The 228,460-nt window shown below is 67.4% G+C and carries 197 protein-coding genes (2 of these 197 only partly in view); 122 read left to right on the top strand and 75 right to left on the bottom strand.

All coding sequences use genetic code 11. The annotated features are described in order from the left end of the window. The 6 genes in view from J2W23_RS20515 to fabG are tightly spaced (at most 8 nt apart) and all read left to right on the top strand, a layout consistent with a single transcriptional unit that may run on beyond the window. On the top strand, positions 1 to 254 hold the final stretch of the coding sequence (locus J2W23_RS20515; protein ID WP_307650043.1) for a LolA-related protein. It extends 334 nt beyond the left edge of the window; only the last 254 of its 588 coding nucleotides appear in the window; its start codon lies off the left edge, out of view; its stop codon occupies positions 252 to 254. Beyond that, positions 251 to 2,653: an MMPL family transporter gene (locus tag J2W23_RS20510; RefSeq protein WP_307650042.1), complete on the top strand. Its 2,403-nt coding sequence runs from the start codon at positions 251 to 253 to the stop codon at positions 2,651 to 2,653. The genes J2W23_RS20515 and J2W23_RS20510 overlap by 4 nt, the downstream gene beginning before the upstream one ends. Further along, positions 2,653 to 3,495 carry a polysaccharide deacetylase family protein gene (locus J2W23_RS20505; protein ID WP_307650041.1) on the top strand — a complete coding sequence of 281 codons (843 nt, stop codon included), beginning with the start codon at positions 2,653 to 2,655 and terminating at the stop codon, positions 3,493 to 3,495. Before J2W23_RS20510 ends, J2W23_RS20505 begins: the two co-directional genes overlap by 1 nt. Before the next feature lie 8 nt (positions 3,496 to 3,503). After that, entirely contained in the window at positions 3,504 to 4,259 is a 756-nt protein-coding gene (locus tag J2W23_RS20500) for a class I SAM-dependent methyltransferase (protein ID WP_373423966.1), read from the top strand. Beyond that, the gene (locus J2W23_RS20495) at positions 4,256 to 4,726 is read left to right on the top strand and encodes a hydroxymyristoyl-ACP dehydratase (RefSeq protein WP_307650039.1); all 471 of its coding nucleotides are present in this window, start codon (positions 4,256 to 4,258) and stop codon (positions 4,724 to 4,726) included. The genes J2W23_RS20500 and J2W23_RS20495 overlap by 4 nt, the downstream gene beginning before the upstream one ends. Further along, complete coding sequence (fabG, locus tag J2W23_RS20490) at positions 4,723 to 5,454, top strand: 3-oxoacyl-ACP reductase FabG (protein ID WP_307650038.1); 732 nt, start codon at positions 4,723 to 4,725, stop codon at positions 5,452 to 5,454. The genes J2W23_RS20495 and fabG overlap by 4 nt, the downstream gene beginning before the upstream one ends. Positions 5,455 to 5,467: 13 nt before the next feature. On the opposite strand, the gene J2W23_RS20485 is transcribed toward fabG, so the two are convergent. From J2W23_RS20485 to J2W23_RS20470, 4 genes are all read right to left on the bottom strand, one after another. Next, complete coding sequence (locus tag J2W23_RS20485; RefSeq protein WP_307650037.1) at positions 5,468 to 6,160, bottom strand: mobilization protein; 693 nt, start codon at positions 6,158 to 6,160, stop codon at positions 5,468 to 5,470. Between the two features lie 73 nt (positions 6,161 to 6,233). Beyond that, the gene (locus J2W23_RS20480; protein WP_307650036.1) at positions 6,234 to 7,526 is read right to left on the bottom strand and encodes a type II toxin-antitoxin system HipA family toxin; all 1,293 of its coding nucleotides are present in this window, start codon (positions 7,524 to 7,526) and stop codon (positions 6,234 to 6,236) included. Continuing rightward, on the bottom strand, positions 7,523 to 7,849 hold the full coding sequence (locus J2W23_RS20475) for a helix-turn-helix domain-containing protein (RefSeq protein ID WP_307650035.1): 327 nt from the start codon (positions 7,847 to 7,849) through the stop codon (positions 7,523 to 7,525). Before J2W23_RS20475 ends, J2W23_RS20480 begins: the two co-directional genes overlap by 4 nt. 67 nt (positions 7,850 to 7,916) lie before the next feature. Next, positions 7,917 to 8,627 carry a hypothetical protein gene (locus J2W23_RS20470; RefSeq protein ID WP_307650034.1) on the bottom strand — a complete coding sequence of 237 codons (711 nt, stop codon included), beginning with the start codon at positions 8,625 to 8,627 and terminating at the stop codon, positions 7,917 to 7,919. A 162-nt stretch (positions 8,628 to 8,789) separates the two neighbouring features. Between J2W23_RS20470 and smc the strand changes: the two genes are divergently transcribed. The 5 genes from smc to def all read left to right on the top strand — a co-directional run bounded on the left by smc (position 8,790) and on the right by def (position 16,661). Then, the gene (smc, locus tag J2W23_RS20465) at positions 8,790 to 12,305 is read left to right on the top strand and encodes a chromosome segregation protein SMC (RefSeq protein WP_307650033.1); all 3,516 of its coding nucleotides are present in this window, start codon (positions 8,790 to 8,792) and stop codon (positions 12,303 to 12,305) included. A gap of 14 nt (positions 12,306 to 12,319) precedes the next feature. Beyond that, positions 12,320 to 13,420 (top strand): cell division protein ZipA C-terminal FtsZ-binding domain-containing protein, encoded by a 1,101-nt coding sequence (locus J2W23_RS20460; RefSeq protein ID WP_176657568.1) that lies wholly within the window; start codon positions 12,320 to 12,322, stop codon positions 13,418 to 13,420. A 24-nt stretch (positions 13,421 to 13,444) separates the two neighbouring features. Then, a complete protein-coding gene (ligA, locus tag J2W23_RS20455; protein WP_307650032.1) occupies positions 13,445 to 15,529 on the top strand; it encodes an NAD-dependent DNA ligase LigA in 2,085 nt (694 codons plus the stop codon). Between the two features lie 112 nt (positions 15,530 to 15,641). Then, entirely contained in the window at positions 15,642 to 16,088 is a 447-nt protein-coding gene (locus J2W23_RS20450) for a hypothetical protein (protein ID WP_307650031.1), read from the top strand. A gap of 33 nt (positions 16,089 to 16,121) precedes the next feature. Beyond that, entirely contained in the window at positions 16,122 to 16,661 is a 540-nt protein-coding gene (gene def, locus J2W23_RS20445; protein ID WP_013541635.1) for a peptide deformylase, read from the top strand. 18 nt (positions 16,662 to 16,679) lie between these two features. Here def and J2W23_RS20440 read toward each other — a convergent pair whose 3' ends face one another. Beyond that, positions 16,680 to 17,069 (bottom strand): DoxX family protein, encoded by a 390-nt coding sequence (locus tag J2W23_RS20440; protein ID WP_176657565.1) that lies wholly within the window; start codon positions 17,067 to 17,069, stop codon positions 16,680 to 16,682. 155 nt (positions 17,070 to 17,224) lie between these two features. Between J2W23_RS20440 and J2W23_RS20435 the strand changes: the two genes are divergently transcribed. Genes J2W23_RS20435 through J2W23_RS20425 form a run of 3 tightly spaced genes read left to right on the top strand, consistent with a single transcriptional unit; the run spans position 17,225 to position 20,312 of the window. Next, positions 17,225 to 18,259, top strand: a complete 1,035-nt coding sequence (locus J2W23_RS20435) for an amino acid ABC transporter substrate-binding protein (RefSeq protein ID WP_307650030.1) — start codon at positions 17,225 to 17,227, stop codon at positions 18,257 to 18,259. Continuing rightward, positions 18,256 to 19,257, top strand: coding sequence for an amino acid ABC transporter permease (locus J2W23_RS20430; RefSeq protein ID WP_307650029.1), 1,002 nt, complete (start codon positions 18,256 to 18,258; stop codon positions 19,255 to 19,257). The genes J2W23_RS20435 and J2W23_RS20430 overlap by 4 nt, the downstream gene beginning before the upstream one ends. Continuing rightward, positions 19,254 to 20,312 (top strand): amino acid ABC transporter permease, encoded by a 1,059-nt coding sequence (locus tag J2W23_RS20425; protein WP_307650028.1) that lies wholly within the window; start codon positions 19,254 to 19,256, stop codon positions 20,310 to 20,312. The genes J2W23_RS20430 and J2W23_RS20425 overlap by 4 nt, the downstream gene beginning before the upstream one ends. Before the next feature lie 13 nt (positions 20,313 to 20,325). On the opposite strand, the gene J2W23_RS20420 is transcribed toward J2W23_RS20425, so the two are convergent. The 3 genes from J2W23_RS20420 to J2W23_RS20410 are packed head-to-tail and all read right to left on the bottom strand — an operon-like array spanning position 20,326 to position 23,072. Beyond that, positions 20,326 to 20,724: a PPC domain-containing DNA-binding protein gene (locus J2W23_RS20420; RefSeq protein WP_307650027.1), complete on the bottom strand. Its 399-nt coding sequence runs from the start codon at positions 20,722 to 20,724 to the stop codon at positions 20,326 to 20,328. 15 nt (positions 20,725 to 20,739) lie between these two features. Continuing rightward, a complete protein-coding gene (gene pgm, locus J2W23_RS20415; protein WP_307650026.1) occupies positions 20,740 to 22,392 on the bottom strand; it encodes a phosphoglucomutase (alpha-D-glucose-1,6-bisphosphate-dependent) in 1,653 nt (550 codons plus the stop codon). Continuing rightward, the gene (locus tag J2W23_RS20410; RefSeq protein WP_307650025.1) at positions 22,389 to 23,072 is read right to left on the bottom strand and encodes an HAD family hydrolase; all 684 of its coding nucleotides are present in this window, start codon (positions 23,070 to 23,072) and stop codon (positions 22,389 to 22,391) included. Before J2W23_RS20410 ends, pgm begins: the two co-directional genes overlap by 4 nt. A 183-nt stretch (positions 23,073 to 23,255) precedes the next feature. Between J2W23_RS20410 and J2W23_RS20405 the strand changes: the two genes are divergently transcribed. Continuing rightward, positions 23,256 to 23,588: a hypothetical protein gene (locus tag J2W23_RS20405; protein ID WP_307650024.1), complete on the top strand. Its 333-nt coding sequence runs from the start codon at positions 23,256 to 23,258 to the stop codon at positions 23,586 to 23,588. 9 nt (positions 23,589 to 23,597) lie between these two features. On the opposite strand, the gene J2W23_RS20400 is transcribed toward J2W23_RS20405, so the two are convergent. Then, a complete protein-coding gene (locus J2W23_RS20400) occupies positions 23,598 to 26,204 on the bottom strand; it encodes a [protein-PII] uridylyltransferase (protein ID WP_176657557.1) in 2,607 nt (868 codons plus the stop codon). A 22-nt stretch (positions 26,205 to 26,226) separates the two neighbouring features. Then, positions 26,227 to 27,051: a type I methionyl aminopeptidase gene (gene map / locus J2W23_RS20395; RefSeq protein ID WP_013541616.1), complete on the bottom strand. Its 825-nt coding sequence runs from the start codon at positions 27,049 to 27,051 to the stop codon at positions 26,227 to 26,229. Between the two features lie 199 nt (positions 27,052 to 27,250). Between map and purL the strand changes: the two genes are divergently transcribed. Then, positions 27,251 to 31,258: a phosphoribosylformylglycinamidine synthase gene (gene purL / locus J2W23_RS20390; protein ID WP_307650023.1), complete on the top strand. Its 4,008-nt coding sequence runs from the start codon at positions 27,251 to 27,253 to the stop codon at positions 31,256 to 31,258. A gap of 349 nt (positions 31,259 to 31,607) precedes the next feature. Then, positions 31,608 to 32,045, top strand: a complete 438-nt coding sequence (gene rnk / locus J2W23_RS20385) for a nucleoside diphosphate kinase regulator (protein WP_307650022.1) — start codon at positions 31,608 to 31,610, stop codon at positions 32,043 to 32,045. A 57-nt stretch (positions 32,046 to 32,102) separates the two neighbouring features. Here rnk and J2W23_RS20380 read toward each other — a convergent pair whose 3' ends face one another. The 6 genes from J2W23_RS20380 to J2W23_RS20355 all read right to left on the bottom strand — a co-directional run bounded on the left by J2W23_RS20380 (position 32,103) and on the right by J2W23_RS20355 (position 36,888). Continuing rightward, the gene (locus J2W23_RS20380; protein ID WP_176657554.1) at positions 32,103 to 32,888 is read right to left on the bottom strand and encodes a peptidylprolyl isomerase; all 786 of its coding nucleotides are present in this window, start codon (positions 32,886 to 32,888) and stop codon (positions 32,103 to 32,105) included. A 150-nt stretch (positions 32,889 to 33,038) separates the two neighbouring features. After that, on the bottom strand, positions 33,039 to 33,320 hold the full coding sequence (locus tag J2W23_RS20375; RefSeq protein WP_176657553.1) for a BolA family protein: 282 nt from the start codon (positions 33,318 to 33,320) through the stop codon (positions 33,039 to 33,041). Beyond that, entirely contained in the window at positions 33,317 to 33,856 is a 540-nt protein-coding gene (locus J2W23_RS20370; protein ID WP_176657552.1) for a septation protein A, read from the bottom strand. The genes J2W23_RS20375 and J2W23_RS20370 overlap by 4 nt, the downstream gene beginning before the upstream one ends. Next, positions 33,857 to 34,267 carry a peptide-methionine (R)-S-oxide reductase MsrB gene (gene msrB, locus J2W23_RS20365; RefSeq protein ID WP_176657551.1) on the bottom strand — a complete coding sequence of 137 codons (411 nt, stop codon included), beginning with the start codon at positions 34,265 to 34,267 and terminating at the stop codon, positions 33,857 to 33,859. After that, the gene (locus J2W23_RS20360; protein ID WP_307650021.1) at positions 34,264 to 35,745 is read right to left on the bottom strand and encodes a protein adenylyltransferase SelO; all 1,482 of its coding nucleotides are present in this window, start codon (positions 35,743 to 35,745) and stop codon (positions 34,264 to 34,266) included. The genes msrB and J2W23_RS20360 overlap by 4 nt, the downstream gene beginning before the upstream one ends. A 63-nt stretch (positions 35,746 to 35,808) precedes the next feature. Continuing rightward, a complete protein-coding gene (locus tag J2W23_RS20355) occupies positions 35,809 to 36,888 on the bottom strand; it encodes an AraC family transcriptional regulator (protein WP_307650020.1) in 1,080 nt (359 codons plus the stop codon). A gap of 152 nt (positions 36,889 to 37,040) precedes the next feature. On the opposite strand from J2W23_RS20355, the gene J2W23_RS20350 reads away from it, so the two are divergent. The 21 genes from J2W23_RS20350 (at position 37,041) to J2W23_RS20250 (ending at position 61,677) form a co-directional block, all read left to right on the top strand. Beyond that, positions 37,041 to 38,789: a carboxylesterase/lipase family protein gene (locus J2W23_RS20350; protein WP_307650019.1), complete on the top strand. Its 1,749-nt coding sequence runs from the start codon at positions 37,041 to 37,043 to the stop codon at positions 38,787 to 38,789. Positions 38,790 to 38,942: 153 nt separating this feature from the next. Next, positions 38,943 to 40,586, top strand: a complete 1,644-nt coding sequence (locus tag J2W23_RS20345) for a 3-(methylthio)propionyl-CoA ligase (protein ID WP_307650018.1) — start codon at positions 38,943 to 38,945, stop codon at positions 40,584 to 40,586. A 255-nt stretch (positions 40,587 to 40,841) separates the two neighbouring features. Beyond that, the gene (locus tag J2W23_RS20340) at positions 40,842 to 42,071 is read left to right on the top strand and encodes a branched-chain amino acid ABC transporter substrate-binding protein (protein ID WP_307650017.1); all 1,230 of its coding nucleotides are present in this window, start codon (positions 40,842 to 40,844) and stop codon (positions 42,069 to 42,071) included. A gap of 202 nt (positions 42,072 to 42,273) precedes the next feature. Then, the gene (locus J2W23_RS20335; RefSeq protein ID WP_176657546.1) at positions 42,274 to 43,518 is read left to right on the top strand and encodes a branched-chain amino acid ABC transporter substrate-binding protein; all 1,245 of its coding nucleotides are present in this window, start codon (positions 42,274 to 42,276) and stop codon (positions 43,516 to 43,518) included. Positions 43,519 to 43,717: 199 nt separating this feature from the next. Further along, the gene (locus tag J2W23_RS20330) at positions 43,718 to 44,671 is read left to right on the top strand and encodes a branched-chain amino acid ABC transporter permease (protein WP_176657545.1); all 954 of its coding nucleotides are present in this window, start codon (positions 43,718 to 43,720) and stop codon (positions 44,669 to 44,671) included. Positions 44,672 to 44,675: 4 nt separating this feature from the next. Next, on the top strand, positions 44,676 to 45,983 hold the full coding sequence (locus J2W23_RS20325; protein WP_307650016.1) for a branched-chain amino acid ABC transporter permease: 1,308 nt from the start codon (positions 44,676 to 44,678) through the stop codon (positions 45,981 to 45,983). Next, on the top strand, positions 45,984 to 46,769 hold the full coding sequence (locus J2W23_RS20320) for an ABC transporter ATP-binding protein (RefSeq protein ID WP_176657543.1): 786 nt from the start codon (positions 45,984 to 45,986) through the stop codon (positions 46,767 to 46,769). A gap of 1 nt (position 46,770) precedes the next feature. Beyond that, positions 46,771 to 47,466, top strand: a complete 696-nt coding sequence (locus J2W23_RS20315; RefSeq protein ID WP_042581647.1) for an ABC transporter ATP-binding protein — start codon at positions 46,771 to 46,773, stop codon at positions 47,464 to 47,466. Between the two features lie 237 nt (positions 47,467 to 47,703). Further along, entirely contained in the window at positions 47,704 to 49,809 is a 2,106-nt protein-coding gene (locus J2W23_RS20310) for a 3-hydroxyacyl-CoA dehydrogenase NAD-binding domain-containing protein (RefSeq protein ID WP_307650015.1), read from the top strand. A gap of 25 nt (positions 49,810 to 49,834) precedes the next feature. Next, positions 49,835 to 51,310 (top strand): M20 family peptidase, encoded by a 1,476-nt coding sequence (locus J2W23_RS20305; protein WP_307650014.1) that lies wholly within the window; start codon positions 49,835 to 49,837, stop codon positions 51,308 to 51,310. A 43-nt stretch (positions 51,311 to 51,353) separates the two neighbouring features. Beyond that, the gene (locus J2W23_RS20300) at positions 51,354 to 52,529 is read left to right on the top strand and encodes an acetyl-CoA C-acyltransferase (protein ID WP_307650012.1); all 1,176 of its coding nucleotides are present in this window, start codon (positions 51,354 to 51,356) and stop codon (positions 52,527 to 52,529) included. Between the two features lie 2 nt (positions 52,530 to 52,531). Next, positions 52,532 to 52,990 (top strand): PaaI family thioesterase, encoded by a 459-nt coding sequence (locus J2W23_RS20295; RefSeq protein WP_176657539.1) that lies wholly within the window; start codon positions 52,532 to 52,534, stop codon positions 52,988 to 52,990. Positions 52,991 to 53,006: 16 nt separating this feature from the next. Then, positions 53,007 to 54,863, top strand: coding sequence for an acyl-CoA dehydrogenase (locus J2W23_RS20290; RefSeq protein ID WP_307650011.1), 1,857 nt, complete (start codon positions 53,007 to 53,009; stop codon positions 54,861 to 54,863). Between the two features lie 2 nt (positions 54,864 to 54,865). Beyond that, positions 54,866 to 55,102 carry a hypothetical protein gene (locus J2W23_RS20285; protein ID WP_307650010.1) on the top strand — a complete coding sequence of 79 codons (237 nt, stop codon included), beginning with the start codon at positions 54,866 to 54,868 and terminating at the stop codon, positions 55,100 to 55,102. A gap of 17 nt (positions 55,103 to 55,119) precedes the next feature. Beyond that, entirely contained in the window at positions 55,120 to 55,422 is a 303-nt protein-coding gene (locus tag J2W23_RS20280; protein ID WP_176657536.1) for a Dabb family protein, read from the top strand. A gap of 143 nt (positions 55,423 to 55,565) precedes the next feature. Next, complete coding sequence (locus J2W23_RS20275) at positions 55,566 to 56,363, top strand: SDR family oxidoreductase (protein ID WP_176657535.1); 798 nt, start codon at positions 55,566 to 55,568, stop codon at positions 56,361 to 56,363. A 110-nt stretch (positions 56,364 to 56,473) separates the two neighbouring features. Continuing rightward, entirely contained in the window at positions 56,474 to 56,944 is a 471-nt protein-coding gene (locus J2W23_RS20270) for a PaaI family thioesterase (RefSeq protein ID WP_176657534.1), read from the top strand. A 25-nt stretch (positions 56,945 to 56,969) separates the two neighbouring features. Next, positions 56,970 to 57,986 (top strand): NADP-dependent oxidoreductase, encoded by a 1,017-nt coding sequence (locus J2W23_RS20265; RefSeq protein WP_307650009.1) that lies wholly within the window; start codon positions 56,970 to 56,972, stop codon positions 57,984 to 57,986. A 41-nt stretch (positions 57,987 to 58,027) separates the two neighbouring features. Then, complete coding sequence (locus tag J2W23_RS20260; protein WP_307650008.1) at positions 58,028 to 59,680, top strand: isovaleryl-CoA dehydrogenase; 1,653 nt, start codon at positions 58,028 to 58,030, stop codon at positions 59,678 to 59,680. Positions 59,681 to 59,720: 40 nt separating this feature from the next. Beyond that, positions 59,721 to 60,659, top strand: coding sequence for a glutathione S-transferase family protein (locus J2W23_RS20255; RefSeq protein WP_307650007.1), 939 nt, complete (start codon positions 59,721 to 59,723; stop codon positions 60,657 to 60,659). Positions 60,660 to 60,771: 112 nt separating this feature from the next. Next, a complete protein-coding gene (locus tag J2W23_RS20250) occupies positions 60,772 to 61,677 on the top strand; it encodes an SDR family oxidoreductase (protein ID WP_307650006.1) in 906 nt (301 codons plus the stop codon). Positions 61,678 to 61,695: 18 nt separating this feature from the next. On the opposite strand, the gene J2W23_RS20245 is transcribed toward J2W23_RS20250, so the two are convergent. From J2W23_RS20245 to J2W23_RS20235, 3 genes are all read right to left on the bottom strand, one after another. Further along, a complete protein-coding gene (locus J2W23_RS20245; protein ID WP_307650005.1) occupies positions 61,696 to 62,136 on the bottom strand; it encodes a hypothetical protein in 441 nt (146 codons plus the stop codon). A 107-nt stretch (positions 62,137 to 62,243) separates the two neighbouring features. Beyond that, positions 62,244 to 62,732 carry an anthrone oxygenase family protein gene (locus J2W23_RS20240; protein WP_307650004.1) on the bottom strand — a complete coding sequence of 163 codons (489 nt, stop codon included), beginning with the start codon at positions 62,730 to 62,732 and terminating at the stop codon, positions 62,244 to 62,246. Beyond that, positions 62,732 to 63,583, bottom strand: coding sequence for an NAD(P)H-binding protein (locus J2W23_RS20235; protein ID WP_307650003.1), 852 nt, complete (start codon positions 63,581 to 63,583; stop codon positions 62,732 to 62,734). The genes J2W23_RS20240 and J2W23_RS20235 overlap by 1 nt, the downstream gene beginning before the upstream one ends. Before the next feature lie 87 nt (positions 63,584 to 63,670). Between J2W23_RS20235 and J2W23_RS20230 the strand changes: the two genes are divergently transcribed. Then, complete coding sequence (locus J2W23_RS20230; protein WP_307650002.1) at positions 63,671 to 64,333, top strand: TetR/AcrR family transcriptional regulator; 663 nt, start codon at positions 63,671 to 63,673, stop codon at positions 64,331 to 64,333. A gap of 6 nt (positions 64,334 to 64,339) precedes the next feature. Here J2W23_RS20230 and J2W23_RS20225 read toward each other — a convergent pair whose 3' ends face one another. Then, a complete protein-coding gene (locus tag J2W23_RS20225; RefSeq protein ID WP_307650001.1) occupies positions 64,340 to 65,266 on the bottom strand; it encodes a LysR substrate-binding domain-containing protein in 927 nt (308 codons plus the stop codon). Positions 65,267 to 65,384: 118 nt separating this feature from the next. Between J2W23_RS20225 and J2W23_RS20220 the strand changes: the two genes are divergently transcribed. After that, a complete protein-coding gene (locus J2W23_RS20220) occupies positions 65,385 to 66,119 on the top strand; it encodes an FMN-dependent NADH-azoreductase (RefSeq protein ID WP_307650000.1) in 735 nt (244 codons plus the stop codon). Here J2W23_RS20220 and sctR read toward each other — a convergent pair. Next, positions 66,046 to 66,705 carry a type III secretion system export apparatus subunit SctR gene (gene sctR, locus J2W23_RS20215; RefSeq protein WP_176657523.1) on the bottom strand — a complete coding sequence of 220 codons (660 nt, stop codon included), beginning with the start codon at positions 66,703 to 66,705 and terminating at the stop codon, positions 66,046 to 66,048. The two genes, J2W23_RS20220 and sctR, sit on opposite strands and share 74 nt — an antisense overlap. Positions 66,706 to 66,728: 23 nt before the next feature. Then, positions 66,729 to 67,850, bottom strand: coding sequence for a type III secretion system cytoplasmic ring protein SctQ (sctQ, locus tag J2W23_RS20210; RefSeq protein WP_176657522.1), 1,122 nt, complete (start codon positions 67,848 to 67,850; stop codon positions 66,729 to 66,731). Positions 67,851 to 68,152: 302 nt separating this feature from the next. On the opposite strand from sctQ, the gene sctV reads away from it, so the two are divergent. From sctV to J2W23_RS20140, 14 genes are all read left to right on the top strand, one after another. Next, the gene (gene sctV / locus J2W23_RS20205) at positions 68,153 to 70,225 is read left to right on the top strand and encodes a type III secretion system export apparatus subunit SctV (protein WP_176657697.1); all 2,073 of its coding nucleotides are present in this window, start codon (positions 68,153 to 68,155) and stop codon (positions 70,223 to 70,225) included. 85 nt (positions 70,226 to 70,310) lie between these two features. Next, positions 70,311 to 70,577, top strand: coding sequence for a type III secretion system export apparatus subunit SctS (sctS, locus tag J2W23_RS20200; protein WP_176657521.1), 267 nt, complete (start codon positions 70,311 to 70,313; stop codon positions 70,575 to 70,577). A 14-nt stretch (positions 70,578 to 70,591) separates the two neighbouring features. Next, on the top strand, positions 70,592 to 72,367 hold the full coding sequence (sctC, locus tag J2W23_RS20195) for a type III secretion system outer membrane ring subunit SctC (RefSeq protein WP_307649998.1): 1,776 nt from the start codon (positions 70,592 to 70,594) through the stop codon (positions 72,365 to 72,367). Between the two features lie 4 nt (positions 72,368 to 72,371). Further along, positions 72,372 to 73,559 (top strand): FHA domain-containing protein, encoded by a 1,188-nt coding sequence (locus J2W23_RS20190; protein WP_307649997.1) that lies wholly within the window; start codon positions 72,372 to 72,374, stop codon positions 73,557 to 73,559. A 141-nt stretch (positions 73,560 to 73,700) separates the two neighbouring features. Further along, positions 73,701 to 73,904, top strand: a complete 204-nt coding sequence (locus J2W23_RS20185) for a hypothetical protein (RefSeq protein WP_007834711.1) — start codon at positions 73,701 to 73,703, stop codon at positions 73,902 to 73,904. Between the two features lie 75 nt (positions 73,905 to 73,979). Further along, positions 73,980 to 74,411: a hypothetical protein gene (locus J2W23_RS20180; protein ID WP_176657519.1), complete on the top strand. Its 432-nt coding sequence runs from the start codon at positions 73,980 to 73,982 to the stop codon at positions 74,409 to 74,411. Beyond that, positions 74,408 to 75,184, top strand: coding sequence for a type III secretion system inner membrane ring lipoprotein SctJ (sctJ, locus tag J2W23_RS20175; RefSeq protein ID WP_176657518.1), 777 nt, complete (start codon positions 74,408 to 74,410; stop codon positions 75,182 to 75,184). Before J2W23_RS20180 ends, sctJ begins: the two co-directional genes overlap by 4 nt. A 34-nt stretch (positions 75,185 to 75,218) precedes the next feature. Further along, on the top strand, positions 75,219 to 75,929 hold the full coding sequence (locus tag J2W23_RS20170; protein ID WP_176657517.1) for a SctK family type III secretion system sorting platform protein: 711 nt from the start codon (positions 75,219 to 75,221) through the stop codon (positions 75,927 to 75,929). Next, positions 75,911 to 76,540 (top strand): type III secretion system stator protein SctL, encoded by a 630-nt coding sequence (gene sctL / locus J2W23_RS20165; RefSeq protein WP_307649996.1) that lies wholly within the window; start codon positions 75,911 to 75,913, stop codon positions 76,538 to 76,540. The genes J2W23_RS20170 and sctL overlap by 19 nt, the downstream gene beginning before the upstream one ends. Continuing rightward, on the top strand, positions 76,537 to 77,895 hold the full coding sequence (locus tag J2W23_RS20160; RefSeq protein ID WP_176657515.1) for a FliI/YscN family ATPase: 1,359 nt from the start codon (positions 76,537 to 76,539) through the stop codon (positions 77,893 to 77,895). Before sctL ends, J2W23_RS20160 begins: the two co-directional genes overlap by 4 nt. Further along, entirely contained in the window at positions 77,892 to 78,377 is a 486-nt protein-coding gene (locus J2W23_RS20155) for a serine kinase (RefSeq protein WP_307649995.1), read from the top strand. Before J2W23_RS20160 ends, J2W23_RS20155 begins: the two co-directional genes overlap by 4 nt. A gap of 13 nt (positions 78,378 to 78,390) precedes the next feature. Beyond that, positions 78,391 to 79,170 (top strand): type III secretion system export apparatus subunit SctT, encoded by a 780-nt coding sequence (gene sctT / locus J2W23_RS20150; RefSeq protein WP_176657513.1) that lies wholly within the window; start codon positions 78,391 to 78,393, stop codon positions 79,168 to 79,170. 10 nt (positions 79,171 to 79,180) lie between these two features. Next, positions 79,181 to 80,215 (top strand): EscU/YscU/HrcU family type III secretion system export apparatus switch protein, encoded by a 1,035-nt coding sequence (locus J2W23_RS20145; protein ID WP_176657512.1) that lies wholly within the window; start codon positions 79,181 to 79,183, stop codon positions 80,213 to 80,215. A 32-nt stretch (positions 80,216 to 80,247) separates the two neighbouring features. Beyond that, positions 80,248 to 94,206 (top strand): hypothetical protein, encoded by a 13,959-nt coding sequence (locus J2W23_RS20140; RefSeq protein WP_307649994.1) that lies wholly within the window; start codon positions 80,248 to 80,250, stop codon positions 94,204 to 94,206. On the opposite strand, the gene J2W23_RS20135 is transcribed toward J2W23_RS20140, so the two are convergent. Further along, the gene (locus J2W23_RS20135) at positions 94,203 to 95,126 is read right to left on the bottom strand and encodes a LysR substrate-binding domain-containing protein (RefSeq protein ID WP_307649993.1); all 924 of its coding nucleotides are present in this window, start codon (positions 95,124 to 95,126) and stop codon (positions 94,203 to 94,205) included. The two genes, J2W23_RS20140 and J2W23_RS20135, sit on opposite strands and share 4 nt — an antisense overlap. 151 nt (positions 95,127 to 95,277) lie before the next feature. Here J2W23_RS20135 and J2W23_RS20130 point away from each other — a divergent pair, with 151 nt between their 5' ends. Together J2W23_RS20130 and J2W23_RS20125 are read left to right on the top strand one after the other, a co-directional pair. Beyond that, entirely contained in the window at positions 95,278 to 96,258 is a 981-nt protein-coding gene (locus J2W23_RS20130) for a Bug family tripartite tricarboxylate transporter substrate binding protein (RefSeq protein ID WP_307649992.1), read from the top strand. After that, entirely contained in the window at positions 96,258 to 97,142 is an 885-nt protein-coding gene (locus J2W23_RS20125; RefSeq protein ID WP_307649991.1) for an N-formylglutamate amidohydrolase, read from the top strand. Before J2W23_RS20130 ends, J2W23_RS20125 begins: the two co-directional genes overlap by 1 nt. A gap of 36 nt (positions 97,143 to 97,178) precedes the next feature. Here J2W23_RS20125 and J2W23_RS20120 read toward each other — a convergent pair whose 3' ends face one another. Further along, positions 97,179 to 98,057 carry a helix-turn-helix domain-containing protein gene (locus tag J2W23_RS20120; RefSeq protein ID WP_307649990.1) on the bottom strand — a complete coding sequence of 293 codons (879 nt, stop codon included), beginning with the start codon at positions 98,055 to 98,057 and terminating at the stop codon, positions 97,179 to 97,181. Between the two features lie 302 nt (positions 98,058 to 98,359). Between J2W23_RS20120 and J2W23_RS20115 the strand changes: the two genes are divergently transcribed. Together J2W23_RS20115 and J2W23_RS20110 are read left to right on the top strand one after the other, a co-directional pair. Then, complete coding sequence (locus J2W23_RS20115; RefSeq protein WP_176657507.1) at positions 98,360 to 99,334, top strand: helix-turn-helix transcriptional regulator; 975 nt, start codon at positions 98,360 to 98,362, stop codon at positions 99,332 to 99,334. Positions 99,335 to 99,347: 13 nt separating this feature from the next. After that, entirely contained in the window at positions 99,348 to 100,946 is a 1,599-nt protein-coding gene (locus tag J2W23_RS20110; RefSeq protein WP_307649989.1) for a hypothetical protein, read from the top strand. 71 nt (positions 100,947 to 101,017) lie between these two features. On the opposite strand, the gene J2W23_RS20105 is transcribed toward J2W23_RS20110, so the two are convergent. Next, on the bottom strand, positions 101,018 to 101,539 hold the full coding sequence (locus J2W23_RS20105; protein WP_176657504.1) for a GNAT family N-acetyltransferase: 522 nt from the start codon (positions 101,537 to 101,539) through the stop codon (positions 101,018 to 101,020). Positions 101,540 to 101,646: 107 nt separating this feature from the next. Beyond that, a complete protein-coding gene (locus J2W23_RS20100) occupies positions 101,647 to 102,627 on the bottom strand; it encodes a GlxA family transcriptional regulator (protein WP_307649988.1) in 981 nt (326 codons plus the stop codon). Between the two features lie 102 nt (positions 102,628 to 102,729). On the opposite strand from J2W23_RS20100, the gene J2W23_RS20095 reads away from it, so the two are divergent. Beyond that, positions 102,730 to 103,557: a dienelactone hydrolase family protein gene (locus J2W23_RS20095; RefSeq protein ID WP_307649987.1), complete on the top strand. Its 828-nt coding sequence runs from the start codon at positions 102,730 to 102,732 to the stop codon at positions 103,555 to 103,557. A 9-nt stretch (positions 103,558 to 103,566) separates the two neighbouring features. On the opposite strand, the gene J2W23_RS20090 is transcribed toward J2W23_RS20095, so the two are convergent. Next, the gene (locus tag J2W23_RS20090; protein ID WP_307649986.1) at positions 103,567 to 104,757 is read right to left on the bottom strand and encodes an MFS transporter; all 1,191 of its coding nucleotides are present in this window, start codon (positions 104,755 to 104,757) and stop codon (positions 103,567 to 103,569) included. 90 nt (positions 104,758 to 104,847) lie between these two features. On the opposite strand from J2W23_RS20090, the gene J2W23_RS20085 reads away from it, so the two are divergent. Beyond that, complete coding sequence (locus J2W23_RS20085; protein WP_307649985.1) at positions 104,848 to 105,810, top strand: LysR substrate-binding domain-containing protein; 963 nt, start codon at positions 104,848 to 104,850, stop codon at positions 105,808 to 105,810. Here the strand turns inward: J2W23_RS20085 and J2W23_RS20080 are convergent. The 3 genes from J2W23_RS20080 to J2W23_RS20070 form a co-directional block, all read right to left on the bottom strand. Continuing rightward, positions 105,759 to 106,520, bottom strand: coding sequence for a 2-keto-4-pentenoate hydratase (locus J2W23_RS20080; RefSeq protein WP_307649984.1), 762 nt, complete (start codon positions 106,518 to 106,520; stop codon positions 105,759 to 105,761). The genes J2W23_RS20085 and J2W23_RS20080 overlap by 52 nt on opposite strands. Positions 106,521 to 106,555: 35 nt before the next feature. After that, complete coding sequence (locus tag J2W23_RS20075; RefSeq protein WP_176657498.1) at positions 106,556 to 107,533, bottom strand: Bug family tripartite tricarboxylate transporter substrate binding protein; 978 nt, start codon at positions 107,531 to 107,533, stop codon at positions 106,556 to 106,558. Positions 107,534 to 107,647: 114 nt separating this feature from the next. Further along, positions 107,648 to 108,892 (bottom strand): pyridoxal-phosphate-dependent aminotransferase family protein, encoded by a 1,245-nt coding sequence (locus J2W23_RS20070; RefSeq protein WP_307649983.1) that lies wholly within the window; start codon positions 108,890 to 108,892, stop codon positions 107,648 to 107,650. Between the two features lie 120 nt (positions 108,893 to 109,012). On the opposite strand from J2W23_RS20070, the gene J2W23_RS20065 reads away from it, so the two are divergent. The 4 genes from J2W23_RS20065 (at position 109,013) to J2W23_RS20050 (ending at position 114,647) form a co-directional block, all read left to right on the top strand. After that, the gene (locus tag J2W23_RS20065; protein ID WP_307649982.1) at positions 109,013 to 109,708 is read left to right on the top strand and encodes a GntR family transcriptional regulator; all 696 of its coding nucleotides are present in this window, start codon (positions 109,013 to 109,015) and stop codon (positions 109,706 to 109,708) included. Positions 109,709 to 109,723: 15 nt separating this feature from the next. Then, the gene (locus tag J2W23_RS20060; protein ID WP_307649981.1) at positions 109,724 to 112,795 is read left to right on the top strand and encodes an FAD-binding and (Fe-S)-binding domain-containing protein; all 3,072 of its coding nucleotides are present in this window, start codon (positions 109,724 to 109,726) and stop codon (positions 112,793 to 112,795) included. A 62-nt stretch (positions 112,796 to 112,857) separates the two neighbouring features. After that, entirely contained in the window at positions 112,858 to 114,099 is a 1,242-nt protein-coding gene (locus J2W23_RS20055) for a YbfB/YjiJ family MFS transporter (protein WP_307649980.1), read from the top strand. Next, on the top strand, positions 114,096 to 114,647 hold the full coding sequence (locus tag J2W23_RS20050) for a methylated-DNA--[protein]-cysteine S-methyltransferase (protein WP_307649979.1): 552 nt from the start codon (positions 114,096 to 114,098) through the stop codon (positions 114,645 to 114,647). The genes J2W23_RS20055 and J2W23_RS20050 overlap by 4 nt, the downstream gene beginning before the upstream one ends. A gap of 11 nt (positions 114,648 to 114,658) precedes the next feature. Here J2W23_RS20050 and J2W23_RS20045 read toward each other — a convergent pair whose 3' ends face one another. Together J2W23_RS20045 and J2W23_RS20040 are read right to left on the bottom strand one after the other, a co-directional pair. Further along, positions 114,659 to 115,879, bottom strand: coding sequence for an MFS transporter (locus J2W23_RS20045; RefSeq protein ID WP_307649978.1), 1,221 nt, complete (start codon positions 115,877 to 115,879; stop codon positions 114,659 to 114,661). A gap of 82 nt (positions 115,880 to 115,961) precedes the next feature. Next, positions 115,962 to 116,888, bottom strand: a complete 927-nt coding sequence (locus tag J2W23_RS20040) for a LysR family transcriptional regulator (RefSeq protein WP_307650076.1) — start codon at positions 116,886 to 116,888, stop codon at positions 115,962 to 115,964. Positions 116,889 to 117,007: 119 nt separating this feature from the next. On the opposite strand from J2W23_RS20040, the gene J2W23_RS20035 reads away from it, so the two are divergent. Beyond that, a complete protein-coding gene (locus J2W23_RS20035; protein WP_307649977.1) occupies positions 117,008 to 117,865 on the top strand; it encodes an NmrA family NAD(P)-binding protein in 858 nt (285 codons plus the stop codon). On the opposite strand, the gene J2W23_RS20030 is transcribed toward J2W23_RS20035, so the two are convergent. Further along, on the bottom strand, positions 117,843 to 118,745 hold the full coding sequence (locus J2W23_RS20030; protein WP_307649976.1) for a LysR substrate-binding domain-containing protein: 903 nt from the start codon (positions 118,743 to 118,745) through the stop codon (positions 117,843 to 117,845). The two genes, J2W23_RS20035 and J2W23_RS20030, sit on opposite strands and share 23 nt — an antisense overlap. A gap of 78 nt (positions 118,746 to 118,823) precedes the next feature. Between J2W23_RS20030 and J2W23_RS20025 the strand changes: the two genes are divergently transcribed. The 6 genes from J2W23_RS20025 to J2W23_RS20000 all read left to right on the top strand — a co-directional run bounded on the left by J2W23_RS20025 (position 118,824) and on the right by J2W23_RS20000 (position 124,855). Then, on the top strand, positions 118,824 to 120,008 hold the full coding sequence (locus J2W23_RS20025; RefSeq protein ID WP_307649975.1) for an MFS transporter: 1,185 nt from the start codon (positions 118,824 to 118,826) through the stop codon (positions 120,006 to 120,008). Next, on the top strand, positions 120,005 to 120,625 hold the full coding sequence (locus J2W23_RS20020; protein WP_176657489.1) for a pyridoxamine 5'-phosphate oxidase family protein: 621 nt from the start codon (positions 120,005 to 120,007) through the stop codon (positions 120,623 to 120,625). Before J2W23_RS20025 ends, J2W23_RS20020 begins: the two co-directional genes overlap by 4 nt. 182 nt (positions 120,626 to 120,807) lie before the next feature. Next, complete coding sequence (locus J2W23_RS20015; RefSeq protein ID WP_307649974.1) at positions 120,808 to 121,509, top strand: DUF3348 domain-containing protein; 702 nt, start codon at positions 120,808 to 120,810, stop codon at positions 121,507 to 121,509. A gap of 10 nt (positions 121,510 to 121,519) precedes the next feature. Beyond that, positions 121,520 to 123,610, top strand: a complete 2,091-nt coding sequence (locus tag J2W23_RS20010; RefSeq protein ID WP_307649973.1) for a DUF802 domain-containing protein — start codon at positions 121,520 to 121,522, stop codon at positions 123,608 to 123,610. Next, positions 123,610 to 124,257: an OmpA family protein gene (locus tag J2W23_RS20005; protein ID WP_307649972.1), complete on the top strand. Its 648-nt coding sequence runs from the start codon at positions 123,610 to 123,612 to the stop codon at positions 124,255 to 124,257. The genes J2W23_RS20010 and J2W23_RS20005 overlap by 1 nt, the downstream gene beginning before the upstream one ends. Before the next feature lie 25 nt (positions 124,258 to 124,282). After that, entirely contained in the window at positions 124,283 to 124,855 is a 573-nt protein-coding gene (locus J2W23_RS20000) for a DUF2894 domain-containing protein (RefSeq protein WP_307649971.1), read from the top strand. Between the two features lie 84 nt (positions 124,856 to 124,939). Here J2W23_RS20000 and J2W23_RS19995 read toward each other — a convergent pair whose 3' ends face one another. Continuing rightward, positions 124,940 to 126,805 (bottom strand): M48 family metallopeptidase, encoded by a 1,866-nt coding sequence (locus J2W23_RS19995; RefSeq protein ID WP_307649970.1) that lies wholly within the window; start codon positions 126,803 to 126,805, stop codon positions 124,940 to 124,942. Positions 126,806 to 127,004: 199 nt separating this feature from the next. Here J2W23_RS19995 and J2W23_RS19990 point away from each other — a divergent pair, with 199 nt between their 5' ends. The 10 genes from J2W23_RS19990 to J2W23_RS19945 all read left to right on the top strand — a co-directional run bounded on the left by J2W23_RS19990 (position 127,005) and on the right by J2W23_RS19945 (position 138,451). Continuing rightward, positions 127,005 to 127,802: an SDR family NAD(P)-dependent oxidoreductase gene (locus J2W23_RS19990; protein WP_176657484.1), complete on the top strand. Its 798-nt coding sequence runs from the start codon at positions 127,005 to 127,007 to the stop codon at positions 127,800 to 127,802. Positions 127,803 to 127,815: 13 nt separating this feature from the next. After that, a complete protein-coding gene (locus J2W23_RS19985; RefSeq protein ID WP_307649969.1) occupies positions 127,816 to 128,673 on the top strand; it encodes a CmcJ/NvfI family oxidoreductase in 858 nt (285 codons plus the stop codon). Between the two features lie 132 nt (positions 128,674 to 128,805). After that, positions 128,806 to 130,020 carry a multidrug effflux MFS transporter gene (locus tag J2W23_RS19980; protein WP_307649968.1) on the top strand — a complete coding sequence of 405 codons (1,215 nt, stop codon included), beginning with the start codon at positions 128,806 to 128,808 and terminating at the stop codon, positions 130,018 to 130,020. Positions 130,021 to 130,112: 92 nt separating this feature from the next. Next, complete coding sequence (locus J2W23_RS19975; protein ID WP_373423965.1) at positions 130,113 to 131,468, top strand: MFS transporter; 1,356 nt, start codon at positions 130,113 to 130,115, stop codon at positions 131,466 to 131,468. A 20-nt stretch (positions 131,469 to 131,488) separates the two neighbouring features. Continuing rightward, positions 131,489 to 132,124: a paraquat-inducible protein A gene (locus J2W23_RS19970; RefSeq protein WP_176657480.1), complete on the top strand. Its 636-nt coding sequence runs from the start codon at positions 131,489 to 131,491 to the stop codon at positions 132,122 to 132,124. After that, positions 132,121 to 132,861 (top strand): paraquat-inducible protein A, encoded by a 741-nt coding sequence (locus tag J2W23_RS19965; protein ID WP_176657479.1) that lies wholly within the window; start codon positions 132,121 to 132,123, stop codon positions 132,859 to 132,861. The genes J2W23_RS19970 and J2W23_RS19965 overlap by 4 nt, the downstream gene beginning before the upstream one ends. Beyond that, a complete protein-coding gene (locus tag J2W23_RS19960; RefSeq protein ID WP_176657478.1) occupies positions 132,858 to 134,516 on the top strand; it encodes a PqiB family protein in 1,659 nt (552 codons plus the stop codon). The genes J2W23_RS19965 and J2W23_RS19960 overlap by 4 nt, the downstream gene beginning before the upstream one ends. Next, positions 134,513 to 135,154 (top strand): PqiC family protein, encoded by a 642-nt coding sequence (locus J2W23_RS19955; protein WP_176657477.1) that lies wholly within the window; start codon positions 134,513 to 134,515, stop codon positions 135,152 to 135,154. Before J2W23_RS19960 ends, J2W23_RS19955 begins: the two co-directional genes overlap by 4 nt. 78 nt (positions 135,155 to 135,232) lie before the next feature. Then, positions 135,233 to 136,837, top strand: coding sequence for an MFS transporter (locus tag J2W23_RS19950; RefSeq protein WP_307649967.1), 1,605 nt, complete (start codon positions 135,233 to 135,235; stop codon positions 136,835 to 136,837). 180 nt (positions 136,838 to 137,017) lie between these two features. Next, the gene (locus tag J2W23_RS19945; protein ID WP_307649966.1) at positions 137,018 to 138,451 is read left to right on the top strand and encodes a PAN domain-containing protein; all 1,434 of its coding nucleotides are present in this window, start codon (positions 137,018 to 137,020) and stop codon (positions 138,449 to 138,451) included. A 158-nt stretch (positions 138,452 to 138,609) separates the two neighbouring features. Here J2W23_RS19945 and J2W23_RS19940 read toward each other — a convergent pair whose 3' ends face one another. The 3 genes from J2W23_RS19940 to J2W23_RS19930 form a co-directional block, all read right to left on the bottom strand. Next, a complete protein-coding gene (locus tag J2W23_RS19940) occupies positions 138,610 to 139,122 on the bottom strand; it encodes an HD domain-containing protein (RefSeq protein ID WP_176657474.1) in 513 nt (170 codons plus the stop codon). Positions 139,123 to 139,270: 148 nt separating this feature from the next. Next, the gene (locus J2W23_RS19935; protein ID WP_176657473.1) at positions 139,271 to 139,612 is read right to left on the bottom strand and encodes a hypothetical protein; all 342 of its coding nucleotides are present in this window, start codon (positions 139,610 to 139,612) and stop codon (positions 139,271 to 139,273) included. 19 nt (positions 139,613 to 139,631) lie between these two features. Continuing rightward, positions 139,632 to 140,522, bottom strand: a complete 891-nt coding sequence (locus J2W23_RS19930; RefSeq protein ID WP_307649965.1) for a hemolysin E — start codon at positions 140,520 to 140,522, stop codon at positions 139,632 to 139,634. Positions 140,523 to 140,883: 361 nt separating this feature from the next. Between J2W23_RS19930 and J2W23_RS19925 the strand changes: the two genes are divergently transcribed. From J2W23_RS19925 to J2W23_RS19885, 9 genes are all read left to right on the top strand, one after another. After that, positions 140,884 to 141,918 (top strand): TRAP transporter substrate-binding protein, encoded by a 1,035-nt coding sequence (locus J2W23_RS19925; protein ID WP_176657471.1) that lies wholly within the window; start codon positions 140,884 to 140,886, stop codon positions 141,916 to 141,918. A 42-nt stretch (positions 141,919 to 141,960) separates the two neighbouring features. Beyond that, a complete protein-coding gene (locus tag J2W23_RS19920; protein ID WP_373423964.1) occupies positions 141,961 to 143,835 on the top strand; it encodes a TRAP transporter large permease in 1,875 nt (624 codons plus the stop codon). A gap of 25 nt (positions 143,836 to 143,860) precedes the next feature. Next, positions 143,861 to 144,901, top strand: coding sequence for a LacI family DNA-binding transcriptional regulator (locus J2W23_RS19915; RefSeq protein ID WP_307649963.1), 1,041 nt, complete (start codon positions 143,861 to 143,863; stop codon positions 144,899 to 144,901). A 25-nt stretch (positions 144,902 to 144,926) separates the two neighbouring features. Continuing rightward, a complete protein-coding gene (locus J2W23_RS19910; RefSeq protein WP_307649962.1) occupies positions 144,927 to 145,928 on the top strand; it encodes an NAD(P)-dependent oxidoreductase in 1,002 nt (333 codons plus the stop codon). A gap of 41 nt (positions 145,929 to 145,969) precedes the next feature. Next, positions 145,970 to 146,791 carry an amidohydrolase family protein gene (locus tag J2W23_RS19905; protein ID WP_307649961.1) on the top strand — a complete coding sequence of 274 codons (822 nt, stop codon included), beginning with the start codon at positions 145,970 to 145,972 and terminating at the stop codon, positions 146,789 to 146,791. A gap of 249 nt (positions 146,792 to 147,040) precedes the next feature. Further along, on the top strand, positions 147,041 to 147,556 hold the full coding sequence (locus tag J2W23_RS19900) for a sigma-70 family RNA polymerase sigma factor (RefSeq protein ID WP_307649960.1): 516 nt from the start codon (positions 147,041 to 147,043) through the stop codon (positions 147,554 to 147,556). Positions 147,557 to 147,674: 118 nt separating this feature from the next. Beyond that, entirely contained in the window at positions 147,675 to 148,730 is a 1,056-nt protein-coding gene (locus tag J2W23_RS19895) for a FecR family protein (RefSeq protein WP_307649959.1), read from the top strand. A gap of 115 nt (positions 148,731 to 148,845) precedes the next feature. Then, positions 148,846 to 151,269, top strand: a complete 2,424-nt coding sequence (locus tag J2W23_RS19890; protein ID WP_307649958.1) for a TonB-dependent siderophore receptor — start codon at positions 148,846 to 148,848, stop codon at positions 151,267 to 151,269. A gap of 157 nt (positions 151,270 to 151,426) precedes the next feature. After that, entirely contained in the window at positions 151,427 to 151,906 is a 480-nt protein-coding gene (locus J2W23_RS19885; RefSeq protein ID WP_307649957.1) for a VOC family protein, read from the top strand. 16 nt (positions 151,907 to 151,922) lie between these two features. On the opposite strand, the gene J2W23_RS19880 is transcribed toward J2W23_RS19885, so the two are convergent. The 7 genes from J2W23_RS19880 to J2W23_RS19850 all read right to left on the bottom strand — a co-directional run bounded on the left by J2W23_RS19880 (position 151,923) and on the right by J2W23_RS19850 (position 156,964). Then, positions 151,923 to 153,221, bottom strand: coding sequence for an MATE family efflux transporter (locus J2W23_RS19880; protein WP_176657692.1), 1,299 nt, complete (start codon positions 153,219 to 153,221; stop codon positions 151,923 to 151,925). Positions 153,222 to 153,379: 158 nt separating this feature from the next. Next, positions 153,380 to 153,955: a DUF2239 family protein gene (locus tag J2W23_RS19875; RefSeq protein WP_176657465.1), complete on the bottom strand. Its 576-nt coding sequence runs from the start codon at positions 153,953 to 153,955 to the stop codon at positions 153,380 to 153,382. Between the two features lie 65 nt (positions 153,956 to 154,020). Then, complete coding sequence (locus J2W23_RS19870; protein WP_307649956.1) at positions 154,021 to 154,461, bottom strand: AsnC family transcriptional regulator; 441 nt, start codon at positions 154,459 to 154,461, stop codon at positions 154,021 to 154,023. Further along, positions 154,458 to 154,820: a GIY-YIG nuclease family protein gene (locus J2W23_RS19865; protein WP_176657463.1), complete on the bottom strand. Its 363-nt coding sequence runs from the start codon at positions 154,818 to 154,820 to the stop codon at positions 154,458 to 154,460. Before J2W23_RS19865 ends, J2W23_RS19870 begins: the two co-directional genes overlap by 4 nt. Positions 154,821 to 154,939: 119 nt before the next feature. Then, a complete protein-coding gene (locus tag J2W23_RS19860) occupies positions 154,940 to 155,263 on the bottom strand; it encodes a hypothetical protein (RefSeq protein WP_176657462.1) in 324 nt (107 codons plus the stop codon). Between the two features lie 16 nt (positions 155,264 to 155,279). Next, positions 155,280 to 156,197 (bottom strand): hypothetical protein, encoded by a 918-nt coding sequence (locus tag J2W23_RS19855; protein WP_307649955.1) that lies wholly within the window; start codon positions 156,195 to 156,197, stop codon positions 155,280 to 155,282. A gap of 77 nt (positions 156,198 to 156,274) precedes the next feature. Next, positions 156,275 to 156,964 (bottom strand): hypothetical protein, encoded by a 690-nt coding sequence (locus tag J2W23_RS19850; protein WP_176657460.1) that lies wholly within the window; start codon positions 156,962 to 156,964, stop codon positions 156,275 to 156,277. Positions 156,965 to 157,347: 383 nt separating this feature from the next. Here J2W23_RS19850 and J2W23_RS19845 point away from each other — a divergent pair, with 383 nt between their 5' ends. The 7 genes from J2W23_RS19845 to J2W23_RS19815 all read left to right on the top strand — a co-directional run bounded on the left by J2W23_RS19845 (position 157,348) and on the right by J2W23_RS19815 (position 167,016). Continuing rightward, positions 157,348 to 158,142 (top strand): response regulator transcription factor, encoded by a 795-nt coding sequence (locus J2W23_RS19845; protein ID WP_176657459.1) that lies wholly within the window; start codon positions 157,348 to 157,350, stop codon positions 158,140 to 158,142. 43 nt (positions 158,143 to 158,185) lie between these two features. Beyond that, entirely contained in the window at positions 158,186 to 159,160 is a 975-nt protein-coding gene (locus J2W23_RS19840) for a sensor histidine kinase (RefSeq protein WP_307649954.1), read from the top strand. A gap of 79 nt (positions 159,161 to 159,239) precedes the next feature. Beyond that, complete coding sequence (locus tag J2W23_RS19835; RefSeq protein WP_307649952.1) at positions 159,240 to 161,615, top strand: Tex family protein; 2,376 nt, start codon at positions 159,240 to 159,242, stop codon at positions 161,613 to 161,615. Positions 161,616 to 161,649: 34 nt separating this feature from the next. Further along, a complete protein-coding gene (locus J2W23_RS19830; RefSeq protein WP_307649951.1) occupies positions 161,650 to 162,723 on the top strand; it encodes a phospholipase in 1,074 nt (357 codons plus the stop codon). 125 nt (positions 162,724 to 162,848) lie between these two features. Continuing rightward, positions 162,849 to 164,264, top strand: coding sequence for a right-handed parallel beta-helix repeat-containing protein (locus tag J2W23_RS19825; protein ID WP_307649949.1), 1,416 nt, complete (start codon positions 162,849 to 162,851; stop codon positions 164,262 to 164,264). A gap of 115 nt (positions 164,265 to 164,379) precedes the next feature. Continuing rightward, complete coding sequence (locus J2W23_RS19820; protein WP_307649948.1) at positions 164,380 to 165,369, top strand: tripartite tricarboxylate transporter substrate binding protein; 990 nt, start codon at positions 164,380 to 164,382, stop codon at positions 165,367 to 165,369. A 168-nt stretch (positions 165,370 to 165,537) separates the two neighbouring features. Further along, positions 165,538 to 167,016, top strand: a complete 1,479-nt coding sequence (locus tag J2W23_RS19815; RefSeq protein WP_307649947.1) for a tannase/feruloyl esterase family alpha/beta hydrolase — start codon at positions 165,538 to 165,540, stop codon at positions 167,014 to 167,016. A gap of 60 nt (positions 167,017 to 167,076) precedes the next feature. Here the strand turns inward: J2W23_RS19815 and J2W23_RS19810 are convergent, their stop codons facing one another. After that, entirely contained in the window at positions 167,077 to 168,213 is a 1,137-nt protein-coding gene (locus tag J2W23_RS19810) for an iron-containing alcohol dehydrogenase (RefSeq protein ID WP_176657448.1), read from the bottom strand. 108 nt (positions 168,214 to 168,321) lie between these two features. Between J2W23_RS19810 and J2W23_RS19805 the strand changes: the two genes are divergently transcribed. The 3 genes from J2W23_RS19805 to J2W23_RS19795 are packed head-to-tail and all read left to right on the top strand — an operon-like array spanning position 168,322 to position 171,069. Beyond that, entirely contained in the window at positions 168,322 to 169,200 is an 879-nt protein-coding gene (locus J2W23_RS19805) for a 2-keto-4-pentenoate hydratase (RefSeq protein WP_307649946.1), read from the top strand. A 22-nt stretch (positions 169,201 to 169,222) separates the two neighbouring features. Then, complete coding sequence (locus tag J2W23_RS19800) at positions 169,223 to 170,188, top strand: alpha/beta hydrolase (RefSeq protein WP_307649945.1); 966 nt, start codon at positions 169,223 to 169,225, stop codon at positions 170,186 to 170,188. Further along, positions 170,185 to 171,069: a YbgC/FadM family acyl-CoA thioesterase gene (locus tag J2W23_RS19795; RefSeq protein ID WP_176657445.1), complete on the top strand. Its 885-nt coding sequence runs from the start codon at positions 170,185 to 170,187 to the stop codon at positions 171,067 to 171,069. Before J2W23_RS19800 ends, J2W23_RS19795 begins: the two co-directional genes overlap by 4 nt. 13 nt (positions 171,070 to 171,082) lie before the next feature. On the opposite strand, the gene J2W23_RS19790 is transcribed toward J2W23_RS19795, so the two are convergent. Both J2W23_RS19790 and ygfZ read right to left on the bottom strand, forming a co-directional pair. Further along, complete coding sequence (locus J2W23_RS19790; RefSeq protein WP_176657444.1) at positions 171,083 to 172,000, bottom strand: hypothetical protein; 918 nt, start codon at positions 171,998 to 172,000, stop codon at positions 171,083 to 171,085. A 146-nt stretch (positions 172,001 to 172,146) separates the two neighbouring features. Further along, complete coding sequence (gene ygfZ, locus J2W23_RS19785; RefSeq protein WP_307649944.1) at positions 172,147 to 173,076, bottom strand: CAF17-like 4Fe-4S cluster assembly/insertion protein YgfZ; 930 nt, start codon at positions 173,074 to 173,076, stop codon at positions 172,147 to 172,149. An 88-nt stretch (positions 173,077 to 173,164) separates the two neighbouring features. Between ygfZ and mltG the strand changes: the two genes are divergently transcribed. The 11 genes from mltG (at position 173,165) to J2W23_RS19730 (ending at position 181,841) form a co-directional block, all read left to right on the top strand. Further along, positions 173,165 to 174,196 (top strand): endolytic transglycosylase MltG, encoded by a 1,032-nt coding sequence (gene mltG / locus J2W23_RS19780; protein ID WP_307649943.1) that lies wholly within the window; start codon positions 173,165 to 173,167, stop codon positions 174,194 to 174,196. Then, complete coding sequence (tmk, locus tag J2W23_RS19775; protein WP_307649942.1) at positions 174,193 to 174,843, top strand: dTMP kinase; 651 nt, start codon at positions 174,193 to 174,195, stop codon at positions 174,841 to 174,843. Before mltG ends, tmk begins: the two co-directional genes overlap by 4 nt. Continuing rightward, positions 174,840 to 175,856: a DNA polymerase III subunit delta' gene (locus J2W23_RS19770; protein WP_176657440.1), complete on the top strand. Its 1,017-nt coding sequence runs from the start codon at positions 174,840 to 174,842 to the stop codon at positions 175,854 to 175,856. Before tmk ends, J2W23_RS19770 begins: the two co-directional genes overlap by 4 nt. Further along, positions 175,853 to 176,242 (top strand): PilZ domain-containing protein, encoded by a 390-nt coding sequence (locus J2W23_RS19765; protein WP_176657439.1) that lies wholly within the window; start codon positions 175,853 to 175,855, stop codon positions 176,240 to 176,242. Before J2W23_RS19770 ends, J2W23_RS19765 begins: the two co-directional genes overlap by 4 nt. Before the next feature lie 90 nt (positions 176,243 to 176,332). Next, entirely contained in the window at positions 176,333 to 177,139 is an 807-nt protein-coding gene (locus J2W23_RS19760; RefSeq protein ID WP_307649941.1) for a TatD family hydrolase, read from the top strand. Continuing rightward, a complete protein-coding gene (locus J2W23_RS19755) occupies positions 177,136 to 177,813 on the top strand; it encodes an ankyrin repeat domain-containing protein (RefSeq protein WP_307649940.1) in 678 nt (225 codons plus the stop codon). Before J2W23_RS19760 ends, J2W23_RS19755 begins: the two co-directional genes overlap by 4 nt. Then, the gene (locus J2W23_RS19750) at positions 177,807 to 178,016 is read left to right on the top strand and encodes a DUF4124 domain-containing protein (protein ID WP_307649939.1); all 210 of its coding nucleotides are present in this window, start codon (positions 177,807 to 177,809) and stop codon (positions 178,014 to 178,016) included. The genes J2W23_RS19755 and J2W23_RS19750 overlap by 7 nt, the downstream gene beginning before the upstream one ends. A 93-nt stretch (positions 178,017 to 178,109) precedes the next feature. After that, entirely contained in the window at positions 178,110 to 178,592 is a 483-nt protein-coding gene (locus J2W23_RS19745; protein WP_176657435.1) for a DUF2726 domain-containing protein, read from the top strand. 658 nt (positions 178,593 to 179,250) lie between these two features. Then, complete coding sequence (locus J2W23_RS19740) at positions 179,251 to 180,705, top strand: cytochrome ubiquinol oxidase subunit I (protein ID WP_307649938.1); 1,455 nt, start codon at positions 179,251 to 179,253, stop codon at positions 180,703 to 180,705. Further along, positions 180,695 to 181,702: a cytochrome d ubiquinol oxidase subunit II gene (cydB, locus tag J2W23_RS19735; protein WP_307649937.1), complete on the top strand. Its 1,008-nt coding sequence runs from the start codon at positions 180,695 to 180,697 to the stop codon at positions 181,700 to 181,702. The genes J2W23_RS19740 and cydB overlap by 11 nt, the downstream gene beginning before the upstream one ends. Next, positions 181,683 to 181,841: a DUF2474 family protein gene (locus J2W23_RS19730; RefSeq protein ID WP_176657432.1), complete on the top strand. Its 159-nt coding sequence runs from the start codon at positions 181,683 to 181,685 to the stop codon at positions 181,839 to 181,841. The genes cydB and J2W23_RS19730 overlap by 20 nt, the downstream gene beginning before the upstream one ends. Positions 181,842 to 181,959: 118 nt before the next feature. Here J2W23_RS19730 and J2W23_RS19725 read toward each other — a convergent pair whose 3' ends face one another. From J2W23_RS19725 to J2W23_RS19705, 5 genes are all read right to left on the bottom strand, one after another. Next, entirely contained in the window at positions 181,960 to 182,379 is a 420-nt protein-coding gene (locus J2W23_RS19725) for an Hsp20/alpha crystallin family protein (protein ID WP_176657431.1), read from the bottom strand. A 22-nt stretch (positions 182,380 to 182,401) separates the two neighbouring features. Then, positions 182,402 to 182,839 (bottom strand): Hsp20/alpha crystallin family protein, encoded by a 438-nt coding sequence (locus J2W23_RS19720; protein ID WP_176657430.1) that lies wholly within the window; start codon positions 182,837 to 182,839, stop codon positions 182,402 to 182,404. Positions 182,840 to 182,890: 51 nt separating this feature from the next. Then, entirely contained in the window at positions 182,891 to 183,226 is a 336-nt protein-coding gene (locus J2W23_RS19715) for a hypothetical protein (RefSeq protein WP_176657429.1), read from the bottom strand. Then, complete coding sequence (locus tag J2W23_RS19710; RefSeq protein WP_307650075.1) at positions 183,223 to 183,417, bottom strand: catalase; 195 nt, start codon at positions 183,415 to 183,417, stop codon at positions 183,223 to 183,225. The genes J2W23_RS19715 and J2W23_RS19710 overlap by 4 nt, the downstream gene beginning before the upstream one ends. An 81-nt stretch (positions 183,418 to 183,498) precedes the next feature. Then, entirely contained in the window at positions 183,499 to 184,134 is a 636-nt protein-coding gene (locus J2W23_RS19705; RefSeq protein ID WP_307649936.1) for an NAD(P)H-dependent oxidoreductase, read from the bottom strand. 62 nt (positions 184,135 to 184,196) lie between these two features. Here J2W23_RS19705 and J2W23_RS19700 point away from each other — a divergent pair, with 62 nt between their 5' ends. Beyond that, complete coding sequence (locus J2W23_RS19700) at positions 184,197 to 184,805, top strand: TetR/AcrR family transcriptional regulator (protein WP_307649935.1); 609 nt, start codon at positions 184,197 to 184,199, stop codon at positions 184,803 to 184,805. Positions 184,806 to 184,866: 61 nt separating this feature from the next. Here J2W23_RS19700 and J2W23_RS19695 read toward each other — a convergent pair whose 3' ends face one another. From J2W23_RS19695 to J2W23_RS19680, 4 genes are all read right to left on the bottom strand, one after another. Next, a complete protein-coding gene (locus J2W23_RS19695; RefSeq protein WP_176657425.1) occupies positions 184,867 to 185,226 on the bottom strand; it encodes a hypothetical protein in 360 nt (119 codons plus the stop codon). A gap of 94 nt (positions 185,227 to 185,320) precedes the next feature. Continuing rightward, entirely contained in the window at positions 185,321 to 185,704 is a 384-nt protein-coding gene (locus J2W23_RS19690) for a roadblock/LC7 domain-containing protein (protein WP_307649934.1), read from the bottom strand. Positions 185,705 to 185,775: 71 nt separating this feature from the next. After that, complete coding sequence (locus J2W23_RS19685) at positions 185,776 to 186,294, bottom strand: GTP-binding protein (RefSeq protein WP_307649932.1); 519 nt, start codon at positions 186,292 to 186,294, stop codon at positions 185,776 to 185,778. A 5-nt stretch (positions 186,295 to 186,299) separates the two neighbouring features. Then, positions 186,300 to 187,058 carry a hypothetical protein gene (locus J2W23_RS19680; RefSeq protein WP_307649931.1) on the bottom strand — a complete coding sequence of 253 codons (759 nt, stop codon included), beginning with the start codon at positions 187,056 to 187,058 and terminating at the stop codon, positions 186,300 to 186,302. 610 nt (positions 187,059 to 187,668) lie between these two features. On the opposite strand from J2W23_RS19680, the gene J2W23_RS19675 reads away from it, so the two are divergent. Then, a complete protein-coding gene (locus tag J2W23_RS19675) occupies positions 187,669 to 189,612 on the top strand; it encodes a PAS domain-containing hybrid sensor histidine kinase/response regulator (protein WP_307649930.1) in 1,944 nt (647 codons plus the stop codon). Between the two features lie 56 nt (positions 189,613 to 189,668). Here the strand turns inward: J2W23_RS19675 and J2W23_RS19670 are convergent, their stop codons facing one another. After that, on the bottom strand, positions 189,669 to 190,052 hold the full coding sequence (locus J2W23_RS19670; protein WP_307649929.1) for a response regulator: 384 nt from the start codon (positions 190,050 to 190,052) through the stop codon (positions 189,669 to 189,671). Positions 190,053 to 190,162: 110 nt separating this feature from the next. Further along, positions 190,163 to 191,026 (bottom strand): c-type cytochrome, encoded by an 864-nt coding sequence (locus tag J2W23_RS19665; RefSeq protein WP_307649928.1) that lies wholly within the window; start codon positions 191,024 to 191,026, stop codon positions 190,163 to 190,165. 75 nt (positions 191,027 to 191,101) lie between these two features. Between J2W23_RS19665 and J2W23_RS19660 the strand changes: the two genes are divergently transcribed. Genes J2W23_RS19660 through ctaD form a run of 3 tightly spaced genes read left to right on the top strand, consistent with a single transcriptional unit; the run spans position 191,102 to position 194,933 of the window. After that, entirely contained in the window at positions 191,102 to 191,482 is a 381-nt protein-coding gene (locus J2W23_RS19660) for a c-type cytochrome (protein WP_307649927.1), read from the top strand. Beyond that, a complete protein-coding gene (locus J2W23_RS19655) occupies positions 191,479 to 192,435 on the top strand; it encodes a cytochrome c oxidase subunit II (protein WP_307649926.1) in 957 nt (318 codons plus the stop codon). Before J2W23_RS19660 ends, J2W23_RS19655 begins: the two co-directional genes overlap by 4 nt. Further along, a complete protein-coding gene (gene ctaD / locus J2W23_RS19650; RefSeq protein ID WP_307649925.1) occupies positions 192,432 to 194,933 on the top strand; it encodes a cytochrome c oxidase subunit I in 2,502 nt (833 codons plus the stop codon). Before J2W23_RS19655 ends, ctaD begins: the two co-directional genes overlap by 4 nt. Before the next feature lie 17 nt (positions 194,934 to 194,950). On the opposite strand, the gene J2W23_RS19645 is transcribed toward ctaD, so the two are convergent. The 11 genes from J2W23_RS19645 to J2W23_RS19595 all read right to left on the bottom strand — a co-directional run bounded on the left by J2W23_RS19645 (position 194,951) and on the right by J2W23_RS19595 (position 215,164). Beyond that, on the bottom strand, positions 194,951 to 200,104 hold the full coding sequence (locus tag J2W23_RS19645; RefSeq protein WP_307649924.1) for a malto-oligosyltrehalose synthase: 5,154 nt from the start codon (positions 200,102 to 200,104) through the stop codon (positions 194,951 to 194,953). Continuing rightward, entirely contained in the window at positions 200,094 to 201,932 is a 1,839-nt protein-coding gene (gene treZ / locus J2W23_RS19640) for a malto-oligosyltrehalose trehalohydrolase (RefSeq protein ID WP_307649923.1), read from the bottom strand. Before treZ ends, J2W23_RS19645 begins: the two co-directional genes overlap by 11 nt. Beyond that, positions 201,929 to 204,091 carry a glycogen debranching protein GlgX gene (gene glgX / locus J2W23_RS19635; protein WP_176657418.1) on the bottom strand — a complete coding sequence of 721 codons (2,163 nt, stop codon included), beginning with the start codon at positions 204,089 to 204,091 and terminating at the stop codon, positions 201,929 to 201,931. The genes treZ and glgX overlap by 4 nt, the downstream gene beginning before the upstream one ends. Positions 204,092 to 204,165: 74 nt before the next feature. Continuing rightward, positions 204,166 to 204,912, bottom strand: a complete 747-nt coding sequence (locus J2W23_RS19630; protein WP_307649922.1) for a mechanosensitive ion channel family protein — start codon at positions 204,910 to 204,912, stop codon at positions 204,166 to 204,168. Positions 204,913 to 204,979: 67 nt separating this feature from the next. Continuing rightward, a complete protein-coding gene (gene treS / locus J2W23_RS19625; protein WP_307649921.1) occupies positions 204,980 to 208,291 on the bottom strand; it encodes a maltose alpha-D-glucosyltransferase in 3,312 nt (1,103 codons plus the stop codon). Between the two features lie 31 nt (positions 208,292 to 208,322). Continuing rightward, positions 208,323 to 210,386: an alpha-1,4-glucan--maltose-1-phosphate maltosyltransferase gene (locus J2W23_RS19620; protein WP_307649920.1), complete on the bottom strand. Its 2,064-nt coding sequence runs from the start codon at positions 210,384 to 210,386 to the stop codon at positions 208,323 to 208,325. Continuing rightward, a complete protein-coding gene (gene glgB, locus J2W23_RS19615) occupies positions 210,386 to 212,290 on the bottom strand; it encodes a 1,4-alpha-glucan branching protein GlgB (protein WP_307649919.1) in 1,905 nt (634 codons plus the stop codon). The genes J2W23_RS19620 and glgB overlap by 1 nt, the downstream gene beginning before the upstream one ends. A 171-nt stretch (positions 212,291 to 212,461) precedes the next feature. Continuing rightward, positions 212,462 to 212,791, bottom strand: coding sequence for a hypothetical protein (locus J2W23_RS19610; protein WP_307649918.1), 330 nt, complete (start codon positions 212,789 to 212,791; stop codon positions 212,462 to 212,464). 146 nt (positions 212,792 to 212,937) lie between these two features. Beyond that, the gene (locus tag J2W23_RS19605) at positions 212,938 to 213,714 is read right to left on the bottom strand and encodes an alpha/beta hydrolase family protein (protein WP_307649917.1); all 777 of its coding nucleotides are present in this window, start codon (positions 213,712 to 213,714) and stop codon (positions 212,938 to 212,940) included. After that, complete coding sequence (locus J2W23_RS19600; RefSeq protein WP_307649916.1) at positions 213,698 to 214,870, bottom strand: DUF3182 family protein; 1,173 nt, start codon at positions 214,868 to 214,870, stop codon at positions 213,698 to 213,700. Before J2W23_RS19600 ends, J2W23_RS19605 begins: the two co-directional genes overlap by 17 nt. Positions 214,871 to 214,903: 33 nt before the next feature. After that, positions 214,904 to 215,164, bottom strand: coding sequence for a hypothetical protein (locus J2W23_RS19595; RefSeq protein WP_307649915.1), 261 nt, complete (start codon positions 215,162 to 215,164; stop codon positions 214,904 to 214,906). Between the two features lie 243 nt (positions 215,165 to 215,407). On the opposite strand from J2W23_RS19595, the gene J2W23_RS19590 reads away from it, so the two are divergent. From J2W23_RS19590 to J2W23_RS19580, 3 genes are all read left to right on the top strand, one after another. Further along, positions 215,408 to 215,638, top strand: a complete 231-nt coding sequence (locus J2W23_RS19590) for a hypothetical protein (protein WP_176657409.1) — start codon at positions 215,408 to 215,410, stop codon at positions 215,636 to 215,638. 230 nt (positions 215,639 to 215,868) lie between these two features. Then, positions 215,869 to 216,501, top strand: a complete 633-nt coding sequence (locus J2W23_RS19585) for a response regulator (protein WP_013541409.1) — start codon at positions 215,869 to 215,871, stop codon at positions 216,499 to 216,501. 38 nt (positions 216,502 to 216,539) lie between these two features. After that, a complete protein-coding gene (locus J2W23_RS19580) occupies positions 216,540 to 217,820 on the top strand; it encodes a phospholipase D-like domain-containing protein (RefSeq protein WP_307649914.1) in 1,281 nt (426 codons plus the stop codon). A 48-nt stretch (positions 217,821 to 217,868) separates the two neighbouring features. Here the strand turns inward: J2W23_RS19580 and J2W23_RS19575 are convergent, their stop codons facing one another. Both J2W23_RS19575 and J2W23_RS19570 read right to left on the bottom strand, forming a co-directional pair. Continuing rightward, a complete protein-coding gene (locus tag J2W23_RS19575) occupies positions 217,869 to 218,849 on the bottom strand; it encodes a ferritin-like domain-containing protein (protein WP_307649913.1) in 981 nt (326 codons plus the stop codon). A gap of 120 nt (positions 218,850 to 218,969) precedes the next feature. After that, on the bottom strand, positions 218,970 to 221,582 hold the full coding sequence (locus J2W23_RS19570) for an excinuclease ABC subunit UvrA (protein WP_307649912.1): 2,613 nt from the start codon (positions 221,580 to 221,582) through the stop codon (positions 218,970 to 218,972). A gap of 138 nt (positions 221,583 to 221,720) precedes the next feature. Here J2W23_RS19570 and J2W23_RS19565 point away from each other — a divergent pair, with 138 nt between their 5' ends. Then, the gene (locus J2W23_RS19565; RefSeq protein WP_307649911.1) at positions 221,721 to 222,908 is read left to right on the top strand and encodes an amylo-alpha-1,6-glucosidase; all 1,188 of its coding nucleotides are present in this window, start codon (positions 221,721 to 221,723) and stop codon (positions 222,906 to 222,908) included. A 1-nt stretch (position 222,909) separates the two neighbouring features. Here the strand turns inward: J2W23_RS19565 and J2W23_RS19560 are convergent, their stop codons facing one another. From J2W23_RS19560 to J2W23_RS19550, 3 genes are read right to left on the bottom strand one after another with little or no spacing between them, the layout of a single operon-like run. After that, positions 222,910 to 224,376: an N-acyl-D-amino-acid deacylase family protein gene (locus J2W23_RS19560; protein ID WP_307650074.1), complete on the bottom strand. Its 1,467-nt coding sequence runs from the start codon at positions 224,374 to 224,376 to the stop codon at positions 222,910 to 222,912. 32 nt (positions 224,377 to 224,408) lie between these two features. After that, positions 224,409 to 225,527, bottom strand: a complete 1,119-nt coding sequence (locus J2W23_RS19555) for a DSD1 family PLP-dependent enzyme (protein WP_307649910.1) — start codon at positions 225,525 to 225,527, stop codon at positions 224,409 to 224,411. A 13-nt stretch (positions 225,528 to 225,540) separates the two neighbouring features. After that, a complete protein-coding gene (locus J2W23_RS19550; protein ID WP_307649909.1) occupies positions 225,541 to 226,512 on the bottom strand; it encodes a Bug family tripartite tricarboxylate transporter substrate binding protein in 972 nt (323 codons plus the stop codon). A gap of 165 nt (positions 226,513 to 226,677) precedes the next feature. Here J2W23_RS19550 and J2W23_RS19545 point away from each other — a divergent pair, with 165 nt between their 5' ends. Beyond that, on the top strand, positions 226,678 to 227,574 hold the full coding sequence (locus J2W23_RS19545; RefSeq protein ID WP_307649908.1) for a LysR substrate-binding domain-containing protein: 897 nt from the start codon (positions 226,678 to 226,680) through the stop codon (positions 227,572 to 227,574). 94 nt (positions 227,575 to 227,668) lie between these two features. Beyond that, on the top strand, positions 227,669 to 227,902 hold the full coding sequence (locus J2W23_RS19540; protein ID WP_176657402.1) for a polysaccharide deacetylase: 234 nt from the start codon (positions 227,669 to 227,671) through the stop codon (positions 227,900 to 227,902). Positions 227,903 to 228,018: 116 nt separating this feature from the next. On the opposite strand, the gene J2W23_RS19535 is transcribed toward J2W23_RS19540, so the two are convergent. Next, positions 228,019 to 228,460, bottom strand: the 3' portion of a protein-coding gene (locus J2W23_RS19535; protein WP_307649907.1) for a homoserine dehydrogenase. Its footprint extends 920 nt past the window's final position; the window shows 442 of its 1,362 coding nt (coding positions 921–1,362); the start codon falls outside the window, past its right edge — the gene reads right to left on this strand; its stop codon occupies positions 228,019 to 228,021.

The raw sequence follows: 228,460 nt of genomic DNA, 5'->3' as shown, positions 1-228,460 counted from the left end.
CGCTGCAGCGCTATTTCAAGAGCACGGTGACGGGCGCGCCGGGCAAGTGGACGCTCGACCTCACGCCCATGGACAGCCGGCTGGCCGCGCAGGTGCGCAGCATCCGCATCAGCGGCCGCGCGAGCGACGTTCTGGGGCTGGAGATGGAGTTCATCGGCGGTGACCGCTCGGTCATGACCATCTCGCCGAACGCTCCCGCGGCCCCGGCGACCAACGCGGCCCCGTCCGGCGCGACCGGACGCACCACACCGTGACCGGCGTGACCGCGGCGCCGCAGGCCGGCGGTCCGCCGGGCTGGCGGCGCAGGGCCATCGTGCTGATCGCATGGCTGCTGGTGCTGTTGTGCGGCGCCGTCGTCATCGCGCGCACGCAGATCGGCGCCGATCTCTCGGCCTTCCTGCCCAAGAGCCCCGACCTGCGCCAGAGGGTGCTGATCGAACAACTGCAAAGCGGCGTCGCCTCGCGCACGCTGATGCTGGGCATGGAAGGCGGCAGCGCCGAGCAGCGCGCCGCAGCATCGCGTGCGACGGCGAAGGCCATGCGCGAGAGCCAGCTCTTCGACCTGGTCCAGAACGGCGACGTCGGCGACTGGAGCGAAGCCGGCACCTGGGTGTTCGAGCACCGCTACCAGCTTTCGCCCGCGGCCATGCCGGGGCACTTCACCGCCGAGGGCCTGCGCGACGCGATCAACGAGACGCTGTCGATGCTGGGCACGCCGGCCGGCAACGTGATCAAGCCCTTCCTCGACCGCGACCCGACCGGCGAGACCCAGCGCATCGCCATGGAGCTGGTGCCGGCGAGCGCGCCGCGCAGCGAAGACGGCGTGTGGATGTCGCGCACCGCGCCGCGCGCGCTGATGATCGCCACCACGCGCGCAGCGGGCAGCGACCTCGATGCGCAGGCCGTGGCCATCGCGAAGGTGCACGCGGCCTTCGAAGCCGCCACGCGCGAGATGGGCGAAGCCAGGCCCAAGCTGCTGCTGAGCGGCCCACCGGTGTTCTCGGTGATGAGCCGCGACAAGATCAAGACCGAAGCGATCCATCTGGCGATCGTCGGCGGCATCGTGATGGGGGTGCTGCTGCTGCTGGCTTTCGCTTCGCCGCGCGCGTTGCTCATCGCCTTCCTGCCGGTGGCGACGGGCGTGGTGATCGGCACCGCGAGCGTGAGCCTGGTGTTCGGCTCGGTGCACGGCCTCACGCTGGGGTTCGGCAGCACGCTGATCGGCGAGACGGTGGACTACGCCATCTATTACCTGATCCAGGCACGCGGGGCGGCCGTGGCCGGCACGGGCTGGCAGCGCTGGCGCGACCTCAATTGGCCCACCGTGCGGCTCGGGCTGTTGACCTCGGTGTGCGGCTTCGCGGCGCTGGTGTTCTCGGGCTTTCCGGGGCTTGCGCAGCTCGGCGTGTTTTCCATCGCCGGCCTGGTCTCGGCCGCGCTCGCCACGCGCTACGTGCTGCCGATGCTCGCGCCCGATGGCGCGACCGGCATGGGCATGCGCAAGTACATGGCGCAGGTCGCCGGCATGCTGGTGCGCGGCCTGCCGCGCCTGCGCTGGCCATTGGCTGCGCTCGGCGTGGCTGCGCTGGGTCTGGTGCTGTGGCAGGGCGGGCACCTCTGGCGCGCCGACCTGGGCGCGATGAGCCCGGTGCCCAAGTCGGCCCAGCAGCTCGACGAAATGCTGCGCAACGACATCGGCGCGAGCGACGGCGGCGTGCTGGTGGTGGCCTACGGCGACGACGATCAGGCGGCGCTGCAGAACACCGAAGCGGCGGCGGCGAAGCTCGATGCGCTGGTCGACACGGGCGAACTCATCGGCTATGAGGCCGTCACCCGCGTGCTGCCCAGCGCGGCCACGCAGCGGGCGCGCATCGCGAGCCTGCCCGATGCGGCCACGCTGCAAGCCAGTCTCGCCGAGGCCACGAAGGGCATGCCGCTGCCGGCTTCGCGGCTCGGGCCTTTCCTGGCCGACGTCGAGGCGGCGCGCAAGCAATCGCCCGTGCAGCGCGCCGACCTGGCTGGCGGGCCGCTCGGCTCTGTGCTGAACACGCTGATGTACCAGCGCCCGGGCGGCGGATGGGCGACGTTGCTGGTGCTGCACCCCGGACCGAAGTTCGACCAGGGCCGGCTCGAAGCCGCGCTCGCGGGCACGACCGACGTGCAGGTGGTCGATGTCGGCCGCGAACTTGCGAGCCTCTACCAGCGCTACCTGCACGAAGCTTTCGTGCAGGTGCTGCTCGGTGCGCTGGCGGTGGTGGTGCTGCTGGGCATCTACCTGCGGTCGTGGCGTCGGCTGCTGGCGGTGTGCCAGCCGCTGGTGTTCGCGGTGATGCTCACGCTCGGCGGCATGGCGCTGGCGCAGGCTGCGCTGGGCATCCTCCATTTGGTGGGGCTGCTGTTGATCGTGGCGGTGGGCTCGAACTACGCGCTGTTCTTCGACCAGCTGCGCACAACGGGGAGGGCGGACGAAGACACGCTGGCCTCGCTGATGCTGGCCAATCTGACAACGGTGGTGTCGTTTGGCCTGATTGCGATATCGGACATCCCGGCACTGTCGTCAATCGGTCGCGTGGTGGCCCCGGGGGCTTTGCTGGCGCTGCTGCTGTCGGCGGCGTTTGCCCGGCGCGTGGCACCGCCCGTGCGGCGCTCCTGATGGGAAAATCTGCCGCCATGTCTTCCGCAGCCGTCACTGCTTCCGAATCCTGGCCCTGGCCGCGGGCCATGCGCGCCAGCGCGGCCTTGCATGTGGCGGCCATCGGCGCAGGCGTGCTCGTGCCGGGCGCGTGGCCGTGGGCCATCGGCGCGATCGTGCTCAACCACGCGCTGATCACCGGCGCCGGACTCACGCCGCGCAGCAACCTGCTGGGACCCAACGTCACGCGGCTGCCCGAAGCGGCGGCCGCTCGCCGCGAAGTGGCGATCACCATCGACGACGGGCCGGAGCCCGAAGTCACCCCCCGCGTGCTCGACCTGCTGGACGCCCACGGCCAGCGCGCCACCTTCTTCTGCATTGCCGAGCGCGTGCTGGCGCATCCGGAACTGGCGCGCGAGATCGTCGCGCGCGGCCACAGCATCCAGAACCATACGGCGCGGCACCGGCACAATTTTTCGTTCCTCGGGCCACGCGGCTTCGCGAGCGAAATCGCACGGGCGCAGGACATCCTGACCGAGGTCACCGGCCAGCGCCCGACCTGTTTCCGCGCGCCCGCCGGCCTGCGCAATCCCTTTCTCGAACCCGTTCTGCACCGACTGGGCCTCTCGCTCGTGAGCTGGACGCGGCGCGGTTTCGACACGCGTGAAGGCGACGCCGCCAAGGTGACGGCGCGCCTCGCCCGCAACCTGCAGGCCCGCGACATCCTGTTGCTGCACGACGGCAACGCCGCGCGCACCGCCGAAGGAAAACCCGTTTTGCTGGAGGTACTGCCCTTGTTGCTCGAACGCCTGCGCGCCGATGGATTGCGCGCCGTGACCCTGCCCGAAGGGATGAAGTCGTGAGTGCCGTGATGTCGTCACCATCGACCGACAACGCCTGGCGCGAGCTGCACGAAGCTGCCACCGTTCCCTACAAGAAGGGCGGCACCTTCGCCTGGCAGTTCGCACGCGGCAAGCTCGGGCGCGACCCGGTGTTCCGTGGCCTGCTCGAACGCGGGCTGATCGACGCGCAGCATCGGCGCGTGGTCGACATCGGATGTGGGCAGGGCCTGTTCGTGAGCCTGCTGGCGTCGATGAGCGCAATGCAGCAGCAGGGGCGCTGGCCCGCTTCATGGGCGCCCACGCCGGCCGCCGCGGACTACACGGGCATCGAGCTGATGCCCAAGGACGTGGCGCGCGCCGAGGCATCGGTCGGCCATCTGCAGCCGACGCCGCGCCTGGTGTGCGCCGACATGTGCTCTGCCGCCTTGCCCGACTGCGACCTGGTCGTGATCCTCGACGTGCTGCACTACGTGGACCTCACCGCGCAGGAAGGCGTGCTGACGCGCGTGCGCGATGCGCTCCGGCGTGGTAGCAGTCCGAAAGCCCGCTTGCTGCTGCGCGTGGGCGATGCGTCGAGCCGCCGTGGTTTCGCGATCAGCCAATGGGTCGACCGCACGGTGACGCGCATTCGCGGCCACAAGGTCTCGCCGACCTGGGGGCGTCCGCTCGCCGAATGGACGGCGCTGCTGCAGCGCCTGGGCTTCCGTGTGCAGAGCATTCCGATGAGCGAAGGCACGCCGTTCGCCAACGTGCTGCTGGTCGCCGACCTGGAGACCGCCGCTTGACGGCACCGCAGACGCTCGACCGCGCGGGCATTGCCGCGCGCATTCCGCACAGCGGCAGCATGTGCCTCCTGGACCGGCTCGACGGGTGGGATGCGGAGGTGATCCGCTGCAGCACGACGACCCACAGGCTGGCGGAAAACCCGTTGCGTACGGCCGGTGGATTGCTGGCCCCGAATGCCATCGAATACGCGGCGCAGGCCATGGCGCTGCATGGCGGCCTGCTGGCTGCTGAAGGCAGCACGCCCTCGGCCGGTTTTCTGGCGAGTGCGCGCAATGTGCGGCTGGCCGTCGCACGGCTGGACGACATCGAAGGCGCACTGCACGTGCAGGCCCGGCGCCTGTCGGGCGACGAGCGTCAGATCCTCTATGAATTCACGGTGAATGCCGACGACGGCCGCACGCTGGCCGAGGGCCGGGCCGTGGTGGTCCTGAATACACCGCTTGCAACAGAAAGCACCGCAGCATGAGTCTCGAAGGAAAACGCGCGCTGATCACGGGCGCCAGCGGCGCGCTCGGCGCGGCCATGGCCGAGCGATTTGCGCGGGATGGTGCGACGGTGCTGTTGCATGCCAATTCGCGGCCGGAAGCAGTCGAGCAATTGGCGGCTTCGATCACTGCGGCGGGCGGCAAGGCTGAATGCCATGTGTTCGATCTGCGCAGTGACGAGGCCTCCGCGGCTGCGTGCGCGCGCATCCTGGAAGGCGGCGCGGTCCAGATCCTCGTCAACAACGCCGGCGTGCATGACGACGCGGTGCTGCCGGGCATGCGCGCCGATCAGTGGCACAAGGTGATCGATGTGTCGCTCAACGGCTTCTTCCGCGTGACGCAGCCGTTGCTGCTGCCGATGATGCGCACGCGCTGGGGGCGCATCCTGAACATCTCGTCGGTGTCGGCGATCGCGGGCAACCGGGGGCAAGTGAACTACGCCGCGGCCAAGGGCGCGCTCAATAGCGCGACCAAGGCGCTGTCGCTCGAAGTGGCGTCGCGCGGCGTCACGGTCAATGCGATTGCGCCCGGGATCATCGCCTCGCCGATGGCGGATGCGGTGTTCGATCCCGCGGTCATCAACCAGATGGTGCCGGTGAAGCGTGCGGGAACACCGCAGGAAGTGGCCGCGCTGGCGTCGTTCCTGGCCAGCGACGACGCGGCCTACATCACCGGGCAGGTGATCTCGATCAACGGCGGGATGATCTGAGCCGAGGCCGCCGCTACAGCGGCAGCGTGTCGAACGCGGCGTAGGCCGTCGCGAGCCACGATTTTACGCGCTGGCGTTCCAGCAGGCCCAGCGCATGCGGCCCTTCGCGATCGTTCACGGCCTTCCAGAAGCTCGTGTTCTGCGCATCGATCTTGCGCATGCTGGCTTCATGCAAACGTGGCAGCGCAATGACGCGCGCGCCGTTCGCATTCGCCTTGGAGAGCGACTGCGAGGCCAGCAACATTCCGAAGTCGCTGCCGCGGCCGTAGTTCTGCACCACGATGTAGTTGGGCCGGTTGCCGAAGGTGTCGATGAGCGTGCCGAGCAGGTCGGTGGAGTCCTTGCCATCGTCGAGCACGTGCCAGAAGTTGACGGTCACGCCGATCTCGGCGAAGACGTCGAACAGGTCCGATTCCTTGATCCAGCGCGACAGCGGGGCCAGCGTCTGGGCTGCGAGGTCGACGATCACGCTTTGCTTTGGGTTGGTTTCGAAGCCGTTCACCACCGTGTCGAGGCCTTCGTAGCTGTCGACTACGACGGGCGAGGCAAAGCCTTCGTAGAAGCGGGTGAACGAGCTGTGCGAACGGTCGGTGTCGAAGCCGGTGAAGGGGCGGCTGCGGTCGATGAAGTACTGCGCCAGGACGCGCGCCGTGACCGACTTGCCGACACCGCCTTTTTCGCCGCCGATGAAATTGATGGAGCTCATGAGTTGCTGCTGCCTCGAATGGGTTGAGGGGTGAAGGGCTGAATCATTCTAGGGGGCGTGTTTTCACGTTCGTCTATTTGCCGCGCTTCGTCATGCCTTGCAGCAAGGGATGTGCCTGCAAGCGCTGCTGCAGCCGCTTTTTCCATGGCAGAGGCAGTGTCGAGGCGTCGATCATTTCGGGCCAGAGGCTGCGTGCGAGGCGTGCCGTGTCGGTGACCACGCGGCGCACCAGTGGTTCGTGCAGGCCGGTCGAAAAGCAGAAGGCGCGCACGTTGGCGGGCGTGAAGAGGGCGGTGCGTCGGGGCGCTGCGGCGTTCGTCGGCAGGAGAGGAAGCGCATGGCCGTCGACGCCCTGGATCGCTGCGTACGCCACGATGTCGTAGGCCGGCGCGAACCGTGGTGCGATGCCGTCGGCGTACAGCACGCCGAAGTTCTTGAGGTGGGCGTCGGGGTTGCCGAGCAGGTCGTTCACCGCGAGGCGCCGTACGAGTTCGAGCACCGCGCTCTCGCCCAGCGAGGGGAAGGCCTGCATCGCAAGCGCCATGTCGAGGTAGCTCGCGCTGTACTTGTGCATCGGGTCGACGGCGAGCACCTGCGCGAAATCTTCGAAATGGATGCGGCGCGCGCCGTCACGGTCGAAGCGCGTCACGGCCAGGAAGTCGGGCTCGTCGGGCAATGCGTAGCTGTGCTCGGCCTTGATGGCCGAGAGCGGTGCGAGTTCGGCCTCGCATACCTCGACACCCGCAGCGCGCGCCATCTGCAGCGAGAGCATTTCGAGCTGCGGCATGTGTGGCCGTCCGGCCACGGGCAGCTTGGCGATCACGCGGGTGCTCGCGCCGGCCCGCGTGCGCGCCACATAACGCCCTCCCTGGCGGCGCAGGCCCAGCTTGGGCTGTACGCCCGACACCGAAATGCCCTGCGGCATCGGCAGTTCGACCACGGACATCTCGAGCGCGTCCTGGTCCTGGGTGATGAGACGCTGCAGCGTGCCGCGGTCCACCGAGACCGGTTTGGCACTCACTGCCCCGGGCAGGTCGCCGCCACAGGCCGCAAGCAGTTCGAAATGATCGTTTTCCCGGCAGCCGCGCAACTGCGCGATATGGCTGCGCAGCACGCCTTCGGGCAGCAGGTTCTGGAAGAAGCGCGGCAATTGGCCGCCCTGCGCATTGAAGAGCGGGTTCTTTACGTCGCTCCAGAGAGCGGCCTGTGTCGAGGGATCGCTCGCCACCATCGACAGGGACAGCACCTCCGGCGGCGGCGCGGCGATCAGCTCGGGTTCCGCCACGAAGCGGCACAGGTCGGCGTACTGGAAGAGCTTGCCGAAGCGTCGTGTGCCGAGCGAGATCTCCAATATCTTGACGTTCATGGCGAGCGTCGCTTGTTGTTGGTGGTGGTGTACGGTGGCGGAGCCGGGGCCTGTGCGACCGCATGGCCCACGCGGGTGGTGACAGGGCGGTAGCCGGGATCGGTGCCAGTGGTTTCACCGAACCCCTTGGGCGCCAGTTGCAGTTCCAGCCCGAGCGCATCGACCAGCGCGAGCAGGGACGACAGCTGCGGATTGCCCTGGAGGCTCAGGGCATTGCGCACCGATCGTTCGGTGAGCCCCGAACGCAGCGCGATCTCGGCGGTCGAGACGCCAGTGGCATCGCGCCGCGCGGCCAGGGTGGTGATGAGTTCCTGCTTGTTCACGGAAATATATTACCGTAAATAGAGTTATGGGAAATATATTTCCCTTGGTCTGTGGTACCCGCCGGGCCTATTTCGGCAACAGCGTGAAAAAGGGCATGACCACGCCCATGACCCAGTTCTGCCCGAAATCGAGCGCCGCGCGGCGGTATTTCTCGTCGGCCTGCGCGGCCAGCAGATCGAGCCGGGCGACCACCTTCGACAGCTCGCGGTCGGCCACGAGGTTGCGGCCGCGCTCGCTGATCTCGGTGGCCAGCAGCAGCGGCTGGCCGTCGGGGCCGGTCTTGGAGGAGATCAGCCAGAGCGATATCTCGAAATTGCGCGCGGCCCGGTAGCTGTTCTCGGCGTCGACGCCGTCGATCATGGTCTGTTCCCAGGTGCCGCCGTTGGCCTGCTTGAGCATCGAGGCCCAGCCGACCACCAGCGCCGCGACGCGGTCGCCCTGGTAGGGCTGCGGCCCGGTCTCGAAAGCCAGCCGGATGGCCTCGATACCGGTGGCGCCGCGCAACTCGGGGAGGTCGGGGCCTTTGAGGACCGCGTCCCAGGCCCGTTGACTGGCCTCGTCGATGCTGGCTGCCGACTTGCGCCATTCCCGTGGATTGCGCTTGTAGAGCGTGGTCTGCACGCGCCGTATCGATTGCAGGTTGTCGCGCAGCGAGAGGTTCGCGATGCGGTTGGCGCCGGATTGCAGCCATTCCTGGTTGGCATAGGGCTCGGCCCGCTCGGTCGAGCGAAACGACGAGCAGCCCGCCAGGCCGAGCAAGGAGGCGGCGCCTGCCAACAGGCAGGTGCGTCGCGCCGCAAGGGGTAAAACCGGAGAAACACTCATGCCCTGACGTTATCATCCAAGACTGGGGCGGCGGCTCGCTTCGAGCAGCGAGCCCGTGCAATTTTCCTTACAAATCAATACCTTGGCGTTAACGCCAAGGCAGGCCGACAAGTCGTGCGTCTCAATTCCATCAAGCTTTCGGGCTTCAAGTCGTTCGCCGAACCCACCAACTTCCTGCTGCCGGGCCAACTGGTCGGCGTGGTCGGGCCCAACGGTTGCGGCAAGTCGAACATCATGGATGCGGTGCGCTGGGTGCTTGGCGAGTCCCGCGCATCCGAACTGCGCGGCGAGTCGATGCAGGACGTGATCTTCAACGGCACGACCACCCGCAAGCAGGCCAGCCGTTCGAGCGTCGAGCTGGTGTTCGACAACGCCGACCACCGCGCCGGCGGTCAGTGGAACCAGTTCGGCGAAATTGCGGTGCGGCGCGTGCTCACGCGCGACGGCACCAGCAGCTACTACATCAACAACCAGCCGGTGCGCCGCCGCGATGTGCAGGACGTGTTCCTGGGCACCGGCCTCGGCCCGCGCGCCTACGCCATCATCGGCCAGGGCACGATCAGCCGGATCATCGAATCCAAGCCCGAGGAACTGCGCCTGTTCCTCGAGGAAGCCGCCGGCGTCTCCAAGTACAAGGAGCGCCGCCGCGAGACCGAAAACCGCCTGGGCGACACGCGCGAGAACCTCACGCGCGTCGAGGACATCCTGCGCGAACTCAATGCCAACCTCGAAAAGCTCGAGAAGCAGGCCGAGGTGGCCGCGCGCTACAACACGCTGCAGGGCGAAGCCACCAAGAAGCAGCACCAGCTGTGGTTCCTCAAGCGCAGCGAGAGCGACGCCGACCAGGCCAAGATCAAGGCCGATTCCGAGCGGGCGATCAACGACCTCGAATCGCGCACTGCGGACCTGCGCCACATCGAAGCCGAACTCGAGACCGTGCGCCAGGCCCACTACGCCGCCGGCGACCAGGTCAACCAGGCGCAGGGCAAGCTCTATGAGGCCAGTGCCGAAGTCGGCCGGCTCGAAGGCGAGATCCGTTTCGTGGTCGAAGGCCGCCAGCGCGTCGAGCAGCGGCTGGTCCAGTTGCGCGAGCAGATGGGCCAGTGGGGCACACGCCGCGAAGAGGCCGAGGCCGAGATCGAGACGCTGGCCGGGAAGGGCGTCGATGCCGAAGAGCAGGCGATCCTTCTGGCCGCCCAGCTCGAGGAACACGACGCGCGCATGCCCGAGCTCGAAGAGGCCGTGCAGCGCGCCCAGGACGAAGCCAACAACCAGCGCACGACCGTGTCGCAGGTGCAGCAGCAGATCCAGGTGTTGGCCGCCGACCAGCGCAACATCGAAGACCAGAGCCGCCAGCTCACGCAGCGCAGCGAACGCCTGCGCGCCGACCAGAACGCGCTGGCCGCGCCCGACGAGGCCCGTCTGCTCGACATGCAGGAGCAGCTTGCCGCCGCGCAGGAAACCGCCAGCGAAGCCGAAGCCCGTCTGCACGAGTTGCAAGAGGCCGTGCCGCAACTGGACGACGACCGCCGCGCGAAACAGCAGGCCGTCAACACCGAAGGTGCGCGCCACGCCGAGTTTTCGGCGCGGCTCGAAGCGCTGCGTGCGTTGCAGGAGAAGGTCAAGACCGACGGCAAGCTGGCCCCCTGGCTCGCCAAGCATGGCCTGGACGGCCTGCAGGGCCTGTGGAGCCGCATCCACATCGAGCAGGGCTGGGAAAGCGCGCTCGAAGCGGCCCTCCGCGAGCGCCTGGGTGCGCTCGAAGTCAGCCGGCTCGACATGGTCCGTGCCTTCGGCAACGACGCGCCGCCGGCCAAGCTCGCGTTCTACAGCCCGCCGTCGGCCGGCGCGCCGCAAGGCACGGCCGCGCTGCCGCGGTTGTCGAGCCTGTTGCGCCTGAACGATGCCGGCCAGCAAGCGCTGCTGAACGACTGGCTCCATGGCTGCTACACCGCTGCGAGTTTCGAAGAAGCACTGGCGCAGCGCGCCACGCTGCAGCCGGGCGAAGTCATCTACGTGCAGAGCGGCCATGCCGTGTCCTCGCACAGCGTCAACTTCTACGCGCCCGATTCCGAGCAGGCCGGCCTTTTGGCCCGCCAGCAGGAAATGGAAAACCTGGAGCGCCAGCTCAAGGCCCAGACGCTCATCAACGAAGAAGCGCGCACCGCGCTGATCCGTGCGGAAGCCGCCTACGGCGACGCCGCCCAGCGCCTCGTGACCGCGCGCCGCGAAGCGGCCGACACCCAGTCGCGCGCCCACGAATTGCAGGTCGAGACGCTGCGCATGACCCAGCTCGCCGAGCAGACGCGTGCGCGCAGCCAGCAGCTGGCTTCCGACCTTGGCGAAGTCGATGCGCAGCTCGAAGAACTGCAAGAGAAGCGCATCGCCGCCGAAGGCCGCTTCGAAGAGCTGGACATGCAACTGGCCGACAGCCAGGAGCGCCATGCGCAGCTCGACGAGCGCGTGATCGAGGCCGGCCGCGCGCTGAATGCCAGCCGCGAGCAGCACCGCAGCCTCGAACGTCAAGCGCAGGAAGCCACCTTCTCGCAGCGCACGCTCGAGGCGCGCCGTGCCGAACTGAATCGCGCCATCGAGACCGCGTCGCAGCAGGTTGTGGCGCTCACCGACGAAGACGAGCGTGCCCGCGCCGAACTCGGCCGGCTCTCCGATGCCGCCGCGCAAGCCGGCCTGCAGGATGCGCTGTCGCTCAAGCTCGAACGCGAAACTGCGCTCGGCGCATCGCGCAGCCAGTACGACGACCTCACGCTCAAGCTGCGCGCGAGCGACGAGCGCCGCCTGCAGCTGGAGCGCGAGCTCGATCCGCTGCGCCAGCGCATCACCGAATTCCAGCTCAAGGAACAGGCCGCGCGCCTGGGCGTCGAGCAGTACCAGCAATTGCTGGAAGACGCCGGCGCCGACCTCGAAGCCATCGCGCAATCCATCGAGACCGACAAGGTGCGCCTCACCGGCCTGCAGAGCGAAATCGACCGCCTCAACCGCGAAGTGGTGGCGCTGGGCGCGGTGAACCTCGCCGCGCTCGACGAACTGGCGATCGCGAGCGAACGCAAGACCTTCCTCGACGCCCAGTCGGCCGACCTGAACGAAGCCATCGGTACGCTCGAAGATGCCATCCGCAAGATCGACGCCGAAACGCGCGAGCTGCTCGGCGGCACGTTCAAGATCGTCAACGAGCACTTCAGCCGCATGTTCCCCGAGCTCTTCGGCGGCGGCAACGCGCGGCTGGTGATGACGGGCGACGAAATCCTCGATGCCGGCGTGCAGGTGCTCGCGCAGCCGCCCGGCAAGAAGAACCAGACCATCCACCTGCTCTCGGGCGGCGAGAAGGCGCTCACGGCCATCGCGCTGGTGTTTGCCATCTTCCAGCTGAACCCGGCGCCGTTTTGCCTGCTGGACGAAGTGGACGCGCCGCTGGACGACGCCAACACCGAGCGCTATGCCAAACTCGTGACCGCCATGAGCCGCGAAACCCAGTTCCTCTTCATCAGCCACAACAAGATCGCCATGGAAATGGCCGAGCAGTTGATCGGCGTCACGATGCAGGAGCAGGGCGTCTCGCGCATCGTCGCGGTGGACATGGAGGCCGCGGCCTCCATGGTCGAGGCCGCTTGAGTCGAGCGGCGCGCATGAGCAACCTCACTCTCGCTCTCTCCATTCTTGGGGGCCTCGTTCTCGCGGCCGTCGTCGGCTACGAAGCCCTGATGTCGCGCCGCAATGCGCCGCGCCAGCCGGATGCGGTGGATACCGCGCTGGCCGACGTGGAGCGCTCGATGTCGTCGGACGATGGCGTGGAACCCAGGCTGCACGTCGATCCCAACCAGCTTTCGGCGCACGACCGCCACGAGCCGTTGTTCGACCCCGATTTGCCGGCGCCCAGTGGCGTTCCGGTCGCCACCGGCGAGCGGCGCGGCGGGCTCGATCCGCTGATCGACGTGATTGCCCCGGTCTCGCTGGACGGCCTCGCCTCGGGCGACGCCGCCATCGCGGCCATGCCGCCGACGCGTCGCGCGGGGAGCAAGCCGGTCGCCATCGAAGGCCTCAACGAGCACACCGGCCAATGGGAGCCGCCGGTCGCCGGGCAGCGCTACAGCGCGTTCCAGGTCGGCGTGCAGCTGGCCAACCGGACGGGGGCGCTCAACGAGATCGAGTACTCCGAATTCGTGGTCAAGGCACAAGCCTTCGCCGATGCGGTCAACGGTTCACCCGAATTCCCCGAAATGCTCGACGAAGTGGCGCGGGCCCGCGAGCTCGACCAGTTCGCGAGCGCGCACGATGCGCAACTCGGCTTCGTGCTGCGCGCGCTGCATGCGGCCTGGAGTCCGGGCTATGTGCAGCAGAACGCCGCGCGGCTTGGTTTCGTGGCCGGCATCATCCCGGGGCGCATGGTGCTGCCGACCGGAGAGGTCGGGCTGCCGCCGATCCTCGGGCTGGCGTTCGATACGCAGGCAGCGCTGGCCGACGACCCGGCGCAATCGGCCATCCGCGAGCTCAGCCTGAGCCTCGATGTGCCGCAAGTGGACCGTGCTGAAGAGCCGTTCCGCCGCATGCGCGAAGCCGCCGCCACGCTTGCGCGCGAGATGGACGGCGTGGTGACCGACAGCGACGGCCAGTTGCTGCGCGACGAGACGATGGACGTCATCGGCAACGATCTCGAGCAGCTCTACGACACGCTCGATGCGCGTGATCTTGCGGCGGGCTCGCCGCTTGCACGCCGCCTCTTCAGCTAACTCCGATTTCCGGGAGACACCCACATGACGACGCGCGACGAGGCGGCACGCGAAGCCGCCGCACTGAGCGAACAGCTTCACAAGCACGCCCATCTTTACTACGTGCTCGACGCGCCCGCACTGCCCGACGCCGAGTACGACAAGCTGTTCCAGCGCCTGCAGGCCCTGGAGACGGAATTCCCCGAACTGCGTACGCCCGATTCGCCGACGCAGCGCGTCGGCGGCAAGGTGCTCGACGGTTTCACCAAGGTGCGTCACAAGGTGCCGATGCTGTCGATCCGCACCGAGACCGACATCACGCCCGGCGGCGCCAGCGCCTTCGATGCGCGCGTGCGCAAGGAACTGGGCCTGGCCGAAGATGGGCCGCAGGTGTCGTACGTCTGCGAGCTCAAGTTCGACGGCTTGGCCATGAACCTGCGTTATGAAGACGGCGTGCTGGTGCAGGCTGCGACGCGCGGCGACGGCGAAGTCGGCGAAGACGTCACGCAGAACATCCGCACCGTGCGCGAAATTCCGTTGCGGCTCAATGGCAAGGCGCCGCCGGTGGTCGAGGTGCGCGGCGAGGTCTACATGAAGCGCGCCGATTTCGACGCGCTCAATGAACGTCAGCGCGAAAAAATCGCGGCTGGCCAGAAGAACGAGAAGGTGTTCGTCAATCCGCGCAATGCGGCGGCTGGTGCGGTGCGGCAGCTCGATCCGGCGATTGCCGCGGCGCGGCCGCTGAGCTTCTTTGCCTACGGTCTCGGCGAAGTCACGCCGGCCGCGGAAGGCGGGCCGGATTGTCCGACCCAGTTCGATTGGCTGCAGCAGTTCCATGCCTGGGGTTTTCCCGTGGCGACGCAAACCGCACGGGCGACCGGTGCCATCGAACTGATCGCATTCCATGAAAACATCGGCCGCCAGCGCGATGCCTTGCCCTACGACATCGATGGCGTGGTCTACAAGGTCGACAGCGTCGAGTTGCAGCGGCAACTGGGCTTTGTCTCGCGCGAGCCTCGCTGGGCCGTGGCGCACAAGTACCCCGCGCAAGAGCAACTGACCGAGGTGCTGGGCATCGAGATCCAGGTCGGCCGCACCGGCAAGCTCACGCCGGTCGCCAAGCTGGCGCCGGTGTTCGTCGGCGGCGTGACCGTGACCAACGCCACGCTGCACAACGAGGACGAGGCTCGCCGCAAGGACGTGCGCGTGGGCGATACCGTCATCGTGCGACGCGCGGGTGACGTGATTCCCGAGGTGGTCGGCGTGGTGCCCGAGAGCCTCGCCAAGCCCGAAGGCGAGCGCGGACCGGTCTTCACCATGCCGCACCAGTGCCCCGTGTGCGGCTCGGAAGCCGTGCGCGAAGAGGAAGAAGTCGACTACCGCTGCACGGGCGGACTCTTTTGCGCAGCGCAGCGCAAGGAGGCCATCCTGCACTTCGCGGCGCGGCGCGCGGTCGATGTCGACGGGCTGGGCGACAAGCTGGTCGAGCAGTTGGTCGACGCCAATCTGATCCGCACCTTGCCCGATCTCTACAAGCTCGGATTCACCACGCTGGCGGGGCTGGACCGCATGGCCGAGAAGTCGGCCAAGAACCTCGTCGATGCGCTCGAAGCATCCAAGAAAACCACGCTGCCGCGCTTCCTGTTCGGGCTGGGCATCCGGCACGTGGGCGAAAGCACCGCGAAGGACCTCGCCAAGCATTTCGGCAAGCTAGACGCCATCATGGACGCGACCGAGGAGCAGTTGCTCGAGGTCAACGACGTCGGCCCGGTGGTGGCGCAGAGCCTGCGCACCTTCTTCGACCAGCCGCACAACCGCGAGGTCGTCGAGCAGTTGCGCGCCTGCGGGCTGACATGGGAAGAGGGCGAGCCCGCGGCTCGCGCGCCCAAGCCGTTGGCGGGCCTGACCTTCGTGATCACCGGCACCCTTCCTACGCTGGGCCGCGACGAGGCGAAGGATAAATTGGAGGCAGCCGGTGCCAAGGTCGCCGGCTCTGTCAGCAAGAAGACCCACTACCTCGTGGCCGGCGAAGAAGCCGGCAGCAAGCTCGACAAGGCCCGGGAAATCGGGGTGGCGGTGATTGATGAGGCGCGTATGCTGGAGATTCTCGAGAACGGCATCACGGAATGAAGGCGCGACTGGCGGCCTCTTTACCGGCCGTTACGTGACTTCATCGCAGCGCAGTCAACAGGGTCTACAACCTGACGTTGAAAGAAAACTGAAGGCCAACAAGGAGCCCCTCATGCAGAAAACTCGTGTTCTTGGTGCCAGCATTGCCCTCGGCGGCCTCGCGCTGCTGACCGGCTGCGTTGCCGTTCCCGGCGATCCGTACTACTCGGGTGACTACTCCGGCGGCTACTCGCAGCCGTACTACTCCGAGCCGTCTCCCGTGGTCGTCGCGCCAGCGCCGGTCTATATCCAGGGTGGTGGCTATTACGACCGCGGCCGTTATTACGACCGCCGTCCGTACTATGGGGGCCGCCCCGGTTATCCGGCTGTGCGCCCGGGCTACCCCGCGGTGAGACCCAGCTACCCCGCCGCGCGTCCTCCGGGAGGTTGGGGTGGCGGTCGCCCCAATGTCGGCGTGCCGGGTATCACGCCCTCGCAGCCGCAGCAGATGCCTCGCGGCAACGCGCGCATGTGGACCTCGCCGGACTCGAAGGCTCCTGTCCCGGGCGGCATCCCGTGATCATGGGCTTGAGGCCATCGCGATAATTCCGCGATGGCCATTCGCGAAATACTCAAGATGGGCGATCCCCGGCTGCTGCGCATCGCGCAGCCGGTCGCCGCTTTCGATACCGACGAACTGCACCTCCTGGTGCGCGACATGTTCGAGACCATGCATGCGGTCAACGGCGCCGGCCTCGCGGCCCCGCAGATCGGTGTGGACCAGCAACTGGTGATCTTCGGCACCGACATCGTCAACCCCCGCTATCCCGACGCGCCGCCCGTGCCCCGCACGGTGCTGCTGAACCCCGTCATCACGCCCATCGGCGAGGACGAGGAAGAGGGCTGGGAAGGGTGCCTTTCGGTGCCGGGCCTGCGCGGCGTGGTGCCGCGCTTTGCCAACATCCGCTATACCGGTTTCGATCCGTATGGCGACCCGATCGACCGGGTGGCCAGCGGCTTTCATGCGCGTGTGGTGCAGCATGAAGTCGATCACCTGCTGGGCAAGCTGTACCCGATGCGGGTGCGCGATTTCTCGCGCTTCGGCTACACCGAGGTCCTGTTTCCGGGACTCGATGCAGCCGACGACGACTGAAGGCCGGAGCCGTCGCGCTTACTTGTTGCTCAGGCCGAAGCGGCCGCCGCCCGTGAAGGCCAGCGAGATCGCCGCGAACAGGAACATGCCCTGCAACTCCAGCGCCCAGCCGCCCTGGCCGTTGATCGCGCCGAGGTCCTTGCGGTGCACCAGCCAGATCGCCACCAGCATGTTGATTGCCACGATCACCGCGGCCGGCCGCGTGAACAGGCCGACGATCAGCAGCGCGGGCGCGAGGATTTCACCGACATAGACCCCATACGCCAAGAACGCCGGCAGGCCGTGCGAGGCCAGCATGCCGCCGATGCCATCGACGCCCTTGGTGACCTTGGCCACGCCGTGCAGCAGGATGAGGATGCCCAGCGCGAGGCGCAGAACGAGCTTGCCGGTGTCGTCGGACTTGAACATTGTGTGATTCCTGTTCGGGAGAGTTGATAAAGGGCCGTATGGTATTGCGGTATTGGCGCCGCACAGGGCATATGCATCCAACCGACCCTTCTTTGGCGCGGCCGTGCGACGCCCCGTACACTGGCTTTTGTTGTCTGTTGAGGAGAAACACACCCATGAAAAACCGATTCCGCCCGGCGCTGATCGCCGCCGCATCCCTGGTTGCCCTTGCCACCGCAGCGCCGGCCTTCGCAGGCAAGACGCTCGATACGGTCAAGCAGCGCGGCACCGTCAAGTGCGGTGTGACCAACGGGGTGGCGGGCTTCTCCGCGCCGGACACCCAGGGCAACTGGTCGGGCCTGGATGTCGACACCTGCCGCGCCATCGCGGCGGCCGTGCTCGGCGATGCGAAGAAGGTCGACTTCGTGCCCCTCAATTCGCAGCAGCGCTTCTCGGCCCTGCAGGCCGGCGAGATCGACATCCTGGCGCGCAACACCACCTGGACGCTCACGCGTGACGCCTCGCTCGGCTTCAACTTCACCACCATCACTTATTACGACGGCCAGGGCTTCCTGGTGCCCAAGAAGCTCAAGGTGACGAGCGCCAAGCAGCTGAAGAACGCCACCATCTGCACCCAGTCGGGCACCACCAACGAGAAGAACGTCTCCGACTACTTCCGTGCGCAGAACATCCCCGTGAAGACCGTCGTCTTCGAGAGCTTCGAGGCCTCTTTCAAGGCCTTCTTCTCGGGCCGCTGCCAGGCCTTCACAACCGATGCCTCGGCGCTCGCGGGCCTGCGCAACAAGGAAGCGCCGAACCCCGACGACTACATCATCCTGCCCGAGCTGATCTCCAAGGAACCGCTCGCGCCGCTGGTGCGCCGAGGCGACGACGAGTGGTTCGCCATTGCCAAGTGGGTGCCCAATGCGCTCATCGAAGCAGAGGAGGCCGGCGTCACGCAGGCCAATGCCGATGCGCTCAAGGCCAGCAGCAAGGACCCGGCGCAGCAACGCCTGGTCGGCACCGGCGAAGACCTGGGCAAGCTGCTGGGCCTGGACAAGGACTGGTCGTTCCGCGCGATCAAGGCCGTGGGCAACTACGGCGAGGTGTTCGAGCGCAACGTCGGACCGAAGTCGGTGCTCAAGCTGCCGCGCGGCTCCAATAACCTGTGGAGCAAGGGCGGCCTGATCTACGCACCACCGGTTCGATGAGCCGGGAGGGCGCCTCCCGCCGCGGCGCCTGGCTGGCCTGGATCGTCCAGGCGCTGCTGGTGCTGGCCGTCGTGGCCGGCGCCTTCTGGGTGGTGCACCATGCGCTCGAGGTGCTACGCGCACGCGGCGTGCGCTCCGGCTTCGACTTCCTCACCGAGCCCGCGGGCTTCTCGATCAGCGAGGGCTGGCTCGACTTCGACGCCAGCCAGCCGTTCTGGCGCGCCTTTCTCGCGGGCCTGATCAATACGGTGCGGGCGGCGGTGCCCGCGGCGATTTTCTCTGTCGTTCTCGGTACCTTGATCGGCATCGGCCGGCTTGCGCCGCATGTGCTGTTGCGGGGCATCTGCACCGCGTATGTCGAGCTGCTGCGCAACGTGCCATTGCTCGTGCAACTGCTGATGCTGGCCTTCGCGATGGCGAACCTGCTGCCCGACCCGACCGAACCGGTGCGGTTGCTCCCAGGCGTGTGGCTCAGCAAGGGCGGGCTCAGCGTGCCGTGGCCCGTGGCGGGCAAGGGCGGTTGGTGGCCGACGCATTTCGAGTGGCCCGAGCGCGGCGATTTCGGCGTGAGCGGCGGTGCGGCGCTGAGCCCCGAGTACGTGACCATCGTCGCCGGCCTGTCGTTCTACTCGGCCGCGTTCGTCGCCGAGATCGTGCGCGCCGGCATCCTGTCGGTCTCGCAGGGGCAGGTGCTGGCGGGACAGGCGCTGGGCCTGTCGTCGGTGCAGCAACTGCGCATCGTGATCCTGCCGCAGGCGCTGCGAGTGATCGTGCCTTCGCTCACCAACCAGTTGCTCAGCCTCGTCAAGAATTCGTCGCTCGCGGTGGCCGTGGGCTATCCGGAGCTGGTGTCGGTCGCCAACACCACCATCGGCTCGAATGGCAGGGCCTTCGAGTGCATCGCGATCATCATGGCGGTGTACCTGCTGCTGTCGCTCGTGATTTCCTTCGGCATGAACCGCTACAACGCGCGCGTCGCGCTGCGAGGCTGGCGATGAGGAATGTTGCGCAAGGCCCGATCGCGTGGCGCCGCGAACTCTGGGGTTCGCCGCCGCGCGCGTTGGCGACGGTGGTGCTGATCGCGCTGCTCGCATGGATCGGTTTTCACATCGTCGACTGGGCCGTGGTGCACGCGGTGTTCCGTGCCGATGCCGACGCCTGCCGCGCGGTGCAGCACGGCGCGTGCTGGGGCGTGGTGGCCGAGAAGTGGCGGCCGATGCTGTTCGGCCGCTTTCCGTATGAAGAGCAATGGCGACCGGCCATCGCGGTGATCCTGCTGTCCGCCGTCACCATGCTGAGCGCCTGGCCACGCAGCTGGCGCTGGTGGCTGGTGCCGCTGTGGGTCGTCGCGCTGCTCCTGTTCGTGCTGCTGATGCGCGGCGGTGCCATGGGCCTCGGTCATGTGCCGACCAGCCGCTGGGGCGGTCTGCCGCTCACCATCGGGCTTGCGGTCGTTGGACTGGCGCTGGCCTTTCCGCTCGCGTTGCTGCTCGCACTGGGCCGGCGTTCGGGCTGGCCGGTGGTCCGTACGCTGAGCGCGAGCTACATCGAGCTGGTACGCGGCGTGCCGCTGATCTCGGTGCTGTTCATGGCTTCGTTCCTGTTGCCGCTGCTTTGGCCGGCGGGCTGGCAGCCCGATGTGCTGGTGCGCGTGCTCGCGGGCCTCACGCTGTTCGTCGCGGCCTATCTGGCCGAGATCATCCGCGGCGGCCTGCAGGCCGTGCCACGCGGGCAGACCGAGGTGGCGATGGCGCTGGGCTTCGGACGCTGGCCGGTGCAGCGCGACATCGTGCTGCCGCAGGCCCTGCGCCTCGTGGTCCCCGCGCTCACGAACAGCGTGGTCGGTACGCTGAAGGACACCTCGCTCGTCACCGTCGTGGGCCTCTTCGAGCTGACCGGCGCGCTGGGCCTCGCGCTCGGCGGCGATCCGGTCTGGCGGCCGTTCTACCTCGAGGGCTATCTTTTCATCGCCGCCGTGTACTGGGTGCTGTGCTTCGGGCTCTCGCGCTACAGCGTGTGGCTGGAGCGCAGGCTCGCGAGCGCGCCGACCTGAAAGCCGCAAGACTTCAGGGCTTCGGTCGCGGCACCAGTTCGGGATAGCCGGTTGCCGGATCGAACTCGCGGGCGAAGCGCCATTCGGGCAGCCACGCGATCAGGATTTCGGCGGTGGTGCGCACGGTACAGCCTGGCGCGGCATGACCGCCGCGCACCTGGCCCGCTGCATCCGACACGCTGACGTGCAGGTGAGATCCATCCGGCGAGAGCGTGCCGGACAGCGTGAGGATTTCTAGATCGCCTTCGAGCACTGCCGCGCTTTCCGCGCCGGCATACCTGATGCGCGCGCCTCGGAGGCTGCCGATGCCGGACACCACGAAGGCCGCTTCGGCGCCATGCTGCTTGAGCGCCGCATCGAGCGCGGCGCGCAGGTCATCGCCCGGATTCAATCGCAGCGCGTGCGCTTCCATGGCGGCTACTTTTTTTCAGCTCGACAGCGCCTTGTCCACCAGCTGCTGCGCCTCTTCGAGGATGCGCGCGAGGTGCTCCGCACCTTTGAAGCTCTCGCCGTAGACCTTGTAGATGTTCTCCGTGCCCGAGGGCCGCGCGGCGAACCAGCCGTTGGCGGTGACGACCTTCACGCCGCCGATGGCCGCGCCGTTGCCGGGCGCATGGCTCAGCACGGCCTCGATCCTGTCGCCCGCGAGTTCGGTCGAGCTCACCTGCTGCGGCGAGAGGTTCGACAGCTTCTTCTTCTGCTCGACCGTCGCCGCCGCATCCACACGGTCGGACACCGGCTGCCCCAGCGCCCGCGTCAGCTCCGCATAGCGCTCGCCTGGCTCGCGCCCGGTGCGCGCGGCGATCTCGGCCGAGAGCAGGGCGGGCACCATGCCGTCCTTGTCCGTGGTCCACGCCGAGCCGTCGTGGCGCAGGAAGGTCGCGCCCGCGCTTTCCTCGCCGCCGAAGCCGAGCGATCCTTCCACCAGCCCATCGACGAACCACTTGAAGCCCACCGGCACTTCGTAGAGCTTGCGCCCGAGCCGGGTGGTGACGCGGTCGATCATCTGGCTGCTCACCACCGTCTTGCCGACGGCCGCGCCCGCCGGCCAATGGGGGCGGTGCGTGTAGAGGTAGTCGATCATCACCGCGAGGTAGCTGTTCGGCTGCATCAGGCCCGCGCTGCGCGTGACCACGCCATGGCGGTCGTGGTCGGTGTCGCAAGCGAAGGCGATGCCGAAGCGGTCCTTCAGCGCGATCAGCTTGTGCATCGCATCGGGCGAGGACGGGTCCATGCGGATGCGGCCGTCCCAGTCGAGTGACATGAAGCGGAAGGTCGGGTCGACCTCCTGGTTCAGCACGGTGAGGCGCTTGAGCTTGTAGCGCTCGGCGATGGCCGGCCAGTAGTGCACGCCGGCGCCGCCGAGCGGGTCGACGCCCAGGTCGATCTGCACGTCGCGGATCGCGTCCATGTCGAGCACCTGCGCGAGGTCTTCGACGTAGGTGTTCAGGTAGTCGTGCCGGTGCGTGGTGGAGGCCTTCAAGGCCTGCGCGAGCGGCATGCGCTTCACGCCTTCGAGCCCGTTCGCCAGCATCTTGTTGGCGGCGGCTTCGACGGCCGAGGTGATGTCGGTGCCGGCGGGGCCGCCGTTCGGCGGGTTGTACTTGAAGCCGCCGCTCTCCGGCGGGTTGTGCGAGGGCGTGATGACGATGCCGTCGGCCAGTCCCGTCGTGCGCCCGCGGTTGTAGACCAGGATCGCATGGGACACGGCCGGCGTCGGCGTGTACTCGTCGTCCTTCGACAGCATCAGTTCGACGCCGTTGGCGGCCAGCACTTCGACCGCGCTGCTGAAGGCCGGCGTGGAAAGGGCGTGCGTGTCGATGCCCAGGAACAGCGGGCCGTCGATGCCTTTCTGCTTGCGGTAGTCGCAGATCGCCTGGCTGATCGCGAGCACATGCCATTCGTTGAACGCATCGTCGAACGACGAGCCGCGATGGCCCGAGGTGCCGAAGGCCACGCGCTGCGCGGGCACCGATGGATCGGGCCGGCCCGTGTAGTACGCCGAGATCAGGCGCGGCACATTCACCAGCAGGTCGAGAGGTGCGGGTTGGCCCGCGAGGGGATTGGTTTTTTGACTCATTTCTTGGGTGCCCAGTCGTCGATTTGAATGAGGTCGCCGATGCGTTCGATGGTGATGTCGGCGGGCGCATAGGCGGCAATGGCCTGCGCATCGAGCGCGTAGTGGCCTTGCCGCACGAAGACGGTGGTGAGCCGCGGCCCCCAGATCGCCTTCATGGCGGAGAGCAGGCGCAGCTTGTCGTCGACCATCACGTAGTGCGCAGCGGGGTGGCACTCCTCGATGGTGTCGAGCATCTGCTCCTTGTGCACATAGATCAGCACGCGGCCTTCGACGGCGTCCCACAGGCCCGAGCGCTGCACCTTGCGCGGCTGGAACACCACGTCGCCGTCGGACAGGATCACCGTCGGGCCGTAGCGGCGCAGGTGCTTCAGCGCATCGAGCGCGCCGGGGTAGAGGCGATCGGCAAAGGGATAGTCGATGAGAAAGCTCGACATCAGCAGCAGCCGCGAATCGCTCATGCCGCGCTTGCTTTCCTCGGCCCGGTAGCGTTGCAGTGCGCCGAGGTAGTCGACGTAGCCGAGTTCGCTGCGCAGCGCCTCGAAGGCAGTCCAGTAGCGGCTGGCGCTCTCGGCGCCGAAGGCCTGTTCGAGGTGGGCGCGCAGGTCGCCGACGACGCCGTCGTTGTCGAGCAGGGTGTTGTCGACGTCGACGAGGAAAACCGTGTGGGGTTGCTGTGTCATGAAGGGGGTGCCCAGGGGGCCTTTGCTGCATGCATCGGTTTCAGGATACGCCATCGAAAAGGCAGCACCGATACCCATCGTGAATTAGTTGATGCTTTGTGTACCGCTGGCTTAACCTGTGCGCGTCGTGTCGTTTTTGGCGAATAAGCTTCCACCCGTTTCAAGGAGCAAAAAAGTATGCGCATGAAGAATGGTCGAAGCTGGTTGTGCCTGTCTGCGATGGTCCTGCTGCTGGCGGGCTGCGCGGCCCCTCCCAAGGACCGGCCGCTCACCTCCGAGGTGCCCGAGCCGCCCAGCTTCGCACCGCCGCCCGAAACCTGCCAGGCCGCGGCCGTTCGCTTCGGACTCGGCTTGCAGGCGACGCAGGCCCTGCTGCAGGAAATGATGCAGCGTGCGGGCGCCAAGACCGGCCGCACGGTGCCGGCGACGGAAACGGCGAGCCCGGCGCAAGACCCCGCGCGGCTCAACCTGCAGGTCGAGCCCACCGGCCGGATCGTCGGCGCGTACTGCGGCTGATGCGGCAGATCAGGAGGCCAGCGCTTCCATCAGCTCGGTCTCGATGGCGAGCTGCGTCTTCTGGCCCTGGAGCTCGGGGCCGCTGATCAGGAAGGTGTCTTCCACGCGCTCGCCCAGGGTCGTGACCTTGGCGAGCTGCAGATTGAGGTGATGGCGCGCGAGCACCCGTGCCACCGAATACAGAAGACCCGCGCGGTCGCTGGCCGAGATGTTGAGCAGCCAGCGCTGCGCCTTGTCGTCGGGCAAGAGGCTGATGCGCGGCTTGATCGGAAAACTCCGCACCCGACGGGACACCCGGCCCATGCTCGGCGGGGGCAGGGCGCCGGCTTCGGTGAGCGTTTGCGCGAGGCCCGACTCGACCATGCTGATGAGGTCGCGGTAGTGGTCGGGCAGGAAGGTGGTCACGACCTGGAAGGTGTCGAGCGCATAGCCGTTGCTCGTGGTGTGCACCTTGGCATCCAGGATGCTGAACGACGACTGGTCGAAGTAGCCGCAGATGCGCGCAAACAGGTCGGGCTGGTCGGGCGTGTAGACCACCACCTGCAGGCCTTCGCCCACCGGCGACAGGTGCGCGCGCACGATGGGCGGCGCCTTCGGGTCGACCGGCACGTTCGGCGGCGGCACGAAGCGGGAGAGCTGCTTGGCATGCCAGGCGATTTCGGTGGCGTCGTGGCGCATGAAGTAGCCGACGTCCAGCGTGTCCCACAGCGCCTTGTGCGCCTCGAAGCGCTGGGCGTGCAGGGCCAGCTGCACCAGCGCCTCGCGCTTGCGCGATTCGACTTCGGCGTCCGGGTCGGGCATGCGCCCGCCCAGGGCGCGCAGCGTATAGCGGTACAGGTCTTCGAGCAGCTTGCCCTTCCACGCATTCCACACGCGCGGCGAGGTGCCGCGAATGTCGGCGATGGTCAGCAGGTAAAGCGCCGTGAGGTAGCGCTCGTTGCCCACACGCTTGGCAAAGGTGCCGATCACCTCGGGGTCGCTCAGGTCCTGCTTTTGCGCGACCTGGCTCATCACCAGGTGCTCGGCCACGAGGAATTCGATGAGCTTCGCGTCTTCGCGTGCGATGCCGTGCTGCTTGCAGAAGCGCTGCACGTCGCGCGCGCCGAGCGTGGAATGGTCGCCGCCGCGGCCCTTGGCGATGTCGTGGAAGAGGGCGGCCACGTACAGGATCCAGGGCTTGTCCCAGCCAGCCGCGAGCTGCGAGCAGAACGGGTACTCGTGCGCATGCTCGGCAATGAAGAAGCGCCGCACGTTGCGCAGCACCATCAGGATGTGCTGGTCCACCGTGTACACGTGGAACAGGTCGTGCTGCATCTGCCCCACGATGCTGCGGAACACGCGCAGGTACCGCCCCAGCACCGAGGTCTGGTTCATCAGCCTGAAGGCATGCGTGATGCCGTAGGGCTGCAGCAGGATCCGCATGAAGGTCTCGTGGTTGACCGGGTCGTTGCGGAACTTGCTGTCCATCACGTGGCGCGCGTTGTAGAGCGCGCGCAGCGTGCGCGCCGACAGGCCCTTCACGCCGATGGTCTTCTGATAGAGCAGGAAGGTCTCGAGCACCGCATGCGGCTCGCGCTCGTAGAGATCGTCGCTCGCGATCTCGATCAGGCCGGCGCGCTCGTAGAAGCGCTCGTTGATCGGCGTGTGCTGCTCGTCGCTCGGCTGCAGGCGCTCGGAAATGTTGAGCAGCAGGATCTGGTTGAGCTGCGACACGGCCTTGGCCGCCCAGTAGTAGCGCCGCATCAGCGCCTCGCTGGACTTGCGCTGCGATTCGCTTTCGTAGCCGAAGCTCGCGGCCACGGCGGTCTGCAGGTCGAACACCAGGCGGTCTTCGCGCCGGTTGGCGATCACGTGCAGGCGGGCGCGAATGAGCGAGAGCAGCGCCTCGTTGCGCTTGATCTGCTGCGCCTCGAAGGAGGTGGCCAGGCCGTTCTTGGCCAGGTCGTCCCAGCGGCTGCCGTAGCCGGCCGCCTTGGTCATCCAGAGAATGGTCTGCAGATCGCGCAGGCCGCCCGGCGATTCCTTGCAGTTGGGCTCGAGCGCGTAGGGCGTGTTGTCGAATTTCTGATGGCGGTGCCGCATTTCCTGCGACTTGGCCACGAAGAAGGCCTGCGGGTCGATGGCACGCGTGAAACGGCGGCGAAAGGCGACGAAGAGCTTCTTGTTGCCCGCGATCAGCCGAGCCTCGAGCAGCGAGGTCTGGACGGTGACGTCCTTCTCGGCCTCGGCCAGGCATTCGTCGACGGTGCGCACGCTGGAGCCGATTTCGAGCCCGGCGTCCCAGCAATGGCCGATGAAAGCCTCGATGCGGGCCGGGTCGATCGCGGCGGCATCGCCCTCCGGCGGCAGCAGAAGGAGCACATCGACGTCGGAATACGGAAACAGCTCGCCGCGGCCGAAACCGCCGACGGCCGCCAGCGTGAGCGAGTCGCCGAAATCGGCTTCCCGCCAGAGGGTGCAGAGCGTCTGGTCGGCCAGCGCCGAGAGCTGGCGCAGCACCGTGTGCACGCTGCGCGTGGGGGCGCGCGCAAAGCGCAGGGTGTCGAAGAGGGCGAGCTTCTTCGCGCGATAGGCTTCGCGCAGCGTCGCCACGTCGATCTTGGCTGCTTCGATCAAGGCGGGGGCGCGCTCTGGCGCGTCAGGTTTTGGTCGAGGTGACGAAGGAGGGCAGCGGCGGGCTGCCTTCCGACAGGGTCAGCACTTCGTAGCCGGTCTCGGTGACCAGCACCGTGTGCTCCCACTGGGCCGACAGCGAATGGTCGCGGGTGACGATGGTCCAGCCGTCGTACTGGCCGCCCTTGAAGTCTTCCTTCACGTCGCGCTTGCCGGCGTTGATCATCGGCTCGATGGTGAAGATCATGCCGGGCTTGAGTTCTTCCATGGTGCCCGGGCGGCCGTAGTGCAGCACCTGGGGTTCTTCGTGGAAGCGCTGGCCCACGCCGTGCCCGCAGAACTCGCGCACCACCGAGAAGCCCTGGCCTTCGGCGAACTTCTGGATTGCATGGCCCACGTCGCCCAGGTGCGCGCCGGGGCGCACCTGCAGGATGCCGTGCCACATGGCTTCGAAGGTGATGCTGCACAGGCGCTTGGCGGCGATGGAGGCGTCGCCGATCACGTACATGCGGCTGTTGTCGCCGAACCAGCCGTCCTTGATGACAGTGACGTCGACATTCATGATGTCGCCCTTCTTCAGGGGCTTGTCGTTCGGGATGCCGTGGCATACCACGTGGTTCACCGAGGTGCACAGCGACTTTGGGAACGGGACGCTGCTGGCACCCATGTAGCCCACCGTGGCCGAGGTGGTGCCCTGCTTGACCATGTACTCGGCGGCGAGCCGGTCCACATCGTTGGTCGTGATGCCGGGCTTGATGAGGGGCGTGAGGTAGTCCAGCACCTCGGAGGCAAGGCGGCAGGCGACGCGCATGGCTTCGATGCCTGCAGCGTCTTTGTAGGTAATGCTCATGCCCCGAATTATCCCATCGCAAAATGAGCCTGCCCCCAACGCGGGACACTTCGTGTTCCCGCTGTCCCCGAGGGGGGCGGCTCGCTTGGGGCGGCCCGGCATTGGCCTAAAATCCTGGGTTAACGCGGATGACCCCAGTCAGCGGCCATTCGCCCAGATCCTTGATTCCCAACGCGGCCCCCGAGGCCCCACATCGACCGTGACGCAGCCCGCACCTCAAGCCCTTCCCGTCGTAACCCTGTTCGAGGGCGGCAGCGCACTCAGCGATTTCCGTGCGCGGCAACTGCTGCCGAAGCTGCAGGCCATCGAGCCGCGCATCGAGGGCATCTCGGCCCGTTTTGTCCATCTGGTCGTCACCGACGCGGCCCTGAGCCCCACCGACCATGACCGCTTCGCCGCGCTGCTGACCTACGGTGAGCCCTTCGAGGCGCCGGCCAAGGCGGGCACCTCGGTGGTCGTCACGCCGCGCCTGGGCACCGTGTCGCCCTGGGCCTCCAAGGCCACGGACATTGCCCACAACTGCGGCCTGGCGCTGCGCCGGGTCGAGCGCGTCACGCAGTACCACCTGAAGCTGAAGGCCCCGCTGATCGGCAAGGCCCCCGTCATCGAAGGCGACACGCTCGCTGGAGTGGCCGGTCCGCTGCACGACCGCATGACCGAATCGGTGCTCGCCACCGTCGCGCAGGCGGCCAGCCTCTTCAGCGAACTGCCGGCCCAGCCGATGGCCCAGGTCGATGTGCAAACCGGCGGTCGCGAGGCCCTGGTTGCCGCCAATACCGGCTTCGGCCTGGCGCTGGCCGAGGACGAGATCGACTACCTCGTGGAAGCCTTCACGCGCCTCGGACGCAACCCGAGCGACGTCGAATTGATGATGTTCGCGCAGGCCAACAGCGAGCACTGCCGGCACAAGATCTTCAACGCCCAGTTCACCATCGACGGCAAGGCGCAGCCGCAGAGCCTGTTCTCGATGATCCGCCACACCGAGAAACAGAACCCGCAGCACACGGTGATCGCCTATGCGGACAACGCCTCGGTGATGGAAGGCGCGACCATCGAGCGCTTCATTCCGGCCCACGGCTCGCAGAGCTATCAAAAAGATAGCGCCCTGAGCCATGTGCTGATGAAGGTCGAGACGCACAACCACCCGACCGCGATTTCGCCGTTCCCCGGCGCCTCGACCGGCGCGGGCGGCGAGATCCGCGACGAAGGCGCCACCGGCCGCGGCTCCAAACCCAAGGCGGGCCTGACCGGCTTCACCGTGTCCAAGCTGTGGCCCGAGGACGGCCACTACGGCAAGCCCGAGCACATCGCCAGTCCGCTGCAGATCATGACCGAGGGCCCGCTGGGCGGCGCCGCGTTCAACAACGAATTCGGCCGGCCCAACCTGCTGGGCTACTTTCGCGAATACGAACAGGCGGTGACGAGCGACCTCGACACGGTGCAGCGCGGCTACCACAAGCCCATCATGATCGCGGGTGGCCTCGGCAGCATCGACGCCACCCAGACCAAGAAGATCCAGTTCCCCGCTGGCTCACTGCTGATCCAGCTCGGTGGCCCCGGCATGCGCATCGGCATGGGCGGCAGCGCCGCCAGCTCGATGGCGACCGGCGCCAACGCGGCTGAGCTCGACTTCGACTCGGTGCAGCGCGGCAACCCCGAAATCGAACGCCGCGCGCAGGAGGTCATCAACCACTGCTGGCAGCAGGGCGCGGCCAACCCGATCCTGGCGATCCACGACGTGGGCGCGGGCGGCCTGAGCAACGCTTTTCCCGAACTCACCAACGACGCCGGCCGCGGCGCGCGGTTCGATCTGCGTGCGGTGCCGCTCGAAGAGTCGGGCATGGCGCCCAAGGAAATCTGGTGCAACGAAAGCCAGGAGCGCTACGTGCTGGCCATCGCGCCCGAATCGCTCGAACAGTTCAAGGCCTTCTGCGAGCGCGAGCGCTGCCCGTTCTCGGTGGTCGGCGTGGCGACCGAAGAGCGTCAGCTGCTGGTGGCCGACGAAGGCGCCGCGGTCCAGCCGGTCGACATGCCGATGGACGTGCTGCTCGGCAAGCCGCCCAAGATGCACCGCGACGTGAAGACCGTCGCCCGCACCTTCAAGCCGCTCGACCTCACGGGCGTCGATCTGCAGAAGGCCGCCATCGACGTGCTCGCGCACCCGACCGTGGCGTCCAAGCGCTTCCTCATCACCATCGGCGACCGCACCGTGGGCGGCTTGAGCCACCGCGACCAGATGGTCGGCCCGTGGCAGGTGCCGGTGGCCGACTGCGCCGTGACGCTGGCCGATTACAAGGGCTTCGCCGGCGAAGCCATGAGCATGGGCGAGCGCACGCCGCTGGCCGCGCTCGACGCGCCGGCCTCGGGCCGCATGGCCGTGGCTGAAGCCATCACTAACCTGCTGGCCGCGCCCATCGAGCTCTCGCGCGTCAAGCTGTCCGCCAACTGGATGGCCGCCTGTGGCGAGCCCGGCGAAGACGCCGCGCTGTACGAAACCGTCAAGGCCGTGGGCCTGGAACTGTGCCCGGCGCTGGGCGTGTCGATTCCGGTCGGCAAGGATTCGCTGTCGATGCGCACGCAGTGGAAAGATGGCGATGAAGCCAAGAAGGTGACATCGCCCGTCAGCCTGATCGTGACCGCCTTCGCCTCGCTGGCCGACGTGCGCGGCACGCTCACCCCGCAGCTCGACGCCACCGAAGCCGACACCACGCTTGTGCTGATCGACCTGGGCCGTGGCCAGCACCGCATGGCCGGCAGCATCCTCTCGCAAACGCTCGGCCAGAGCGGCGACACGGTGCCCGACCTCGACGACCCCGCGCAGCTCGTGGCGCTGGTCAATGCGGTGAACGCGCTCCGAGCCGACGGCAAGATCCTCGCGATGCACGACCGCAGCGACGGTGGCCTGTTCGCCACCGCCTGCGAAATGGCCTTTGCCGGCCATGTCGGCGTGGCGCTCAACGTCGACATGCTCGTCACCGAAGGCGACGGCATTTCCGACAGCCGCATGGAAACCGGCGACGCCAAGAACTGGGCGCAGCAGGTCAGCGCGCGGCGCGAGGAACTCACGCTCAAGGCGCTGTTCAACGAAGAACTCGGCATGGTGCTGCAGGTGCGCACCGCCGAGCGCAACGACGTGATGCAGGTGCTGCGCGCCCACGGCCTCAGCACGCACAGCCATTTCGTCGGCAAGACGCGGCCTGCCAGCTCCACCATGGACGCAGGCAAGGGCAAGCTCGAGGTCTGGCGCGATGCCAAGTCGGTGTTCAGTGCCTCGCTGCACGACCTGCACCAGGTGTGGGACTCGGTCAGCTGGAAGATCGCCCGCGAGCGCGACAACCCGGCCTGCGCCGATGCCGAGCACGCCGCGGCCGGCGAACCTTCGGACCCCGGCATGCATGTGTTCCTGCCGAACGCGCAGCCCGCAGCGCCTGCCATCCTGCAATCGCGCCCCAAGGTCGCGATCCTGCGCGAGCAGGGCGTCAACTCGCACGTCGAGATGGCCTATGCGTTCACCGAAGCGGGCTTCGAGGCCTACGACGTCCACATGACCGACCTGCAGACGGGCAGGGCGGACCTCGCCAACTTCAAGGGCGTGGTTGCCTGCGGCGGTTTCAGCTACGGCGACACGCTGGGCGCGGGCATCGGCTGGGCGCGCAGCATCACCTTCAACCCGAAGCTCGCCGAACAGTTCAAGGCCTTCTTCGGCCGAGAAGACACCTTTGGCCTGGGCGTGTGCAACGGCTGCCAGATGTTCGCCGAGCTGGCCGACATCATCCCGGGCGCCGAAGCCTGGCCGCGCTTCACCACCAACCAGAGCGAGCGCTTCGAGGCGCGCCTGTCGATGGTCGAAGTGCTCGAATCGCCGAGCATCTTCTTCGCGGGCATGGCAGGTAGCCGCCTGCCGATCGCGGTGGCGCACGGCGAGGGCTACGCAAACTTCAAGCACCGCGGCGATGCGGCCAAGGCCATCGCGGCGATGCGGTTCGTGGACAACCACGGCAACGCGACCGAGCAGTATCCGTTCAACCCGAACGGCAGCGCCGGCGGCCTGACCTCGGTGACCACGCCCGATGGCCGCTTCACTGCCGTGATGCCGCACCCGGAGCGCGTGTTCCGCAACATCCAGATGAGCTGGACGCCGGGCGACCGGAGCGAACTCAGCCCCTGGATGCAGATCTGGCGCAACGCGCGTCGCTGGGTGGGCTGACCTCCGATGGCGACGGCCTCAATCCGGCAAGGCCGGTGGGGCTTTGATGACCGTGCCCGCAACGGGACCGGTAGACTCGACCGCATGTTGTGCGCTTTCGCTTCCACACTGACCGCACCGGCCTTGCCGGGCGCGTTCGCGCGTGGCCGGCGCCGCGCGGCGCGGATGACGGCGCTCAAGCGCCGATCGCCCTGGCATTCCTGAGCCCGGCGATCCTTCCTCCTCCCATTCCTTTTTCGCGCACCTCCTGATCGCCGGGCCTCCTTCAAGCCCGCGCGCTGGCGCGTCCGCCATACCCGGCCCCCTCGATAGGGCCAGCGACACGCCTTTACTTCATCAGGAGCGACTCATGCACGCCACCACCTCGTTCACACGACTCGAACGAACCCTCACCCAACTCGACCACGCACGCCTGCACAAACTCGCCGCGCATGCGCTGCAGACACGCGGCGCGGCCGATCCGCTCGCACAGGCACTCGAGGAGATGCTCGACTGCAGCGAGGTCGTGGCGCCGCAGGACGCGTCGCCCGACCTCGTCACGATGAACTCGCGCGTCGAGCTCGAGGACCCCGCGAGCGGCGAGCGTTACGCGATCACGCTGTGCTATCCGCGCGATGCCAAGCCTTCCGAGGGCGAGGTCTCGGTGATGTCGCCAGTGGGCGCGAGCCTGCTGGGCGCGCGCGTCGGGCAGGCGGTGGAATGGACCACGCCGGCCGGCGTGCACGGCTCGGCGCGCGTGGCCGCGCTGCAGTTTCAACCCGAGGCCGCCGGCGAGTACCTGCGCTGACCCAAAGAAAAACGGCCCGAAGGCCGTTTTCAAAAGGAGGCGGGCAGGGCGCGCCGCTTACTCGACCTTCGCCTTCGCGCGCAGCTCTTCCTGGTACTTTTGCAGACGCTGCTGCTGCAGCTGCTGCGTGACCTGCGGCTTCACTTCTTCCAGCTTCGGCAGTTGGGCCTGGCGGATGTCGTCCACGCGGATGATGTGATAACCGAACTGCGTCTTGACGGGAGCCGGGGTGGTCTCGCCCTTCTTGAGCTTGATCATCGCTTCCGAGAACTCGGGCACGAAGCTCGCGGGGTTGGCCCAGTCGAGGTCGCCACCGTTGGCGCCCGATCCCGGGTCCTTGCTCTGCTTCTTGGCGATGTCTTCGAACTTGGCGCCCTTCTTCAGGTCGGCCATGATCTTCTTGGCCTGGTCCTCGGTTTCCACCAGGATGTGGCGAGCCTTGTATTCCTTGCCGCCGTTGGCTGCGACGAACTTGTCGTACTCGGCCTTCACGTCGGCGTCCGAGACCGGGTTGGTCTTGCGGTAGTTGTCGAACAGCGCGCGGATCAAGATGGCCTGGCGGGCGAGTTCGAGCTGGTTCTTGTAGTCGTCGCTGGCGTCCAGGCCTTGCTTCTGCGCTTCCTGCATGAACACTTCGCGAGCCACGATTTCCTCGCGCAGCTGGCTTTGCATTTCCGGCGTCACCGGACGGCCTGCGGCGGCCAGTTGCTGGGCCAGGACGTCCATGCGGGCCTTGGGCACCGGCTTGCCGTTCACGATGGCTGCGTTCTGCGCCAGGGCGGCCATGGGGATCGCACCGATCAGCGCTGCGGCCGCTACGGCCTGCAAGATGTGTTTTTTCATGGAATGAATATCAGGCTGGAGAGGAAATGCGCGTGTAGGAAAAGGCGCGTGAAAGAAAGCGGAGAGAGGCGAACAAAAAGGGGGAAGGAAAGAGGGCTGGGGCATCGTGGCGAAGACCGCGTGCAACCCCGTACAACCAGTACGGACGACTCAGAGCACCTCGATGGCTATGGCGTGCAGACCCTGTGCGATAAAAACTTGGAGGGCATCATACACAAGGCGATGTCGCGCCACGCGAGGCTTTCCGTCGAACTTCGGGGAGGCGATGCGGACTCGGAAATGGGTGCCGTAGCCCTCCGCATTGGCGCCCGTGTGGCCTGCGTGCGCGGCGCTTTCGTCGATCACCTCGAGCTGCGTGGGGGCCAGCGCCTCGCGCAGCGCCGCCTCGAGCGCGGCCACGGTCGGCAAGGGAATGGTGGTGCTGGTCGTCATGCGGTCGGCTTGTCTTCTTTCAGGTGCGGCGCGATGTACAGGCCCTGCGCCACCAGGAAGACGATCGGGAACACATAGCCCCAGAGCTTGAAGTTGACCCACGCCTCGGTGGTGAAGTAGGCCGCCACGTAGCCGTTGATGAGCGCCATGAAGAGGCAGTAGCCGATCCACGCGACGTTCAGGCGGCCCCAGATGCGGTCCGGCAGCTCGAGTTGCGAGCCGAGCAGCATCTTCAGGAAGTTCTTCTTCAGCGCCCAGAGCGCCACGGCCAGCGCGATCGCCATTGCGCCGTACAGCACCGTCGGCTTCCACTTGATGAAGCGGTCGTCGTGCAGCACCAGCGTGAGCGTGCCGAAGAGAAGGATCAGCACCAGCGTGGCCTTCTGCATCGCCTGGAGCTTGCGCTCCATCGCATAGATGATGCCCATCTGCACCACGGTGGCGGCCATCAGCACGCCGGTGGCGGTGTAGATGTCGGCGAGCTTGTAGGCGCCGAAGAACAGCAGGATCGGGAAGAAGTCGAGGATCAGTTTCATTTATTTTTTCTGGAAATCGAGCGACGCCGAGTTCATGCAGTAGCGCAGGCCCGTTTCGGTGGGACCGTCGGGGAACACGTGGCCCAGGTGGGCGCCGCAATTGGCGCAGACATTCTCGGTGCGCACCATGCCGTGCGAACGGTCGACGATGTTCCTGATGGCGCCGGGCACCGCTTCTTCGGAAAAGCTGGGCCAGCCGCAGCCGGCGTCGAACTTGGTTCCCGACTCGAACAGCTTGGCGCCGCAGCAGATGCAGTGGTAGGTGCCGTCGTCCCAGTGGGCTTCGTATTTGCCGGTGAAGGGGCGCTCGGTGGCAGCGTGGCGGGTCACCTCGAAGGCGGCGGGTTCCGCGCCTTTTTCAGCGAGCAGGGCTTTCCATTCGGCGTCGGTTTTCTGTACGGGAGTGGTCATGATGAGCAGCTGATTTCAATCGTGGAAGCCCAGTCGGGCGGGAAGCCGGCATATCCGTCGGCACCGGGGTGTTCTTCAAATGGGGTTTCGAGCAGCGTCAGCAAGGTTGCCACACCCGAGAAGTCTTTTTGCGCAGCCGCTTCGATGGCTTGCTGGCCCAGGTGGTTCCGCAGCACGTATTTCGGATTGGACCGAAGCATCAAATCGGCGGCTTCCGAACGCACCGACTGCGCATGACGCTCCGAAAATGAGAGCAGCCAGGCATCGAAGCCCGCGCGATCCAGGAACAGGTCGCGCACCGGCTCGGCGTTGCCGTCGGCCATGTACTGCGAAAGCCGGCGCCAGAAGATCGTGTAGTCGACCTTGCCCGCCGCCAGCAGCTTGAGCACGCCTTCGATCAACGCCCGGTCGGTCTCGGCCGCATCGACCAGGCCGAGCTTGGCGCGCATCCGGGCCTCGAAGGCGTTCGGGAACACCGTCTTGTACGACTCCAGCGCGGCGACGGCGACTTCCTGGTCGCCGATCAGCGGCAGCAGCGCCTGTGCCAAGCAGAAGAGATTCCAGTACGCCACGTTGGGCTGCTGGTTGAAGGCGTAGCGGCCGCTGGTGTCGCTGTGGTTGCAGATGTGGCGCGGATCGAAGCCATCGAGGAACTGGAACGGCCCGTAGTCGATGGTGAGCCCGAGGATGCTCATGTTGTCGGTGTTCATCACCCCGTGGCAGAAGCCCACGGCCTGCCATTGGGCGAGCAGGGCGGCGGTGCGTTCGCTCACGGCTTCGAGGAAGGCGGCATACGCATTGCCGTTGAAGCGCTCGGTGGTGCGGCAGGCCGGGTAGTAGCGGTCGATGACGTAGTCGGCCAGCGCGCGCAATTCGTCTTCGCGCTGATTGGCCGCGAAGTGCTCGAAATGGCCGAAGCGGATGAAGCTCGGCGCCACGCGCGCCACGACGGCGGCGCTCTCGGGCTCTTCGCGGAACACGCGGGCGTCGGAGCCGGTCACGCTGAGCGCACGGGTGGTCGGGATGCCGAGGCCGTGCATGGCTTCGCTGCAGAGGAATTCGCGGATGCTGGAGCGCAGGACGGCGCGGCCATCGCCGCCGCGCGAATAGGGCGTGCGACCCGCGCCCTTGAGTTGCACCTCGAGCCCGCTCTCGGTCTCGCCCAGCATGATCGCCCGGCCGTCGCCGAGCTGGCCGGCCCACACGCCGAACTGGTGCCCGCTGTAGACGGTGGCAAAGGGGTTGATGCCGCCTATCGGCAGGCTGCCGGTCAGCGCTGCGAGCGTGGTGTCCGATTGCCGCCAGTCGGCCGGCAAGCCCAGCGCGCGGGCCACCGCCTCGCTGTGGCCCACCCAGTAGGGATCGGGCAGGGGCGTTGGACGCAGGTGGGTGAGAAAGGCGGCGCCGAGCGCCTCGAAACCAGGTTTCCAGCGCAATCCCAGGTCCGCGACGTCCGTGTCTTCAGCAAGCAGGCTCATGCCCGGATTGTCCGGCAGAGCGCGAAACCCCTTGCCGCGGGGGCCATCGGCCCCGGCCGTGGCTCAGTGCGCCAGTGCCGGCGTGTCCCAGATCCGCGCCCGGTACTGCGCGGGCGGCAGGCCGAACCAGCGCTTGCACGCCCGGAAGAAGTTGCTGCTGTCGACGAAGCCCAGCATGTCCGCCACGTCGGTGAGCGTGTGGCGGTCTTCGGCCAGGTACTGCTGCGCAAGCTCCCGGCGGGTGCGGTCGAGCAGCGACTGGAACGACACCGACTCCTCCTGCAGCCGCCGCTGCAGCGTGCGCTCGGCGAGGCCCAGGCCCGCGGCCACGTCCTGCCGGCGCGGCTCGCCGTGTGGCAGCCGGCGCGCGATCTCGGCGCACACCAGGGTGCTGGTGGTGGTCTGGCCCAGCAGGTTGAGCTGGTCGTCCAGCAGGTGCTCCTGCATCTCGCCGAGCGTCGGGTGGTAGGTAGGCAGCGGCATGGCCATGTCGGCCGCCGAGAGCAGGAGGCGGTTGGCGGGCGCGTTGTAGCGGATCGGGCAGCCGAAGGCCTCGCGGTGCAGCCGGTCGTCGGCCGGCGGCGGATAGACGAACTCCAGGGCCAGCGGCTGCAGCTCGCGCCGCGTGAGCCACTGGCATTGCATGAGCACGGTGAGAAGGGCGTATTCGACGCGCTGGCGCGGAATCGGCAGGCTGCCGCCGGTGTGCTCCATCACCATCCAGCAGCCGTGTGCCTCGGGCTGCATCGAGAACGCGGTTGCGTCCGAGATCACGGCCATGTAGCGGGTGAGCCGCGTCAGCGCCGCACCCAGGTCGGCGCTGCAAGACATGGCGTGGCCGACCGTGCCCAGCTTGCTGTGCGTGGCCGCCAGGTCGCGATGCAGGCCCAGCGTGGATTTGCCCGCACGCGCCACGGCCAGTTGCCAGAGCACGGAGATCTCGTCGACCGGCACGCGCGCGTTCTGGCGGTGCAGGGAGTCGGGATCGAAGCCCGCCTCGCGCAGCAGCGACGGCACGTCCAGCCCCTCGGCCTCGAACATCGAGAGCACGCCTTCGAGCCAGGCGGCCGAACTGGTCCGCAGTTCCGGTTGCTGCTGGGAGCAGGCCGGCCGGCGTTGCGGTCGGCGCTGGGCATGCGGCATGGAGGCTCCTGAAGTCATTGAATTGGCTCGCTTGCGATAGCGGGGGAAACGCGGTCCGTTCCTAGAATTTTCTGGCGGGTCCGGTCGGCCGGAGTATGGCCGCCGGACACCGGCGCAGGAATTCCGATTAACCCGGTGTGGAGACAAACAAGATGAATACAGCAGAGACAACGGAAAACCAGCATGCAACCCGGCCGCCGGGAGCGGTGGCGCGCGCCATGGCGGTCGCGGCCTGCGTCGCGCTCTCGGCCTGCGGCGGCGGTTCGGATTCCGGTTTTTCCTTCATGCCGATCGTTCCCGTGGGTCCACCGGCCGCGCCGCCTCCGGCGGCCGACGGCCCCATGGTGCGCCAGACCACCGCCGGCAAGATCGAGGGCGTGGACGACAGCGCCGCCACCGGTACGTATGCCTGGAAGGGTGTTCCGTTCGCTCAACCGCCCGTCGGCGCCCTGCGCTGGACGCCGCCCGCCGATCCGAAGCCGTGGGAGGGCGTGCGCGCCGCAAACAAGTTCGGCCATGGCTGCGCCCAGGGCGGACGCTATTTCAGCCCCGCGCCCAACGACGCCCCCTTCGGCCTGGCCGTGCGCGAAGGCTTCGGCAAGCCGGTGGGCGATGAGGACTGCCTGACGCTCAACATCTGGCGCCCGAGCGGCGACACCGCCAAGCTGCCGGTGATCGTCTATATCTACGGGGGCAGCAATATCTCTGGCTACACGGCCGATCCGGGCTATGACGGTGCCCAGCTCGCCAAGCGCGGCAATGCGGTCGTCGTGACGATCAACTACCGCGTGGGCGTGCTCGGCTGGCTCGACCTGCCGCAGTTGAAGAGCGGCGAAGCGAAGAGCGACTCGGGCAACTTCGCGCTGCTCGACCAGATGCAGGCGCTGAAGTTCATCCAGGCCAACATCGGCGCCTTTGGCGGCGACGCGGGCAATGTCACGGTGATGGGGCAGTCGGCGGGCGCGGTCAACATCTGGGGGCTGGTCGTCTCGAGCGCATCGGCCGGCTTGCTGCACAAGGCGGCGCCGCTGAGCGGCGGGATCGCCTTCGCCCCGCGGGCCACCGCGCAGACCTATTCGAAGGCGCTGCTCAACGCGATCGCCATCGCCGACGGCAAGGCCACCGACACCGCCTCGGCCAACGCCTGGGTGGGCTCGCAGACCGATGCACAGGTCGCGGCCTATCTGCGCGGCCTGCCGGCGGACAAGCTGCTGACCATCGTGCTCGCGAACCCGCAGCTGGGCAACGCGCCCGCACCGATCGAGGACGGCACCATCCTGCCGGTGAACTCGGTCGCCGAGGTCGCTGCCGGCCGATTCAACAAGATGCCCATGCTGATCGGCAACACGCGCGACGAAGGCACGCTTTTCGGAGGCTTCAAGCCCACCGACTACGAGCGCTTCGGCCTGCAATACAACTTCAACCCCGATGCGCCCGTGACGATCACCGAGGCGGACCTGATCAAGCCGGCCTACCTTCCGGTAGACAAGCCGCTGACCGGCTGGAAGGCATGGACGGACACGCTCACCAACGCGATCTTCCTCAACATCCTCCCGCCCCAGATCGACTCGGTGGCCAAGTACATGCCGACCAAGACCTGGTACTACCGCTTCGACTGGAGCCAGCAGGTGGCGCCGTTCAACACCGTCTATGGCGCCACGCACGGGCTGGACACGGCGTTCATGTTCCACAACTTCGGCACCGGCATCTTCTCTTTCTCGTTCGGCGAGGCGAACCGGCCGGGACGCGAGGCGCTGTCGGATGCGATGGTGGGCAGCCTCTCGGCGTTCGCGCGCACCGGCGACCCGAACCATTCGGGCCTGGGCGTGACCTGGCCCAACTGGCCGCGCAAGATCGTGCTCGACGCCAGCAAGACGCAGCTGCAGAACAGCGCGCCCTGAACGCAGCATGCTCCAGCGGCGCCGGCTGTCGTCCGGACGACAGATCGGCGTCCGCGGACTGCGGGTTTCTGTCATTGTGCGAACGCACATAAATTGCGTGAATGACCGCAGTCCGAGAAACCATTGAATTTTGTTGAAAGAAGGAGCCTGTAGATGCTGGGTTTGATGCAAGACCAACCGCTTTTGATCTCGTCGCTGATCGAGTTCGTCGAGCGCCACAACGGCGACGGCGAGATCGTCTCGCGCCGTGTCGAGGGTGATATTCACCGCACCACCTGGGGCGGAATCGCATCGCGTGCCCGGCAGGTGGCCAATGCGCTCGATGGCGAGCAGCTGCTCTTCAGCGACCGCATCGCCACGCTGGCCTGGAACGGCTACCGGCACCTGGAGCTTTACTACGGCGTGAGCGGCAGCGGCCGTGTGCTGCACACCATCAACCCGCGCCTGCACCCCGACCAGATCGCCTGGATCGCCAACCACGCCGAAGACCAGATCCTGTGCTTCGATCTCACGTTCCTGCCGCTGGTGCAGGCGGTGCATGCCAAGTGCCCCACGATCCGGAAATGGATTGCGCTTTGTGATGCCGACAAGCTCCCGGCCGACACCGGCATTCCCAACCTGGTGAGCTACGAAAGCTGGATGGGCGCGCAGTCGAGTGACTACGAATGGCCGACCTTCGACGAGAACTCGGCCTCGAGCATGTGCTACACGAGCGGCACCACCGGCAACCCGAAAGCCGCGCTCTACAGCCACCGCTCGACCATGCTGCACGCCTATGCCGCGGCGCTGCCCGATGTGATGCGCATCTCGGCGCGCGACTCCGTGCTGCCGGTGGTGCCGATGTTCCACGTCAACGCCTGGGGTATTCCGTACTCGGCGGCGCTGGTGGGCTGCAAGCTCGTGTTCCCCGGTCCGGCGCTCGATGGCAAGTCGGTGTTCGAGCTGATCGAATCCGAAGGCGTGACCTTCGCGGCCGGCGTGCCCACCGTATGGCAGATGATGCTCGGCCACATGCAGGCGGGCGACCTGAAGTTCAGCAAGCTCAACCGCACCGTCATCGGCGGCTCGGCCTGCCCGCCGGCCATGATCAAGGTGTTCCAGGAGAAGTTCAACGTCGAGGTGCTGCATGCCTGGGGCATGACCGAGATGAGCCCGCTCGGCACGCTGTGCACGCTCAAGAACAAGCACCTGTCGCTGCCTGCCGATGCCCAATTGCAGATCCGCATGAAGCAGGGCCGCGCGATCTTCGGCGTCGACATGAAGATCGTCGACGGCGATGGCAACGAGCTGCCCTGGGACGGCAAGGCCTACGGCGACCTCCTGGTCAAAGGCCCCTGGATCGTGAAGGAATACTTCAAGGGCGAGGGCGGCGATCCGCTCATTCCCGATGCCCAGGGCCGCGGCTGGTTCCCCACCGGCGACGTCGCCACCATCGACGCCGAGGGCTACCTGCAGATCACCGACCGCAGCAAGGACGTGATCAAGTCCGGCGGCGAGTGGATCAGCTCCATCGAGATCGAGAACATCGCCGTCGCGCATCCCGCCGTGGCCATGGCCGCCTGCATCGGCGTGTTCCATCCCAAGTGGGACGAGCGGCCGATCATCGCGGTCATGAAGAAGCCCGGCGCGGAAGTCACGCGCGAGGAACTGCTCAAGTTCTACGAGGGCAAGACCGCCAAGTGGCAGATCCCCGACGACGTGGTCTTTGTCGAGGCCATCCCGATCGGCGCCACCGGAAAGATCCTGAAGACCAAGCTGCGCGAACTGCTCAAGGACTACAAGCTGCCGACCACATAAAGCTCGCCCCCAGGCTTCGCGCACTTCGTGTCGCTTCTCCAACCCCCTACCGGGGGCAACACCTGCGGCCCGGCAAAGCCGGTTCCGCGGTGTTTCGCGAAGAGACCCTGCAGGTGACTTGCCCCGCACTGTCGCGCATGCGATAGCAAGGCCGCTTCGGCGGCCTTCCTTCCGGGCAATCCCTGTGCGTAGAAAAAAGGGGCACTTGTACGCTGGCATTCCGCCTCATACCGCCTTTCATCCAGGAGACTCTTCATGCAATTTGCTCTCAAGTCAGTCGCTGCCTGTGCCATGTTGGTGAGCGTGACCGCCGCCTTCGCCCAGAAGGGCGAAACGGTCAAGATCGCCTGGCTCGATCCGCTGTCGGGCCTCATGGCCGCGGTGGGCACGAACCAGCTCAAGACCACGCAGTTCCTGGCCGAGGAGTTCAACAAGAAGAACGCGTCGGGTGTGAAGTTCGAGATCATCGCCATCGACAACAAGCTGAGCCCGCAGGAGACCACCGCCGCGCTGCGCTCGGCGCAGGACCAGGGCGCGCGCTACATCACCCAGGGCAACGGCTCGGGCCCGGCGCTGGCGATCATCGATGCCATCGAGAAGAACAACGCGCGCAATCCCGGCAAGGAACTGCTGTACCTGAACTACGCGGCGGTCGACCCCGACCTCACCAACAGCAAGTGCAGCTACTGGCACTTTCGCCTCGATGCCGACACCTCCATGAAGATGGAGGCGCTGACCACCTGGATGAAGGACCAGCCCGACATCAAAAAGGTCTACATCCTCGGGCAGAACTACGCGCACGGCGTGCAGGTGTCCAAGTACGCCAAGGAAGACCTGAAGGTCAAGCGCCCCGACATCCAGATCGTGGGCGACGACCTGCATCCGCTCGCGCAGGTGCGCGACTTCTCGCCCTACATCGCCAAGATCAAGGCCTCCGGCGCCGACACGGTCATTACCGGCAACTGGGGCTCCGACCTGTCGCTGCTCATCAAGGCGGCGAACGACTCGGGGCTGGACGTCAAGTTCCTGACGTACTACGCGCCGGGCGCCGGCACGCCGACGGCCATGGGCGCCACCTCGGCGGGCAAGGTCTACACCGTGGCCTACGCACACTACAACATGGGCGGCGAGATTCAGAAGCTCCTCGCCGGCTACAAGAAGAAGATGAACGACGACCTGACGCAGTCGTCGATCTATCACACATTCGCATTGCTCGATGCCGCGTTTGTTCAGACCAAGTCGACCGATCCGGTCAAGGTGGCGGCCGCGCTGGAGGGCATGAAGATCAAGAGCTTCAACGGCGAGGTCGAGATGCGCAAGGCCGACCACCAGTTGCAGCAGGGCCTCTATATCTCGCGCTGGGAGAAGGCGAGCGCCAAGTACCCCTACGACGCCGAGAACACCGGCTACACCAACGTCCCCGTGAAGTACTACGAGTCGTATGTGGCGAGCACGCCCACGACCTGCCAGATGAAGCGCCCCTAGGCGTCTTTGTGAACGCATTTCCTACTCGTTGGTAGCAATGACCTACCGATGGGTAGAAATTGGAGAAATGCGCTGTCGCCTGCGCGATAGAAACGGGCCTTCGCGGCCACCCCCTTACGGGCATTCCCTGAGGGGAGGGGCTGTGAACGCTTGTACGCTCGTGCAAGGCTTTTTGATTCGGTTTGACCAGGAGATATAGATCGTGAAGTTCGCTCTGAAAATCGCTACCGCAGCCATCCTTGCCGCGAGTGCCACCGGTGCTCTGGCCCAGAAGGGTGAAACCGTCAAGATCGCATGGCTCGACCCGCTCTCGGGCCTCATGGCCGCGGTGGGCACGAACCAGCTCAAGACCTTCCAGTTTCTGGCCGAAGAATTCAACAAGAAGAACGTGGCCGGCGTGAAGTTCGAAGTCATCGGCATCGACAACAAGCTGAGCCCCCAGGAAACCACCGCCGCGCTGCGCTCGGCCATGGATCAGGGCGCACGCTACGTGGTGCAGGGCAACGGCTCGGGCCCCGCGCTCGCCATCATCGATGCGCTCGAGAAGCACAACGCCCGCAACCCGGGCAAGGAAGTGCTCTACATCAACTACGCAGCCGTCGACCCCGACCTCACCAACAGCAAGTGCAGCTACTGGCACTTCCGCCTGGATGCCGACACCTCGATGAAGATGGAGGCGCTGACCACCTTCATGAAGGACCAGCCCGAGATCAAGAAGGTCTACCTCATCAACCAGAACTACTCGCACGGCCAGCAGGTCTCGAAGTTCGCCAAGGAAAACCTCAAGTCCAAGCGCCCCGACGTCGAAGTCGTCGGCGACGACCTGCATCCGCTGGCCCAGGTGCGCGACTTTGCACCGTACATCGCCAAGATCAAGGCTTCGGGCGCCGACACGGTCATTACCGGCAACTGGGGCTCCGACCTGGCGCTGCTCATCAAGTCGGCCAACGACGCGGGCCTGAACGTCAAGTTCTACACCTACTACGCCGTGACCAACGGCACGCCGACCGCCATGGGCGCGGCCTCGGACGGCAAGGTCTACCAGGTGGGCTACAGCCACTACAACGCGCCGGGCCCGGTGCAGCCGCTGATGGGCGAGTTCAAGAAGCGCTTCAACGACGACATGTACACCACCGACATCTACACGGTGTACGCGATGCTGAGCGAGGCCTTCGTGCGCACCAAATCGACCGAGCCGGTGAAGGTCGCGGCCGCGATGGAAGGCATGAAGTTCAAGAGCTTCAACGGCGACGTCGAGATGCGCAAGGCCGACCACCAGCTGCAGCAGGGCCTGTGGATCACGCGCTGGCAGAAGGCCGACGCCAAGAACCCGTACAGCCCGGAGAACACCGGCTACACGCTGGCACCGGTGAAGTACTACGAGGCCTACGTTTCGAGCACGCCCACCACGTGCCAGATGAAGCGACCCGGCGCCGCGGCTTCCTGACCGCCGCCATCGCCGACAAGGTGTGAAGAAACCGCAACGAGCGTTCCGAGCTTGCGCCGAGGACCGGAGCCGTACGCCGTACGGTGAGGACCGCAGGGGCGAGATCGGGGCGCGCAGTAGGTTTATTCACACCTTGTGACCGGACGAGGCCCGACTTCAACATTCGGGCCTCTTTCTTTTTCACGCATCCGAAAGACCGATGAACGTCGAATTCTTCGTCATCTCGCTGCTCAACGGCGTCAGCTACGGCCTGCTGTTGTTCATGCTGAGCTCTGGCCTTACGCTGATCTTCAGCATGATGGGCGTGCTCAACTTCGCGCACGCCAGCTTCTACATGCTCGGCGCCTACATTGCGTACACGCTGTCGAACATCATCGGCTTCTGGCCGGCGCTGTTCATCGCGCCGCTGCTGGTGGGCCTGCTGGGTGCCGCGTTCGAGCGCTACAGCCTGCGCCGGGTCCACAAGTTCGGCCATGTGCCCGAGCTGCTGGTGACCTTCGGCCTCTCGTACCTCATCCTCGAACTGGTGCAGCTGGCCTGGGGCCGCTCCACAGTGCCCTATGGCCTGCCGACGCAGCTGCAGGGGCCGCTGTTCTCGCTCTATGGCACGCAGTTCCCGAAGTCGCGCTCCTTCATCATGCTGGTGGCGGTGCTGATGCTCATCTCGGTGTGGCTGCTGCTCACGCGCACGCGCATCGGCCTGGTGATCCAGGCGGCTCTGAAGCACCCCGACATGGTCGAGGCGCTGGGCCACAACGTGCCGCGCGTGTTCATGCTGGTGTTCGGCGGCGGCGCCGCGCTCGCAGGTCTTGCGGGCGTGGTCGGCGGCAACACCTACGTCACCGAGCCCGCGATGGCGGCCTCGGTCGGCTCGATCATCTTCGTCGTGGTGGTGGTCGGCGGCATGGGCTCGCTGGCCGGCGCGTTCCTCGCCTCGCTTCTGATCGGCATCATCCAGACCTTCGCGGTCGCCATGGACCAGTCGCTGGCCACGGGCCTGCGCGCCATCGGCATGACGGTGACCGACCAGACCTTCGGCTATGAGCTCCTCAAGCTCACGATCTCGCAGGTCGCGCCGATCCTGCCGTACCTGTTCCTGGTGCTGATCCTCATCTTCCGGCCCAAGGGTCTTCTTGGAACCCGGGAGGACTGACACCATGACCACAGCAACTTCTACGCAGTACTACCGCTTCAAGCCCTGGAACATCGGGCGCTACCTGATCTGGACGCTCTTCGCCGTCGTGCTGATCATTTCGCCGCTGCTGTTCAAGAGCAGCCTGGCGCTCACGATGCTCTCGCAGATGGGCTACCTCATCATCATCTGCCTGAGCTACAACATCCTGCTGGGGCAGGGCGGCATGCTGAGCTTCGGCCATGCGGTGTACGTCGGCCTGGGCTCGTTCCTGGCGATCCACGCGATGAACATGGGCAGCAAGGGCGGCATGCAGATTCCGCTGGTGCTCATCCCGCTGGTGGGCGGCCTGGCCGGGATGTTCTTCGCGATCCTGCTGGGCTTCGTGACCACCAAGAAGTCGGGCACCACCTTCGCGATGATCACCATGGGCATCGGCGAGCTGGTGGCCTCGATGGCGCTGATGTTCCCGAGCTTCTTCGGCGGTGAGGGCGGCATCACCACCGACCGCGTGTACGGCCCGACCTTCTTCGGCTTCAACTTCGGCTCGCAGATCCAGGTGTACTACCTGATCGCGGCGTACTGCTTCGTCTGCACCGCGCTCATGTATGCCTTCACCGGCACGCCGCTGGGCCGCATGCTGAATGCGGTGCGCGACAACCCGGAGCGCGTCGAATTCATCGGCTACAACACGCAGCGCGTGCGCTACTTCGCGTTCATCATCGCGGGCTTCTTCGCCGGCATCGGCGGGGGGCTGGCCTCGATCAACTTCGAGATCGTGAATGCGGCCGACAGCCTGAACGCCATCCGCTCAGGCGGCTACCTGTTGTTCACCTTCCTGGGTGGCGCGGTGTTCTTCTTCGGGCCGATCATCGGCGCGGTACTGCTGGTGTTCGCGTCGATCTTGCTGTCGGAGCTCTCCAAGGCCTGGCAGTTGTACTTCGGGCTGGTGTTCGTGTTCATGGTGATGTTCGCTCCGGGCGGCATCGCGAGCCTGATCATGATGAACCTGCGCGTGGCCAAGTTCGGCAAGTTCAACCGCTTCTGGTGGCTGTACCTGGCGCTCGCCGTGGCACTGGTGCCGGTCGTCGTCGGCGCGGCTGCGTTGATCGAGATGATCTATCACATCCAGCTCAACGCCGCGATGGGCCCGACGCTGAACTTCTTCGGTGTCGCACTCAACACGGCGGGTGTCGGCAGCTGGCTCGGCGCGGCAGTGATCCTGATCGTTGGCTTGGGTGCGCTTGAAGTGGCGCGACGCCGCTTCGTGCGCGTCTGGGGTCACGCGCAAGAAGAAATAGAAGCAGAAATCAAACGTCGGGAGGCGGCGTAAATGAGCGCGCAACACGGAAAACACGCATTGGAATTGAAGGCGCTGCGCAAGAATTTCGGCAAGACCGAAATCATCCGCGGCGTGGACCTGGCGGTGAACGCCGGTGAACGCGTGGCCATCATCGGCCCGAACGGAGCGGGCAAGTCGACGCTGTTCAACCTGATCAGCGGACGCCTCGCGCCCACGAGCGGCGAGGTGCTGCTGAACGGGGAGCGCATCGACGGCAAGAAGCCCTACGAGATCAACCGGCTGGGCCTCTCGCGCAGCTTCCAGATCACCAACATCTTCCCCAAGCTGAGCGTGTTCGAGAACCTGCGCTGCGGCGTGCTGTGGAGCCTGGGCTACAAGTACACCTTCTTGCGCTTTCTCTCGAACCTGGACGACGCCAATGCACGCACCGAGGAGCTCATCAAGCAGATCGGCCTGGAGCGCAAGCGCGACGTGCATGCGGTGAACCTCACCTATGCCGAGCAGCGCGCGCTGGAAATCGGCGTGACGATCGCGGGCGGTGCGGGCGTGATTCTGCTGGACGAACCCACGGCCGGCATGAGCAAGACGGAGACATCGCACTTCATCTCGCTCATCAAGCATGTGACGGTCGGCAAGACGCTCTTGACGGTGGAGCACGACATGGGCGTGGTCTTCGGCCTCGCCGACAAGATCGCAGTGGTGGTGTATGGCGAAGTCATCGCCTTCGACACGCCTGCCGCCGTTCGCGCTAACGCGCGAGTGCAGGAGGCGTATCTCGGGTCCTCTGTGGCCGATGCACAGGGAGCGGGACACTGACATGCTGAAGCTTCACGACATCCACGCCTACTACGGCAAGAGCCATGTGCTGCATGGCGTTTCCTTCGACGTCGGCCCCGGCGAAATCGTCGCGCTGCTGGGCCGCAACGGCTCGGGCCGCTCGACCACTGCCAAGGCCATCATGGGCCTGGTGCATGCCGAAGGCACGCTGCGCTGGAAGGACCAGGACATCCTGCGCAAGAAGGCCTACGAGATCGCCCACCTGGGCATCGGCTACGTGCCCGAGAACCGCGACATCTTTCCCAAGCTCACGGTGCACCAGAACCTGCTTCTGGGGCAGAAGGGCACGGGCAAGGGCAGTCGCTGGCAGTTCGACGACATGTACAACATGTTCCCGCGGCTGAAGGAGCGCCAGCACACCGAGGCCGGCGTGCTCTCGGGCGGCGAGCAGCAGATGCTCACGCTGTGCCGCACGCTGATGGGCGACCCCGACCTCATCATCATCGACGAGCCGACCGAAGGTCTTGCGCCCAAGATCGTCGAGCTGGTGGGGCAGTACCTGCGCACGCTCAAGGACAAGGGCATCTCGGTGCTCCTGATCGAGCAGAAGCTCACCATCGCGATGCAGATTTCCGACCGCGCGCTCGTCATGGGCCACGGCAGCATCGTGTTCGACGGCACGCCGGACAGCCTGCGCGCCGACGCCACCACTCGCAAAGAGTGGCTGGAGGTGTAGCAAACCCCCAGGCTTCGCGCACTTCGTGTCGCTACGCCAACCCCCTTGCAGGGGGCAACACCTGCGGCCCGGCAAAGCCGGTTCCGCGGTGTTCCCCGAAAGTTCCTCCCTCCTCGCGAAGGGCTTGTCCCGACAGCGACTGCGTGCCATTGTTGAGCCACGCGAAACGCCTAGAATCTTCCGAAAAAGAACACTCGTGCTTTTTCTTCTTTTTCTTCACACACCAAGGAACGCAGCATGACGGCTGAATACAAAGTGCTCGGCGATGTCGCCGTGATCACACTGACCAACCCTCCGGTCAACGGTCTCGGTTTCTCGACCCGCATCGGCATCACCGATGGCCTGGCCAAGGCCAATGCCGACGACGCCGTCAGGGCCATCGTCATCACCGGCGCCGGCAAGGCGTTCTCCGGCGGTGCAGACATCAAGGAGTTCGGCACGCCCAAGGCGCTGCAAGAGCCCAACCTGCTGAGCGTGATCCTCACGCTCGAAGCCTCCCCCAAGCCCATCGTCGCAGCCATCCACTCCGTGTGCATGGGCGGCGGCCTCGAGCTGGCGCTCGGCTGCCACTACCGCGTGGCCGCTCCGGGCACCAGCATCGCACTGCCCGAAGTCAAGCTCGGCCTCATTCCCGGCGCCGGCGGCACGCAGCGCCTGCCGCGCGTGATCGGCGTGGAAACCGCCCTCAACATGATCGTGAGCGGCGAGCCCGTGAAGAGCGAACTGCTCGCGAGCCTGCCCGGCCAGAAGCTGTTCGACAAGCTGGCTGCATCGGCCGAGTCGGTGTTCGACGAAGCCGTGGCCTTCGCCAAGAGCGTGGCCGGCAAGACCGGTGAAGCACTGCCGCTGGTGCGCAACCTGCCGTGCAAGCATCCGCAGGGCGATGCCTACTTCCAGTTCACCAAGAACATGGTGGGCGGCATGTCGAAGAACTACCCGGCGCCGCTCAAGTGCATCGACGCCGTGCAGGCCGCGACCAAGATGAAGTTCGACGAAGGCATGGCCGAGGAGCGCCGCATCTTCACCGCGCTGATGTTCACGCCTGAATCGCTCTCGCTGCGCCACCTGTTCATGGCCGAGCGCGCCGCTTCCAAGATTCCCGATGTGCCCGAAGACACGCCCAAGCGCGAGATCAAGGCAGTGGGCGTGATCGGCGCCGGTACCATGGGCGGCGGCATCTCGATGAACTTCCTGAACGCGGGCATCCCCGTCAAGATCCTCGAGATGAAGCAGGAGGCGCTCGACCGCGGTGTCGCCACCATCAAGAAGAACTACGAAGCCCAGGTCAAGAAGGGCAAGCTCAAGCAGGACAAGTACGAGCAGCGGATGGCGCTCCTGGGCACCACGCTGAGCTACGACGACCTGAAGGACGCGGACCTCATCATCGAAGCCGTGTTCGAAGAAATCGGCGTCAAGGAGAAGGTCTTCAAGGAACTCGACCGCGTGGCCAAGAAGGGCGCGATCCTGGCCTCCAACACCTCGACGCTGGACGTCGACAAGATCGCCTCGTTCACCGAGCGTCCGCAGGACGTGGTCGGCATGCACTTCTTCAGCCCGGCCAACGTGATGAAGCTGCTCGAAGTGGTGCGCGGCAAGGCCACCGCCAAGGACGTGCTCGCCACGGTCATGGCCATCGGCAAGAAGATCAAGAAGACCTCGGTGGTCTCGGGCGTGTGCGACGGCTTCATCGGCAACCGCATGATCGAGCAGTACTCGCGCCAGGCCGGCTTCCTGCTGGACGAAGGCGCACTGCCGCAGCAGGTGGACAAGGCCATCGAGAAGTTCGGCTTCGCCATGGGCCCGTTCCGCATGGGCGACCTGGCCGGCAACGACATCGGCTGGGCGATCCGCAAGCGCCGCGCCACCGAGCGCGCCGACATGAAGTACAGCCGCACGGCCGACAAGCTTTGCGAACTGGGCCGCTTCGGCCAGAAGACCGGGGCAGGGTGGTACGACTACCAGGCCGGCAAGCGCGATGCGATTCCTTCGGAACTCGTCAACAAGATGATCGAGGACCACCGCAAGGAACTGGGCATCACGCCGCGCAAGATCTCCGACGAAGAGATCGTGCAACGCCTGGTGTATGCGCTGGTCAATGAAGGCGCGCACATCCTGGAAGACGGCATCGCCTCGAAGTCCGGCGACATCGACATGGTGTACCTCACGGGCTACGGCTTCCCGATCTGGCGCGGCGGCCCGATGCACTACGCATCGCAAGTGGGTCTCTACAACGTGGCCGAGTCGATGAAGCGTTTCGCGAAGAACCCGCGCGACGACGCCGAGTTCTGGCAGCCCGCACCGCTGATCCAGAAGCTGGTGGCCGAAGGCAAGTCCTTCAGCTGAGACCGATCCGGAGTCCTGACCGTCCATGTTGAAACGCATCTTCCTCGGGCTGCTGGTGGCAATCGTGTTGCTGGTGGCGGCCGTGGCGGTCAAGACCTGGACCACGCCATCGCAGCAACTGGCGGTGGCGCCTGCGCCGAAGCTGGACATCGACCTGCAGGCGGCGGCCAAGCGGCTGTCCACGGCGATCACGTTCCGCACGGTGTCGGGCCTCGATGACCCGGCCGCCAACGCGGCCGAGTTCGACAAGCTGCATGCTTATCTGGAGCAGCAGTACCCCAAGGTCCACGCCACTCTCAAGAAGGAAGTGGTGGGCAACAAGGCGCTGCTCTACACATGGACTGGCACCGACCCGAACGCCAAGCCCATCGCGCTGATGGCGCACCAGGACATGGTGCCCATCGCCCCGGGCACCGAGAAGGCCTGGACGGTCGACCCCTTCGCGGGCGAGATCAAGGACGGCTTCGTCTGGGGCCGCGGCACGCTCGACAACAAGAGCAATCTTTTCGCGCAGATGGAAGCCATCGAGCTGCTCATCGGCGCGGGCTTCAAGCCGAAGCAGACCGTCTACCTCGTGATGGGCGACGACGAAGAGGTGAGCGGCCTGCGCGGTGCGCTGCCCATTGCCGAGCTGCTCAAGTCGCGCAATGTGCGCCTCGACTGGGTGCTCGACGAGGGCCTGCTGGTGCTCGACGGCGTGCTGCCCGGCCTCTCGAAGCCCGCAGCGCTGATCGGCCTGGCCGAGAAGGGCTACGGCACGTTCTTCCTGTCGCTCGACACCGCCCCCGGCCATTCGTCGATGCCGCCGCAGCACAGCGCCATCGGCAGCATGAGCGCGGCACTCGCGCGGCTCGAGGCCAACCCGATGCCCGGCGGCATCCAGGGCGTGGCCGGCCAGATGTTCGGCGCGCTCGCCCCCGAGATGAGCGGCGTGAACCGCGTGATGCTTTCCAATCTGTGGCTCACCGAGCCGCTGGTGCGCGGCCAGCTCGAGAAGAGCCCGAGCAGCAACGCCATGCTGCGCACGACCACTGCGCTCACCATCGTGCGCGCCGGCAACAAGGACAACGTGCTGCCCGGCCGCGCCGAGGCGGCGGTCAACTTCCGCATCCTGCCGGGCGACACCATCGCGAGCGTCGAGGCGCACCTGCGCAAGTCGCTGGGCAACGACGACATCAAGATCAAGCAGTACCCGGGCAACTCCGAGCCGTCGCCCGTGTCGCCGACCGACAGCACGGGCTACCGCGCGATCCAGCAGGCCGTGCGGCAGACCTTCCCTGACGCCGTTGTGGCCCCGGGCCTGATGACGGCAGCCACCGATTCGCGCCACTTCAGCCTCGTGAGCGACGCCGTCTTCCGCTTCTCGCCGTTCCGAGTGAAGGGCGAAGACCTTGCGCGTTTCCACGGCAACAACGAACGCCTGGCCATCTCCAACTACGGCGAGATGATCGGCTTCTATCACCAGCTCCTGAGCAACAGTAACGCTGCTCCGGCGCAATGACGACCAACCCCTCTTTTCCCTTCCATCTTCAAAGGACCTCACCATGACCAGCGCCGTCATTGTTTCCACCGCCCGCACGCCGCTCGCGAAGAGCTGGAAGGGTGCCTTCAACATGACGCACGGTGCCACGCTCGGCGGTCACGCCGTTCAGCACGCGATTTCGCGCGCCGGCATCGAAGCCGCCGAAGTCGATGACGTCATCATGGGTTGCGCGACGCCTGAAGGCGCCACCGGCTCCAACATCGCACGCCAGATCGCGCTGCGCGCCGGCTGCCCGGTCACCACCTCGGGCATGACGATCAACCGCTTCTGCTCCTCGGGCCTGCAGACCATTGCCACCGCCGCGCAACGCATCATCGCGGGCGAAGGCGACGTGTACGTGGCCGGCGGCGTCGAGAGCATCTCGTGCGTGCAGAACGAAGCCAACAAGCACATGCTGGCCGACCCGTGGCTCGTGAAGCACAAACCCGAGATCTACTGGAACATGCTGCAGACCGCCGAGCAGGTCGCCAAGCGCTACAACATCGGCCGCGACGCCATGGACGAATACGGCGCAGCGAGCCAGCAGAAGGCCACCGCCGCGCTCGAAGCCGGCCGCTTCAAGGAAGAAATCGCACCGATCACCGTGCTGGCCGGCGTGGCCGACCCGGTGATGGGCCTGCGCACCAAGGAAGTGACGATCGAGAACGACGAAGGCATCCGTCCCGGCACCACCAAGGAAGGCATCAGCGGCATCCGCTCGGCCATTCCCGGCGGCCTGATCTCTGCCGGCAATGCCAGCCAGTTTTCCGACGGCGGCGGCGCCTGCGTGGTGGTCGACGAGAAGTACGCCCAGCAAAAGGGCCTGAAGCCGCTCGGCCGCTTCCTCGGTTTTGCCGTGGCCGGCTGCGAACCCGACGAAATGGGCATCGGCCCGGTCTTCGCCATTCCGAAGGTGCTCAAGCGCCTGGGCCTCACGGTCAACGACATCGACCTGTGGGAGCTGAACGAAGCCTTCGCGGTGCAGGTGATCTACTGCCGCGACAAGCTGGGCATCCCGGGCGACCGCCTGAACGTGGACGGCGGCGCCATCGCCGTGGGCCACCCCTACGGCGTGAGCGGCCAGCGCCTGACGGGCCACGCGCTCATCGAAGGCAAGCGTCGCGGCGCCAAGAAGGTGCTGGTCACGATGTGCATCGGCGGCGGCATGGGTGCCGCGGGCGTGTTCGAGGTCTTGTAATCATGTCGGGCGGCGACACCCAGGTCTCGCCCGAAGCCTTCCTGGCCATGCTCGAAATGGGGCGGGGCGTTCTCGCCTCGCAGCCCTTCAGCGTGCTGATCGGTGCGGAAATGCATGCGCTCTCGCCGGGAAGCGTCGACCTCCAGCTGCCGCTGACCGCGCAGCTCAAGCAGCAGAACGGCTTTGCCCACGGCGGCATCGTGAGCTACATGGCCGACAACGCGCTGACCTTTGCCGGTGGCACCGCATTGCGCGTGCCGGTCGTGACCTCCGAATTCAAGATCAACTACGTACGGCCGGCCGTCGGCGATCGCCTGATCGCACGCGCCAAGGCCGTACACACCGGCAGTTCGCAAGCCGTCTGCACCTGCGAGATCTTCGCGGTGACCGGTGGCGTGGAAAAGCTCTGCGCGCTCGCGCAGGGCACCATCGCGAAGCTGCCCGATTCCTCGAAGAAGTAGCCAAAAGAGACATTCCATGAGCCTGCGTCCCACCCTCGATTTCCTGCTCTACGACTGGCTCGATGCCGAGTCGCTCAACAAGAGCGAGCGCTTCGCCGACCATTCGCGCGAGACCTTCGACGCGGTGCTCGACACCTGCGAGCGCATCGCGCGCGAGAAGTACGCGCCGTTCAACCGCACGGTCGACACGCAGGAGCCGCATTTCGACGGCGAGAAGGTCATCCTGCCGCAGGCCACGCACGATGCGCACAAGGCTTTTGTCGAGTCGGGAATGATGAGCGCCGCGCAGGACTACGACATCGGCGGCATGCAGCTGCCCTACACGCTGTCGGCCGCGGCCAACAGCTTTTTCGCGATGGCCTCGGTGAGCATCGGCTCCAACATGCTCACCAGCGGCAACGCCAACCTGCTGATGGTGCACGGCACCGAGATGCAGAAAGAAGTGTTCGCCAAGAACGAGTTCTCGGGCCGCTGGGCGGGCACCATGTGCCTGTCGGAGCCGCAGGCCGGCTCGTCGCTGAGCGACGTGGCCACGCGGGCGGTGCCCGATGGCGCGGACCACCAGAACGACCCGCTCGGCCCGCGCTATCGGCTCACCGGCAACAAGATGTGGATCTCGTCCGGCGACCACGAGCTGACCGAGAACATCGTGCACATCGTGCTCGCCAAGATTCCCGACGAGAACGGCAAGCTGGTGCCGGGCACGCGCGGCATTTCGCTGTTCATCGTGCCCAAGCGCATGGTGAACACGAAGGGCGAGCTGACCGGCGAGCGCAACGACGTGGCGCTTGCGGGCCTGAACCACAAGCTGGGCTGGCGCGGCACCACCAACACGCTGCTGAACTTCGGCGAGGGCAAGTACCCGGTCGATGGCAAGGCCGGTGCCGTGGGCTACCTCGTCGGCGCGCCCGGCAAGGGCCTGCACTGCATGTTCCACATGATGAACGAGGCCCGCATCGGCGTCGGCACGGCCGCGACCATGCTCGGCATGGCCGGTTACTACGCCTCGCTGGACTACGCGAAGAGCCGGCCGCAGGGCCGCCTCGTGAAGAAGCCCGAAGCGGGCACCGGCAGCCAGGTCGTGAAGGACTCCGCGAGCCCGCAGGTGCGCATCATCGAGCACGCCGACGTGCGCCGAATGCTGCTCGCGCAGAAGGCGTATTGCGAAGGCGCGCTGGCGCTGGAGCTGTACTGCGCCCGGCTGGTCGACACGCAGAAGACCGGCGATGCAGAGGCGGCCGACGACGCGCGCCTGCTGCTCGAAGTGCTCACGCCCATCGCCAAGAGCTGGCCGAGCGAGTGGTGCCTGGAAGCCAATTCGCTGGCGATCCAGGTGCACGGCGGCTACGGCTATACGCGCGACTTTCCGGTGGAGCAGTACTGGCGCGACAACCGCCTGAACATGATCCACGAGGGCACCCACGGCATCCAGGCGGCCGACCTGCTGGGCCGCAAGGTGCTGATGGAAAAGGGCCGCGGCCTGCAACTGCTGGCCGGCCGCATCACCGAGACCATCGGCCGCACGGCCAGGGTGCCTGCGCTCGCGGCGCATGCCAAGGCGCTGGGTGCCGCGCTGCAGCGCATCGGCAGCGCGACGGAGGCCGCCTGGTCCACCGGCGACCCGGCCGACGCGCTGGCCAATGCGGTGCCATACATGCAGGCCTTCGGCCACACGGTGCTGGCCTGGCTCTGGCTGGACGTGGCACGGCGGGCGCTCGAAGTCGATGCGGACAAGGCGAGGGCGGTAACAGCTGGCAAGATCGGCGCCACGGACTATTTCTTCCACTACGAGCTGCCGAAAATCGGTGCCTGGCTCAACGTGGTCGAGAGCCGTGATTCCACCTGTACCGCTTTGCCCGAGGACGCTTTCTGACAATGGCCAACGCCACCCCCGACAACCCCACCCCCGTCAAACCCCCGAAGCCGCATGCCCGGCTCGAGAAGTGGATCTGGATCCTGATCTACGGCGGCCTGTTCCTGGTGATCCTGGGCATCGCCACGGGTCGTACCGATGCCGCGCTCGGCTGGTCGATGGCCGTGCCCGGCGGCGTGGTCGTGCTGGTGGGCATCGTGCTCATCTACGTGCGCTCGCGCCTGAACGACAAGAAGTAGGCAGGAGAGCCCGCACCATGCTCAAGCACATCGTGATGTGGAAGTTCAAGGAGCACGCCGAGGGCGCCGACAAGGCGACCAACCTGCTGAAGGCCAAGGCGCTGCTCGACGCCTGCGCGAAGCTCTCGCCGGGCACGCACCGCTTCGAGGTGGCCATTGCCCAGCCCGGACTCGAGGCCACGTACGACCTGGTGCTGTACTCGGAATTCACCGATGCAGCCGCGCTCGCTGCGTATGCCGATCACCCGCAGCATGTGGCGCTCAAGCCTTTCATCGGCGCGGTCCGTGAAGCCCGCCAGTGCATGGATTACCTGGCATGACTCGCCTCCAGGCTGCACGCACTTCGTGTCGCGCGCGCCTTCCCCCTTCCGGGGGGCAACGCCCTGCGGCCCGGCAAAGCCGGTTCCGCGGCATTTCCCGGAATGACAAAGACAAATCCAACGCCTAACGGAGACACCGCACCATGACTGCCCGCACCACCCGACAACTCTTCGACCTCACCGGCAAGACAGCCCTCATCACCGGCGGCTCGCGCGGCCTGGGCCTGCAGATGGCCCATGCGCTCGGCGAGGCCGGCGCGAAGATCATGCTGAGTTCCCGTAAGGCCGACGACCTGGAGCAGGCGGCCGCCGAACTGCAGGCCGCCGGCATCGACGCGCGCTGGATCGCCGCCGACTGCTCCAGGGAAGAAGACACCCGCCGCCTGGCCGACGAGACGCTGCAGCGCATGGGCGCGGTCGACATCCTCATCAACAACGCCGGCGCGAGCTGGGGGGCGCCCGCCGAGAGCCATCCGGTCGAGGCGTGGGACAAGGTGATGAACCTCAACGTGCGGGGCTACTTCATCCTGTCGCAGCAGATCGCCAACGGCTACATGATCCCGAAGAAGACGGGCCGCATCATCAACATCGCCTCGATCGCGGGCCTCAACGGCAACCCGCCCGAAATGCAGACGCTGGCCTACAACACCTCCAAGACCGCGGTGATCGGCTTCACCCGCACGCTGGCGGCCGAGTGGGGCAAGTACGGCATCACGGTGAACGCGATCTGCCCGGGCTTCTTCATGACGAAGATGGCGGCGGGCCTCATCAAGTCGCTCGGTGAAGAGAAGATGGCCGCGCAGGCGCCGCTGGGCCGACTGGGCGACGACGAAGACCTGAAGGGCTTGACGCTGCTGTACGCGAGCGATGCCGGCAAGCACATCACCGGCCAGTGGCTGGCGGTGGACGGCGGCGTGAGCGTGGTCCTCGGCGCGGCGTAAGGCTCTCCCCCAGGCTGCGCGCACTTCGTGTCGCAACGCCCGCCCCCTCGCCGGGGGCGACACCTGCGGCCCGGCAAAGCCGGTTCCGCGGTGTCTCACGAATGGAATCCATGACTACAGAAACTCCGCCTTCCACCGACATCAACATCCGCTCGTACACGAGCCAGATTCCGTTCGCGCGCCACCTGGGCTTCGAGCTCACGAAGTTCGAGGGCGGCGAGTCCGAGATCATCTATACGGCCAAGCCCGAGCACCTGAACACCTTCGACGTGACGCACGGCGGCGCCTGCATGACGCTGCTGGACATCACCATGGCGGCGGCCGCGCGCAGCGTGGCGCCCGAGACCGGCGTGGTCACCATCGAGATGAAGACCAGCTTCATGCAGCCTTCGGTCGGTCCGCTGCATGCGCGCGGCACGCTGATCCATCGCACCGCGACGCTGGCGTTCACCGAAGCCAAGATCTACGACGAGCAGGAGCGCGTGTGCGCCCATGCGACCGGCACCTTCAAGTACGTGAAGCGCCGCCTGCCGACGGGGCCCGCCAGCGCGAACGCGATGCGCCCGCCTTCCACCGACTGACCGAACGAATTCCCAGGAGAACCACATGCCCACGAACAAGCAGATCCATCTCGACAACCGCCCCGAGGGCGAAGCCACCGCAAGCAACTTCAAGCTGGTGACCGTCGAGACGCCCGCGCTCGCCGACAACCAGGTGCTGGTGCGCCACCACTACATGAGCCTCGACCCGTACATGCGCGGGCGCATGAACGACGCCAAGAGCTATGCGCAGCCGCAGCCCGTGGGCCAGGTGTTCCAGGGCGGCACGGTCGGCGAGGTGGTCGAGAGCAAGCACCCGAAGTACGCGGTCGGCGACAAGGTGGTCGGCTTCGGCGGCTGGCAGGAATACAGCGTGGTCGATGCCTCGCAGCCCGGCGCGCTGAAGAAGGTCGACACCACGCACGTGCCGCTGTCGCACTACCTCGGCGCGGTCGGCATGCCGGGCGTGACCGCCTGGTACGGCCTTGTGAAGATCATTGCGCCGAAGGCCGGCGAGACGGTGGTCATCACCGCCGCCAGCGGCGCGGTCGGCAGCGCTTTCGGCGCGCTGGCCAAGGCGCGCGGCTGCCGCGTGGTGGGCATTGCGGGCGGTCCGGACAAGTGCAAGTACGTGACCGACGAACTCGGCTTCGACGCCTGCATCGACTACCGCCAGCATCCCGACGTGAAGACCATGAGCGCGGCGCTGAAGGAAGCCTGCCCGAACGGCATCGACGGCTACTTCGAGAACGTCGGCGGCTACATCTTCGATGCGGTGCTGCTGCGCACCAATGCCTTTGCCCGCGTGGCGCTGTGCGGGATGATCGCTGGCTACGACGGCGCGCCGCTGCCGCTCGCGAACCCGGCGCTGATCCTCATCAATCGCTTGAAGGTGGAGGGCTTCATCGTCAGCGAGCACATGGAAGTGTGGCCCGAGGCGCTGACCGAGCTCGGCACGCTGGTGGGCACGGGCAAGCTCAAGCCGCGCGAATCGATTGCGCAGGGCATCGAATCCGCCCCCGAGGCCTTCCTGGGTTTGCTGAAGGGCAAGAATTTCGGAAAGCAGTTGGTCAAGCTGATCTGACCCATCCGGAATGAACTGAACGCACGGCAAGGAGGCCGGTCATGGAAACCACGCACGAGGTGTTCAACCAGCCCGCACCGCTCGCGGACTACAACCTCTTCGAAACCAACCGGCCCTTGCGCGATGCATTGAAGTTCAATGCGCCGCAGTTGCAGGTGGCGCCGTTGCAGGAACTGGGCGTGACCATCGGCTCGGCCGAGATGCAGACGCATGCGCGGCTGGCCAACATCCACACGCCCGAACTGCACACGCACGACCGCTTCGGGCGGCGCATCGACGAGGTGGAGTTCCATCCGAGCTACCACGTGCTCATGTCGGCGGCCGTGGGCGCGGGCCTGCATGGCACGCCTTGGGCGGGCACGTCTGCATCGCCGCATGTGTTGCGCGCGGCCGGCTTCATGCTCTTCACCGAGCTGGAGCCATCGATGCTGTGCCCGATCTCCATGAGCTATGCGGTCACGCCCGCGCTGCGCAGCAATGCGGCCGTGTACGCCGACTGGGGCCCCAAGCTCACCAGCCTCTGGTACGACCCGGCGCTCAAGTCCTTCAAGGACAAACCCGGCGTGACCATGGGCATGGGCATGACCGAGAAGCAGGGCGGCTCCGACGTGCGGGCCAACACCACGAAGGCCGTGCGCGATGGCAGCGACGCCTGGGGCGAGCGCTACGCGATCACCGGCCACAAGTGGTTCTTCTCGGCACCGATGTGCGATGCCTTCCTGGTGCTCGCGCAGGCCGAGGCGGGCTTGAGTTGCTTCTTCCTGCCGCGCGTGCTGCCTGACTGGATGGGAAAGGGCACGCGCAATGCCATCCACATCCAGCGCCTGAAGGACAAGCTCGGCAACAAGGCCAACGCGAGCTCCGAGGTCGAGTTCCACGGCGCCAGCGCCTGGCTCGTGGGCGAGGAGGGGCGCGGCATTCCGCAGATCCTCGAGATGGGCACGATGACCCGGCTCGACTGCGCGCTCGGCACCAGCGGCCTGATGCGGCAGGCCTTGAGCATCGCCATCAACCACGCCAGCCAGCGCAACGCCTTCGGCAAACCGCTGATCGAGCAGCCCTTGATGAAGAACGTGCTGGCCGACCTTGCGCTGGAGAGCGAAGCCTCGACCGCACTGGCCATTCGCCTGGCTCGTGCCTTCGACCATCCGGACGACGAGCACGAGCGCCTCATGGCGCGCCTGCTCACGCCCGTTGCCAAGTTCTGGATCTGCAAGCGCGGCAGCCACTTCGCGCAGGAAGCGATGGAGTGCCTGGGCGGCAACGGCTACGTGGAAGAGGGCGGCGAAGGCATCATGGCGCGCGTCTACCGCGAGATGCCGCTCAACTCGATCTGGGAAGGCGCGGGCAACATCATGGCGCTCGACCTGCTGCGGGGCCTTCGCAAGGGCGACGCGGTCGCGGCGCTGGCCAAGGAGCTGGCGCCTGCACGCGGCCAGCATGCCGCGCTCGATCGCCTGGCCGACGCGCTGCCGGCGCGCATCGAGGCGATGGCCTCCGAGGTCGAGGCGCGTCGTCTGGCACAGGACGTGGCGCTGGCCGTGCAGGCTTCGCTGCTGGCACAGACGGCACCGCCCGGGGTGGTCGGCGCCTTCTGCGCATCGCGCCTGGGCGGCGACTGGGGCAATGCCTTCGGCACGCTGGGCGCAGGCACCGATTTCGATTCGATCATCCAGCGAGCCCAGCCACGCTGACCCGACACAAGACAAGAACACCCCACAGGAAAAACAAGCCATGGCCGACCTGATCCTCCACCACTACACCACCTCGCCGTTTTCGGAGAAGGTGCGGCTGATCCTCGGCGCCAAGAAGCTGCCGTGGAAGTCGGTCTTCATCCCGCCGATCATGCCCAAGCCCGACGTGGAGCTGCTCACCGGCGGCTACCGCAAGACGCCTTTCCTGCAGATCGGCGCCGACATGTACTGCGACAGCGCGCTCATCGCCGACGTGCTGGAGCACCTGCAGCCCGAGCCCACGCTGTACCCTGAACCCGAGAAGGGCCTGTCGCGCATCCTCGCGCAGTGGGCCGACACCACGCTGTTCTGGGCCGCGATGGCCTGGAACCTGCAGCCCAAGGGCGCGGCAGAGGTGTTCGCCAAGGCACCGCCCGAAGCCGCCAAGGCCTTCGGCGAAGACCGCGGCAAGATGAGCGCCGGCAACATGACGCGCCTGCGTCCGGCCGACGCCACCAGCGCCTACAAGTCGTACCTGCGCCGGCTGTCGGACATGCTGGACGACCGGCATTTCCTCCTGGGCGAAGTGCCGAGCATCAGCGACTTCGCTGCCTACCACCCGCTCTGGTACACGCGCCGCATCGAGTCGGTTCGCACCATCCTCGACCTGACGCCCGCGGTGGTCGACTGGATGGACCGCATGGCCGCCATCGGCCACGGTGCGCCCGAGAAGTTCAGCGCCGATGAAGCCATCGCCGTGGCCAAGGCCGCGACGCCGCATTCGCTGCTGACCGACAGCACCTTCCAGGACGACCACGGCATCGCGCTCGGCAGCGCCGTGACCATTCGTGCCGAGAGCTTCGGCCTGGAGGAAACCGCGGGCACGCTGGTGGCCGCCACGCGCACGCACTACACGCTGGAGCGCAGCGACGAGCGCATCGGCACGGTGCATGTGCACTTTCCGCGCATCGGCTATGTGCTGAAGAAAGCGGATGCATAGAGCGCGTTGAAAAGCGTGGCGCGGGCACCTTCGTGACTGCGCGGCGGCGCGTTCCGTACTTCAATAGCGGCTCCACCGTCAGAGACATTCAACGCAAGAAGGACACCGGCAAATGATTCAGGACTTCAAGGGCAAGACCGCCGTTCTCACCGGCGCGGGCTCGGGCTTCGGCCTCGAATGCGCGCGCATCGGCGCCGCACGCGGCATGAACCTCGTGCTGGTCGACGTGCAGCAGGACGCGCTGGACAAGGCCGCGGCCGAGATGGAAGCCGCCGGCGTGCAGGTGCTGGCCCGCAAGGTCGATGTGTCCGATGCCGCGCAAATGGAAGCGCTGGCCGCTGCCGTGAAGGAGCGCTTCGGCGCGCCGCACTTCGTGTTCAACAACGCCGGCGTGGGCGCGGGCGGGCTGGTGTGGGAGAACACGGTCTCCGACTGGGAATGGGTGCTGGGCGTGGACCTCTGGGGCGTGATCCACGGCGTGCGCCTGTTCACGCCGATGATGCTCGAGGCGGCCGCCAAGGACCCCAGCTACCGAGGCCACATCACCAACACCGCCAGCATGGCGGGCCTCCTCACGCCGCCCAACATGGGCATCTACAACGCTGCCAAGGCCGCAGTCGTGAGCCTCACCGAAACGCTCTACCAGGACCTGACGCTGGTCACCGACCAGGTCGGCGCGAGCCTGCTGTGCCCGTACTTCGTCCCGACCGGCATCACGAGCAGCGAGCGCAACCGTCCGAACGCACCGAAGGACAGCGAGCTCACCAAGAGCCAGCTCATCGGGCAGGCCATGAGCAACAAGGCGGTGAGCAGCGGCAAGATCACCGCGGCCGAAGTCGCGGCGAAGGTGTTCGACGCCATCAGCGACAACCAGTTCTACGTGTTCAGCCACCCCAAGGCATTGGGCAATGTGCGTGCGCGCATGGAGAACATCGTGGCGGTCGTGAACCCGGCCGATCCGTTCCTCGAGCGGCCCGAGATCGGCCAGAAGCTGCGCGAACAGCTTCGCGCGGCCTGAATCATCGAAAGTGCGCGGTCAGTTGTAGCTGACCGTCACCATGGCGGCCGCCACGCGGCCCGTGGGCGGCTGCCGCAGCGCCGCGATGGACAGCTTGCCCCCATCCAGGCCGATTGCGCGTGCCTGCAATGGATCGAAAAGATGCTGTCGGCCCTGGGCGTCGGTGAACACGGTGCGCAGGGGCAGGGCGCCGAGCCCGTCGATTCGCACCGTGCCGCTGGGCCGGTCGACGCGTTGTTGCACAAAGGAGAGTTCGGCGACGGGGCCCGAGCCGCTCGTGCGGTGGGCCGCCGTGGCCGTCGGTGCCGGCGCGTGCGCCGCGAGGCGCATCTCGTAGGGGGCTGCGACGATTTCGCCTGTGAAATGAATGGTTCCGTCGGCCGCACGCGCATCGATCGATGCCATGCAGGTGGTCAGCAATGCCAGTGCCGCGAGCACGCGCGAGTCATGGGGCTTCATCTCGATCCTCTCCTGAATCGGTTCTTCTGTTTACTCCCTGTTTCTTTTGGATGAAACCATGTTCCGAACGAAGGCGCAAGCTGCAAAGTCCGTAGGGTGAACAGGCTTCAGGCGGCAGCCCGTTTCAATGCCGCCGCGACGAAGACGATCGCGGCGAGCGCCGAAGAGGCGGTCCGCACGCTGTTCCACAGCGTCCAGGTCTTGAGGTAGGTCTGCCAGAACACATGGCCGTCGGTGGGCGAGGTCGCGGCAAGCTGGTTGTTCAGCGGCACGTTCAGGACCATCGTCACGCCGAAGCAGCCGACCACGTAGAGCAGGCTCGCGAGCAGGACGAGTTGCGAGTCCAGTTGCGAGATCGAGAACAGCGACCAGCCCCCGAGCACGATGCCCAGCACGGCGCTGCCCATGAAGAAGAGCATGAAGCTCGGCGTGATCACCGTGACGTTGATCGAATTCATCGCGTGGATGCCCTCGCTGTTCTGGATGCGCGCGAGCGCCGGCATCACGAACGAGGAGAACGCGTAGAAGATGCCGGCGACCATCGCGCTGGAAAAGGCGCTGGCGAGGATCAGCACCGTGGCGGTCTTGCCCATCATCACCTGGCTCCCCACACGCCGGTCGGGGCCGTGCGCGCCACATAGTCGGCGAAGGTGCGCGGCGGGCGGCCGAGCGCCTGTTCCACGCCGTGGGCGATGGGTGTGTTGCGGCCGTCGAGGACGGTGGTGAACAGGTAGATGACAAGCCACGAAAGGTCCTGCGGCAGGCCGGCTTCGGACAACGCCTTGGCGTAGTCGTCCATCGAGATGATGTGGCAGTCGATCTGCCGATTCGTCGCGGCGGCGATCTGTGCGATGGCTTCCGGGAAGGTGAAGGCCTGGGAGCCGGTCAGCTCGTAGAGCTTGCGGCTGTGGCGGCTGTCGACCAGCGCCTCGGCGGCGATGTCGGCAATGTCGTCGGCGTCGATGAAAGGCTCCGGCGCCAGCCCTTGGGGCAGGGTGATCGCGCCGGCAACGATTTCGTCCAGAAAGTAGTTCTCGCTGAAGTTCTGGAAGAACCAGCTGGCGCGCACGATGGTCCAGTCGAGCGCGGTGGCCTGCAGGGCCTTCTCGGCGTCTTGCGCTTCGGGCTCGCCGCGGCCCGACAGGAGCACGATTCTTTCGACGCCGGCCTTGGCGGCCGCGTCGTAGAAGGCCGTCACCGTCTCGACCGCGCCTGGCACGCACAGGTCCGGCTGATAGGCGACGTAGACGGCGCGTACGCCGTCGAGCGCGGCGGTCCAGGTGGTCCGGTCTTCCCAATCGAAGCGCGGCTCAGCGGAGCGCGAGCCGACACGCACCGCATGCCCGGCGGTGCGCAACCGCTCCAGAACGCGTCCGCCGGTCTTGCCGTTCGCGCCGAGTACCAAGAGGGGATGCACGTCATCCCGGGTGCTGCTGCTGATTGCCATTTCCGATCTCCTTGAGATAATGTGAGAAATGCTCACGTAAAAAATGATAGTTACTCACATTTTGAATGTCAATCCCCGGGCGATGCCATGACGCGCAGTGCACCTTTGCAATCGCAGGTGGCTGTTGTCGAGGCACCTTCGGCCAGAAAGAGCCCGATCCAGGAGCGCAGCAAGGCGCGCGTGGAGCGCATCCTCGAAGCGGCCGCCGAACTCATCGTGCGCGGCGGCAGCGACCAGTTGAAGATGAGCGAGGTCGCCGCATCCGCCGGCATCTCGATCGGCTCGCTCTACCAGTACTTCCCCGAGAAAGCCGCGCTGATCCGCATGCTCGCCGAGCGCATCAATGCCGCGAGCCGCGAGTGCATCCGCGACGGCCTCAAGGACGTGACGGACCTCGCCAGCCTGCAGTCGTCCTTCGCGGCGCTGGTGGACGTGTACTACGCCATCGTCAACGAGCGTCCCGTCATGCGCGACATCTGGAGCGGCATGCAGGTCGACAGGCAACTGCTGACCCTGCAGCTTGCCGAGAGCCGTGCCTGCGGGCAGATGCTCGCCGACGCAATGTTCAAGGTGCACAAGGTGCGTGCCCGCGCCGACATCAAGCGCATCGAGCAGGCCGCCTTCCTGATCTGGGAGATGGGCGAGGCGACCATCCGCCTGGCCATCGCGGTCGATGCAGCCGAAGGCGCGGCGCTGGTGGAGGGCTACAAGCGCATGGCGCTGCGCGAGATCACCGATCCGCTGGCGTGATCTTCGTCAGCCAGCCGCGGCCTGCGATTCGATCCACTGCCACACGGCGCATATCGCCGGCTCGTTCTCCCGCCCGTTCGCGGTCGCGAGGAAGTAGCTCCCCGTATCGAGCGCCGGCCCGAAGGGCTGCACCAGCGCGCCGCTGCGCAACTCTTCGGCCGCGAGCGTGAGACTCAGCAGTGCGACGCCGTGGCCTGCCAAGGCAGCGAGCATCGCGTGCGTCTCGTCGGAGAACGACAGCCCCACGGCTTTCGCCGAGCGGCCGCGCGGCTGCGCGATGCCCGCTTCGCGAAACCACCGCGACCACAGCGCCGGCGCCATCGCGTTCGGCTGCCAGTCGCAATGGATCAACTGGTGTTTTGGCAGATCGCCTTTGCGACGCAGGCCCAGCATCGGGCTGCACAAGGGCGCATAGCGCTCGGGCATCAGTTCGTTGGCCACCAGCCCCGGCCAGTTGCCGTTCCCCGAGCGCACCGCGATGTCCGCATCGCCGCGTGCGAGGTCGACCACCGTGTCGCCCGCATGCAGCCGCAGCTCGATGCCGGGGCAGGCCTTGCGGAAGGCCGTCATGCGTGGCAGCACCCAGCGCGCCGCGAAGGCGGTGTTGGTGGTGAGCGTGACCGACTGCGAAGCCGCAGGCCGGCGCAACCGGTCGATGCCGGCTTCGAGCGCATCGAAGCCCATGCGCAAGTCGTCGAAGAGCCGCTGGCCCGCAGGCGTCAACGCGAGTTGCCGCGTGAGCCGCCGAAACAACGGCTGGCCCAGCGTGTCTTCGAGCGCGCGCACCTGGTGGCTGATGGCCGAGGGCGTGACCGAGAGTTCGACCGCCGCGCGCTGGAAGCTCAGGTGCGCGGCGGCCGCCTCGAAGGCGCGCAGCGAGAGCAGGGGAGGCAGGCGGCGCGGCGGGCGAACGGATGAGCCAATCTCTTGCATAGCGGGAGAAATGATCGTTTGTGAATGGCCGTGCGTATCCATAGATTCAAGGCCTGTGCAGTCATTCTGACAGCGCAATACAGCGTAGATCAATTCATCCATTCACCGAAGGAACGACATGCCTCTCCACCTGCTTCACATCGACGCCAGCGCCCGCCCGGGCCTCTCGGGCACCGACCCGCATGGTTCGCACACGCGGCGCCTCTCCGCACGCTTTGTCGAGCGCTGGCGCGCGGCGCGGCCAGACGACCGCATCGACTACCTCGATGTCGGCCAGCACCCGCCCGCCTATGTCGACAGCCGCTGGATCCACGCCGCCTTTACCGCACCGGCCGACCGCGAAGCCTGGATGGCCGACGTGCTCGCCGAGAGCGACCGCCTCGTCGACCAGCTCGTAGCCGCCGACCTGATCGTGGTGGGCCTGCCCATGTACAACTTCAGCGTGCCCGCGCAGTTCAAGGCGTACATCGACAACATCGTCCGGGTGGGCCGCACCTTCGGCTTCGACCGCGCGCGCGGCGCGGTGCCTTACTGGCCGATGCTCGCCGACGCCGGCAAGCGCATGGTGCTGCTCGGTGCGCGCGGCGATCACGGCTACGACCCGGGCGGTCGCATCGCGCACCTGAACCACACCGAGGACACGGTGCGCTCGGTGTTCGGCTACATCGGCGTCACCAATGTGCATGAGGCGGCGGTGGAGTGCGACGAGTTCGGCGGCGAACAGCTCGCGCAGTCGATGCAGAAGGCCGAGGCCGCGGTCGACCGGCTCGTGGAGGAGCTCAGCGGTACGAAAGCACCAGCCCATGAACGAGCCGCGTCCACCCATCCAGCATCACGAACAGCAACAGCTTGAACGGCAGCGAGATGGTGGTGGGTGCGATCATCGACATGCCCAACGCAAGCAGCACGGTCGCCACGATCAGGTCCACCACCACGAAGACCAGGTAGATGATGAAACCGATCTGGAACGCCCGCGTCAGCTCGCTCAGCGTGAAGCTGGGCACCAGCACCATGAAGTCGTCGTCCTTCAACTGCTCGGCCCGCGCCTTGGGCCAGATGTTGGAGGCCGATTTCAGAAAGAACTGCCGCTCTCGCTCGTGCGTGTGCTTCTGCAGGAACTCCTTCACCGGCACCTTGGCGGCATCGATCACCGCCATGATGTCGCCCATGCTCTCGCCCTTGATGCCGAAGTTGCGGTTGCGCAGCGTGTCGCCGATGTCCATGCCGACCGGCGCCATGATGTAGACGGTAAGGATGATCGCGATGCCGTTGAGCACCATGTTCGGCGGCGTCTGCTGCAGGCCGAGCGCGGTGCGCAAGAGGCCGAACACGATCACCAGCTTGGTGTAGCTCGTCACCATCAGCGCCGCGAAGGTCGCGAAGCCGAACGCGACCATCACCGCGACGAGGGTGAGTGGCTCCGGGATTCCTCCTTGCATCGCTATGGCCTCGTTCTCTGTTCTCAGACTTCGCCGGGCGCGAACTCCGACACGCGCACCCCCAGCCGATCGCCCACCGCGACCAGGTAGCCCTTGCCCAGCACGTTGCCGTGCGCAAGGATGCGCACCGGGCTGCGGTTCAGCGGCTCGGCCAGGTCGAACACGTGGCCCGCGCGGATGCTCTTCAATTCGCCGAGCGAGAGCGACAGGTCGCCCACCTCGAAGCGCAGCGTCACCTCCAGCGCATCGAGCCGGTCCAGCGGCAGGTTGACGTTGTTGTCTGCGGCGGCCGCAGTGTCGGCGGGCGTGTCTGGCTTCATGGCACTGTCTCTCGATTGCTGAACGGTGATGCGCGAGCCTTCGGCCACGGCCGAGAGAAAGAGCCCGGTCGGGCCGCCCAGCGCGGCGGTGACGACGATGCCGCCACCCGAAGAACTCCATTGCTCGATGCCGACGATGTCGCCGGGGCGGATGCTGCTGATCTCTCGAAGCTGGATCGGCGTGCTGCCGAGCTGGAAGCTCACCGGCATGCGCAGCGTGTGGAAGGCCTCGCTGGTGCGCACGGCATGCAGCGGTCCGGTAGTGGGCGGCACGAGGGCGTCGAGCGTCGCGGCATCGTCGAACTGCACGAAGCCGCGCAGCATCGCGCCGCCGTCCGACGGCGTGGCCACGAAGAAGGCCGCGCGCTCGGGGTCGCAGTGCACGAGCGGCTGCTCGCGGGCTTCGCGCGCATCGCGCGGCTCTCTCGCTTCGGCCTCCGATGGCTGCCATTCGAAATGCAGGCGCAGCGTTTTCTCCAGCGCATCGATCACCGGGTGCAACGCATCGGCCAGGAGGATGTAGCGCAGGTCGCGCGGCAAGAGGTCGATGCGGCGCTCGCCGAGCAGCACCTGCATGCTCGGCGCATCCATCGCGAGATGGCCCACATGCGCGCCGAGCCTGAAGCTGTAGCGCTCGCGTGTCGTGTGGCCGAAGGCCGCGTCGTGGTGCCACGCCAACTGGTAGCTCACGCCGCGCGCCGCCACGCCACGCAATGGCGGGGCCGCATAGAGACGGTTGAGCGCTCGCACATTCGCCGCATCGGCGCGGGGCAAGGCGGGGGCCCGGCCGAGTTCCGTCACCGCTTCAACGGCGTGGCTCGGCATGCATGCTTTCGTTCGAACAACGGCTACGTTCTGTCACTGTCTACATACCTTGGAGCAACGCGAACAGCTTCGCATCGGGTCGGCGCAGCTTAGCGAAAGGGGCAGGGCGCAGGTAGTACGGGAACGCGTAGTGCCGCGCGCGCCACAAGTCCTTCGTACTTACGAGAACTCGTGGTTGCCGTGATCGGAGGGCCCCGCTTAGAGTGCATCGCGACGTGGGGTTCTTCATCACGCTCGCTGTGCAACTGGAGGGCAGTGCGCATCGGAAAACAACTCCAAGATTCCACTTGAGCAAGGACGCAATGGCGAATTCCTCGCGATCTCTTCAACAGTACCGCGGAAGTTTTCGTGACCTGCTGGGCAATGCAGGTCGCTACAACGATTTGTTGCTCGCTGCGCTGCTCGTGGTGGTGGTGGCGCTGTTCGTGTTGCCGCTGCCCACGCCGCTGCTCGACTTCCTCATTGCGAGCAACCTGGCCATCAGCCTGGTGCTGCTGATCGTTGCGATGTACGTGCCTTCGGCGCTGTCGCTCTCGACCTTTCCGTCGCTGCTTCTCTTCACCACGCTGTTCCGCCTTGCGCTGAACATCGCGTCCACCAAGCTGATTCTTCTGCACGCGAACGCGGGCCACATCATCGACACCTTCGGCAAGCTGATCGTGGGCAACAACGTGGTGGTCGGCGGCGTGGTGTTCCTCATCATCGCGATCGTGCAGTTCATCGTGATTGCCAAGGGCTCCGAGCGCGTGGCCGAGGTGGCGGCGCGCTTCGCGCTCGACGCGATGCCGGGCAAGCAGATGAGCATCGATGCCGACGTGCGCGCCGGCGTTCTGTCTTCCGCCAAGGCGCAGAAGCAGCGCCGCCTGCTGGAGCAGGAGTGCCAGCTGCACGGCGCGATGGACGGTGCGATGAAGTTCGTGAAGGGCGACGCCATCGCCAGCATCGTGATCGCGCTGGTCAACATCCTCGCGGGCATCGCCATCGGCACGCTGATGCACGACATGACCCTCGGCGGCGCGCTGCAGCGCTACGCGATCCTCACGGTAGGCGACGGCATGGTGTCGCAGATTCCGTCGCTGCTGGTGTCGATCGCGGCCGGCATCGTCATCACCCGCGTGAGCACCGGCGACCGCCGCGATTCGCAGCTCGCGCAGCAGATCGGCGACCAGCTCATGGCGCACCCGCGCGCGCTCATCATCGCGGGCCTCGCGGTCGCGAGCTTCCTTGTCGTGCCGGGCTTTCCGAAGTGGGTGTTCGGCATACTGGCCGCCATCCTGATCGGGCTGGGTCTTGCCATGCGCATGCTGCGCCAGCAGCGCAACACGCCGGGCTGGATTTCGCACGGCGGCGGCGTAGCTGCCGAGGAAACCGATACCGACCACGCGATTGCCGCGCCGCTCGCGGTGCGCCTGTCGTCGGGCCTGCGCACCTCGGTCGACCGCTATGTGCTCGACCAGCACCTCTCGCTGGTCAAGACCTCGGTCGAATCCGACCTCGGCCCGATCTTTCCGCGGCTGCAGCTGAACTACGTCGACGGCCTGGGAGACAACGAATACCAGGTGCTGGTGCACGACGTGGCCGTGGCGCGCGGCACGCTCAAGCCCGACTGGCTGATGGTCGATCCGGCGCAGGCGGTCACCACGCCGCCGGGCGCCGAGGTCGCCGAACCCTTCGGTCCGTTCCCGCGCGTGGTGTGGGTGCCGGGCCCCGAGCCGGGCCTCACGACATGGACCGGCGCGGAGGTGGTGGGCCTCCATGTGGACCACACGGTGCGCCGCAACGTGAAGGATCTCATCGGCCTGCAGGAAGTGCAGCGCCTCTTGCATTCGGTGCAGCGCGATGCGCCCGAGCTCGCCGCCGAGGTGCTGCGCGTGGCCTCGGCCCAGCGCATCGCCGAGGTGCTGCGCCGGCTGCTGCAGGAGGGCATTCCGATCCGCAACCTGCACGCCATCTTCGAGAGCCTGACGATGTGGGCCGCCAAGGAGCAGGATGGCATTGCGCTCACCGAGCTGGTGCGCATCCACCTCGGGCGCTACATCACCAGCCGCTACGTCGGGCCGAACCGGCAGCTCGAAGCGATCCTCTTCGAGTCGAGCCTGCTGGACCGGGTGCAGAACGCCATCGAGCGCTCGCCGCGCGGCAACCTGCTGCTGCTGAGCCCCGCCGTCACGCAGGACATCCGCGAGCAGCTGCGCCGCGTGCTCGGCTCCACCGCCAACCGCGTGGTGGCCATCGCGTCGTCCGATGTGCGGCGCTACATCAAGAACCTGATCGAGCCGGTGGCGCCGCAACTGGCGGTGCTGTCCTACCAGGAGATCGATGACGACGTGGCCCTGCAACCGGTGGGATGGATCACCAATCCCCAAGCGCACTGATTGATGAACGCCATTCATAACTCGCACAGCAACTCGTACCGCGTCCCGCACAGCAATCCGTTTTCCGAGGGAGAGAGCAACCGACATGACACCGCAGAACATCCTGGACATCACGCGCGAGGGCCTCATGCTCGTGCTGTGGATCTCGTTGCCGGTGGTGGTGGTGGCAACGCTGTCGTCGCTCGTCGTGGCGGTGCTGCAGGCGGTGACGCAGGTGCAGGACCAGAGCATCGGCCAGTCGATACGCCTCATCGCGGTGATGCTGGCGATCATCGTCACGGCCGGCTGGCTGGGGCGCGACGTGATGCGCTTCGCCGAGCGCGCATTCCTCTCGCTCACCACGCTGTCGTGACCACGGCGATGATGATGAAAACGACCGTCGCCGCACACCTTCTCTTCGTTCGCCGGCGGGCGTTCATGCTGCTGGGCTGCGCGATGCTCATGCTGCTGGTCGTTCAGCACAGCATGGCGGCGGAGTTCCGCTGGCAGAACAAGCCCTTCCAGATCATCGCCAACGAGAAGCCGCTGAACGACTTCCTGCGCGAGTTGGCGTCGTCGCAGGGCATCACCGCGGTGATCGACCCCAAGGTCAACGGCGTGATCAGCGGCAAGTTCGACGGACCGGCCAAGAACATCCTCAACAGCGTCTGCTCGGTCAACGGCCTCACCTGGTACTACGACGGCGCATTCCTCTTCATCGACCTCGCCGCCGATGCCAAGAGCGAGGTGCTGCCGATCGCGGCCGAGAATGCCGGCCGCATTGCCGAGACGCTGGTGCGGCTGCACATCTCCGACGAGCGCTACCCGCTGAGCATCAGCGAGCGCGATGCCAGCGTGTACGTCACAGGCCCGCGCCGCTACGTGGAAATGGTGCGCCAGGCGGTGAAGCTCGCGGACCAGAAGACCGCGATGGCCGAGGGCGCGGAGATCCGGCTCTTTCCGCTCAAGTACGCCTGGGCTTCCGATTTCCGCATCAACCGCTCCGGCAAGGAGACGGTGATTCCGGGCGTGGCCAACGTGTTGCGCAGTCTTTATGGCCGCGCCACCGGCAACCAGTCCTCGGGCGGCAGCTCGGGCGGGCGCGGCACCAACGGCACGCTCTCGGTGGGGCCGAACCGGCAGATCAAGCTGCGCAGCGGCGAGACCATCAACGCACCCAAGATCGACATCGCGGGCGCGGGGCAGGGCGCCGATGCCACCACGCTGGGCGGCATGTCGAGCATCACCGGCGGCGAGCTGCCGCAGTTCCAGGCCGACACGCGCATGAACGCGGTGCTGGTGCGCGACATGCCCGAGAAGATGGCGCAGTACGCCAAGCTGATCGAATCGATGGACACCCGCCCGCGGCTGGTCGAGATCGAGGTGACCATCATGGACATCAGCACCGACAACCTCTCCAGCCTGGGCGTGGACTGGCGCTGGCACGGCCGCCATGCCGACTTCCAGACCGGCCGCGGCGACCGCGGGCCGCTCACCTGGGGCGGCTCCGGCAGCGAGGCGGGGCAGATCGGCAGCGTCGACACCTCGGGCAATCCGCTCACGCCGCTGGGCGGCATGTTCACCGCGGCCATCGGCAACAGCGCGCGCAACTACCTCCTGGCCCGCGTGACCGCGCTGGCCACCAACGGCAACGCCAACTTCGTGGCCCGACCGAAGGTGATGACGCTGGACAACACCGAGGCCGTGCTGGAAAACCTGAGCGAGTTCTACGTGCGCGTGGACGGCTTCCAGGACGCGGGTCTCTTCAGCATCACCGCCGGCACCGCCGTGCGGGTGACGCCGCTCATCATCGACGAGAAGACCGGCCGCGGCGTGATGATGTCCATCGACATCGTCGATGGCGACCTGAGCCCGCAGTCGGTCGACAAGATCCCGATCGTGCGGCGCCGCACCGTCAACACGCAGGCGCTGGTGGACGAGGGCGCGAGCCTTCTGATCGCGGGCTACTCGTCCGAGGAGAAGAGCAATGCCGTCACGGGCGTGCCGCTCCTGAAGGACATTCCAGGCGTCGGCGGACTCTTTCGCTACACCGACAAGAAGCAGAACAACATGGAGCGCTTCTACCTTCTGACGCCGCGCCTGGTCACGCCCGGCTCGACGGCCTCGGTGCCGACGCTGCCCTTGCCCGAGCCCGGAGGTTGAACCGATGAATGGCGACATTCCGTTCGACGACGAGCCGGCTGCAGAAACGCCTGCGGAAGCATCCGCGCCGCAAGGCATGCAGGCGCAGGCCGCCGGCTGGTGCCTGCGCTTCCTGAGCGGCGCGGTGAAGGGCCGCACCATCGTGCTCAAGCCCGGAATCAATGTGCTCGGCTCGGGCGGCGAGTGCGAGGTGATGCTGCCGGGCGGCGACGTGCTGCCGCGGCACCTGGCGTTCACCGTGGGCGAGCTGGTGGTGTCGATGCAGCGCCTGGGCACCGCCTCGGCGCGCCTCAACGGCGAAGAGATGCAGCAGCCGCGCAAGAGCGTGGTGGCCGGCGACATCGTGAGCGTGGGGCAGATCGACTTCCAGCTCGACCGCACCTATCCCACGCATGCGCAGGAAGACCGCATGTTCGCGCCGGCGCACGGCGCATTGCCCGACGACGGCGCACTGGCGGGCGATCCGCCGTCGCGCACGCAGCGGCTGGGCCTTTGGATCGGCGGCGTGGTCGCGATCCTGGCCGTGCTCGGCATTGCCGCGATGTCGCTCGGCGGCGATCGCAACGGCGCGGCGAACGGCACCAGCGTGAACCTGGCCGAGGTGGAAAAGGCGCTCGTGCCGTTCCCCGAGGTGGAGGTCATCGCGGCGCCCGGTGGACAGTTCGGCGTGAAGGGCTATGTCGAATCGAAGCAGCGCCGCCGCACGCTCGAGGACGCGATGGCGCGCTTCGGCAGCAAGGTCAGCGTCAACGTGCATTCGGCCGAGGACATGGTCGAGCAGGCGCGCCGCTATGTCGACGATCCTGGCGTGGCCGTCACCTACACGGGGCAGGGCCGGCTGGTGCTCACGGGCACGGTGGAAGACGCCACCGTGCGGCAGAAGATCCGGCGCCTCGGCGAAGACCTGCACCCCTCGGTGCTGGTCTCCGACAAGGTGCAGTACCGCGAGAAACCCAAGACCGAGAACAAGGACGACGACGTGCGTGCCCAGTGGGAAAACTGGCAGAGCGTGCTGCCCGCGCGCATGGTGAGCATCACCGAGGACAGCAACGGATTGCGCCACATCCAGCTGTCGAACGGCAACCGCTACTACGAAGGCTCGGTGTTGCGCTCGGGCGCGGAACTGAAGAGCATCGATGCCGATGGGTTGGTGCTGAGTGGCGGCACCCCGAACAAGAAACCCGCGAGGTGATGGAGATGTTTTCCGTCGCTTCGCGTACCCCGATTTCATGCGCAGCAGCACCGCGGTGCGCCGCATGGAATGGCTTCGCCGAAGGGCGGAGCGCTTGCATCCGCAATTGAACAAACCTCAACTTTCAACAGGAGTTTCACCATGAGCGCAGTCGACACCTCGATCCAGCAAATGCAGCAAGCCGCGGCCGACCAGGCTCGCCTGATGAGCGTCAGCATGGCTGCGGGCGCGACCATCTCCGGCGCAGCCGCAACGGCCCAGACGGTCAACGGCGCCAACGCCGCCGGCACCGAAGTGGCCAAGTCCACCGGCAACGACATCCGTCAGTCCGCCAAGCAGAACTGACGCTGAGAGGCTGAGGCATGCGCGAAGCCGACGGGCTTCGCGCGGCCCTTTTTTTCTTTGCGAGGAGAGTGAACCATGACCGACCCCATTGCCTCCGCCGCGCTCAGCGCGCCGCCACCTGAAGTTTCGGCATCCGCCGCATCCGCCAACGCCACCCAGGCGCAGCAGACGACGGTGCGCCCCTCGCACTTCGAACCCGGCGAGACCCGCATGTTCGCCAACATGATGCAGGGCGTGCAGGTACCGGCCGGCACGAGCGCGCCGAGCGCGATCGGCGATGCGGCCAAGTCGCTCGCCGCGCAGTTGTCGGGCAACGTGCGCTCCATGGAAGACATGCGCAAGAGCATGCTCGAGTCCATCGATTTCGCCGACCCCATCAAGACCATGTTCGTGATGACCGATCACGCCATGGAAGCGAACATGATGTTCGCGCGAATGCATATTTCCACCGGGCTGGCCAGCGCCGCAACCAGCCTGTTCGGCAGCCTCTTGAAGAACCAGCAATGAGGCCGTCCGGAAGCTTGCGCTGGCTTGCCGCGCTCGTGCTGTTGCTGGCCCTGGCGGGCTGCAAGGTCGCGCTCTATTCGAACCTCAAGGAACAGGAGGCCAACGAGATCGTCGCGGCCCTGTCCAACGAGGGCATCGGCGCGACCAAGACCAAGCTCGAAGGCGCCAACTGGCAGGTCGAGGTCGAGGAAGACCGGCTCAGCCAGGCGCTCGACGTGCTGCGTGTGCAGGGCCTGCCGGCCGAGCGCTACGTGAGCATGGGCGAGGTGTTCCAGAAACAGGGCCTGGTGTCCACGCCCTCCGAGGAGCGCATGCGCTACATCTACGCGATGTCGCAGGAGCTCTCGCAGACGCTGCGCAACATCGACGGCGTGGTGGACGCGCGGGTGCACGTGGTCATCCCGGCCAACGATCCGCTGAGCGAGAAGATCCGGCCGTCGTCCGCGGCGGTGTTCATCAAGCACCGGCCCGACGTCGACCTGCGCCTCCTGGCGCCGGCGGTGAAGGACATGGTGGCGCACAGCATCGAAGGGCTCACGCACGACCAGGTGTCGCTGTCGCTGTTCGAGGCGCGCCGCATCGCGCGCACTACCTCCACCGGCGCTCCCGTCGGCGAGCCGCTGGTGCTGGGCCTGTTCTCGACGCAGACCGCCATGGTGCTGCTGGGCCTCCTGTTCCTGGCAGCCATCTGCCTCATGGCGCTGCCGACCCTGTTGCGCCGACAAGGGCAGGACTGGCGTACCTGGATGCGCCGCCAGGTCCTGAAGCGCTGACCGATCCATCAGCGCACGACCAGGACACGCACCCATGCAGGCGCCGGCCACCGCACCCACCACCCCCGCGGCCATGCCCGGCCCGATGGACCTGGTGCGCCTGGTGATGCGCTTCAACCTGCACCCCGAGGCCGACCTGCATCCGAGCTGGCTGCCGGCCAACTGGCCGGTGCAGCACCGTTCGGTGGCGCGCATGGGCCCGGCGGGGCGCGCGGTGCTGGCCGATCTGCTGCGGCGCGAACACACGAAGGGCCCGGTCCAGACGCATGCCGCGGCCGACTACAACTTCGATTCGCGCCTCAAGCGCCTCGCGCTGCTCGATGCGGCGTCGCTGCGCCGCCTGGCGGCCTACCTCGGCTTCTGCGCGCATCTGCCGCTCTTCAAGGTGCGCGGCGGCGCGGGCCTGCAGATTCGCCGCCAGGCACGCCGCTTCGACCGCGATGCGGTCGACTTCGTGCTCGACCGCGTGCCGCAGCTCACCGAACTGCGCATGGACAGCGCCGTGGTGCAGCAGCGCCCCATCGCCACCGGCCGCGTGGTGCTCGACCGCGGTTATCGCCTGTTGCTGGGCGCGGCCGCGTCCGAGGGGGAGCAGGTGCTCCAGCGCCTGAAGCACAAGCTGCCGCGCCGCATCTCCGCCTTGAGCGTGCCGGTCTTCGAGCCGCGCCAGGCCTTGCAACTCAACGAACTGATGCTGTCGTGCATCGTTCCCGAAAGACTGCCGCAATGGGACTGGCTTTTCTGATCACCACCGACAACCTGCAGCTCCTGAGCGAGCGCAAGGTGTTGAAGGAAAACGAATACGCGGCGCTGCTCGATGCATCGGCCGTGGTGGACACCGCGCGCCAGGAAGCGCGCCGCATCACCCAGCAGGCGCTGCACGACGCCGAGGCGAGCCGCCAGAAGGGCTACGAGGAAGGGCTTCAGCGCGCGAGGGCCGAGTACGCGCGGCACCTGGTGTCCGAGAGCATGGCGGCCGAGCGGCAGCTGCATGCGCTGCGCAGCGCAATGGCGCAGATCGTGGTCAAGGCGGTAGGCAAGTTCATCGCCGACGCCCGGCCCGAGGCGCTGTTCGAAGCCGCGCTGATGCGCGTGGACACGCTGATCCGCAGCGAACCCTTCATCAGCGTGCGTGTCGCGCCGGCGCAGGAAGCCTCGATGCGCGAAGTGCTGGCGAGGCTGCGGGACGAAGCCCAGTGGCACATGACGGTGAGCGTGGTGGCCGACCCGGCGCTCGCCATCGGCGCGTGCGTGGTGCAGACGGCATCGGGCACGCTGGAGCTGGGCGTCGATGCGCAGCTCGAAGCATTCCGCCGCGCGGTCGAGCGCGGCGATGGCGCGGAGGCCAAGCGATGAGCATGCAGCAACAGATCGCCTCCGACGCGGCGCTCGGCATCGTCGCCGACCTGGAGCAGGTCTTCGGCCGCGTGATGCCCGTCGCGATGCGGGGTCGCGTGAGCAAGGCCGTCGGCATGCTGATCGACGCGACCGGCATCCAGGCCCATGTGGGCGAGCTCTGCGAACTGGTCACGCCGGGCGAACCGCCGCTCCTGGCCGAGGTGGTCGGCTTTCGCAACAACACCGCCATCCTCACGCCGCTGGGGCCGATCACCGGCATCTCGGCGCTGACCGAAGTGGTGCCTACCGGTCGCGGCCACGTGTGCCCCGTGGGCTCTGGTCTGCTGGGCCGCGTGCTTGACGCGCTCGGCCAGCCCATCGACGACCTGGGCCCGCTCGCCACCCACACGCGGCTGCCGGTGCACCGCGAGCCGGTGAGCCCGCTCGCGCGCCGCATGATCGACGCGCCGATGGCCACCGGCATCCGCGCGGTGGACGCATTGCTCACCGTCGGCGAAGGCCAGCGGATCGGCGTGTTCGCGCCGCCCGGCGTGGGCAAGAGCACCTTGCTCGGCATGCTGGCGCGCGGCTCGACGGCCGAGGTGAACGTGATCGCGCTCATCGGCGAACGCGGGCGCGAGGTGAAGGAGTTCATCGAGCACAACCTCGGCCCCGAAGGCCTGGCCAAGACCGTGATGGTGGTCTCCACCTCCGACCGGCCGCCGATGGAGCGCATCAAGTCGGCCTACGTGGCGACCACCATCGCCGAACACTTTCGCGATCAGGGCAAGAAGGTGCTGCTGCTGGTCGATTCGCTCACCCGCTTTGCGCGCGCGCAGCGCGAGATCGGCCTCGCCAGCGGCGAACCGCCGACGCGGCGCAGTTATCCGCCCTCGATCTTCTCGATGCTGCCGCAGCTGCTGGAGCGCGCGGGGCAGGGCAAGACCGGTTCCATCACCGCCGTGTACTCGGTGCTGACCGAAGGGGACGAAGAGAACGACCCCATTGCCGAAGAAGTGCGCTCGATCCTCGACGGCCACATCGTGCTGTCGCGCAAGATCGCGGCGGCCAACCGCTATCCGGCCATTGACGTGCTGGCCAGCATCAGTCGCGTGATGCCGTTGGTGACCACGCGCGAGCACGGCGCGGCGGCCGCGCACTTTCGCAGCCTGCTGGCCAAGTACCAGGAGATGGAACTGCTGGTGCAGATCGGCGAATACCGGCCGGGCAGCGACGCGCTGGCCGACGAGGCGATCCAGGCGCGGCCGGCGATGCTCGACTTTCTCTCGCAGCCGCCCAGGACCAGCCAGCCGTTCGAGCAATCCGTTGCCGCGCTGCTGCGCCAGGCACCTCGCATGGAGCGCGCGAAATGAGCATCGACTGGAAGCTTCTCGCCGACGTGCGCGAGCGCCAGAAGACCGTCGCGATGGGCGTGGTCGCGCGCGACCGCGCCGCCGCCGAGGAAAGCCAGGCGCAACTGCGGCAGGCCGAGGCCGCGCAGCAGCAACAGGTGCAGAACAAGCTGCTGCACTGGGAAGCTACGCGCGGCGCGCTGTCGGGTGGCCAGGTCAGCGTGGCCGAGTTCCGCAGCGCAGGCGCCTGGAGCGGCGCACTCGATGCGCAGATCGCACAGGCGGGCCAGGTCACCGCGCAGGCCGCGCGGGCGCATTCCGAGCGCGAGCAGGTGCTGGAAGAAAGCCGCCGGCAGTTGCGCGCCGCGCATGGCGAGCTGGAAAAAGCCCAGCAGATGCAGCAGCGCGCGCGTTCGGAGCACCTGCATCTGCAGGAGCAGCGCCTCGAAGACACCAACGAAGAGAGCACCGCGCAGGCCTGGGCCATGCGGCGCCCCGCCTAGGAGCGAAGCGGCAATGGAAAGCTTCGAACTCGGCAACATGGAGCAGTTCTTCTCGGCGGTGGTGCTCACCCTGCCGAGGCTGTTCGCGATCTTCGCGGTCGTGCCCTTCCTCTCGGGCGGCATGATCACCGGCACCGTGCGCAACGGCATCCTGCTGATGCTTGCGATCTTCATGTCCCCGGTGGCGGGCGAGGTGCCGGCTGCATCGATGGCCACCTGGGTGTTCATCGCCGGCAAGGAAGCACTCATCGGCGTGATGCTGGGCCTGGGCTTCGGCATCTTCATCTGGGCCATCCAGAGCGTGGGCGACCTGATCGACTTCCAGACGGGCTCCAGCAACGCCTCGTTCTTCGACCCGGTGGCCGGCCACGAGAACGGCGCGACCAGCGAGTTCCTGGGCTGGATGGTCATCACGCTGTTCGTATCGGCGGGCGGGCTGCTCGCGATGCTGGGCGTGATCGTCGACTCCTACCGCATCTGGCCGGTCGGCTCCTTCTTTCCCAACTTGGGCCTGGTGCTGGAGCAGTTCGCGGTGCGCCAGGGCGACACGCTGTTCCTCTGGATCGTGAAGTTGGCCTCGCCGGTCATCGTGGTGCTGCTGCTGGTGGAACTGGGCGTGGGCCTGGTGGGCCGGGTGGCGCCGCAGCTGAACGTGTTCGTCTTCGCGCAGCCGCTCAAGAGCCTGCTCGCGCACTTGATGATGCTGCTGTTCCTGTTCTTCGTGTACGAGTCGCTGCAGGAATTCTTGCGGCCCGAGAACGGCGTGCTCGATTTCCTGAGGTCCACGCTGTAGCGGGCAGGCCATGGCAGAAAAAGACCAGGCCCCGACCGCCAAGCGCTTGCGCGATGCACGCAAGCGCGGGGAAGTGGTGTTCAGCACCGACCTGGCCTCCACGGTGGTGTTCGTGGTGGTCGTGCTGTCGTTGTGGCTGGGCGGCCATCTCATCTACAGCCTGCTGCGGGAACTGTGGCTGCACGCGACCAGCACCACCTTGCTGACCGCGCCCGACGACCGCTTTGCCGAGCTGCTGCTGCACACCGGCGAGACGCTGGTGTGGGGGACGCTGCCGATCATGGCGATCACCGCACTGGCGGGCATCGTCGGCTCGCTGTTCCAGGTCGGCGGCGTGGCGGCCTGGGAGCGGCTGAAGCCCGACGTGAACCGGTTGAACCCTGCCGAGGGCCTGACCCGCATCTTCTCCACGCGCAGCCTCATCAATCTCTTGAAGATGTGCACCAAGACCGCGTTGCTGGCCTTGCTGATGTTCGTGGTGGTGCGCGGCTTCGTCGACACCGCGCTGAAGCTGGGCTACGCGCAGCCTGCGGGAATCATGACGGCCGCCGCCCACATGGTGCTGGTCGCCTTCGGCTGGGCGGTGGTGATCTACGCGGTGATGGCCGCGGTCGACTACGTGCACGAGCACCACGAGTTCATGAAGCAGCAGCGGATGTCCATCGAGGAGATCCGCCAGGAATACAAGGAGATGGAGGGCGACCCCATCAACCGCTCGCGGCGGCGCACGGCCTACTTCGAGGCGGTGTACGCGAGCCTGAACGACCGGGTGCGCGCGGCCTCGGCGGTGATCCATTCGCCGCGCATCGCCATCGCCCTGCAGTACCTCGGCGAGACCGACCTGCCGCGCGTCATTGCGCGCGGCGAGGGCGAGGTCGCCGCGCAGATCCGGCGCTTCGCGAGCGAAGGCCTGATCCCGACCGAATTCGAGCCCTCCCTGGCCGAGCGCATCTACGAAGAGGTGCCCCAGGACCAGCCGATCCCGCGCGCGCTGTATGCGCCCGTGGCCAAGCTGCTGCGCTGGGCGCAGGGCAATGAATCCTGAATTGAAGAAACGATGATCGAAAGGAACACCCCATGGTCATGATTGCGGATGGAGGCGGCAGCGTACGCGTGCCGGTGAACGTTCCCAACCCGGTGAACCAGCCACAGCAGCCCGCGAGCTCGCCCGAGTCGGATGCCGCCGCGCGCGCACGGGAACTGCAGCGCCAGCTCGAGGCGCTGCTGGAGAAACTGCGCGAGGCGCAGCGACAGGCCGAGGCGGCGCGGCAGCGCGCCATCGATGCGCAGAAGCAGGCCCAGAAGGTCAAGGACCAGGCCGCTGCCGCGGAGACGCAGGCCCAGAAGTCCAAGGACCTCGCCGACATCAACAAGGCCAAGAAGGCCCAGCAGGACGCCAAGCTCGAAGACGCGCGCGCCAAGAGCGCGAGCGCCGAGGCCAACCTGAAGGACAAGGACCTCACGCTGCTGAAGGCCCAGGTCGACCAGAAGAAGGAGCAGCAGAAAAGCCCGGATGCCAAGGCTTCCCCGGCCACTGACAAGAAGGTGCAGGACGCGCAGACCAGCCGCAACGACGCAAAGACGACCGACGACCTCTCGAAGCTCTACCTCGATTCGCAGGAGAAGGAGAGCAAGGCGCAGGACGCCGAGGCCAAGGTGGTCGAGCTGACGCCGCCCGCGAGCAAGCCGCAGGCCGTCATCACCGACAAGGAACGCACCGACCTTTCGAATGCGCAGGCCAACGCGACCACGCTGCGGAACAACGCCAATGCGGCGAACAAGACGTTCACCGAGGCCGTCGGCACCGACGCGCAGACCGAGTTCTACGGCAGCCCGCCCGCGAGTCAGACCCCAACGCAGCCGTTTCCCACGGTGCAGGCGACGACGCCGATGCCCACCGACCCGTTGCACTCGCCGCTGTTGCAGCTCTTGCAGGTGCAGGCGCGTCCGCAGTTTCCGACGAGCAACAACGGCCTGTTGCTGGCGCCCCTGACACCGGCGGGGCAGAACAACAACACGTTGCTGGCGCCGACGACCTTTCCCTCGACGCTGGCCGGGCCATCGTCGAGCACCACGGTCACGACGCCGGTTGCACCGCTGAGCAGCTTGAGCCTGTTCCCGCCCAAGCCGACGGTGGTGACGCCGGAGGTCACCAAGACGCTCTCGGCCATTGCGGACGGCAAGACCGTCGACCAGATCGCCAAGGACCGGAACATCGGCGCGGACAAGGTGATCTCGGAAGCCAGTGCCTCGGGCATCGCGATCGTGTCGGGCAAGCCTGACGGCGATAAGCAGGTCACGACCGTGACCAAGGGCGGCTCCTCGCTCTCCTACACGCACGATGTCAAGGAAAAGACAGTGACGGTGAAGGGCAGCATCGCCGACCCCGCTGCGCCTGGCGGCAAGAAGACCATCGAGGCGACGGAAGACGGCAAGGGGCGCTACAGCCACGTGACCAAGGACGAGAAGGCCGGCACGACCACCACGACCACCATCGATCCGCAGGCCGGCACACGGACCGAGAGCGTGGTGGACAAGAACGGCCTGCGCGTCGACACCACGACCTCGCTGACTGGCGCGAAGATCACGCGCCCCGTGGGCGAGCGCGAGGGCTATCTCGACTTTGCGAAGGCCGTGGGCCGCACGCCCGAGCAGCTGTTCACGCTGAACCCCACGGTCGACTACGGCAAGCCGCTCGAGCCGGGCCAGGAGCTGGTGGTGTCCGACGTGACCACCACCGTAAAGACCTACAACAAGGACGGCACCACGCTGGAGCGGACCGTCGCGAGCGACGGCACAGTGCAGGCCGTGGCCACCTCGGCGAGCGGGCGCCGCACGGTGCTCGAAGGCAAGCCCGACGACAAGAGCGGCCCGGGCGAGACCGCGCGCAAGGCGATCTTCGAAGACAACAAGCCCCTGGCCGAAGTGGCCAAGAGCATGGGCCTGACCGAAGACCAGGTGCTGGCGGCGCTGCCCGAGGGCACGGTGGAGGTGACCAAGCCCACTTCCGACAACGGCGACGTCGAGACGCGCACCATGTACGACCCCATCACCGACCGCGTGGTGGTGGAGTGGCACGACTGGCAGCATGACAAGATCACCCGGCAGGTCGTCAACGAGAAGTCCACGTACACGGTCCACGACACGGACCCCAAGACCAAGCAGCCGGTGGTCGTGGAAAAGAGCGGCGGGCTGGCCTACCTGCAGAAGCAGGCCGAGAACAAGGCCGACTTCGCCGCCAGCTACAACACGCAGATCGCGGATATCGACAAGAACATCCGCCTCTACAACCGCATGGGCGAGTCGACGACCGACCTGCGCGCGGAGCGCAAGGCGCTGGTCGAGAAGCAGAACGCCGCCAAGGGCGAGGTGACCATCGCCGGCGCGCAATACACGGCCGCGCTCACCAAGAACCAGCAGGTGGTGCTCGACAAGCAGGCGGCCATCGCCTACCAGAACCACTCGTATGCGCGCCCCGGCAGCCAGGAAAAGGCCGATGCAGCCGCCGTGCTGGACATCAAGCTCGCGGCGCTGGACAACGTCGACCGGCTGGTCGACCTGGCCAACAAGGACGTGACGCTCGCCAAGTCGGGGCTGGAAAAGCAGATCAACGACACCGCCAAGGCCAACGCGGACACCAACCTGCAGACCGAGTTCCAGAAATGGAAGGACGACGTCTGGATGTGGCAGGGCATCGACAAGAAGACGGCCGACAAGATGAAGGCCGAGGGCCAGGTGCCCCCGATGCGCATGTATCCCGACTCGAAGCAGGAGAACGATGCGGCCTGGGAGGCCTTCGTCTACCAGCAGAAGGACATGGACAAGTACGGGGAGGATTACCTCACGCCCGAGGGGCGTCCCGCGCGCAATGCCTGGCTGGCCCGCAACAAGACCAGCGACGCCGCGGTGGCCAGCGACCTGCGCTACGACGATGCGCTGAGCGCGAGCACCAAGGCCGGCACGCACCTGTCGCAGGGCGATCTCGACCGCCTGCAGCAGAAGAAGGACGCCTGGGTCAAGGCCAACCCGACGCTGTTCTCCGAGAACTTCGTGGGTCCCGGCGAGAACGAGAACCAGGTCACGCTCGATGCCCTGCGGAAGAACGTGATCGACGGGCAGGTCAAGGAACTGCAGATCGGCGCGGACAAGAAGTACACGCAGCACCTGCAGGGCATGTCGGCGGCCGACCGGGCCGACCCCGAGAAGATGAAGGAGTCCGACGAGGAATACGCGAGCGACAACAGCGATTCCAACGCCAAGCTGAAGGTGCAGATCAAGGAGCTCACCGAGCAGCCGCTGCACGACAAGGCCAAGGTGGTCGACGCCTACATCGAGGATTGGGGCAAGCGCAACCCCGACCTCAAGGCCAAGCTCGATGCGCTGGGCACCGACCAGGACCAGCGCAGCGTGCGCGCGGCCGAATACCGCAGCGACCAGATCAACGCGCTGCTCTCGCCCAGCGAGCAGGGGCAGCAACTGCAGTCGGCCAGAACCACGTTCTATGACGTGAAGGGCAAGCTGCTCGGCGCGGGGGACCAGGACAGCACGCAGATCCAGAAGGACCTGGACGGCATCAACAAGGGCATCGAGAAGCACACCTTCGTGCGCGATGCGTGGGGCGCGATGTTCGGCGACTCCGCCGACGATGCCAAGGACTACACGAAGGACCAGCTCGACAAGTCGAACCAGCTGCGCAAGGACCTGGCCGACGGGAAGATTTCCGTCTCGAAGTACGCGAGCGAAGAAGACGCCCTCATGGACACCTACGACGTGAAGTCGGCCGAGCTTGCGCAGCAGGTGCAGGACGCCGACGGCACCTGGAGCGTGGTCGACGAGGCGGTGCGCATGACGGTCACCGCCGCTGCGGGCATTGCCGCGACCATCGCCTCGGGCGGCAACGTGGCCGTGGGCTTCGGCGCCGCGATGCTGGTGAGCGAGGTCTGGGACACCACGGGCGACGTCGTCGCCGCCGCGCAGGGCCGCGACATCTATGCCGACGGCCACACCTCGCTCTGGACGCTCGAGGCCAAGGCAGTGACGGGCAACGCCAGTTGGGAAGACGTCAAGTTCACGCTGAAGGACGAGGCCATCGACGTGGCGAGCAACATCGTCACGGCCACCGGCGTGGGCGCGGGCATCAAGACCAGCGCCGCGGTGAGCACCAAGCTGTTGGCCAAGGAGGCCTTTGTCAAAAGCGAGGGCGTGCTCAACACCTGGGGGCGTGCGGCGGTCGGCGCGCGCGCCGGCATCACTTCGCAGGCGGTCGACGGCGTGGGCCGTGTTGCAGTGGAAAGCGGGCGCGTCGGCCTCGACGGACAGTGGGGCACGGAGGAAGGCAACAAGCGCATCGGCGCGACCGTCGTGAGTTCGGTTGCAGGCCTGGCGAGTGCTCCGTTCACGGGCGGTGCTTCGGGTGCAATCCCGCTGTGGAAGGTGGCGCCGGCTGCGGCCAGCACCGGAACGACGAATGCGGCCGCCAACGCGACGACGAACGCGGCCGCCAACGCGACGACGAACGCGGCTACCAACGCGACGACGAACGCGGCCGCCAACGCGACGACGAACGCGGCTACCAACGCGACGACGAACGCGGCTACCAACGCGACGACGAACGCGGCCGCCAACGCGACGACGAACGCGGCCGCCAACGCGACGACGAACGCGGCCACCAGCGCGACGACGAACGCGGCTACCAACGCGACGACGAACGCGGCTACCAACGCGACGACGAATGCAGCCAGCAGCGCAACGACGAACGCGGCCGGCAGCGCAACGACGAACGCGGCCAGCAACGCAACGACGAACGCGGCCGGCAGCGCAACGACGAGCACCGCCTCCAATGCGACCGCAGGCACGCAGAAGATGTCCTACGCCGGCTTCTCCGGCCAGTTCGTGACCGATGGCGTGGGGTCGCTCGGCACCGGCCAGCTCATCTCATACCTGAACGAGGGCCGAGGCATGAACAAGGGCGAGTTCATCGCCGCCTCGCTGCAGGCCTTGCCGGGCACGCTCAACAACATCGCGCTGCACCCGATGATGGCGGCCCGCGCCAAGGCGCAGGCGGGCAACGATGCCGCCAACCAGCCGCCCGTGCCCACGGCGCCGCGCAGCACGCCGGATGTGACGCCGGTCGACATGGCGCCGGTGAAGATCGATGCGCCCGTGAACGAACTGCCAGGACTCGCAGGCAGCGATGCCACCACGCTGAAGGTGGGTGGCGTCAAGCTGGACGACCTGACGACGGGCCTGGACGTGCAGCCCAACGCAGCGAAGGCGATGGCGCCGGGCGGGGAGGTCGAGTTCCGCGTGGCGATCGACACCCAGAAGACCGTGGCTTCCGCTTCCGAGGGCGTCGCCGCGAGCGGCGCCGGCAACACCCGGGGCAAGACCGCCGGCACCGGCAAGTCCTCGAGTGAAAGCGACAACGACGGCGGCGTGCGGCGCAAGGGCGACGAGGCGCAGGAAACGAAGGACCGCGAGGAAGCGCAGGACGCCGCCATTCATGTGCGGATGCGCGCCGCGGGCTTCGACGACATCAAGATCGCGCGCAAGCCGAATGCGGAGGGAGAGCCCGAGATCGTCGTGACAGCGACCAAGCCGCTGAAGGAGCGCCAGCCCGGCGACCCGCTCGCGCGGCCGGCCTACGACGGCTACGACCAGCGCATGTCGTACCTGAGCGGCTCCGAGATGGTGGCGCTGTACGGCTCGGGCACCCGGCCTGACCCGGTCGCGGTGGCGGCCGATCGCGCGGCCGCGCGATCGGCGCGCATCGACATGCGCCTGGGCGCGACCGTGCGCGGCCGCCTGAACGTGGGCGAGTACGCACCGCTGGCGTCGCCCACCATGCAGTCGGTGAGCTCCGGGATCGGCACCCGCTCCAACCTGCGCGCCATCGCCACGGGGGCGATGGACAGCATCCGCTTTCGCTCCACGGTGCCGATCCGCGACGCGCTGGGCCGTGAGCTGTCGGTGGCCGTGCGGCCCGACGAGTACCGCCGCACCAGCATGCTGCAGTGGGGCCTGAGCCCGATGTCACGCGACACCATTTTTACCGTGTTCGCGAAGGACCTGATCAATACAGCCAAGACCGAGCTGTTCGGCGAGAAAGGCACACCCGGTTACGGCGTCAACATTCGCTCGGCCAAGGACATCGGTCCGGCCGCAGACGGCTCGGGCCGCGTGGTGGAGCTGGAGATCAGCGTCAAGCTCGAGGGCGACAAGGTCAAGCTGGGCGCGGGCGAGAAGGACTTCTTCGGCGGCAAGGCCTCCAGTTCGCCCGACGGCCATGTGAAGGTGCCCAGCAGCCTGATGTTCGATCGCGTGATCGAGGACTTCCGCATCGCGCCGCTGCTGCCGATCGTCAAGAAGCTGGTGGGCAACCCGTTGCCGGTCACGCCCTCGGTCGAGCGGCGATCGCAGATGCTGCTGAACGACGTGATCGGTGCGGGCGACGTGGTGCCCACGCGTTTCTTCGATCAGTTCAAGAAGACCTTCGGCGATGCGAAGTACCGCGTGCAGGTCGTGGTACCCGACCGGGTGCCCGGCGCGCTGCACGACCCGGTGGCGATCACCGTGCGCGACTTCATCGCCAAGCCCGACGTGGCCGGCTTCAAGGCGCTGATCAAGCAGGGCCACGTGAGTGGCGATTCCGAAAAGGCGCTGTTCTTCGTGCCCAACCGCGGCGGCAACCACCACCGCACCTCGGTGCCGGGCAAGCCGCTCACCGAAGCCTTCACCGACCTCACGGGCAAGCAGCGCCGCGTGCCCAACGAGTCGACCAGCAACGTCTGGGTCATCTTTGCCGACAACCGGCTCGAACGCACCCTGCAGCGGGGCATCTACGGCGTGAAGAAGGTCGTCTACGGCGCCTTGCCTCCCGGCCTGCAGCGTTCGGCGCCGTCGCCGCACCACCTGGTGGGCACGGGCAACCTGATCGATGCCATGACGGGCGGCAGGGGGCGGCCCAACGCCGACTTCTCCAAGCGCCTCACCGCGGTGGCCGCGCTGCCGACGCTGTTCGACGTGGGCGTGCTCGGAACCAGCGTGGAATTCCGCGCGCAGCTCGGCCTGAAAGAGCCTTCGGCTGCCAAGTCGGTCAGGAAGGGGCAGACGCAGGACTTCCGGGTGTCGCCGGACGACACGCGCACCGTGGAGGTTCCCAAGTGGTTCCCCAAGTTGCTCGACCGCTCGCTGAACGGCGCGACACCCGTGGTGCCCAAGGGCGGCACCGAGCAGCTCGACACCTTCTTCGACAAGCTTCAGACGCATCTGAGCACCGAGGACGGTGCGGCGCTCACGGCCCTGCGCCAAAAGCACATGGCCGGCGGCAAAGAGGCTGCCATCGGAGATGGCAAGTTCCTGCGCCAGCCGGTGGCCGAGGACATCGTGAACCTGCTGGCGGGGCTGAAGCCCGGCGCCAAGCCCGGCTCGCGGCCCTTGCTGGCCGAACAGCCCGACCAGGCGACGCCGATCGCGGCACGCCCGGCCACCCCGCGTCCGGCGGACCTGAACTACCTCGAAGGCGAGGCGACGGTGAACGGCCGCCCTGTGTCCGTGCGCGATATCGAACTGGCGGTGCCGCCCGACAGCATCCTGGTGCTGGCAACGCTCGACAACCCGCCCAGCGTCGCACGCATTGCCGCGGACCTGCGAGCCGGCGGCTATCCCGAAGGCCAGGACGTGACGATCTACTTCTGCGAAGGCAAAACGCCGAAGCAGGCGAATGCGCCGGCACCCGAATCGCTGGCGCGCGAACTGAGCAACAAGATCGGCGCGCGCGTGCATGCGGTGGACGGCAACATCGTGCTCGGCGCCAAGACCAAGCTCGAGGGCACCCCGGGCGTGGAGCGGCCGAACCTGCCGCTGACCGACGTCTCGCAGAAGACGCCGCATCCGGTCATTGCCGATGCGGACTTCGACGCGCAGCAACGCTTCTGGCTCGAGCCCGGCGGCCGCATGCCGGAGGCCCAGGCGCCGTTCTCGCAGAAGGTGCTCGACCAGGGCGCGAGGGTGGGCGACAAGGCCATCGATCCGCTGCACCTGGGCATCGAGGACCGCGTGGTCGACATGCGCCCGATGACCGCGGAGAACGCGCAGGAGGTGTTCCCGCTGCTGGTCAGGCAGTTGGGCGTCAGCCCCGAGTACAACGCGCTCGGCGCGGAGGGAATGATCAACAAATGGCTCGGCGAGATCGCCAACGGCACGCGGTATGCGCGGGTGATCTATCCGGCGACCGGCTCGACACCGGCCTCGGATGCACCCATCGGCCTGATCTCGGTCCACAAGGAAGCGCTGATCGGCGACAGCTACCGCAACACCTTGCCGCCGGAGCTCTACCGCGGCAGCAAGCCGGCGGGCGAGACGAGCAGGGAGGCGTTGCAGGCCCGCGGCGAGGTCTGGCAGTTCTCGACCTACCTGGGCGCCAACAAGGACCGCTACCCGGGCGGCGTGATCAACAAGGCCGCGCGCATGCAGTTCATGAAGGACGTGATGCGGCAAGAGGAAGCGAAGGGCGCACCGGTGCAGGCGTTCTATTCGCGCGTGAGCGGCGGCGCGCCGTTCGTCACCGATTCGAATGGCGTCACGACCTTGCTCAAGGGCCACAAGTTCAACGTGGCGAGCTCCTTCAGCCAGGAATCGCAGACGGTCGGCCGCGGGCCGATTGCCGTTGGCTACGAGGACAGCTCGCCGTTCAAGAGCGCCGACTTCCCGGACGGCGAACCGGCACGCCACATCTACATCTACGAGACCGATGCGAGCCTCTATGGGCCCGAGGGCAAGGGCACGCTGAAGTGGCGCAGCAAGATCGAGGAGGCCTTCGACAAGGTGCCGGGCTCGCGCAGCCTGCTGGCGCCGATGCGTCCGGCGGACCAAAACTACCTGGTGGGCGACGTGATGGTGAATGGCCGCCCGATGCCCGCAAGCGACATCGAGTTGGCGGTGCCGCCCGACAGCATCCTGGTGGTGGCCGAGCACGGCAACCCGCCGAGCGCCGAACGCATCGCCGCAGACCTGCGCGCGGCCGGCCATCCGGAAGGCAAGGACGTGGCGCTCTATCTGTTCAAGGGTGAGCCGTCGATACGGGCGGATACGCCGTCGCCCGATGCGCTGGCGCGCGAGCTGGGCAACCTGCGGGGATCGCGCGTGCATGTGGTGGACGGCGATATCGGGCTCGGCCCGAGGAACACGGCGCGGGGCGCGCCGGTGGTGCAACGGCCGAACCTGCCGCTGACCGACGTTTCGCGGAATGCGCCGCACCCGATGCCCGCCGATGCCGACTTCGATGCGCAGCAACGCTTCTGGCTCGAGCCGGGCGGCCGTACGCAGGAGGCCCAGGCGCCGTTCTCGCAGAAGGTGCTCGACCAGGGGACCGCGGTGGGCGACAAGACCATCGACCTGCCGCGCCCGGGCATCGAGGACCGCTCGGTCGAACTGGTGCCGTTCGATGCGCAGCATGCGCGCGATGTGTTGCCGCATCTGACGAAGGAGTTGAAGTACAGCCCCGACTTCATGCAGTTGAAGGCCGACGGCATGGCGAAGAAGTGGATCGATCAGATGAATGAGGGCACGCGCATGGCCTTCGTGATCTATCCCGCACCCGGCTCGGCCGCCGAGCGGCGACCGCTCGGCATCATCGCCGTGCACAAGGAGCCGCTGGTCGGCGACAACTACATCGAGACCCGCGACCCCGCCCACTACGCCGGCGAGAAGCCGGCCGGCACGGCGAGCAAGGAAGCACTGCTACAGCGCGGCGAGGTGTGGCAGTTCTCGACCTACCTGATCGGGGCCCGCACGTCGACCAAATCGCCCGATTCGTCGTTCCCCGGCGGCGTGGTCAATTCGGCCGCGAAGAAGCAGGTGATGGACGCGGCGATGGCGGAGCTGGCGCGCCGCGGCGAGCCCATCGATGCCTTCTACGCGCGCGTGCACGCCGGTGCACCCGAGGCCGTGCCCACACTCGGCTGGCCCAAGACCGTCAACACCGACAGCCTCAACAGCCAGGCGCGCATGGCCGACGGCGGGCCGGTGGCCGTGGTGCATGAAAAGGGGCCGCCGTTGGAGGACGGCACCATACCGACCCGCTATGTAGCCATTTTCGAGACGCCAGTGGGCCTCTATGCGGAAGGCGGCAGCGGCACGGCAACCTACCGTTCGCTGATCGAGACGCAGATGAACAAGTACCCGTCGGAGCCTTGGCTCGCGCCGAAGGAATGGCAGGGCAAGCCGCTGGTGCACCGCTCGCCCGACCTGAACTACCTGGAAGGCAATGTCACGGTGAACGGCCACCCGGTCCCGGCACAGCTCATCAAGATGGCGGTGCCCGAGGGGGTATTCCTCGTCACGGTCGAAGAAGCGAACGTGCCCAGCCTGGAGCGCATCGTCGCCAGCATGCGGGCCGCCGGCTATGCCGCAGATGGGCAGGAGGTTGCGCTCGCCTTCTGCCGCGGCGGCAAGACCGATGACCCCTCGGCACCGTCGCCGGAATCGGTGGCGTCGAAGCTCAGCGACATGCTGGGTGCGCGCGTGCATGCCGTGGAAGGAACCATCACGCTGGGCCGGAAGATCGAACTCGGCGAAGGCCAGGTCGTTGTCGCGAAGCCGAAGCTGCCGTTGATCGACGTCTCGAACGGGCGCATTCACCCCAACGAGAACTTCGACGCCCAGCAGCGCTACTGGCTCGCGCCCAACGGCCGCGGCGAGCGCGTCGATGCGCCATTCGGCGCCGAGGTGCGCAACATGGGCGTACGCGTCGGTGAGGGCAACTGGATCGACCCGCTCGTGCTGGGCATCGAGGAACGCGTGGTGCGTCTCGAGCAGTTCAGCGACCGCAATGCGCCCGCGGTGCTGGCGTCGCTGACCCGGCAGCTTGACGTGAGCCCCGATTTCAACAACCTTGGTCCCGAGGGCATGGCGCGCAAGTGGCAGCAGGAGATGGCGGACGGCACCCGCATGGCCTACGTCGTCTACCCGGCCGAAGGCTCGCCGCTCGGCGCGAAGCCGCTGGGGATCATCGCGCTGCATCGCGAGGCGCTGATCGACGACAACTACGTGAAGACGCTGCCCGCCTCGTACTACCGCGCCGGCAAGCTCGAGGCCGGCGAGGTGCCGCGCGAAGACCTGCTGGCGCGCGGCGACGTCTGGCAGTTCTCGACCTACCTCAACGCCGATGCGAAGCAGGTGCCGGGGACCAACAAGGCCGGCAAGATGCTGACCATCGAGGAAGCGGCCGCCGAGGGAAAGCGGCGAGGCGAAGAGGTGCTCGCCTTCTATGCGCGCGTGCACGGCGGCGGACCGCTCGTGCTGATGGAGCCGCACGTCAATCCCAACATTCGAAGCCTGTTCGGGCAGGAATCGATGGCCCGGCGCGGCCCCATCGCCGTGGGCCTGGAACAGGGCTCGCCGGTGACGGGCGGCGCCGACCGCTACGTGCTGATCTTCGAGACCGACCGCGGGCTGTACCTGCCCGACGGCCCGGGCCGCAAGAAGTGGACGGCCGACATCCAGAAGCTGATCGACAACGACCCGGACTCGGCGTCGTGGCTGGGCGCGCCGCAGACGACCACCACCGCGTCGGGCCTCGTGCTTCCCGCCGGCGTGGACCTGCCGACCGCAAGGCCCGCAGCCAGCCCGGAACCGGAGGCTTCGGCCGCGGTGACGCCGAAGGACGATGGCCCGCACTATGACCCGCCCAATGGGCAGACGACGGTTCCCGGGACCTCGCTGGTCTGGAACGCGAAGACGGGTTACTACGAAAGCGGCGACCCCACTCGCCCGAGCTCGTTGACTGCCGAGCAGATCGCTTCGAGAACGCGGGTGGTGATCCACGATGGCACGGATGCAGAACCTCCCGCCATCCCGCGGACATCGTCGCCGGACGATGCCGTGCCGGTCACCGCCCCGCGCACCTGGTCGCCCGGCGATCCGGCGCCCACGCTGCGCGTGACGGCGCCCATCGACGCCACGCACGCGATGAGCGCGGACCACAACAACACGAGCCTCGGCGTGCACGAGCTGGTCGTTCGCACCGGGCTGGCCCATAACCTGCGCACGGCCGAGCCCGATGCGCCGGTGGTCATCGAGGCCGTGGTCGCGCCGCCGCACGCCGAGGCGTTCACCGCTGCGGTGGCGAATGCCACGGACCGCCAGGTTCTGTACAAGGTGGACGGCGAGACGCGCTTCGACGCCGCGCCTACGCAACAGGCCACCCGGCCCGGCAGCGTGCGCGAGATCGACGGCCAGCTTCATCTGGTCGACGAATCGGGCGCAACGCAACCGCTGACCGACCTTGCTTCGCACCTCGGGCCGGTGGTCGGCATCGGCGCCAACAAGGTTGCGTTCCGCCTCTACGACGGTGTGCTCACCGTGCCGTATCACGGCACCGGCGACACCCCGGCACGCGTCGTCGCCAGCGAACTGCAAGGTTCGTCGCTGCACCGGAAGATGGGCGTCGACGTGCTGGACGTGAGCGAGCATTCGATCTGGGACCGCACCGGACTCTTCTCTCGTGGCGGAACGGCGCTCGGCGACATCAGCGTGAAGACGCCGAAGTTCGATGCCGAGGCGCCTTATACAAGCTACCGGATCGTCGACGACGGACCGCTGAACCAGAAGACCATCGACTCGGTCGACCGGCAACTCGCTGCCATCGAACGCATCAAGCAGCAGGGTCCGGCAGACCCGTCGATCGACCGCAACACTTGGGTGCGCGAGCCTGATCTGATCGTGATGCCGGATGGCGCGGTGCTCTTCCGCGACCAGGGGGAGGGCACGGCAGTATTGAACCGGCCCTATGACTGGCGTGAGGAAATCGGTGCGTTGCGGGCGCTCAAGGCGGCGGCGCAGGACAAGCTTGCCACGCAGTCTCCTCGCCTCGACTGGGATGCTGCGCGACCGCTCACGATGAGGGACGGTGACGGCGATCCCGTGCCGGCCCATCGACTGATGGTTGTCGATGCCGATGGCACGCGCCGGCCGATGAAGGGGGAGGAGGTGCTCGGCATGATGGGCCCCGAGATCCTGGGGAGAGGTCTTGCCGCCGACGTGTACCCGTTCGGCGACGACAAGGTCATCAAGATCTTCCGTACGGAGGCGGAGATAGATGAGTCCCACAGCCTCGTGGATCTCGCGAACCTGCGCGAGGACTTGCCGGACGGCGCAGTGATCGACCGCGAAATGGCCGTTGCGCATGAGGAAAAGAGTGCACTGCAAAAGCTGGCCGACCATGCCGGTGCCGAAAATGTGATCGAGGTCGACGGGCCCTATCTCGTTGGCAACCGTCTGGTGCTTCTCATGCCGCGGCACGAGCAGGGAAGCAGGGCCTTGGACACCGATCCGGCGACATGGACGGCCACTGGCGAAGGCGCCGAACTTCTCAACGAACGTACTGCGCGCAGTGCCGGAACCATCACGCAAAACCTGAATTCCGCAGGCCTCTATCCGTCGGACTCACAGTTCCTGATCCGTACGGACGGCTCGGTCCTCTTGCATGATCCCGATGGCGTCTCCAACGAGCGCTGGCGCACGGATTTCGAGCACGAAGCGCTCAGGCTGTCCCGCGCTGGGAGGCAGAACGCTGCGGAACGCCCCGCGCCGGACACGCCCGATGCCGGCAAGGTCCAGTTCGTGCTGGGTCCGCCGCCCGACGAGGTGAGCCGCGCAGGCGGTTTGACGTTGGATGAGTCTTTCGGTCCGCCCGCCGATGTGGTGCATGGCACGGTGGCGCAGGCCAAGTGGGCGGCGATCCAGCCTCTGCCCAGACCCATCGAAAGCGAGGGCGAGCAACCGCTGCACCTCTACACGGTGGACAGCGACAGCGCGCAGACTGCAGCCGATGGCACCCACACCATTCCGCTGGACGCCATCATCTCCGGGCGCCGGATGGATGAATTCGGCCGCTTCGTGCCTAACGAGACCGTGCGTTTCCGTGCGACCGGTGGGGCATCCGACAGCAGGCGGATTCCCGATGGGCTCCTCGACCTGAGCAAGCTTGGCCAGAAGAAGGACGGCCCCGGCCGAGGCACGGGTGCGAGTACCTAGGTGCCGGTGAAGGACTGGTCCGGCGCAGCCGCCTGCGCCAGCACCCAATCCCTGAACACCCGCATCCCCCGCGTCTCGCGCCGTCCCTTCGGCGCGCAGACGTAGTAGCCGCGCGGCGTGAGCGCGGCGCGGTCGATGGGGATCGCGATGCGGCCTGCGGCGAGTTCGTCTTCGATGAGGCAGCGCTGCACAACCGCGAGGCCGAGGCCCGAGATCACGCCCTGCACCAGCATCACGACCTGGTCGAAGTCGGCGGCGGGGCGCGGGTTCGTGCCGCGCAGGCCCTGCGTGTCGAACCACAGGCGCCAGTTGTCGGGATAGTTGGCGTGAAAGAGCAGCGGCCGCTGCAGCAGGTCTTCCGGCGTGTGCAGGGCGTGCGGGCCGCGCAGGTCTTCGGGCCGGCAGATCGGAACGATCTCGCGGCCCACGAGGTAGTCGGACTGAATGCCCGCCGGATGCCATGCCGCGTCGCCGGTGCGCACGCGAATCCAGCCGTCGATGTCGGGCATGTCCAGCGGATCGTCGCGGCGATAGGGCGCGAACGAAATCGCGACGTCGGGGTGGCGCTTGCGAAAGTCGGGCAGCCGCGGAATGAGCCACTTGGTGGCCAGCGTCGGCGGCACCGACAGGCGCAGCGTGTGCGGTCCGTGCTGCGCACCGGCCGCATCGGCGGCGGCTTCGAGTTGCTGCAGTGCGGGCGCGACGTTGTCGAGGTAGGCACGGCCCGCGTCGGTCAGCGTGCTGAGCCGGCCGTGGCGGTCCAGGAGACGAACGCCCAGTTCTTCTTCGAGCCGCGCCACCGCGCGGCTGACGGCGCCCTGCGTGACGCACAACTCGTCGGCCGCTTTCGAGAAGCTGCCCAGGCGCGCGGTGCTGGCAAAGGCATGCAGCTCGTGCAATGACGGTGAACGGATTCGCATGGGTGAAGTGGGGTGGCTTGCTATGCGCTCCGGTCATAGCAAGCGGCGCAATTGTCACTCCAAACACGAGGGGTCGCTTCACATAATCGCCGCACTTCAGGGCACCTCCATGTGCGTTGTCTCCAACGATATTTCTTTCGACTTACTCACGATGAACAAACGCCGAGACCTCCTGCTGGCCATCACCGCCGTTGCCTTCGGGCTGCCGCTCGCGGCCGTCGATGCGCATGCGTCCTCCTACCCCGACAAGCCGATCAAGCTGATCGTGCCGTTCCCTCCCGGCGGCTCGACCGACCTGGTGGCGCGGCTGCTCGCCGAGAAGATGTCGGTCATCCTCGGGCAGCAGGTGGTGGTGGACAACCGCGGCGGCGCGGGCGGCACCATCGGCATCTCGGCGGTGGCGCGGGCAGAGCCCGACGGCTACACCATCGGCATGGCCACCGTGAGCACGCATGGCGCGAACCCGGCCGTCTACACCAAGCTGCCTTACGACCCGGTGAAGGACTTCCAGCCGATCACCAACGTGATGTCGGTGCCCAGCGTGTTCGTGGTGAGCCCCAAGCTGCCGGTGAAGAACATGAAGGAGTTCATCGCGCTGGCGAAAGCGGAGCCGGGCAAGCTCACCTTCGCGTCGCCCGGCAACGGCTCGCTCGGGCACGTCAACGTCGAGCAGTTCATGGACCTGGCGGGCATCAAGCTCACGCATGTGCCATACAAGGGCGCGGGGCAGGCGGCGACCGACGCGCTCGCCGGCACGGTCGATGCGATGACCGACAACCTGCCGTCGTCGCTGCCGCACATCAAGTCGGGCAAGCTGCGCGCGCTGGCGGTGCTGTCGCCGCAGCGCTCGCCGCTCTTGCCCGACGTACCGACCTACCGCGAGCTCGGCTTCGAGGCGATGAGCGAGGGCGGCTGGTTCGGCCTGGTCGCGCCCGCGGGCGTGCCGGCACCGGTGATCGAGAAGCTCATGACCAGCGCGCACCAGGCCATGCAGGACCCGGTGTTCAAGCAGCGCACGGTCGAGATCTCGGGCGTGCCGATGGCCAACACGCCGGCGCAGTTCGCGCAGCAGATCCGCGACATGATGGACAAGTACGCGCGCATCGCCAAGGTCGCGAACATCAAGCTGTGATGAGCGCGCACGACATGCAGAGCACCGATCCGGTCGTCGTGGTCGTCGATCCGCCATCGGGCGTGGCCCGGCTGCCGCTGGTGTGCGATTCGCCGCACAGCGGCACCTGCTACCCGCCGGACTTCGTCACCCGCGTGCCGTTCGCGCAGCTGCGCCAGGCCGAGGACACGCACGTCGCCGCGCTCTGGTCGGCCGCGCCGCAGCATGGCGCGACCTTGCTGAGTGCGCAGTTTCCGCGGGCCTACATCGACCCCAACCGGGCCATCGACGACCTCGACCCCGAACTGCTGGACGGGCCCTGGCCTTCGCCGCTCAAGCCCGGCGAAAAATCGCGCCTGGGCTATGGCCTCGTGTGGAGCCGCATCGCGGCCGACCAGCCGCTGTACGACCAGCCCTTGCAGCCCGCCGCGGTGCAGTGGCGCATCGACAGGTTCTGGAAGCCGTACCACGCCGCGCTCTCCACCGCGGTGGACCGCGCGGTGACCGACTTCGGCGCGCTGTGGCACCTCAACCTGCATTCGATGCCCGGCAATGCCTATGAAAAGCTGCGCATCCAGTCGACACGGCCGCTCGCGGACTTCGTGCTCGGCGACCGCGAGGGCACGACCTGCGAGCCCGCGCTGCTGGATGTGGTCGAGGCCACGGTGCGCGCGCACGGCTACACGGTGGCGCGCAACGACCCGTACAAGGGCGTGGCGCTGATCGCCGAAATCGGCAACCCGGCAAAGGAGCGGCACAGCCTGCAGATCGAGATCCGGCGCCCGATCTACATGAACGAAGCAACGCGCGAACCGAACGATGGCTTCGCGCCGCTGCAGCGCTGCATCGACGCCACCATCTCCGCGGTGGCGGCGCACGTGAAGCTGCAACTCGAGAGAGGCTAGCCCGCGATGCAACGCACCCGGACTGTGCCGACCGCTCTATCCGACGATGCCGTTGCGCGCCGAGGCGGGCTGCAGCGCATCGAACGCGGAGAGCCGGCGGTAGTCGCCGGGCAGCACCGCATAGGTGCCGAGAAAGGTCTTGTGCAGATGGCTCTGGTCGGTGAAGCCGGCCGCATGCGCCGCATAGGTGACCCGCGCGCCGCCCGCGATGAGATCGCGCGCGTACTCTATGCGGTGGCCCACCAGCATCTCGTGCGGCGTGAACCCGAGTGCGCCCCTGAAGCGCCGCTGCAGGTGCACCGGGTGCAGGCCCGCCGCCTCGGCGAGGCTGTCGAGCGTCATGCGCTGCTGGAAGCCCGAGGCGATGAGTTCGTAGAGCCGGTTCATGCGCTCGTCGCCGCTGTCGACCACGGGCCGGGGCGCGGGCTGCAGGGGAATCCATTGCGCGAGGCGCTGGCGCAGCAGGGCGCGGCCGGCCGCCACGTCTTCTTCGTTGCCGGGGCCCGAGGGCTCGTGCAGCAGCCGGTGGCATTCGAGGAATTCAAAGGCGGCCGAAGGGTCCAGGAAGATCGAGATGCCCGCATCGTCTTCGGCGCGGGCCGCCGGGATGCCTTCGTGCGCCGCGCTGATGCAGCGGGCGACGGCCGAGCTGCAGTACATCGCATCCTCGCGCCATGGCGCGCTGCGTGCCTGCACCGAATGCCAGACCTGCGGCGCGACGCGCAGCAGCGCGCCTGGCGGCACGATCGTGACGCGGTTGCCGCTGCGCACGTGCAGCTCGGTATCGGATACGGAGAGCGTGTAGCCCACGTGCCGGTGCGGCCGGATCTCGCGATGCAGCAGACGGTTGGCGGTGAACTGGAGACCTGTGAGGTCGGCGTCTCGCCAGTAGCGGGATGCGGCCAGGATTTCCATCGAAGGCAGGACTCCTCGGATGCTGTTGTTGTACTGACAGGGAGCAATCAGCATGCCAGTGCACTGGCCTTCTGTGAAGCGTTCATTTCACGCGGATTGATGCGCGTGACGCATCGTTCATGCAAAGGTATTCAGTTGCGGCGAGGCATGCGTTGCCATGGCCCGCCAACCCCGATCCGGGCGTTACGAATGCATACGCGAAGCTAAGAATTTACAAGGCGACTCCCACACCCTTTGGTACTTTGGCCCCCAACTCCGCGGCGTCGACCACAGATGCATGCGGCACTTCAAACAGGCATCCCATGATTCTTGCTACCTTGTTGCAACGCGCCGCGGCGTCCTCGCTGTCGCAGACGCGGAATCACGACACTGACGTGGCCGCGCCTGCGGGCGGTGCGCCCGAGCTGCCCGAACTGCCGTCCGGCGGTCCGTTTCCGCAGCTCTACTCGGAAGAGCAGCTGTACCTGCCGCCGTCGGCGGACCGGCATGCGGAAGGCGTGCCGGGCATCGTCGGCGAGCTGCTGGACGCCGGCAGCCACGAGGAGCGCCGCTACCTCATCCAGGGCATGCTCAACGCGCTGGGTTTCGACTGGCTCGGCTACGGCACGATCACCTTCCTGCGCGGCCGCTGGTGGCCCCTGAGCTTCTTCACCGCCTACGCGAACCCCGAGTGGGTGCAGCGCTATTTCTCGCACCGCCTCTACGAGATGGACCTGCGCCAGCAGGGCGTGCCGGCCTCCAGCCTGCCGCTGGTGTGGGATGTGGAGCAACTCGAGGCCATGCCCATTTCGACGGCGGCGACGACCGCAACCGAGGATGCGGCGGGCCGGCGGCAGCGCTTCGTCGACGACCTGCTCGCAAGCGGCATCCGCAGCGGACTGATGTTCCGGCTGGCCTCGCCCACGCATGTGAACCAGTACACCGTCATCAGCCTGCAGTCGAGCGAGCGGGGCCGCAACTGGATCACCGACGAAGTCGTCGGGCAGGCGCTCACGTTGGGCCTGAGCCTGCATGAATACCTGTCGCGTCACTCGCGCATGGCGAGCGAGACCGGCGGGGCGCGCATCGAGATCTCGACGACGCAGCAGTACATCCTGCAGCACCTGCTGCAGGGCCGCAGCGACAAGGAAATCGCGAACCGGCTCGACCTGTCGGCGCACACGGTGGACTACCACATGCGGCAACTTCGCCGCCGGTTTGCCGCGCGCAACCGGGTGCAGCTGGTGAACGCGGTGCAGCAGGGCGACAGCGACTTCGGTGTGCTGAGCGAGATGTGAGCCCGTTCATTCCGTGAAGACACATACATTGCGCGGCTGGGGCCGGTGGCTCCTGTCGGCGGGCTGCGCGATCGCCATCGGCGCGTGCGGTGGCGGTGGCGGTGGTGGTGGCGGTGGTGGGTCCGGCGGAGGTACGTCGCTGGGGACTGGCGCAGGTGCGGCAGGCAACGACGCGGTATCGACACTGAAGGCGGCAGCCAAGGTGTCGCCGAATTCATCAAGCACGGGACAGGTGCTCGGCAACAGTGATGCGGGCCCGCAGACCGACAGCCTGGCCGATGCGAGCGGCCATTACATCAACCTCAACCTGTACACAGCGAACGCGGATGCAGAGCTCGACCGCATCCGCGCATGGGTCAAAGGCAAGCCCGATGCGGGCGGCATTGCGTACAAGGCGGCCATCTATGCCGATGCCGATGGCGGTCCGCAGTTGCTGTCTTCCAGCGATCGCAAGGCAGCCCTCGAATCGGGCTGGCTCGAGTTTCCGCTCACGAGCCGCGCGACCGTGCGCAAGGGCGGTGCCTACTGGCTCGCGATCTGGTCCGGCGACAACGCGGCCGGCATCGCGGCCGATGGCGGCGGCACCTCGGGCGGACTGCGCTGGATGAAGCTGGACTTCAACAGCAACTGGCCCGCGCAGCAAAGCCGCACCGATGGGCAGGGCGGCCTGCGCTATTCGATTCACGCGCTCAGGGCAGCCACCACCACGCCGCCGCAGGAGCCTCCGACCGAACCGCCGACCTCCAACCCCGCGCGCGGCTGGAACGTGACAGCAGCGAACGTCGGCCTCGCCGGCGTCGGCCTCTCGTGCGACCAGTTGCCCGTGTACACCGGCAGCCTCAAGCCCGCATCGGGCACGGTGTTGAGCGGCCTGCGCATCACGGGGCCGCTGGACCTGTCGAACGGCAACATCCTCATTGAGAAATCGTGCATCCGCCCGGACCGCGTGGGCGAGCATCACGACTACCTGGTGACCACCACCACCTGCCGCGACGGCGGCTGCACCGCCACGCAGGCCGGCAACGTCGTCATCCGCGATTCGGAGATCGATGCGGAGCACCTCGATGCTTCGGCCATTGCGCAGTCGTGCGCCTTCCTCGGCGTGGGGACCCTGGAGCGCAACTACATGCACGGCATGGGCTCGGGCATCTGCTTCTTCGAGACCGGCGCGGTGCACAGCGCGCGTGCCGAGCGCAACTACGTGCGCGGGCTGCGCGCCTTCGGCAATCCCGAGACCACCGGCTCGCACAACGAGGCCGCGACCATCCGCGATTTCACCGACGCGCCGGGGCGCACCGTCGTGTTCCTGAACAACCGGCTCGACTGCTCGACCGCGAACGACACCGGCGCGCTCTTCATCCAGCCGACCTGGCTGCCGATCCACAACGTGCGCATCGAAGGCAACTATCTCGAAGGCGGCGGCTACAACCTCTATCTGGAACGTACCGGGAACGCGGGCTACGGCAACGTCGTTGCGATGGACAACCGGTTCCGCTCGACGGGCTGGAACCCGGTGGCCGTTGCATCAGGTCCGGGGTTCGCAAGCTGGAGCGACAACCATCGCTACGACGCCTCGAAGGTGGATGCCAAGGGCGATGCGGTGAACCCCTGAGTGCGCGCTCGACGACACGATGGGACCGGCGTTGTGGCTGGTGGCGCGCTCGACGGCGAGCGCGCGAATGATTACGCCCCGGTAGGTGCGGCCGGCGGCATCCCCAGGACATGGTTCCTGTGCCGGCCTTCGCCGAGAACGAAGTCGGTGCTGCCGCGAACCGCGAAGCCGTGCTTTTCATAGAAGCGGCACGCGCGCAGGTTCTGCACATTGACCATGAGCCACAGGCCATCGTTGCCCGCGCGTGCCGCCCGCAGCAACGCGGACCCCACGCCGTGCCGCGTGAACGGCTCCTGCACATACAGCGTGCAGAGTTCCGAATCGGCTTCAGGCACCAAGGCCTGCGGCACGCCGGAGCGCACCAGCGCATAGCCGACGAGCCGTTCATCGGCCTCGGCAACGTGCAGCGAAACATCGGGCGCATCCAGCAGTGCGAGGAATTTCTCGGGCGTGAACTCCGACAGCACATAGCGCGCGAACAGGTCGCTCACGCCCTCGGTGTAGGTGGCGAGCCAGACCTGGATCGACAAGGCGGCGAGGGCGTGCGCGTCGGCTGCGCGTGCAGGCCGAACGGAGGTGGGAGGAGGTGTCACGGCGGCTTTTTTCGGGCGGCCCGATTCTGTCAGGAACAGAATCCGCGCGCGACTGCGGTACGCGCTGCACGAGTGAAGCGGGCGTGACGCATGGCCGCGCCCGGTTTCTAAGACGACTGCAGGTTCGCGCGGAACTTGCTCGGCGTGGCGCCTGCCGCCTTGCGCATGAGGCGCCTCAGCGCAGTGGCGTCCCCGTAGCCGACCTGCGCGGCCACCTGGTCGATGGTCATCCGGCTTGTCTCGATCAGCATCCGCGCCCGCGACAGCCGCACGCTCTGCACGAGCGCGAGCGGACCCAGGCCCGTTGCAGCGCGCACGTGGCGAGCCAGCGTGCGCTGCGACATCGCGAACTCGTCGGCCAGGCGCGCGACGCTCGGCGGACGCGGCAGCGACGATTCGATGCGCTGCGTCAGCCGCCGGATCAGCTCGCTGCCGTTGGACATCATCGAGGGCACGACGAACGGCGCCTGCGCCTCGCGGCCATCGATCAGCAACACCTTGCCGACGGCATCGGCCAGCGACGGACTGAAGCGCGTGCGCAGCAGATGAAGCATGAGGTCCGACTGGGCGAACGCAGCGCCGGCCGTGCTGACCGGCCCGTCGGCACAGACCATGCGATCCGCATCGACGTTGCAGCGAGGTTCGATGCGCCGCAGTTCCGGCGCGAGCCACCAGGTGGTGGTGGCGCGCCGGTCCTGCAGCACACCGGCCGCCTGGAGCAGAAACACGGCGGAGCACGAGGCGGCCAGCGCGCCGCCTCGCGCGGCGTGGCGGCGCACGGCAGCGACGGCGCGGGTGGCGCAGTCGTCCGCCAGGCGTTCGGCCAGATCGACGGGGCGGTTGACCCCGAGGCCGGGAACGATCCACGTCGATGTGTCGGGGCGGGCGCGTGCGGGAATCGCCGAGGTCGCCACCTGCACGCGGCTGCTCAGCGGGACCATGCCGCCGTCCGGCGACACGACGCGCCAGGTCGGCTTCGGCATCTTGAGACCGAGTGCCAACCCTGCGGCGGCATCGAGCACGTCGAGCGTGATGCAAACACTGGTGGCAAAGGCTCCGGGCAACACCAGGACAGTGAAATCGTGCATGGCTTGAAACGCCTCATAAATGTCGAATTGGACACTGTCAGTCTAGCGCCAGGCCACGTGTAATAGCCGCTCCGATCCACCTGAAGACCTGCAGGACCCACGATGGCGACGACACGCAACCTGAACGAAACCGACGCGCTCGAAGACTTCGAGCGCCGCGAGATCACCCTGGACGACACGATGAAGAAGGTCTACGTCGCAGGCACCGGGCCGGCGGTGATCGTCATGACAGAGATGCCCGGCATCAGCCCGCACGTCGCGCGTTTTGCCCGCTGGGTACGCGATGCGGGCTTCACCGTGTACATGCCGTCGCTGTTCGGCCGCGATGGTGCGGTGGCGGATGCACAGGAGGGCAAGGCCGTGTTCCAGCATGCCTGCGTGAGCGCGGAGTTCCGCGCGTTCGCGGGCAACAAGTCGAGCCCGGTGACCCAGTGGCTGCGCGCGCTCGCACGGCTGGCGCACGGGGAATGCGGCGGGCCGGGCGTCGGCGCCATCGGCATGTGCTTCACCGGCAACTTCGCACTCACGATGATGCTGGAGCCTTCGGTGCTCGCGCCGGTGCTGTCGCAGCCGTCATTGCCGCTGGACAACCCGGCGGGCATCGAGATATCGCCCGAGGATATTGCCGCAGTGAAGCAGCGCCTCGACCGCGAAGACCTGAGCGTGATGGCCTACCGTTTCGAGGGCGACAGGTTCTGCACCGCACAGCGCTTCGCCGCTTATGCCGAGGCGCTCGGCACGCGCTTCGTCGCGCGGGTGCTGCCCGACAGCGCGGCCAACAAGGCGTCGCTGCCTTCGTTCTTCGAGCAGCTGGTGGCGAGCCCGCACAGCGTGGTGACGGCCCACCTCATCGATGAAACGGGCCAGCCGACGATCGCGGCGCGCGACGAGATCCTTTCTTTCTTCGCGCGCCGGCTGATCTCGAAGTAGCCGAGGAAATCAGGCCTGCGCCGAGGCGCAATCGGCCACGGGGCGACCGGTTTCGCGCCGGTCGAGCGAACGGCTCCAGAGCGCGATGGCCAGCCCCACGAGCGTGAGCAGTGCGGCCACCCAGCCCAGTGCGCGCAGGCCGGGGCCGTGGTCGATGGTCACACCGCCGACCCACGCGCCGAGCGCATTGCCGAGGTTGAAGGCCGCGATGTTGAGGCTCGACGCGAGGTTCTGCCCTGCGCCCGAGGCCTTCTCCAGCACCCGCAACTGCATCGGCGCCACGGTCGCGAACGAAGCCACGCCGAGCAGCCCGACGAAGACGACCGCGGCGAACGGCGTGCCGATGGCGAACTGCATCGAGCCGAGCACCACCGCCAGCGCCACCAGCGTGCCGAGCACGGCGGCCATCGGCGCGCGGTCTGCCAGCTTGCCGCCGAGGATGTTGCCGACGGCGAGGCCGCCCCCGAACACCAGCAGGATCGGCGACACGGCCGATTCCGAGAGTCCGGTGATCTGCGTCAGCAACGGCTGGATGTAGGTGTAGACCACGAACACGCCGGCAAACCCGAGCACCGTCATCGCGAGGCCCAGCAGCACCTGCGGGCGGGCGAGCACGGCCAGCTCTTCGCGCAGCGGTGCAGGCTTGGCTTCACCCTTCATGCGGGGCACGAAGGCCGCGAGCACCACGAAGGCCAGCACGCCGATCAGCGTCACCGCCCAGAAGGTCGAGCGCCAGCCCAGTTGCAGGCCCAGCCATGCGCCGGCCGGCACGCCCAGCAGCGTGGCGGCGGTGAGGCCGGTGAACATGATCGCGATCGCCGAGGCGCGGCGCTCGGGCGCGACGAGGCCGGTAGCCACCACCGAACCGACCCCGAAGAAGGTGCCGTGGGCAAGCGAGGTGACGACGCGCGCGGCCATCAGCATTTCGTAGTTGGGTGCGAGCGCGCAGGCCAGGTTGCCGAGCGTGAAGATCGCCATCAGCGCGAGCAGCACGGTCTTGCGCGGCAGCTTGCGGGTGGCGATGGTGAGCACGGGCGCGCCGACCGCGACGCCGAGCGCATAGCCCGAAATCAAGAGGCCGGCCATCGTGATGGAGACATGAAGGTCCGTCGACACCTGCAGCAGCAGGCCCATGATGACGAACTCGGTGGTGCCGATCCCGAAGGCACCGGCGGTGAGGGCGAGTAGAGCGATTGGCATGATGCCCTGTACTGTGCGGACAATCAGGGCCTGTGACTAGAATGCCGCCGCTACACACACTTGTGATTTGAAGTCACAGACAGGAGTCCCATGCCGCGCCTCGACGTCAACCGTTCCGGTGAAATGGAAGCTTTCGTGCAGGTGGTCGAATCCGGAGGGTTCTCCGCGGCGGCGCGCCTGTTGGACATGACGCCCTCGGCCATCAGCAAGCTGGTGGCGCGGCTCGAACTGCGGCTGGGCATCCAGCTCGTGCACCGCTCCACCCGCAAGCTGCAACTCACGCCCGAAGGGCTGCATTTCTACGAGCGCAGTACCCGCGTGCTGGCCGACATGGACGAGGCCGAGCGCTGTGCCGCCGCCGGTGCGGCGCCGCGCGGACGGGTCAGCATCAATGCGAGCGTGTCCTTCGGGCATCACATGCTGGTGCCGCTGGTGCCGCGCCTGCTCGAGATGCATCCGCAGATCACGCTCGACATCGCACTGACCGACCGCATCGTCGACCTGATGGATGAGCGCGCGGACATCGCGATCCGCTGGGGCCAGTTGCCCGCCTCCGACCTGGTGGCGCGGCGCCTGGGCGAAACGTACCAGGCCATCGTGGCCTCGCCCGGCTACCTTGCGAAGTACGGCACGCCGCGCACGCCGCAGGAGCTTGAGGCGCACAGCCGGCTCGGCTGGACCTACCGCCGCAACGCGCCCGATTGGCCACTGCGCGTCGACGGAAAGACGGTCACGATTCCCGTCGCGGGCCCGGTGCGTGCGGGCGATGGCGAGACACTGCGTCACCTCGCGATTGCAGGCGCGGGTGCGGCGCGGCTGTCGCTCTATCACGTGCAGCACGACATCGATGCCGGGCGGCTGGTGCCATTGCTCGAGGAGTTCAACCCGGCCGAGGCCGAGCCGATCCACGCGGTGTACATCGGCAAGGCCGGCACGCTGCCCGCACGGGTGCGCGCGGTGCTCGACTTCCTGGTCACCTGCTCGGGCGTGGGAGACGGGCGCTACACGCGCAAGCGGACCGCGCCGATGCCGGGGAACTCGGCCGTCACCTGATCGCCGCGGCGGCAGGGCAGCACGCCGACCCATGAGCCGGTGGTGACGACCGTGCCGGCGCGCGCGGTCTGGCCGTGCCGCGTGACGTGGCGCAGCCAGATCGGCAGCAGCCACGCCGGATCGGCCAGCGGATGGGTGCCTTCGCGCACCACGACTTCGCCATCGCCAATGCGCGTTTCGCAGCGCTGCGAGGCCCAATCGATGGCGGCGTAGGGTTTCCATTCGCCAAGCACGAGCGCGCCGTGCACTTGCGAGTCGGCAAGGCGCAGCAGGGCGGGCGTGGAGGCGAGGTCCTGCCAGCGCGAATCGACGATTTCGATGGAGACGGCCATGGCGTCGATGAGTGAGGCCGCGTCGTCGTGCCCTAGCTTCGCTGCTTGTTCGGGCGTCACGTCCTGTCCGAGGCGCAGCGCGATTTCGGACTCGATGCCGGGTGTGTGGAACACGAGGTCATCGAAATTCGCCGGGCTCTGGCGCACGCCGGACGGCGGCAGCGGCGCATGCGTGAGCGTCACGCTGCGCGAGCCGCCGCCGGATTTCCAATAGCCAGGAACGGCGCCGTCGTCACCGAACCAGTCGAGCGCGGCAGCCACGGCGTCCTGTACTTCGTAGGCCTGGCCGGCGTCTTGCAACGCATCGGTCCAGGGGGCGGCGTCGAGGGTGCGGTTGCTGCGGCGCGCGGCGATCAGGGCGTCGGCGAGGGCGGTCATGGATGGATTCATCCTGCGATTCTGTCAGGTGTGTTTTACGTTTCCACGTGCACGTTGCCGTCCTTCACCACCTTCGCCCACTTGGCGATCTCGGTGCTGATGAACTGCTTGAACTTGTCCTGCGAGCCGCCGCCGTCTTCTGCGCCGTAGGTGTCCAGGCGCTCCTGCACATCGGGCATCGCAAGCACCGTGTTCACGTCGCGATTCACCTTCTGCGCAATCGCGGGCGGCAACTTGCCGGGGCCGGCGAGGCCGTACCAGGTGGTCGCCTCGAAGCCGGCAAAGCCTTGCTCCTGCATCGTCGGCACGTTGGGGTGGCCCTTGGCGCGCTTGGTGCGCGTCTGGGCAACAGCAATCACACGGCCGTTCTTCACATGCGGCGTGGCGGCCGTCATCGTTTCGAAGCTGTACTGGATCTGACCGCCCATCAGGTCGGCGAGCAATGGGCCGCTGCCCTTGTAGGGCACATGGAGCGCATCGACGCCGCCTTGCAGCTTGAACATCTCCAGTGCAAGGTGCTGCGCGGAGCCCGCGCCGGCCGAGCCGAAACTCACCGTGCCGGGCGCGGCCTTGCAGGCGGCCACGATGTCTTTCACGCTCAGCGCCTTCTGCCCAGGGTTGGCGATCAGCAGGTTGGGCGTGACGCCCACGAGCACGATCGGCACGAAGTCGCGCTCCACGTTGTAGCGCAGCTTGGGCTGCAGGCTCGGTGCGAGCGCGTGGCTGTTGATGTGCGCCATCAGCAGCGTGCTGCCGTCGCTGGGCTGCTGGGCCACGTAGTCGGCCGCGAGCACGCCCGCGACACCACCCTTGTTCTCGACGATGACCTGCTGGCCCCACATGATGGTGAGCTTCTGCGCGACCACGCGCGCGAGCGCATCGGTGCCGCCGCCGGGTGGAAAGCCCACCACGATGCGCACGGGCCCCGAGGGCCACTCCTGCGCGAAGAGCCGGGGCACGCCCAGCGTGGCGGCCGCGGCGCCCGCGGCTTGAATGAGGGAACGTCTTTGCATCATCTTTGTCTCCGTGGTGTTGGGGTCCGATGCGCGCCGGCCTGTTGACAGGTCCGGCAAGGTGGAGGCCGCCGCATCGTTCGAGCGATGCGTTGCGGCCGGTGTGTCGCAGGCCTAGGCGGCCTTCTGCAGGCCGACCGGCGCTGCCGCGTGGTTCGCGAAATGATCCATCGCCGCCTGCACGCCGCTGCCCGCGAGCTTGATGCCCGAGAGCTTCATGCCCATCTCGACGCCCGCGACCATGGCCACGAGGGTCAGGTCGTTGCTGTCGCCTAGATGGCCCATGCGGAACATGCGGCCCTTGAGTTTTCCGAGGCCCGTGCCGAGCGAAAGGTCGAAGCGCTGGTGGATCAGCCGGCGCAGCGCATCGGCATCGACGCCTTCGGGCGTGATAACGCCGGTGAGCACAGGCGAGTAGACGGCCGGGTCCGCGCACTGGATCGGCAGGCCCCAGGCGTTGACCGCGGCACGCACGCCAGCGCCCCAGCGCTGGTGGCGTGCGAACACGTTGTCCAGCCCTTCGCCGAGGATCATGTCGAGCGATTCCGACAGGCCATACAGCAGGTTGGTGTTGGGCGTGTAGGGCCAGTAGCCGTCCTTGTTCATCTCGACGATTTCGTCCCAGGCCCAGAAGGCGCGCGGGAGCTTCGCGGTCTTCGCGGCTTCGAGTGCGCGCGGCGAGAGCGCGTTGAAACTGATGCCGGGCGGCAGCATCAGGCCCTTCTGCGAGCCGCTGATGGTGACGTCCACGCCCCATTCGTCGTGCCGGAAATCGGCGCTCGCGAGGCCCGAGATGCTGTCGACCATCAACAGGGCCGGGTGGCCAGCCGCATCGATGGCCTTGCGCACCGCGGCGATGTCGGAGGTGACGCCGGTGGAGGTCTCGTTGTGCACCACGCACACGGCCTTGATCTTTTTCTCGGTGTCCTTGCGAAGGCGCGCCTCGATGAGTTCGGCCTGCACGCCGCGGCGCCAACTCGGCGCGTTCGGCAGGTGTTCGTCGGTGCCGGTGAGCGCGAGGAATTCGGTGGAAAGGCCCAGGCGCGTGGCCATCTTCTGCCAGAGCGAGGCGAAGTGGCCGGTCTCGTACATGAGCACGTGGTCGCCCGGGCTCAGCGTGTTGGCGAGCGCGGCTTCCCACGCGCCGGTGCCCGACGCGGGGTAGATCGCGACCGGGTGCTTCGTCTTGAAGATCTGCTTGATGCCGCCGAGCACCTTCAAGCCGAGCGTGCCGAATTCGGGCCCGCGGTGGTCGATGGTGGGAAGGCTCATGGCCCGCAGGATGCGGTCGGGCACCGGGCTCGGGCCGGGAATCTGAAGGAAATGGCGGCCGGTGGGATGGATGTCGAGTTGCAGCATGGACTGTCCTTTCGCTTTCAGTTTTGCATTCAAAATGCTTTTTTGCTTGATGGTTTACCCTTAATTGATGGGGTTGTGGCGCCCATTTTTTGCATTCAAAATGCATTCAAAGGGAAAGCCATGACTGCTGAAATCATCGAAATCTCCAGGCTCGCACTGCACGACCAGGTGGCTGCACGCCTTCGCACCATGCTGGTCGAAGGCCACATCGCACCGGGCGCGAAGCTCAACGAGCGCGAGCTGTGCCTTCAATTGCGCGTGTCGCGCACGCCGTTGCGCGAAGCCATCAAGCTGCTGGCGGCCGAAGGGCTGGTCGACCTCTTGCCCAACCGAGGCGCGGTGGCGGTGAAGCTCACTGAGGCCGACGTGCTCGACACCTTCGAGGTGCTGGCAATGCTCGAGGGCATGTCGGGCGAGCTGGCCGCCAAGCGCATCACCGACGAAGAACTGGCCGAAGTGCGCGCGCTGCACTACGAGATGCTGGCCTGCTTTTCACGGCGCGATCTCTCGGGCTACTACCGCCTGAACGCGCGCATCCACACCGCCATCAACGAGGCCGCGGGCAACCCGGTGCTCACGGGCACCTACCGCTCGATCAATGCGCGCGTGCAGTCGCTGCGCTTTCGCACCAACCAGAACGAGGCGAAGTGGAAGCACGCGGTCGACGAGCACGAACAGATGATCCAGGCGCTGGCCGCGCGCGACGCACAGGCGATGCGCAAGGTGCTCATCGCGCACGTGCTGCGCAAGCGCGACACCGTGCTGGAGCTGCTGCGCGCCGGCGAGATCTATCCCCAGGCCAACAAGGCGAACTGACCCCACACATTCACCATGCGCATCGACCCCGCCAGCCACATGCAGCCAGCCGGAACCGTTCTTCCGCCCAACGACACCTGCGAGCTGCTCTCGCGCCGGCTGCGCGCCGAGACGCAAGGGGAGGTGCTGTTCGACGACGGCTCGCGCGGACGCTACGCCACCGACGCGTCGATCTACCAGATCACGCCGGTCGGCGCCTTCGTGCCGACGAACGACAAGGACATCGCGACCGCCATCGACATCGCACGCGACCTCAAGGTGCCGGTGCTCGCACGCGGCGGCGGCACCAGCCAGTGCGGGCAGACCACGGGCGCGGCGCTGGTGATCGACAACAGCAAGCACTTTCGCCGCGTGCTCGAGGTGAACGCGGAGGAGGGCACGGCCACCGTCGAGCCCGGCCTCGTGCTCGATCACCTGAACGCAAAGCTCAAGCCGCTCGGGCTCTGGTATCCGGTCGATGTATCGACCAGCGCGCAGGCCACGCTGGGCGGCATGGCAGGCAACAACTCCTGCGGCTCGCGCTCCATTGCCTACGGGAACATGGTGCACAACGTGCTGGGCGCGAGCGCGTGGCTCTCGAACGGTGAGCTGGTCGAGTTCGGCCCGGTGGGCACGCTGGGCGTGCGCGCGGCCGGCATTGCGCAGTTCGTGCGCGGCCTCGCGCGGCAGCACCGCGACGAGATGGCCGAGCACTGGCCCAAGGTGATGCGCCGTGTGGCGGGCTACAACCTCGACATCTTCGACAACCAGAGCGAGAAGCCATACACCGCCGATGGCAGCGTGAACCTTGCGCACTTGCTCATCGGCTCGGAAGGCACGCTCGCCTACACGAAGAGCCTGAAGCTCAAGCTCGCGCCGCTGCCGCGCGCGAAGGTGCTGGGCATCGTGAACTTCCCGACCTTCCATGCGGCCATGGACGCGGCGCAGCACATCGTGAAGCTCGGGCCGACGGCGGTGGAGCTGGTCGACCGCACGATGATCGAGTTGAGCCTGGCGAACCCCGCCTTCAAGCCGACGGTGGAAACCGCGCTGATCGGCAAGCCCGCGGCGATCCTGCTGGTCGAGTTTTCCGGCGCCGACAAGGCCGCATTGCTGCCGCAGCTCAAGCAACTCGTCGAACTGATGGGCGACCTGGGCCTGCCGGGCAGCGTGGTCGAGATGCCCGACGACGCGCGGCAGAAGAACCTGTGGGAAGTGCGCAAGGCCGGCCTCAACATCATGATGAGCCTCAAGGGCGACGGCAAACCGGTGAGCTTCATCGAGGACTGCGCGGTGCCGCTCGAACACCTGGCCGAATACACCGACGCGCTGACCGAGGTGTTCGCGAAATACGGCAGCCGCGGCACCTGGTACGCGCATGCGTCGGTCGGCACGCTGCATGTGCGGCCGATCCTCGACATGCGGGCAGACGGCGCCGCGAAGATGCGCGCCATCGCCGAAGAAGCCAGCGCATTGGTGCGCAAGTACAAGGGCGCGTTCAGCGGCGAGCACGGCGACGGCCTGTGCCGCGGCGAGTGGATCGAATGGCAGTTCGGCCCGGCCATCAACGAGGCCTTTCGCGCGATCAAGAAGAAGCTCGACCCTCTCGACCTGTTCAATCCCGGCAAGATCATCGACCCGCCCCGCATGGACGACGGTTCGCTGTTCCGCTTCGCGCCGCCCACGGCGCCGAAGCCTTACCGCCGCATCGAACTCAAGCCGGTGCTCGACTGGTCGGCCTGGAACGTCAATGCCGACCCCGTGACCGAGGTGACCACCGCGCCCGGCACCGGCGGCGACAGCACCGGCGGCCTCGCCAAGGCCGTGGAGATGTGCAACAACAACGGCCACTGCCGCAAGTTCGACGCCGGCACCATGTGCCCGAGCTACCGCGTGACGCGCGACGAACAGCACCTCACGCGCGGCCGTGCCAACACGCTGCGCCTGGCGCTCTCGGGCCAGCTCGGCGCCGATGCCTTCACCAGCGAGGCCATGCACGAGACCATGGACCTGTGCGTCGGCTGCAAGGGCTGCAAGCGCGACTGCCCGACGGGCGTCGACATGGCGAAGATGAAGATCGAGTTTCTCGATCACTACAAGAAGCGCCACGGCCATACGCTCAAAGACAAGCTCGTGGCCTACATGCCCGACTACGCGCACAAGGCGAGCCGCATGCCGTGGCTGCTGAACCTGCGCAACAACGTGCCGGGTGCGGCGTGGCTCGGCGAGAAGCTGCTGGGCTTCTCGGCGAAGCGCTCGCTGCCGGAATGGCGCTCTGACACGTTCTGGCGCGCGAAGGGCAACGAGCCCGGCCTGTTCGCCGACCAGGCCTCGGTGCTGGCGGTGGCGGCACGCGGCGGCAAGGCGGCCGTGCTTTTTGTCGACACGTTCAACGGCACCTTCGAGAGCGAAAACGCCTTTGCAGCCGCGCGCGTGCTCGAGGCCGCCGGCTATGTGCTGCACACGGTCGAGAAGAGCGGCGGGCACCACTGCTGTGGCCGGACCTTCCTCGCCAGCGGCATGGTGGACGAGGCGAAGCTTCGCGCCGAAGCATTGATCGATGCGCTGCTGCCGCTCGCGCAGGCCGGCATTCCCATCGTCGGCCTGGAGCCTTCGTGCCTGTTCACGCTGCGCGACGAGACGCTGGTGATGGGCTTCGGCGACAAGGCGCAGACCGTGGCGAAGCAGGCGCTGTTGTTCGAGGAGTTCATCGCGCGCGAAATCAAGACCGGCCGATTCGAGCTGGCACTCAAGCCGTCCGCGACGCCGATCCTCCTGCACGGCCATTGCCACCAGAAGGCCTTCGGCGCGGTAAGCCCGATCATGGAGGTGCTCAAGCTCATTCCCGGCGCCGAGCCCGAGCTGATCGAAAGCTCCTGCTGCGGCATGGCCGGCAGCTTCGGCTACGAGGCGAGCCATTTCGATGTCTCGATGCAGATGGCCGAAGCGAGCCTGCTGCCAGCCATCCGGGCGAAGCCCGATGCGGTGGTGGTGGCCGACGGCACCAGCTGCCGCCACCAGATCGGCGACGGGGCGCAGCGCGAGGCTGTGCATGTGGCGGTGCTGCTGGCGCGGCACCTGCTGAAGCCGGATTCGGCGACGCGGTAAACCGGCAGCCACGCAGGCAGGATCGCGCGGGCTGCCGCAAAATGGCTGCGCCGCCCGATCCGATGTCGACCACCCTCACTTCTCCATCCCTTCGCGCGCAGCCCACGCTGCGCCTTGCGTTCGCGCTGTCGATGGGCGCGGCCGTGTCGCTCGGCATCACCCGCTTCGCCTACGCACTGCTGTTGCCGCCCATGCGCGCCGACCTCGGCTGGAGCTACGCGCTGGCCGGGGGCATGAACACCGCCAACGCGGTCGGCTACCTGGCCGGTGCGCTGGTCACGCCGGCGCTGATGCGGCGCTTCGGCGTGACGCGGCTCCTTCTCGTGGGCGCGGTGCTGGCCAGCGTGTTCATGGCCGGCAGCGGCTTCGTGACCGACGCATCCGCCTTGCTGCTGCAGCGTTTGCTGGCCGGCGTGGCCAGCGCCTGGGTGTTCGTGGCGGGCGGCTTGCTGGCCGCGCGGCTCGGTGAAGCAGATGCACGGACCGGCGCCTCGCGCGGCGGGTTGCTGCTGGGGATCTACTACGGCGGCACCGGCTTCGGCATTCTCCTGTCGGCCCTGCTCGTGCCGCAGGTGCTGCGCGCAGCGTCGGATGTGCCGCACGGCTGGACCTGGGCGTGGTGGGCGCTGGCGATCGCAAGCGCGGCCGCCACCGGCTTGCTGGCCTGGGCGGGGCGCGCGATGCCTGACCCTCCGGGTTCCTCGGCAACACCGTCGGCCGCAATCGCGACCGAGGCCACGCCCGTCGCGCTGCGCCACTTCGGCTGGGCACTCGCGGGCTACGCGCTCTTCGGCATGGGCTATATCGGCTACATGACCTTCGTGATCGCGCTGCTGCGGGAGCAGGGCGCCAGCGCCGGTTTCGTCACCTTGTTCTATGCCTTGCTGGGCATCGCCTGCGTGGCCTCGTCGCGCCTCTGGGCCGGGTTGCTCGATCGTTATCGCGGCGGCCAGCCGCAGGCGCTGTTGAACGGGCTGCTGGGCGTGGCCACGCTGTTGCCGGTGCTGAGCGCTTCGGCGCCCGTGGCGCTGGCATCGGGCGTGCTGTTCGGCGGGGTGTTCCTGTCGGTGGTGGCCTCGACCACCGCGCTGGTGCGCCACAACCTGCCGCCGGCACGCTGGGCGCAGGGCATCAGCCTGTTCACCATCGTCTTCGCGCTCGGGCAGATCGTCGGGCCGACGGTGACGGGCTGGATATCGGACGGCCCCGGCGGCCTCGCGCGCGGGCTGGTGGCCTCGGCGATCGCGCTGTGGCTCGCTGCGGTGCTGGCCTCGCGCCAGCATGCGCTGAAGGAGATCGGATGACGAAACAGGACGACACCGGCTTCGCATTGTTCGAAACCACCATCGGCATCTGCGCGCTGGCCTGGGGGCCGCACGGATTGGTCGGCGTGCAACTGCCTGCCGACGAGGGCGAGCCGGCCACGCGGGCGCGCATGCGCCGTCGCTTTCCGGACCTGCACGAAGGGCCGCCGAACGACATGGCGCAACACGCCATCGCCGCCATCCAGGGCCTGCTGCAGGGCGTGCACGACGACTTGACGCACATCGTGCTCGACATGTGCGGCGTGTCGGAGTTTCACCAGCGCATCTACGCCATCGCGCGCAGCATTCCGCCGGGGCAGACGCGCACCTACGGCGAGATTGCCGAGGCGCTTGGCGACAAGGGCCTGTCGCGGGCGGTGGGGCAGGCGATGGGGCACAACCCTTTCGCACCCGTGGTGCCTTGCCATCGCGTGCTCGCGGCGGGCAACAAGCCCGGTGGTTTCTCGGCCGGCGGCGGCGCGCTGACCAAGCTGCGGATGCTCGGCATCGAGGACGCGCGGCCGAACGGGATGGCGTCGCTCTTCTGAACGGAAGCCGGTCAGGCCACGGCCGCCGGCAGCCGATGCAGCGTCGCGATGCGCGACGCAAAGATGATCAGGGCCTGCAGCGCAAAACCCGCGAACGCGAGCAGCAGGCAGGCCGGCTCGCCCCATGCGGCACCTACGGCACCACCCAGCGCGGCGCCGATGGGCCGTGCCCCCGCGTTGATCGTCAGGAACACGGCCGACACCCGCCCCAGCATCGTCGACGGCACGATGCTCTGCCGCAGCGTTGTCGAGGTGATGACCCAGACCATTGGACCCGCGCCGAAGAGAAAGAACGACAGCGCAGCCAGCGATGCCCGGGGAAAGACCAGCGTGGCAGCCATCACGCCCGCGGCGACCACCGCCACGGCGGGTCCGACCTGTATGGCGCGGCCGAAGGGCAGCCGTGCCACGACGCGCGAGGTCAGCAGCGCGCCCGCCACCATGCCCGCGCCATACATCGCCAGCGTGAAGCCCACCGCCTCTGCGCCGAGCCCGAGCACCCGCACCGCATAAGGCACATAGCCGGCCTGCAGCACGAACCACGAGATGTTGAATACCGCGCCGGTGATCGCCATCGGTCGCAGCAGTTCGTGCTGCCAGACGAAGCGGGCGCCGTCCCTCACTTCGTGCAATGGATGGCGCGGCGAGGCAGGTGAACGCGGCGCTTCGGTCAGTCGCAGCAGCAGCGCCACGGCCGCGACGGACAGCACGGCCGCCAGCACAAACACGGCCGGAGCGCCCGCCCATGCGACCAGCGCGCCCGCGAGCGCAGGGCCGGCGGTGAACGCCGCGCTGCGTGCAAGCTCGAGCCTTCCGTTGGCCACTGCCAGCGCTTCGCGCGGCACGAGCGCGTGCACCAGAGCCGGCGCCGCAACGCTGAAACCCACGGTGCCCACCGCCCCGAGAAACCCGAGCACCGCCAGCCACGCGATGCTGAGCTTCGACGCGAACACCATCACGAGAAGCACCAGCAGCGACGCTGCTCGCAATGCTTCCGCCCACACCATCAGCCGCCTGCGCGACATGCGATCGGCCAGCAGCCCGAGCGGCATCGAGACCAGCAGGAAAGGCAGCGCCTGGACCGCTGCGAGAAAACCGATCTCTCCTGGCCCCGCGCCGAGCATCAGCACCGCGACCAATGGCACGGCCGCAAGGCTCAGTTGCTCGGCCGATTGGGCCGCGAGGTTGGACCAGGCGAGATTCCGGAAGGAGCGGGGAAGGGTGGAAGGCATGCGACAGGGCTCGAATGGAAAGCCCGATCCTGCTCGCGTATGCCATCCGGCGCTGGCCGTTTGCGGACCTGCGAGCAGCGTGTCAGCGCGAGGTCTTCGGCTTCGCTTCGGGGGCAATCGCCGCCATCACGAAGTCGATGAAGGCCCGCACTTTCGCCGCCGGCAGATGACGCGACGGGTACAGCGCATAGAGCGGAAAGCGCTCGTCGGGCCAGTCGGGAAACAGGTCGACGAATTCGCCGCTGTCCAGATGCTGCTGGATGCCCACCGCCTTGATCTGCGCAACCCCGATGCCCGCGAGCGCGGTGGCCAGGATGGTGCCCGCATCGGTCAGCAGCAGCCGGCCGGTGGTCGGCACCTTGACGAGCTTGCGGCCGCGCTGGAACTCCCACGCGAACGGCTGTCCCGTGACCGGGTTGCGCACCTGCAGGCACGCGTGGTCGACGAGGTCTGCGGGCTTGGCGGGGCGTCCGTGGCGCTTCAGGTAGGCGGGCGTCGCGACGGTCACGATGCGCGTGTCCATGAGCTTGCGCGCGACCAGCGAGGAGGAGGGCGGTTCGCCGAAGCGCACCGCGATGTCGAAGCCCTCGGCCACCAGGTCGCCGAGCTGGTCGCGCGCGACGAGGTCGAGCGACAGCTCGGGGTACTGATCCAGAAAACGCGGGAGGTGCGGCGCGAGCAGGAGGCGCGATGTGAAGGCGTCGGTGTTGACGCGAAGCCGCCCGCGCACCGCGCCGGACGAGCCCGCGGCGATGGTCACCGCATCCTCGATGCCCAACACCAGCGGATTGACGTTGGCATAGAGCAGCCGGCCCTCGTCCGTGAGGTTGAGCGAGCGCGTCGTGCGGTCGAACAGCCGCACGCCGATGCGTGCCTCCAGCCGTGCGATGGCGCGGCTGACGCCCGAGGGTGTGAGGCCGAGGGCATGGGCCGCGCTCGCGAAGCTGCCGCCTTCGACGACAGCGGCGAGCACGCCCACGTTGGAGAGGAGTCGTCCGTCGAGTGCCATTTTTAATTCGTGATCAAGTGTCATGAATGATATGCCTTGAGGTCGCTTTACTCAAAGGCGCCGGATTCCTACATTCCTTCCATCGCAACCGATTCACTGGAAAGAAAAAGGAAAGTCACATGTACGCAATCACCGGTATCACAGGCAATGTCGGCGGCGCCGTCGCGCGCACCTTGCTGGCCCAGAGGCATTCCGTTCGCGCGGTGGTGCGCGATGCAGCCAAGGGCCGGGCGTGGGCGAGCCTCGGCTGCGAAGTCGCCATCGCCGACATGGAAGATGCGGCGGCGTTGACGCGTGCATTCACGGGCGTTCGAGGTGTCTTCGTCCTGCCTCCGCCGAACTTCGATCCCATGCCCGGCTTCCCCGAGGCGAAGGCGGTCATCGACGCGGTGAGCCGCGCGCTCGTCGCGGCGCGGCCGGCCCGCGTGATCTGCCTTTCAACCGTCGGCGCGCAGGCCACGCAATCGAACCTGCTGAGCCAGCGCACCCTGATGGAACAGGCGCTGTCGGCGCTGCCTGTGCACGTCGCGTTCCTGCGGCCCGCATGGTTCCTCGACAACCTCGCCTGGGACATTGCGGGGGCGCGCGAGCAGGGCGTTTTCGCGAGCTTCCTGCAGCCGCTCGACAGGCAGGTGCCGATGGTCGCCGCGGCCGACGTCGGGCGGGTCGCGGCCGAGTTGCTGGTGCAGGAAGGCGCGGTCGAAGGCATCGTGGAACTCGAAGGTCCGGAGCGTGTGAGCCCGAACGCGATCGCCGCGGCGCTCTCGACGGTGCTGGGCCGCCCGGTTCAGGCCGACGTGGTGCCGCGCGAGACCTGGGGTTCGCTTTTCCGCGCGCAGGGCATGAAGGACCCGATGCCGCGCATCCAGATGCTCGACGGCTTCAACGAGGGATGGATCACCTTCGAAGGCGGCGATGCCACCGTGCGCAAGGGCAAGGTCGGCCTCGCCGAGGTCATTCGCTCGTTGGCGGGCTGAGCGGCGGCAGCATCTGCTCGAACCAAGCAGCCACGTGCCGGGCTTCCGGCGCGGCATCGGATGCAAGGCCGTAGTAGTAGCGATCGAGCGCCATGCGCAGCGCGGGCAGCGGCGACTGCAGCCGGCCCGAGGCCAGGTCGTGCGACACGAGCGAGGTCGGTGCGAGCGCGATGCCCAGCCCGTCGACCGCGGCCTGCAGCACGAAGTGCAGGTGGTCGAACTGCAGGCGGCCCGCCGGCCTCGTGCGCGGCGCACCGACCTGCTTCTTCCAGGCATCCCAGTCGTCCTTGCGCGTCTTGGCCGAGAGCTGCACGTGCGATGCCAGCGCGCGAAGGTCGGCCAGCGGATGCGTCCTGAACAAGGCGGGCGCACCGACCACCAGCACCTCGTCTTCGAGAAAGGGATGCAGGTCGACGGAGGAGGGCCAGCCTTCGAGCCCGCGCCGCACCGCGATGTCGAAGCTGCCGATGGCCTGCTCGGGCATCACTGTGCTGGTGACGACCTGCGGTTCGATGTCGGGATGGCGCTCGACGAACGACGGCAGCCGCGGAATCAGCCAGCGCACCGCGAACGACGGCCGCACGTTGATCCGCACCGCGCGCGCCGGGCCTTGCGCCTGCAGCACATGGGCCGCCGCATTGATCTGCGCCAGTGCCGGCCCGGCTTCCGCGAAGAACTGCTGGCCTTCGGCCGTCAACGCCACCTGCCGGATACGGCGCTCGAACAGCGCGACGCCCAGGCATTCCTCAAGGCTCTTGATCTGCCGGCTCACTGCGCTGTGCGTGACATGAAGCTCCTGTGCTGCGCGCGTGAAACTCAGGTGGCGGGCTGCGGCGACAAAGGCGCGCACGGCGTTGAGAGGCGGTTCCCGAAGCGGCATGTGTGCGATTTTCTCACGCATGAGGGGCATTAATCTCGTTTGTCAGCCCGCGGCGTCGCGGCGCACCATGCGGCCTCGATGTCTTCAACGCCCCTCGCTCCTGCTCCCACCCCCGCGCCCGGCGCCACCGATCTGAATTCCCGCCACGCAGCCATCGCGCTCGGGCTTTCGCTGCCGGCCGACGTCGTTCTCTACCTTTTGCTGCCGATGTACGCCGACCAGTTCGGCGTGACGCTGGCCGAAGCCGGCATGCTGCTCGCGGCCAATCGGCTGGTGCGCATTGCCGGGTACCGCTGGGTGGCCCGCTTCTACGCGCGCAACGGCGACCGGCCGACCTGCACCATCGCCGTCGTGGCGGCCGCCGTTTGCGGCGTGGGCTACGCCACGCTCTCGGGCTTCTGGGCGCTGCTGCCGCTGCGGCTGATGTGGGGGCTGTGCTTCGCGGCGCTCAACCTGTCGACCCAGGCGCTGGCCACGGCCGACCCGGTGGGCGCCGCGCGCCGCAATGGCCGCTCGCGCGCGTTCATCGCGATGGGGCCGGTGCTGGCGCTGCCGCTGGGCGCGTTGATGGCGCTCTGGGTCGGGCCGCGCGCGATCTTCGGCATCCTGGCGGTGTTCTCGCTGCTGGCGGTGTTCGCGACACGGCGGCTGCCGTCCGCGCCGCATCGCACGGAAAAGCCCACGCGGCGCTTCCAGTGGCCGAACAGCCTTGACGGCTGGTCGTTCATGGAGGGACTGGCACTCGACGGGCTCTTCATCGTGGGCCTGTCCTACCTCGGCAAGGATCTGCTGCCGGGCGGCGCGGTGATCGTGGCCGGCCTGCTGATGGCGCTGCGCTACCTCGCGGAGATTTTCCTGAGCCCGGTCGGCGGGCACCTGGCGGACCGTTTCGGGGCCGAGCGCCTGCTGGTGAGCCTTTCGCTCGTGACGGCCGTTGCGCTCGTGGGTTTCGGCCTCGGCTGGCTCTGGAGCTGCGCGGCGCTGATCGTGGTGCTGCGCGCCTTGCAACTGCCCTTGCTGTCGCCCATCGTGGCGCGTCGCACGCCGGGGCCCGAGCGCGTGCAGGCGCTGGCCGCTCGCTCGGTGTGGCGCGACATCGGCGCCGGGGCAGGGCCGCTCATCGCGGGGCTGCTGCTGCCGGTCGCATCGCCGCCGTGGCTCTATGGCATTGCCGCAGCGCTGCTGGCCGTCATGGCGCTGGCTTGCGGGAGAAATCCATCGCCACAATCGACACCACCCCACACGCAGGAGCGCACGTCATGACAAGGTCCCACGCCATCGAAACCGTCGAGCAGCTCGAAGCCCTGTTCGGCCAGCCGGGCGAGGCCTCGCTGAAGAAGGAGGTGCCCCACCTGCACCCGAGCTATCAGGCGCTGATTGCCGCGTCGCCCTTCGCGGTGCTCGCCACCCTCGGCCCCGGTGGCCTGGACGCATCGCCGCGCGGCGACCCGCCGGGTTTCGTGGCGATCCAGGACGAGAAGACGCTGCTGATGCCCGAGCGCCGCGGCAACAACCGCATCGACAGCCTGCGCAACATCGTGACCGACCCGCGCGTGGCCTTGCTCTTCTTGATTCCCGGTGTCGGCGAAACGCTGCGCGTGAACGGACGCGCGCGCATCACCGTCGCACCCGACGTCATGGCGCGCTTCGCGATGGAGGGCAAGCTGCCGCAGTGCGTGATCGAGGTGCAGGTGGAGACGGTGTACTTCCAGTGCGCCCGCGCGATCCAGCGCGCGAAGCTCTGGGCGCCGGTGGCGGCGGATGCGAAGCGCGAAGTGCCGACGGCCGGGGCGATTCTTTCCGCGCTGACCGATGCGGCGTTCGACGGGGCGACTTACGACCGCGAGCTGCCGGCGCGGCAGCGGTCGACCTTGTACTGAACGAGAAACCATGGCGCACCGCATCGGTTTTAGCAACGCGGCGCTGGCCGCTCTTCCAGGCTGAACAGGCCAGTGTGTTTCGAATGGTCGGCAAGATGTCACTCAAAGCAACCGCCAGCGGTTGCAGGGCCATCCAGGGGGAATCGACCGTGTAGACTGCCAGGTTTTTCCATCTGGCGGTAATGGTGCAAGTGTCAAGGCGCACAGGCTTCACCGGCTCGGCGCTGATTCGCTTGCTCGCTCGACTGACCGACATCGAAGTCCCCGAGCCCAAACAGGCTTTTGCGGATCGATTGAGTCAATGGCTCGGCTGGACCGATGCCATTTCCCTTTCTGCAGCGTTGAACGGCGGCCTGGCTGCTTCGTCTTCTGGCGCGCGCGCGGCCGGCAATCCCGAGGAACGCGAGTGCGAGCGCGTGCGGACCGCAATGGCCAACGCCATCGCGGAAGACATGCACAGCGCTGCCCGGGACAACACGACCGACTTCGCGGCCTACCGCCGGCGTTACCACGCCAGGCAGCAGGCCATGGAGACGAGCATCGGTCCCTTGCGCGGCCGGCTGCGTTCGACGCTGGCGACGCGCTCGCCCGACATGGCGCGGCTGGCTGCGGTGGACGTGGTCATGGAGCAGGTGTTGAGCGCGCAGGAGCATCGGCTGCTGGCGAGCGTCCCGGCGACGCTCGAGAAGCATTTCAAGCGCCTGGGCCGGGCCGATGCCAACGCCAACGCCAGTGCCGACGTCGATGGCGATGGCGATGGCGAGGCCGAGCCCGGCGTGTGGCTGGCCGTGTTCCGCAAGGACATGCACGACGTGCTGCTCGCCGAGATGGAAGTGCGATTTCAACCGGTCGAAGGGCTGCTCGAAGCCCTTCGCGCGAGCTAACCAGAGTTTCATGACCCAACTTCTTCATCGCATCGTCTTCGTCGTCGGCCTGGCCGCGGTCTGCTGGGTGGGCATCGGGTACATCGGCTCGAACCCGTTGGCGCTGGCAATTACCGTGCTGATCGGTGCGTTCTATGTGGTCGGCGCGCTGGAGCTGCACCGCTTCGGGCAGGCGACGACAACGCTGGCCAGCGCCGTCGCAGACATGACCGCCCCCCCGGCCAGCCTGGGCGAGTGGCTCGACAGGCTGCATCCGTCGCTGCGCAACGCGGTGCGCCTGCGTATCGAGGGCGAGCGCGTCGGCTTGCCCGGCCCGAGCCTCACGCCGTACCTCGCGGGCCTGCTGGTGCTGTTGGGCATGCTGGGCACTTTCCTTGGCATGGTGGTCACGCTGAACGGCACGGGCACGGCGCTGGAGAGTGCATCGGACCTGCAGGCCATGCGCGCCTCGCTGGCCGCGCCGGTCAAGGGACTGGGCGTGGCCTTCGGCACCTCGCTCGCGGGCGTGGCCACGTCGGCGACGCTGGGCCTCCTGTCGGCCCTGAGCCGGCGCGACAGGATGCAGGCCGGGCAACTGCTCGACACGCGCATCGCCACCACCTTGCGCGTCTTCTCGCAGGCCCATCAACGCGAGGAGTCCTTCAAGCTGCTGCAGCGCCAGGGCGAGGCGATGCCCGCACTGGTCGACAGGCTGCAACTGATGATGGCGACGATGGAGCGCCAGAGCCAGGCCTTGAACGAGCGCCTGATTTCCAGCCAGGACAGCTTCCACGGCAAGGCCGAGGCCGTGTATGCGGGCCTGGCTTCTTCGGTCGGCCAATCGCTGAAAGAGGGCCTGGCCGAAAGCGCCCGAATCGCCGGCGCAACGATCCAGCCGGTGGTCGAAGCCACCATGGCCGGCATCGCGCGCGAGACGGCCGCGCTGCACGCCACGGTCGAGCAAGGCGTGCAGCGGCAACTGGATGGCCTCTCCACCCGCTTCGAGGCCAACACCACCACCGTGGCGGACATCTGGAAGACCGCGCTCGCCGGGCAGCAACGCGCGAGCGAGTCGCAAGCCAAGGACCTGCGCGCCACGCTCGACCAGTTCACCCAGACCTTCGAGCAACGCTCGGCTTCGCTGGTGGACGGCGTTTCCGCCCGCCTCGAAACCACGGTCGAGCGCGTGTCCGACAACTGGCGCAGCGCGCTCGCGCAGCACGAACGCGCGAGCGAAACCCTGTCCGGCGACACGCAACGCGCACTGACCGCGGCCGCAGCCACTTTCGAACAACACTCGGCTTCGCTGCTGAACACGGTGGGCCAGGCGCACACCGACCTGCAGGCCGAAATGGCATCGCGCGACCAGCAACGGCTGGCCTCATGGACCCAGGCGCTCGAAGCAGTGGCCGTGTCGCTGCGCGAGGAATGGCAGCAGGCAGGCGCGCGCAGTGAAGCCCAGCAGCAGGAAATCTGCAAGACGCTGGCGCAGACCGCCGGTGACATCTCGGCCCAGAGCGAAGCCCACGCGAAGAGCACCATCGCCGAAATCGGCCAGCTCATGCAGGCCGCCGCCGAGGCGCCTCGCGCCGCGGCCGAAGTGATTGCCGAGCTGCGCCAGAAGCTTGAAGGCAGCATGGCGCGCGACAACGCGATGCTCGACGAGCGCAGCCGCATCCTCGGAACGCTGGAAACGCTGCTCGACGCGGTGAACCACGCCTCCACCGAGCAGCGCAGCGCCATCGACGCGCTCGTGGCCACATCGGCGGACCTGCTGGACCGCGTCGGCGCTCGCTTCACCGACAAGGTCGACGCCGAAACCGGAAAGATGGCCGACGTGGTCGCGCAGATCACCGGCAGCGCCGTCGAAGTGGCGAGCCTGGGCGAGGCCTTCGGCTTCGCGGTGAAGCTCTTCACCGAATCGAACGACAAGATGAGCGCGCACCTGCAGCGCATCGAAGGTGCGCTCGGCAAGTCGATCGCGCGCAGCGACGAGCAACTGGCCTACTACGTGGCGCAGGCCCGCGAGGTCATCGACCTGAGCATCTCGTCGCAGAAGCAGATCGTCGAAGACCTGCAGCAACTCGCTGCGCAACGGGCCACGGCCGGCAGCGAAGCGTGATGACCGAGGACATCGACGCCGGCACCGAGGCCTCGGTTCCGGTATGGGCCGTCTTCGGCGACCTGATGTCGGGTTTGCTGGGCGCCTTCGTGCTGATCCTGGTCTGCGTGATCGGCATGCAGCTGGAGCTCGCGACCAAGCTCGAAGCCGAGGTCAAGCAGCGCAGGGTCGAGGCCGAGCGCCTGCAGACGCTCGAACAGGCGCTGGCCGGGCCGCTCGCGGCAGGCCGCGTGACGCTCAACAACGGGCGCATCGGCATCAGCGGCAGCGTGCTGTTCGCGTTGAACTCTGCCGAGCTGCAACCCGAAGGCCGGCAACTCCTCAAGAGCCTGGCCGCGCCGCTGACGGCCTACCTCCAGGCCCGCGACGAGATCCTGATGGTGAGCGGCTTCACCGACGACCGGCAGGTGCGCGGCGGCAACCGCCAGTTCGCGGACAACTGGGAGCTTTCGGCCCAGCGCGCCCTGACGGTGACCCGCACGCTGATCGAAGAGGGCATTCCGTCGTCCGCGATCTTTGCCGCGGCCTTCGGTGCCGAGCAGGCGGTGGCGTCGAATGCCGATGCCGATGGGCGGTCCAAGAACCGTCGCGTGGAGATGGCGCCCACGCCGAAGCGCACCGACGCGAAGACAAAGCCCCGTGAGTAACGACGAGGCAGGCGAAACCGGGGCAATGCTCGACGCATGGCGCGAGCGCGGGGCGCATCGCCTCGACCCGGTCCGCTTTCACTTCATCGAGACGCTGGCCAGGCGCGCAGCTGAGTACAGCGGCGAAGCCCGGCGCGTCCTGGACGAGCGGGTGGCCACGCTGCTTGCGGCCTATGGCGAGGATCTCGAGAAAGCGTCGGGCGCCGAAATCGCCGCAGCCGCAAGACAGCCTTCCCGCGGACCGCTCGCGGAACTGACGGCCCACTTTGCGCAACACGGATCGTCCGAGCGGATGGACCCGGCGACCAACGAGCTGAAAGTGCTCCCGTTCTTCCGGAGCACCTGGTCGAAGCTCAGCGCCGAACGGCGGCTGACGCAATCGCTGGCAAAGCTGCCGCAGAACGCCGGCCCGCTGAATTCGCACAACCTCGTGCATCAATCGCTCACGCTGATGCGAGAGCTGTCGCCCGAATACCTCAACCGGTTCGTGTCGTATGTCGATGCGCTGCTGTGGGTCGATCAGGCGAATGCGCCGGCCAGCAGCGATGCGCCGCGCGCCGAGGGCGGCAAGAAGGCTGCGCGCGGCAAGTCCGCCTGAGCTGCTGGATGCCGGTCGCGCTGCCGAACACGGCGGCGGCGAAGCCCGGGTCTTTCGACATCGCGGCCTCGGCAAAGCCGAGGCTCACGCGGTCGAGGCTGCTTCTTCTTTTTGCTGTGCCCTCATGACCTGGTGGCGTTGCCAGTAATGGCCGACGGCGCCCCTGAAGTTGTCTTTCTGTTTGCCGAGTCCCGACACCTTGACCTTGGTGGTGCGGGCGCCCAGCATGGCCTTGTCGTGGTGCGTGACGATCAGCGTGTCGCCGAAGCTGCCGTCCTTGTAGGTGAGGCCTTTCACCTCGTCCCACGCGATGGTCGATCCGCCGTCCGCGCTCGGATGAAGGCCGGCGTAGTCGACCACGATGCGCTCGTTGTTCTTCAGCGCGAATTCGAGCGGCGGAAAGTGCCGCAGCACCACGATGCGCTCTTCCTCCGTGGCGGGCTCGTAGCGGTAGGCGAGGGCCAGTTCGTGGTTCTGCACGAAGCGCTGCTCGTACTCGCTCCACAGGCGCTGCTCGATGGCGGGTGCCGTTTCGATCTCGTCGGCCCAAGTGGCCTCGGGCGCGGTCGCGACGATGGCACCGTACACGCTCTCGGGCACATGGTGGTTGACGTTGCGCATGCGTTCGAGCAGCGGCGGATGGCTGTCGTAGGGGTGGGGCACGTCGGCGGTCTTCATCGTCTCGATGAACGCCTCGGAGCTCGCGTAGGGCGGCAGCCCGTCGGCCACGAAGCGGGCGATGCCCAGCGCGCCGTCGTGCTGGCGGTTCTGCGCGAAGAGCTTCTGCTCGACGTCGTTGCGATAGCTCGCGTAGGCCGAGATCTTGATCAGCGACTGCACGATGGCGCTGGGTGCCGTGAGGCTCGCCGATACGCGGTCGGCCTTGTACTCGCGCTCGCGGCTGTCGCGCGCCAGGGCGAACTCGAAGATCATGCGATACAGGCGCAGCAGGTAGTGCGCCACGATGGTGAGGCCGCCGCTGCGCATCTTCCAGGTGTACTGGTCGAACTGCCGCAGCTTGGGGCCGAGCGCCGCACTGCTGCGGGTGTCGCCGCCGCCCAGGTGGGCCAGCTCGTGCGCCAGCACCGCATCGGCCTCGGACTGGTCGAGCACGCGCAAGAGCGGAATGCTCACGAAGAGCGTGCGGCCGTTCAGGGTCCGGCCGCCGACTTCGATGGGCGCTTCTGTGACGAAGAAGTTGGTGTCGATGCCCGCCACGATCTGGTCCGGCGGCGCTGTCTTCACGCGGCCCGCGAGCTGGCGGATGCGCTCCCAGAGGCGCGGCGCATCGGCTTCTGCGATGAGCTCGCCGTCGATCGCGTTGACCGAAGGCAGCTTCTTGAACAGCGTGTACACCGCATAGAACACGGCGGCTGCCGCGGCAACGCCCGCAATGATGATCAGCTTGACGTAGTAGCTGTGCCAGAAGAAGGCCGTGACCCAGAACGAGAGCCACACCAACATCGCACTCTGCAGCACGACCTCGACGGCGCTCGACACCGTCATGAGCCGCCAGCCTGCAACGAAGCTCGCATAGCGCAGGCCTCGATTCGCGAAGGCCAGCGCGCCCAGCACGAGAGCGGCTGCGAGCAGCGCAGCGCCGAGCACCAGCGTCCAGATCGCGGCGCGGTCGGCCCAGTGGAACTGCCACTGCATCGAGTAGGGGCTGCACACCTTGTCATGGAAGTTCTTGTCTTCCGGCGCGGTGGCGTCGCAGGCCTTGGAGAGCGGGTGGCTGCGGTAGAACGCGGTGGCCTCCGCCTTGTCGGCGGCATTGAGGCGGGCATCGGTGTTGATGCGCTTCTCGATCGACTGCAGGAACTCGGCGTCTTGCGAGCGCAGTGCGTATTCGGTGAAGACCAGCGTCGCCGCCGGGATGGCGAAGAGCGACACGAGGGTCAGAAGAAACACGCGAAGCAGATCGGCATGGATCGTGCGGGCGAAGGCCATGGATAACTCCTCCTGGAAAGCAATGCTGTGAGTTGTTGTGGAAGCGGTCCGGGAAGCCGATAGCGTAGCCGCCGATCGTGTCGCTGTGAAATTCGGAGAGACGTCAAGCGCGTGCGATCGCCGACCAGCCGGCAAATAAGGTTATCGCTTTTGCATCGTTCCACGCCGCGGAGCGCAGGTATAGCCTTCGGCCTCACCTATGCCTCCAGTCTCTTCACCGCCCCCTGTTTCTTCCTCCGCTTCTGGCCCATCGCCTGTGGCATGGATTGCCGGTGTCGGCGCCAGCGCCGGCCTGGGCGCCGCGCTCGCACGGCGCTTCGCGGCCGAGGGATTTCTCGTTGCACTGACCGGCCGCACCCAGGCCCAGCTTGCCGCGGTGGCTGCCGAAATCGAAGCCGCCGGCGGGCGCGCGCAGGTGTTCGCAGGCGATGTGGCCAGCGAGGCCGAGATCCACGGCATCGCGCAGCGCGTGAAGGCCCTGGGGCCGCTGTCGGTGGCGGTCTTCAATGCCTCGAGCGCGGTGCGCGCGCCGACGCTGGAGATCTCGGTCGACCAGTTCACGCAGGCCTGGCGCACCAGCGCGTTGGGCGGTTTCATCTTTGCGAAAGAGGCCTTGCAGGGCCTGTTGGTCAACGGCTTCGAAGCCACCGCGCCGAGGGCGCGCGGCAGCCTGCTGTTCACCGGCGCCACCGCGGCCCTGCGCGGCAAGCCGCCGTTCGCCGCCTTCGCAGCGGCCAAGGCCAGCCTGCGGTCGCTCAGCCAGAGCCTGGCGCGCGAATTCGGCCCGCAGGGCATTCACGTGGCCCACGTGGTGATCGATGGCGGCATCGACGGAGAGCGCCTGCGCAGCAATGCGCCGCAGCGCGTCGCGCAGGCGGGCGACGACGGCCTGCTGCAGCTGGATGCCATTGCCGAGAACTACTGGCAGCTGCATGTGCAGCACCGCAGCGCGTGGACGCAGGAACTCGACCTGCGCCCGTTCAAGGAACCCTTCTGAGGAGTCATGCCGCATGGGCACCGCATCGAATGACCACCTGGTGACCGCCAATCTCCCTTTCGTCGAAGGCGAGGTGAATTACCTGAAGGCGGGGCAGGGCAGGCCGGTGAGCTACACCTTCGAGCCGCCGCCGGGTGTGCCCTGGGTGACCGGCGAGCTGGAACCGCGCCGCGTGGCCATCCGCGATGGCCGCCCGCTCGTGGCGCTGCGCGAACTCTCGCTCGATCGCAGCGGCTTCACGCAGATCTCGCACCGCAGCGTGGTGGCCGACTTCTCACACGACGCGACCATCCGCGACATCTACTACCGCGAGGCCGAGGCGTTGCTGCGCGATGTGACGGGCGCCGAGAAGATCGTCGTCTTCGATCACACGCTGCGCGACAGCGCACAGGGCTCGCGCCGCACGGCCGAGTTGCGTGAGCCGGTGCGCCGGGTGCACAACGACCAGACCTTCGTCTCCGCGCCGCGCCGCGTGCGCGACCACCTGCCGCCCGAAGAGGCAGAGGAACGCCTGAAGCACCGTTTCGCCATCATCAACCTGTGGCGCCCGCTGGCCACGGTGGAGCGCCTGCCGCTCGCGCTGTGCGATGCGCGCTCCATCGCGTTCGAGGACATGGTGCCCAGCGACCTGGTCTACCCCGACAAGGTGGGCGAGACCTACTCCTTCACCTGGAACCCCAGGCACCAGTGGTACTGGTTCCCGAGGCTTCGGCCCGACGAGGCGCTGCTCCTGAAGATCTACGACTCGCGCGAGGACGGCACCGCGCGCTTCACCGCGCACACCGCGTTCGAAGACCCGACCGGCGCGCCCGAGGCGCCTGCGCGACGCAGCATCGAACTGCGGGCGCTGGCGTTCTGGCCGGCTGCCTGAATACCAAGTTCGTATGCCGTGCGAGCCGCGGCCTGCCAGCCGATTCTTTGTACTGAATTAGCGCCGGCGCGCGGCCGCGGGTGCCCGACCCCACGCCTGCGCCGATTGCCTCGCTTGGCGACAATCGAGCCAATGCGTTCTTCCCCTTTCTTCAAGATGGCCCTCTTGCTGGGCCTGCTCTCGGCCATCGGGCCCTTCGCCATCGACATGTACCTGCCCGCGCTGCCCGCCATCGGGCAGAGCCTGCGCGCCGACATCGGCGCGGTGCAGATGAGCCTGACGGCGTTCTTCCTTTCGCTCGGCGCGGGTCAACTGCTCTATGGGCCGATCTCCGACATGGTGGGGCGGAAGCCGCCGCTGTACGCCGGGCTGGTGCTCTTTGCCCTGGCCAGCGTGGGCTGCGCATTGGCCACCGACATCCAGACGCTGATCGCGCTTCGCTTCGTCCAGGGCCTGGGCGCCGCGGCCGGCATGGCGATTCCGCGCGCCGTGGTGCGCGACCTGCACACCGGCACCGACGCGGCGCGGCTGATGTCGCTCCTGATGCTGGTGTTCAGCGTGTCGCCGATCCTCGCGCCGCTCGCGGGCAGCGCGGTCATCGCCGTGGCGGGCTGGCGCGGCGTGTTCTGGGCCGTGACCATCGCCGCGGTGGCGGGCCTCGCGATGATGGTCAAGCTGCTCGATGAAACCCGGCCCGCCTCCGAGCGCGTCGAAAGCAGCCTGGGCAGCGCGCTCTCGGCCTACTGGCTGCTGCTGCGCGACTGGCACTACCTCGGGCTGGTGTTCATCGGCAGCTTCGCGATGGCGGGCTTCTTCACCTACCTGGCCAATTCGTCGTTCGTGATGATCGACCACTACGGCCTCTCGCCCGCGCTCTACAGCGTGGCCTTCGGCGTGAACGCGGCTGCTTTCATCGGCGCCTCGCAGTTCACCGGCTCGCTCGGCGAGCGCTACGGGCTGGTCAACCTCGTGAAGTTCGGCGTGGTGTGCTGCGGCGCGGCCATGGTCGCGATGTTTGCCTACTTCGCGATGGGCGGCGACAGCATCTGGGTGCTCATCGTCCTGTACTTCATCGCTTCGGGCTTCATGGGCCTGGTGATTCCGACCACCGGCGTGCTGGCGCTCGAAATGCACGGCGCCATCGCCGGCACCGCCTCGGCGCTGCTCGGCACGCTGCAGATGCTGACGGGCGCGCTCGCGATGGCGCTGGTGGGCCTCTTCACCGATGGCCGGCCGCTGCCGATGGTGGCCGGCATGGCCACAGGCGCCTTGATCGCGCTGGTGCTGACCTGGCTCACGCTGGGCGGCGTGCGCTCCGAACCCACACGAAGGACGCAGGAAGCGTGAGCTCGGTACATCCAGGCGCCGCAATCGCGAGCGCCGAAGAAAACACCCTCAAGCCCATCGACGGCCTGGCCTCGCCGGCGCGCGGCTGGGCCATGCTGGTCATCATCCTCGGGCTGATCGTGGCGGTGCTCGACGGCACCATCGTCAACCTGGCGCTGCCGGGCATCGCGCGCGAACTGCAGGCCAGCCCGTCGCAGGCGATCTGGGTGGTCAATGCCTACCAGATCGCCACGCTGGTCATGCTGCTGCCGCTGGCCTCGCTCGGCGACCTCGTGGGCTACCGGCGCGTGTACCTGGTGGGCATGGCGGTGTTCGCGCTGTCGTCGCTGGCGGCCACCTTCGCCAATTCGCTCGGCACGCTGATCGCCGCGCGCGCGTTCCAGGGGCTGGGCGCGGCGGGGATCATGAGCGTCAACGCGGCGCTGGTGCGGCTCACGTACCCGTCGTCGCAGCTGGGCAAGGGCATGGCGATCAACTCGCTGGTGGTCGCCACCTCGTCGGTGGCCGGGCCTTCGGTGGCGGCGGCGATTCTCTCGGTGGCGTCGTGGCCGTGGCTCTTCGCCATCAACGTGCCGCTGGGCATCGTCACCTTCGCGCTGGGCATGAAGGCGCTGCCGTTCAACCGAGTGGCACCGGCGGCGGGACTGCGGTTCTCGCCCGTCGACGTGACGCTCAACGTGCTGATGTTCTCGCTGGTGTTCCTGGGCGTTGACCGGCTGGGCGTGCGCGAAGGCGGCGTGGACAGCGGCGGCAGCCACTGGTCGGCCTGGGCGATCCTGCTGGCCGGGCTGGCGGTGGGCTTTGTCTACCTGCGGCGCCAGCGCACGCAGGCCGTGCCGCTTTTCCCCATCGACCTGCTGCGCATTCCGGTGTTCGCGCTGTCCATGGGCACCTCGGTGGCCGCGTTCTGCGCGCAGATGCTGGCCTACATCGCGCTGCCGTTCCTGCTGCTGGACGTGTACGGCCGCAGCCACATCGAGGCGGGTTTGCTCATCACCGCGTGGCCGCTGGCCATCGTGGTGATGGCACCCATTGCAGGGAAACTGATCGGCAAGTATCCGGACGGGCTGCTCGGCGGCATCGGCCTGGGCCTGCTGGCCACGGGCCTCGCGCTCCTGGCCGCGCTGCCGGCGCACCCGGGCAATGCCGACATCGCCTGGCGCATGGCGCTGTGCGGGCTGGGCTTCGGGCTCTTCCAGTCGCCCAACAACCACACCATCGTCAGTTCGCCACCTGCGCACCGAAGCGGTGCGGCCAGCGGCATGCTGGGCACGGCCCGGCTCACGGGCCAGACCCTCGGCGCCGTGGTGCTGGCGGGGGTCTTCAGCGTCTGGAGCCCGCACGGCGGGCACGGGCCGGTGGTGGCGCTGGTGCTGGCCGCCTGCTGTGCGGCGGTGGCGGCGGTTTTCAGCAGCCTGCGGTTGAAGACGACAAATCCGCAGCACTGAATAGGGTAGGGTACGGCCCCATGAAGGAAGTACCTGACACCGTGGTCTGCCCGGGCTGCGACGCGGTTTACACCCGCGCCCCCCTCAAGCCGCGCGACGTGGCCCGCTGCCCGCGCTGCGGCACCGAGCTGGACAGGCACCCCGGCTCGCAGCAGCAGCGCATCCTGCCGCTGACGGTGGCGAGCCTGATCATGTTCGCCATCGCCAACCTGTTTCCCATCGTCGAGATCGAGCTGCGCGGCCTGCGCAGCCAGACCACGCTGGCCGGCGCGGTGGTGGTGCTGGCGGGCGAGGGCATGTCGGTGGTGGCGCTGCTGGTGCTGGCCACGACCATTCTTTTTCCGCTGCTGCAGCTGTGCATCCTCGCCTACCTGCTGATTCCGCTGCGCCGCGAGCACCGGCCGCTGGGCTTCGCGATGCTGGTGCGCATGATGCAGTCGCTGCGCCCCTGGGGAATGATCGAGGTGTTCCTGCTCGGCGTGCTGGTGGCCATCGTCAAGCTTTCCAGCATGGCCACCGTGGTGCCGGGGGCGGCGCTGTGGGCCTTCATGGCGCTCACGGTCACGCTGACGGCGGTGCTGTCGTTCAACCCGGGCGCCTTCTGGGAGATGACCTTCCGCGCCGCGGGCGACGAAGAGAAGAAGGCTTCCGCATGAAGCGCTTTGCCTTCCCCCTTCGTCTTGGCAGGTCGCGCGGAGCCGAGCCGGCCGTCGAAGAGGTCCCGCACGACCCCGACGCCCCGGTCGTTACCGCCGCATCGCTCGGGCTCATGGCCTGCCCGCATTGCGCAGCCGTGTGGCAAGGCGCCGAGGAGGGCGACGCCTGCGGCCGCTGCGGCACGCACCTGCACACGCGCAAGCCGCAGAGCCTCACGCGCACCTGGGCCTTCCTGATCGCCGCCTGCATCATGTACATCCCGGCGAACCTGCTGCCGGTGATGATCACGCGCACGCTGTTCGGCGCGCAGTACGACACCATCCTGAGCGGGGTGATCTATTTCTGGGTGTCCGGCGCCTACGGGCTGGCCGCCATCGTCTTCATCGCGAGTTTCCTGGTGCCCCTCTTCAAGCTGGCGGTGCTCTTCTTGCTTGTGGTGATGGCCCAGCGCGCGAGCACCTGGCGGCAGCACGAGCGGGCCAAGCTCTATCACATCATCGAGATCATCGGCCGCTGGTCGATGCTCGATGTGTTCGTGGTGTCGCTGCTGACCGGGCTGGTGCAGATCCAGGGCTTCGCGGTCATCACCGCGGGCGTGGGCATCGCGGCCTTCGGCTCGGTGGTGGTGCTGACCATGCTGGCCTCGCTGAGCTTCGATCCGAAGCTCACCTGGGACAGCAAGGAAGCGCAGGCGGTGCAAGAGAGTTTCGAGAACAGGGAAGAACAAACAGCATGAGTGAAGAAGACCCGCAACCCCAAGACAGGCCGGCGCCGTCCGCGCCACCCTTGCCCAAACCCCAGGTCAAGCGCCGCCGCGAGTGGCTGCCTTCGCTGATCTGGCTGATTCCCATCGTGGCCGCGCTGGTCGGCGTGACGCTGGTGGCGCGCATCCTGCTGGAGCGCGGCCCCGAGATCGTGCTCACCTTCAAGACCGCCGAGGGCCTGGAGGCCGGCAAGACCGTCGTGAAATACAAGGACGTGCAGATCGGCCTCGTGCAGAGCCTGCGCCTCGCGCGCGACCGCTCGCACGTGCGCGTGCTGGTGCAGCTCAACAAGGATGCCGAGAGCTTCACTTCCGACGATTCGCGCTTCTGGGTCGTGCGGCCGCGCCTGGATACCTCCGGCATCTCGGGCCTGGGCACCTTGCTCTCGGGCGCCTACATCGGCGCCGATGCGGGCGTGTCGAAGGAAACCGCGGGCGAATTCAAGGGCCTGGAAGCGCCGCCCATCGTCACGCGCGACGACTCGGGCCAGCAGTTCCTGCTGCGCGCCACCGACATCGGTTCGCTCGACGTGGGCTCGCCCGTGTACTTCCGCCGCATCAAGGTCGGCCAGGTGGCCGCGTACGAGCTCGACGGCGATGGCCGCGGGGTCACGCTGCGGGTGTTCGTCAACGCGCCTTACGACAAGTTCGTGGGCGTCAACACCCGCTTCTGGCAGGCAAGCGGCATCGATGCGCAGCTGAGCGCCAGCGGCTTCACGCTGCGCACCCAGTCGCTCGCGACCATCCTGCTCGGCGGCATCGCCTTCCAGGCGCCCGACGACGCGATGGGCCCGCTGGCCAAGGAGAACACCGCCTTCATGCTGGCGCAGGACGAAACCGCCGCGATGAAGGAGCCCGACGGCCCCTCGCAGACGCTGCTGATGTACTTCAACCAGTCGCTGCGCGGCCTCGTGCCCGGCGCGCCGGTCGATTTCCGCGGCGTGGTGATCGGCGAGGTCAAGTCGATCGGCGTGGAGTTCGACCGCGCCGAGCGCGAGTTCCGCATGCCGGTGCTGGTGCAGATCTACCCCGACCGCCTGCGCCGCCGCGAAACCGGGCAGCCGCAGCCGGGCACCGAGTCGCGCGCCACGCAGCAGGAGCGCCTGCGCTTCCTGGCCGAGAAGGGCCTGCGCGCGCAACTGCGCAACGGCAACCTGCTGACCGGCTCGGTGTACGTGGCGCTCGACTTCTTCCCGAAGGCGCCGCCCGCCAAGATCGACCTCACCAAGAGCCCGATCGAGCTGCCCACCGTGGCCAACAGCCTCGACGAGATCCAGTCGCAGGTGCAGGAAATCGCAAGCAAGCTCAACAAGGTGCCCTACGAGCAGATCGCACAGGACCTGCGCACCACGCTCGCCACGCTCAACAAGACGCTCACCAGCGCCGAGCAGACCGTGACCCGCATCAACAACGACGTGACGCCCGAGCTGGCCGCCGCCATGAAGGATGTGCGCAAGACCGTGAACACGGCCGAGCGCACCCTGGCCGACGATTCGCCGCTGCAACAGGACATGCGCCAGACGCTGCAGGAACTGACCCGCGCCGCGGGTTCGGTGCGCGTGCTGACCGACTACCTGGAGCGCCATCCCGAGTCGCTGCTGCGCGGCAAACCGGACGACAAGAAATGATGATGAAGAACTTCGCACCCGAAAAGCCCGCGCTGATCGTCGCAGCCGCGCTGCTGGCACTGGCCGGCTGCGCGAGCAAGCCCGACAACTACTACACGCTCGCCAGCCCGGTCGCGGCCGCCGATGCGGCGCCTTCGACATTGGGCAGCTCCGCGCCGCTCTACATCGAGCTCGCACCGGTGGCGGTGCCCGAGCGCTTCGCACGCCCGCAGATGGTGGTGCGCCAGCCGGGCGGCAGCGTGCAGGTCGAGGTGCTCGAGCAGCACCGCTGGGCCTCGTCGTTCGAGAACGAGCTGCGCGATGCGCTGTCCAGCAACATCTCCGCACGGCTGGGCGCGCTCGACGTGACCAAGGGCGGACGCCAGACCTCGCAGCCGGTCTGGCGTGTCGCGGTGCAGTTGCGGCAGTTCGATGCGGTCGACGGCGGGCGCGTCGATGCGAGCTTCAGCTGGACGCTGCGGCGCTCCGACGAGGCGCGCACGGTGGTCTGCCAGCTCAACGTCGGCGAAGCGGTCGGCGGCGGCATGGACGCCGTGGCGCAAGGTGCCCAGCGCGTGACGGCGGCCACGGCTGCAGCCATCGCGCGCAGCGTGAGCGCCGCGCGTGCGAACCCGGCCGCCACGGCATGCGCGCTCTGATCCTTTCCCCGTTTCCCTCTCCCGCAGGGGGAGGGCGCAAGTCCCGAATCCGAATCCAATAGACAGGTCGGAGACCCCATGGCACAGATCGGCAAGGCGCCCTGCGACGACACGCTGATCCTGCATGGCGCCGGCACGAAGGAAAGTGCCTGCCCCGAAGCCTCCAAACCCTGGGTGCTCGCCGCGGCCATCGTCGGCTCGAGCATGGCCTTCATCGACGGCACGGTGGTCAATGTCGCGCTGCCGGCCATCCAGGCCGACCTGCAGGCCACGGCCTTCCAGGCGCAGTGGGTGGTCGAGTCGTATGCCTTGCTGCTGGCGGCGCTGCTGCTGGTGGGCGGCGCGCTCGGCGACCACTACGGCCGGCGCCGCATCTTCGCGATCGGCGTGGGCATCTTCGCGCTCTCCTCGGTGGCCTGCGGGCTGGCCGCCGACGTGCACCAGCTCATTGCCGCGCGCGCCGTGCAGGGTGTCGGCGGGGCGCTCTTGGTGCCCGGCAGCCTGGCGCTCATCAGCGCGGCGTTTCCCGAGAAGGAACGCGGCAAGGCCATCGGCACCTGGTCGGGCTTCAGCGGCATCACGGCCGCCGTAGGGCCAGTGCTCGGCGGCTTCCTGGTCGACCACTTCTCCTGGACCTGGGCCTTCTACATCAACGTGCCGATGGCGCTGCTGGTGCTGTGGATCACCTGGCGGCATGTGCCCGAGAGCCATGGCGCATCGGCCAGCGGCGGGCTCGACGTGTGGGGCGCGCTGCTCGCCACCGCCGGCCTGGGCGGCGTGGTCTATGCCTTCATCGAAGCGCCCACGCAGGGCTGGAACTCGCCCTACGTGCTCGCGGCGCTGGGCATCGGCGTCGTGGGGAGCGCGGGCTTCATCGCGGTCGAGCGCAAGGCGCGCACGCCGATGCTGCCGCTCGGCCTGCTGCGCATCGGCAACTTCAGCGGCGCGAACCTGCTGACGCTGCTGCTCTATGCGGCGCTCGGCGGCGGGCTGTATTTCTTTCCGCTCAACATGATCCAGGTGCAGGGCTACTCGGCCACCGCGGCGGGTGCGGCGCTGCTGCCGTTCATCTTCATCATGTTCGCGCTCTCGGGCTGGGCCGGACAACTGGTCGATCGTTTCGGGCCGCGCCTGCCGCTGGTCATCGGGCCGGCCATCGCGGCGGTGGGGTTCGTGCTGTTCGCGGTGCCGGGCGTCGGTGCGAGCTACTGGAGCGGCTTTTTGCCCGCGGTCGTGGTGCTGGGTTTCGGCATGACGGTGACGGTCGCGCCGCTCACCACCACCGTCATGAACGCGGTCGGGCCCGATCTCGCGGGTGTGGCCTCGGGCGTGAACAACGCGGTGTCGCGCGCGGCGGCGGTGCTGGCGATCGCCGTGTTCGGCGCGGTCATGGCCTGGGCCTTCGATGCCGCGCTGGCCGATGGCTTGCGCGAGATGGGCGCCTCGCCGCAGGTGTCTGCGTTTCTCGAAGGCGAGCGCAGCAAGCTGGCCGGCGCGGTGATGCCGCCGGGTGTCGATGCGGCCACCGCGGCGTCGGTCAAGCGTGCCGTGGCCGAATCGTTCGTCGCGGGTTTCCGCTGGGTGATGCTGCTGAGCGCGGCGCTGGCCGTGCTGAGTGCGCTGAGCGCCTGGCTGATGATCGGCAAAGGACCGGCCGCGCAGCCGGCCGATGAAAAACGATAGCCCAAGCACACGCCGATGACGGCGCGACGTATAGGCCTGCTCAATACGACACTGAAGATTTTTGAATTGGATCGATAGCAGGCGTCAGTGATTTACTCCGCCCGGAGTTGCAGGAGCCACGCGAAAAACGCGGAGGCAACACGGGATTCATCCAACGATCACGCGATGAGGAGACATCACATGAAGCCATCGATCCGCGCCGGCCTGGCGTGCCTGTTCGCAGCATGGGCGGGACATGCCGCCGCAGCGTCGCTCGACGCGTTCACGCAGTCGCCGAATGCCGCGATCTCGGGCTACAACGTCGAGAACCTGACGCAATCGACGCCCGAGATGTGCGCGACTGCTTGCCTGTCCGCGCCGCGCGCCACCTGGTGCGTGTCGTTCGACTATCACAAGGCCAACCAGAGCTGCGACCTCAGCGACAAGCAGGCCGGCGACGTCGGTGGCCTGAAGACCGACTACCCCGGCAATCCCTACGACCACTACAGCCTGAAGCCCGATCCGCTGAAGGCGTTCACGCGCACCCCCGATGCGGCGATCAGCGGCCACAACACCGAGACCCTGCAGGCCGTGACGCCCGCGGACTGCGCCACTGCCTGCACCGACGCGAGCCGCGCCGCGTGGTGCAAGTCCTTCGACTATCACAAGACCCCGCAACGTTGCGACCTGAGCGACAAGCGCGCCAGCGACGTCGGCGGCCTGAAGACCGACTACGCCGGCAACCCCTACGACCACTACGCGCTGATCGCGGGCGAGGGCATTCCCAACCCGGTGCCGGGCAACAAGCACGTGCTCCTGATCGGCATCGACGGCCTGCGCGGCGACGCGATCCAGTGCCAGGGCTGCGTGCAGACGCCCGCGATGTCGGCGCTGATCGCGGGCGGCGCCTTCCACGGCAACGTGCTGGCGGGCGGCACCAGGCAGGCGACCGTGAGCGGCCCCGGCTGGTCGTCGGTGTTCACCGGCTTCTGGGCCGACAAGCACGGCGTGACCTCGAACGACACGAACCAGAAGCTGCTGAAGACGCACGTCTTCGACCTCATCAAGCAGGCCTGGCCCACGGCCACGACGGCGGTGGTGGGCGACTGGTTCAACATCACCCACAACCTGCGTCCCGCGAAGGCCGACTTCGTCGTCGCCAACGCGGCCAAGAACTCGCAGCAGGCGACCGATGCGGTCAAGGGGTGGCTCGGCTGGAAGAACCCGCCGACGGCCATCTTCTATTACCTGCACAACGTCGACATCCACGCGCCGAGCTACGACCCGCTGAACGCCAACTACCAGAGCAAGATCGCCGGCGAGGACCAGCAGATCGCCCAGGTGCTCGCCGCACTGACCGCACGACCGAACTACGCGAATGAAGAGTGGCTGATCGTCGTGACCTCGGACCACGGCGGCACCGGCAGCGGCCATGGCGGGCAGACGGTGGCGGAGCGCGACACCTTGCTCATCCTCAACAACAACTACGCGAACCCGCTCAAGACCGCCTACTGCCAGGGCAACCTGGGCGCGACGACGATGCTGCAGGTGGATGGCACGACCCCGCACATCCTGGATTTCCTGGGCTTGCCCAACACCACCGACGGACACAAGCACCCAAGCTGCGGGCAGTGAGGAGCGGAGCACCGGTTGATCAGCCGTTCACCCAGAGCGTGCCCAAGTGCGCAGGGCATCGGGTGCTCCCCGCAGCGAAATCAAGGAGGAGGGCGAAGCCCGGGGGACATTCGCGGAGGGGAGCACCCGGTGGCCTGTGCACGCGCCCCGAACGGACCTCAGGACGCCGGCCACTCCAACAAAAGCTCATCGAGCTCAACCCACAGCGGATCGCATTGCCCCCTGCGAAACGCAGCCGCCCTGAAAGTCGGGTGTTCCCCCCGATAGGTGTCCCAAAGCTGCCGATGCCCATCGGCCACGCAGGCCCGCACATTCGCAAGCCGGTCCGCCGCCTTGACCACGAGCGCGAGCTCTTCATCGCCCGTGACCTGCGCCATCGCCGCATAGGTCTTGGCCTTGCGCTCCTTGCGGTTGGCGCCGGGTGCATCGGTCAACAGCGACACACACCGGGCCACCAGATCGCCGAAGCGCTCCTGCACGTCCGACACGGTGGCCGCGGTGTCTTCCACCACGTCGTGCAGATAGCCAACGACCCGCGCCTTCTCTCCATAGGGCTGGAGCAGGGCGACCACCGCGTCCAGGTGATGGACGTAGGGGTGCGTGCCGTACTTCTGGTCGCCATGCATCTGGATGGCGTAGTCGCGGGCGGCGGTGGGCGTGGGGAGGGTCATGCTCGTTGCATTCTGCATGCGGCGCACCCGGATCGCACCACGGCGAATGGCGAGAAAAGGGGGAAGCGGGCCGTCCGCTCGACAAGTGCGTCGAGCATTTCGGACGACTGCTTCCCAGGTCTTGGGGCGGCGTTTATTTCGCCGCCAATTACTTCTCGAAGATCAATGCATTCTTTTTGAAGATTTTCACGAATTCCTCGATGCTGATGCCGGACACCAGGCAATGATTCGGCGCGCCGGTCAGTGCATTTTTCTTGATCGTCGCGCCCGCATCTTCAAGCCATTTGACATTGACCGCAGTAATCTTTCTGTGTGCGCATCCGGTGGCGACTGTCCACACGGCATCGGGTGTTCCCAGCTTGAATTCCTTGACTTCCCCGCAATAAACGCTAAGGGAAGTCAGGCTGCCGCCGGTCGTGTATTCATTGGGCCGATTTTCAATGGCGCTGACGCTGATTTCACCGCCGCGCACGACAATTTTCGTTCCCATTTTTTGGGGCTCAAAACAATCAGGCGTCGGCCTTTTGGCCGTGCTTGCGTTGATAGGCCTGGCATTGCACCAGAAGTTTGCCTGCAGCTTTTTTTATTTCGTCCTTGAGCGCCGGCCCGATATCTACCAGCACCTTGGTTGTTTCCGTTTCGGTCTTGAGTTCGCCGATCCGGGCGATTTCTTCCTTGATTTCTTTTTTTGCCGCGTCGATGTCGGTATGCGAACTGGTGACCTGGGTGCGAAGCGTCTGGAAGAAATCCTTGACCGATTGCAGCTTTTTCTTGAGCTCCGGAATCAATTTTCCTTCCAACACGCCTGCAGCAATCGAATAGGAAATGACCAGCCCGAACGGGCCGAGCACGATGCCGGCAGTGGCGCCGCCGTAAGCTTGCTTGCGCAGGCTGTCCACTTGGTGCTGGAAGTATTTGCTCTTGACGTCGGAATCGTCCCGAAGCTGCGCGTCGAGCTGGGTGAGCTTGCCCGCCATGCCATTGAAACTCAGCGAGCATTTCTCAAGCTCATTGATCGAATTTCCCATTTGCAGGATTCCATCGTCCAACACCTTGACGATGATGGCCTTTTGCGCATCGATTTTTTCCGGATCGTCGAGCGCATTGAGATAAATGGGCATCAGATTCCTGGTGAGCCCGCACCATTGATAGATTTTTTGCGACGAGGCGTAATAGGCATCCTGCGCATTGAGCAGCAATGTCTTGACTTCGCCGACCAGGATCGAGCTTTTCTGGGAATAGTCGTTCTTGTACCGATCTATTTCCTTGATGATTTTTTCGTATTTTCCCCAGGGGATGAGCTGATCGACAGCCCTGTTGTAAAGATCGAGCGCCGAATTGGCTGCTTCGATCGCGCCCTTGACAACTTCGACTGCTTCTTTGGGATCGGCGACAGGCATTTTTATCTCTTGCATTGGTTGATTGGAGAAATATGAATACCGAAGGGTATTCGCTCATCCTGGAGTTGCGACTGCCATTCCAAGAGGTGCGTAAGGTATGAAAAATTCTGAAACTTTGAAATAGCCGAAAACAGGTAGAGCACGTTTCCGGGATTCATGAGTAATTCTGTTTTCAATTTGATTATTTCACTTCGGGTCATTTCAGAGACTCCGATTGCCGGCAGGAATGGGCCGTTTACGAAGGAAAACACCTAGCGGAACGGCGTTGTCACGGCGCTTGTGTATCGATACAGTAAATCGTTCCACCAAACACACCAGACCGAACAACCGAATGGGCATCCGACCCACAGGAGACAACACCATGACCCCGATTTCACGCCGCCATTTCGTCCAGTCTTCCTCGGCGCTGTCGCTCGCGATGGCAACCGCGGGCCTGCCGCAACACGCCGCCGCGCAGGGCAAGACCGTGGTGCTGCGCTTGTCGTCGTCCCACGTGGCCGACCTCAATTCGTCGCACTTCGCGTGGTCGCAGCTGATGCAGGCCAACCTGAAGAAGGCGGTGGGCGAGCAGATCCGCATCGACTACTTTCCGAACAACCAGCTCGGCAAGGAAAGCGACGTGGTGCAGCAGGTGAAGGTGGGCTCCATCGACATGATGCTCACCGGCTCCTCGATCTGGGCCACGGTGACGCCGCAACTGGGCATGCTCGACCTGGGCTATGTGTTCGACAGCTACGAGCACGCCGCGCGCGCCCTCGACGGCGGCGTGGGCGGCAAGCTCAACGACATGCTGGTCAAGAGCACGGGCTGCCAGGTCATCACCTGGGGCGCGCACTACGGCGCGCGCAACGTCTACACCAAGCAACCGGTGAAGTCGCTCGCCGACGTGAAGAACGTCAAGCTGCGGGTGCTGCCCACGCCGGCCTTCATCGAGACCTTCAAGATCATGGGCGCGATCCCCACGCCGATTTCCTTCGGCGAGCTCTACATGGCGGCGCAGACGGGCGTGGTCGACGGTTTCGAGCACGACGCGGCCACGGTGCTCGCGAGCAAGCTCAACGAAGTCGTCAAGTGCTGCTGGATGACCGAGCACCTGTTCAGCCCGATGGTGTGCGTGGCCGGCAAGCGCGCGATGGACAAGATCCCCGCCGCGCTGCGCCCGGCCTTCATGAAGGCCGCCGCCGATTCGACGCTGCAGCAGCGCGAGATCGGCACCCAGAAGGGCCTGCAGGCCATCGAGGAGCTGAAGAAGCTGGGCATCGTCTTCACGCCGATGGCCAAGGCCGAGCGCGACCAGGTCCGCAAGGAGATGGAAACGCGCCTCTGGTCCGGCTTCGCCAAGCAGTACCCGGAGACGGGGCCGCTGTTCGCCGCCATCACCGCTGCGCGCGCCTGAACGGCCATGTCCAGCCTCTCGATTTCGCCCGGCGCACCGTCGATGCAAACGCTGCCCATGGAACCCGCACTGGGTTTCGACGTCACCCATGCCTCCGGCCGCTGGCTGGCCTGGCTGATGCGCATGACCGAGTACGTGGCCGGCGTGGTGCTGGCCATCGACGTGATCGTCGTCTTCATCTCGGTGGTGTTCCGCTACTTCCTGCACGACCCCTTCGACTGGGCGGAGGAGGTGGCGCGGGCGCTGATGATCATCCAGGTGTTCTTCGGCGCGGCCACGGTGCTCGCGCGCAGCCAGCACGTGGGCGTGGACCTGTTCCGCGGCTTGCTGCCGGCGCGCTGGCAGCCCGCGCTCATCCAGTTCGGCAGCTGGATCATCGTGGGGGTGTCGGCGAGCCTCTTCGCGTCGTCGTGCGAGCTCTTGCTCGACTCCTACAACATGACGACGCCCATCGGCATGCCGCAGTGGATCTATGTGTACCCGGTAACCATCGGCAGCCTGTTCATGACGCTGTTCGGGCTGGCCAATGCGGTCAACGGTCCGTCGCGCATGGTGTGGTCGACGCTGGGCGTGGGCGTTGCGCTGACGGCCGCGGTCGTCGCGTGGAACACGCTCATGCCCGACCATGCGATCCCGCCATGGGCGCTGCTCACCGCGGGCTTCCTCGGCGGCATGGCGCTGGGCATGCCGATCGCCTTCGTGCTGGCGCTGTCGTCGCTGGTGTTCTTCATGGCCGACCCGTCGCTGCCGATGCTCGTGTACTCGCAGCAGGTGATGGCGGGCACCGACCACTATGTGCTGCTGGCGATTCCGTTCTTCGTGCTGGCGGGCTTGCTGATGGAAGCCAACGGCATGTCGTCGCGGCTCATCGAATTGCTGCTGCGCATGTTCGGGCGGCTGCGCGGCGGGCTGGGGCTCATCACCATCACGGCCACCGCGTTCTTCTCGGGCGTCTCGGGCTCCAAGCTCGCGGACATCGCGGCGGTGGGCGGCATCATCATGCCGGCCGTGCGCAAGACCAAGCAGGACCCGAACGAGACGGCGGGCCTGCTGGCCTGCACCGCGGTGATGGCCGAGACGATTCCGCCCTGCATCAACATGATCATCATGGGCTTCGTGGCCAACATCTCGATCGCCGGGCTCTTCATGGCGGGGCTGGTGCCCGCGGTGGTGCTCGCGCTGTCGCTGGCCGCGGTCACGATCTACGTGGGCACCAAGATCAACCCCGACGAAGCCTTCGACGTGCGCACGCCGATGTTCCGGCTGCTGGGCGGCGCCTTCGTGGCGCTCCTCATGGTCGCGATGATCGGCAAGGGCGTGACCTCGGGCATCGCGACATCGACCGAGGTGTCGTCCTTCGCGGTGATCTATGCGCTGGTGGTGGGCTGGCTGGCGTTTCGCGAGCTCACGGTGAAGTCGGTGGCGCGGCTCTTCGTGCGCTCGGCATCGATGGCCGGGGGCATTCTCTTCATCGTGGCTGCGGCGTCGAGCCTGTCGTTCGCGCTCACGATCCAGCAGATTCCGCAGTACCTGTCGGAGTTCATGATCGGCTTTGCGCATTCGTACGGCAGCACGATGTTCGTGATGCTGTCGGTGCTGATCATGATCGTGTTCGGCGCCATCCTCGAAGGTGCGCCGGCGCTCATCATCTTCGGGCCGCTGCTCACGCCCATCGCGTCGCAGCTGGGTGTGAATCCGCTGCACTTCGGCACGGTGATGGTCATTGCCATGGGCTTCGGCCTGTTTGCGCCGCCGGTGGGCCTGGGTCTCTTTGCCACCTGCGCGATCACCGGCACCCAGGTGAAAGATGTGGCACGCCCGATGATGAAATACCTGGCCGTGTTGTTCGTTACCCTCGTGGTCCTGGTGCTCGTGCCGGCGTTCTCCACCTGGCTGCCGACGCGCATGGGCTTGTGACGACGATGAAGACAGGAAGGATTCCGTGAGCAGAATCACCGACGTGGCCCAAAGGGCAGGGGTGTCGACCAGCACCGTCTCGAACGTGCTGAACGGACGCAGCGACCGCATGGCGGCCGAGACGCTGGCCCGCGTGGAGGCCGCGATCCGCGATCTCAAGTACCGGCCCAACACCTCGGCGCGGCAGCTCAAGACGGGGCACACGCCGTTGCTGGGCCTCCTGGTGCCGTCGATGGCGAACCCGATGTACGGCTTCATCGCGCGCGAGGTCGAAACGCTCGCGCAGGAGCGCTACGGCTTTCGCATCATGATCGGCAACACGTACCGCGATGCCGAGAAGGAAAAGCACTTCTTCGAGGACCTGATGGCGCACGGCGTGCGCGGCGTGATCATCATCTCGTCGCTGGTCGACGAACAGCACGTGGAGGCCGCCGCAGAGCGCGGGCTGGTGGTGGTGAGCTACGACCGCCGTGCCACGCCAGGCATGCCCTCGGTCATCGACCACGTGACGGTCGACAGCTTCGAGTCGTCGCGCATCGCCACCGCGCACCTGATCGAGCAAGGGCACCGGCGCCTGGCCTTCGTCACGCCCTCGGGCCGCACGATGAGCCGGAGCGAGAAGATCAACGGCTTTCTCGCCGCCGCGAAGAGCGCGGGCCTGGAAGGCAGCGCGCAGGTCATCGAGGGCCTGCCGGTCGACGAGTACGGCGATTCGATGATGAGCGAGCTGGGCCGCATGCAGGCCAGCCTGCTCGCGAAATCGCCCGACCACCCCACAGGCGTGATCGGCGTGAACGACCTGCTGGCCTTCGGCCTCATGGCGGGGTTTCGCGATGCGGGGCTTTCGGTGCCGCAGGACGTGTCGGTCGTCGGCATCGACAACGTGTTTCTCTCCACGCTCATGTACCCCGCGATGACCTCGGTGCGCGTACCGGTGCCCGAGATGGCGCAGGTGATGGTCGAGCGGGTGATGAGCCGGTTGGCCGACGCATCGCTGCCGACGCAGGAGTTTGTTTTTCCGCCCACGCTGGTGGCGCGCGATTCGGTGGCGCCGCCGCGCGCCTAGTTTTCTTTCCGGAATTTCCTTCTTCATGACCACGGTTTTCGTCAGCCATCCGCAGAGCAAGCTCGCCCACTATTTCGGCGACCGCGCCACCGAGGCGCTGCGCGCCATCGCAGAGGTGCGTTTCAATCCGACGGACAACGATCTTTCGTCCGCCGAACTCGCCGAACTGGCGCAGGGCTGCGACGCGATCGTTTCGTACCGGCAGACGGTGGGCGACGAGGCGCTGTTCGCCGCGCTGCCCGACCTGAAGGCCTTCGTGCGCTGCGCCATCGACATCCGCAACATCGACGTGGCCTCGGCCAGCCGGCACGGCGTGATGGTGACGCAGGCGAGCGCGGGGTTCATCGCGTCGGTGTCGGAGTGGATCGTGGGCGTGATGATCGACCTGGGGCGCCACATCAGCGCATCGACCGCGCTGTACCACGCGGGCCGGCCGGTCGTGCCCGCGATGGGGCGCGAGCTGCGCGGCAGCACGCTGGGCGTGATCGGCTACGGGCAGATCAGCCGCTACCTCTGCGACGTGGCGCTGGCGCTGGGAATGCGCATCGTCGTGCACGACCCGTATGCCTCGACCGGACGCGCCGAATTCGCGCAGGTTTCGCTCGATGCGCTGCTGGCGCAATCCGATTTCGTGGTTTGCCTCGCGCCGGCCACCGAGGCGACCGAGAACCTGATGAACGCCGCCGCCTTCGCCGCGATGCGGCCGCATGCGTTCTTCATCAATGCCTCGCGCGGCAACCTCGTGGACGAAGACGCGCTCCTTGCCGCGCTCGACGCCGGCACCATCGCCGGCTGCGCGCTCGACGTGGGCCGCGCGCCCGACCAGATGCCATCGCCGCGCGTGGCTGCGCATCCGCGCGTGATCGCCACGCCGCACATCGGTGGGCTCACGCCGCCGGCCGTCGAGCATCAGGCGATGGAAACGGTGGTCCAACTGGGCGAGCTGTTCCAGGGGCGGGTGCCGAAGGGCGCCGTCAACGCACCCGAGGCGCGGCGCTGGCAGAAGGCCTTCGGCGCGCGCGGCTGACCGACCGTTCCATCCATCACAACCACTCCAAGAGACCCGCCATGGAACCCACCCGCAACACGCGCTACCCCGGCGCCTGCGACTGCCACGTCCACATTTATGAAGACCGCTTTCCGCTGATCCCGAACGTGGCCTGGGTGCCGCCGCATTCGCCGGTGTCGGCCTACCGCACCGAGGTGCAGGAACCGCTGGGCATCGACCGCGCGATCGTCGTGCAGCCGACCGGCTACGGCTTCGACAACAGCTGCACGCTCGATGCGCTGGCGCAGCTCGGCGATTCGGCGCGCGGCATCGCGCTGGTCGCGCCGGACGTGACCGATGCGGAAATCGCGCGCCTGCACGCAGGAGGCATGCGCGGCGCGCGCTACATGATGATCGGCGGCGTGCTGAGCTGGGCATCGCTCGAGCCCATGGCGGCGCGGCTCGCGAATGCGGAATGGATGGTCAACCTGCAGCTGGACGGCCGCACGATTCCCGAGCACGAAGAGGTGCTCAAGCGCCTGCCGTGCCGGCTGGTGCTGGACCACAACGGCAAGTTCCTGGAGCCGGTGGCGCCGGCGCATCCGTCGTTCCAATCGCTCTTGCGCGTGCTCGATTCGGGGCGCGTTTGGATCAAGCTCTCCGCGCCCTACGAGACCTCGAAGCTGGGCCCGCCCGGGTACGACGACGTGAGCCTGCTCGCGCGCACGCTGGCCGAGAAGTTTCCCGAGCGGTGCCTGTGGGCCAGCAACTGGCCGCATCCGGGGCGCGACCCGCGGCCCCAGGCCGTGCCGCTGTACGACCTGCTGTTCTCGTGGGCCACGAGCGACGACACGCGGCGGCGCATCCTCGTGGACAACCCGGGCGCGCTGTACGGGTTCTAGACGCTGCTGCCGGAGGAAAGGTAGCCAGCGCGCTCCTGTCCTGGGAGGTCAAATGCCTACCCTTCGGGCTACCCGCCCGAAGGCCATCCGTCGTGGCACCACCGGGATCGTGCATTCCAACCTGGACTTCCACGGCGTGGCGTGATAATCGGCGCTTCCCGTTTTCTGAATCTCATCAGGTAAGCCACGCCGTGTCGAAGCCAACCTGCCCCTGGACTTCGACCAACCCTTCCCGGTTGTGGTGCGCCTGTGTTCGAACGCTATTACCGCGAGCTGCTGAGCTTTCTTTCCCGAAAGGTGTCCGACCGCGCCACCGCGGCCGACCTGGCGCAGGAAAGCTATGCACGCGTGTACGAGGCGCAGCGCACCGGCAGCGTGGTGCGCGATCCGCGTGCGCTGCTGTACCGCACGGCCCGCAATCTCGTCACCGACCACCACCGCCGCACCGGCGTGCGTGCCGATTTCGACGGGACGGGCGCTTCGGACGAGGGCGCGGTTGAGCTGGACGACTGCATCGGCCCCTCGACCTTTGAGCCCGACACCATCCTGTCTTCCGGCCAGGGGCTGGCGGCCATGGTCGCCACCATCGACAGGCTGCCGCCGCGCTGCCGCGAAGCCTTCGTGCTCTACAAGTTCGACGGGCTGTCGTACGCCGAAGTCGCCGAGCGCATGGGCATTTCCGTGCGGACAGTCGAGATGCAGCTGCGCATCGCCATGGAGGCGTGCTGGGCGTGCCTGGACGAGGTGAACGGGGGCCCGCGATGAAAAACAACCCACGAACACAAGAAGAGCGAACGCGCGAGCGACGCGGCGTACCCGCGAGGCCCACTACAGGGTTTTGCGCCGCTCGTGCGTCTACATCTGCAGGAGAGCTCACCGAGCCATGACCCCATCGTTGCCACTGCCGGAAGAAGCATCGCGCCTGCGGCAGGAGGTGCTTGACTGGTTCGTCCGCCGCCACCGCGAAGACTGGAGCGCGGGAGACGAGCGCCTTTTCCGCGCCTGGACCGACGCGGACCCGAAGCACGCCGACGCTTACCGCCAGTGGGAGGTGCGCTGGCAGGCCTTCGACGCGATCGCGCCGGAAACGGTCGCGAACTGGCGCGGAGGCTTCGCGGGGAATCGGGCGACCGCGTCCACGCGGCGCGGCTTCCTGAAGCCGGCGTTCGCGCTGGCGGCCGCGGGCGTGGTCGCCGGTGGCGGCTACCTCGGATGGAATCATTTGCAGGCCCGGCCCGTGTTCATGCAGGCCTTCGGCACCCAGCGCGGACAGCAACTGGAAGTGCCGTTGCCCGATGGCACCGTGCTGCGACTGGACACCGCCACGCGGCTGGAGGTGCGCTATTTCCGCCAGCGCCGGGAGGTCCGGCTGATCGATGGGCAGGCGGTCTTTGCGGTGCAGTCGGACGCGCAGCGCCCCTTCGATGTGCTGGCGGGGCCGTTGCAGGTCCGCGTGGTCGGCACCCGATTCGCGGTGCGGTACACCCCGGCCATCGCGGGCGCCGAAGGAGGGCGCGTGTCGGTGGAGCAGGGCAGGGTGCGGGTCGCGCGAAGGGACAGGGCGCCGGACGGCAATTGGGCTGGGCCCGCGCCGGATGCCGAGCTGCAGGGCGCTGTTTTCCTCACCGCCGGCCAGCAGGTGCATAGCGATGCGGAGGGCGTGCTGGCCGCTATATCAGCCGTTCCGGTTGACGGCATTGCGCCCTGGCGCGAGCACCGGCTGAGCTTCGTCGACACGCCACTGGCGCGCGCGCTGGCCGAACTGGAGCGCTACGGCAGCACCGGCCTCGTCGTGCGCGACCCTTCCGTGGCGGCGCTCCGCCTGAGCGGCACCTTCGATCCGCGGGATGCGCGCACCCTGCGGCGCGCGCTGCCGAGCGCCTTGCCCGTGCGGCTCAAGGGCGATGGGCCGGTGGCCGAAATCGTCCCAGCACACTAGCCGGGGCGCTCCGAAACCTCGGGGACAAAAATATTTCGCCGGGAATACCGTATTTCCGGCAGGTCGTGCGTCAGCCAGATAGGAACCATTTGTATTCACTACCTGGAAGACGTTAATGAACCGCTTGATGAAGATGACGCCGGCACCGCTGGCACTGGCCGTTGCGCTTGCGCTGGCGAGTGCGCCGCTGCGCGCCCAGACCCCGGGAGGCCAGGGCGCGGCGCAACAGATCCGCATTGCCGCCCAGCCGCTGGCCGAGGCGCTGAACGACTGGGCGCGGCAGACCCGCATCCAGCTGGTCGTGCAGCAGAGCCTGGTCGCCGGCAAGACGGCGCCCGCGATCTCCGGCAACCTGACGCCCCGCGCGGCGCTCGACCGCCTGCTCGCCGGCAGCGGGTTGGCCGCCACCATCGAAGGCAATGCGGCCGTGGTCAAGACCGCGCCCGCGGCATCGGGCAGCTCGACGCTGCCGGCGGTCACGGTGACGGCCGATGGCGAGGAAAGTGCCACGGGCCGCGTGCAGGGCTACGTGGCCAGGCGCAGTGCCACCGGCACCAAGACCGACACGCCGATCATCGAGACGCCGCAGTCGATCTCGGTGATCACCGCCGACCGCATCGAGGCCATCGGCGCCACGAATCTGAGGGACGCGCTGGGCTACACGCCAAGCGTCAACATCTCGCCCTTCGGCGCTGACTCGCGCTATGACTGGATCAACGTGCGCGGCTTCGATGCCTACAGCCCCGGGTACTACCTGGACGGCCTGCCGCTGCGCAATGCCAACAACCTCGCGGCCTGGAAGACCGAAAACTACGGTACTGAACGTGTCGAATTGCTGCGCGGTCCTTCCTCGGTGCTCTACGGCCTCGGCAATCCGGGCGGCGTGGTCAGCGTCGTCGGCAAGCGCCCCACGGCCGAGCCCATTCGCGAACTGCAGTTGCAGGTCGGCAGCAACAACCATCGCCAGGTCGCGGGCGACTTCTCCGGTGCGCTCGATGCCGATGGCAAGGTGCTCTACCGCCTGACGGGCGTGTTCCGCGATGCGCAGCTTCCCGCCGGAAAAATGGCCGATGACCGCACCTACATCGCGCCTTCCCTGACCTGGAAGATTTCGGGCGATACCTCGCTCTCGCTGTCCGCGCAGGTCATGCGCAGCCGTGCGGGTGTCTACCAGCGCACCCGCCCATGGGCCGGCTCGCTGATACCGAGTGCCATCGGCACCTACATTCCGGCTTCGCTGTTCACCGGCAACCCCAACCTGGAACGGTTCAATCACGATCAGGAACTGTTCGGCTACCAGTTCGAGCACCGCTTCAACGACATCTTCACGGTGCGTCAAAGCGCTCGCGCCGGACGTCTCAAGCTGGACACCGCCGGCCTGCAGGCTCCGAACTTCGCCACGATCAACTCCGACAACGAATTCGATCCCGTCAACTTCCAGAACATCACCAACACGCTCTACGCCCAGCGCGAATCGATCAGAGCCTTCAGCATGGACAACCAGCTCCAGGCCGATGTGCACTCAGGCGACTGGAAGCACAAGATCCTGGTGGGGGTGGACCACCAACGCACCAGTTCTGAAGTCGCGACTTCCAGCGGCAGCAGCGCGCCTCTCCTGAACATCGCGGCACCCTACTATTTCAAGGGCCCCTTCGAGTTCTCGGGCCCCGGCACCAACGACGCGACCCGCCTGACCCAGACCGGCATCTACCTGCAAGACCAGATCAAGTGGCGCGATGCCTGGCAATTGACGCTCGGTGGTCGCTACGACCGTGCCGAAGGCAGCAGTTTCAGTCGGCTGGACGGGACGCGGAATGCCACCTCGGACCACAAGTTCACCAAGCGCGCGGGCCTGGTCTACCTGGCACCGAATGGCTGGGCGCCCTACCTGAGTTACACAGAGTCCTTCAATCCGACCTCGACGTTCGACTCCGTCACCAAGCAACCCTTCAAGCCCGAAACCGGCCGCCAGTACGAAGCCGGTGTCCGCTACCAGCCGCCGGGAACCAAGGACAGCTACAGCGCGGCCATCTTCGACCTGCGCCGGAAAAACTACATCAGCTACGACACCGAATTCACGCCCAAACAGACGGGCGAGATCTCGGTGCGCGGCCTGGAGTTCGAAGCCACCACGCAGCCGATTCCGCGCATGAACCTCACGGCCGCGTACAGCTACACGCCGCGCGCCATCGTCACCGCCAGCGCCCGTCCCGCCGAAATCGGCAAACAGGCGACCGCCGTGTCGCGCAACCAGCTGGCGCTGTGGGGCGACTACCGTTTCCTCAGCGGCATCAAGGTCGGGGTCGGCGCGCGCTATGTCGGATCCAACTACGGCAACGGAGGCGGTGCGCCGGCCCGGGTTCCTGCCTACACGTTGATCGACGCGATGATCGGCTACGACTTCGAGCGCTGGAGCCTCGCGCTCAACGTGCGCAACCTGACGAACAAGACGTACATCGCCACCTGCAACACGTTGTCGAAGACCTGCTACTTCGGCGACCAGCGCAAGGTGGTCGCTACGGCCACCTACCGCTGGTAACCGATCGGCCCGCGGCGGCCCTGCAACGGCTGGTGCCGCCGCGGCACGCCTGAAGGGCAGGGGAACTTCCTTTTGACAGCCGCCGCGCGGCTTGACAACGGCTCGCTCCCGCTTTGATACTGAACTCTCAGGTTCATCGTTCAAGCAAAGGAGACCCATGCAAAAGATCGTTCCCTGCCTCTGGTTCGACGGCAACGGCGAAGAGGTCCTCGATTTCTACACCGGCATCTTCCCGAACTCCCGCGTGACCGACCGGCTGAACTGGCCCGCCAACGGCCCGGGCCCCAAGGACGGCAGCCTGCTGACCGCGACCTTCGAGCTCGACGGCCAGGCGTTCATGGTGCTCAACGGCGGCCCCGACTACAAGTTCACCCCGGCGCTTTCGCTCTACGTGCCCTGCGAGACGCAGGCCGAGGTCGACCACTACTGGGACAAGCTGCTCGAAGGCGGCGGCAAGCCCGTGAAGTGCGGCTGGCTCACCGATCGCTACGGCGTTTCGTGGCAGGTGGCGCCCCACGCCATGACCCGCATGTTCCAGGACAAGGATCCCGAGAAGGCCGGCCGCGCGATGCGGGCGATGATGGAGATGACCAAGCTCGATCTCGCGACGGTGCAGAAGGCCTACGAGGGCCGCTGAACCGCGGCGCCGCTGCTCACACCAGCTTGTGAATGGCCTTCTTGCGCCACACCAGCTGGTAGTACGCGGTCTGCAGCAGCAGCATCGCGCCGAAGGTCACCGGGTAGGCGATCCAGATGCCGTCCAGCCCGATGCGGTGGCTCATGAACCAGGCCACCGGCACCTCGACCCCAAGGATGCAGACGATGGAAATCAGCGTCGGCACCAGCACCGAGCCGCTCGCGCGCATGACGCCCGAGGTGGCCGCGGCCATGCCGAAGATCACCAGGCTCCACAGCATGATGTGCAGCAGCGTCTGCGCGATCTCGATCACCGGCGCGCTGGTGATGAAGAAGCCCATGAGCGGCCGCGAGAACAGGTAGCCCAGCAGCACGAGGCCGCCGGTCAGCACGAGGTTCATCATCAGCGCCGTTTGGGTGATGGCGCCGAGCCGGTCGGCGCGGCCCGCACCGATGGCCTGCGCGCCGAGGATCGAAGCGGCAATGGCGATCGAGATGGCCGGGAACTGCACATACGCCACCACCTGGTTCACCGCGCCATAGGCGGCAGTCGCGTTGGAGCCGTAGCTGTTGACCATCGACAGCAGCACCACTTCGGCCAGCGCCACCACGATCATCTGCACGCCCGTGGGCACGCCGATGCGCAGCACGGCCTTCAGCAGTTGCGGCTGGATGCGCAGATAGCGGAAGAACTCCGCATCGGGCGCGAGCGGGCTCTTTTTCTGGCGCAGGCGGAAGCCCAGCCAGGTGGTGGCCACCACGAACGACAGCACCGAGGCCCATGCGCCGCTGGCCACGCCCAGTTGCGGCAAGCCGCCCCAGCCGCGGATGAGCGCGGGCGTCACCACCAGGCCGATCAGGGTCGAGATCACCAGCGTGAGCAGCGGCGTGACCGTGTCGCCCACCCCGCGCAGCATGGCGGTGGCGAGCAGGAACACGAACACGCCAGGCATCGCGATCAGCATGATGCGGGCGTAGCGCGTGGAGTCGGCCAGCACGTCGGGCGGCGTGCCCAGCGCGGCCAGCATCGGCGTGGTGAAGGCGCCGCCGAACACCGCGATCACCAGGCCCATCAGCACGCCGACAGTGAGCGTGGTGCCGGCCACGGCCTTGGCCTTCGCGGCATCGCGCGCGCCCCAGGCCTGGCCGATGAGCACCGATGCGCCGGCGCCCAGGCCGATGATGAAGGCGATGAAGAAGAACATCACCGGAAAGAAGCTGGACACCGCCGCCAGCGCGCCCACGCCGAGCATCTGCCCCACGTAGACGTTGTTGAGCGTGCCCGAGAGCGACTGCAGGATGTTGCTGAGCAACATCGGGGCGAGGAAGAAGAGAAACACCTTCCACAGCGGGCGGGCGGCGCCGACGGGCGCCACAGGCACGCCTTTGAGGCCGCTCGGGCCGGTTGCGGGGGGCGTTGGATTTGCGGGAGTCGCTGTCGAGGTTGAGGTCGTCGAAGTCGCGGGGGGGGCGCTCATGCAGGGGTGCTCCAGCCGGCGGCTGACAGTTTTTGGAGATGGGTGCGCAGGTCCGCGGGCCAGGCGTCGATGAGGCCCTCGAAGCGGTTGCGCTCGCCGGCGAACAGCGCGCGCGTGGCTTCCTCGAAGCCGGGCAGGGCGCCGGCGATCGCGGTCATGAAGCGGTAGGTGGATTCGCGCGAGGCGCGCACGGCGTCGCGGTCGGCGTTGACGCGGCTCGCTTCCTGCACCAGCCGCCGCAGTGCGACCGAGGCACCGCCGGGCTGGCGGTTGAGCCAGTCCCAGTGACGCGGCAGCAGCGTGACTTCGCGTGCGACCACGCCCAGCTTCGGGCGGCCCACGCCGCGCGGCGCGTCGTCATGGGCTTCGGCGCTGGTCGCGTGCGGCACGACACCGGACTGGTTGTGCACGTCGAAGTCGAGCGACTCGCCGGTCTGCGCGTCGAAGATGAGGTAGGGCGTGTCGTCCTTGCGTTCGCGCAATTGGGCGAGCACTTCGGCCGTGCTTCCTTCGGCGATGCGCTTGAAGCCGGCGAAGACGATCAGGTGGATGGGTTGCGTATCGGATGGCATGTCGAATGGGGTGCTTTTTCTTCCGGTCCGTTCGAGTGAGGTGCGTAATCTACTCGTTCACACCTTCAGGCGTTCGGTGTGTCGTCGAGGCAAAGCGCAAGGAGCGCGGCACGGATGGGCGGCAGGCTTTCGGGGGCCAGCGATTTCACCGCATCGGCGCAGATCGCTTCGACGGTCGTGACCGCAGCCTGCATCAGTTGTCGGCCGCCCGGGCGGATGGCTGCGTGGCGGCGGGGGTCTCCATTCGCGCCGGCCGTGCGTTCGGCCAGTCCTGTTTTTTCGAGCAGGACCATTTTGCGAAGCAGCGCCGACATCGGCAACCCCAAGGCGCGCGAAAGCCCGGACATCGCCATGCGGCCGCCTTCGGCGCGCAGCAGCAGATGGAGCAGCCTGAAGTCTTCGTAGTCCAGCCCGTGGAAGGCGCCCAGGTTTTCCTGGAGCTCCAGGTTCAGGCTGGCATGGGCACGGCTGATGGCGAGGCAGAAATCCAGCGCATCGGCGCTCATGGCGTGTTGTAGCCCTTGTCGCCGGTGCACTGGAGTTCTTCGCGCCAAAGGTCGAGCAGCTTCTCGAGTTCGGCGGCGCGGTCGAAGGCCGGGTCGTCGCGCTCCTTCACGCGGTCGATCACCTCGAAGCTGAAGTGCTCGGCGCCGTGCGCGATCCAGTCGCGCACCAGCGCCTTGTTGCGGTGCGAACGCAGGCCCAGTTCGAAGCGGGCCCGGTTCATCGCGCCTTCGACGTCGAGGCTGCCGGCCAGGTAGACGCGGCCGTTGAGCGTGTTGCGGATGACGAAGATGCCCGCGGGGAGCACCGTTTCCTTGTATTTCCTGACGAGGGCGCGCCGCGTCTCCTGGGGCATGTTCATGCCGCAGATATTACCCGGGTGAAATACAAAAGACAATATAACCCGGGTAAAAATGAGGCCGCACGGCAAAACGCGGCCGGGTGACCCGGCCGCGCTTGCTATGGCTCCATCAGGCCCTGCTACTTCCGCGCCGGCCGGAAGAACAGGTATTCGCCGCGCCCCAGTTCGGGCGTGACCTCGTAGCCCGAGCACAGCTCGTTGGCGCACTGGATCACGACCACGCGCGGCCAGATGGTCGCCGACGTCGGATAGCCGGGCAGGTACTGCGGCACGTGCCACACGCCGAGGTCGCCGACCGGCTCGGCGTTGTCGGTGCCGCTGGCGTTCTGCAGGCCGCTGCCGAAGGTCACCCGTTCGATGCGCAGGTTGGGAACGACAGGCCCCGCGGAGGCCGTGGCGACGCAACAAGCCGCGATCCAGAGGAGGAGTACGGTCCTGGTCATCATGGGCTCCGGGCTGTCATTGCGGAACGGCTGCCGCTTGCGGAGCCGCCGCGATCTCGCCGATGGGCTCGACGGCCACCATGCCGGCCGGCTCGACCGGCATCGTCACCGCCGCCTGGTGCGGTTCTTCCTGCGGGGGCTGCACCGGAGCTGCCGCTGCCTGCGGCGCGGGCGTCGCCTCGACGAGGGGTGCCTGCGGCAATGGCAGCGGGGTCGGCGTGGACGTCGACGTGGGCGGGGGCACCGAAGCCACCGGCGGCGCGATGACCACCGCCTGCGGCGGCTGCATCGGCTGCACCGACACGGCGACGGGCTGCACGGCCGGCATGGGAGGCGTCATGGCCGCGACCGGGCGCCCGGTCACCTGCGCCGCGGCGTTCGCCGGCGATGCATAGGGCCCGAACGCGCTCACCCGCTCCTCGGCGGTCATGGACTGCGGACATTTCGTGCCGGTCATCTCCAGCGCCGCCATCGCGGCCGAATCCATGCAGTCCATGGCGAGCGACGCCGCCTTCATGCCCTTGTTCCAGAGCTCGCGGCTCATCTTCAGGCGCTTGCAGTGCTCGTCCGTCCAGGTGGTTCCGAAGCTGATGCCGACGCCCGGGCCATTCGCACTGGCGCTCGTGCTGCCCATGCAGGTGTCGTTGCTGGTGGTCAGGTTGGGCCCGTTGACCGACGGCACGTTCTTGACCGTGTAGCTACCCCGGTAGTCGACAGTGCTCGTGGTGGCGCCGGTGTTGTTGATGTTCTGGTTGCTGCTCAGCGTCGAGCGGGTCTCGGCCGGGGCGCTGCTGTTGAAGTTGACGGCCTGGGTGTTGCCCTGTGCCGACGTGGTGGCCGAACTCGATGACTGGTTGTTGGCGCCGCCCGCCGTGGTCTGCGCAAAGGCGCCCGCGGACAAGCCCATCAAGGTCAGGACAATCAGTTTTTTCATGTTCTCACTCCTTTGAAAGCCAGGGGAGGGGGCGTGCCCCTCCCCATTTCTGGTCCAACAACCGTGGCATGCCCCGTTCAGGGAGCCGATGCGGTTGCACCGGCGCCTGCGCCACCGCTGGTGCCGCCACCGTTGCTGAAGCCGCCGGCATTGCCGATCGAGAAGTTGGTCACGCCGAAGGAGCCGCCGGTCGAGCCCGCCGTCGCCGAGGTGGTCGTGCCGTTGACGATGCCGTTGACGGCGCCCGACGAGGCGCTGTAGCCCGAGGTCGTGCCCGAGGTGCGCGTCACCACGGCCAGGCCGCCGCCAGGGCCAGCTGCCGTGCCGGCCGTGTTGTTGGTGGCAGAGGTCGCGCCGCCGCCTGCGGAGCCGCTCACGGCGTTGGGGCCGCCTGCGGAGTAGTTCGCGCTGGCGCTCGAACCTGCATTGGCCGAGGCATTTGCACCGCCGATGGCAGCGCCGTTGCCGGTCGTTGCGGCCACGCTGGTCACGCGGCCCTGCGTGGTTGCCGAGCCGCTGGCTGTTGCACCACCGACACGCAGACCCGGGATGCTGATCGCGCCGCCGGCTGCATTGGCGGTGGCCGACGAGCTGGAGTTGGCTGCGTTGTAGCTGAGTGCGCTGCCCGTGCCGGAACTTGCTGCCACCGAGCCGGCCGAGCTGGAAGAGCCGGTGGTCGTGTTGGTGACGGCCAGGGCTGTGGTGCTGGTCGCAGAGGCCACGCCTGCAAGCAGGACCACGGCTGCCGTGATGAGAGTCTTCTTCATGATGATGCTTCCTCGATAGTGTTGAAACGAACCTGGTTGCCGGCGAATCCGGTCAACCAGCCAACGGTCAGCGAGCCGGGATTGAATGTTTCCGTTGCGACCGGGATGCAGTTTCAGCGTCGGGGAGGGATCGAAAAATGCCCTGTGGTGGGTAGTGCAAGGCTATGGCGAAAGCTATGGACAAGCGTGGTTCGGACGCCCTGCCGAAGGGCTTGTTTCCGCATGGTGAGGCTCGTTACTTCTACGCCTTTAGTACACACTTGGCCCCGACTGCAACAGGATGAAACCAAAGTAATCAAAAAAGCGCTTGGGCAAAATTTGAGTAGAAATGAATTAACTTTTGCTCACGAACAAGCGGTAGTTTTTGTCACGAGGGGCTAGAAATGGAAAATGAGCTTGACATTTCATTGACGGAAGTTGGTTCTGGTGGTAGGGGGTTTTCAAACCCCGGACAGTTCGGCGGGCTGCTCGCACCCTCCGCCGATACGCTCCCCTGGCCCGACTACCTGACCGGACAACAGACCAAGCCGGTGCGTGTCGTGCTGGTCGATGACGACCCCTTCGTGAGACGCGTCATTGCGCAGGAACTGCTGGGCGATCTGCGCATACAGCTCGAAGGCCAGGCCGGGAGCCTGCGCGAAGGCCGGCGTCTCCTGATGCAACACGAATTCGACGTGCTCATGGTCGACATCCGCCTGGGAGACGGGAGCGGCTTCGAGCTGATCGAGGAGGCCAAGAAGCACCGCAGTGCGGCGGAGATCATCGTCATCTCTGCCATCGAGGACGAACCCCAGGTGCTGCACGCCTTCGAGCTGGGCGCCTCCGGTTTCCTGGTGAAGAACGCGTGGTTCCAGAGCTATGCGCAAGCCGTGCTGCAGGTGGTCAACGGGGGCGCCGCCATCACGCCCCGGCTCGCACGCCGCCTGCTCGTTCACCTGGACCACCAGCGCAGCAACCAGAGTCCGGTGCGCCCGCCCGAGACCAAGGCCGCGCTGTCCGCAAGGGAGCGCGAAGTGTTGCGACTTGTAGCCACAGGGTATGTGACAGAAGAGATCGCGCTGCAGCTCACCATCAGCGCCCAGACGGTCAATGCCCACGTGAAGAACATCTACCGCAAGCTGCACGCGCACACCCGCGCCCAGGCAGTGAGCTTCGCCTCGCACCGGGGACTGCTCTGACACGGTTGCAACGAACAACGGTCCGCAACGGGTCGATACGATCATGTGGTCCTCGGTGCCCCAGCTGCCGCACTACCTGGAAGACCAGTTCGTGTGGCTCTCGATCGCCGCGTGGTCCGCGCTGCTCGCCTGGCTCTGGCCCCGCGCCTCGCGCCGCCGGATGCTGCTGTGGGCCACGTTGGCCGGCGCGCTGCACCTCACGCCGGTGACCGGGCAGGTGCTGCGGGCCACCTCGGCGATGTCGGTGGAGGTCAGCGACATCCCGCTCGCGTTCTGGGCGCTGCAGGGCGTCAACGCAGCCGTGCTCGGAATGATCGTGAGCATCTGGTATCTCTCGCGCCGCCGCGTCGTGCGCTTCCGGCAGGTGCAGGCGGTGCTGGCCGAGCGGCGCCGCATTGCCAGCGACCTGCACGACGGCGTCGGCTCCCGGCTGACGGCGCTCCTGGCCAGCCAGGACCCGCGCGCGGCCGAACCCAGTGAGCTGGCGAAGGCGCTGCAGGCCTGCCTGCTGGAACTGCAGATGACCGTGGACTCCCTGGACGACGAAGCCTCGGCCACCATCGTCGAGCGGCTGGCGCACCTGCGCTATCGGCTGCAGCCGGCGTTCGACCGGCTGGGCATCGGCCTCGCATGGCATGTGCAGGACGTGCCGCTCGCCCGCGCGCTGCCCGCCGAATCCGCGATGCAGATCTGCCGCATCGCACAAGAGGCCCTGTCGAATGTGCTGCGCCATTCCCACGCGAGCAGCGTCGAGGTGCGCTTCGGCCCGCTGGGACGCGCGCGCGGCTTCATGCTCGAGGTGCAGGACAACGGCCGCGGCCTCCAGGCATCGGCGCCCATGCCGCTGGAGCAACTGGGCAAGGGGCTTCGCAGCATGCGTGCGCGGGCCGATGCGCTCGGCGGCGAACTGGCCGTCATGGACGCCGAGCCGCACGGGCTGCGCGTGCGGCTTGTGCTGTCGGACGCCGAAGCCGCGCCGGCCGCCAGCGCCGGGCCGGAAACCGCGAGCAGCCTGTAACAACGCGCGGGGCGCTGCCGCCGGCGCCCGTCCGCGCCTATGGCAAACTCCCGCGCTTTGCCAGGGATGCGCTCAAGACATGCAGAAAATCATTCGCCAGCTCGCCACTGAAATCAAGGTCGGCGAGCACCAGGTGAAGGCCGCCGTCGAACTGCTCGACGAAGGCGCCACGGTTCCATTCATCGCCCGGTACCGCAAGGAAGTGACCGGCGGCCTCGACGACATCCAGCTGCGCGAACTCGAAGCCCGTCTTTCCTACCTGCGCGAACTCGAGGACCGCCGCGTGGCGGTGCTCAAGGCCATCGACGAGCAGGGCAAGCTCACCCCCCAGTTGCGCGCTGCGATCGAATTCGCGCCCACCAAGCAGGAACTGGAAGACCTGTACCTGCCGTTCAAGCAGAAGCGTCGCACCAAGGGCCAGATCGCCCGCGAATTCGGCATCGAGCCGCTGGCCGACAAGCTGCTGGCCGACCCGACGCTCGACCCGGCCGTCGAAGCCAAGGCCTTCCTGCAGCCCGCCACCACGCTGGACGACGGCAAGCCGGGCCCCGATTTCTCCACCGTGCCGCTCGTGCTCGACGGCGTGCGCGACATTCTTTCCGAGCGCTGGGCCGAAGACGCAGGCCTCGTGCAGGGCCTGCGCGAATGGCTCTGGGCCGAGGGCCTGCTCAAGTCCAGCCTCATGGCCGGCAAGGACGAGAACAACGCCGACATCGCCAAGTTCCGCGACTACTTCGCGTACGACGAGCCCATCGGCCGCGTGCCCTCGCACCGTGCGTTGGCCGTGTTCCGCGGCCGCGCGCTCGACATCCTCGATGCCAAGCTGGTGCTGCCGGTGGAGCCCGAGCCGGGCAAGCCCAGCCTTGCCGAAGGCAAGATCGCGCTGCACCTCGGTTGGAGCCACGCCGGCCGCCCGGCCGACGACCTGCTGCGCAAGTGCGTGGCCTGGACCTGGCGGGTGAAGCTGGCGCTGTCCACCGAGCGGGACCTGTTCACCCGCCTGCGCGAAGAGGCAGAGAAGGTCGCCATCAAGGTGTTTGCCGACAACCTGCGCGACCTGCTCCTGGCCGCACCCGCCGGCCCGCGCGTCGTGATGGGCCTGGACCCCGGCATCCGCACCGGCGTGAAGGTCGCCGTGGTCGACTCCACCGGCAAGCTGGTCGAGACGGCCACCGTGTTCCCGCACGAGCCGCGCAAGGACTGGGAAGGTTCGCTGCACACCCTCGGCAAGCTCTGCGCCAAGCACGGCGTGAACCTCATCGCCATCGGCAACGGCACCGCCAGCCGCGAGACCGACAAACTGGCCGCCGACCTCATCAAGCTGCTGGCCAAGATGGCCGCGCAGGCCGGCGCGCCCGAGATGACGGTGGACAAGGTCGTGGTCAGCGAGGCGGGCGCCTCCGTGTACTCCGCCAGCGAATTCGCCTCGCAGGAAATGCCCGATGTGGACGTGAGCCTGCGCGGCGCCGCCTCCATCGCGCGCCGCCTGCAGGACCCGCTGGCCGAGCTCGTGAAGATCGACCCCAAGAGCATCGGCGTGGGCCAGTACCAGCACGACGTGAACCAGAGCGAACTCGCGCGCACCTTGCAAGCGGTGGTCGAAGACTGCGTGAACTCGGTGGGCGTGGACCTCAACACCGCGAGCGTGCCGCTCCTGAGCCGCGTCTCGGGCCTGTCGGCGAGCGTCGCCAAGGCCGTGGTGCGCTGGCGCGAATCGAACGGCGCGTTCTCCACTCGCAAGCAGTTGCTCGACGTGACCGGCTTCGGCCCCAAGGCCTTCGAGCAGAGCGCCGGGTTCCTGCGCATCCGCGGCGGCGCCGACCCGCTGGACATCACCGGCGTGCACCCGGAAACCTATCCGCTGGTCGAACAGATCATCGTGAAGACCGGCAAGCCCATCGCCGAGCTGATGGGCCGCGCCGAGATGCTCAAGACCCTGAAGCCCGAGCTTTTCGCCAACGAGAAATTCGGCGTCATCACGGTCAAGGACATCCTGGGCGAACTCGAGAAACCCGGCCGCGACCCGCGCCCCGACTTCAAGGTGGCGCGCTTCAACGACGGCGTGGACGACATCAAGGACCTGGTCGAGGGCATGATCCTCGAAGGCACCGTGAGCAACGTCGCCCAGTTCGGCGCCTTTGTCGACCTCGGCGTCCACCAGGACGGCCTGGTGCACGTGAGCCAGCTGAGCCACAAGTTCGTGAACGATGCGCGCGAGGTCGTGAAGACCGGCGACATCGTCAAGGTCAAGGTGATGGAAGTGGACGTGGCGCGCAAGCGCATCGGTTTGTCGATGAAGCTCGATGCGGCGCCCGCGCGCCGCGACGGGCCGCGCGACAACCGCTTCGAAGGGGCGGGGCGGGGCCAGCAGCAACAAGGCCGGCGCGACAACTCGCCGCAGCCGGCGGGGCAGATGGCCAGCGCGTTCGCCAAGCTGCAGGGGTTGCGCAAGTAAACCGCGCTGCACGGTTCTTGCTGACGCACCCGGCATGAAGGCTCTCCGCATCTACGCCGGCCCCGCGGCCCGCAAGCACATCGAGCAGCACGGCCTGAATCCCGGGGACGTCCGCACCATCCCTGGTGCGGCGGGCGGCCCCAAAGGCCTGATCCTCGGGCCGCTCGACCGCTTCATCTTCGGCCGCTGGCTCACGCAGTCGAGCCAGCAAGTGCACCTGGTGGGCGCGTCGATCGGCGCATGGCGGCTCTCGACGGCTTGCCTGTCGGACCCGGAGGCCGCCTTCCAGCGCTTCGAGCGCGACTACGTGCGCCAGCAGTTCGAAGTGCCGCCGGGCCAGAAGCGGTTGAGCCCGCACCAGCTCAGCGAGCGCTTTGCCGAAAGCCTGGTCGACTTCTACGGCGGACGCATCGGCGAGGTGCTGAGCCACCCGCGCTACCGGCTGCACGTGGTGACCTCGCGCGGACGCCACATCCTCGGGCGCGAGGGCAGGGCGCGCACGCCGTTCGGCTACCTGGGCGCCTTCGCGACCAACAGCCTGCACCGCAAGGGGCTGGGCGCGTGGCTGGAGCGCTGCGTGTTCTCCACGCCGGGCGCGTCGCTGCCTTTCGGCACCAAGGATTTCCGTACGCGCCAGCATGCGTTGAGCGAGGCCAACTTCAACATGGTGCTCCAGGCCTCGTGCTCCATTCCGTTCCTGCTCGCGGCGGTGCACGACATTCCGGGCGCGCCGCGCGGCGCGTACTGGGACGGCGGCATCACCGACTATCACCTGCACCTGGACTACCAGCCGGCCGACGAAGGCATCGTGCTGTACCCGCACTTCCAGAAAGCCGTGGTGCCGGGCTGGCTCGACAAGGGCTTGCGTTGGCGCCACAAGGCCAGCGGCTATCTGGACCGCATGGTGGTGCTCGCGCCCGATCCCGAGTGGGTGAAGTCGCTGCCCAACGGCAAGCTGCCGGACCGCAAGGATTTCATCCATTTCCAGAACGACGCGCAGGCGCGCATCTCGGCTTGGGGCAAGGCGACGCGAGAGGCCGATCGGCTCTCGGACGAGCTGCAGGAATGGCTGGCGCGCGGCAGCGCCGCAGAGATACTCTCCCTCTGAGACCGCACCCCGGCCTCCGCGTCCGCAACGGCGCACGGCGTCCAAAAATCACTCGAATCCATTCATAGGGAGCATTTATGGGAAATCTCTTCTCTCGCCTTGCACGGCAAGCATTGGGGGCATTCATGGCCCTGGGCCTCTGGAGCGGTGCCAATGCCGCCACCTGCGATATCGGGAGCCTGGCTACGCTGGCCTCCTGTCTTCAATATCAAAGCTCCTACGACACCTTCAGGTTCACCGCCAATCTGGTGTGCGGGGTGAACGGCGCGAACGATTGCTGCGCGGCGGGAGGTAGCCCATTGATGGACGTGAATGCACTTCAGAACAAGGTTTTCGACGGCAACGGCTTCCGATTGACGCGCCTCACGCAACAGAAGGCCTGTCCCGCGATCCGCATCTCGAACCAAGCCTCCAACATCCAGCTGTCGCGCCTCGTCATCGACGAGAACGGTGCGGTGCCTCCGTGCAGCCCCAACGACAAATGCCCGCCGACCATCGATGTCGCCCGTTCATCCGACATCCGCCTGGACGATGTCCACGTGCACGAAGGCAAAGCCTATGTGGTCAATGTCTGGGGCGTGAACGGCTTCAGCTTCCTGAATTCCTCTGTGTCCAATGCCGGGATCATCGGCCTCTACATCGGGCATGCGCTGTACGAGAACAGCAGCAGGATCCAGGTGCGGAATTCGGTGTTCGCCGCCGCCCGAACCAATGGCCTCGCGATCGAAGGCGCAGGGGGCACGACGCCCGGCGACAACGTCATTGCCAACAACGTCTTCAACCGCAACCACTACAACGGCCTGTGGCCCGACGGACGTGGCGGAATCACGACCGGTGGCCAGATGTACCTGGTTCGCGCAAGCAACCTGAGCGTTGTCAACAACGTGTTCGGCGATGGCCGCTGCTTCAATTGCTCCAGCCTCGAGGTGTCGGCTGTCGAACTCGGAACTGCCAACGCAAGCGACGGCGTGACCCTGTCCAACATCCAGCTCTCGGGCAACTACATCTACAACCATCCTGGCGTGGGCTTCTACCTGAATCAAGGCTCGGCAATCGACACCTCGTTGCAGGTCAACGGGAACGTGGCGCGCGGCGTCGGCACGTTCACGAATCTCTCTTCATCCAACACGGGAAGCAACGTCAGCGGCGATGCAGCGATCACGCTGGCCCATGGCGGCATCAACGACTACGAAATCCAGCGGCTGTCGGGTGCCTTCCACTACGAGAGCTCGTGGCCTATGCCGAACACGGTCAAAGAGGCGACGATCGCGCTCAGCCTCTCGCCGCGCCCGGGCGCCAGAAGCGCGCCTATCTATCGCTGCGTGCAGTCGACGGTCGCGCAGAACGACTTCATCAGCCTGGATGCGAACTGCGAAGGCCAGGTCCTGCACTCCATCCTGGGCTATTCGTTCGAGCAGGGGTTTCCAGCATCGCAACGCTTCTACCGATGCCGCGTGGGCAGCGACCATTTCGTGAGCTGGGACCCAGCGTGCGAGGGCCAGGTCGTCGACGGACCGCTGGGTTACGGCGTGCCGCGCTGACCTCGATGACGACCCGCGGACCGATCGGGCCGGACAAACCCTGACGGGCGTGGCTGGCGGCGCTTCGAGAATGGTTCGATCCATTCAGAAGCCACAAGGAAAGAGACAAGCCGCCATGCCCCATCCCCAGCCTCCCACGCTGACACGCCGCCGATTCGCGCTCGCCGCCGCCGCATCGAGCCTCGCCGTTCCCGCCTTCGCGCAGACCGCGTGGCCCAGCAAGCCGATCCGCATCGTCGTGCCCTACACGCCGGGCGGCTTCACCGACCAGATGGCGCGGCTCGTGCAGATCGGCCTGCAGACGCGCCTCGGCCAGCCGGTGCTCATCGACAACAAGCCCGGCGCCAACAGCCTGATCGGCGTCGATGCCATCGCCAAGGCCCCGGCCGACGGCACGACCTTCGGCGTCGTCATCGCCGCATATGCGGCCAACACCACGCTGTACCCGAAGCTGCCCTACGACCCGCAGAAGGACCTGTCAGGCGTGTCGCTGATGGGCATTTCGCCGCTGCTGGCCGCGGTGAACGTCAACGCGCCGTTCAAGACCGCGCGCGAGCTCATCGACTACGCGCGCGCCAACCCGGGCAAGGTGAGCTTCGGCTCCTCGGGCAACGGATCGGCCGCGCACCTGACGACCGAGCTGTGGAAGTCGCTCACGCAGACCTACATGATCCACATCCCTTACCGCGGCGCGGTGCCCGCGCTGACGGACCTGATGGGCGGGCAGATCCAGCTGTTCTTCGACGCGCCCACCGGCCTGATCAACCAGGCCAAGGCCGGCAAGGTGCGGCTGATCGGCGTGGCGGGCGACAAGCGCCTGGCGGCCGCGCCCGACGTGCCGACCTTCATCGAGCAGGGTTTCGCGGGCTTCACCGGCAGCACCTGGGCCGGCATGCTGGCGCCGGCGGGCACGCCGCGCGATGTGGTCAAGCGCATGTCGGAAGAGGTGGCGCGGATCATCAAGAGCGAGGAAACGCGCGCCAAGCTCGACGCGATGGGCACGATTCCGGCGGGCAGCACGCCCGAGGAGTTCGATGCGTTCATCACCGCGGAGACCGCCAAGTGGGGCAAGGTCATCCGCACGGCAGGGGTGAAGGCGGAATAACGCACTTGCGCGGCGTGCACTGAAGGTCATTCGAATGGCGCCGCAGGGATAGTGCGGGCCATTGCCAGGCGATTGAGAATTTCACGGCCTCGAAAGAAGGCACGGCGTCATCCAAAAACAATTGGACGGCGCCCGTGAATATTCAATTCAATCAAATGGAGACAAATCTTGACCAAGACGGAAAACAATGGGTCTATTGGAATTGGGCAATGGCGGCTTTCGCGATTGCACAGATCAATTTTCGTGTTAATGACCTTCGGTGGATTGTTTTCATTGGTGCATGCGGCCAGCGATATTTCCGGCACCCTCATCTGGACATGTTCCAATCAGCTCAATGGCACGGCGTACGGCGATGGTGTACTCAATGACTTCCGCAGCACGAAATTTCCTTCGCCAAAAACCGGAGGATTCAAGATCACATCGGTGGAGCAGGTCTGGCTTGCATTTCCTTCCTATTGCCTGATCAAGGGAGCAATTCAGCCCACGTCCCCTGGCGGAATTGATCCTGCCGTCAAGGCGCCCGATTACCGAGTGCCCGATATCAATTACCAGGTCTATATCCCATCGCAATGGAATGGAAAATTCGCCCAACTCGGCGGTGGCGGATTTGCCTGGAGCGCCGACGTCGTGGCGGCGGGCCTGCAGGCCAACCAGCAGTTCTCGCCCTCGAGCCAGGGGGCGGCGTTGTCGAATTACGCGGTCGTTCTGAGCGACGCGGGCGCTGGTGAATCGTCGAAAGCGTTCGATCCGCAGTTCGTGCGCCCCGGCAAGCAGCTGAGCGACGTGCCCAGGCAGGAGGCGGTGAAGAATTTCGGGCAGGATTCCATCAAGAAATCCCTCGATGTCGGCTTGTACCTGGTGAAAAAGCTGACGAAGGCGACGCCCACCGACACCTATTTCGTCGGCATTTCCACCGGCGGCAGGCAGGCATTGAAAGCCATTGCGAACTGGCCCGACGCCTACGACGGCGTTATTGCGGGTGCGCCGCCCGTCGACGAAACCAATCTGCTCAAGACACTGGAAGTGCCGGCGGCGGTCAACGATTGGGTGGTCAACTGGAACAGCGGCGCCGCCATGCTCACCAGCCTGTTCGGCCAGGATGTGTCGGAGCAGACCTTGAGCAATGGACTGGGTGCAACGTCCCGGCATCTGGCGGACGTCGCCATCGAATCGGGTGCGGATTACGACGGCTACAACCGGCTGCTGGATGCGCTGGCGCCAGTGTGGAATGTCAAGCCGGGTGATCTTGCCAACTTCTTCGATGCCGCAGCAAGCCAGAAGAGGGCAGGCAAGAAAGGCAAGAAGATCATCATCTACCAGGGGACCTCGGACTTCCTGGTGCCTTGCACCCAGGCCGGCGAGTTCGTCAGCAAGCTATCGAGGAAAGCGACGGCGAGTGAGGTCAACAATTCCGTGCGCGCCTACTTTGTCGAGGACTACAGCCACGGCTTCTACAACACCAATTCGCTGTTGAAGCGAATCGGATTGAGCCCACTGCAACTGAATTGGAGCGCGGTTGCCGATCTCGACAAATGGGTGCACGACGCCAATGCCTTGGCCGGCGCGCCGTCGCTTGCCAGGAATGCCTCCGGCGGCATTCCCGGAGATCAGGAATTGAACGCGTGGAAGTGCCTCGCGCCCCATTGACGCCAGGCTTGCCCTTGCGGCCATGACGGCCGCACGGCAAGCGCCGGTCCCCATGCCTCCTTACATCGACGCTTCGAGCATCGCCTTGTAGTCGTCGCGCGAAGCGAGCCGCGGATTGGTCTTGTGGCAATGGTCGGCCATTGCGCCGTCGATGATCTTCTCGAACAGCGCGGGCGTGACGCCCACTTCGGCCAGGCCCTTGGGCAGGCCGAGGCGTGCGTTCATGTCGCGGATCGCATCGCCCAGGTCGCCGGCCGAATCGAGGTGCATGGCCTGCGCCATGCGCTGCAGGCGCCGTTCCTTCTGCACCGACTCGGCACCCGCGTTGAAGTGGATCACCGCCGGCAGGAAGAGGGCGTTGAGCGTGCCGTGGTGCAGGCGCGGATCGACGCCGCCCAGGCTGTGGCTGAGCGAATGCACGCAGCCCAGGCCCTTCTGGAAGGCCATCGCGCCTTGCATCGAGGCGCTCATGAGGTTCAGGCGCGCCTCGCGGTCGCTGCCGTCCTTGGTGGCGCGCTCGATGTGCAGCCAGGCGCGCTCCAGGCCGTCCAGGCCGATGCCGTCGGCCGGCGGATTGAATGCGGCCGACATGAAGGTCTCCATGCAGTGCGCAATGGCGTCCATGCCGGTGGCGGCGGTGAGCTTGGGCGGCAAGCCGAGCGTGAGTTCGGGGTCGCAGATCGCTGCCTTGGGCATCAGGAACCAGCTGTGGAAGCCGAGCTTGCGGTGGTCGTCGACGATGACGATCGCGCCGCGCGCCACTTCGCTGCCGGTGCCGCTGGTGGTGGGCACCGCGATCAGCGGCACCGCGCGGTCGGTGATCTTCGGCGAGCCGCCTTCGATAGTCGCGTAGGTCTTGAGCGGGCCTTCGTGCGTGGCGGCAATCGCCACGCCCTTGGCGCAGTCGATGGCCGAGCCGCCGCCCACGGCGATGAGGCCGTCGCAGCGGCCGCTGCGGTAGAGCTCGACGGCCGCGCGCACGGCGGCCTCGGTGGGGTTGGAAGGGGTCTGGTCGAACACCGAGACCTCCAGGTCGGCGATGGCGTCGAGCGCCTTCTGCAGCACGCCGGCCGCGCGCACGCCGGCGTCGGTCACGATCAGCGGGCGGTGGATGCCGATGCGCGCGCATTCGCTGGACAAGAGCTTGATCGCGCCGAATTCGAACTGGATCTGGGTGAGGTACTGGATGAGTGCCATGGGATCGTGGGACGTGTTGACGTAGGTGGGTGCCCGGACGTGGGAGAAAGCGTCGGGGAAGTACGATTGCGGACCATCCGAATCTAACAACAGGGGACAGCCTTGCACATGAACAAAACCCTTGCCGCTGTCACGCTCGGCACACTCGTGGCCGCAGCATCCGCGGGAGCGCATGCCGCCTGCCTCGGCGATGCGCAGGTAGCCGATTTCTTCGCGGCCCGCGAAGCCCGCACGCCTGCCGCCGACATCGAGAACCTCGATGAAGCCGATGCCGCGTGCACGCGCGCCAAGCTCAACGCGCTGCTGGCGCGCAAGCACGGCGCGGTCATCGGCTACAAGGCCGGCCTCACGAACCCCGCGGTGCAGAAGCGCTTCAACTACGACAAGCCGGTGTGGGGCGTGCTCTACCAGGGCATGGTGCTGGACAGCGGCGCGGTGGTCGATGCGGCCTTCGGTGCGCGGCCGCTCTTCGAGGCCGACATGCTGGTGCGCGTGAAAAGTGCCGACATCAACAGCGCGAAGACGCCGGCCGACGTGCTGGCGAACATCGATCAGGTCATTCCCTTCATCGAGTTGCCTGACCTCGCGGTGCAGACGCCGCCCAGGCTCAACGGGCCGGGCCTTGCGGCCATCAACGTGGCGGCGCGGCTTGGCGTGAAAGGCCTGCCGGTCGATGTGCCCACCACGGCCGGCGGACAGGCCTGGCTGCTCGAGAGCCTGCGCGACATGACGGTGGTGATGAGGGACGGGCAGGGCGCGGAGCTCGCGCGCGGCAAGGGTGCCGACATCCTCGAGCACCCGCTCAACGCGGTCGTGTGGCTGGCCGGCGCGCTCGCAAAAGAGGGCCTGGCCCTGAAGCCCGGCGACCTCGTCAGCCTGGGCTCGTTCTCTCCGCTGCTGCCGCCCAAGGCGGGGCAGACCGTGTTGGTGACCTACGAAGGCCTCTCGCGCACGCAACCCGTGGTCGTGACATTCAAAAATAAGTAAGTAAGCAAGCAGACAAGCGAGCATGACAGGCAACCCTCCCACGACATTCCCCCAGCACCCGCTGACCGCGAAGATGGCCAGCGTGGTCGAGCGCATGGCGCGCGCCGGCCACCCGACGCTCGATCAGCTTTCGCCCGACGAGGCCAAGGCCTCCTACGAAAAAGGCGCCGGCGTGCTCGAAGTGCCCAAGCCCGAACTGGCGCGCATCGAGGACTTCACCATCCCCGCGCGCGACGGCTACGCGATTCCCGCGCGGCTCTATGCGCCCTCGACGGCCGTGCTGCCGGCGCTGATGTACTTTCACGGCGGCGGCTTCACGGTGGGCAACATCCGCACGCACGACACGCTGTGTCGTGTGCTGAGCCACAAGAGCGGCTGCGCGGTGGTGTCGGTGGACTACCGGCTGGCGCCCGCGTTCAAGTTTCCGACCGCATCGAACGATGCGTGGGACGCCTTCGCGTTCCTCGCGCACGAGGGCGGGCGCATCGGCATCGACATCACGCGCCTGGCGGTGGGCGGTGACAGCGCCGGCGGCACGCTGGCCGCCGTATGCGCCATCCTCGCGCGCGATGCGGGCCTGCCGCTCGCGCTGCAATTGCTGGTCTACCCCGGAATGACAGCCCACCAGGACACGGCCTCGCACCGTCGCTTCGAGCACGGCCCGCTGCTCACGAAGGCAATGATCGATTTCTTCTTCGCGCAGTACGTCCGCACGCCGGCCGACCGCGACGACTGGCGCTTTGCGCCGCTCCTGGCCGACGACGTCGACGGCGTGGCGCCCGCATGGATCGGCCTCGCGGAATGCGACCCGGTGGTGGACGAAGGCATCGCCTACGCCGACAAGCTGCGCGCCGCGGGCGTGGCGGTCGACCTGGAGATCTACCGCGGCGTGATCCACGAATTCATCAAGATGGGCCGCGCATTGCCCGAAGCGCTGCAGGCGCACGGCGATGCGGCCCGGGCACTCAAGGAAGCATTGGCACCATGACGACAGAGACAGCAACAGCGAACCGACGCGAGGACTTCCGCTTTTTCCACCGCCTGCGGGTGCGCTGGGCCGAGGTGGACATGCAGAAGATCGTCTTCAACGCGCACTACCTCATGTACTTCGACACCGCCATCGCCGACTACTGGCGCGCGATGGCGCTGCCGTACGAAGAGGCGATGCATTCGCTGGGCGGCGACCTCTACGTGCGCAAGGCGACGATCGATTTCCGCGCCTCGGCGCGCATGGACGACGTGATCGACGTGGGCATGAAGTGCGCGCGCATCGGCAACTCGTCGATCGTGTTCGAGGGCGCGTTGTTCCGGCAGGACCAGTACCTGGTCGGCTGCGAACTGGTCTATGTGTTCGCCGACCCGGCCACGCAGACCTCGAAGCCGGTGCCCGCGGCATTGCGCGAGGTGCTGCTGGGATTCGAGGCCGGCGAGCCGATGCGCACCGTGGAGACGGGCGGCTGGGATGCACTGGGCGAAGGCGCGAGCGCGCTGCGGCGCGCGGTGTTCATCGAGGAGCAGAACATCCCGAAGGAATTGGAGTGGGACGCACACGATGCCGTCGTGCTGCATGCGGTGGCGCGCAACCGCCTCGGGCAGGTCATCGCGACCGGGCGGCTGCTCGACGCGGAAGACGGCGTCTCCCACATCGGCCGCATGGCGGTGCACCGCACGCTGCGCAGTGGCGGGCACGGGGCGGCCGTGATGCAGGCGCTGGAAGCAGCAGCCCGGACGCGCGGCGACCGCGAAGTGGCGCTCAACGCGCAGCGCAGCGCCGAGCGGTTCTATGCGCGGCTGGGCTACGCGGTGCACGGCGCGCCATTCGAAGAGGCCGGCATCCCGCACGTCGAGATGCGCCGGTCGCTGCGCTGAACCGCTTCGCGAATCAGTAGCGGCTGGGCGGGTCCGGCACGTAGCCGGGGTCCGAGCCGGGGAACGGCGACGGGCCGGCCGGACGCGGCCAGCGCGGGGTGGGCGGCACCGGGATCACGCCCGCGGCGACGAGGTTCTCGCGGCTGTCGTAGCGAATGCGGACCACTTCGTCGGGCGTCGACTGCGCGCGCTCGAAATTCGTCTTGCCGACGTACGAGGTTTCGCGGCGGCCGTGGGCCGTGCCCAGGCTCGGGGCCGGTGCCTGGCGGCGCGCCATGTTGCCGGCCGGGGCCTGGGCCGACGCTTCCGCCTCGGCGGGCGCCGACTTGGCCCGGGCATCGCCCAAGGCAGACGACTCGCTGCGCAGTTCCCGGTCGCGGGCGCTGTACTCGTCGCGGCTTGGGTAGGGCGCGATTGGAGGAGGCGGCGGCACCGGCACGTTCTCGCGGAACAGCGCGACACCGATCACGCCGACGTCGTCGGGGCGGCCCGTGCGGCTCGCATAGGAGTTGCCGGCCGAGGCGAACTCGAAGGCGGCAATCTGCGAATCGCTCTTGCGCCAGCCGGTGATATCGCTGAACTCGCGGGCACCGAACACATAGCCGGTCTGCCCGATGCCTGCGGTTTCGCCGGTGACGACGTTGACGCCGTCCACCGACATCACGGCCATGATGCGTTCGCCCATCGCGTTGCGCGCCCGGATGGCGTAGCGCGCGCCGGGACGGCCGGCCACCCAGTATTCGCCGCGGTGGCGGTAGATCGGGAGCTCGGCGCCGGTCGTGCGATCGACGATGGCGATCTGCATGATCGAGCCGATGCGGCTGGACGAGGAGGGCGGCGCGAACGGGCGGGCCGGGCTTTCGGCGCAAGCCGACAGGCCGGTGGTGAAGGCGGTCAGGGCCAGGACGGTGGAAAAAAGTCTGCGCTTCATGGTGCTCTTCCTTGCCAGGAGTGGATCGATGCAGGCTTCTACGGCGCAGCATCGACGGCGGGGTTAAGCGGTACGCAAAAAAATGGCGCCATCTTTTTCGATGGCGCCGAACGCCCCTTTGGATCGGGGCGTTGGGGGAAGACAGATCAGATGTCTTCGAGCAAGGGATAGGGCAGCGGCTCGACCGTCAAAGCCGGACCGCTGGCAGCGCCGGCATGCAGTCCGCCGGCCTCGAGCGCCGAGATCTGCATCGAGACCAGCGCCGACCAGCCGCCGCCGTCGGGGGCCTGCGCCGCCTGGGCCACCGTGCCCACCGGTTGCTCGCCATCGTCGGCCGCGAACACTTCCTGGCCCACCGCCACGGGCGCATCGGCTTGCATGAGGTAGGTGCGCCGCTTGAGCGTGCCGCGAAACTGGCTGCGCGCCACGATCTCCTGGCCGGGGTAGCAGCCCTTCTTGAAGTTCACGCCGCCCACCGATTCGTAATTGATCATCTGCGGCACGAAGGCTTCGATGATGGGCGTGGTCACGGTCACGATGCCGCTGCGGACTTCGCTCCATTGCCAGAGATCGGCATCGAGCTTCGGGCCGGCCGGTGCGGCATGGTCGGCGGGAGCGATCCAGAGCGCGCGCGGCACGCTGTCGGCCGGGTAGAGCGAAACCACGCTGATGTCGTCGCCGATGGCGGTGCGCTTGCCGGGCGGCGTGGCCGCATCGAGGCCGTTGGCGGTGAGCGCGGTGCCGGCCAGGCCGCAGAGCGCGAACTGGTCGGTGGCGTCGGTCAGCTTGACCTTGGCGCGCAGCACGTACATCGACAGGCGCTTGAGCGTCGCGGCAAGGATGTCGCGGCTGCACACGAGAAGGATCGATTCGGGCTGCGGCCGGATGCCGATGAAGCTCGCGATCACGCGGCCCTTGGCGGTGCAGAGCGCGGCCAGACGGGCTTCGGTGGCGCCGAGGAGGGAGAAATCCTGGGTCAGCTGTCCGTGCAGGAAGCTGGCGGCATCGGGGCCTTCGGCGCGAATCACGCCGAGGTGCGAGAGGGTGGCTACCCCGTTGAGAACGACTGTGGTCATCGCTGAATTATCATGGCCGGGCCTGTTCCTTCCGGGCGTCAGGGACTCCCTCCCTTTTCCCATCTATCCACCGCTTCCCATCGGATTCGTGCGCAGCTTCTTTCTTACGCTCTTCCTGCTGGCCGCCCTGATCGCGCTCGCGCTCGGCGCCGGCGGACTCTGGTGGGTGCACCAGCCGCTCAAGATGTCGGCGCCCAGCGCCGATCTCTCCATCGATCCCGGCACCACGCCGCGCGGCATTGCCCAGGCGGTGGCCAATGCCGGCGTCGATGTGCAGCCGCAACTGCTCTACCTGTGGTTCCGCGTCTCGGGGCAGGACCGCCAGATGCGCGCCGGCAGCTACGAGCTGGAACGTGGCGTGACGCCCAAGCTGCTGCTCAACATCCTGGTGCGCGGCGAAGAAGCCACGCGCAGCCTGGTGCTGGTCGAGGGCTGGAACATGCGACAGGTGCGCGCCGCACTCGGCAAGGCCGACCAGCTCAAGCCCGAGAGCGTCGGCCTGACCGACGAGGCGCTGATGGCCAAGCTGGGCAAGCCGGGCGTGCACCCCGAAGGCCGCTTCTTCCCGGACACCTACACCTATTCGAAGGGCTCGACCGACATCGCCCTGTTGCAGCGCGCAATGCGAGCCATGGACAAGAAGCTCGAGGCCGCCTGGGCGGCGCGCGCGGCCGATTTGCCCCTCAAATCGGCCGATGAGGCGTTGATTCTGGCCAGCATTGTCGAAAAGGAGACAGGAAAGGCCAACGACCGCGCCGAGATCGCCGCCGTCTTCACCAACCGCCTGCGCATCGGCATGCCGCTGCAGACCGACCCCACGGTGATCTACGGCCTGGGCGCCACCTTCGACGGCAACCTGCGCAAGAAAGACCTGCAGACCGACACCCCCTGGAACACCTACACCCGCGGCGGCCTGCCGCCCACGCCGATTGCGATGCCGGGCAAGGCCGCGCTGCTGGCGGCGGTGCAGCCGGCGCAAAGCAAGTCGCTCTACTTCGTTTCGCGCGGCGATGGCACGAGCCAGTTCAGCAGTTCGCTCGACGACCACAACCGCGCGGTCAACCGGTACCAGCGCGGCGGTGGCAGCAGCAGCGACACCAAACCGAAGGCAACGCAATGAGCGAAGGTCTGTTTCTGACGCTGGAAGGTATCGATGGCGCGGGCAAGTCGAGCCACCTCGATGCGATGGAAGCGCTCTTCAAGGCACAGGGCCGGACAGTCGTTCGCACGCGTGAGCCCGGCGGCACGCCGCTGGCGGAAACGCTGCGCGGGCTGATCCTGGAGCAGCCGATGGACCCGCTGACCGAATCGCTGCTGGTGTTCGCAGCGCGGCGCGACCACATCGTGCAGGTCATCGAACCGGCGCTTGCGCGCGGCGACCTCGTGCTGTGCGACCGTTTCACCGATGCCACCTTTGCCTACCAGGGCGCGGGACGTGGCTTCGATGCAGCCGTGCTGTCGACGCTGGAACAGTGGGCACAAGGGGGCAGGGCGGAAGGGCTGCTGCAGCCGCACATCACGCTGTGGTTCGACCTCGCGCCCGAGACCGCGGCGCAGCGATTGGCCGGTGCGCGCGTGCCCGACAAGTTCGAGGCGCAGCCGGTCGAGTTCTTCCGTCGCGTAGCCCAAGGCTATGCAGACCGCGCAGCCGCCGACGCACGACGCTTCATTCGCATCGACGCCAGCCAGGCGCGCGACCAGGTCTGGCAGCAGATCGAAACGGCGCTGGTGGCGCGCGGCGCGCTGAACACTGGGGCCGCACGATGAGCGCGCCGGTCCTCACACCCTGGCTGCGCCAGCCGCTCGCCGAACTGCTGCGTCAGCGCGGCCATGCGTGGCTGCTGCAAGGGCCATCGGGCATCGGTCAATACGAACTCGCGCTGGCGCTCGCAGCCGCCTGGCTGTGCGAGCAGCCGGCGGAAGAGGGCGGTGCCGCCTGCGGCCACTGCGCGAGCTGCCATGCCATCGAGGTCCGCACCCACGCCGACCTGTGCGTGCTGATGCCCGAAGTCGCCATGCAGGAACTCGGCTGGCCGCTCGACGAGAAGGCCCAGGCCGACATCGACGACAAGAAACGCAAGGCAAGCCGCGAGATCCGCGTCGAGGCGATGCGCGACGCGGTCGGCTTTGCCCAGCGCACCAGCGCGCGCGGGCGCGGCAAGGTCGTGCTGGTGTATCCGGCCGAGCGGATGAACACCATCACCGCGAACGCGCTGCTCAAGACGCTGGAGGAGCCGGTCGGCGATGTGCGCTTCGTGCTCGCCAGCGAGGCGGCGTGGCAGTTGCTGCCGACCATTCGCAGCCGCTGCCTCGGCTTCACGCTGCCGTGGCCCGAAACGGCCGAGGCCGAAGCCTGGCTCGTGGCGCAAGATGTTCCGGCCGCCGATGCCGCTGCCTTGTTGCGCGCCGCCGGTGGACGGCCGAGCGACGCTTTGCGGCTCGCGCGTTCCGGCCAATCGCCCAAGGCCTGGTCGCTGTTTCCCAAGGCCATTTCGCGTGGCGACGTGGGCGCGCTGTCGGACCATGCGCCCGCCCAGGCCGTCGGCGCGCTGCAGAAGCTCTGCCATGACCTGATGGCGGTCGGCAATGGTGCCGAACCACGTTTCTTCGAGGCGGCCGACCTGCCGGCTGCGCCATCGCGGCTGGCGTTGGCGCGTTGGTCGAAGTCGCTCGCGAATGCCGCGCGAACCGCGGAACATCCGTTCAATGCAGGTCTCATGCTCGAAGCGCTTGTGAGCGAAGCGCGAAGCACCCTAAACTCAGCCGCTCGCCGCCCATGAACCAACCTGTCGCCCCCGCCCCCGCTGCGTCCGCAGCCACCACGCCCGCCAGGCCGAGCGTCATCCAGCTCGCCATCAAGGAGAAGGGGGCGCTCTATGCGGCTTACATCCCGCTCTTTGCCGAGGGCGGCATCTTCATTCCGACCACGCGCGAATACCGGCTGGGCGACGACGTCTATGTGCTGTTGACGCTGCCCGAAGACCCGCAGCGCTATCCAGTGGCAGGCAAGGTCGCGTGGATCACGCCGGCACGCGCCGCCGGCAACCGGGCGCCCGGTGTCGGCATCCGTTTTCCTTCGGATGACAAATCGCGCCAATTGAAGGCGCGCATCGAGGCAGCCCTTGGCGGCTCGATGGCGTCGGACCGCCCAACCCAAACCATTTGAGTTTTCCGCTGTCCCTGGTGACGCGGAACTCCGTGCTCGGCGCCGCTTCATGTATTTGTGACTGGGGCGCTGACTCCACTGCCATTTCCGATGTTCACAGACTCCCATTGCCACCTGACCTTCCCTGAGTTCGCGGACCAGATGCCGCAGATCCGCGCCGCCATGGCTGCGGCCAAGGTCGACCGGGCCCTCTGCATCTGCACCAAGCTCGAGGAGTTCGACGACGTGCAGGCGCTCGCCGCCAGCTACGACAACTTCTGGGCCAGCGTGGGCGTGCACCCCGACAACGAGGACATCGCCGAGCCCAGCGTCGAAGACCTGGTGCGCCTCTCGGCCCGGCCCCGCGTGGTGGCCATCGGCGAGACCGGCCTCGACTACTACCAGATGGAAGAACGCAAGGGCGGCCGCAGCATCGCCGACATGGAGTGGCAGCGCGACCGCTTCCGCGTGCACATCCGCGCGGCGCAGCAGACCCGCAAGCCGCTCATCATCCATACCCGCGAGGCCTCGGCCGACACGATTGCGATCCTCAAGGAGGAGGGCGAAGACGGCTCCGCGGGTGCGGCCGGCGGCGTGTTTCATTGCTTTACCGAAACCGCCGAGGTCGCGCGCGCGGCACTCGACCTGGGCTTCTACATCTCGTTCTCGGGCATCCTGACCTTCAAGAAGGCGCAGGGTCTGCGCGACGTGGCCGCCTTCGTGCCGCTCGATCGCATGCTGATCGAAACCGACAGTCCGTATCTGGCGCCCGTGCCGTACCGCGGCAAGACCAACAATCCGTCGTATGTGCCCTATGTGGCACAACAGATTGCCGAACTGCGAAACCTGCCCGTGGAGGCCATCGCCAAGGCAACGAGCGACAACTTCGACACATTATTCAGGGACGTCAGATCATGAAAAACTACTTCAAGAAGTCACTTTATCTCCTTGTCATTGCTGCATCTTTTGCAGCGCACGCAGGATCATTCGAGGACTTTTTCCGTGCCGTGCGCGGCGACAACGCCAGCGGCGTGCGCAGCCTGCTCCAGCGCGGGTTCGATCCGAACACGCGCGACGAAAACGGCCAGACCGGCTTGCTCATCGCGTTGCGCGAACCGTCGCCGAAGGTCATCCAGGTGCTGCTCGAATCGCCGCAGCTCAACGTGGACATCGCCAACGCCAAAGACGAAACCCCGCTGATGCTGGCGGCCATCAAGGGCCAGCAGGATCTGGTCACCCAACTGCTCAAGCGCGATGCAGCCGTCAACAAGACCGGCTGGACGCCGCTGCATTACGCGGCCACCAGCGGCCAGCTGACGATCATGAAAGTGCTGCTCGACAACTACGCCTTCATCGATGCGCAGTCGCCCAACGGCACCACGCCGTTGATGATGGCTGCCATGTACGGCTCGGGCGAAGCCGTGAAGCTGCTGCTGGCCGAAGGCGCTGACACGACGATGAAAAATCAGTTGGGTATGACAGCGGTCGACTTCGCGAACAAGGCGAACCGTACGGAAGCGGCGCAGCTCATCACGGCCGCAATGAATGCCAAGGCTGGCCCGAAGCCGGTGCCGAAGGACGGCAAATGGTGAGATGGGGCGGCGTTGCGCTCGCACTGGGTTTGACGACGGTCGCATTCGACGCCGGGGCCCAGCACTCGATCTACAAATGCGTGCAGGGCGGCAAGGTCGTGTATTCGAACGAGCCCTGTCCTGACGCGAAGAAGATCGAGATCAAGCAGACCAAGGGAGTGAACTACGAAGGCAGAGGATCCGGAAATTCGCCCAAGCGTTGAGGGCTGATTTCATCGCCTTGCGGGCCCGGCAAAAGGTCAATAAAAGGGCGCCTGCGCACTCGTGCGAGACTCTGTAGAGAAGGAGAAGCAGAGATGAATACGTTCCTATTCATGGTCGTTTTGTTGGTTGTCGGCGTGCTGGTGTTTCTGGTGGTGGCCAAGAAAAGGTCCGAGCAAAACACCAGCAACTTCGTCGATAAGCCCAAGGCCCGGGCACCACTCACTGCGCGCGAGCAGGCGATGTACAACCGCCTCGTGCAAACGCTCCCGGACCTGGTGGTACTGCCGCAGGTCAGCTTCGGCGCCTTGCTCACGGCCCGCACGCGCGCGGCGCGCAGCACATTCAGCCGCAAGATCGCCGACTTCGTCGTGTGCGACCGCTCGTTCAAAGTCGTGGCTGTGGTCGAGCTCGGCGACAAAAATCAAAAGGACAAGGCCCGGCGCGATCCAGACCGGGACGCGATGCTGATCGAAGCTGGATATCGCGTGCTGCGGTATCAGCGGGTGCCGGACATCGGACGCGTGGAAGCGGATTTCGATCCGTCGTTGGCGTCGGTCAGTCCGCAGGGCTCCTGAGCGTATTCTCTTGTGCGGGGCCGGAATTGGGGGCTAACTTGGCGAATGATTAAAGAACACAATGTGTATTATGTTAAATAAAATCACCCGCCCAAGCCTCGACTAGACAGCGCAAGGCAGATCTTGGAAGCACGCAGGCTCTATGCGCGGGCCGAGCGCTGGACCGATGCGTTTCGTGCGAGCCATCCCGACCGCGTGCCGTTCCCTTCTGGATGTACTGGCGCAATCGCTATCCGCGCGACGCCGGACTTCGCATCGACCATCTGCTGCTGAACGCCGAACGCGCACCGATGCTTCGCAGTGCCGAGGGTGGACCGCAACGTGCGCGGGCGCACCGGTGCGAGCGATCATGCGCCGGCCTGGATCGAGCTCGACATTCCCGGCGCGTCAGCTTTCCAACACCGCTTTCCGGGCGAGTCCCAACACAAGGGAACGATGCAGGCCGGCGATGGCGGGGCTGCGTCGGCGGCTTGAGAGCGGGCGCCCCACCCCCTGCCCCGCAGCGGCACGGCGAGGCGAAGTCGGTCTGCAGCACTCACGGCGCCGGGCGGGACGAAATGTCCAAGGGCGAACTGTCCTATTCCCAAGAGCCGCCGCCAGGCGTCCAATGACGTAGGCACAGAACCGATGTGCCGCAACCAACGAAAACGCCCCAGCCATGGACTCCCTTACGCTAGCGCGCATCCAGTTCGGTTTCACGATCTCATTCCACATCGTCTTTCCGGCGCTCACGATCGGGCTCGCGAGCTATCTCGCCGTGCTCGAGGGCCTGTGGCTGCGCACCGGGCGCAAGGTCTACATCGACCTCTACCAGTTCTGGATCAAGGTGTTCGCGGTCGCCTTCGGCATGGGCGTGGTGTCGGGCCTGGTCATGGCCTACCAGTTCGGCACCAACTGGAGCAACTTCTCGCGCTTTGCCGGCGGCGTGACCGGGCCGCTGCTCGCCTACGAGGTGCTCACCGCGTTTTTCCTCGAAGCCGGCTTTCTCGGCGTGATGCTCTTCGGGCGCGACCGCGTCGGACCGGGGCTGCATTTCGTCTCGACGCTGGCCGTGGCGATCGGCACGCTGATCTCGGCCACCTGGATCCTTGCCTCGAACAGTTGGATGCAGACACCGCAGGGCCACGAGATCATCGACGGCCGCGTGGTGCCGGTCGACTGGCTGCGGGTGATCTTCAATCCGTCGTTCCCCTACCGCCTTGCGCACACGGTGGTTGCTTCGTACATCGCCACCGCGCTGATGGTCGGCGGCGCCGCAGCCTGGCACCTGCTGCGCGGGCGCGACAACACGCGGGTGCGCACGATGCTCTCGATGGCGCTGTGGATGTTGCTGGCGGCCGCGCCGATACAGGCGCTCATCGGCGACCAGCACGGCCTGAACACCATGGAACACCAGCCAGCCAAGCTCGCCGCCATCGAAGGCCACTGGGAACGCACGCCGGAGGGCGAAGGCGTGCCGCTCATCCTGTTCGGCTGGCCTGACATGGCGGCCGAGGTCACGCGCTACGCCATCGAGATTCCGCGTGCAGGCAGCCTGCTGCTCGCGCACAGCTGGGACGGGCAGATCCCGGCGCTGAAGGACTTCCCGCCCGAGGACCGGCCGAACTCCACCATCGTGTTCTGGACCTTCCGCCTCATGGTCGGCCTGGGCGTGCTGATGATCGCGCTCGCGTTCTGGGGCCTGTGGTTGCGAAGGCGCGAGCGCGTCTTTTCCAACCGGCTCTTCCTGCGCTTCGCGCTGGTGCTGTCGCCCGCGGGTCTGGTGGCCATCCTCGCGGGCTGGTACACGACCGAGATCGGCCGCCAGCCCTGGGTGGTGTACGGCCTCATGCGCACCGCCGATGCGGTCTCGCCGCAGCATTCGGCGTCGCAGGTCGGCTTCACGCTCGCGCTGTTCGTGCTGGTCTACATCGCGGTGTTCGGCGCCGGCACGGCCTATGGCTTGCGGCTGATCGCCAAGGGCCCGTCCGAAGGCGACCGCGAACCGCCCGAGGCGCCCGTGCATGGCGGGCCGGGCGAGCCGCGCCATCCGATGCGGCCGCTGTCGGCCGCGAGCGAAGGCGTGGACGCGGAAGGCGACCTCGCCGCACCGGAGGCTGGCCATGGGCATTGACCTTCCGCTGATCTGGGCCGTGATCATCCTCTTCGGGATCATGATGTACGTGGTGATGGACGGCTTCGACCTGGGCATCGGCATCCTCTTTCCCCTCGTGCCCGCCAAGGAAGACCGCGACGTGATGATGAACACCGTCGCGCCCGTGTGGGACGGCAACGAGACCTGGCTGGTGCTCGGCGGCGCCGGCCTGCTGGCGGCGTTTCCGCTGGCCTATGCGGTGATATTGAGCGCGTTCTACCTGCCGCTCATCCTCATGCTGGTCGGGCTCGTCTTTCGCGGCGTGGCCTTCGAGTTCCGCTTCAAGGCGCGCGCGGGAAAGCGCCGCTGGTGGGACGCGGCGTTCATCGGCGGTTCGTTCACCGCCACCTTCTTCCAGGGCGTGACGCTGGGCGCGTTTCTCAACGGGCTGAAGGTGGTCGACGGCAACTTCTCGGGCGGCCCGTTCGACTGGGTCTCGCCTTTCTCAATATTCACCGGCCTCGCGCTGGTCGCCGCCTATGCGCTGCTCGGTGCCACCTGGCTCGTGATGAAGACCGAGGGCGAACTGCAGCAGCGCATGCGCGCGCTCGCGCGGCCCCTGGTGTGGGCGATGCTCGCGGTGATCGGCATGCTGAGCGTGTGGACGCCGCTCGCGCACGAGGCCATTTCGCGGCGCTGGTTCACGCTGCCGAACCTGCTGTACTTCTTGCCGGTGCCGCTCCTGGTGGGCGTGGCCAGCTGGCGGCTGCTGCACACGCTGCGCGGCGACGGGCATGCCGCGCCCTTCGTGCTGACGCTCGCGCTGCTGTTCCTCGGCTACACGGGCCTGGGCATCAGCCTCTGGCCGAACGTGATTCCGCCGGACATCTCGATCTGGCAGGCGGCCGGCCCGCCACAGAGCCTGGGCTTCGCGCTGGTGGGCGCGCTGCTGATCATTCCGGTCATCCTCATGTACACGGCTTGGAGCTATTGGGTCTTTCGCGGCAAGGTGCGGCATGGCGACGGATACCACTGAAGGCACCGCGCGCCCGCCACGCAACTGGCGGCGCCGCCTCGGCTGGCTCGCCGGTATCTGGCTCGCGAGCGTTGGCGTGATGTTCGTGGTGGCGGTCGTGTTCCGCTTCCTGATGGCTGCGGTCGGGCTCTCGCGGTAACCTGCGACGGCGAGCGATGTCGCCAGGCTCGAAGGAAGGCCGATTGAAATGACGGCGGCGGCGGCCGGAAGGACCACCGCCGTCGAACGCCGTCGAGGGCTCTCGAGCGGCCGGCCGCTCAGGCGACCTGGATGTCGATCCTCCTCGGCTTGGCATGTTCGGCCTTGGGAATTCGCAGCGTCAACACGCCTTGCGCGAGTTCGGCCGAAACCTTCTCCGTGTCCAGTTCCTTGCTGAGTGTGAACACGCGGCGGAACCGCCCGAGCCCGACCTCGGTATGGCTGGTCTTCAGGCCGTCGGGCACCGTCAATCCGGACTCGGCCTCGATGGTCAGGGTCTCCGCCTCGACATGAAGGTTCAGGTTCTCGCGCGAGACGCCGGGCAGGTCCGCGTACAGGGTGATGCCGCCCGCATCCTCGACCACGTCCACGGGCGGCGTCAACGCCGCATTGCCATAGCGCGGCGCCGCCTGCTTCAGGTCGGCATGTTCGGGAGCACCGGGCCCGCCGGCGCGTTGGGTCTGGATGTCGTTGCTCATGGTGTTCATCTCCTTGATCTCATCACTGGACGGAAATGCGGCGGGGCTGGGCCGACGCGCGGCGGCGGATGGTGATGCGCAGCACGCCGTCGCGCAGCCTGGCCTCGACCGCCTCCGGGTCGGCATCGTCGGGCAGCGTGAGCATCCGGCGGAACGCGCCCTCGAAGCGCTCGTTGATGTGGACGGCCGCCTTCGCCTCGGCTGCGGGCAGCACGCTCTTGCGCTCGCCCGCGATGGTCAGCAGGCCGCGCTCGAGATTGACTTCCAGCGTGGCCGGATCGACACCGGGCGCAAACGCATAGATCTCCACCGCCTGCGGCGTCGCGCCGACATTCAGTGCGGGGAATCCGTTGCTGCCAAAGCCGCGGATGGTGGGTGCCAGGTCGAATGCCTGCTGCATGTCCCGCTGCAGGCGATCCATCTCGGCGAGCATGTCGCGTGGGAAGAAAGATCGGTACATGTTGGAACCTCCAAGAATCTGGAATCTGGAAAACGGGTTTCGGGCCGAGGCCTACTGCGGCAAGGTGTGCGCATCGGCCGATCGCGGCGGGCCGCTGGCGCCCAAGTGGCGCCACGCGGTGATCCGCGGGGAACGGTTCCGCCATCGCGGCGGCGGGGATTCCGGATAGCTGAATTTCGCCAGTTCCTCGCGTCCCTTCTGGGTCACCGCCAGCACCTGGGCGGCCGAGGGAGCGCCCGACAGGGACAACGGGTTCGAGGGCGATGGCACCAGCGCCACGATGAGGCCGGCGGCCCGGAGCACCCTGACTCCGTCGATGTCTTCGTTGCGATAGAACGTGACTGGCAAGCGAGAGCCGGCGATTTGCTTGAGCAAGTTCATGGTCATTTCAATACCTCCTTTTCGGTCGACCAATTTCCGACGGAAGAAAAGATAGGCAAGCCATCGCGGATTTCAAGAGGGAAATTTCCGACACCCGCATCGCTCGTCCGGCGAGGCTGCGAGGGCCAGACCTGTTCGGTCTTGGCGAAGAAGTTGTCGGGGTTGCGGTTCAGCACCATGCGCCCGACGATCCGGATCGAAAACGGTCCCCCGACACGAGGTGCCGACCCGCACTGCTTTCTTTCGGAAATGCGTGCGGGATGCCCTCTGTGTTCGCCTCAGCCCGGCAGTTCTTCGGCAACCTCGGAGAGCGGGATGCCGCCTGGCGCCGCCTTCGCAAACGCATTGCCGCCGAGGGCCCGCGCCGTGACGACATGTGACGCCGCGGCTTGCCCGTTCACATCGAGCAGGAACTCCGAAGTGACGACGCGCGCGCCGCAGAAATCGAAGATGCCGTGGTCGATCTGCGTGCGCATTGCCTTGTCGTAGTGCCGCGCATAGGTGCCCCCGTCTGCGCCGCCGATGCCGATCAGGTGGACGGCCAGGCGGCCGAGTCGCTTTCCTAGCGTGCCGTCCGGCGCCTCGTCGTAGGCCCATCCGTTGGAGAACACGCGGTCGATCCAGCCTTTGAGTTGGCCGGGAAACGACCACCAGTACACGGGATAGACCAGCACGAGTGCGTCGGCCCGGTCGATGCGCTCCTGCTCGCGCAGGATCTCCGATGGCAAAGGCTTTTGGAGAAAATAGGCGGCACGGTCGGCTTGGTTGAAGGCCGCCTGGAAGCCTTCTGCAGCGATGTCGGCGATTTCGGCGGTGTGCGCGCCGGACTCCGCAACGCCCTCCGCGAACGAGCGTGCGACAGCATGCGTGAGGGACTGGGAATCGGGATGGCTGACAACGATGAGGGCATGCATGGCGCTTCCTTGTGGGGTTGGGTTTAAACTACTGTTAGTAGGTTACCTTTGGTAGATTAACAATGTCAAGCAAGCAGATGGAACCGGTTGTGCAGGTCGCAACCAGGAAACGCCTTCCCAAGGACGAGCGCGGCCGCCAGCTGCTGGACGTCGCCTGGGCCATCGTGCGCAGCGAAGGAACCGATGCGCTCACGCTGGGCTACCTGGCCGAGCGCGCGGGGGTCACCAAGCCCGTCGTGTACGACCATTTCGGCACGCGCACCGGCCTGCTCGGCGTCCTCTACGGGGAATACGACAGCCGGCAGCACGCCCTCATGGACGAGGCCCTGCAGGCATCGGGAAAATCGCTCCCCGCCGTGGCGAAGGTGATCGCCGCCGCCTACGTCAACTGCGTCATGGAGATGGGGCGCGAGATGCCCGGCGTCAGCGCTGCGCTGGCCGGTTCGCCCGAGCTCGACGCCTTGAAGAAGGAGCTCGAGGCCGGGTTCCTCGTGAAGTGCCGCAATGCGCTGCAGCCGTTTGCAAAACACCCGATAGCGCCGGCAGCGATGCGCGCGATGCTGGGTGCGGCGGAGGCCGTGTCGTTTGCCGCCGCCGCGGGCGAGTTCGATCCGGCGGATGCGGAGAACGAGATCTACGACGCCATCATGCGAATCGCCCAAAGAGCCTGAGCGCCCTGCCCGCCCGGCACGCTGCCCGCTCGCCGGCAGCGCGCCGTCGCTGTACCCGGACTCAGACGGCCAGCCCTTGCTCCACGTCTTGCGTCTTGCGACGTGCAAGTGCGAGGTTCGACTTCGCCTTGTCGAGCACCAGGTAGACGAACAGGCCTTCGTGCTTGTTCAACGGCCGGATGATGTGGTACTGGCGACCGAGCGTGATCAGGATGTCCTCGATCACGTCGTTCAGGCCGAGCGCCTTCATCGTCTTGAGCTTGGCGCGCACCACCTCGGTGTTGCCCGCAGCGGCCACTTCCAGGTCGACGCCCGAACCCACTTGCCCCAGGACCATGCCGCTGCCGGAGTCGACCAGCGCAGCGCACAGTGCGCCGTCGATCGTCATCAATTCATCCATGGATTGCTTGATATTTGCCATCAAAGTCTTTCGTAGTCCATCGCCCTGAGGATCGGCCGCCGCCCGGGCGAGTGATGAGCGCCGGCCGTTTGTGAAAGAAAAAAAGACGGGACGTTCAGGCGCGCTGCAGCGCGAGCGTCGCCAGCTTGGAGAGATACAGGACCTGGCCGATCACCGCGTCCTTGCCTGTCACCACGCTCACGATCAGGTCGACCTCTTCGTGGCGGGCCTGCAGCATCAGGATGTGGCCCGAAGCGGTCTCTATCGCGACGTTCTCGCACTGCCCCAACCCGCTCTCCACACCGGCCACCGCGCCAAGCGCGGCCAACGAGCTCGCGATGGCCGACATGCGTGCGACCTGTGCGGTGTTCTCCGCGCGCGCGGCCAGCTCGAGGCCGTCCTCGGTCGCGATCACGACGGCCTTCACGCCCTTGATCTCGCGCATGAGCGTGTCCACGGCCTTGTCGGCGGCGTCCTTGATTCGGGGTGCGATGTTCATGTGGCTGGGGTCCGGCGTTGCGGGGAAAAGAGGAAGGAAAGAAAGAAGAAACAGCAGCGGCGGTGTCGTGCTCAGGCTTCGAGCTGGATCAGCAGCAGTTCGAGCAACTGCGCCACCTGCTGCGGATCGGTCACGTTGGCCGCGAGGACCGGGCACATCACGCCCTTGTCCTGCATGCGCCGGGCGTAGGCTTCGAGGTCCGGCTCCGGATGGATCTCCATGCGCCCCACCGCGACCACGCAGGCGGTCTTCTCGATGAGCTCGTCGAAGCCGTCGAGATACACCTCCAGGTCTGCCAGCGGGTCGGGGCGGCTGTTGTCGACCAGGATCACAAGGCCGAGCGCGCCGCGCGCGAGGATTCGCCACATGAAGTCGAAGCGGATCTGGCCCGGCGTGCCGTACAGGCGCAGCTTCTCGCCGTTGTCCAGCGTGAGCTCGCCGTAGTCGAGGCCCACCGTGGTGGTGGCCTTGGCGACCGAGGCATCGCTGTTGCGCACCTCGGTGCGGACCGGCGCGATCTCGCTCACAGCGGCAATGGCCGTGGTCTTGCCGGTGCCCATGGTGCCGGTGAAAAGAATCTTGTGTTCCACGTTCTTCAGGCCTTCGAACCGGAGGACAGCAACCCGAGGCGGTTGCGGATGCGTGCGAGCAGGCCAGGCGCCACGGCAGCGCGCGTCGTGGCGAGCGCGTGAGACGCATCCGCGCCCGGCGAGACCTCCGGGACCGGCAGGGACTGCGAATCGGGCCAGAGCGATTCGGGCGCCTGGCTGGCCGCGAAGCCCGTGCCGACGCCGCCATGGCCCGTGCCTGCGACGAACCCCGCGTGCTCGAGCGCCGCAATGAAGTCGGCGCACTCCTGTGCGCCGGCGTTCGAGCGCTGCTGCAGCGCATGGAGCGAAGCCGGACGGCTCGCGAGTAGCGCGGCGAGCTTCATGCGCATGGGTGTGTCGAGCAATGCGGCCGATGGCCAGCGCAACAGGCGGTATTCCTCGCCGTGTGCACCCCCGCCCCGTTCGTTGCGGTCCCGGCCGGCAGGGAGCGGCAGGCCGAGTTCACGGGCGTGGACCACCATCGCGCCGAGCCGGTTGAGCATGACCTCGAGCGCGTCGGCATGCAGCGGCAACCGCAGGAACGGTCCATGCGGTGGCGGCGTTTCTCCGAGCGTCAGCCGTGGAACCGCCCGGTCGGGCGCATCGTCGGGCGCCGCCACCGGAAACCGGTCGCCCACCACGCGCAGGTCGGCGTGCTCTACCTGCCAGGTCCATTGCTGGTGAGTGCGGTGGTCCAGCAGTCGCACGAGGGACTTGAACAGCAGTTCGTCGCGGGCCGGCAAGCCGTCGACGCTGTAGCTCAACAGCGGCCGGCGGGTCCGCGGGGACGCGGCGGTCGTGGTCATCGGCATCCCCGGCGCAGCCATTCGGCGGTCGGCATCAAGTGCACCAATTTAGGGCTTTCTTGCGGCATGGACTGCAATTCAGGCGCTCCCGTTGGCGAAACATCCATGGCAAACCTCGCGGCTCGCCGAAATTGAATGCCTAAGTTTTAATAATCCCTCGGCAAAAATATAACATCGGTTGCACAAAAAAACACTAGATTACAAAACCCGATTGCCACCCACGGGAATCGGTGGGGAAAGCGTGGCCGGCCGGCCACAACCTGGCGGGCGATCGGTGTCCGATTGCCCGCCCCGACACCCGTGCCGGCCCGCGCTGCGGAGCTCGGTTGCGCGCTCGGCGCGGGCAAAAGAAAACCCGCCGAGACGGGTTGGGATTGCCGATGTCTGCGTGCCGCCACGTCGGGCGCGCAGACCCACGACACGAGCCCGCGCGGCATGGCGTGGCCTTCATTCGTCGTCCGGTGGCGGACTGCGGCCTTGTCCGACACCTCGCCCCAACAAAAAGCAATAACGTCTCGCTCGACAGTGGCTTCGTGCCGCTTTGGCTTTCCAACGAGACCCCAGAAAAATGGCCGATGGCGCGCGAGTCAAGAGGGATGAAGCAACCGTTCCCGATCTCAACATTCCCCTGAACCTCGGGCTGATCACCGATGCCGACTACCGGCTCATGGTCGAAGCCATCACCGACTACGCGATCTTCTTCCTCGATCCCGGCGGCATCGTGCTCAGCTGGAACGCGGGCGCGAGGCAACTCCAGGGCTACGAACCCCACGAGGTCATCGGGCGCCACTTCTCCATCTTCTATCCCCCCGAACTGCTGGAGAAAAACTGGCCGCAGCACGAACTGGAGGTGGCGACCAAGACGGGCCAGTACCAAGAAGAAGGCTGGCGCCTGCGCAAGGACGGAACGCGTTTCTGGTCCAGCCTCGTCATCACCCGCCTCACCAGCCCGGACGGCAGGCTGCGCGGTTTTTCCAAGATCACCCGCGACCTGTCGAACCGCCAGAAGCAGGACGATCTGCTTCGCGCCAGCGAGGAGCGCTTCCGGCTGATCGTCGATGGCGTGAAGGACTATGCGATCTTCATGCTCGACCCCAGCGGCTACGTCGTGAGCTGGAACACCGGCGCGAAGGCGACCAAGGGCTACGAGGCGCACGAGATCATCGGCAAGCACTTCTCGGTGTTCTATCCGCCCGAGGTGGCCGCCACCGGCTTTCCCGACGAGGAACTGAAGACCGCGCGCGAGGTCGGCCGCTTCGAGGACGAGGGTTGGCGCGTGCGCAAGGACGGCAGCCGGTTCTGGGCCAGCGTGATCATCACCGCCCTCTTCGACGAGACCGGCCGTCACCGCGGCTTTGCCAAGGTCACGCGCGACCTGACGGAGCGCCGGCGCATCTCCACCCTGGAGGACGAGGGCCGCCGCATCACCACCTTCCTGGCCATGCTCGGCCACGAGCTGCGCAATCCGCTCACGCCGATCTCCAACGCGGTGGCGATCATGGATCGCCTGGGCCCGGCCGCCGACACGGCGACGCTGGCGCGCATGAGCAGCATCATCGGCCGCCAGCTCAAGCAGATCACGCGGCTGGTCGACGACCTGCTGGATGTCGGGCGCATCACCAGCGGAAAGATCCACCTCGAATCCAAACCCGTGCAGCTTTCCGACGTGATCGACGAGTCGATCGAGATGCTCAGGCCCTCCGCCGACGCGAAGCAGCACGCCCTGGTCTTCCACCCGCCTTCCGGCGACCCGTGGATCACCGGGGACCGCGCCCGCATGATCCAGGTCGTCTGTAACCTGCTGAACAACGCCATCAAGTTCACGCCCGATGGCGGCCGCATCGCGGTGCAGCTGCGCGAGGTGGGCGCCCATGCGGAGATCAGCGTCAGCGACAACGGTCCCGGCATCCCGCCCGCCGCGCTGCCGCGCGTCTTCATGCTGTTCGCGCAAGGCGAGCAGGAGATTTCCCGGCCGCAGGGCGGGCTCGGGCTCGGCCTCACGCTGGTGCAGCAACTGGTGACGCTGCAGGGCGGCGACGTCAGCGCGTTCAGCAGGGGCACGCCGGGACACGGCGCGGAATTCGTCGTTCGCCTGCCCCGCGCCGCCGCGCCGCTGGAGAAGAAAAGAAGCGACAGCGACGAGAACCGGAAGATGGTCCTCGTGGTCGACGACAACCAGGACGCGGCCGAGACGATGTGCCTGCTTGTCGAAAGCCTGGGCTACGTGACCCGCACGGCCGCCGACGGCCCCGCGGCGCTGGATGCGATCAAGGTCGAGCAGCCGGATCTCGTGCTGCTGGACATCGGCCTGCCGGGATTCAGCGGCATCGAGGTGGCCCAGCGGGTGCGCCGCGAGGTCTCTCATCCGCCGACGCTGGTCGCGGTCACAGGCTACGGCCAGGGCTCCGACCGGGACGCAAGCCTCGCGGCCGGCTTCTACGCGCACCTGACCAAGCCGGTCGATGCGCAGCAACTCGAAGGGCTGCTCGCGCGTCTGCTCGGCAAGCCCTGAAGGCGGGGCGTACAGCCGTCGCCGGCATCCGCTCGGCGCCGTGGAGCATCCTCATCTCAGGCCTTCTCGCTGAGCCCCTCAGCGCAGAACGCAAGGAACTCGTTGATCTCCGCGGCCTTGTCGAAGACGGCGTCGGCGCCCAGGGTCAGGCATTGCGCGCGGTTGTCCGCGGATGCCGCATTCGTCAGCGCCACCACCAGCCCGCATCTGGGCCCGAGGGCGGCCAGCGCCGCAAGCACCCCCAGCCCGCTGCCCTGCTTGAGCAGCAGGTCCACCACCAGCAGGCGCCAGCCGTCGCGGTTCGCCTCCAGCCACGCCACAGCCTCCGACTCCGAGGTCGCAGTGCCGACGATCTCCGCCCGCAGATAGCCCTCCAGCACCACTTTCAGGCTGTCCTGGATCGTCGGTTCGTCTTCCACGATGAAAACGGCCAGCGTCATGCGCCGGACAGTCGCTCTTCCGCCCGCGCACGGCTGTAGGCAGACAGCGCGTCAGCGTGTTGGCGCAACGGGAAGGTGCGGCGAGCGCTGCCGACCGCCCTTGCCCGCCCTCAGTCCAGCGTGGCCAGGTAGGCCGCGATGTCCCGCGCGTCCTGCTCGGTCACGCCCAACTCGGGCATCGCGGTGAGCGGATCGACTTGGCGCGTGTGGCGCAGCCAGCGCACCATGTTGTCGGGCGTGTTGGCGAGCCTGCCGCCGATCAACGAGCGCTTCGCCATGCCGGCCAGCGGCGGGCCGACGTTCGGAAAAGAGCCGGTGATGCCGGGGATGGTGTGGCACGCATTGCAGGCGTACTGGGAAAGCGCGCGTGCGCCGCGCCGCACCTCGCCCTTTTCCGGGGAGGCCGGGCGCACGCCGGGTCCGCATGAAGGCGCGGCCGGCGCGCCCTGGCCGGTGGGCATCACTGGCGCACTCGCCTGTGCGTACTGCTGCGGCGTCATGTCGGGCAGACGCTCGAGAAACGCGACCACAGCCCACAGGTCTTCGTCGGACAACCGGTACTCCCACGCCGGCATGCCGCTCATCTTGATGCCGTGCTTCGTCACCCAGTAGAGCTCGCTCGCATTCCAGCGCTGCCTCGCATCGACCAGCGGGCCCGGCAGCGGCTGCATGCTCTTGCCGATATCCCCCTGCGCCACGCCCGGCGCGCCGTGGCACTGCACACACTTGTCGCGAAAACAGCCCGCGCCGCGCGCCACCAGTTGCTCGTTGGCAATATCCGGCGGCACGATGCCGCGGGCCCGCAGGCGCACCGACTGCCGCATTGCCACTTCCAGCAGCGAATAGACGGGCTGCGTGTGCTGCTCGGTGGCGGCCACGTTGTAGAGGCCGCCCCACACGAGCCATGCCGCGCCGGCCGCCGCGGTCAGGCCGAGCGTCGCGACGGTGAGGAGGATGGTCTTGGGCGTCCCCATTTGGCGGCATTGTCCGACGCGCACCAGGGCTTGCGGTGTCGGCGGAAGGCCCGTTCGCGCTCGCAGAATCCGCAGATGGCCGCTCCTTCCGCCGCATTCGCCGCCCTGTTGCTTGCAGTCCTGGCAAGCGGTTGCGAACTCGGCGAGCGCGACCTGCCCTACGGCGGCGCGCCTTCCGCCCAACGCGTGGCGGGCCAGCGCCTGCTCGCGCAGTACCAGTGCGGCAGCTGCCACGCAATTCCAGGTGTGCCCATTGCACAAGCCGCAGTCGGCCCGCCGCTCACTGCCTACGGGCGGCGCAGCTACATCGCGGGCCACCTGCCGAACCGGCCCGACACGCTCGCGCAGTGGATCGTGGCGCCGGCTGCCCTCGTGCCCGGCACCGCGATGCCGGCCATGGGCGTGTCGCCCCAGGATGCGCGCGACATGGCGGCCTACCTGCTCGCGCTCGAATGAGCACCGCCCCGTCGCCATCGCAATCGGCACTGCAGGCCGCGGGGCCGGTCGCCGACACGCTGCTCGGCGTCACCGGGCTGCTGGCGGGCGGCGCGACGGTGATCTTCCTCGGGGTCATGGCGCTGCTGGTGCTCGCGGCGCGCCGGCACACGGGCACGCTGCACGCGCGGCTCTGGATCATCGGCGGCGGCGTGGTCTTTCCGGCCGTCGTGCTGGTCGCGCTCTTTGCGTACAGCGAATGGCACCGGCCGCCCTGGCGGGCCGTGCCGCCGAAGGACGCGCTCATCGTCGGCATCACCGCGCACATGTGGTGGTGGGAGGTGCGCTACCGCGACCCGGCGACCGGCGCCGAGGTCGCGACCGCCAACGAGATCCGCATTCCGGTCGGGCGACCCGTCTACTTCGGCCTCGGCAGCGCCGACGTGATCCACAGCTTCTGGGTGCCTGCGCTCGGCGGCAAGATGGATATGCTGCCCGGCCGCGTGCAGCACCTACTGCTGCAGGCCCACACCCCCGGCACCTACCGCGGGCAGTGCGCCGAATACTGCGGCGAGCAGCATGCGCGCATGGCGCTGCATGTGGTGGCACAGGCGCCGGCCGAGTTCGATGCGTGGCTCGCGGCACAGGCGAAGCCGGCTGCGCCGCCCTCCTCCTCTTCGTCCTCCTCTCCCGACATCGAACGCGGCCGCGAGGCCTTCCTCGCGAACCGCTGCAATGCCTGCCACACGGTACGCGGCGTGAGCGAGGAAAGTCGCCTCGGCCCCGACCTCACGCACGTCGGCAGCCGCCTGTACCTTGGCGCGGGCACGATGCCGAACGACGCCGAAAACCTCGCCGCGTGGATCGCCCACACGCAGGAGCTCAAGCCGGGCGCGCGCATGCCTTCGTCGGGCGAGCGCCTCGACGCGGCCACGCTGCAATCCATCGCGGCCTTCCTCGGGCAACTGAAATGACAGAGCCCGCCCCGCGCCCCGAAGGCGAACGCGAAGCACTCGAACGCGCCTGGCGCGCGCCGCACGGCTGGCGGCTGCTCTCGGCGGTCAACAACACGCACATCGGCGTTTTCTACATCGCGACGGCAATGCTCTTCTTCGTGCTGGCCGGCATCCTCGCGCTGGTGATGCGCATGCAGTTGGCGGTGCCGGGCAACGACTTCGTCGGTGCACAGACCTACAACCAGCTCTTCACGATGCACGGCACCGTGATGATGTTTCTCTTCGCGGTGCCGATCGTCGAGGCCATCGCGGTTTACCTGCTGCCGGGCATGCTTGGCGCGCGCGACCTGCCGTTTCCGCGGCTCTCCGCCTATGCGTTCTGGGCCTATGCCATCGGCGGCATCGCCTTCTTCTGCACGATCTTCTTCGGCGAATCGCCGGACGGTGGCTGGTTCATGTACCCGCCGCTCACCAGCAAGGAGTTCTCGCCGGGACGCGGCGCCGATTGGTGGCTGCTGGGCATCGGCTTCATCGAGATATCGGCCATCGCCGGCGCCATCGAGCTGATCATCGGCATCCTCTTCACGCGCGCGCCGGGCATGACGCTCATGCGCATGCCGGTGTTCGCATGGGCGATGCTGGTGAGCGCGGTGATGATCGTGTTCGCGTTTCCCGCGGTGATCGCGGCCACGACGCTGCTGGAGCTCGAACGCGCGTTCGACTGGCCCTTCTTCATCGCCGCGCGCGGTGGCGACCCGGTGCTGTGGCAGCACCTGTTCTGGTTCTTCGGGCATCCGGAGGTCTACATCATCTTCCTGCCCGCGGCCGGCATGGTCTCGATGATGGTGGCCACGCTCGCGCGCACGCCGCTGGTGGGGCACCGCGCGGTGGTGATGGCGCTCATCGGCGTGAGCGTGGTGAGCTTCCTGCTGTGGGCGCACCACATGTTCACCACGGGCCTTGGAAACCTCTCGATGCTGGTGGTGTCGGCCGCGAGCTTCATGGTGGCCATTCCGAGCGGGCTGCAGGTGTTCGCATGGATCGCCACCTTCTGGCGCGGCCGCATCACCCTCGATGCGCCTACGCTCTTCCTGCTGGGCTTTCACTTCATCTTCGTGCTGGGCGGACTCACCGGCGTGATGGTGGCGGTGCTGCCCTTCGACTGGCAGGCGCACGACAGCTACTTCATCGTCGCGCACCTGCACTACGTGCTGATCGGCGGCATGGTGTTTCCCGTGTTCGCGGGCTTCTACTACTGGGCGCCGGTGTTCAACGGGCATCGCCTCTCGGAGCGCTGGGGCCGCTGGGTGTTCGGGCTGATGTTCGGCGGCTTCAACCTCGCGTTCTTTCCGATGCACATCGCGGGGCTCATGGGCATGCCGCGCCGCGTCTACACCTATCCGGACGACCTGGGCTGGAATGGGCTCAACATGGCGTCGACCGTGGGCGCCTTCGTGCTCGCGGCCGGGGTGCTGCTGTTCTTCATCGACGCGGCGCGCACGCTGCGGCGGCCTGAAAAAGACCACGGCAATCCCTGGGGCGCGGGCACGCTCGAATGGTTGCCGCCGCGCGACTACGGCGTGCGCAGCATTCCCGAGATCGATTCGCTCTATCCGCTGTGGCGCCAGCCGACACTGCCCGAAGAGGTCGAGGCCGGCCGGCACTGGCTGCCGGGCACCGTCTTCGGCGGGCGCGAGACGCTGGTCACCAGCATGCGCGACGCACGGCCGATGCACCTGCTTCGGCTGCCGACCGATGGCTGGTGGCCGTTCATCGCGGCGGTGGGCACTGCCGGCTTCTTCCTGCTCCTGACAGTGTCGCAGGTGGTGCCCGCCTTCGCATGCGGACTGCTCGCGATCGTCGCGATCCTGCGGTGGCTCTGGGGTTCCGACCAGCCGCCACCGACGCAGACCGCCGACGTCGGCCATGGCGTGCGCCTGCCCGTGGGCGCCGCCGGGCGCGCCTCGCATTCGTGGTGGGCGGTGATCGTGCTGATCGCGGTGGACATGACGATCTTCGTGTCCTTCCTGTTCACGCACATCCACCTGTCGATGGCCGCCGAGGTGTGTCCGCCGCCGGGCGCCGCGCTGCCGCCGCTGCGTTGGCCGTTGGCATCCGGTGTGTTGCTGCTGCTGGGCTCTGCGGCCATGGCGGTGGCCGTTCGAAGGCCGCTCCCACCGGCTGTGCAGCGCACCGTGCGATGGCTCGCCGGCCTCGCGATGCTCTGCGCCGCCTCTGCGCTCGGGTTCGACCTGGCGGGCCACTGGCGCGCCGGCCTCGATCCGAGCGACCAGGCCTGGAGCGCAAGCGTCGGCGTGCTGCTCGGCTACCAGGCCTTCCACGTCGCTGTGCTGGTGCTCATGGGCGGCTATGTGCTCGCGCGCTCATGGGCCGGCAGGCTGCAGCCCACCGCGCGCGCGACGCTCGACAACACCGCGCTGATGTGGCACTGCGTCACCGCGCAGGGCGTGCTGGGCGCGCTCGTCGTGCAACTGCTGCCGCGCGTGCTGGGCTGATGTGCTGGGCTGATTGATCAGGACGGGTTTTCGATCACCAGCGCCGCCCACGGCATGTGGCGGAAGGCGTCCGCCAGCCGCACCGTGCCCGCAGCCGCACCTGCACCCGCATCGACCGGAATGGATTCGCCGGTCAGCAGGTTGCCGAGCGCCGCCACGCCGAGCCCTTCGGGCAGGCGCACCGTCGTGCCGTTCCATGCCGCGGCTGGCGGAAGCGTCGGCGCTGCCGCGGCGTCCGCTGAAAGGCCGACGAACAACCGGCCCGCGAGGATCACCAGCGTCTGCCCTTGGTGCCGGCGCGCGAACGCCACGACATGCCGCGCCCCCGGCCCCTCGACCGCCAGCGGCTCGTAGCCGCCCTCGCGGAACAGCAGCGGATGCCGCCCCCTGAGCGACAGCAGCCGCCAGATGAACCAGAGCTTCGCGCGCCCATCGTGCGGCGCAGCAGCCATGCCGCCGACCCGTGCGGCGAGCTCGTCCTGGTCGGCCATCGAATACAGCCCATCGAGCTGCTGCTGCCGCAGCCCATAGTCCACCGGCCGCCGGTTGTCCGGATCGACCAGGCTCAGTTCGATGAGCTCGCTCCCCTGGTAGAGATCGGGCACGCCGGGCGAGCCGTATTTCAGCAGCGTGAGCGTGAGGCTGTTCCAGGCGCCGAACCAGGCGAGCCGGTCCGCGAGCCGCTGGATGTCGGCGAGACAGCCGCCCTCCTTCGGATCGGCCAGCAGCTCGCGCACGAAGCCCTCGAGCGCGGCCTCGTAGTCGGCATCGGGGTGCGACCAGCGCGAGCGCAGCTTGGCTTCGCGCGCGGCCTTCTGCATGTATTGCCAGATGCGGTCGGCGAAGGCCGGCGCGGTGGCGGCGTCGAGCCCGCCCAGCGGCAAGGCGCCCAGCAGCGTCTGGTACAGCAGGTATTCGTCGGCGCGCGACGGCGCCTCGCCTGTCGCGAGCTTCTTGCGCGCGCTGCGGCACAGGCCGTGCCATCGGGTCAGTGCCTGCATCCATTCGTCGGGCATCTCCGAGAGCACGTCGATGCGGTTGCGCACGTCTTCGGAGCGTTTGTTGTCGTGCGTCGAGGTCGCGAGCATGGTGTGCGGCCAGCGCTTCGCGCGGTCGGCGCTGAGCGCGTGGAAGGTCGCCACGTCGATGCCGAAAAGATCGGGCTCGCCGCCCACCTCGTTGAGCGAACTCAGCGGAAAGTAGCGGTAGAACGCCGTGTCTTCCACGCCCTTCGCCGCCACCGGCGCACTGAACTGCTGGAAGCGCACCGCGAAGCGCCGCACCCGCTCGCCGAGCGCGGCCGGTGCCGAGGCGACGGCCTCGCCGCGCAGCGCGCTGCGCACGAAGTCGAAGACGCTGCGGTCGGCATCGCCACTCTGGCGCGCGGCCTCGTTCACGGCCTCGTCGATGAAGCGTTCGTCCTGCGCCGAAAGCCCATCGACGATGTAGGTCCGGTACACCGGCATGCACGCACCGACCTCGGCCAACGCGCGGCGCAGCGCATTGAGCGTGTAGTCGCGCGTGCTGCGGTCGGCCCGCGCGATGCGCAGCAGCTCGGTGGAGAGCACGTTCAGCTCCGAGGAGAGCGCGTTGCGCATCACCTCGCGCCGCCCGGCCCGCGACATCGTGGCGAAGTCTTCCGCCTCGCCGGTGAAGCGCTGCCATGCATGCAGCACGGCCGCCTCGGCGGCGGTGTCGACCAGCACGCCGTTCGCCACATTGGCGAAGCGGTAGCCGGTGGTGCCGTGCACATGCCAGCTCTCGGGCACTTCCTCGTGCGCGCCCGCGATCTTCTCGGCGACCACGTACAGCGGCCGTGCGGGCCGGCCCTTTGCATCGTGCGTGGGCAGCACCAGGCCGGCGCGCCGCGCGTAGCCCTCCTGCAGCTTGCGGAAATAGTCCGCCGGGTCGTAGAGCCCGTCGGGGTGGTCGATGCGCAAGCCGTCCACCACGCCCGACGCCGCGAGGTCCAGCGCGAACGACTGCGTGGCCTCGAACACCTCCTCGCGCTCCATGCGCACCGCCGCGAGGTCGTTGATGTCGAAGAAGCGCCGGTAGTTGATCTCGTCCGCCGCCACCCGCCAATGCGCGAGCCGGTAGGCCTGCAGCTCGATCAGCCGGTGCAGCGCATCGCGGGCCTCGGGCAGGGCGAGGTTCAGCGCCGCCACCGAGGCCACGAGCGCCTTTGCGACCGCCGGATGGCGCCCGGCGAGCCGCGCGAGCCGGGCCTTGAGCAGTTCCTTGTCGCGCACGCGTTCGGCCTGCGCCTTCGGATCGCTCGTGTCCCGTGGCGGCAGGTGCCCGAATGCCGTCGAAAGGCTGGCGAGCCGCGCCGCAGACTCTGCATCGCCAAGCCGCGAGAGCGCCTGCTCCAGCACCACCGGATAGCTCTCCGGCGCGAGCGGAAAGCGGTGGTCGTAGTAGCCGATGGCGAAGCTGCCGGTGGCGTCCTCGAAGCGCAGCACCAGCTCGCCGTTGTCCAGCGCTTCGCCGTAGTGCACGCCCAGCACCGGCAGCAGCACCTTGCCGGTCAGCTCGACGTTCAGCGGCTGCCAGTCGATGTCGAAGTGCTGCGCGAAGAGCGAGGCAGGCCCGTTCTCCAGCACGTCCATCCACCAGGCGTTGTCGGCGCCGAACACGCCCATGTGGTTGGGCACCATGTCCAGCAGCTGGCCGAGGCCGTTGGCCTTCAGCGCCGCGACGAAGCGCGCAAAGCCCTCCTCGCCGCCGAGTTCGGGGTTGACCTCGGCATGCGCCACCACGTCGTAGCCGTGCATGCTGCCCGGCCGCGCCCGCTGGATCGGCGAGCAGTACACATGGCTCACGCCGAGCTTCGCGAGGTAGGGCAGCACGCGGATCGCATCGTCGAAGCCGAAGTCCTTGTGGAACTGCAGCCGGTAGGTGGCGCGCGGCACGCGGGTCTGCAGGCCCGGCGATTCGCCTTCGCCGGCATGGGTGCGGCGCGGCCGTGCCGCGCGCAGGGCGCCGGCCAACGCTCGCATGCGATGGCCGTCCGCCAATGCGGCGACCGGCTCGGGGAGCTTGCGCCGCCAGTTCGGATGCTGGTCCACCGTGCCGGGCATGTTGGCCTGCGCCACGGCGCCGGCCACGTCCTCCAGCTGCACCATCATCAGTGCCGAGGGCGTCGCGGCCAGGAAGGCATGCGCCGCTTCAACGAGGCGCGCAGACGGCATCGCAAGCCCTGCCGCCTGTGCGGCCTCCTCGCGCGAGAGCAGTCCGGCGTGTTGCAGGGCCTGCATCAGTTCGATGCGCTCCCGTGCCCGGTCCATCAACTGCTTGTCGAAGACGGCGGGGTCCGGGAACAGGTCGAGCGCCAGCCGCTCGCGCAGGTCGGCGGCGGTCCACCAGCCGGCGAAGGTGGCGAGGTCGTGCGTGCTGATCGCGACCAGCGCTGCTGCCGGATAGGCCTCGGGCGGCTTGAAACCGCCTTCGTGGCGCTTCTCGAAATACAGCAGCCGGTAGGAGAGCACGTCGGCCCGGGCCAGCGCCTCGCGCACGGCGTCCTCGACGGTGCCGAGGTCTTCGCCCACGACCATGCAGCGGTGGCGATGGCTCTCGATCGCGACGATGGCCAGCATCTCCTCGAGCGGGTAATACACATACGCGCCCTCGCGCGCGCTGCGGCCTTGCGGAATCCAGAAGAGCCGCATCAACCCCATCGCGTGGTCGATGCGCAGCGCGCCTGCGCCGCGCATGCTTGCGCGCAGCGTCTCGATGAAGAAACGGTAGCCGTCGGCACGCAGGCGATCGGGCCGCAGCGGCGGCAGGCCCCAGCCCTGGCCGGCGGGGTTGAACTCGTCGGGCGGCGCGCCGACGCTGGCGCCGTCCGCGAACACCCGCTGCGCGCCCCAGGTGTCGGAGCCGGCACGGTCCACCGACACCGCGAGGTCCACATACAGGCCGACGCCCATGCCCAGCGCTTCGCAGCGCGCCGCCACCCGCGCCAGTTGCCGGGTCGCGAGCCATTGCAGGTACTGATGAAACTGCACGCGCTGTGCATGCGCCACGGCGAAGGCGGTCACCTCGGCGGAATCGGGGTCGCGGAAGGCGGGCGGCCAGTCGTGCCAGTCCCAGGCGCCGCCTTCGGTCGCGAGGAAGTGCGCCTGCAGCGTTTCGAACAGCGCGTGCTGTCGCAGCGCCTCGCCGCGCTGCGCGACGAAGGCCAGGAACGCCCGGCCCTCCTCGCTGGGCGCGCCCTCCGCGGGCAGGTGCCGCGCGCAGAAGTCGCCGAAGAGCAAGGCCAGCACCTCGAACTTGGCCTGGGCCACGCCGCCGTAGTCGACCAGCGGCGTCGCGCGCAGTGCCGCGAGCCGGGCCTGGAAGTCGGGCGAATGCACCCGGTCGCGGGCCGGCGTGCAGTCCGCGAAGCCGTCGACCGCTTCGACGTCGATGTAGAGCACATTGAGCTGCTGGCGCGACGACGGGCTGTACGGGCTCGCGTTCGAAGGCGTGCTCGCGAACAGCGCATGCAGCGGATTGAGGCCGATGACATCGGCGCCCTGCGCCGCCATGCGCACCGCGAGGTCTTCCAGATCGCCGAAATCGCCGATGCCCCAGTTGCGCGGCGAGCGCAGGCTGTAGAGCTGCACGGCCGCGCCCCAGACGCGCCCGCCCTCGCGCACCGCGGGTGGCCGGTAGCAGTGGCCTGGTGTGGCGAGCAGCAGCGTTTCGCCGCGCAGGCCCTCGATGCGCAGCCGGTGGTAGCCGGCTTCGAGCGCGAGCGGCACCTGCAGCACGCGTTCGCACAGCAGGGTTCCGCCGATTTCGCAGCGGCCGCTTTCATGGAGCGTGTCGGCATCGATCTCGCCTTCGACCTCCCGCCCGTGCGCGTCGCCGATCCGCCAGCGCAGTCGGCCCATCGACGCCGGCACCCGCAGCGTCACTGCCCCCGCGGGGCGGCCGGCCTGCACTACCTGCACAGGCGGCAGCGCCTCGGCCCAGCGCGCACGGCGTGCCGCATCGAGTGCGGGGCCTGCGTCGGCCGCGCTTTCGAGCTTCACGCCGAACTCGGCGAGCAAGGCGACGAGGTTCGGTGCGGAGACTTCGCACCGCACGCCGAAAGCGTCGAAATAGCCTGTCGCAATGCCGAAGTGTTCGCACAACCGCCCGAGATCGCCGCCGACCGGGCCGTGGTTTGCCTCATCCACCATGCACCGCCTCCAGCGTCACAAGCACCGCGCCGCGCGCAAGTTGCCGTGCGCCCTCGTGGCCGCCGACACCGTCGCTGTGGATCGCTTCGCCGGGCGGCATCTCCATGTCCTCTGCCGGCTGCGCGCCGAAGTGAGCCAGCATATGCAGCCGCAGCGGCGGCGCGCCGTCGGCCGCGGGCCCGAGGTCCCATTGCACGCGCAGCGTGTCGTTCTCGCAGCGGAAAGTGCCAGCGCCGGCCATGCCCGCAAGGTGCGGCACGATGCGCTCGTGGCGCAGGGCCAGCAGTTGCTGCACCTCGCAGAGCCGCGAGAAATGTGGGCGCGTGCCGCGCTCGCGCCAGCGCAGCTTCGAGGCGAGGAAGGTCGCCTCGGCGTTCGGGTCGGGAATGCGCGCGCGGGCCGCTTCGTCCTTGAAGGCCGCGAAGCCGCCGAACTCCGAGCGCCGGCCTTCGGACACCGCGGCCGCAAGGTCCGGGCCGAAGTCGCAGAAGTACTGGAACGGCGTGGAGGCCGCGAACTCGTCGCCCATGAACAGCATCGGCACATGCGGCGACAGCAGCAGGCAGGCCATGGCCGCGCGCACCAGCACCGGATCGCCCAGCGCATGGATGCGCTCGCCGAAGGCGCGGTTGCCGACCTGGTCGTGCGTCTGCAGGAACGACACGAAGGCCTGCGACGGCAAACTGGTGCTCGGTTCGCCGCGCAGCTCGCCCTGGCGGAACGCCGAGGGCTGCCCCTGGTAGATGAAGCCCTCGGCCAGCGCGAGCGCGAAGCGCCGCACCGGGTCGTCGGCGTAGTCCGCGTAGTAGCCGTCGCGCTCGCCGGTGGCCAGCACGTGCACCGCATGGTGCAGGTCGTCGTTCCATTGCGCGGTGCCGGCCACGGGCTGGCCGCGGGCATTGCGCATCAGCATCGAGGCCTGGTTGGTGTCGTTCTCCAGCACCAGGTGCACATGGCGCTCGCGCGCCGGGCCCGCGTCGATGGCCTCGCGGATCTCGCGCACGATGTGCGGCCGTGTTTCGTCGCGGATGGCGTGGATCGCGTCCATGCGCAGGCCGTCGAAGCGGAACTCCTCGATCCAGTAGAGCGCGTTGTGCACGAAGAAGTCGCGCACCGTGCGGGAATCCGGTCCATCGAAGTTGATCGCCGCGCCCCACGGCGTCTGCTTTCCGGCGTTGAAGAACTCGGGGCAATAGGCGTGCAGGTAGTTGCCTTCCGGCCCGAAGTGGTTGTAGACCACGTCGAGCAGCACCATCAATCCGAGCGCGTGCGCCGTGTCGACCAGCGCCTTCAGCTCGTCCGGCGTGCCGTAGGAGGCGTCGGGCGCGAACTGCAGCACGCCGTCGTAGCCCCAGTTGCGCCGGCCCGGGAAATCCGCGAGCGGCATGAGCTCGATGGCGGTGATGCCAAGCTCGGCGAGCGCCGCCAGCCGCTCGCGCGCGGCGTTGAAGGTGCCTTCGTCGGTGAAGGTGCCGATGTGCATCTCGTACACCACCGCCTCTTCCCACGGCCGGCCGCGCCAGCCGTCGTCGGTCCATGCGAATTGTTCAGGGTCCGTCACCACGCTCGGGCCGTGCACGTCGTCGGGGTTGAAGCGCGAGGCCGGGTCGGGCACGCGGGTGCCGTCGGCAAGGCGGTAGCTGTAGCGGTCGCCGGGCTTCGCGTCAGGCACCGTCAGGCGATGCCAGCCGCCGTCGCGCGTCATCGGATGAGACGCGGATCGGTGTTCGAGCACGATGGTTTCCGCTGACGGGGCCCAGAGCGCGAAGTCCACGCCGTCGGCCCGCACCGTGGCGCCGAACGGCATGCGATGCGAACGGGCGCTCATGGCCGCACATCCGGCCGGCTCATCACGACGAGCGAGCGGCATTGCAGCGGATAGGCCGGCTCGGCCCACGCCGGTGCGAGCGAGGCCGCATCCTCGGTCGTGGGGGGGGGCGAATTGCTCGCGGTGTCCACCAGGAGCCGCCACGAACCATGCGGCGCCGCGGGCAGCGTGAAGGCGATCTCGTCGTGGTGCGCGTTCATCAGCACCAGGAAGTCGTCGTCGTGCTGCGCTTCGCCGCGCGGCCCGCGGTCGGCGATGCCGCCGCCGGGGATGTACATCGCGATGCAGCGGGCGTTGGTGTCGCTCCAGTCCTCGGGCCGCATCTCCTGGCCGTCGGGCTTGAGCCAGTGGACGTCGGTCACGGTCTCGCCTTCGGCCGGCTTGCCCGCGAAGAAGGTACGCCGCCGGAACGACGGGTGCGCGCGGCGCAGCGCCACCACGCGCTCGACGAAAGTCGCCAGCGCCAGGCGCTCGGGCGTGGGCGACCAGTCGAGCCAGCCGAGTTCGTTGTCCTGGCAGTAGACGTTGTTGTTGCCCTGCTGCGTGTGGCCGCGTTCGTCGCCCGCCAGCAGCATCGGCACGCCCTGCGAGAGCAGCAGCGTGGCGAGCAGGTTGCGCTTCTGGCGTTCGCGCAGCGTCACCACCTCGGGGTCGTCGGTCGGCCCCTCGACGCCGCAGTTCCACGACACGTTGTGGCTGTTGCCGTCGCGGTTGTCCTCGCCGTTGGCCTCGTTGTGCTTGTCGTTGTAGGAGACCAGGTCGTGCAGCGTAAAGCCGTCGTGCGCGGTGATGAAGTTGATGCTGGCCGTGGGCCGCTTGCCCGACCAGCCGTACAGGTCTTCCGAGCCGGTGACGCGCTTGGCCACCTCGCCGATGAGCCCGCCGTCGCCCTTCCAGAAGCCGCGCAGGCCATCGCGGTACTGGTCGTTCCACTCGGCCCAGCCCAGCGGGAAGTTGCCCACCTGGTAGCCGCCGTGGCCCAGGTCCCAGGGTTCGGCGATGAGCTTCACGCGGTTGAGCGTCGGGTCCTGCCGGATCGCATCGAAGAAGCCGCCCAGGTTCTCGACCTTGCCCGATTCGCGCGCGAGCGCCGAGGCCAGGTCGAAGCGGAAGCCATCGACGTGCATCTCCTCGGCCCAGTAGCGCAGCGAGTCCATCACCAGCTGCAGCGCATGCGGGTGCTCCAGGTTCACCGTGTTGCCGCAGCCGGTGAAGTCGTCGTAGTAGCGGCGGTTGTCGGCATTCACGATGTAGTACGAGGCGTTGTCCACCCCGCGCATCGAGAGCGTCGGCCCGAGCTGGTTGCCCTCGCAGGTGTGGTTGTAGACCACGTCCAGGATCACCTCGATGCCCGCGGAGTGCAGCGTCTTGACCATGGTCTTGAACTCCTTCACCTTGCCCGAGGCGCTGTAGCGCATTTCGGGGGCGAAGTAGCCGAAGGTGTTGTAGCCCCAGTAGTTCTGCAGGCCCTTCTCGGCCAGGTGACGGTCGTTCAGGAAGCTGTGCACAGGCAGGAGCTCGATGGTGGTCACGCCCAGGCGCTTGAGGTAGTCGACCACCGGCGCGCAGCCGAGCGCCGCGTAGGTGCCGCGCAGCTCGGGCGGCACGTCGGGGTGCGTCATGGTGAAGCCGCGCACGTGCATCTCGTAGATCACCATGTCCTGCCATGGCACCGAGGGGCGGCGGTCGTCGCCCCAGGTGAAGGCGGTCTCCAGCACACGGCCCTTGGGCATGAGCGGTGCGCTGTCGCGGCGGTCGAACGAGAGGTCTTCGCGCTTGCTGCCGACCGTGTAGCCGTAGAGCGCATCGCCCCAGCGCAGGTCGCCCACCAGGTCTTTCGCGTAGGGGTCGAGCAGGAGCTTGTGGGGGTTGAAGCGGTGGCCCTCCTCGGGCTTGTAGGGGCCGTGCACGCGGTAGCCGTAGGCCTGGCCGGGGCGCGCCTCGGGCAGGTAGCAGTGCCACACGCCATCGGTGCGCTCGCGCAGCGGAATGCGCTGCAGCTCGTGGCGGCCGCGTTCGTCGAACAGGCACAGCTCGACGCGGGTCGCGTGCTGCGAGAACAGCGCGAAGTTCACGCCCTCCCCGTCCCAGGTGGCGCCGCGTGGATAAGGCCGGCCGGGCCAGATGGCGGTGATCGTCGGATTGGTTTTTCGTGTCATTCAGGTTGCCGGTGTTCCAGTCGCTCGTGCAGTCGTTCGGTCTGCCATGGGTTCAGTGTTCGCTCGTCATGGGGTCAGCGCGGCGGCCTGTCGTTCTCGAACCGCGTGGGAGTGCCGACGGGCGTTACCCCGGGCGTCGGCGTCTTGCTGTCCTTGACCTGCCTGGGCCACCAGCGCTCGATCTGCGCCTTCGCCCAGTCCTTGCCGGCGAGCCCGAATGCGAGGGCCAACGCAAAAACCACGCCCGCCAGGATCACGAGGAAGCTTTCGCGCACGATGTCGCCTCCCACCTTGATCTGGTCGAGTGCGATGAGGATCACGAAGGCCATCACCGCGTACTGCGCGACCTTGCCGAAGAGCACCGCGTCCTGCACCTTCACGCCGCGGAAATAGCTGCTCACCGCCTCGCCCACGAAGCGCGCGAAGTACGAGCCGAAGGCCAGCACCAGCAGCGCCACGAACACGTTCGGCACGAACCAGACGATGCGCCCCAGCAGGTCGGCGATGTAGCTCAGCCCCATGCCGTTGAAGGCGATGAGCAGCGAGGCGAGGATCACCAGCCAGTAGGTGAGGATGCCGAACACGCTGCTCGTGTCGCCCGCCAGCCCCCCCTGCCGCAGGAAGTTGTCGAGGCCCGCGCGCTCGGTGAGCACGTTGAAGTTGATGGCGCGCAGCGCCTTGGTCACCGCGAAGCGCGCCGCCTTGGCGACGAGCCAGCCGACGACCACCACCACCAGCCCGATCAAGAGGCGCGGAATGAACGCGCCGACCTGGTAGAGGATGGCGCGCAGCGGCTCCAGGTGAATGCCGAAATTTTCCATGTGTGTTCTTCCTCGATATCGTGTGGTGTGTGGGGCGTGCGGTCGTGCGGTCTCGCCGTCGGATGGGTCAGCCGCGGGCCGGCTGGATCAGCGCGAGCACGCCGTGCAGCGGGACCTGCGCCCAGTCGGTGCGGTTGTTGAGCTCGTAGCGCAGCTCGTACAGGGCCTTGTCCAGCTCGAACAGCGCGAGCAGTTCGGTGTCCACCGCTGCGCCGTAGCCGGTCAGGAAGGCGGCGCGCGTGGCCTGCTCCCAGGCAATGGCCGGTGCGGCAAGGCGCTCGGCCTCCTCCGGGCTCTGTGCCACCCGGCGCAGTGCCGACCAGCGCGCGTAGTTGAACGAGCGCAGCATGCCCGCCACGTCGCGCAGCGGCGAGCCCTTGGTGCGGCGCTCGTCGAAGGTGCGCGCGGGCTCGCCCTCGAAGTCGATGATGACGAAGTCGTTGTCCTTCACCAGCACCTGGCCCAGGTGGTAGTCGCCGTGGTAGCGGGTCTTGACGCCCACGCCCTCCATCGGACGGCGCGAAGCGATGCCGGCCTGCAACGCATCGGTCGCGTCGAGCAGCGTGCGCGCGTCGGCCTGCGCGGCGCCGGGCAACAGGTCGATGCGTTCGCGCAGCAGCGCGAGCGTGGCGGTGGCGTCCTCGGCCGCATGCGCCTTGAAGCCTGCGTGGTCGGCGGGCGCGAGCGGCTCGGGGTCGAAGCCCGCGGCGCCGGTGCGCGTGGCGAGCGCGCGGTGCAGCTCGGCCGTGCGCCGGCCCAGCGTGGCCATGAGCGCGAGGAAGCCGCCGTGCACGTCGGCCACCTCCGTCGGCTCGGGCGCGCTGCCGTCGGTGGTGGCCGCATCGCGCAGGAACCGTTCGAGGTACCCCAGCGTGTAGTCCCAGCCGTCGCCCTGGTTGGCCATGTAGCTCTGCACCATCGCCAGCGTCATCGTGCGGCCGTCGTGGCTCATGTACTCCAGCGCCCCGAGCACCGGCACGCAGTGCGGGTAGCGCGCCACCTCGGTGAGGAAGCGGCCCATCTCCAGCTCGGGGTTGATGCCCTCGCGCACATGGCGGTAGCCCTTGAGGAACAGCGTTTCGTTCAGCGTGACCACCGTGTTGCTGCTCACGCCGCTCGGGCGGCCGACCAGCAGCGCGTCGATGTCGATCGCCATCTGTGCAAAGGCCGCGGTCGGCTTGAACACCAGCTTGCCGTTGGCCGTGGGCAACTCTGCGCCGTTGCCGATGGCGCGCACCAGTTCGCGGCAGAAGGCCTCGTCGTAGAAGGCATCGCCCATCAGGCCGACCTGCGCCTGCTGGCGGATGCGGGCGATGGCGGCCTGCGCCACGCCGGCCATGCGCTCTTCGTCCCGCTCTTCCCAGGCCAGGGCGAGCGGCATGAAGTAAGTGGCGCCACCGGGCGGGCCGTCCAGGTCGAGCAGTGGCAGCAGCCAGCTCTGCCCGTTGGCCTCCCACACGGCGTGGTCGACCACCCGCGCGCGGCGGATGGCCGTGCCCTTGGAGGCATACCAGCGCTGAATCTCGATGTGGCGCGGCAGCGTCTCCAGCTCGAACTGGGTGCGCATGCGCTCGGACATGCCGATGCGCCAGGGCATCACGCGCTCGCGGAAGAAGCTGGTCCAGCCATCGAACAGCACCAGTGTGGGCCACTCCTGCAGCGCCACGCCCTGCTCGTGCCAGCTGGGCGCATCGGCCTCGGCCGTGAGCTTGAACCAGTAGAAGCCGTACGAGGCCAGCGTGAGCAGATAAGGCAGCTCGCCGATGGGCGGGAACGGCGCGCGGCCCAGCATCTCGATGGGCACGAAGCCCTTGAACTCCGAAAGATCCAGCTCCACCGGCTGCGCGGCGCGCGAGAGGTTGAACACGGTGAGGATCACGTCGCCGTCGTACTCGCTCAGGTACGCGAGGATCTTGCGGTTGCCCGGCTTCAGGAAGCGCCGCTTGCCGCGGCCGAAGGCATGGCTGGTCTTGCGCACTGCGAGCATGCGCTTGGTCCAGTTCAGGAGCGAGCTGCTGTCGCGCGCCTGCGTCTCCACGTTGAGCGCCTCGTAGCCGAACATCGGGTCCATGATCGGCTGCAGGTACAGGCGCTGCGGGTCGGCGCGCGAGAAGCCGGCGTTGCGGTCGGGGCTCCATTGCATCGGGGTGCGCACGCCGTTGCGGTCGCCCACGAACACGTTGTCGCCCATGCCGATCTCGTCGCCGTAATAGATGATCGGCGAGCCCGGCATCGAGAGCAGCATGCCGTTCATGAGCTTCACGCGGTCCAGGTCGTTTTCCATCAGCGGCGCCAGGCGCCGGCGGATGCCCAGGTTGATGCGCGCGCGCATGTCGGCCGCGTACATGGTGTACATGTAGTCGCGCTCCTTGCTGGTCACCATCTCGAGCGTGAGCTCGTCGTGGTTGCGCAGGAAGATCGCCCACTGGCAGCCTTCGGGAATGTCGGGCGTCTGCGCCATGATCTCCACGATCGGGTGACGGTCTTCCTGCGCGATGGCCATGTACATGCGCGGCATCAGCGGGAAGTGATACGCCATGTGGCACTCGTCGCCATCGCCGAAGTACTCGCGCACGTCCTCCGGCCACATGTTGGCCTCGGCCAGCAGGAAGCGGTTCTTGTACTGCGCGTCGATGGCCGCGCGCAGCTGCTTGATGACCGCATGCGTCTCGGGCAGGTTCTCGTTGCTGGTGCCGTCGCGCTCCACCAGGTAGGGAATGGCGTCCAGGCGGAAGCCGTCCACGCCCATGTCGAGCCAGAACCTCATCGTCTTCAGGATGGCTTCCATCACCGCCGGGTTGTCGAAGTTCAGGTCCGGCTGGTGGCTGAAGAAGCGGTGCCAGAAGTACTGCTTGGCGACCGGGTCCCAGGTCCAGTTCGAGGTTTCGGTGTCGGTGAAGATGATCCGCGTGCCCTGGTAGATCTGGTCGGTATCGCTCCACACGTAGAAGTTGCGCTCGGGCGAACCGGGCGGCGCCAGCCGCGCGGCCTTGAACCAGGGGTGCTCGCTCGAGGTGTGGTTGATGACCAGCTCGGTGATCACGCGCAGGCCCCGCTTGTGCGCCTCGGCCAGCATCTCGCGGAAGTCGTCGAGACTCCCGTACTGCGGATGCACGTCCTCGTACTCGGAGATGTCGTAGCCGTCGTCCCGCAGCGGCGACGGATAGAACGGCATCAGCCAGATGGTGTTGACGCCCAGCTCCTTCACATAGTCGAGCTTGGCGGTCACGCCCTTGAAGTCGCCCATGCCGTCGTTGTTGGAGTCGAAGAAGGCCTTGACGTTGAGCTGGTAGATCACCGCGTCGCGGTACCACAGCGGATCGTCGCTGTTGTCGATCTCGACGGTTTCAAGCGCGATGTGGGAGACGGGTGCGTTCATGGGCAACAGGCCTTCTTTTCTTGTTTCTTCGTCACAGGAAGTAGTCGAAGTCGCGCTCGTCGCCATGACGGCGACGCACCACGAAGACGTGTGCGGGCACGGTGTGCGGGTCGAGCCTGACGTAGTGCCAGTCGCCCTGCCAAGTGAAGCGCTGGCCGCTCAGCAGGTCGTGCATCTGGAACGGCTGCCCGTCCTTCACCCCCACGCTCGCGGGCTCCAGGCCGACCCAGCCCCACTGGGCGTTGTGCGGATCGAGGTTGACCACGGTGACCACCACGTTGTCTCCGTCCGGCGATGCCTTGGCGTAGGCGAGCAGCTGGTCGTTGTCCACGTGCAGGAAGCGCAGGCCCCGGTCCTGCTGCAGCGCTGGGTTCTCGCGGCGGATGCGGTTCACCCGCGCGATGAAGGGCGCAAGGCTGGCCGGGTCGTCGTGGTTCCAGTGGCGCAGCTGGTACTTCTCGGAATCCAGGTATTCCTCGCTGCCCGGGCCGCGCGGCAAGTGCTCGCGCAGTTCGTAGGCCGGCCCGTAGATGCCGTAGTTGGCTGCGAGGGTGGCGGCCAGCACAAGGCGCGACATGTACACCGCGGGCTCGCCGGTCTGCAGCTGCTCATGCAGGATGTCCGGTGTGTTGGGCCAGGCGTTGGGGCGGAAGTAGTCGATGCCCGGTTCTGTCGAGAGCTCGGTGAAGTAGTCCTGCAGCTCCTCTTTCGTATTGCGCCAGGTGAAGTAGGTGTAGCTCTGCGAGAAGCCCAGCTTCGCGAGCCGGTGCATCACCTTCGGCCGGGTGAACGCCTCGGCCAGGAAGATCGTGTCGGGGTGCTCGCGCTTCACCTCGCCGATGACCCACTCCCAGAACGGGAAGGCCTTGGTGTGCGGGTTGTCCACGCGGAAGATGCGCACGCCCTCGCCGATCCAGTGGTCGAACACGCTCTTGAGTTCGGCCCAGAGGCCGCGCCAGTCCTCGCACTCGAAGTTGAAGGGGTAGATGTCCTGGTACTTCTTGGGCGGGTTCTCCGCGTACTGCACCGTGCCGTCGGGGCGCCAGCGGAACCAGTCGGGATGCGCCTTCACGTAGGGGTGGTCGGGGGCGCACTGGAAGGCGATGTCCAGCGCGATCTCCAGCCCGTGCTCGGCCGCGCGCGCGAGCAGCTGCCGAAAGTCCTCTTCGGTGCCGAGCGCCGGCAATATCGACTTGTGCCCGCCCTCGGCCGCACCGATGGCCCAGGGGCTGCCCACATCGTCGGGCCCGGCTTCGAGCGCATTGTTCGGGCCCTTGCGCTGCATGCGGCCGACCGGATGGATCGGTGGAAAGTACAGCACGTCGAAACCCATCGCGGCAATGGCGGACAGGCGCGCCTCCACGTCCCTGAAGGTGCCGTGCACGCCGGGCTCGGCACCGGCCGAACGCGGAAAAAGTTCGTACCAGGTGCTGAAGCGCGCGCGTTCGCGGTCCGCGATCAGCGGCAGCTCGACCGGATGGCGCACCGCATGCCGGCGATCGGGATGGCGGCGCACCAGCCCGGCGTATTCGTCATCGAGCGCCAGCGCCTTCAGCGATGTCATGTCGGCGCCCGGGTTGGCCGCCGTGGCGTCGAGCTCGGTGGCCCAGCGCTGCAACTCGGCGCGGTCGCTGCCTTCGGCGCGGGCGGCCGCGGCGGCGATTTCGAGCGCACCGACCTGCGCGGCGATGCGCACGTCCTGCGGATCGACGCGGCGCGTCATCTCGTGGCGCCACGACTCGAACGGATCGACCCACGCGACCACGGTGTAGACGTAGCGGCCCACCGACGGCGGGGAGAACGCGGCCTCCCACACGTCGTTGACCAGCGGCTTCATCGGCACTTCGCGGAATTCCTTGTGGTCGTGCGCGCGCCAGCACAGCTGCACGCGCAGCACGTCGTGGCCGTCGGTGAAGCAATGCGCGCGCACCGTCACGCGCTCGCCCGCCACGCACTTGACCGCGAAGCGTCCGTTGTCCACGCAGGGCAGCACCGCGTCGATGACCGCGCGCGAGGCGCCATGGTCGAAACCGATGCCGACGGCATCGTGGGCGCCCGCGACGGCGGGCGGCTTGGTCGAGAAAATGTTCTTCATCAGGGCCGGTGCTCCAGGATCAGCGTGGACAAGGGCGGCAAGGTGATGCACACCGATTGCCTGTGTCCGTGGGAACGCACGGGCGCCGCCTCGACGCCCCCGAAATTGCCCCAGCCCGAGCCGCCGAACTCCGCGGCGTCGGTATTGATCACCTCGCGCCACTGGCCGTCCAGCGGCACGCCGAGCAGGTAGTTGGTGCGCGGCACCGGGGTCATGTTGCTCACCACGAGCAGGGGCGGGCTGCCGTCGCCTGCCTTCCGCAGGAACGCGAAGACGCTCAGCGCTTCGTCGTTGGCGGCGACCCATTCGAAGCCCGACGACGAGAAGTCGAGCTGGTGCAGCGCGGGTGCCGCGCGGTACACGCGGTTGAGCTGCGCCACCAGCCGCTGCAGGCCGCCGTGTCCTTCCTGCTCGCACACCCACCATTCGAGCTCGCCGTCGTGCGTCCACTCGCGGCGCTGGCCGAACTCGTCGCCCATGAAGAGCAGCTTCTTGCCCGGGTGCGCCCACATGAAGCCGTAGAGCGCGCGCAGGTTGGCAAACTGCTGCCAGGCGTCGCCGGGCATCTTGTTGATGAGCGAACCCTTGCCGTGCACCACCTCGTCGTGCGAGAGCGGCAGCACGAAGTTCTCGTGGAAGGCATACACCAGCGAGAAGGTCAGCTTGTGGTGGTGGTACTTGCGGTTGACCGGGTCCTCTTTCATGTAGGCCAGCGTGTCGTGCATCCAGCCCATGTTCCATTTCTCGCCGAAGCCCAGGCCATCCATGTCGGTGGGGCGCGAGACGCGCGGCCAGGCGGTCGACTCCTCGGCCACGGTGACGGTGTCGGGGTGCTCGCGATAGACGGCGCGGTTCAGCGTCTGCAGGAAGTCGATGGCCTCCAGGTTCTCGCGCCCGCCGTGGCGGTTGGGAATCCATTCGCCGGGGTTGCGCGCGTAGTCGAGGTAGAGCATCGAGGCGACCGCGTCCACCCGCAGGCCGTCGAGGTGATACAGGTCGAGCCAGAACAGGCCCGACGACACCAGGAAGCTGCGCACCTCGGCCCGGCCGTAGTTGAAGATGCTCGAATTCCACTCGGGGTGGAAGCCCTGGCGCGGATCGGCGTGCTCGTAGAGGTGCGTGCCGTCGAAGTAGCCCAGGCCGTGCTCGTCGGTCGGAAAGTGCGAGGGCACCCAGTCCAGCAGCACGCCGATGCCCTGCTGGTGCAGGTGATCGACCATGTACATGAAGTCCTGCGGCGAGCCGAAGCGCGCGGTGGGCGCGAAGTAGCCGGTGGTCTGGTAGCCCCACGAGCCGTAGAACGGATGCTCGGTGACCGGCATGAGCTCCACGTGCGTGAAGCCCATCTTCGTCACATAGGCGGCCAGCTGGTGCGCCAGTTCGCGGTAGCCGAGGAACTGGCCGTCCTTGCGGCGCCACGACCCCAGGTGCACCTCGTAGACCGACTGCGGCGCATCGAGCGCGTTGCGCGGCCCGCGGTTGGCCATCCAGTCCGCATCGCCCCATTCGTACGAGAGCTCGCAGATGCGCGAGGCGGTGGCGGGCGGCGGCTCGGCGCTGAAGGCGACCGGGTCGGCCTTGTCGACGGTGTAGCCGCCATGGCGCGAACGGATGCGGTATTTGTAAGCCTGCCCGATGGCGGCGTGAGGCGCATGCCCGCGCCAGATGCCCGTGCCGTCGGGGCTGGGCTGCAGCGGGTCGGCGTCGCCGGACCAGTAGTTCCAGTCGCCCACCACGGAGACGGATTCGGCGTTCGGCGCCCACACCGCGAAGTGGGCCCCGCCCTCTTCCCGCGGATGGCAGCCCAACAAGTCATACAGGCGGGCGTGGGTCCCCTCCTGAAAAAGATAAGCGTCTCGCTCGCCCTGGAGTGAATGGTTCAACGGCACCGGCGTTCCTTGCATTGAATGGCCCGCGGAACGGTTGTTCAAGGAACGACGCTGGCCTCCGCATGGCTGCCACCAATTTGCAAGACCGAATGGCCCCCCGGCTACGGCCTCTGCCCCCTCGCCGTGTCGGAGAGTTGCCCGTACCGCGCCGTGCGCGGATTCGAATGAAACGGCTTCCCGAAAACCTCAGGCGGCGATCGCGTCTTCCTCGCGCGTTGCATGCATTGCCGCAGCAGCAGCCGGTGCGCTCCGCAGTGCCGCGAAGTCGCCGAGCGTGAGCGTGATGACGGACTGCCGCGCGTTCGCCCGGTAGCGCGCGACGGTGGCAAGCTCGATCGCGTGGAAGTTGCGCTTGCAGACATCCAGAAGCCGCTGCCCGACCTCGCGCGTGCCGAATCCGTCGTGCAAGGTGTTTTCCGAAACCTGCGCTACGACGCGGGCGCCTTGCGGGCCGTCAGGGTAGACGGCCAGGCGCACCGATGCGGTATCGAAACAGTAAATCCCCTCGAAATCCATGGCCGTGTCTCCTGTGTTCGGGGCGGTGCGGGCGGTGCTCCGCGGCAAGGATTGAAGGCGCGTCGGTTCATGGCTTGCGATGGAATTCGGCGCATGTTCGTGCAGGACGTGTCCTACAGGATTGCCTGCGCGGCCACCTGCACCGCTCACGCCGGACTCTTCGGCACCGGCTTCATGATCGTCGCCGTGGCCTTGGCACCGAGCGTCATCTCGGTGATCCACGACACCAGCAGCGCGCCGTAGGCCTGCCGCGATTCCTGCTTCGACAGCGCGTGGTCGGCGCCCGACAGCACGCGGTAGGTGACCGAGCGCACGCGCTTGAATGCGGCCAGGTAGTTCTCGACCACCGGGTGCGGCACGGTCTGGTCGTCTTCCGACTCCACGATCAGCACGTCACCCGCGAAAGCGGCGCAGGCCGCGAGCGCGCGGTTGTCCTCGGGCCCGACCAGCGAACGCCGGTAGGCCACGAGGTCGGAGCGGCTCAGCTTGCCCTTGGGCGTGTCCCACTCGCGGTCGCGGTAGAGCGCCGGTGCGCGCAGCGCCAGCCAGCGCACCGGCCGCATGGCGCTCACCAACGCCGCGAGGTAGCCGCCGTAGCTGCTGCCGACGATGGCGATGGCGCCGGGGTCCACCGTCGGGTGGCCGACCAATGCGTCGTAGGCGGCGAGCACGTCGCGCAGGTTGTCCTCGCGCGTGACCTCCATCCGCTGCGCGGCGTGGCGGGCGTGGCCGCGCAGGTCGAAGGTGAGGCACACGCAGCCAAGCGCGGCGATCTCCTGCGCCCGCGTCATGTACTGCTCCTGGCTGCCGTCCCACCCGTGCACCAGCAGCACGCCGGGCACCGTCGTCGAGGCAGCGAAGAGCGTGCCTTCGATGTGTTGGCCGTCCACGGCGATATCGATGGCGCTATGGCGAGTCGGCATGGAGATTCAACAGGGTGTATTTGGCGAGCGGCCCGACCTGCGGATCGACGCCCTGGTAAGACACGATGGCGTGCGCGGGCACCGCGGCCGGGCCGTACACCTCGAAGGTCGACGCGCGAACGTGCGCGCGCGCGGGGTCCGCATGGAACGATTCGAGCGCCGCGATCTCGGCGCCCGTGGCGCCGCCCACCCGCCACGACTGCTCCAGCACGCCCGATCGCCACGCGCCGCCTTGCCCGGCGCCCTGGGCCACGTCGTAGTTCGTGCGCGAGGCGAAGAAACCGGGGTAGCAATCGGTCACGGCGCGGTGGTAGCGCCGGGCCTGGTCGATCGCGTGGCGAAGCGGCGGCGCGAGGCCGGTGGCGGCGAGCAGCGCTTCGAAGTCGCCGCGCACGAGCGTGAGGTCGGAGCCGCCGTAGACCTCTTCGCCCGTGTTGTCGCGCACCAGGCGCTGCCGGCCGTAGTAGCTCACGACCATGCGCGCCACGACCACCTGCCCGACGCTGAAGGTGACGGGGCGTTCCAGGTTCTCCTCGAGCACGACGCCGTGGCTGGCGATGTCGGCCTCGTCCATGGCATCGATGCAGCGGTCCAGCGCATCGGCGCTGTGCGCCACGATCTGGCCACGGCCGCCGGTCGCGGTCACCGGCTTGATGCGCACCACGCCCGCGCCGAGCAGCGTGCGCCCTGCCCTGCGCGCCTCCGCGCGCGAGAAGCATGAGAACCCGGCCAGCACCGAACCGGCAATGTTGGCGGCAAAGCGCGGGTTCCACCCCGCCGGTTGCGGCGCACCGGCGCCGGTCAAGGGATGGGTGATGGCCTTGGTGGCGATGAACGGGTGCGGCACCACGCCACCGAACAGGTCGTGCACGCCGGCGATGCCCATGGCTTGCCCGAGGCCGGCGTCGGTCACGGTGTTGCTGGGCACGAAGTACGGCGCCGTTGCATAGGGCTGCCGCTCGTCGTAGTCGCCGGCATAGGTGCAGCCCGTGAGCACGGCGAGCCGCCGCGCAAAGTCGCTGCGGGTGGCGTGCTCATGCGCGCTGCAGTACGCCGCCGGATCGAGGCTCCACGTCACGAGGCTGCGCGGCCCGGGCAGCGGCTGCGTGGCGAAAGGCGCCGTTGCCGCGGGCCGGGGGCGGAGGGCCGTTTTCATGGTGGCTGCGGGAGTCGGTGGTTGCCGTACCGGTCAACGCTTCTGGTCCTTGTCCTTGTCCTTGTCCTTGTCCTTGTCCTTGTCCTTGTCCTTGTCCTTGTCCACCGACGGCAGCTTCACCTTGGTGACGGTGACGGACACCGGATCGCTGGCGGGGAAAGACTCCTCGACCCCGCTGTCCAACGCCTCCTCGCTGGCGGGCTGCTCGGTGGGTTTTCCGTGGTCGGCCGGCTTGCCATGGTTCTCCGACGTGGGAAAGGGAAATGGCTTCTGCTCTTTCGGTTCCTTGGTCATGGTGCGCTCCTGGCAATGTGGGCGCCTCCCCGAAAGAGGAAGGCGCCCGGCCATGGTGGTGTCCGGCTCGGGATGCGCGCGGTCGGAAGTGGCTGCGCCTCCGCGTGGGAACAGTCCCGCGCGGCGCACTTGCGAAGCGAAGCGGCGACGGGCGGCATCTTTTGATCTTGAAGACATTGCCTTCGCCCCTCGCGCGGTGCCGTCCCACGCGCACGCCGGACGGCCGCTGCAACCATCGGCGCCATGTCATCCAACCCCACCCAGATCAGTGCGCGCATCGTCGCGCCCGTCGAGTTCCGTGCCGGTGACGGCCCGCTGCTGGAGATTCGCGAAGGCGAGTGCCAGGTCATCGTGGAAGGCGACAGCGCCGTGCTGACCTGGACCGACGACGGCCAGCCGCTCACGGCCGCCATTCCGAAGATCGAGTTCGACCGGTTCATCGAGTCGGGCGCCATCGTCCTCGGTGTGAGTTAGGGACGCGGCGCTTCACGCCGAAGCCGGGCGCGGCGGGAGCTGCGCTGCAGGCGCGGTGCCACGAATCGCCGCAAGGCCGCGTCTTCGTGGCGGACAGCGCGGCGTTCCCGTGCAGGACAAGCGCTCGACCTGCATGCGCCCGCGTGAAACGCCGCACGGTTGTGGCATCGTTTCCCTCGCCGCGACATACGCGGCAATTTTCATGTTCACGCGGAAGGAGCAGCCCCATCATGATCAAGATCGGCATCGTCGACGACCACGCGGTCGTTCGTTCAGGCCTCAAGGCTTTCTTCTCTACCTTCGTGGATTTCCGGGTGGTCGGCGAGGCCGCCACCGGCCGCGAGGCGATCGACATGGTCCGCACCACCGACATGGACGTGCTGGTGATGGACCTTTCCATGCCCGGCCAAAGCGGCATCGATGCGCTCGCCATGGTGCGCGCCAAGGCACCGCAACTGGGCGTGCTCATCCTGAGCGGCTACCCGGAGGAGCACTACGCGGTCAACCTGATCCGCCAGGGCGCATCGGGCTACCTCAACAAGGAATGCGAGCCCGAGGAAATCGCCAACGCGATCCGCACCGTCGCGCTGGGGCGCCGCTACATCTCGGCTTCGGTGGCCGAACTGCTGGCCGGCCAGCTGGAGCGCAAGGACAGCGAGCCGCCGCACAAGCACCTCTCGGAGCGCGAATTCCAGGTGTTCCTGAAGCTCGCCAAGGGCGAATCGGTGGGCAGCATCGGCGAGGCGCTGTCGCTTTCGGTCAAGACGATCAGCACCTACCGCACGCGCCTCATGGAGAAGATGAACCTCTCCACGAACAGCGACCTCACCTACTACGCCATCAAGACGCAACTGATCGATTGAGCACGCGGCGCTTGCGGACCACATGGGCGTGACGTGACGTGAGGCACCGCAGGACGCTCAAGACCGTCGCCTGGACATTCCTGCTGACCGTGGCAGCCACGCTGTTGGTGGTCAACCTGGGCGGCAGCGAGAAGAAGCTGGACGAGCAGATCCGCCGCGACTATTCGCTGCACGACGCGCAGTACCAGCGCGTGCTGGGCGTGATGCTCGGCCCGCCCATCACCGGCGGCAACCGCTTCGAAGCGCTCTACAACGGCGACCGCATCTTTCCGCCGATGCTCGAGGCCATCCGTGGCGCGAAAGAGAGCGTCACCTTCGAGACCTACATCTACTGGTCGGGCGACATCGGCCGGGCGTTTGCCGATGCGCTGTCGGAGCGGGCGCGGGCCGGCGTGCCGGTGCATGTGCTGCTCGACTGGGTGGGCAGCGCCAAGGTGGACGACGACTTCATCCAGGAAATGGAATCGGCCGGCGTGCAGATTCGCCGCTTCCACAAGCCGAGCTGGTATGACATCGGCCGCATGAACAACCGCACGCACCGAAAGCTCCTGGTGGTGGACGGCCGCGTCGGCTTCACCGGCGGCGTGGGCATCGCGCCCGAATGGACCGGCCATGCGCAGGACGCGCAGCACTGGCGCGACTCGCACTACAAGGTCGAAGGGCCGGTGGTGGCGCAGATGCAGGCGGTGTTCATGGACAACTGGATCAAGGTGGCGGGCGATGTGCTGCACGGCGAGCGCTACTTTCCGCCCCTGCCTGCCGTGGGCGAGGGCCGCGCCCAGGTGTTCAGCAGCTCGCCTTCGGGCGGCAGCGAGAGCATGCACCTGATGTACCTGCTGTCGATTGCCGCGGCCACGAAGACCATCGACCTGTCGAGCGCGTACTTCGTGCCCGATGACCTGACCGTGGGCGCGCTGGTGGCCGCCATGCGGCGCGGCGTGCGGCTGCGCATCATCACGCCGGGTCCGATCATCGATTCGAAGACGGTGCGCGCCGCATCGCGCGCCAGCTGGGGCCCCTTGCTCGAGGCCGGCGCGGAGATCAGCGAATACCAGCCGACGATGTTCCATTGCAAGGTGTTCATGGTCGATGGGCTCCTGGTGTCGGTGGGCTCCACCAACTTCGACAACCGCTCGTTCCGGCTGAACGACGAAGCCAACCTCAACATTTACGACGCGGCGTTCGCGGCCGTCGAAACCGTGCAGTTCGAGGCCGATCTGGCGCAGTCCAGGCGCATCACGTTCGAGGACTGGAAGAACCGCCCCTTGCACGAAAAGGCGATGGAGCACCTGGCTTCGGTCCTGTCGGTCCAACTCTGAAAGAAAACGCGGCCCGAAGGCCGCGTTTGTTGTGGGTTCCGATGCGGATCAGCTGCGCGCCTTGGCTGCGCGTGCCGCGTTGCGCAGGTCGCGAATCTGGTCGTGGTTGCGCTGCGCGCCCTGGGCCTGCGCCTGCAGGATCTGGCGCACACCCGCGGGCAGCGCGCGCTTGAGCGCCTTGCGGTAGCGGGCCACGGCCGCGTCTTCGCCGCGCTCGCATTCCTCCAGGATCGACAGCTCGCTGTTCGCGCCCACGGCGCCCTTCACATGGACCCAGCCACGGTGCATGGCGCCGGAGGCGGTGCCGCCTTCCGCAGGCTTGCCGCCATAGGTGATGACCAGTTCCACCAACTGGCTCGCCGCCGCCTGGCACTGCGCGGCGCGCGAGGCAAAAACCTCCTTCAACCGGCCGGCTTCCACCTCTTCGGCGCAGGTGCGAAAGCCGTACTCGCCGTCGCGGGTGTTTTCCAGAAGGTCGTTCAGCACGTCGACCACTTCTTCGTTCGACAGCGGGTCGCCTTCGGGAATGGCCGTGTCTTCCTCGCGGAAATACAGGCGGTCGGCACGCTCCCATGCGGCATGCGAAGCCGGACGGGCGCGCTCCCAGTCGAGCGACGAGGCACCGCGCCGCGTTTCCCATTCGCGGGCGAGCGAGGGCTCGACCGAGGCGAATTCGTCGACCGTGGCATTGCGGCTGGACCAGCCCAGCTCGTAGGCGGGACCGTAGTCGTCGTAGGTGCGGCCGGTCTCGTAATAGGGCTCGCGGTCGTAGGCGTTTTCCCAGTAGCTGCGCTCGGCGGTCGGGTTCACGCGCTCGGCCACGGCCTTGCCGCCGAGCCCGCCGACCACCGCGCCGACGACGAGGCCCGCCGCGGCGCCCAGCGGTCCGCCGGCCGCCCCGACTGCTGCGCCCGCCACGGCACCGCCCGTGGCGCCGACGCCGGTGCCGACGGGATGCGCGCCGGGTGCGCCCGAGATGGGATCGCGGTTGAGATCGTCAGGATGCAGGGATGTGCGGTCTTTTGCCATGGTGGCTCCTTGGAGATGAGGTTGAAGTTGAACGAACAGACTTCATCCTGGAGGCCCCGGCGGCCCCGGCCGTGGGGCTTCGGCGCGGCTGCTTGTAGGCGCAGTCGGGCCTGGCGCGGGTCAGTTGCCCGGCGCTGTCCAGCGCGCCAGGTACGGCGCCGTGCGGCTCCCCGCGGCGTTCGCCACCTCGCGCGGCGTTCCGCTCGCCACGATGCGCCCGCCCTCCTCGCCCGCGCCCGGCCCCATGTCGATCACCCAGTCGCAGGCGGAGACCAGCCGCATTTCGTGCTCCACGACGATGACGGTGTTGCCGGCATCGACCAGCCCGCCCAGCTGCGCCATCAGCTTGTCCACGTCGGACGGATGCAGGCCGGTGGTCGGCTCGTCCAGCACGTACAGCGCATCGCCGCGCTGCGAGCGCTGCAACTCGGTGGCCAGCTTGATGCGCTGTGCCTCCCCGCCCGACAGTTCGGTGGCCGGCTGCCCCAACCGCAGGTACCCCAGACCGATGGCCGCCAGCAGCCGCAGCGGCCGCTCGATGGCGCCGTCGTCCGCGAAGAAGGCATGCGCCTCTTCCACCGTCATGGCCAGCACGTCGGCGATGGTGCGGTCGCGCAGCCTCACCTTCAGCGTCTCTTCGTTGAAGCGCGATCCGTGGCAGGTGGGACACGGCGCATACACGCTGGGCAAGAAGAGCAGCTCGACGCTGACGAAGCCTTCGCCCTCGCAGGTCGGGCACCGGCCCTTGGCCACGTTGAACGAGAACCTGCCGGCATCGAAGCGGCGCGCGCGGGCCGCCTTGGTGTCGGCGAAGAGCTTGCGCACATGGTCGAAAAGGCCCGTGTAGGTGGCCAGGTTGGAGCGCGGGGTGCGGCCGATGGGCTTCTGGTCCACGCGCACCAGCCGGCGGATGCGGTCCATGCCGCCGACGATGCGGCCGCCGGCGCGGCCCGCGAGGCTCGGCTCCGCATCGGGCTCGTCCTCCGGCGGCGGCGCCTCGTGGCCCAGGCGTGCGGCCACCAACTCGACCAGGGCCTGGCTCACCAGGCTGGACTTGCCCGAACCCGAGACACCGGTGACCGCAGTCATCACCCCGAGCGGAAATGCCACCGACAGGTCCTGCAGGTTGTTGCGCGTGACGTCCTCCAGCTTCAGCCATGCGGCAGGGGCCCGCACGGGCCTCGGCGATGCCGTGTGCGGCGCGAACAGATAGCGCGCGGTGTGCGACGCCTTCACATGGCGCAGCCCCTCGGGCGGGCCGCTGTAGAGGACGAGGCCGCCCTTCTCGCCGGCATCTGGCCCCACGTCCACCAGCCAGTCGGCGCGCCGCATCAGGTCGAGGTCGTGCTCCACCACGAAGAGCGAATTACCCGAGTGCTTGAGCGTGTCGAGCGCCACCACCAGCGCCTCGCCGTCTGCGGGATGCAGCCCCGCCGAAGGCTCGTCGAGCACGTAGACGACGCCGAAGAGGTTCGAGCGGATCTGCGTCGCGAGCCGCAGGCGCTGGAGTTCGCCCGGCGACAGCGTGGGCGTGCTGCGGTCGAGCGAGAGATAGCCCAGGCCCAGGTCGTTCAGCACCGTGACGCGCTCCAGCAGGTCGTGCGCGATGCGCTGCGCGGCGATGCGCTTCTCGGCCGATTGATTGGGCGTGCGGCGCACGTCGGGCGCCGCGGCGTGCGCGCCGCCTTTTTCGCGCAGGGCGCCGCGCGTACTGCCGCCGCCGGGCGATGCCGGCGCCTCTCCCGCCGCCACCGGCCGCAGCACCTGCGCGAACTGCGCGAGAGGCATGCGCGAGATTTCACCGATGTCGTGCCCCGCGAAGCGCACCGACAAGGCCTCGGGCTTGAGCCGCTTGCCCTTGCACGACGGACAGTCGCCACCCACCATGAAACGCGCGACGCGGTTCTTCATCAGCGCGCTCTGCGTGGTCGCGAAGGTGTGCAGCACGTACTTGCGCGCACCCATGAAGGTGCCCTGGTAGCTCGGCTCCATCTTGCTGCGCAGCGCCGCGCGCGTCTCGGCGGGCGTGAAGCCGGCGTACACGGGCACCGTGGGCTGCTCCTCGGTGAAGAGGATCCAGTCGCGCGTCTTTCTGGGCAGGTCGCGCCAGGGCTTGTCGACGTCGATGCCCATCGTGACGAGGATGTCGCGCAGGTTCTGGCCGTGCCAGGCGGGCGGCCACGAGGCGATGGCGCGTTCGCGGATGCTCAGGGTGTCGTCCGGCACCATGGAGCGCTCGGTCACCTCGAAGATGCGGCCGAGGCCGTGGCAGGTCGGACACGCGCCCTGGGGCGTGTTGGGCGAGAAGTCTTCCGCATAGAGCATCGGCTGGCGCGGCGGATAGTCGCCGGCCCGCGAATAAAGCATGCGCAGCAGGCTCGACAGCGTGGTGACGCTGCCCACCGAGGAACGCGTGCCCGGCGTTCCGCGCTGCTGCTGCAGGGCGACGGCGGGCGGCAGGCCGTCGATGGCGTCGACCGCGGGCACGCCGACCTGGTCGATGAGCCGGCGCGCATACGGCGCGACCGATTCGAAATAGCGCCGCTGCGCCTCGGCATAGAGCGTGCCGAAGGCCAGCGACGACTTGCCAGAGCCCGAGATGCCGCTGAACACCACCAGCGCATCGCGCGGGATGTCGACATCGACGTTGCGCAGGTTGTGTTCGCGTGCGCCGCGGACGCGCACGAAGTGGTCGGTGTCGCGAGCGGCGGTGCGGGTGGATTTGCTCGCCATGGTTGTTCTTTCTGTTTTCTGCGCGTCTTCTGGCTTGAGGACGCCGGGAGCTTGGAGGGTAAGGCCAGTCCGCCCTGTGAGAACCGGACGCCCCCGCACGTCGGACTCGCGCGCGCGGCATCTCATACGATCCATGCCATGACGACAACGCCCGACACCGATTCGCTCGCGCTGGTCGACGCCTGCACGCAGGCCTCGTTCGCGCTCCTGGAAAGCAACCTCACGCCCCACGGCATCCTGGCCGCGAGCCGCACCGAGGCGGCCGTGGCGCGGCGCTACACGCGCATCTTCGGGCGCGATGCCGCGATCTGCGTGATGGCCATGTGCGGCAGCGGCGTGCCCGCGCTGGAGCAAGGGGCGGTGGCGAGCCTCGATGCGCTTGCGGCGCAGCAGGCAGCCAACGGGCAGATTCCCAAGTATGTGGACCCCGAGGGCCAGGATGCGGACTTCTGGTATCTCGGCTGCATCGATGCGACCCTGTGGTGGCTGATCGCGGTGGACCATGTGCGCCGCCACGGCGATGTCGGCCCCACGCGCTGGGAAGACGGCGTGGCCCGTGCGATCGGCTGGCTGCTCGCGCAGGAGCACCAGCACTTCCGGCTGCTGCAGCAGAACGAGGCGAGCGACTGGGCCGACATCATGCCGCGCTCGGGCTACGTGCTGTACAGCAACGCGCTCTGGCACGACGTCAAGCGCCGCTTCGCGCTGGACCATGCCGAGGAGACGCGACACCACTTCAACCACATGTTCAACCCGTTCCAGCGCGACCTGCCCGAATACCACCGGGCGCGGCTGCTGCGGCACTACGCGCGGCGCGGGCGGCGCGACCCGGCGCTCTACCTGAGCTTCGTCAACTTCGCGTTCGTCGGCAACGAGGGCGACGTGTTCGGCAACGTGCTGGCCATACAGGCCGGCCTGAGCGAACCCGAGATGGCCGGCCGCATCGTCGACACCATCGCGAACGCGCGCGCGGCCGATCCGTACCCGGTGCGCGTCGTGCTGCATCCGCTGTCGCGCCAGCACGAGCTGTGGCGGCCCTACATGGGACGCCACCAGCAGAACGACGTGCACCAGTACCACAACGGCGGCATCTGGCCGTTCGTGGGCGGCTTCTGGGTGATGGCGCTGGCCAACGTGGGGCGGCGCGATCTCGCACACGCCGAACTCGCGCGGCTCGCGCACGTCAATTCGCTCGGCGACTGGCGCTTCACCGAGTGGTTCCACGGCAAGACGCTGGCGCCGATGGGCATGGCCGGCCAGAGCTGGAACGCCGCGACCTTCCTGCTCGCGAAACGCGCCCTGGAAGGCCGCGCTGACGCGTGGTGACTCAGCCCTTCGCTCTTTCGGACTCGCGCGCCAGCACCCGGCCGGGTCGCGCACCCGTCGGGCCGCCGCGTTGCCAGACGACCGCGCCGTTGACGATCACCGCCTCGATGCCGCGCGCCGGTGCCATCGGCGATTCGTACGTGGCGGCTTCGTCCACCGTGTCGGCGTCGAACAGGGCCAGGTCGGCATATGCGCCTTCCTTCAGCACGCCGCGGTCTTTCAGGCCGAAGTTCTTCGCGGTGAGGCCCGTCATCTTGTAGATGGCCGTCTCCAGCGGGAACAGCCCGAGCAGCCGGCCGTAGTGGCCGAGCACGCGCGGAAAACTGCCCCACAGTCGCGGATGCGGCGATGCATCGTGCGGCAGGCCGTCGGAGCCGATCATGGTCTGGTCGAACTTCAGGATGCGTTGCACATCGGCCTCGTCGAGCCGGAAGTAGATGCCGCCCGCGGGGCTGAGCTGGCGGATCGCCTCGTCCTGGCTCACGCCCAGCTTCTTCGCGATCGCGTCCAGGTCCTGGCCCGCGTATTCGGGCATGGGCTTGGACCAGCTCACGATCACCCGCGAGGAGCTCGCGGCGCGGTCTGACGAGAGGATGGTCGAGCCGGCCGTGTAGGGGTAGCAGTCCAGGCAGATCGGCTGCGTGGCCATGTTCTTCTCGATGAAGCTCAGCGCCTCCTGCGAGCGGCCATGGTTCTCGGGCCCGACCACCTTCATGTGAGAGATGACGACCTGCACGCCCACCTCGCGGCCGACGCGGAAGGTCTCTTCGAGCGAGTCGATCACGCGGTCGGCCTCGTTGCGCATGTGGGTGCAGTAGACGCCGTCGAAGTCCTTCAGCGGGCGGCAGGTCTCGATGACCTCCTCGGTCGGCGCGGCGACCGCGGGCTCGTAGTAGAGGCCGGTGGAAACGCCGATGGCACCGGCCGCGAGCGCCTCCTGCACCAGCGCGCGCATGCGGACGATCTGCGCATCGGTGGCCGGCAGGCCCAGGTCGTCCAGCGTCGCGACGCGCAAGGTGGTGTGCCCCACGAGCAGCGCGCAATTGGTGGCCGCAGGCTTGGCGCGCAGCTCGGCGATGTACGAAGCGAAGGTCGGAAAGGAGAACCAGCCGCCCTCCTCGTCCAGCAGGTTCAGCGGCGGCGTGACCGGCTGCGTGATGCCGCCCGGCATCGGCGCGAGCGAGATGCCGCAGTTGCCCGCGATCACCGTGGTGATGCCCTGGCTCACCTTGGGCGCCATGTCAGGGTTCGACAGCATGAGGCGGTCGTCGTGCGTGTGCGCGTCGATGAAGCCGGGCGCGGCGATGCGCCCTGCCCGGTCGATCTCGACCTCGCCGTGCGAGGCGGAGAGATCGCCGATGCGGGCGATGCGGTCGCCGTTGATGCCGATGTCGCCCGTGTAGCGCGGCGCGCCGGTGCCGTCGACGATGCTGGCGTTGCGGATGAGAAGGTCGAATTTTTCCTGCATCGAATACCTTGAATGCATTGGGTTGAAGGGAGTCAAAGCAGCGCGCCGCGTGCGGCGATCGGCCACAGGGCCTCGACCCGCCCGCCGCGCACGCAGACCAGCTCGTCGTAGAGGTTGACGGTCGGGTCGCAATGGCCGGGCACCAGCATCAGCTGGTCGCCCAGGAACAGCGCGGCGGCATCGGGCGTGGCCAGCGCGCCGTGCTCGTCGGCCGCTTTCACATAGTGCAGATCGGGCCGCTGCCACACGGTCGGCATGCCCGAGTCGACGCTGGAGGCCTTGAGGCCCGCGTCGACCACCGCGCGTTCGGGCGTGGCGCGGCTCATGACGGTGGTGCGCACGAACAGCGCGTGCTCGAACGCGATGTCGTGCGCGCCGCGCTGGTTGTCGCCGTAGTCGCGGTCCATGAAGACGTAGGAGCCAGCCTGGATCTCGTTGAACACGCCCGAGTCGCGCTCGTGCTGGAAGCTGCCGGTGCCCGCGCCCGTCACGCGCTCGACCGCGATGCCGCAGGCTTCGATGGCGTCGCGGGTCGTGCGAGCGGCGTCCACGGCGCTGGCGATGGCCGCGGCGCGATCCTCGGGTGCGCGAAGGTGCTGGGCGGGCCCGTGATAGCAGTGCAGGCCCATGAAGCGAAGCTGCGGCGCGCCGTCCGCGACCTGCTGCGCGAGCCGCACCGCCTCTTCACCGGGCGCCACGCCGCAGCGGTTGGCGCCGACGTTGACTTCGACGTACACATCCAGCGTCACGCCTTCGGCCCGCGCGATGGCGCTCAGCGCTTCGATCTGCAGCGGATGATCGACCAGCACGCCCATGCGCGCCTTGCGGGCCAGCGCGGCGAGGTGGCGCAGCTTGGTCTCGCCGATCACCTGGTTGGTGACCAGCACGTCGGCGATGCCGGCCTCCACGAACACGGCCGCCTCGCTCACCTTCTGGCAGCAGATGCCGGCCGCGCCCAGCGCGATCTGCCGCCGCGCGATCTCGGGCGTCTTGTGGCACTTGGCATGGGCACGCAGGCGCACCCCGCTGCCGCGCAGCGCGTCGGCCATGCGCGCGAGGTTGCGTTCGAACGCATCGAGGTCGAGCACGAGCGCGGGGGTGTCGATGGCGGTGATCGGGTCGCCGGGCCTTGCGGCTTTCCAGGGGGTCATGGTGAGAGGGGCCTCAGTCGATCTTCGCGCCGGAGTCCTTGATGATCTTTGCCCACTTGACCGTCTCGCGCCGCGACAGCTCGAGGAACTGATCGGCCGTGCCGAAATCGGTCTCCGCGCCCAGCAGGCGGAAGCGCTCGCGCACCGCCGGGGTGGCCAGCGCAGTGCGGATCTCTGCATTGAGTTTCGCCACCACCTCCTTGGGCATGCGCGCCGGCCCGATGATTCCGCCCCAGGCCTCGACCTCGAAGCCCGGCACACCGGCCTCGGCGATGGTCGGAACGTCCGGGTAGGTGGGCGAGCGCTGGCGCGACGAGATGCCCAGCGCCCTCACCTTGCCCGATTGCGCGAGCGGGCCCGAGACGGGTGTGTTGACCATCATCAGCTGCACGCCGCCGCCGATGAGGTCGGTCACCGCCGCCGTCGCGGCCTTGTAGGGCACATGCAGCATGTTCGTGCCGGTCATCGACTTGAAGAGCTCCACGCCCAGGTGCGCGGTGGTGCCGTTGCCGTCGGAGGCGAAGGCCAGCTTGCCGGGGTTCTTCTTCGCGTAGGCGATGAGCTCGGTCACGCTCTTCACCGGCAGGTCGTTGTTGACGATCATCAAGTTCGACAGGCGCAGCGTGTTGGCGACCAGCGTCAGGTCTTTCTCGACGTCGTACGGCACGTTGGGCAAGAGCGACCGGTTGGTGGCCAGCGAGACGATGTTGCCGTAGGCCAGCGTGTAGCCGTCGGGCGCGGCATGCACCAGATCCATGGTGCCGATCGTGTAGGAGCCGCCGGGCTTGTTGTCGATGACGATGGGCACGCCCATCTGCTGCGAGAGCTGCGCGCCGAGGGCGCGCATCAGCGAATCGGGTGCGCCGCCGGGGGCCGAAGGCACGATCAGGCGGATCGCCTTGTCGGGATAGGCCGCGAGGGCCGGCAGCGAGAACACCGCCGTCGCGGCAACGAAAAGAGCACACAGCAAGGCACGTGGACGCATGGCAGAGAACTCCGGCTGATGAGGGATCGGTGGGCCGATGATCAGTTCGCGTCGCGCATTGGACAAGCCACGTTTTCTGGGATTAGCATGAGCTTTCCTCATGCACGGTGGCGGTGCGCCAAGGAAAGCCCCTTAGAGCGCATGCACCAGACTTGTTCTTTTCTCATGAACCAGCACGTTCGCGCCCCTTCGACGATGTCCTTGATGTGCCTGGAGGCGAGCGCGCGGCTGCGCTCCTTCACCGCGGCCGCGCAGGAGCTGCGGCTCACGCAGGGCGCGGTGAGCCGGCAGGTGCAGACGTTGGAAGACCGGCTCGGCGTGAAGCTCTTCACCCGTCGGCGCGAGGCGCTGGCGTTGACGGACGCGGGCCGCTACTACCTTGGCGAAGTCGCACCGCTCCTGCAGCGGCTGGAGCGCGCCACGGCCAACGTGATGGCGCTCAAGGGGCGCGGCGGTGAACTGTCGCTGTCGTGCGGCGCCTCGGTCGGCAGCTACTGGCTGATTCCGCGCCTGCCGGAATTCACGCGCGACCATGGCGAGATCACGCTGAACCTGGGCACGCGCGTGGGGCCGGTGGATTTCTCCGCCACGCCGGTCGATGCATCGCTGGAATTCGGGGACGGCAAGCGTCCCGGCCTGCACAGCGAATTCGTGCTGCCGCTGGACCTCTCGCCCTACGCGGCGCCTGCGTGGATCGCCGCGCACGGCAAGACCGTCGATGCGAATACGCCGCGCTCGGCACTGATCCACCACCAGACGCTGCCCGGCGCGTGGGATGAGTGGTTCGCGCGCGAAGGCATCGCGGCCGAAGCGGGCCGCGAGGGGCCGCGCTACGACATCATGTCCATGGCCTTGAACGCCTCGCTGGCGGGCATGGGGGTAGCGCTGCTGCCGCCGTACATGAGCGACGAATCGGTGGCTTCGGGGCGGCTGCGCCGGCTGTCTCGCCGCAAGTGGCGCTACGCCAAGGGCTACTACCTCGTGTACCCGGAGGAGTCGGCACAGATGCAATCGCTGCAGGTCTTCAGGCAATGGCTGCTGGCGCAGGCAGGTCGAACCTGACAACGGATACGCCCACCCGTCCGTTGAGGGCGGGCAAGCCTGCTTTCGTAGACTTGCCTTTTGAAACGAAAATTAATACTATCGTTTCCACTCCATGAACTACGCACACATCAGAGACAGGTACAACGTGCCCGCCAAACGAGGTGCACGGGTCGAATACCACGGGCAGCTGGGGACGGTGACCTCGACCAGTTCCGCGGCCGTCAGGGTCCGGATGGACGGCATGTCGCGATCCCAGCCGTTCGCGCCGGACGAGCTTCGATGGCTGGACACGGATGCGGTAGTGCTGCCATTCCCGCAAGGCGGCGCCAGCCCACTGCCGGCCTGACGCGCGCTCACAGCGCGCTGCTCTTTCACTGGCGATCACGCGTCGCCCGACCTCTGGGGCGACGGTGAAGCCAGCCTCTTTTCCGCAAGGCACACGCGGTGCCTGAAGTCACTCCGCTAGCTCGCAAGCGCCTCCACGCGAAGCGTCGTCACGGTGCCATTCGCTGCCGGGTGCGCCTGCAACGCATGCACGGCAAGGTCGACCGCGCCTTGCGCCGCCGGCCCGGTCAGCACCAGCACCTGGGGGCCCGTCTCCGGTCGCTCCGCCGCCAGCACCACCTGCTGCACCGGCAGCTGTTGCCCGGCCAGCAAGGCTGCAACCGCCTCGATCTGATTCGCCGCATGCACGGGCACCCGCAGGTAGTGCGAAGTGCGCACCGCAGCACGTGGCAACACCGGAAGTTCACTCATCGCGTGCGCATGGAAACCCAGATGCGGCACGCGCTGCCCGGCATGGGTGCCATCGAGCCGCGCAACGTCCACCAGGTCGGCGATCACGGCCGATGCCGTCTGCTCCGAGCCGGCCCCCGCGCCGTAGTACATCGTCACGCCCGATGCA

It is taken from the genome of Variovorax boronicumulans (assembly GCF_030812215.1).
Classification (GTDB): Bacteria; Pseudomonadota; Gammaproteobacteria; order Burkholderiales; family Burkholderiaceae_C; genus Variovorax; species Variovorax boronicumulans_C.
The sequence above is the reverse complement of the archived record's forward strand: the minus strand, read 5'-3'. Positions and strand labels throughout refer to the sequence as shown.

Bases quoted from the DNA above. Each gene is read 5' to 3' on its own strand.
- sctQ (WP_176657522.1), bottom strand. From the start codon at position 67,850: ATGCCGAGCCACGCCGTTGAAGCGGTGACGGAACTCGGCCGGGCCCCC.
- J2W23_RS19750 (WP_307649939.1), top strand. From the start codon at position 177,807: ATGGTGAGATGGGGCGGCGTTGCGCTCGCACTGGGTTTGACGACGGTC.
- J2W23_RS19740 (WP_307649938.1), top strand. From the start codon at position 179,251: ATGGACTCCCTTACGCTAGCGCGCATCCAGTTCGGTTTCACGATCTCA.
- treZ (WP_307649923.1), bottom strand. From the start codon at position 201,932: ATGAGCGCCCGTTCGCATCGCATGCCGTTCGGCGCCACGGTGCGGGCC.
- J2W23_RS19570 (WP_307649912.1), bottom strand. From the start codon at position 221,582: ATGGCGAGCAAATCCACCCGCACCGCCGCTCGCGACACCGACCACTTC.
- J2W23_RS19950 (WP_307649967.1), top strand. From the start codon at position 135,233: ATGGCACAGATCGGCAAGGCGCCCTGCGACGACACGCTGATCCTGCAT.
- J2W23_RS19920 (WP_373423964.1), top strand. From the start codon at position 141,961: ATGCAAACGCTGCCCATGGAACCCGCACTGGGTTTCGACGTCACCCAT.
- J2W23_RS20330 (WP_176657545.1), top strand. From the start codon at position 43,718: ATGAACGTCGAATTCTTCGTCATCTCGCTGCTCAACGGCGTCAGCTAC.
- J2W23_RS19850 (WP_176657460.1), bottom strand. From the start codon at position 156,964: ATGAAGAAGACTCTCATCACGGCAGCCGTGGTCCTGCTTGCAGGCGTG.
- J2W23_RS19965 (WP_176657479.1), top strand. From the start codon at position 132,121: ATGAAGCGCTTTGCCTTCCCCCTTCGTCTTGGCAGGTCGCGCGGAGCC.
- J2W23_RS19760 (WP_307649941.1), top strand. From the start codon at position 176,333: ATGTTCACAGACTCCCATTGCCACCTGACCTTCCCTGAGTTCGCGGAC.
- rnk (WP_307650022.1), top strand. From the start codon at position 31,608: ATGCACGCCACCACCTCGTTCACACGACTCGAACGAACCCTCACCCAA.
- J2W23_RS19670 (WP_307649929.1), bottom strand. From the start codon at position 190,052: ATGACGCTGGCCGTTTTCATCGTGGAAGACGAACCGACGATCCAGGAC.
- sctS (WP_176657521.1), top strand. From the start codon at position 70,311: ATGACACCGCAGAACATCCTGGACATCACGCGCGAGGGCCTCATGCTC.
- J2W23_RS19560 (WP_307650074.1), bottom strand. From the start codon at position 224,376: ATGCAGGAAAAATTCGACCTTCTCATCCGCAACGCCAGCATCGTCGAC.
- J2W23_RS20270 (WP_176657534.1), top strand. From the start codon at position 56,474: ATGACTACAGAAACTCCGCCTTCCACCGACATCAACATCCGCTCGTAC.
- J2W23_RS19755 (WP_307649940.1), top strand. From the start codon at position 177,136: ATGAAAAACTACTTCAAGAAGTCACTTTATCTCCTTGTCATTGCTGCA.
- J2W23_RS19720 (WP_176657430.1), bottom strand. From the start codon at position 182,839: ATGTACCGATCTTTCTTCCCACGCGACATGCTCGCCGAGATGGATCGC.
- J2W23_RS19940 (WP_176657474.1), bottom strand. From the start codon at position 139,122: ATGACCCTCCCCACGCCCACCGCCGCCCGCGACTACGCCATCCAGATG.
- J2W23_RS19845 (WP_176657459.1), top strand. From the start codon at position 157,348: ATGGAAAATGAGCTTGACATTTCATTGACGGAAGTTGGTTCTGGTGGT.
- J2W23_RS19595 (WP_307649915.1), bottom strand. From the start codon at position 215,164: ATGACCAAGGAACCGAAAGAGCAGAAGCCATTTCCCTTTCCCACGTCG.
- J2W23_RS20260 (WP_307650008.1), top strand. From the start codon at position 58,028: ATGGAAACCACGCACGAGGTGTTCAACCAGCCCGCACCGCTCGCGGAC.
- J2W23_RS20155 (WP_307649995.1), top strand. From the start codon at position 77,892: ATGAGCATCGACTGGAAGCTTCTCGCCGACGTGCGCGAGCGCCAGAAG.
- J2W23_RS19660 (WP_307649927.1), top strand. From the start codon at position 191,102: ATGGCCGCTCCTTCCGCCGCATTCGCCGCCCTGTTGCTTGCAGTCCTG.
- J2W23_RS20135 (WP_307649993.1), bottom strand. From the start codon at position 95,126: ATGCGAATCCGTTCACCGTCATTGCACGAGCTGCATGCCTTTGCCAGC.
- J2W23_RS20140 (WP_307649994.1), top strand. From the start codon at position 80,248: ATGGTCATGATTGCGGATGGAGGCGGCAGCGTACGCGTGCCGGTGAAC.
- def (WP_013541635.1), top strand. From the start codon at position 16,122: ATGGCCATTCGCGAAATACTCAAGATGGGCGATCCCCGGCTGCTGCGC.
- J2W23_RS19565 (WP_307649911.1), top strand. From the start codon at position 221,721: ATGACGACAACGCCCGACACCGATTCGCTCGCGCTGGTCGACGCCTGC.
- J2W23_RS20240 (WP_307650004.1), bottom strand. From the start codon at position 62,732: ATGATGGGCAAGACCGCCACGGTGCTGATCCTCGCCAGCGCCTTTTCC.
- J2W23_RS20450 (WP_307650031.1), top strand. From the start codon at position 15,642: ATGCAGAAAACTCGTGTTCTTGGTGCCAGCATTGCCCTCGGCGGCCTC.
- J2W23_RS20310 (WP_307650015.1), top strand. From the start codon at position 47,704: ATGACGGCTGAATACAAAGTGCTCGGCGATGTCGCCGTGATCACACTG.
- J2W23_RS20375 (WP_176657553.1), bottom strand. From the start codon at position 33,320: ATGACGACCAGCACCACCATTCCCTTGCCGACCGTGGCCGCGCTCGAG.
- J2W23_RS19800 (WP_307649945.1), top strand. From the start codon at position 169,223: ATGACAGGCAACCCTCCCACGACATTCCCCCAGCACCCGCTGACCGCG.
- glgX (WP_176657418.1), bottom strand. From the start codon at position 204,091: ATGACACGAAAAACCAATCCGACGATCACCGCCATCTGGCCCGGCCGG.
- J2W23_RS20300 (WP_307650012.1), top strand. From the start codon at position 51,354: ATGACCAGCGCCGTCATTGTTTCCACCGCCCGCACGCCGCTCGCGAAG.
- J2W23_RS19930 (WP_307649965.1), bottom strand. From the start codon at position 140,522: ATGCCTGTCGCCGATCCCAAAGAAGCAGTCGAAGTTGTCAAGGGCGCG.
- sctR (WP_176657523.1), bottom strand. From the start codon at position 66,705: ATGCAAGGAGGAATCCCGGAGCCACTCACCCTCGTCGCGGTGATGGTC.
- J2W23_RS19620 (WP_307649920.1), bottom strand. From the start codon at position 210,386: ATGAAGAACATTTTCTCGACCAAGCCGCCCGCCGTCGCGGGCGCCCAC.
- tmk (WP_307649942.1), top strand. From the start codon at position 174,193: ATGAGCGAAGGTCTGTTTCTGACGCTGGAAGGTATCGATGGCGCGGGC.
- J2W23_RS20120 (WP_307649990.1), bottom strand. From the start codon at position 98,057: ATGGAAATCCTGGCCGCATCCCGCTACTGGCGAGACGCCGACCTCACA.
- J2W23_RS20020 (WP_176657489.1), top strand. From the start codon at position 120,005: ATGACAAGGTCCCACGCCATCGAAACCGTCGAGCAGCTCGAAGCCCTG.
- J2W23_RS19830 (WP_307649951.1), top strand. From the start codon at position 161,650: ATGAAGGCTCTCCGCATCTACGCCGGCCCCGCGGCCCGCAAGCACATC.
- J2W23_RS19905 (WP_307649961.1), top strand. From the start codon at position 145,970: ATGGAACCCACCCGCAACACGCGCTACCCCGGCGCCTGCGACTGCCAC.
- J2W23_RS19985 (WP_307649969.1), top strand. From the start codon at position 127,816: ATGGGCACCGCATCGAATGACCACCTGGTGACCGCCAATCTCCCTTTC.
- J2W23_RS19585 (WP_013541409.1), top strand. From the start codon at position 215,869: ATGATCAAGATCGGCATCGTCGACGACCACGCGGTCGTTCGTTCAGGC.
- J2W23_RS20095 (WP_307649987.1), top strand. From the start codon at position 102,730: ATGGCGACGACACGCAACCTGAACGAAACCGACGCGCTCGAAGACTTC.
- J2W23_RS20090 (WP_307649986.1), bottom strand. From the start codon at position 104,757: ATGCCAATCGCTCTACTCGCCCTCACCGCCGGTGCCTTCGGGATCGGC.
- J2W23_RS20405 (WP_307650024.1), top strand. From the start codon at position 23,256: ATGAAGAATGGTCGAAGCTGGTTGTGCCTGTCTGCGATGGTCCTGCTG.
- J2W23_RS19550 (WP_307649909.1), bottom strand. From the start codon at position 226,512: ATGCGTCCACGTGCCTTGCTGTGTGCTCTTTTCGTTGCCGCGACGGCG.
- J2W23_RS20190 (WP_307649997.1), top strand. From the start codon at position 72,372: ATGAATGGCGACATTCCGTTCGACGACGAGCCGGCTGCAGAAACGCCT.
- J2W23_RS20005 (WP_307649972.1), top strand. From the start codon at position 123,610: ATGACCGAGGACATCGACGCCGGCACCGAGGCCTCGGTTCCGGTATGG.
- J2W23_RS19910 (WP_307649962.1), top strand. From the start codon at position 144,927: ATGACCACGGTTTTCGTCAGCCATCCGCAGAGCAAGCTCGCCCACTAT.
- J2W23_RS19970 (WP_176657480.1), top strand. From the start codon at position 131,489: ATGAAGGAAGTACCTGACACCGTGGTCTGCCCGGGCTGCGACGCGGTT.
- J2W23_RS19730 (WP_176657432.1), top strand. From the start codon at position 181,683: ATGGCGACGGATACCACTGAAGGCACCGCGCGCCCGCCACGCAACTGG.
- J2W23_RS20065 (WP_307649982.1), top strand. From the start codon at position 109,013: ATGACTGCTGAAATCATCGAAATCTCCAGGCTCGCACTGCACGACCAG.
- J2W23_RS20430 (WP_307650029.1), top strand. From the start codon at position 18,256: ATGAGCCGGGAGGGCGCCTCCCGCCGCGGCGCCTGGCTGGCCTGGATC.
- J2W23_RS19980 (WP_307649968.1), top strand. From the start codon at position 128,806: ATGCGTTCTTCCCCTTTCTTCAAGATGGCCCTCTTGCTGGGCCTGCTC.
- J2W23_RS20130 (WP_307649992.1), top strand. From the start codon at position 95,278: ATGAACAAACGCCGAGACCTCCTGCTGGCCATCACCGCCGTTGCCTTC.
- ygfZ (WP_307649944.1), bottom strand. From the start codon at position 173,076: ATGACCACAGTCGTTCTCAACGGGGTAGCCACCCTCTCGCACCTCGGC.
- J2W23_RS19700 (WP_307649935.1), top strand. From the start codon at position 184,197: ATGTCAAGCAAGCAGATGGAACCGGTTGTGCAGGTCGCAACCAGGAAA.
- J2W23_RS20420 (WP_307650027.1), bottom strand. From the start codon at position 20,724: ATGGAAGCGCACGCGCTGCGATTGAATCCGGGCGATGACCTGCGCGCC.
- sctT (WP_176657513.1), top strand. From the start codon at position 78,391: ATGGAAAGCTTCGAACTCGGCAACATGGAGCAGTTCTTCTCGGCGGTG.
- J2W23_RS19870 (WP_307649956.1), bottom strand. From the start codon at position 154,461: ATGAGCGCCGATGCGCTGGATTTCTGCCTCGCCATCAGCCGTGCCCAT.
- cydB (WP_307649937.1), top strand. From the start codon at position 180,695: ATGGGCATTGACCTTCCGCTGATCTGGGCCGTGATCATCCTCTTCGGG.
- J2W23_RS20040 (WP_307650076.1), bottom strand. From the start codon at position 116,888: ATGGCACTCGACGGACGACTCCTCTCCAACGTGGGCGTGCTCGCCGCT.
- J2W23_RS19600 (WP_307649916.1), bottom strand. From the start codon at position 214,870: ATGAAAACGGCCCTCCGCCCCCGGCCCGCGGCAACGGCGCCTTTCGCC.
- J2W23_RS20345 (WP_307650018.1), top strand. From the start codon at position 38,943: ATGCTGGGTTTGATGCAAGACCAACCGCTTTTGATCTCGTCGCTGATC.
- J2W23_RS20280 (WP_176657536.1), top strand. From the start codon at position 55,120: ATGCTCAAGCACATCGTGATGTGGAAGTTCAAGGAGCACGCCGAGGGC.
- J2W23_RS20350 (WP_307650019.1), top strand. From the start codon at position 37,041: ATGAATACAGCAGAGACAACGGAAAACCAGCATGCAACCCGGCCGCCG.
- J2W23_RS20055 (WP_307649980.1), top strand. From the start codon at position 112,858: ATGTCGACCACCCTCACTTCTCCATCCCTTCGCGCGCAGCCCACGCTG.
- J2W23_RS20080 (WP_307649984.1), bottom strand. From the start codon at position 106,520: ATGACCGCCCTCGCCGACGCCCTGATCGCCGCGCGCCGCAGCAACCGC.
- J2W23_RS19885 (WP_307649957.1), top strand. From the start codon at position 151,427: ATGCAAAAGATCGTTCCCTGCCTCTGGTTCGACGGCAACGGCGAAGAG.
- J2W23_RS20485 (WP_307650037.1), bottom strand. From the start codon at position 6,160: ATGAGCTCCATCAATTTCATCGGCGGCGAAAAAGGCGGTGTCGGCAAG.
- J2W23_RS19590 (WP_176657409.1), top strand. From the start codon at position 215,408: ATGTCATCCAACCCCACCCAGATCAGTGCGCGCATCGTCGCGCCCGTC.
- J2W23_RS19835 (WP_307649952.1), top strand. From the start codon at position 159,240: ATGCAGAAAATCATTCGCCAGCTCGCCACTGAAATCAAGGTCGGCGAG.
- J2W23_RS19975 (WP_373423965.1), top strand. From the start codon at position 130,113: ATGCTGGTCATCATCCTCGGGCTGATCGTGGCGGTGCTCGACGGCACC.
- J2W23_RS19610 (WP_307649918.1), bottom strand. From the start codon at position 212,791: ATGGATTTCGAGGGGATTTACTGTTTCGATACCGCATCGGTGCGCCTG.
- J2W23_RS19840 (WP_307649954.1), top strand. From the start codon at position 158,186: ATGTGGTCCTCGGTGCCCCAGCTGCCGCACTACCTGGAAGACCAGTTC.
- J2W23_RS20360 (WP_307650021.1), bottom strand. From the start codon at position 35,745: ATGAGCCTGCTTGCTGAAGACACGGACGTCGCGGACCTGGGATTGCGC.
- J2W23_RS20125 (WP_307649991.1), top strand. From the start codon at position 96,258: ATGAGCGCGCACGACATGCAGAGCACCGATCCGGTCGTCGTGGTCGTC.
- J2W23_RS19725 (WP_176657431.1), bottom strand. From the start codon at position 182,379: ATGAGCAACGACATCCAGACCCAACGCGCCGGCGGGCCCGGTGCTCCC.
- J2W23_RS20015 (WP_307649974.1), top strand. From the start codon at position 120,808: ATGGTGCAAGTGTCAAGGCGCACAGGCTTCACCGGCTCGGCGCTGATT.
- J2W23_RS19945 (WP_307649966.1), top strand. From the start codon at position 137,018: ATGAAGCCATCGATCCGCGCCGGCCTGGCGTGCCTGTTCGCAGCATGG.
- J2W23_RS20460 (WP_176657568.1), top strand. From the start codon at position 12,320: ATGAGCAACCTCACTCTCGCTCTCTCCATTCTTGGGGGCCTCGTTCTC.
- J2W23_RS20075 (WP_176657498.1), bottom strand. From the start codon at position 107,533: ATGCAAAGACGTTCCCTCATTCAAGCCGCGGGCGCCGCGGCCGCCACG.
- map (WP_013541616.1), bottom strand. From the start codon at position 27,051: ATGAGCATTACCTACAAAGACGCTGCAGGCATCGAAGCCATGCGCGTC.
- J2W23_RS20235 (WP_307650003.1), bottom strand. From the start codon at position 63,583: ATGGCAATCAGCAGCAGCACCCGGGATGACGTGCATCCCCTCTTGGTA.
- J2W23_RS19935 (WP_176657473.1), bottom strand. From the start codon at position 139,612: ATGGGAACGAAAATTGTCGTGCGCGGCGGTGAAATCAGCGTCAGCGCC.
- J2W23_RS19865 (WP_176657463.1), bottom strand. From the start codon at position 154,820: ATGAACATGCCCCAGGAGACGCGGCGCGCCCTCGTCAGGAAATACAAG.
- ctaD (WP_307649925.1), top strand. From the start codon at position 192,432: ATGACAGAGCCCGCCCCGCGCCCCGAAGGCGAACGCGAAGCACTCGAA.
- J2W23_RS19555 (WP_307649910.1), bottom strand. From the start codon at position 225,527: ATGACCCCCTGGAAAGCCGCAAGGCCCGGCGACCCGATCACCGCCATC.
- ligA (WP_307650032.1), top strand. From the start codon at position 13,445: ATGACGACGCGCGACGAGGCGGCACGCGAAGCCGCCGCACTGAGCGAA.
- sctJ (WP_176657518.1), top strand. From the start codon at position 74,408: ATGAGGCCGTCCGGAAGCTTGCGCTGGCTTGCCGCGCTCGTGCTGTTG.
- pgm (WP_307650026.1), bottom strand. From the start codon at position 22,392: ATGAGTCAAAAAACCAATCCCCTCGCGGGCCAACCCGCACCTCTCGAC.
- J2W23_RS19575 (WP_307649913.1), bottom strand. From the start codon at position 218,849: ATGGCAAAAGACCGCACATCCCTGCATCCTGACGATCTCAACCGCGAT.
- J2W23_RS19630 (WP_307649922.1), bottom strand. From the start codon at position 204,912: ATGGAAAATTTCGGCATTCACCTGGAGCCGCTGCGCGCCATCCTCTAC.
- J2W23_RS19955 (WP_176657477.1), top strand. From the start codon at position 134,513: ATGATGATGAAGAACTTCGCACCCGAAAAGCCCGCGCTGATCGTCGCA.
- sctC (WP_307649998.1), top strand. From the start codon at position 70,592: ATGAAAACGACCGTCGCCGCACACCTTCTCTTCGTTCGCCGGCGGGCG.
- J2W23_RS20025 (WP_307649975.1), top strand. From the start codon at position 118,824: ATGTCTTCAACGCCCCTCGCTCCTGCTCCCACCCCCGCGCCCGGCGCC.
- J2W23_RS20145 (WP_176657512.1), top strand. From the start codon at position 79,181: ATGGCAGAAAAAGACCAGGCCCCGACCGCCAAGCGCTTGCGCGATGCA.
- J2W23_RS20290 (WP_307650011.1), top strand. From the start codon at position 53,007: ATGAGCCTGCGTCCCACCCTCGATTTCCTGCTCTACGACTGGCTCGAT.
- J2W23_RS20320 (WP_176657543.1), top strand. From the start codon at position 45,984: ATGAGCGCGCAACACGGAAAACACGCATTGGAATTGAAGGCGCTGCGC.
- J2W23_RS20480 (WP_307650036.1), bottom strand. From the start codon at position 7,526: ATGAACGTCAAGATATTGGAGATCTCGCTCGGCACACGACGCTTCGGC.
- J2W23_RS20325 (WP_307650016.1), top strand. From the start codon at position 44,676: ATGACCACAGCAACTTCTACGCAGTACTACCGCTTCAAGCCCTGGAAC.
- J2W23_RS20085 (WP_307649985.1), top strand. From the start codon at position 104,848: ATGCCGCGCCTCGACGTCAACCGTTCCGGTGAAATGGAAGCTTTCGTG.
- J2W23_RS19880 (WP_176657692.1), bottom strand. From the start codon at position 153,221: ATGTTGCTCAGCAACATCCTGCAGTCGCTCTCGGGCACGCTCAACAAC.
- J2W23_RS20115 (WP_176657507.1), top strand. From the start codon at position 98,360: ATGATTCTTGCTACCTTGTTGCAACGCGCCGCGGCGTCCTCGCTGTCG.
- glgB (WP_307649919.1), bottom strand. From the start codon at position 212,290: ATGCAAGGAACGCCGGTGCCGTTGAACCATTCACTCCAGGGCGAGCGA.
- J2W23_RS20285 (WP_307650010.1), top strand. From the start codon at position 54,866: ATGGCCAACGCCACCCCCGACAACCCCACCCCCGTCAAACCCCCGAAG.
- J2W23_RS19925 (WP_176657471.1), top strand. From the start codon at position 140,884: ATGACCCCGATTTCACGCCGCCATTTCGTCCAGTCTTCCTCGGCGCTG.
- J2W23_RS19895 (WP_307649959.1), top strand. From the start codon at position 147,675: ATGACCCCATCGTTGCCACTGCCGGAAGAAGCATCGCGCCTGCGGCAG.
- J2W23_RS20035 (WP_307649977.1), top strand. From the start codon at position 117,008: ATGTACGCAATCACCGGTATCACAGGCAATGTCGGCGGCGCCGTCGCG.
- J2W23_RS20245 (WP_307650005.1), bottom strand. From the start codon at position 62,136: ATGAAGCCCCATGACTCGCGCGTGCTCGCGGCACTGGCATTGCTGACC.
- J2W23_RS20370 (WP_176657552.1), bottom strand. From the start codon at position 33,856: ATGAAACTGATCCTCGACTTCTTCCCGATCCTGCTGTTCTTCGGCGCC.
- msrB (WP_176657551.1), bottom strand. From the start codon at position 34,267: ATGACCACTCCCGTACAGAAAACCGACGCCGAATGGAAAGCCCTGCTC.
- J2W23_RS19990 (WP_176657484.1), top strand. From the start codon at position 127,005: ATGCCTCCAGTCTCTTCACCGCCCCCTGTTTCTTCCTCCGCTTCTGGC.
- J2W23_RS19820 (WP_307649948.1), top strand. From the start codon at position 164,380: ATGCCCCATCCCCAGCCTCCCACGCTGACACGCCGCCGATTCGCGCTC.
- J2W23_RS20500 (WP_373423966.1), top strand. From the start codon at position 3,504: ATGTCGTCACCATCGACCGACAACGCCTGGCGCGAGCTGCACGAAGCT.
- J2W23_RS19890 (WP_307649958.1), top strand. From the start codon at position 148,846: ATGAACCGCTTGATGAAGATGACGCCGGCACCGCTGGCACTGGCCGTT.
- J2W23_RS19795 (WP_176657445.1), top strand. From the start codon at position 170,185: ATGACGACAGAGACAGCAACAGCGAACCGACGCGAGGACTTCCGCTTT.
- J2W23_RS20060 (WP_307649981.1), top strand. From the start codon at position 109,724: ATGCGCATCGACCCCGCCAGCCACATGCAGCCAGCCGGAACCGTTCTT.
- J2W23_RS20185 (WP_007834711.1), top strand. From the start codon at position 73,701: ATGAGCGCAGTCGACACCTCGATCCAGCAAATGCAGCAAGCCGCGGCC.
- J2W23_RS20160 (WP_176657515.1), top strand. From the start codon at position 76,537: ATGAGCATGCAGCAACAGATCGCCTCCGACGCGGCGCTCGGCATCGTC.
- J2W23_RS20425 (WP_307650028.1), top strand. From the start codon at position 19,254: ATGAGGAATGTTGCGCAAGGCCCGATCGCGTGGCGCCGCGAACTCTGG.
- J2W23_RS19745 (WP_176657435.1), top strand. From the start codon at position 178,110: ATGAATACGTTCCTATTCATGGTCGTTTTGTTGGTTGTCGGCGTGCTG.
- fabG (WP_307650038.1), top strand. From the start codon at position 4,723: ATGAGTCTCGAAGGAAAACGCGCGCTGATCACGGGCGCCAGCGGCGCG.
- J2W23_RS20230 (WP_307650002.1), top strand. From the start codon at position 63,671: ATGACGCGCAGTGCACCTTTGCAATCGCAGGTGGCTGTTGTCGAGGCA.
- J2W23_RS19805 (WP_307649946.1), top strand. From the start codon at position 168,322: ATGAACAAAACCCTTGCCGCTGTCACGCTCGGCACACTCGTGGCCGCA.
- J2W23_RS20435 (WP_307650030.1), top strand. From the start codon at position 17,225: ATGAAAAACCGATTCCGCCCGGCGCTGATCGCCGCCGCATCCCTGGTT.
- J2W23_RS19960 (WP_176657478.1), top strand. From the start codon at position 132,858: ATGAGTGAAGAAGACCCGCAACCCCAAGACAGGCCGGCGCCGTCCGCG.
- J2W23_RS19665 (WP_307649928.1), bottom strand. From the start codon at position 191,026: ATGGGGACGCCCAAGACCATCCTCCTCACCGTCGCGACGCTCGGCCTG.
- J2W23_RS20440 (WP_176657565.1), bottom strand. From the start codon at position 17,069: ATGTTCAAGTCCGACGACACCGGCAAGCTCGTTCTGCGCCTCGCGCTG.
- J2W23_RS20275 (WP_176657535.1), top strand. From the start codon at position 55,566: ATGACTGCCCGCACCACCCGACAACTCTTCGACCTCACCGGCAAGACA.
- treS (WP_307649921.1), bottom strand. From the start codon at position 208,291: ATGAACGCACCCGTCTCCCACATCGCGCTTGAAACCGTCGAGATCGAC.
- J2W23_RS19995 (WP_307649970.1), bottom strand. From the start codon at position 126,805: ATGGCCTTCGCCCGCACGATCCATGCCGATCTGCTTCGCGTGTTTCTT.
- J2W23_RS19690 (WP_307649934.1), bottom strand. From the start codon at position 185,704: ATGAACATCGCACCCCGAATCAAGGACGCCGCCGACAAGGCCGTGGAC.
- sctL (WP_307649996.1), top strand. From the start codon at position 75,911: ATGGGACTGGCTTTTCTGATCACCACCGACAACCTGCAGCTCCTGAGC.
- J2W23_RS20340 (WP_307650017.1), top strand. From the start codon at position 40,842: ATGCAATTTGCTCTCAAGTCAGTCGCTGCCTGTGCCATGTTGGTGAGC.
- J2W23_RS19860 (WP_176657462.1), bottom strand. From the start codon at position 155,263: ATGACCAGGACCGTACTCCTCCTCTGGATCGCGGCTTGTTGCGTCGCC.
- J2W23_RS20410 (WP_307650025.1), bottom strand. From the start codon at position 23,072: ATGACACAGCAACCCCACACGGTTTTCCTCGTCGACGTCGACAACACC.
- J2W23_RS20505 (WP_307650041.1), top strand. From the start codon at position 2,653: ATGGGAAAATCTGCCGCCATGTCTTCCGCAGCCGTCACTGCTTCCGAA.
- J2W23_RS19770 (WP_176657440.1), top strand. From the start codon at position 174,840: ATGAGCGCGCCGGTCCTCACACCCTGGCTGCGCCAGCCGCTCGCCGAA.
- sctV (WP_176657697.1), top strand. From the start codon at position 68,153: ATGGCGAATTCCTCGCGATCTCTTCAACAGTACCGCGGAAGTTTTCGT.
- J2W23_RS20295 (WP_176657539.1), top strand. From the start codon at position 52,532: ATGTCGGGCGGCGACACCCAGGTCTCGCCCGAAGCCTTCCTGGCCATG.
- J2W23_RS20010 (WP_307649973.1), top strand. From the start codon at position 121,520: ATGACCCAACTTCTTCATCGCATCGTCTTCGTCGTCGGCCTGGCCGCG.
- J2W23_RS20255 (WP_307650007.1), top strand. From the start codon at position 59,721: ATGGCCGACCTGATCCTCCACCACTACACCACCTCGCCGTTTTCGGAG.
- J2W23_RS20380 (WP_176657554.1), bottom strand. From the start codon at position 32,888: ATGAAAAAACACATCTTGCAGGCCGTAGCGGCCGCAGCGCTGATCGGT.
- J2W23_RS20030 (WP_307649976.1), bottom strand. From the start codon at position 118,745: ATGCCGCTTCGGGAACCGCCTCTCAACGCCGTGCGCGCCTTTGTCGCC.
- J2W23_RS19540 (WP_176657402.1), top strand. From the start codon at position 227,669: ATGAACTACGCACACATCAGAGACAGGTACAACGTGCCCGCCAAACGA.
- J2W23_RS20355 (WP_307650020.1), bottom strand. From the start codon at position 36,888: ATGCCGCATGCCCAGCGCCGACCGCAACGCCGGCCGGCCTGCTCCCAG.
- J2W23_RS20305 (WP_307650014.1), top strand. From the start codon at position 49,835: ATGTTGAAACGCATCTTCCTCGGGCTGCTGGTGGCAATCGTGTTGCTG.
- J2W23_RS19875 (WP_176657465.1), bottom strand. From the start codon at position 153,955: ATGCCATCCGATACGCAACCCATCCACCTGATCGTCTTCGCCGGCTTC.
- J2W23_RS20180 (WP_176657519.1), top strand. From the start codon at position 73,980: ATGACCGACCCCATTGCCTCCGCCGCGCTCAGCGCGCCGCCACCTGAA.
- J2W23_RS20070 (WP_307649983.1), bottom strand. From the start codon at position 108,892: ATGCTGCAACTCGACATCCATCCCACCGGCCGCCATTTCCTTCAGATT.
- J2W23_RS19675 (WP_307649930.1), top strand. From the start codon at position 187,669: ATGGCCGATGGCGCGCGAGTCAAGAGGGATGAAGCAACCGTTCCCGAT.
- J2W23_RS19645 (WP_307649924.1), bottom strand. From the start codon at position 200,104: ATGGTGGATGAGGCAAACCACGGCCCGGTCGGCGGCGATCTCGGGCGG.
- J2W23_RS20250 (WP_307650006.1), top strand. From the start codon at position 60,772: ATGATTCAGGACTTCAAGGGCAAGACCGCCGTTCTCACCGGCGCGGGC.
- J2W23_RS20225 (WP_307650001.1), bottom strand. From the start codon at position 65,266: ATGCAAGAGATTGGCTCATCCGTTCGCCCGCCGCGCCGCCTGCCTCCC.
- J2W23_RS20045 (WP_307649978.1), bottom strand. From the start codon at position 115,879: ATGCCTTCCACCCTTCCCCGCTCCTTCCGGAATCTCGCCTGGTCCAAC.
- J2W23_RS19810 (WP_176657448.1), bottom strand. From the start codon at position 168,213: ATGGCACTCATCCAGTACCTCACCCAGATCCAGTTCGAATTCGGCGCG.
- J2W23_RS19765 (WP_176657439.1), top strand. From the start codon at position 175,853: ATGAACCAACCTGTCGCCCCCGCCCCCGCTGCGTCCGCAGCCACCACG.
- J2W23_RS19605 (WP_307649917.1), bottom strand. From the start codon at position 213,714: ATGCCGACTCGCCATAGCGCCATCGATATCGCCGTGGACGGCCAACAC.
- J2W23_RS19705 (WP_307649936.1), bottom strand. From the start codon at position 184,134: ATGCATGCCCTCATCGTTGTCAGCCATCCCGATTCCCAGTCCCTCACG.
- J2W23_RS19545 (WP_307649908.1), top strand. From the start codon at position 226,678: ATGAACCAGCACGTTCGCGCCCCTTCGACGATGTCCTTGATGTGCCTG.
- J2W23_RS19715 (WP_176657429.1), bottom strand. From the start codon at position 183,226: ATGACCATGAACTTGCTCAAGCAAATCGCCGGCTCTCGCTTGCCAGTC.
- J2W23_RS20000 (WP_307649971.1), top strand. From the start codon at position 124,283: ATGCTCGACGCATGGCGCGAGCGCGGGGCGCATCGCCTCGACCCGGTC.
- J2W23_RS20265 (WP_307650009.1), top strand. From the start codon at position 56,970: ATGCCCACGAACAAGCAGATCCATCTCGACAACCGCCCCGAGGGCGAA.
- J2W23_RS19695 (WP_176657425.1), bottom strand. From the start codon at position 185,226: ATGGCAAATATCAAGCAATCCATGGATGAATTGATGACGATCGACGGC.
- J2W23_RS20100 (WP_307649988.1), bottom strand. From the start codon at position 102,627: ATGCACGATTTCACTGTCCTGGTGTTGCCCGGAGCCTTTGCCACCAGT.
- J2W23_RS20050 (WP_307649979.1), top strand. From the start codon at position 114,096: ATGACGAAACAGGACGACACCGGCTTCGCATTGTTCGAAACCACCATC.
- J2W23_RS19790 (WP_176657444.1), bottom strand. From the start codon at position 172,000: ATGAAGCGCAGACTTTTTTCCACCGTCCTGGCCCTGACCGCCTTCACC.
- J2W23_RS19825 (WP_307649949.1), top strand. From the start codon at position 162,849: ATGGCCCTGGGCCTCTGGAGCGGTGCCAATGCCGCCACCTGCGATATC.
- J2W23_RS19855 (WP_307649955.1), bottom strand. From the start codon at position 156,197: ATGAAAAAACTGATTGTCCTGACCTTGATGGGCTTGTCCGCGGGCGCC.
- J2W23_RS20220 (WP_307650000.1), top strand. From the start codon at position 65,385: ATGCCTCTCCACCTGCTTCACATCGACGCCAGCGCCCGCCCGGGCCTC.
- J2W23_RS20315 (WP_042581647.1), top strand. From the start codon at position 46,771: ATGCTGAAGCTTCACGACATCCACGCCTACTACGGCAAGAGCCATGTG.
- J2W23_RS19655 (WP_307649926.1), top strand. From the start codon at position 191,479: ATGAGCACCGCCCCGTCGCCATCGCAATCGGCACTGCAGGCCGCGGGG.
- J2W23_RS20170 (WP_176657517.1), top strand. From the start codon at position 75,219: ATGCAGGCGCCGGCCACCGCACCCACCACCCCCGCGGCCATGCCCGGC.